210 protein-coding genes, 3 tRNA genes and 2 pseudogenes (1 of these 215 cut by a window edge) are annotated in these 226,645 nt (G+C 60.0%); 109 read left to right on the top strand and 106 right to left on the bottom strand.

What is annotated here, in order from left to right; all coding sequences use genetic code 11:
• Positions 1-258: 258 nt before the first annotated feature.
• On the bottom strand, positions 259-828 hold the full coding sequence (locus AC0J41_RS28670) for a HutD/Ves family protein (protein WP_025110907.1): 570 nt from the start codon (positions 826-828) through the stop codon (positions 259-261).
• Positions 825-1,535: a histidine utilization repressor gene (gene hutC / locus AC0J41_RS28665; protein ID WP_163013658.1), complete on the bottom strand. Its 711-nt coding sequence runs from the start codon at positions 1,533-1,535 to the stop codon at positions 825-827. The genes AC0J41_RS28670 and hutC overlap by 4 nt, the downstream gene beginning before the upstream one ends.
• Before the next feature lie 146 nt (positions 1,536-1,681).
• Between hutC and AC0J41_RS28660 the strand changes: the two genes are divergently transcribed.
• Positions 1,682-3,046, top strand: coding sequence for a formimidoylglutamate deiminase (locus AC0J41_RS28660; protein WP_473014223.1), 1,365 nt, complete (start codon positions 1,682-1,684; stop codon positions 3,044-3,046).
• A gap of 120 nt (positions 3,047-3,166) precedes the next feature.
• Here AC0J41_RS28660 and AC0J41_RS28655 read toward each other — a convergent pair whose 3' ends face one another.
• A complete protein-coding gene (locus AC0J41_RS28655) occupies positions 3,167-3,736 on the bottom strand; it encodes a lipocalin family protein (RefSeq protein ID WP_025110910.1) in 570 nt (189 codons plus the stop codon).
• Positions 3,737-3,767: 31 nt separating this feature from the next.
• Positions 3,768-4,022, bottom strand: a complete 255-nt coding sequence (locus AC0J41_RS28650) for a hypothetical protein (RefSeq protein WP_025110911.1) — start codon at positions 4,020-4,022, stop codon at positions 3,768-3,770.
• Positions 4,023-4,304: 282 nt separating this feature from the next.
• Between AC0J41_RS28650 and AC0J41_RS28645 the strand changes: the two are divergent.
• Positions 4,305-5,339: pseudogene (locus AC0J41_RS28645) on the top strand (cache domain-containing sensor histidine kinase); the annotation flags it as partial.
• Between the two features lie 93 nt (positions 5,340-5,432).
• Complete coding sequence (locus AC0J41_RS28640) at positions 5,433-6,197, top strand: methyl-accepting chemotaxis protein (RefSeq protein WP_371260421.1); 765 nt, start codon at positions 5,433-5,435, stop codon at positions 6,195-6,197.
• Positions 6,198-6,299: 102 nt separating this feature from the next.
• On the opposite strand, the gene AC0J41_RS28635 is transcribed toward AC0J41_RS28640, so the two are convergent.
• From AC0J41_RS28635 to AC0J41_RS28615, 5 genes are all read right to left on the bottom strand, one after another.
• Positions 6,300-6,902 (bottom strand): DUF924 family protein, encoded by a 603-nt coding sequence (locus AC0J41_RS28635; RefSeq protein ID WP_473014222.1) that lies wholly within the window; start codon positions 6,900-6,902, stop codon positions 6,300-6,302.
• Between the two features lie 3 nt (positions 6,903-6,905).
• Positions 6,906-7,916 carry a class 1 fructose-bisphosphatase gene (locus AC0J41_RS28630; protein ID WP_025110914.1) on the bottom strand — a complete coding sequence of 337 codons (1,011 nt, stop codon included), beginning with the start codon at positions 7,914-7,916 and terminating at the stop codon, positions 6,906-6,908.
• A gap of 341 nt (positions 7,917-8,257) precedes the next feature.
• A complete protein-coding gene (locus tag AC0J41_RS28625) occupies positions 8,258-9,622 on the bottom strand; it encodes a DUF3999 domain-containing protein (RefSeq protein ID WP_473014221.1) in 1,365 nt (454 codons plus the stop codon).
• The gene (locus tag AC0J41_RS28620) at positions 9,619-13,200 is read right to left on the bottom strand and encodes a DUF2339 domain-containing protein (protein ID WP_473014220.1); all 3,582 of its coding nucleotides are present in this window, start codon (positions 13,198-13,200) and stop codon (positions 9,619-9,621) included. Before AC0J41_RS28620 ends, AC0J41_RS28625 begins: the two co-directional genes overlap by 4 nt.
• A 167-nt stretch (positions 13,201-13,367) precedes the next feature.
• The gene (locus AC0J41_RS28615) at positions 13,368-15,818 is read right to left on the bottom strand and encodes a glycogen/starch/alpha-glucan phosphorylase (RefSeq protein ID WP_473014219.1); all 2,451 of its coding nucleotides are present in this window, start codon (positions 15,816-15,818) and stop codon (positions 13,368-13,370) included.
• Positions 15,819-16,077: 259 nt separating this feature from the next.
• Here AC0J41_RS28615 and AC0J41_RS28610 point away from each other — a divergent pair, with 259 nt between their 5' ends.
• Positions 16,078-16,515, top strand: a complete 438-nt coding sequence (locus AC0J41_RS28610; protein ID WP_025110918.1) for a YkgJ family cysteine cluster protein — start codon at positions 16,078-16,080, stop codon at positions 16,513-16,515.
• 228 nt (positions 16,516-16,743) lie between these two features.
• On the opposite strand, the gene typA is transcribed toward AC0J41_RS28610, so the two are convergent.
• Positions 16,744-18,564: a translational GTPase TypA gene (gene typA / locus AC0J41_RS28605; RefSeq protein WP_003220792.1), complete on the bottom strand. Its 1,821-nt coding sequence runs from the start codon at positions 18,562-18,564 to the stop codon at positions 16,744-16,746.
• Between the two features lie 139 nt (positions 18,565-18,703).
• Positions 18,704-20,158 carry a tRNA uracil 4-sulfurtransferase ThiI gene (thiI, locus tag AC0J41_RS28600; protein ID WP_025110919.1) on the bottom strand — a complete coding sequence of 485 codons (1,455 nt, stop codon included), beginning with the start codon at positions 20,156-20,158 and terminating at the stop codon, positions 18,704-18,706.
• A gap of 328 nt (positions 20,159-20,486) precedes the next feature.
• Between thiI and glnA the strand changes: the two genes are divergently transcribed.
• The 6 genes from glnA to ntrC all read left to right on the top strand — a co-directional run bounded on the left by glnA (position 20,487) and on the right by ntrC (position 26,651).
• Positions 20,487-21,893: a glutamate--ammonia ligase gene (gene glnA, locus AC0J41_RS28595; protein ID WP_003220788.1), complete on the top strand. Its 1,407-nt coding sequence runs from the start codon at positions 20,487-20,489 to the stop codon at positions 21,891-21,893.
• A gap of 169 nt (positions 21,894-22,062) precedes the next feature.
• A complete protein-coding gene (locus AC0J41_RS28590) occupies positions 22,063-22,674 on the top strand; it encodes a hypothetical protein (protein ID WP_473014218.1) in 612 nt (203 codons plus the stop codon).
• Positions 22,675-22,778: 104 nt separating this feature from the next.
• Positions 22,779-23,288, top strand: a complete 510-nt coding sequence (locus tag AC0J41_RS28585) for a DUF4124 domain-containing protein (protein ID WP_473014217.1) — start codon at positions 22,779-22,781, stop codon at positions 23,286-23,288.
• Entirely contained in the window at positions 23,285-23,902 is a 618-nt protein-coding gene (locus AC0J41_RS28580) for a DUF4124 domain-containing protein (protein WP_473014216.1), read from the top strand. The genes AC0J41_RS28585 and AC0J41_RS28580 overlap by 4 nt, the downstream gene beginning before the upstream one ends.
• Positions 23,903-24,132: 230 nt before the next feature.
• Positions 24,133-25,218 carry a nitrogen regulation protein NR(II) gene (gene glnL / locus AC0J41_RS28575; RefSeq protein ID WP_007961730.1) on the top strand — a complete coding sequence of 362 codons (1,086 nt, stop codon included), beginning with the start codon at positions 24,133-24,135 and terminating at the stop codon, positions 25,216-25,218.
• Positions 25,215-26,651: a nitrogen regulation protein NR(I) gene (gene ntrC / locus AC0J41_RS28570; RefSeq protein WP_007961729.1), complete on the top strand. Its 1,437-nt coding sequence runs from the start codon at positions 25,215-25,217 to the stop codon at positions 26,649-26,651. The genes glnL and ntrC overlap by 4 nt, the downstream gene beginning before the upstream one ends.
• A gap of 560 nt (positions 26,652-27,211) precedes the next feature.
• On the opposite strand, the gene AC0J41_RS28565 is transcribed toward ntrC, so the two are convergent.
• On the bottom strand, positions 27,212-27,652 hold the full coding sequence (locus AC0J41_RS28565; RefSeq protein WP_025110923.1) for a hypothetical protein: 441 nt from the start codon (positions 27,650-27,652) through the stop codon (positions 27,212-27,214).
• Between AC0J41_RS28565 and AC0J41_RS28560 the strand changes: the two genes are divergently transcribed.
• A complete protein-coding gene (locus AC0J41_RS28560; protein WP_003220777.1) occupies positions 27,651-28,106 on the top strand; it encodes a tRNA (cytidine(34)-2'-O)-methyltransferase in 456 nt (151 codons plus the stop codon). The two genes, AC0J41_RS28565 and AC0J41_RS28560, sit on opposite strands and share 2 nt — an antisense overlap.
• A 131-nt stretch (positions 28,107-28,237) precedes the next feature.
• Here the strand turns inward: AC0J41_RS28560 and secB are convergent, their stop codons facing one another.
• The 3 genes from secB to AC0J41_RS28545 are packed head-to-tail and all read right to left on the bottom strand — an operon-like array spanning position 28,238 to position 29,450.
• Positions 28,238-28,723 (bottom strand): protein-export chaperone SecB, encoded by a 486-nt coding sequence (gene secB / locus AC0J41_RS28555; protein WP_025110924.1) that lies wholly within the window; start codon positions 28,721-28,723, stop codon positions 28,238-28,240.
• A gap of 57 nt (positions 28,724-28,780) precedes the next feature.
• Positions 28,781-29,035, bottom strand: coding sequence for a glutaredoxin 3 (gene grxC, locus AC0J41_RS28550; RefSeq protein ID WP_025110925.1), 255 nt, complete (start codon positions 29,033-29,035; stop codon positions 28,781-28,783).
• A gap of 1 nt (position 29,036) precedes the next feature.
• Positions 29,037-29,450, bottom strand: a complete 414-nt coding sequence (locus tag AC0J41_RS28545) for a rhodanese-like domain-containing protein (protein WP_473014215.1) — start codon at positions 29,448-29,450, stop codon at positions 29,037-29,039.
• A 153-nt stretch (positions 29,451-29,603) separates the two neighbouring features.
• Between AC0J41_RS28545 and gpmI the strand changes: the two genes are divergently transcribed.
• The 5 genes from gpmI (at position 29,604) to AC0J41_RS28520 (ending at position 36,283) form a co-directional block, all read left to right on the top strand.
• The gene (gene gpmI, locus AC0J41_RS28540; protein ID WP_025110927.1) at positions 29,604-31,133 is read left to right on the top strand and encodes a 2,3-bisphosphoglycerate-independent phosphoglycerate mutase; all 1,530 of its coding nucleotides are present in this window, start codon (positions 29,604-29,606) and stop codon (positions 31,131-31,133) included.
• A gap of 245 nt (positions 31,134-31,378) precedes the next feature.
• Entirely contained in the window at positions 31,379-32,665 is a 1,287-nt protein-coding gene (locus AC0J41_RS28535) for a murein hydrolase activator EnvC family protein (RefSeq protein ID WP_473014214.1), read from the top strand.
• A gap of 31 nt (positions 32,666-32,696) precedes the next feature.
• Positions 32,697-34,016, top strand: coding sequence for a S41 family peptidase (locus tag AC0J41_RS28530; protein WP_025110929.1), 1,320 nt, complete (start codon positions 32,697-32,699; stop codon positions 34,014-34,016).
• A gap of 2 nt (positions 34,017-34,018) precedes the next feature.
• Entirely contained in the window at positions 34,019-34,795 is a 777-nt protein-coding gene (locus AC0J41_RS28525) for a divergent polysaccharide deacetylase family protein (RefSeq protein WP_473014213.1), read from the top strand.
• A gap of 117 nt (positions 34,796-34,912) precedes the next feature.
• Positions 34,913-36,283: a Vps62-related protein gene (locus tag AC0J41_RS28520; RefSeq protein WP_473014212.1), complete on the top strand. Its 1,371-nt coding sequence runs from the start codon at positions 34,913-34,915 to the stop codon at positions 36,281-36,283.
• Here the strand turns inward: AC0J41_RS28520 and AC0J41_RS28515 are convergent.
• The 7 genes from AC0J41_RS28515 to AC0J41_RS28485 form a co-directional block, all read right to left on the bottom strand.
• Positions 36,264-37,019, bottom strand: a complete 756-nt coding sequence (locus AC0J41_RS28515) for a substrate-binding periplasmic protein (RefSeq protein ID WP_473014211.1) — start codon at positions 37,017-37,019, stop codon at positions 36,264-36,266. The genes AC0J41_RS28520 and AC0J41_RS28515 overlap by 20 nt on opposite strands.
• Positions 37,020-37,092: 73 nt before the next feature.
• Positions 37,093-37,863, bottom strand: coding sequence for an imidazole glycerol phosphate synthase subunit HisF (gene hisF, locus AC0J41_RS28510; RefSeq protein ID WP_007909211.1), 771 nt, complete (start codon positions 37,861-37,863; stop codon positions 37,093-37,095).
• Positions 37,864-37,872: 9 nt separating this feature from the next.
• Positions 37,873-38,610, bottom strand: a complete 738-nt coding sequence (hisA, locus tag AC0J41_RS28505) for a 1-(5-phosphoribosyl)-5-[(5-phosphoribosylamino)methylideneamino]imidazole-4-carboxamide isomerase (RefSeq protein ID WP_003220753.1) — start codon at positions 38,608-38,610, stop codon at positions 37,873-37,875.
• 42 nt (positions 38,611-38,652) lie between these two features.
• Positions 38,653-38,913 (bottom strand): DUF2164 domain-containing protein, encoded by a 261-nt coding sequence (locus AC0J41_RS28500; RefSeq protein ID WP_025110933.1) that lies wholly within the window; start codon positions 38,911-38,913, stop codon positions 38,653-38,655.
• Positions 38,914-39,552, bottom strand: coding sequence for an imidazole glycerol phosphate synthase subunit HisH (hisH, locus tag AC0J41_RS28495; protein WP_025110934.1), 639 nt, complete (start codon positions 39,550-39,552; stop codon positions 38,914-38,916).
• The gene (hisB, locus tag AC0J41_RS28490; RefSeq protein ID WP_007909204.1) at positions 39,552-40,145 is read right to left on the bottom strand and encodes an imidazoleglycerol-phosphate dehydratase HisB; all 594 of its coding nucleotides are present in this window, start codon (positions 40,143-40,145) and stop codon (positions 39,552-39,554) included. The genes hisH and hisB overlap by 1 nt, the downstream gene beginning before the upstream one ends.
• A gap of 271 nt (positions 40,146-40,416) precedes the next feature.
• Positions 40,417-42,081 carry an OFA family MFS transporter gene (locus tag AC0J41_RS28485; RefSeq protein ID WP_025110935.1) on the bottom strand — a complete coding sequence of 555 codons (1,665 nt, stop codon included), beginning with the start codon at positions 42,079-42,081 and terminating at the stop codon, positions 40,417-40,419.
• Between the two features lie 223 nt (positions 42,082-42,304).
• On the opposite strand from AC0J41_RS28485, the gene AC0J41_RS28480 reads away from it, so the two are divergent.
• From AC0J41_RS28480 to AC0J41_RS28360, 25 genes are all read left to right on the top strand, one after another.
• Positions 42,305-42,709 (top strand): acetyl-CoA sensor PanZ family protein, encoded by a 405-nt coding sequence (locus AC0J41_RS28480; RefSeq protein ID WP_025110936.1) that lies wholly within the window; start codon positions 42,305-42,307, stop codon positions 42,707-42,709.
• A 79-nt stretch (positions 42,710-42,788) separates the two neighbouring features.
• Positions 42,789-45,014 (top strand): AsmA family protein, encoded by a 2,226-nt coding sequence (locus AC0J41_RS28475; RefSeq protein ID WP_473014210.1) that lies wholly within the window; start codon positions 42,789-42,791, stop codon positions 45,012-45,014.
• Positions 45,011-46,078: an A/G-specific adenine glycosylase gene (mutY, locus tag AC0J41_RS28470; RefSeq protein WP_473014209.1), complete on the top strand. Its 1,068-nt coding sequence runs from the start codon at positions 45,011-45,013 to the stop codon at positions 46,076-46,078. Before AC0J41_RS28475 ends, mutY begins: the two co-directional genes overlap by 4 nt.
• Positions 46,075-46,347: an oxidative damage protection protein gene (locus AC0J41_RS28465; RefSeq protein ID WP_025110939.1), complete on the top strand. Its 273-nt coding sequence runs from the start codon at positions 46,075-46,077 to the stop codon at positions 46,345-46,347. Before mutY ends, AC0J41_RS28465 begins: the two co-directional genes overlap by 4 nt.
• A gap of 103 nt (positions 46,348-46,450) precedes the next feature.
• Positions 46,451-46,526: transfer RNA gene (locus AC0J41_RS28460), tRNA-Phe, on the top strand.
• Positions 46,527-46,734: 208 nt separating this feature from the next.
• On the top strand, positions 46,735-47,943 hold the full coding sequence (locus AC0J41_RS28455) for a tyrosine-type recombinase/integrase (protein WP_473014208.1): 1,209 nt from the start codon (positions 46,735-46,737) through the stop codon (positions 47,941-47,943).
• Positions 47,940-48,629, top strand: a complete 690-nt coding sequence (locus AC0J41_RS28450) for a hypothetical protein (protein WP_473014207.1) — start codon at positions 47,940-47,942, stop codon at positions 48,627-48,629. The genes AC0J41_RS28455 and AC0J41_RS28450 overlap by 4 nt, the downstream gene beginning before the upstream one ends.
• A 127-nt stretch (positions 48,630-48,756) precedes the next feature.
• On the top strand, positions 48,757-49,008 hold the full coding sequence (locus AC0J41_RS28445) for a helix-turn-helix transcriptional regulator (protein WP_473014206.1): 252 nt from the start codon (positions 48,757-48,759) through the stop codon (positions 49,006-49,008).
• Positions 49,009-49,314, top strand: coding sequence for a helix-turn-helix domain-containing protein (locus AC0J41_RS28440; RefSeq protein ID WP_473014205.1), 306 nt, complete (start codon positions 49,009-49,011; stop codon positions 49,312-49,314).
• A 472-nt stretch (positions 49,315-49,786) separates the two neighbouring features.
• Positions 49,787-50,032 carry a hypothetical protein gene (locus AC0J41_RS28435; protein WP_192559522.1) on the top strand — a complete coding sequence of 82 codons (246 nt, stop codon included), beginning with the start codon at positions 49,787-49,789 and terminating at the stop codon, positions 50,030-50,032.
• Entirely contained in the window at positions 50,029-50,361 is a 333-nt protein-coding gene (locus AC0J41_RS28430; protein WP_473014204.1) for a hypothetical protein, read from the top strand. Before AC0J41_RS28435 ends, AC0J41_RS28430 begins: the two co-directional genes overlap by 4 nt.
• 3 nt (positions 50,362-50,364) lie before the next feature.
• On the top strand, positions 50,365-50,652 hold the full coding sequence (locus AC0J41_RS28425) for a hypothetical protein (RefSeq protein WP_473014203.1): 288 nt from the start codon (positions 50,365-50,367) through the stop codon (positions 50,650-50,652).
• On the top strand, positions 50,645-50,872 hold the full coding sequence (locus AC0J41_RS28420) for a hypothetical protein (RefSeq protein ID WP_473014202.1): 228 nt from the start codon (positions 50,645-50,647) through the stop codon (positions 50,870-50,872). The genes AC0J41_RS28425 and AC0J41_RS28420 overlap by 8 nt, the downstream gene beginning before the upstream one ends.
• Complete coding sequence (locus tag AC0J41_RS28415) at positions 50,869-51,750, top strand: toprim domain-containing protein (protein ID WP_473014201.1); 882 nt, start codon at positions 50,869-50,871, stop codon at positions 51,748-51,750. The genes AC0J41_RS28420 and AC0J41_RS28415 overlap by 4 nt, the downstream gene beginning before the upstream one ends.
• Positions 51,737-53,530: a DUF927 domain-containing protein gene (locus AC0J41_RS28410; RefSeq protein ID WP_473014200.1), complete on the top strand. Its 1,794-nt coding sequence runs from the start codon at positions 51,737-51,739 to the stop codon at positions 53,528-53,530. Before AC0J41_RS28415 ends, AC0J41_RS28410 begins: the two co-directional genes overlap by 14 nt.
• Positions 53,531-53,639: 109 nt before the next feature.
• Positions 53,640-54,200: a hypothetical protein gene (locus tag AC0J41_RS28405; protein WP_473014199.1), complete on the top strand. Its 561-nt coding sequence runs from the start codon at positions 53,640-53,642 to the stop codon at positions 54,198-54,200.
• Positions 54,197-54,805 (top strand): hypothetical protein, encoded by a 609-nt coding sequence (locus AC0J41_RS28400; RefSeq protein ID WP_473014198.1) that lies wholly within the window; start codon positions 54,197-54,199, stop codon positions 54,803-54,805. Before AC0J41_RS28405 ends, AC0J41_RS28400 begins: the two co-directional genes overlap by 4 nt.
• Before the next feature lie 111 nt (positions 54,806-54,916).
• On the top strand, positions 54,917-55,267 hold the full coding sequence (locus AC0J41_RS28395; protein WP_473014197.1) for a hypothetical protein: 351 nt from the start codon (positions 54,917-54,919) through the stop codon (positions 55,265-55,267).
• 3 nt (positions 55,268-55,270) lie between these two features.
• On the top strand, positions 55,271-55,855 hold the full coding sequence (locus tag AC0J41_RS28390) for a tail assembly protein (RefSeq protein WP_473014196.1): 585 nt from the start codon (positions 55,271-55,273) through the stop codon (positions 55,853-55,855).
• Between the two features lie 44 nt (positions 55,856-55,899).
• The gene (locus AC0J41_RS28385) at positions 55,900-56,334 is read left to right on the top strand and encodes a hypothetical protein (RefSeq protein ID WP_473014195.1); all 435 of its coding nucleotides are present in this window, start codon (positions 55,900-55,902) and stop codon (positions 56,332-56,334) included.
• A gap of 306 nt (positions 56,335-56,640) precedes the next feature.
• Positions 56,641-57,978 carry an S-type pyocin domain-containing protein gene (locus tag AC0J41_RS28380; RefSeq protein WP_473014194.1) on the top strand — a complete coding sequence of 446 codons (1,338 nt, stop codon included), beginning with the start codon at positions 56,641-56,643 and terminating at the stop codon, positions 57,976-57,978.
• On the top strand, positions 57,975-58,235 hold the full coding sequence (locus AC0J41_RS28375; RefSeq protein WP_473014193.1) for a bacteriocin immunity protein: 261 nt from the start codon (positions 57,975-57,977) through the stop codon (positions 58,233-58,235). The genes AC0J41_RS28380 and AC0J41_RS28375 overlap by 4 nt, the downstream gene beginning before the upstream one ends.
• 107 nt (positions 58,236-58,342) lie before the next feature.
• A complete protein-coding gene (locus AC0J41_RS28370; RefSeq protein ID WP_473014192.1) occupies positions 58,343-58,915 on the top strand; it encodes a hypothetical protein in 573 nt (190 codons plus the stop codon).
• 824 nt (positions 58,916-59,739) lie between these two features.
• Positions 59,740-60,222, top strand: a complete 483-nt coding sequence (locus AC0J41_RS28365) for an ImmA/IrrE family metallo-endopeptidase (protein WP_473014191.1) — start codon at positions 59,740-59,742, stop codon at positions 60,220-60,222.
• On the top strand, positions 60,219-60,641 hold the full coding sequence (locus AC0J41_RS28360) for a hypothetical protein (protein ID WP_473014190.1): 423 nt from the start codon (positions 60,219-60,221) through the stop codon (positions 60,639-60,641). Before AC0J41_RS28365 ends, AC0J41_RS28360 begins: the two co-directional genes overlap by 4 nt.
• Before the next feature lie 928 nt (positions 60,642-61,569).
• On the opposite strand, the gene AC0J41_RS28355 is transcribed toward AC0J41_RS28360, so the two are convergent.
• Positions 61,570-62,718, bottom strand: coding sequence for a PIN domain-containing protein (locus AC0J41_RS28355; RefSeq protein WP_473014189.1), 1,149 nt, complete (start codon positions 62,716-62,718; stop codon positions 61,570-61,572).
• A 725-nt stretch (positions 62,719-63,443) separates the two neighbouring features.
• On the opposite strand from AC0J41_RS28355, the gene AC0J41_RS28350 reads away from it, so the two are divergent.
• Entirely contained in the window at positions 63,444-63,794 is a 351-nt protein-coding gene (locus tag AC0J41_RS28350; protein WP_473014188.1) for a hypothetical protein, read from the top strand.
• 13 nt (positions 63,795-63,807) lie between these two features.
• Here the strand turns inward: AC0J41_RS28350 and AC0J41_RS28345 are convergent, their stop codons facing one another.
• Both AC0J41_RS28345 and AC0J41_RS28340 read right to left on the bottom strand, forming a co-directional pair.
• Positions 63,808-64,089 (bottom strand): YceK/YidQ family lipoprotein, encoded by a 282-nt coding sequence (locus tag AC0J41_RS28345; protein WP_025110941.1) that lies wholly within the window; start codon positions 64,087-64,089, stop codon positions 63,808-63,810.
• Between the two features lie 84 nt (positions 64,090-64,173).
• Positions 64,174-64,614 (bottom strand): carboxypeptidase regulatory-like domain-containing protein, encoded by a 441-nt coding sequence (locus AC0J41_RS28340; protein WP_473014187.1) that lies wholly within the window; start codon positions 64,612-64,614, stop codon positions 64,174-64,176.
• Positions 64,615-64,872: 258 nt separating this feature from the next.
• Between AC0J41_RS28340 and AC0J41_RS28335 the strand changes: the two genes are divergently transcribed.
• The 6 genes from AC0J41_RS28335 (at position 64,873) to vapC (ending at position 68,672) form a co-directional block, all read left to right on the top strand.
• Positions 64,873-65,931, top strand: coding sequence for a PDDEXK nuclease domain-containing protein (locus tag AC0J41_RS28335; RefSeq protein WP_473016042.1), 1,059 nt, complete (start codon positions 64,873-64,875; stop codon positions 65,929-65,931).
• 67 nt (positions 65,932-65,998) lie between these two features.
• Entirely contained in the window at positions 65,999-66,973 is a 975-nt protein-coding gene (locus AC0J41_RS28330; RefSeq protein ID WP_473014186.1) for an alpha/beta hydrolase family protein, read from the top strand.
• Between the two features lie 28 nt (positions 66,974-67,001).
• Positions 67,002-67,415, top strand: coding sequence for a hypothetical protein (locus tag AC0J41_RS28325; RefSeq protein ID WP_473014185.1), 414 nt, complete (start codon positions 67,002-67,004; stop codon positions 67,413-67,415).
• 6 nt (positions 67,416-67,421) lie between these two features.
• Positions 67,422-67,868 (top strand): hypothetical protein, encoded by a 447-nt coding sequence (locus tag AC0J41_RS28320; RefSeq protein WP_473014184.1) that lies wholly within the window; start codon positions 67,422-67,424, stop codon positions 67,866-67,868.
• Between the two features lie 166 nt (positions 67,869-68,034).
• Positions 68,035-68,265, top strand: a complete 231-nt coding sequence (gene vapB, locus AC0J41_RS28315; RefSeq protein ID WP_025110946.1) for a type II toxin-antitoxin system VapB family antitoxin — start codon at positions 68,035-68,037, stop codon at positions 68,263-68,265.
• Entirely contained in the window at positions 68,265-68,672 is a 408-nt protein-coding gene (vapC, locus tag AC0J41_RS28310; protein WP_025110947.1) for a type II toxin-antitoxin system tRNA(fMet)-specific endonuclease VapC, read from the top strand. The genes vapB and vapC overlap by 1 nt, the downstream gene beginning before the upstream one ends.
• Before the next feature lie 71 nt (positions 68,673-68,743).
• On the opposite strand, the gene gabP is transcribed toward vapC, so the two are convergent.
• Entirely contained in the window at positions 68,744-70,135 is a 1,392-nt protein-coding gene (gene gabP / locus AC0J41_RS28305; RefSeq protein WP_473014183.1) for a GABA permease, read from the bottom strand.
• 552 nt (positions 70,136-70,687) lie between these two features.
• Here gabP and AC0J41_RS28300 point away from each other — a divergent pair.
• The 10 genes from AC0J41_RS28300 to AC0J41_RS28255 all read left to right on the top strand — a co-directional run bounded on the left by AC0J41_RS28300 (position 70,688) and on the right by AC0J41_RS28255 (position 80,266).
• Positions 70,688-71,461 carry an ABC transporter ATP-binding protein gene (locus AC0J41_RS28300; RefSeq protein WP_025110949.1) on the top strand — a complete coding sequence of 258 codons (774 nt, stop codon included), beginning with the start codon at positions 70,688-70,690 and terminating at the stop codon, positions 71,459-71,461.
• Between the two features lie 13 nt (positions 71,462-71,474).
• Positions 71,475-72,224 (top strand): ABC transporter substrate-binding protein, encoded by a 750-nt coding sequence (locus AC0J41_RS28295; RefSeq protein WP_025110950.1) that lies wholly within the window; start codon positions 71,475-71,477, stop codon positions 72,222-72,224.
• 78 nt (positions 72,225-72,302) lie between these two features.
• Positions 72,303-72,998, top strand: coding sequence for an ABC transporter permease (locus AC0J41_RS28290; RefSeq protein WP_025110951.1), 696 nt, complete (start codon positions 72,303-72,305; stop codon positions 72,996-72,998).
• Positions 72,995-73,684, top strand: coding sequence for an ABC transporter permease (locus tag AC0J41_RS28285; protein WP_025110952.1), 690 nt, complete (start codon positions 72,995-72,997; stop codon positions 73,682-73,684). Before AC0J41_RS28290 ends, AC0J41_RS28285 begins: the two co-directional genes overlap by 4 nt.
• On the top strand, positions 73,665-74,900 hold the full coding sequence (locus AC0J41_RS28280; RefSeq protein WP_473014182.1) for a methyltransferase: 1,236 nt from the start codon (positions 73,665-73,667) through the stop codon (positions 74,898-74,900). The genes AC0J41_RS28285 and AC0J41_RS28280 overlap by 20 nt, the downstream gene beginning before the upstream one ends.
• A 420-nt stretch (positions 74,901-75,320) precedes the next feature.
• Positions 75,321-75,396 (top strand) — tRNA-Thr (locus tag AC0J41_RS28275).
• 162 nt (positions 75,397-75,558) lie between these two features.
• Positions 75,559-76,878: a tyrosine-type recombinase/integrase gene (locus AC0J41_RS28270; RefSeq protein WP_254468624.1), complete on the top strand. Its 1,320-nt coding sequence runs from the start codon at positions 75,559-75,561 to the stop codon at positions 76,876-76,878.
• Between the two features lie 928 nt (positions 76,879-77,806).
• On the top strand, positions 77,807-78,787 hold the full coding sequence (locus tag AC0J41_RS28265) for an integrase domain-containing protein (RefSeq protein WP_473014181.1): 981 nt from the start codon (positions 77,807-77,809) through the stop codon (positions 78,785-78,787).
• The gene (locus AC0J41_RS28260) at positions 78,784-79,059 is read left to right on the top strand and encodes a hypothetical protein (protein WP_237616603.1); all 276 of its coding nucleotides are present in this window, start codon (positions 78,784-78,786) and stop codon (positions 79,057-79,059) included. The genes AC0J41_RS28265 and AC0J41_RS28260 overlap by 4 nt, the downstream gene beginning before the upstream one ends.
• Positions 79,060-79,297: 238 nt before the next feature.
• Entirely contained in the window at positions 79,298-80,266 is a 969-nt protein-coding gene (locus tag AC0J41_RS28255) for a hypothetical protein (protein WP_473014180.1), read from the top strand.
• A 171-nt stretch (positions 80,267-80,437) separates the two neighbouring features.
• On the opposite strand, the gene AC0J41_RS28250 is transcribed toward AC0J41_RS28255, so the two are convergent.
• The 6 genes and pseudogenes from AC0J41_RS28250 to AC0J41_RS28225 all read right to left on the bottom strand — a co-directional run bounded on the left by AC0J41_RS28250 (position 80,438) and on the right by AC0J41_RS28225 (position 85,766).
• On the bottom strand, positions 80,438-81,778 hold the full coding sequence (locus AC0J41_RS28250; RefSeq protein ID WP_473014179.1) for an AAA family ATPase: 1,341 nt from the start codon (positions 81,776-81,778) through the stop codon (positions 80,438-80,440).
• Positions 81,775-82,731 carry a reverse transcriptase domain-containing protein gene (locus tag AC0J41_RS28245; RefSeq protein ID WP_161751543.1) on the bottom strand — a complete coding sequence of 319 codons (957 nt, stop codon included), beginning with the start codon at positions 82,729-82,731 and terminating at the stop codon, positions 81,775-81,777. Before AC0J41_RS28245 ends, AC0J41_RS28250 begins: the two co-directional genes overlap by 4 nt.
• 927 nt (positions 82,732-83,658) lie before the next feature.
• Positions 83,659-83,784, bottom strand: a pseudogene (locus AC0J41_RS28240) (helix-turn-helix domain-containing protein); the annotation flags it as partial.
• 77 nt (positions 83,785-83,861) lie between these two features.
• The gene (locus AC0J41_RS28235; protein WP_473014178.1) at positions 83,862-84,542 is read right to left on the bottom strand and encodes an RES family NAD+ phosphorylase; all 681 of its coding nucleotides are present in this window, start codon (positions 84,540-84,542) and stop codon (positions 83,862-83,864) included.
• The gene (locus AC0J41_RS28230) at positions 84,539-84,949 is read right to left on the bottom strand and encodes an MbcA/ParS/Xre antitoxin family protein (RefSeq protein ID WP_473014177.1); all 411 of its coding nucleotides are present in this window, start codon (positions 84,947-84,949) and stop codon (positions 84,539-84,541) included. Before AC0J41_RS28230 ends, AC0J41_RS28235 begins: the two co-directional genes overlap by 4 nt.
• Positions 84,950-85,256: 307 nt before the next feature.
• Complete coding sequence (locus tag AC0J41_RS28225; protein ID WP_473014176.1) at positions 85,257-85,766, bottom strand: PBECR2 nuclease fold domain-containing protein; 510 nt, start codon at positions 85,764-85,766, stop codon at positions 85,257-85,259.
• Positions 85,767-86,208: 442 nt separating this feature from the next.
• Here AC0J41_RS28225 and AC0J41_RS28220 point away from each other — a divergent pair, with 442 nt between their 5' ends.
• Positions 86,209-87,135: a LysR family transcriptional regulator gene (locus AC0J41_RS28220; protein ID WP_007961685.1), complete on the top strand. Its 927-nt coding sequence runs from the start codon at positions 86,209-86,211 to the stop codon at positions 87,133-87,135.
• Here the strand turns inward: AC0J41_RS28220 and AC0J41_RS28215 are convergent.
• The 6 genes from AC0J41_RS28215 to AC0J41_RS28190 all read right to left on the bottom strand — a co-directional run bounded on the left by AC0J41_RS28215 (position 87,052) and on the right by AC0J41_RS28190 (position 91,746).
• Positions 87,052-87,369 carry an AzlD domain-containing protein gene (locus AC0J41_RS28215; protein WP_007952614.1) on the bottom strand — a complete coding sequence of 106 codons (318 nt, stop codon included), beginning with the start codon at positions 87,367-87,369 and terminating at the stop codon, positions 87,052-87,054. The two genes, AC0J41_RS28220 and AC0J41_RS28215, sit on opposite strands and share 84 nt — an antisense overlap.
• Complete coding sequence (locus AC0J41_RS28210; protein WP_003220701.1) at positions 87,348-88,064, bottom strand: AzlC family ABC transporter permease; 717 nt, start codon at positions 88,062-88,064, stop codon at positions 87,348-87,350. The genes AC0J41_RS28215 and AC0J41_RS28210 overlap by 22 nt, the downstream gene beginning before the upstream one ends.
• Positions 88,061-88,438, bottom strand: coding sequence for a GNAT family N-acetyltransferase (locus tag AC0J41_RS28205; RefSeq protein ID WP_003220700.1), 378 nt, complete (start codon positions 88,436-88,438; stop codon positions 88,061-88,063). The genes AC0J41_RS28210 and AC0J41_RS28205 overlap by 4 nt, the downstream gene beginning before the upstream one ends.
• Positions 88,439-88,517: 79 nt before the next feature.
• The gene (locus AC0J41_RS28200) at positions 88,518-89,264 is read right to left on the bottom strand and encodes a 2OG-Fe dioxygenase family protein (protein WP_003220699.1); all 747 of its coding nucleotides are present in this window, start codon (positions 89,262-89,264) and stop codon (positions 88,518-88,520) included.
• Positions 89,265-89,494: 230 nt separating this feature from the next.
• A complete protein-coding gene (locus AC0J41_RS28195) occupies positions 89,495-90,781 on the bottom strand; it encodes an OprD family porin (protein ID WP_025110955.1) in 1,287 nt (428 codons plus the stop codon).
• A gap of 296 nt (positions 90,782-91,077) precedes the next feature.
• Positions 91,078-91,746, bottom strand: coding sequence for a DsbA family protein (locus AC0J41_RS28190; protein ID WP_473014175.1), 669 nt, complete (start codon positions 91,744-91,746; stop codon positions 91,078-91,080).
• A gap of 256 nt (positions 91,747-92,002) precedes the next feature.
• Here AC0J41_RS28190 and AC0J41_RS28185 point away from each other — a divergent pair, with 256 nt between their 5' ends.
• Positions 92,003-94,096 carry a TonB-dependent receptor gene (locus tag AC0J41_RS28185; protein ID WP_473014174.1) on the top strand — a complete coding sequence of 698 codons (2,094 nt, stop codon included), beginning with the start codon at positions 92,003-92,005 and terminating at the stop codon, positions 94,094-94,096.
• A 187-nt stretch (positions 94,097-94,283) separates the two neighbouring features.
• On the opposite strand, the gene AC0J41_RS28180 is transcribed toward AC0J41_RS28185, so the two are convergent.
• The 3 genes from AC0J41_RS28180 to AC0J41_RS28170 all read right to left on the bottom strand — a co-directional run bounded on the left by AC0J41_RS28180 (position 94,284) and on the right by AC0J41_RS28170 (position 99,011).
• Complete coding sequence (locus AC0J41_RS28180; protein WP_007961849.1) at positions 94,284-94,496, bottom strand: hypothetical protein; 213 nt, start codon at positions 94,494-94,496, stop codon at positions 94,284-94,286.
• A gap of 245 nt (positions 94,497-94,741) precedes the next feature.
• Positions 94,742-95,848, bottom strand: coding sequence for an agmatine deiminase (aguA, locus tag AC0J41_RS28175; protein WP_473014173.1), 1,107 nt, complete (start codon positions 95,846-95,848; stop codon positions 94,742-94,744).
• Between the two features lie 250 nt (positions 95,849-96,098).
• On the bottom strand, positions 96,099-99,011 hold the full coding sequence (locus AC0J41_RS28170) for an aminotransferase (RefSeq protein WP_473014172.1): 2,913 nt from the start codon (positions 99,009-99,011) through the stop codon (positions 96,099-96,101).
• Between the two features lie 146 nt (positions 99,012-99,157).
• Between AC0J41_RS28170 and rfbC the strand changes: the two genes are divergently transcribed.
• From rfbC to AC0J41_RS28150, 4 genes are read left to right on the top strand one after another with little or no spacing between them, the layout of a single operon-like run.
• A complete protein-coding gene (gene rfbC / locus AC0J41_RS28165; protein ID WP_025110961.1) occupies positions 99,158-99,703 on the top strand; it encodes a dTDP-4-dehydrorhamnose 3,5-epimerase in 546 nt (181 codons plus the stop codon).
• A gap of 42 nt (positions 99,704-99,745) precedes the next feature.
• Positions 99,746-101,554: a sensor histidine kinase gene (locus tag AC0J41_RS28160; protein WP_025110962.1), complete on the top strand. Its 1,809-nt coding sequence runs from the start codon at positions 99,746-99,748 to the stop codon at positions 101,552-101,554.
• Positions 101,551-102,936: a sigma-54-dependent transcriptional regulator gene (locus AC0J41_RS28155; protein WP_473014171.1), complete on the top strand. Its 1,386-nt coding sequence runs from the start codon at positions 101,551-101,553 to the stop codon at positions 102,934-102,936. Before AC0J41_RS28160 ends, AC0J41_RS28155 begins: the two co-directional genes overlap by 4 nt.
• The gene (locus AC0J41_RS28150) at positions 102,933-103,388 is read left to right on the top strand and encodes a thioesterase domain-containing protein (RefSeq protein ID WP_473014170.1); all 456 of its coding nucleotides are present in this window, start codon (positions 102,933-102,935) and stop codon (positions 103,386-103,388) included. Before AC0J41_RS28155 ends, AC0J41_RS28150 begins: the two co-directional genes overlap by 4 nt.
• A gap of 67 nt (positions 103,389-103,455) precedes the next feature.
• On the opposite strand, the gene cysQ is transcribed toward AC0J41_RS28150, so the two are convergent.
• Positions 103,456-104,283, bottom strand: a complete 828-nt coding sequence (cysQ, locus tag AC0J41_RS28145; RefSeq protein WP_473014169.1) for a 3'(2'),5'-bisphosphate nucleotidase CysQ — start codon at positions 104,281-104,283, stop codon at positions 103,456-103,458.
• An 11-nt stretch (positions 104,284-104,294) separates the two neighbouring features.
• Positions 104,295-104,861 carry an ADP compounds hydrolase NudE gene (gene nudE / locus AC0J41_RS28140; protein ID WP_025110966.1) on the bottom strand — a complete coding sequence of 189 codons (567 nt, stop codon included), beginning with the start codon at positions 104,859-104,861 and terminating at the stop codon, positions 104,295-104,297.
• A gap of 88 nt (positions 104,862-104,949) precedes the next feature.
• Here nudE and yrfG point away from each other — a divergent pair, with 88 nt between their 5' ends.
• Positions 104,950-105,612 (top strand): GMP/IMP nucleotidase, encoded by a 663-nt coding sequence (gene yrfG / locus AC0J41_RS28135; RefSeq protein WP_473014168.1) that lies wholly within the window; start codon positions 104,950-104,952, stop codon positions 105,610-105,612.
• A gap of 92 nt (positions 105,613-105,704) precedes the next feature.
• Here yrfG and lysM read toward each other — a convergent pair whose 3' ends face one another.
• Positions 105,705-106,145, bottom strand: a complete 441-nt coding sequence (lysM, locus tag AC0J41_RS28130; RefSeq protein ID WP_473014167.1) for a peptidoglycan-binding protein LysM — start codon at positions 106,143-106,145, stop codon at positions 105,705-105,707.
• A gap of 377 nt (positions 106,146-106,522) precedes the next feature.
• Here lysM and fdhD point away from each other — a divergent pair, with 377 nt between their 5' ends.
• The 3 genes from fdhD (at position 106,523) to AC0J41_RS28115 (ending at position 110,514) form a co-directional block, all read left to right on the top strand.
• Positions 106,523-107,362 carry a formate dehydrogenase accessory sulfurtransferase FdhD gene (gene fdhD / locus AC0J41_RS28125; RefSeq protein WP_025110969.1) on the top strand — a complete coding sequence of 280 codons (840 nt, stop codon included), beginning with the start codon at positions 106,523-106,525 and terminating at the stop codon, positions 107,360-107,362.
• Positions 107,359-109,707, top strand: a complete 2,349-nt coding sequence (locus AC0J41_RS28120) for an FdhF/YdeP family oxidoreductase (RefSeq protein WP_025110970.1) — start codon at positions 107,359-107,361, stop codon at positions 109,705-109,707. Before fdhD ends, AC0J41_RS28120 begins: the two co-directional genes overlap by 4 nt.
• A 327-nt stretch (positions 109,708-110,034) precedes the next feature.
• A complete protein-coding gene (locus tag AC0J41_RS28115) occupies positions 110,035-110,514 on the top strand; it encodes a glycine zipper domain-containing protein (RefSeq protein WP_025110971.1) in 480 nt (159 codons plus the stop codon).
• 64 nt (positions 110,515-110,578) lie between these two features.
• On the opposite strand, the gene AC0J41_RS28110 is transcribed toward AC0J41_RS28115, so the two are convergent.
• The 4 genes from AC0J41_RS28110 to AC0J41_RS28095 all read right to left on the bottom strand — a co-directional run bounded on the left by AC0J41_RS28110 (position 110,579) and on the right by AC0J41_RS28095 (position 115,218).
• Entirely contained in the window at positions 110,579-111,010 is a 432-nt protein-coding gene (locus tag AC0J41_RS28110; protein WP_473014166.1) for an acyl-CoA thioesterase, read from the bottom strand.
• A gap of 146 nt (positions 111,011-111,156) precedes the next feature.
• Positions 111,157-112,383, bottom strand: coding sequence for a 3-hydroxyacyl-CoA dehydrogenase (locus AC0J41_RS28105; RefSeq protein ID WP_473014165.1), 1,227 nt, complete (start codon positions 112,381-112,383; stop codon positions 111,157-111,159).
• A gap of 214 nt (positions 112,384-112,597) precedes the next feature.
• Positions 112,598-114,532 carry a RecQ family ATP-dependent DNA helicase gene (locus tag AC0J41_RS28100; RefSeq protein WP_473014164.1) on the bottom strand — a complete coding sequence of 645 codons (1,935 nt, stop codon included), beginning with the start codon at positions 114,530-114,532 and terminating at the stop codon, positions 112,598-112,600.
• A gap of 182 nt (positions 114,533-114,714) precedes the next feature.
• Positions 114,715-115,218, bottom strand: a complete 504-nt coding sequence (locus tag AC0J41_RS28095) for a polysaccharide deacetylase (RefSeq protein WP_473014163.1) — start codon at positions 115,216-115,218, stop codon at positions 114,715-114,717.
• 290 nt (positions 115,219-115,508) lie between these two features.
• Here AC0J41_RS28095 and AC0J41_RS28090 point away from each other — a divergent pair, with 290 nt between their 5' ends.
• The gene (locus tag AC0J41_RS28090; RefSeq protein WP_025110976.1) at positions 115,509-115,796 is read left to right on the top strand and encodes a hypothetical protein; all 288 of its coding nucleotides are present in this window, start codon (positions 115,509-115,511) and stop codon (positions 115,794-115,796) included.
• Positions 115,797-115,891: 95 nt separating this feature from the next.
• Complete coding sequence (locus tag AC0J41_RS28085) at positions 115,892-117,019, top strand: lipase family protein (protein ID WP_473014162.1); 1,128 nt, start codon at positions 115,892-115,894, stop codon at positions 117,017-117,019.
• A 279-nt stretch (positions 117,020-117,298) separates the two neighbouring features.
• On the opposite strand, the gene AC0J41_RS28080 is transcribed toward AC0J41_RS28085, so the two are convergent.
• Both AC0J41_RS28080 and hslO read right to left on the bottom strand, forming a co-directional pair.
• The gene (locus tag AC0J41_RS28080; protein WP_025110978.1) at positions 117,299-118,840 is read right to left on the bottom strand and encodes a phosphoenolpyruvate carboxykinase; all 1,542 of its coding nucleotides are present in this window, start codon (positions 118,838-118,840) and stop codon (positions 117,299-117,301) included.
• Between the two features lie 181 nt (positions 118,841-119,021).
• Entirely contained in the window at positions 119,022-119,924 is a 903-nt protein-coding gene (gene hslO / locus AC0J41_RS28075) for an Hsp33 family molecular chaperone HslO (RefSeq protein WP_025110979.1), read from the bottom strand.
• 104 nt (positions 119,925-120,028) lie between these two features.
• Here hslO and AC0J41_RS28070 point away from each other — a divergent pair, with 104 nt between their 5' ends.
• Positions 120,029-120,829, top strand: a complete 801-nt coding sequence (locus AC0J41_RS28070) for a phosphatase PAP2 family protein (RefSeq protein WP_473014161.1) — start codon at positions 120,029-120,031, stop codon at positions 120,827-120,829.
• 299 nt (positions 120,830-121,128) lie between these two features.
• Here AC0J41_RS28070 and AC0J41_RS28065 read toward each other — a convergent pair whose 3' ends face one another.
• Complete coding sequence (locus AC0J41_RS28065; protein ID WP_473014160.1) at positions 121,129-121,536, bottom strand: RNA-binding S4 domain-containing protein; 408 nt, start codon at positions 121,534-121,536, stop codon at positions 121,129-121,131.
• A gap of 217 nt (positions 121,537-121,753) precedes the next feature.
• Here AC0J41_RS28065 and rimB point away from each other — a divergent pair, with 217 nt between their 5' ends.
• The gene (rimB, locus tag AC0J41_RS28060; RefSeq protein ID WP_003220644.1) at positions 121,754-122,233 is read left to right on the top strand and encodes a retropepsin-like aspartic endopeptidase RimB; all 480 of its coding nucleotides are present in this window, start codon (positions 121,754-121,756) and stop codon (positions 122,231-122,233) included.
• Positions 122,230-123,135: a 30S ribosomal protein S6--L-glutamate ligase gene (gene rimK, locus AC0J41_RS28055; RefSeq protein ID WP_007949201.1), complete on the top strand. Its 906-nt coding sequence runs from the start codon at positions 122,230-122,232 to the stop codon at positions 123,133-123,135. The genes rimB and rimK overlap by 4 nt, the downstream gene beginning before the upstream one ends.
• 129 nt (positions 123,136-123,264) lie before the next feature.
• Here rimK and AC0J41_RS28050 read toward each other — a convergent pair whose 3' ends face one another.
• Positions 123,265-124,578, bottom strand: a complete 1,314-nt coding sequence (locus tag AC0J41_RS28050) for an ATP-binding protein (protein WP_003220639.1) — start codon at positions 124,576-124,578, stop codon at positions 123,265-123,267.
• Between the two features lie 114 nt (positions 124,579-124,692).
• Positions 124,693-125,433 carry an osmolarity response regulator transcription factor OmpR gene (ompR, locus tag AC0J41_RS28045; protein ID WP_007964700.1) on the bottom strand — a complete coding sequence of 247 codons (741 nt, stop codon included), beginning with the start codon at positions 125,431-125,433 and terminating at the stop codon, positions 124,693-124,695.
• A 358-nt stretch (positions 125,434-125,791) separates the two neighbouring features.
• Here ompR and AC0J41_RS28040 point away from each other — a divergent pair, with 358 nt between their 5' ends.
• From AC0J41_RS28040 to tauD, 7 genes are all read left to right on the top strand, one after another.
• On the top strand, positions 125,792-128,116 hold the full coding sequence (locus tag AC0J41_RS28040) for a Tex family protein (RefSeq protein WP_025110983.1): 2,325 nt from the start codon (positions 125,792-125,794) through the stop codon (positions 128,114-128,116).
• On the top strand, positions 128,116-128,499 hold the full coding sequence (locus tag AC0J41_RS28035; protein WP_473014159.1) for a PaaI family thioesterase: 384 nt from the start codon (positions 128,116-128,118) through the stop codon (positions 128,497-128,499). The genes AC0J41_RS28040 and AC0J41_RS28035 overlap by 1 nt, the downstream gene beginning before the upstream one ends.
• Positions 128,500-128,817: 318 nt before the next feature.
• The gene (gshA, locus tag AC0J41_RS28030) at positions 128,818-130,401 is read left to right on the top strand and encodes a glutamate--cysteine ligase (RefSeq protein WP_473014158.1); all 1,584 of its coding nucleotides are present in this window, start codon (positions 128,818-128,820) and stop codon (positions 130,399-130,401) included.
• 218 nt (positions 130,402-130,619) lie between these two features.
• Positions 130,620-131,597, top strand: coding sequence for a taurine ABC transporter substrate-binding protein (gene tauA, locus AC0J41_RS28025; RefSeq protein ID WP_473014157.1), 978 nt, complete (start codon positions 130,620-130,622; stop codon positions 131,595-131,597).
• A 16-nt stretch (positions 131,598-131,613) separates the two neighbouring features.
• Positions 131,614-132,408 (top strand): taurine ABC transporter ATP-binding subunit, encoded by a 795-nt coding sequence (gene tauB, locus AC0J41_RS28020; protein WP_025110986.1) that lies wholly within the window; start codon positions 131,614-131,616, stop codon positions 132,406-132,408.
• Positions 132,405-133,238 carry a taurine ABC transporter permease TauC gene (gene tauC, locus AC0J41_RS28015; RefSeq protein WP_025110987.1) on the top strand — a complete coding sequence of 278 codons (834 nt, stop codon included), beginning with the start codon at positions 132,405-132,407 and terminating at the stop codon, positions 133,236-133,238. The genes tauB and tauC overlap by 4 nt, the downstream gene beginning before the upstream one ends.
• Positions 133,239-133,381: 143 nt before the next feature.
• Positions 133,382-134,224, top strand: a complete 843-nt coding sequence (gene tauD, locus AC0J41_RS28010; RefSeq protein WP_473014156.1) for a taurine dioxygenase — start codon at positions 133,382-133,384, stop codon at positions 134,222-134,224.
• 116 nt (positions 134,225-134,340) lie between these two features.
• Here the strand turns inward: tauD and mgrA are convergent, their stop codons facing one another.
• From mgrA to AC0J41_RS27995, 3 genes are all read right to left on the bottom strand, one after another.
• The gene (gene mgrA / locus AC0J41_RS28005) at positions 134,341-135,378 is read right to left on the bottom strand and encodes an L-glyceraldehyde 3-phosphate reductase (protein WP_473014155.1); all 1,038 of its coding nucleotides are present in this window, start codon (positions 135,376-135,378) and stop codon (positions 134,341-134,343) included.
• Positions 135,379-135,487: 109 nt separating this feature from the next.
• The gene (locus AC0J41_RS28000; RefSeq protein ID WP_473014154.1) at positions 135,488-136,807 is read right to left on the bottom strand and encodes an LLM class flavin-dependent oxidoreductase; all 1,320 of its coding nucleotides are present in this window, start codon (positions 136,805-136,807) and stop codon (positions 135,488-135,490) included.
• Position 136,808: 1 nt separating this feature from the next.
• Positions 136,809-139,034: a TonB-dependent receptor gene (locus AC0J41_RS27995; RefSeq protein ID WP_473014153.1), complete on the bottom strand. Its 2,226-nt coding sequence runs from the start codon at positions 139,032-139,034 to the stop codon at positions 136,809-136,811.
• Positions 139,035-139,239: 205 nt separating this feature from the next.
• Between AC0J41_RS27995 and AC0J41_RS27990 the strand changes: the two genes are divergently transcribed.
• Together AC0J41_RS27990 and AC0J41_RS27985 are read left to right on the top strand one after the other, a co-directional pair.
• Positions 139,240-140,277, top strand: a complete 1,038-nt coding sequence (locus tag AC0J41_RS27990; protein ID WP_473014152.1) for a LacI family DNA-binding transcriptional regulator — start codon at positions 139,240-139,242, stop codon at positions 140,275-140,277.
• Positions 140,278-140,461: 184 nt separating this feature from the next.
• Positions 140,462-140,722, top strand: coding sequence for a hypothetical protein (locus tag AC0J41_RS27985; RefSeq protein ID WP_003220613.1), 261 nt, complete (start codon positions 140,462-140,464; stop codon positions 140,720-140,722).
• Positions 140,723-140,746: 24 nt separating this feature from the next.
• Here the strand turns inward: AC0J41_RS27985 and betT are convergent, their stop codons facing one another.
• Both betT and epsC read right to left on the bottom strand, forming a co-directional pair.
• Positions 140,747-142,708 (bottom strand): choline transporter BetT, encoded by a 1,962-nt coding sequence (gene betT, locus AC0J41_RS27980; protein WP_177327341.1) that lies wholly within the window; start codon positions 142,706-142,708, stop codon positions 140,747-140,749.
• Positions 142,709-143,120: 412 nt separating this feature from the next.
• Complete coding sequence (gene epsC, locus AC0J41_RS27975; RefSeq protein ID WP_473014151.1) at positions 143,121-144,047, bottom strand: serine O-acetyltransferase EpsC; 927 nt, start codon at positions 144,045-144,047, stop codon at positions 143,121-143,123.
• 189 nt (positions 144,048-144,236) lie between these two features.
• Between epsC and AC0J41_RS27970 the strand changes: the two genes are divergently transcribed.
• From AC0J41_RS27970 to AC0J41_RS27915, 12 genes are all read left to right on the top strand, one after another.
• Positions 144,237-145,235, top strand: a complete 999-nt coding sequence (locus AC0J41_RS27970) for a D-cysteine desulfhydrase (protein ID WP_473014150.1) — start codon at positions 144,237-144,239, stop codon at positions 145,233-145,235.
• 254 nt (positions 145,236-145,489) lie between these two features.
• Positions 145,490-146,290 (top strand): cystine ABC transporter substrate-binding protein, encoded by an 801-nt coding sequence (gene tcyJ / locus AC0J41_RS27965; protein ID WP_025110998.1) that lies wholly within the window; start codon positions 145,490-145,492, stop codon positions 146,288-146,290.
• Positions 146,290-146,955, top strand: coding sequence for a cystine ABC transporter permease (gene tcyL / locus AC0J41_RS27960; protein WP_025110999.1), 666 nt, complete (start codon positions 146,290-146,292; stop codon positions 146,953-146,955). Before tcyJ ends, tcyL begins: the two co-directional genes overlap by 1 nt.
• A gap of 4 nt (positions 146,956-146,959) precedes the next feature.
• Positions 146,960-147,709: an L-cystine ABC transporter ATP-binding protein TcyN gene (tcyN, locus tag AC0J41_RS27955; protein ID WP_025111000.1), complete on the top strand. Its 750-nt coding sequence runs from the start codon at positions 146,960-146,962 to the stop codon at positions 147,707-147,709.
• A 463-nt stretch (positions 147,710-148,172) separates the two neighbouring features.
• Positions 148,173-148,937: a hypothetical protein gene (locus AC0J41_RS27950; RefSeq protein WP_473014149.1), complete on the top strand. Its 765-nt coding sequence runs from the start codon at positions 148,173-148,175 to the stop codon at positions 148,935-148,937.
• A gap of 233 nt (positions 148,938-149,170) precedes the next feature.
• Positions 149,171-150,412 (top strand): SfnB family sulfur acquisition oxidoreductase, encoded by a 1,242-nt coding sequence (locus AC0J41_RS27945; protein WP_473014148.1) that lies wholly within the window; start codon positions 149,171-149,173, stop codon positions 150,410-150,412.
• A gap of 36 nt (positions 150,413-150,448) precedes the next feature.
• Positions 150,449-151,642, top strand: coding sequence for an SfnB family sulfur acquisition oxidoreductase (locus tag AC0J41_RS27940; RefSeq protein WP_473014147.1), 1,194 nt, complete (start codon positions 150,449-150,451; stop codon positions 151,640-151,642).
• On the top strand, positions 151,642-152,994 hold the full coding sequence (locus AC0J41_RS27935) for an LLM class flavin-dependent oxidoreductase (protein WP_473014146.1): 1,353 nt from the start codon (positions 151,642-151,644) through the stop codon (positions 152,992-152,994). Before AC0J41_RS27940 ends, AC0J41_RS27935 begins: the two co-directional genes overlap by 1 nt.
• A gap of 105 nt (positions 152,995-153,099) precedes the next feature.
• The gene (locus AC0J41_RS27930) at positions 153,100-153,909 is read left to right on the top strand and encodes a MetQ/NlpA family ABC transporter substrate-binding protein (protein WP_473014145.1); all 810 of its coding nucleotides are present in this window, start codon (positions 153,100-153,102) and stop codon (positions 153,907-153,909) included.
• Positions 153,910-153,911: 2 nt separating this feature from the next.
• Positions 153,912-155,033, top strand: a complete 1,122-nt coding sequence (locus tag AC0J41_RS27925; protein ID WP_473014144.1) for a methionine ABC transporter ATP-binding protein — start codon at positions 153,912-153,914, stop codon at positions 155,031-155,033.
• Complete coding sequence (locus AC0J41_RS27920; RefSeq protein ID WP_025111007.1) at positions 155,023-155,667, top strand: methionine ABC transporter permease; 645 nt, start codon at positions 155,023-155,025, stop codon at positions 155,665-155,667. The genes AC0J41_RS27925 and AC0J41_RS27920 overlap by 11 nt, the downstream gene beginning before the upstream one ends.
• Positions 155,668-155,839: 172 nt before the next feature.
• Positions 155,840-156,469 (top strand): class I SAM-dependent methyltransferase, encoded by a 630-nt coding sequence (locus tag AC0J41_RS27915; RefSeq protein WP_473014143.1) that lies wholly within the window; start codon positions 155,840-155,842, stop codon positions 156,467-156,469.
• A gap of 100 nt (positions 156,470-156,569) precedes the next feature.
• Here the strand turns inward: AC0J41_RS27915 and AC0J41_RS27910 are convergent, their stop codons facing one another.
• Genes AC0J41_RS27910 through AC0J41_RS27900 form a run of 3 tightly spaced genes read right to left on the bottom strand, consistent with a single transcriptional unit; the run spans position 156,570 to position 161,784 of the window.
• Positions 156,570-159,623, bottom strand: a complete 3,054-nt coding sequence (locus tag AC0J41_RS27910; RefSeq protein ID WP_473014142.1) for an efflux RND transporter permease subunit — start codon at positions 159,621-159,623, stop codon at positions 156,570-156,572.
• Entirely contained in the window at positions 159,620-160,684 is a 1,065-nt protein-coding gene (locus tag AC0J41_RS27905; RefSeq protein ID WP_025111010.1) for an efflux RND transporter periplasmic adaptor subunit, read from the bottom strand. Before AC0J41_RS27905 ends, AC0J41_RS27910 begins: the two co-directional genes overlap by 4 nt.
• Positions 160,681-161,784, bottom strand: a complete 1,104-nt coding sequence (locus AC0J41_RS27900) for an efflux RND transporter periplasmic adaptor subunit (RefSeq protein ID WP_025111011.1) — start codon at positions 161,782-161,784, stop codon at positions 160,681-160,683. Before AC0J41_RS27900 ends, AC0J41_RS27905 begins: the two co-directional genes overlap by 4 nt.
• A 178-nt stretch (positions 161,785-161,962) precedes the next feature.
• Between AC0J41_RS27900 and AC0J41_RS27895 the strand changes: the two genes are divergently transcribed.
• Positions 161,963-163,123, top strand: coding sequence for an AAA family ATPase (locus AC0J41_RS27895; protein WP_473014141.1), 1,161 nt, complete (start codon positions 161,963-161,965; stop codon positions 163,121-163,123).
• A 111-nt stretch (positions 163,124-163,234) separates the two neighbouring features.
• Here AC0J41_RS27895 and AC0J41_RS27890 read toward each other — a convergent pair whose 3' ends face one another.
• The 15 genes from AC0J41_RS27890 to AC0J41_RS27820 form a co-directional block, all read right to left on the bottom strand.
• Complete coding sequence (locus AC0J41_RS27890) at positions 163,235-164,116, bottom strand: transporter substrate-binding domain-containing protein (protein ID WP_025111013.1); 882 nt, start codon at positions 164,114-164,116, stop codon at positions 163,235-163,237.
• Entirely contained in the window at positions 164,113-164,895 is a 783-nt protein-coding gene (locus AC0J41_RS27885) for an amino acid ABC transporter ATP-binding protein (protein WP_025111014.1), read from the bottom strand. The genes AC0J41_RS27890 and AC0J41_RS27885 overlap by 4 nt, the downstream gene beginning before the upstream one ends.
• Positions 164,892-165,551, bottom strand: a complete 660-nt coding sequence (locus AC0J41_RS27880; RefSeq protein WP_473014140.1) for an amino acid ABC transporter permease — start codon at positions 165,549-165,551, stop codon at positions 164,892-164,894. The genes AC0J41_RS27885 and AC0J41_RS27880 overlap by 4 nt, the downstream gene beginning before the upstream one ends.
• Positions 165,532-166,197 carry an amino acid ABC transporter permease gene (locus AC0J41_RS27875; RefSeq protein WP_473014139.1) on the bottom strand — a complete coding sequence of 222 codons (666 nt, stop codon included), beginning with the start codon at positions 166,195-166,197 and terminating at the stop codon, positions 165,532-165,534. The genes AC0J41_RS27880 and AC0J41_RS27875 overlap by 20 nt, the downstream gene beginning before the upstream one ends.
• Before the next feature lie 524 nt (positions 166,198-166,721).
• Entirely contained in the window at positions 166,722-167,519 is a 798-nt protein-coding gene (locus AC0J41_RS27870) for a MetQ/NlpA family ABC transporter substrate-binding protein (protein WP_025111017.1), read from the bottom strand.
• A gap of 167 nt (positions 167,520-167,686) precedes the next feature.
• Positions 167,687-168,619, bottom strand: coding sequence for a sigma 54-interacting transcriptional regulator (locus AC0J41_RS27865; protein WP_025111018.1), 933 nt, complete (start codon positions 168,617-168,619; stop codon positions 167,687-167,689).
• A 59-nt stretch (positions 168,620-168,678) separates the two neighbouring features.
• Complete coding sequence (locus tag AC0J41_RS27860) at positions 168,679-169,260, bottom strand: alpha/beta hydrolase (RefSeq protein ID WP_473014138.1); 582 nt, start codon at positions 169,258-169,260, stop codon at positions 168,679-168,681.
• Positions 169,261-169,551: 291 nt separating this feature from the next.
• Entirely contained in the window at positions 169,552-169,953 is a 402-nt protein-coding gene (locus tag AC0J41_RS27855; protein WP_003220570.1) for an ExbD/TolR family protein, read from the bottom strand.
• A 1-nt stretch (position 169,954) separates the two neighbouring features.
• A complete protein-coding gene (locus AC0J41_RS27850) occupies positions 169,955-170,680 on the bottom strand; it encodes a MotA/TolQ/ExbB proton channel family protein (protein ID WP_025111020.1) in 726 nt (241 codons plus the stop codon).
• An 86-nt stretch (positions 170,681-170,766) separates the two neighbouring features.
• Complete coding sequence (locus tag AC0J41_RS27845) at positions 170,767-171,588, bottom strand: energy transducer TonB (RefSeq protein WP_473014137.1); 822 nt, start codon at positions 171,586-171,588, stop codon at positions 170,767-170,769.
• A gap of 275 nt (positions 171,589-171,863) precedes the next feature.
• A complete protein-coding gene (locus AC0J41_RS27840; RefSeq protein WP_473014136.1) occupies positions 171,864-172,199 on the bottom strand; it encodes a hypothetical protein in 336 nt (111 codons plus the stop codon).
• A 55-nt stretch (positions 172,200-172,254) separates the two neighbouring features.
• Entirely contained in the window at positions 172,255-172,578 is a 324-nt protein-coding gene (locus tag AC0J41_RS27835) for a hypothetical protein (protein ID WP_473014135.1), read from the bottom strand.
• Between the two features lie 161 nt (positions 172,579-172,739).
• On the bottom strand, positions 172,740-173,066 hold the full coding sequence (locus tag AC0J41_RS27830) for a hypothetical protein (RefSeq protein WP_473014134.1): 327 nt from the start codon (positions 173,064-173,066) through the stop codon (positions 172,740-172,742).
• A gap of 189 nt (positions 173,067-173,255) precedes the next feature.
• On the bottom strand, positions 173,256-174,599 hold the full coding sequence (locus AC0J41_RS27825; protein WP_473014133.1) for an aryl-sulfate sulfotransferase: 1,344 nt from the start codon (positions 174,597-174,599) through the stop codon (positions 173,256-173,258).
• A 24-nt stretch (positions 174,600-174,623) separates the two neighbouring features.
• Complete coding sequence (locus AC0J41_RS27820) at positions 174,624-176,984, bottom strand: TonB-dependent receptor (protein ID WP_473014132.1); 2,361 nt, start codon at positions 176,982-176,984, stop codon at positions 174,624-174,626.
• Between the two features lie 165 nt (positions 176,985-177,149).
• Here AC0J41_RS27820 and AC0J41_RS27815 point away from each other — a divergent pair, with 165 nt between their 5' ends.
• On the top strand, positions 177,150-178,094 hold the full coding sequence (locus tag AC0J41_RS27815) for a LysR family transcriptional regulator (protein WP_025111027.1): 945 nt from the start codon (positions 177,150-177,152) through the stop codon (positions 178,092-178,094).
• Between the two features lie 190 nt (positions 178,095-178,284).
• Entirely contained in the window at positions 178,285-179,901 is a 1,617-nt protein-coding gene (locus tag AC0J41_RS27810) for an alkaline phosphatase family protein (protein ID WP_473014131.1), read from the top strand.
• A 109-nt stretch (positions 179,902-180,010) separates the two neighbouring features.
• Here the strand turns inward: AC0J41_RS27810 and AC0J41_RS27805 are convergent, their stop codons facing one another.
• Positions 180,011-180,931 carry a TauD/TfdA dioxygenase family protein gene (locus AC0J41_RS27805; RefSeq protein WP_473014130.1) on the bottom strand — a complete coding sequence of 307 codons (921 nt, stop codon included), beginning with the start codon at positions 180,929-180,931 and terminating at the stop codon, positions 180,011-180,013.
• Between the two features lie 181 nt (positions 180,932-181,112).
• Here AC0J41_RS27805 and AC0J41_RS27800 point away from each other — a divergent pair, with 181 nt between their 5' ends.
• A complete protein-coding gene (locus tag AC0J41_RS27800) occupies positions 181,113-182,033 on the top strand; it encodes a LysR family transcriptional regulator (protein WP_025111030.1) in 921 nt (306 codons plus the stop codon).
• 95 nt (positions 182,034-182,128) lie between these two features.
• Here the strand turns inward: AC0J41_RS27800 and AC0J41_RS27795 are convergent, their stop codons facing one another.
• Positions 182,129-183,142, bottom strand: a complete 1,014-nt coding sequence (locus AC0J41_RS27795; protein ID WP_025111031.1) for an ABC transporter substrate-binding protein — start codon at positions 183,140-183,142, stop codon at positions 182,129-182,131.
• A gap of 402 nt (positions 183,143-183,544) precedes the next feature.
• Between AC0J41_RS27795 and AC0J41_RS27790 the strand changes: the two genes are divergently transcribed.
• The 3 genes from AC0J41_RS27790 to AC0J41_RS27780 are packed head-to-tail and all read left to right on the top strand — an operon-like array spanning position 183,545 to position 187,580.
• Entirely contained in the window at positions 183,545-185,143 is a 1,599-nt protein-coding gene (locus AC0J41_RS27790) for an ABC transporter permease (protein ID WP_473014129.1), read from the top strand.
• The gene (locus AC0J41_RS27785) at positions 185,140-185,955 is read left to right on the top strand and encodes an ABC transporter ATP-binding protein (RefSeq protein WP_025111033.1); all 816 of its coding nucleotides are present in this window, start codon (positions 185,140-185,142) and stop codon (positions 185,953-185,955) included. The genes AC0J41_RS27790 and AC0J41_RS27785 overlap by 4 nt, the downstream gene beginning before the upstream one ends.
• Positions 185,956-185,969: 14 nt before the next feature.
• Positions 185,970-187,580, top strand: a complete 1,611-nt coding sequence (locus AC0J41_RS27780; protein ID WP_473014128.1) for an arylsulfatase — start codon at positions 185,970-185,972, stop codon at positions 187,578-187,580.
• Between the two features lie 443 nt (positions 187,581-188,023).
• Here the strand turns inward: AC0J41_RS27780 and AC0J41_RS27775 are convergent, their stop codons facing one another.
• Complete coding sequence (locus AC0J41_RS27775) at positions 188,024-189,097, bottom strand: fatty acid desaturase (protein ID WP_473014127.1); 1,074 nt, start codon at positions 189,095-189,097, stop codon at positions 188,024-188,026.
• Between the two features lie 100 nt (positions 189,098-189,197).
• Here AC0J41_RS27775 and AC0J41_RS27770 point away from each other — a divergent pair, with 100 nt between their 5' ends.
• The gene (locus AC0J41_RS27770) at positions 189,198-190,202 is read left to right on the top strand and encodes an AraC family transcriptional regulator (RefSeq protein WP_025113390.1); all 1,005 of its coding nucleotides are present in this window, start codon (positions 189,198-189,200) and stop codon (positions 190,200-190,202) included.
• Positions 190,203-190,303: 101 nt separating this feature from the next.
• Here AC0J41_RS27770 and AC0J41_RS27765 read toward each other — a convergent pair whose 3' ends face one another.
• Positions 190,304-191,689, bottom strand: coding sequence for a heavy metal sensor histidine kinase (locus AC0J41_RS27765; protein WP_473014126.1), 1,386 nt, complete (start codon positions 191,687-191,689; stop codon positions 190,304-190,306).
• Positions 191,679-192,359, bottom strand: a complete 681-nt coding sequence (locus AC0J41_RS27760; RefSeq protein ID WP_025113392.1) for a heavy metal response regulator transcription factor — start codon at positions 192,357-192,359, stop codon at positions 191,679-191,681. Before AC0J41_RS27760 ends, AC0J41_RS27765 begins: the two co-directional genes overlap by 11 nt.
• Before the next feature lie 136 nt (positions 192,360-192,495).
• Between AC0J41_RS27760 and AC0J41_RS27755 the strand changes: the two genes are divergently transcribed.
• Positions 192,496-192,981: a GlcG/HbpS family heme-binding protein gene (locus tag AC0J41_RS27755; RefSeq protein WP_025113393.1), complete on the top strand. Its 486-nt coding sequence runs from the start codon at positions 192,496-192,498 to the stop codon at positions 192,979-192,981.
• 11 nt (positions 192,982-192,992) lie between these two features.
• Positions 192,993-193,403 (top strand): hydroxyisourate hydrolase, encoded by a 411-nt coding sequence (uraH, locus tag AC0J41_RS27750; RefSeq protein ID WP_473014125.1) that lies wholly within the window; start codon positions 192,993-192,995, stop codon positions 193,401-193,403.
• Positions 193,404-193,526: 123 nt separating this feature from the next.
• Here uraH and AC0J41_RS27745 read toward each other — a convergent pair whose 3' ends face one another.
• Positions 193,527-194,204: a Crp/Fnr family transcriptional regulator gene (locus AC0J41_RS27745; RefSeq protein WP_473014124.1), complete on the bottom strand. Its 678-nt coding sequence runs from the start codon at positions 194,202-194,204 to the stop codon at positions 193,527-193,529.
• Between the two features lie 82 nt (positions 194,205-194,286).
• On the opposite strand from AC0J41_RS27745, the gene AC0J41_RS27740 reads away from it, so the two are divergent.
• A complete protein-coding gene (locus AC0J41_RS27740) occupies positions 194,287-194,811 on the top strand; it encodes an Mpo1 family 2-hydroxy fatty acid dioxygenase (protein ID WP_025113396.1) in 525 nt (174 codons plus the stop codon).
• A gap of 95 nt (positions 194,812-194,906) precedes the next feature.
• Here the strand turns inward: AC0J41_RS27740 and AC0J41_RS27735 are convergent, their stop codons facing one another.
• From AC0J41_RS27735 to dibA, 6 genes are all read right to left on the bottom strand, one after another.
• Positions 194,907-195,896: a sulfate/molybdate ABC transporter ATP-binding protein gene (locus AC0J41_RS27735; RefSeq protein ID WP_025113397.1), complete on the bottom strand. Its 990-nt coding sequence runs from the start codon at positions 195,894-195,896 to the stop codon at positions 194,907-194,909.
• Positions 195,897-195,899: 3 nt separating this feature from the next.
• Entirely contained in the window at positions 195,900-196,772 is an 873-nt protein-coding gene (gene cysW / locus AC0J41_RS27730) for a sulfate ABC transporter permease subunit CysW (protein ID WP_003220512.1), read from the bottom strand.
• A gap of 13 nt (positions 196,773-196,785) precedes the next feature.
• Complete coding sequence (gene cysT, locus AC0J41_RS27725) at positions 196,786-197,604, bottom strand: sulfate ABC transporter permease subunit CysT (RefSeq protein ID WP_007952818.1); 819 nt, start codon at positions 197,602-197,604, stop codon at positions 196,786-196,788.
• 155 nt (positions 197,605-197,759) lie between these two features.
• A complete protein-coding gene (locus AC0J41_RS27720) occupies positions 197,760-198,773 on the bottom strand; it encodes a sulfate ABC transporter substrate-binding protein (RefSeq protein ID WP_025113399.1) in 1,014 nt (337 codons plus the stop codon).
• Positions 198,774-198,910: 137 nt separating this feature from the next.
• The gene (oscA, locus tag AC0J41_RS27715; RefSeq protein ID WP_003220508.1) at positions 198,911-199,093 is read right to left on the bottom strand and encodes a sulfur starvation response protein OscA; all 183 of its coding nucleotides are present in this window, start codon (positions 199,091-199,093) and stop codon (positions 198,911-198,913) included.
• A 300-nt stretch (positions 199,094-199,393) separates the two neighbouring features.
• Positions 199,394-201,313, bottom strand: coding sequence for a phosphodiesterase DibA (gene dibA, locus AC0J41_RS27710; protein ID WP_025113400.1), 1,920 nt, complete (start codon positions 201,311-201,313; stop codon positions 199,394-199,396).
• A 146-nt stretch (positions 201,314-201,459) separates the two neighbouring features.
• Between dibA and desA the strand changes: the two genes are divergently transcribed.
• Together desA and AC0J41_RS27700 are read left to right on the top strand one after the other, a co-directional pair.
• Positions 201,460-202,644 (top strand): delta-9 fatty acid desaturase DesA, encoded by a 1,185-nt coding sequence (gene desA, locus AC0J41_RS27705; protein ID WP_025113401.1) that lies wholly within the window; start codon positions 201,460-201,462, stop codon positions 202,642-202,644.
• 145 nt (positions 202,645-202,789) lie between these two features.
• Positions 202,790-203,779, top strand: a complete 990-nt coding sequence (locus tag AC0J41_RS27700; protein ID WP_473014123.1) for a GGDEF domain-containing protein — start codon at positions 202,790-202,792, stop codon at positions 203,777-203,779.
• A 139-nt stretch (positions 203,780-203,918) separates the two neighbouring features.
• On the opposite strand, the gene AC0J41_RS27695 is transcribed toward AC0J41_RS27700, so the two are convergent.
• The 3 genes from AC0J41_RS27695 to gabD form a co-directional block, all read right to left on the bottom strand.
• Positions 203,919-205,130 (bottom strand): response regulator, encoded by a 1,212-nt coding sequence (locus AC0J41_RS27695; RefSeq protein WP_025113403.1) that lies wholly within the window; start codon positions 205,128-205,130, stop codon positions 203,919-203,921.
• 141 nt (positions 205,131-205,271) lie between these two features.
• The gene (gene gabT, locus AC0J41_RS27690) at positions 205,272-206,549 is read right to left on the bottom strand and encodes a 4-aminobutyrate--2-oxoglutarate transaminase (protein WP_003220503.1); all 1,278 of its coding nucleotides are present in this window, start codon (positions 206,547-206,549) and stop codon (positions 205,272-205,274) included.
• A gap of 185 nt (positions 206,550-206,734) precedes the next feature.
• Positions 206,735-208,177: an NADP-dependent succinate-semialdehyde dehydrogenase gene (gene gabD / locus AC0J41_RS27685; RefSeq protein WP_025113404.1), complete on the bottom strand. Its 1,443-nt coding sequence runs from the start codon at positions 208,175-208,177 to the stop codon at positions 206,735-206,737.
• A gap of 443 nt (positions 208,178-208,620) precedes the next feature.
• Between gabD and AC0J41_RS27680 the strand changes: the two genes are divergently transcribed.
• Positions 208,621-208,697 (top strand) — tRNA-Arg (locus AC0J41_RS27680).
• A 77-nt stretch (positions 208,698-208,774) separates the two neighbouring features.
• Here AC0J41_RS27680 and AC0J41_RS27675 read toward each other — a convergent pair.
• The 5 genes from AC0J41_RS27675 to AC0J41_RS27655 form a co-directional block, all read right to left on the bottom strand.
• Entirely contained in the window at positions 208,775-208,987 is a 213-nt protein-coding gene (locus AC0J41_RS27675; RefSeq protein ID WP_473014121.1) for a hypothetical protein, read from the bottom strand.
• Between the two features lie 79 nt (positions 208,988-209,066).
• Entirely contained in the window at positions 209,067-209,663 is a 597-nt protein-coding gene (locus tag AC0J41_RS27670; RefSeq protein WP_473014120.1) for a hypothetical protein, read from the bottom strand.
• Positions 209,660-210,241: an RNA polymerase sigma factor gene (locus AC0J41_RS27665; RefSeq protein ID WP_473016041.1), complete on the bottom strand. Its 582-nt coding sequence runs from the start codon at positions 210,239-210,241 to the stop codon at positions 209,660-209,662. The genes AC0J41_RS27670 and AC0J41_RS27665 overlap by 4 nt, the downstream gene beginning before the upstream one ends.
• A 29-nt stretch (positions 210,242-210,270) precedes the next feature.
• A complete protein-coding gene (locus AC0J41_RS27660) occupies positions 210,271-211,956 on the bottom strand; it encodes a vWA domain-containing protein (RefSeq protein ID WP_473014119.1) in 1,686 nt (561 codons plus the stop codon).
• An 88-nt stretch (positions 211,957-212,044) separates the two neighbouring features.
• A complete protein-coding gene (locus tag AC0J41_RS27655; protein WP_025113409.1) occupies positions 212,045-212,605 on the bottom strand; it encodes a YbhB/YbcL family Raf kinase inhibitor-like protein in 561 nt (186 codons plus the stop codon).
• A gap of 139 nt (positions 212,606-212,744) precedes the next feature.
• On the opposite strand from AC0J41_RS27655, the gene AC0J41_RS27650 reads away from it, so the two are divergent.
• The gene (locus AC0J41_RS27650) at positions 212,745-214,286 is read left to right on the top strand and encodes an FAD-dependent oxidoreductase (protein ID WP_473014118.1); all 1,542 of its coding nucleotides are present in this window, start codon (positions 212,745-212,747) and stop codon (positions 214,284-214,286) included.
• Here AC0J41_RS27650 and pgaD read toward each other — a convergent pair.
• From pgaD to AC0J41_RS27600, 10 genes are all read right to left on the bottom strand, one after another.
• A complete protein-coding gene (gene pgaD, locus AC0J41_RS27645; RefSeq protein WP_473014117.1) occupies positions 214,267-214,800 on the bottom strand; it encodes a poly-beta-1,6-N-acetyl-D-glucosamine biosynthesis protein PgaD in 534 nt (177 codons plus the stop codon). The genes AC0J41_RS27650 and pgaD overlap by 20 nt on opposite strands.
• A complete protein-coding gene (gene pgaC / locus AC0J41_RS27640) occupies positions 214,797-216,152 on the bottom strand; it encodes a poly-beta-1,6-N-acetyl-D-glucosamine synthase (RefSeq protein ID WP_025113412.1) in 1,356 nt (451 codons plus the stop codon). Before pgaC ends, pgaD begins: the two co-directional genes overlap by 4 nt.
• Before the next feature lies 1 nt (position 216,153).
• Positions 216,154-218,151, bottom strand: coding sequence for a poly-beta-1,6-N-acetyl-D-glucosamine N-deacetylase PgaB (gene pgaB, locus AC0J41_RS27635; protein ID WP_473014116.1), 1,998 nt, complete (start codon positions 218,149-218,151; stop codon positions 216,154-216,156).
• 12 nt (positions 218,152-218,163) lie between these two features.
• The gene (pgaA, locus tag AC0J41_RS27630; protein ID WP_473014115.1) at positions 218,164-220,647 is read right to left on the bottom strand and encodes a poly-beta-1,6 N-acetyl-D-glucosamine export porin PgaA; all 2,484 of its coding nucleotides are present in this window, start codon (positions 220,645-220,647) and stop codon (positions 218,164-218,166) included.
• A gap of 246 nt (positions 220,648-220,893) precedes the next feature.
• On the bottom strand, positions 220,894-222,399 hold the full coding sequence (locus AC0J41_RS27625; RefSeq protein ID WP_473014114.1) for a YdgA family protein: 1,506 nt from the start codon (positions 222,397-222,399) through the stop codon (positions 220,894-220,896).
• A 291-nt stretch (positions 222,400-222,690) separates the two neighbouring features.
• Positions 222,691-223,326: a hypothetical protein gene (locus AC0J41_RS27620; RefSeq protein ID WP_025113416.1), complete on the bottom strand. Its 636-nt coding sequence runs from the start codon at positions 223,324-223,326 to the stop codon at positions 222,691-222,693.
• Between the two features lie 93 nt (positions 223,327-223,419).
• On the bottom strand, positions 223,420-224,862 hold the full coding sequence (locus AC0J41_RS27615; protein WP_473014113.1) for an efflux transporter outer membrane subunit: 1,443 nt from the start codon (positions 224,860-224,862) through the stop codon (positions 223,420-223,422).
• Positions 224,859-225,746 carry an efflux RND transporter periplasmic adaptor subunit gene (locus tag AC0J41_RS27610; protein WP_025113418.1) on the bottom strand — a complete coding sequence of 296 codons (888 nt, stop codon included), beginning with the start codon at positions 225,744-225,746 and terminating at the stop codon, positions 224,859-224,861. Before AC0J41_RS27610 ends, AC0J41_RS27615 begins: the two co-directional genes overlap by 4 nt.
• Complete coding sequence (locus AC0J41_RS27605; RefSeq protein WP_025113419.1) at positions 225,743-225,952, bottom strand: DUF1656 domain-containing protein; 210 nt, start codon at positions 225,950-225,952, stop codon at positions 225,743-225,745. The genes AC0J41_RS27610 and AC0J41_RS27605 overlap by 4 nt, the downstream gene beginning before the upstream one ends.
• Positions 225,949-226,645, bottom strand: partial view of an FUSC family protein gene (locus AC0J41_RS27600; RefSeq protein ID WP_473014112.1) — the 3' end only. Its footprint extends 1,367 nt past the window's final position; only the last 697 of its 2,064 coding nucleotides appear in the window; its start codon lies off the right edge, out of view; its stop codon occupies positions 225,949-225,951. Before AC0J41_RS27600 ends, AC0J41_RS27605 begins: the two co-directional genes overlap by 4 nt.

Below are 226,645 nucleotides of genomic sequence, written 5' to 3'. Positions count from 1 at the left end.
ATCGCGCGGCCAACTTGTTGAAGAGCGCTCCGGGATAAATTGCGGGCAGGGCTGAAGACCGCCTGACACAAGGGTTGTGGCGCTGATGAAAATTTTCGCGGGGGTGCATGAAGGATGTGAACAACGGCTACGAAAGCGTGGTTTTGCGCCACGCTGGGGCGTTCGGTAACAAGTTGGTGCGAGAAGGGAAACAGTCAGTGTGAATGCCATTGTGGCGAGGGCGCTTGCTTCCTCGCCACAGGCTTTTGCAGAAAAAAATCAGCGTGCAGTCAGCTCGATCACGCAGCATGCGGCATTGGTGGAGACTTCAACCAATCCGGCATTACCGTCCAGTTGCACACAATCATGCCGACCGAGCTGTGCAGTGCTGTCGTCGACCTGCACATGCAGCAGCTCACCGACACTGAACACCAGCAGCGTCCCCGCCGAGCTGAAAAACCGTTGCTCACCCTCCAGCCACTGCAACCGTGCGCTGTAACGCTGCGGCGCATAGATCAGGTTGAAATCGCGGATCGCCCCACCGAGCAAGGTGCAGGACACCTGGCTCTCGCCGCTGAACGCAAACGGGTCCAGAGGTAACAGCGGGCGCGTGTCATCACCGTCGACGCACAGGGTCATGCCATCGCCCTGCAACACTGTGATCACTCGCTGATACCCGGCAAAGGTCGAAAAGCCGCCGGACTCGGCGATGTCGGCAATCGACAGGCGCCAACCGAAACCATCAAGGCCGGCGCCCGCGTCACGGGTGATTTCTTCGGTGCTGCCGCCGCCGTTTTTCCACGGCATGCGTGGGTAGCCTTCGGCGCGTAAAACCTTCAACTCTTTCATTTGTGGAACCGACCTTCCAGACGATGACGGGAACCGGGGTGGATCAGACGCGCAGCGGTCACCGGCTGACGCCCCGACCAGGTACGACGGCGGATCAACAGGCACGGCTCGCCTTTTTCAATCTGCAGCAACTTGCACTCGGACGGCTCGGCGAGGATCGCTTCGACCACATGCTCGCCTTCGGTCAGCGGCGCCACCTGGTTCAGATAGGCGTATGGAGTCTGCAGGGTGAAGTCCTGCTTGAGGTATTCCGGGGCGACCAGCGCGTTGACGAAACGGTCTTCGATTTGCACCGGAATGTCGTTCTCGTAATGCACGATCAGCGAGTGGAACACCTTCTGCCCTTCGCGCATGTCCAGCGCCAGTGCGCGCTCGGAACCGGCAGCCTCTTCTTCGAGGGTGATCACCTGACAGGTGTGGCGATGACCACGGGAGGCGATTTCGTCGGCGATGTTGTGCACCTCGAACAGCGCAGACTGGCTTTTTGGTTCGGCGACGAACGTACCGACGCCCTGCATGCGCACCAGCAGGCCGTCGGCGGTCATCTCGCGCAAGGCCCGGTTGATGGTCATGCGACTGAAACCGAGTTGATTGACCAGCTCGCTTTCCGACGGCACGCGATAGTGCGGCGGCCAGTTACCACTGTCGATCTGCTGGGTGATCATCTGCTTGACGCGAGCGTACAAGGGCGCCGGACTGTCGCCCATGTTCGCGGCCAACGGGGAGACTGGAGGCGGAGTCGGCACGGTTGATCCCTGTTTTCTGGATGAAGGTTGCTAGCTTGCCGGAGTTTACCGGGCAGGCAAACGTCTGTATATGTATATACAAATAACACACGATGGGGTGCTGAACCATGTCCGCCTTCTTTGCCGAACGCGCGCTGCTGCCTAACGGATGGGCCAACAATGTACGTCTTGAGGTCAGCGCCGATGGCGTGTTGACCCACATCCAGGCCGATTCCACCGCAGACGGCGCCGAACGGCTGAGCGGTCCGCTGCTGCCGGGCATGCCCAATCTGCACTCTCACGCCTTCCAGCGCGCGATGGCGGGCCTGGCCGAAGTGGCCGGCAACCCCAATGACAGTTTCTGGACCTGGCGCGACCTGATGTATCGGCTCGTCGGAAAAATCAGCCCGGAGCAGCTCGGCGTGATCGCCCGTCAGCTGTACATCGAGATGCTCAAGGCTGGATACACCTCGGTTGCCGAATTCCATTACGTGCATCACGACCACAACGGCCAGCCCTACGCTGACCCGGCTGAACTGGCGCTGCGCATCAGCCAGGCCGCGAGTGACAGCGGCATTGGTCTGACCCTGCTGCCGGTGCTCTACAGCCACTCGGGTTTTGGCGGCCAGACGCCGAATGAAGGGCAGCGCCGCTTCATCAACAGCACCGAAAACTACCTGAAGCTGCAATCGCGCCTGCAACCGCTACTGGCGCAGCAAAAGGCGCAATCGCTGGGACTGTGCTTCCACTCGTTGCGCGCGGTCACCCCGCAGCAGATCAGCGAAGTGCTCGCGGCCAGCGACAAACAGTGCCCGGTGCACATTCACATCGCCGAACAACAGAAGGAAGTCGATGACTGCCTGAGCTGGAGCGGTCGCCGTCCGTTGCAATGGCTCTACGAAAACACCGAGGTCGATCAGCGCTGGTGCCTGGTTCACGCCACGCACGCCAACCCGGAAGAAGTCACGCTGATGGCCAGGAGTCGCGCCATCGCCGGCCTGTGCCTGACCACCGAAGCCAATCTTGGCGACGGGATTTTCCCGGCGGTGGATTTCCTCGCGCAGGGCGGGCGCATGGGTATCGGTTCCGACAGTCATGTGTCGCTCAGCGTGGTCGAGGAATTGCGCTGGCTGGAATACGGTCAGCGTCTGCGCGATCAGCGGCGCAATCGCTTGTATGGCGCGGATCAGCCGATGGTCGGGCGCACGCTGTATGACGCGGCGCTGGAGGGCGGCGCCCAGGCACTGGGGCAGCCGATTGGCGCGCTGGAAGTCGGCAAGCGCGCGGACTGGATCGTGCTCGATGGTAATGATCCGTATCTGGCGACAGCCAATGGTGACGGGATTTTGAATCGCTGGTTGTTTGCCGGTGGTGATCGTCAGGTGCGCGATGTGTTGGTCAACGGCCAGTGGGTGGTGCGCGATGGCCGACATGCTGGCGAAGAGGACAGCGCCCGCGCCTTCACCCAGGTTCTGCGCGCACTTTTGAGCTGACCCAAAACAAAATGTGGGAGCGAGCCTGCTCGCGAAAGCGGTGTATCAGTCAACATTTTCGTTAACTGACACACCCTTCGCGAGCAGGCCCGCTCCCACATTTTTGATTTGTGGCGATGCTTAGTTCGAGGTCTTGGCCATCTGCCGATCCGACGCCCGCCAGATCAGTCGCGTGGTGTCGTAACCTTGCTGCCGGGCCTTGCTCAGCAGCTCTTCACGCACCACACCGTTGACGGTCGGCGTGCGCGACAGCAACCACATGTACTTGCGGCTCGGGTCGCCGACAATGGCGGTCTTGTAGTCATCGCTGACGTACAACACCCAGTATTCGCCTTTCGCCACACCCGGAATCAGCCGCGAGAACCAGGTATCGAACTCGACCCACAACTTGTCGGTCTTGCCCGGCACTTGTGGATAAGCCGTGCCCTTGACCTCTTCCCATTGCCAGTCCGCAGTCAGGCAGCGATTGAGCACATCGACGTTGCCATCCGGCTTGAGCGAGTAATGCGCTTCGGATTGCGCACAATCGCGCTGGAAGTACATCGGCAGGCGCGCCAGTTCGTACCAGGTGCCCTGGTAACGCTTGAGGTTGACGCTGTGAGCTGTCTTGGGCGCCAGCGGATCTTCACCGTGTGTGGCGCAGCCGGCCAGTACCAGGCCGGCAAAAAAGACAAACAATAACCGCTTCATTATTTTTCTCCCGTGGGCGCGTAGCCCCGGTTTACTTCAGGCCTTGGCCGGAAAACATCAACACTTTGTCACCGGCGTACTGCACGCTGATAAAGCTTTTCTGGTCGCCCCAGGTACAACTGGACATGCCGAGCGCACCCGAACAGTCGGTGGGTTTGCCGAGCAGCGTCTCAACTTCGGCCTTGGCCATGCCGGCCGAAAGCCTGGAATAGTTTTCCTGATTGACCTTGCTGCACGCGGCCAACAACACGCAAAAGGTCAGAAGGGCGATAGATCGCAGCGACATGAAGTAACTCCTGGAGCGGAAGGGGGATGGCATGGCGCCAACCAGAAGCTTAGAAGAGAAAACCCCTGTCTGGTTCCCCACGCGGGTGGCTATTTATTGCTCCGCTCGTCTGGCATTTACCGGCAAATCAGCGACTTTTTGCCGCTATTGAGCATTTCGTCGCATTTCACAAAAACCGCCTAATCTTTGGCGCGCCGCGGTCGAAATAAGAGCAGCGCAAAGCCCCCGAGTGTGGCAAATTGCCGCCCTTTCTCGACCAGCCCCTTCGCGGTAGTTCATTCGATGACCAGAAACATGAAATTCAGCCACAAGATCTTGTTGGCTGCCGCCCTCGTGGTGGCCGTTGCGTTCGCCTGTTTCATTTTCTTCAACGACTATCGACAACGCGAAGCCCTGAGCAGCAGCACTGAAGCTTCGATGCAGGAACTGGGCAGCCTGACCACCAGCAACATCCAGACCTGGCTGGAGAGCCGCATCCAGTTGCTGCAGTCGCTGTCACAGCAAGTCGCCGCCGACGGCAGCGCACCCGCCAGCCTGAAACGCATCATCGACCTGCCCGCCTACACCGGCAATTTCCAGCTCAGCTACTTCGGTGGAGCCGACGGCGTGATGTTCTCGGTGCCCGCCGGCAACCGCGCGCCGGACTATGACCCGCGTGCGCGCGGCTGGTACAAGGCGGCCAACAGCGCCCAGCAGACCATCGTCACCGAACCCTACATCGCCGCCTCGTCGGGCAAACTGGTGATCACCGTCGCCACCCCAGTACAGCGCCAGGGCCAGATGATTGGTGTGGCCGGTGCGGACATCGACCTGACCAGTGTCAGCGCGATTATCAACTCGCTGAACTTCGGCGGCCACGGCCACGCGTTCATTGTCAGCAGCGAGGGCAAGATCCTGATCCACCCGGACAGCAAACTGGTGCTCAAGACCCTCGCCGAGGCCTACCCGAACGGCGCGCCGAAAGTCAGCCCCGGTTTGAAAGAAGTCGAGTTCGACGGCAAGACCCAACTGGTCTCGTTCACCCGCGTCAACGGCGTGCCATCGGCTGACTGGTATGTGGCGCTGGTGCTGGATAAAGACACCGCATTCTCGATGCTCAGCGAATTCCGCACCTCGGCGCTGATCGCCATGGTGATTGCCGTAGTGATCATCATCGCCCTGCTCGGCATGCTGATCCGCGTGCTGATGCAACCGCTGCTCACCATGGGTCGCGCCATGCACGACATCGCTGAAGGTGAAGGCGATCTGACCAAACGTCTGGTGATTCACGGCCACGACGAGTTCGGTGCGCTGGGCCTGTCGTTCAACCGCTTCGTCGAGCGCATTCACACCTCGATCCGCGAGGTGTCCTCGGCCACCGGCCAGGTCAACGAAGTGGCCCTGCGCGTGGTCGCGGCCTCGAACTCGTCGATGTACAACTCCGACCAGCAGGCCAGCCGCACCAATAGCGTGGCCGCGGCGATCAACCAGCTCGGCGCCGCCGCCCAGGAAATCGCCCAGAACGCCGCCCTTGCCTCGCAACACTCAAGCGATGCGCGCAGCCTGGCAGTCGACGGTCAGCAGGTTGTGGATAAAACCATCCACGCCATGCAGCAGTTGTCGGCAAAAATCAGCGACTCCTGCGGCAACATCGAAACCCTCAACAGCAACACGGTGAACATCGGCCAGATTCTGGAAGTGATCACCAGCATCTCGCAACAGACCAACCTGCTAGCACTCAACGCCGCGATTGAAGCAGCACGTGCCGGTGAAGCCGGGCGTGGTTTCGCCGTGGTCGCTGACGAAGTGCGCAACCTCGCACACCGTACCCAGGACTCGGCCCAGCAAGTGCAGAAGATGATCGAAGAACTGCAGGTCGGCGCACGACAGGCGGTAAGCATCATGACCGAGAGCCAACGCGAGAGCGAAAGCAGCGTCGGCATCGCCAACCAGGCGGGCGAGCGCTTGGGCAGCGTGACCCAGCGCATTGGCGAGATCGACGGGATGAACCAGTCTGTGGCCACTGCGACCGAAGAGCAGACCGCTGTGGTCGAGTCGATCAACGTCGATATCAACGAGATCAACACGCTGAATCAGGAAGGCGTGGAGAACCTGCAGGCGACCTTGCGCGCATGCTCGGATCTGGAGCAGCAGGCGGCGCGGTTGAAGCAGTTGGTGGGCAGTTTCAGGATTTAAGGCGCAGCCACTGACCCCTTCGCGAGCAGGCTCGCTCCCACAAGTGAAATGCATTTCAAAGTGGGAGCGAGCCTGCTCGAAGAGGGATGCCGCAATGAAAACTTAGAACCTGGAACCCGGTTCGGAAAGAAACACCAACTCCTCAGCCGTAGACTCCCGCCCCAACACCGCATTGCGATGCGGAAACCTGCCAAATCGCGCAATCACTCTCTGATGCCGCTCGGCATAGTCCAGATTGTCGGCAAACACCGCCCTCTCCCCTTCCGGCTGCTCAGCCACCAGCTCGATAAATCTGGACACCGCCTCGTTCTGCACCGCGAGGTTTTCGCAGTGTTCGAACACCAGATAAATGAATACGCGCTGGATCGGCTTCAATTGCCGGTCGAAGTCCGCAGCAATGCCTTGCGCGACGAGCTTCTGCGCGCGCAGATCACCGGAAAACGCTTTGGGAGAGTCGCGAAAGATCATTCGCGGCAGTTGATCGAGCAGAAGCACCACGGCCAGCCAACCTTCGGGACATTGCGTCCACTCGGTCAATTCGCCGGCCAGGGCCTGATCGACAAAGACCCCGAAACGCTCACGCGCTTCGAGGTCTTGGCTGTCTCGCTTACCGAACCACAACTTGCCCTTGTCAGCCGATATCTCGTCGGGTGATTCGGCGTGTCCGAACCACCAGTCGAGCAACGGCTGCCAAGGCGCGTTCATGGTTTATTCCTTGTGGTAGGCCGTAGCGCGAGCGACTTCTTCTTTCGAACCAAGGAACACCGCTACGCGCTGGTGCAGGCCTTCAGGCTGAATGTCGAGGATGCGCTGGTGACCGTCGGTGGACGCGCCGCCCGCTTGTTCCACAAGGAACGACATCGGGTTGGCTTCGTACATCAGACGCAGTTTGCCCGGCTTGGAGGGCTCGCGGCTGTCACGTGGGTACATGAACAGACCGCCACGGGTCAGGATGCGGTGCACGTCGGCCACCATCGCGGCAACCCAACGCATGTTGTAGTTCTTTTTCAGCGGACCCTCTTCGCCGGCCAGCAGTTCGCTGACGTAGCGTTGTACCGGGGCTTCCCAGTGGCGCTGGTTGGACATGTTGATCGCAAATTCCTGAGTCGATTCAGGAATGGTGATGTCTTCGTGGGTCAGGACGAAGCTGCCCATTTCGCGGTCCAGGGTGAAGCCTTTGACGCCGTCACCGAGGGTCAGCACCAGCATGGTCTGTGGGCCGTAGATCGCGTAACCGGCAGCCACTTGCTGGGTGCCTGGCTGCAGGAAGGCTTTTTCGTTCAGCGGCTCGTTCTGGCTCAGGTATTCGTTCGGGCAACGCAGTACCGAGAAAATGGTGCCGACCGGGGCGTTGATGTCGATGTTCGACGAGCCGTCCAGTGGGTCGAAAACCAGCAGGTAAGCGCCTTTCGGGTATTTGCCCGGGATCTGGTAGGCATTGTCCATTTCTTCGGACGCCATGCCGGCCAGGTGACCGCCCCATTCGTTGGCTTCGAGCAGGATTTCGTTCGACAGGACGTCGAGCTTCTTCTGCACTTCGCCTTGGACGTTTTCAGTGCCCATGCTGCCCAGAACACCACCCAGGGCGCCTTTGGACACGGCGTGGCTGATCTCTTTGCAGGCACGCGCCACCACTTCGATCAGGAAGCGCAGATCGGCAGGAGTGTTATTGCTGCGGGTCTGCTCAATCAAATAGCGACTCAGGGTAACGCGGGACATGGACGGCTCCGGTGGAATGGGGGGCTAAAAACCCGCGCAGTTTACAGGGAGTCTGAAAACGTAGCGAGCGATGACGCCCGGTAACGTGCATTGGGGCGCAATTGCCTCTATCAGACGTGATCAGGCCTGGAGAGTTCAGGCACCGGATTCAGCGTAGTTCGAATCGGGACGGGTGGTGCATGGCGCCCTGCGCCCGGTCAGAATTTTTGTTGCCTGACCGGACACCTTCGCGAGCAAGCCCGCTCCCACAGGGGATCTCGATTGAACACAAACCTTATGCCCACTGAAGATCTCCTGTGGGAGCGGGCTTGCTCACGAATGGCGCGCAGCGCCAGCCCTTCTCAGGACTTGGCAGGGGGCTTGCGCAACAGGCTCGCCGCCATCGCCCCGAGGAACACCACGCTCACCAACAACACCGCCCACAACCCGATTTTCTTCCAGTTGGTCTCGGCCACCGCCGTCGTGGTTGCCGGCGCAGCCTGCGTGGCAACCACTTCACCCTGCACTGTCGCCTTGCCCAGCGTTGCGAGTTTCTCCGGTTTGAAATCCGGAATCAGCGTGGTCAGCGGCAGGTTAGCCGTTTTCACACTCGGGTTGCCCAACGCCAGGCTGTAAGGCCCTTCGCCGCGCGCGAGGAAAATCACCTGCGTCGCCCGCACCGCGTATTTCAGGCCAGGTGCCTGCTCGCCCAGGCCACCGCCGCGCTCATCCACGCTCAGTTTCAGCTGCTGCACGGTCTGCCCGTACAACTGCAATTCGTTCTGCACCACGTCCTGACCATTCTGGGTCAGGCGATACAGCAAACCGTTGCTCAGGGTCTGCCACGGCAGGCTGCTCTCGCGCCGGCCTGCGAGAGTAACCGGGGCCAGGCTGTTCGGTTGCGTGAGTTCAACCTGCACCCGCTCGACGTTCAGCCCCATCGGCAACTGCCAGGTGTATTCGCCGGCCTTGGTGCTGCTGCCGGCCAGCGCTTGCGACCAGACCAACGGCAGCGGCACGTTGCGCGGATCACTGCTTTTCAGTTGTGCCGACGTCAGGGTCGGCGCCGACGTCGGCGCATCCCACAGCAGACGCAGATACCGCGCCGGTTGCCCCGGCAGCGCCACTTCGTGCTGTTCGATACGCTCATCGGAAAAGGTCAGCCGCGCAACCTGCCCTTCGCCCCACGCCTGCCAGTGCTGCAAGTCATCACTGGCCTCGATGCTGAAGCGCTGGAAGCCATCGCGCTCGCTGGTCCAGTCGAGGATCAACTGCTGCAACGGCGCCTTGATTGCACTGGCGTCGAGCAGCCAGCCACGCAGCACTTCTTCACCAGCCTCCAGTTGGCTGGACGGCTGCACTTCCACCAGCGTGCCGGTGGTGGTCGATTGCACGCGTACGTTCGGCGCGCGCTCGCTGGCGTCGGCGGCGTTGTACAGCGGGAACCACTTCACCTCATGCAACTGACCGTCGTCGCGGGTCTGCGCCGATTCGCGGGCCAGGGCGTAGGCTTGCGGTTCGCCGGCGGCGTTGAACACCCGCAGGTCGCTCAGATCGGTCTGGCGTGCCTGCAATTGCGCGCTCAATGGCAGTTCGAGGCGATACCAGGGGCCATTGCCACTCACCGCCAGCGGCACCTGCGTGGCGAAGTCCGTCGGTTTTTCCTGGGCGCCGGCAGCCATCACCACGCCCAGCGCCAACCACCCCAGATTCAGCATGCGACTCAAGATGAAACTCCTTCGGTGTCCGGGACGGGCTTGTCCGCCGCCGGTCCGGCTTCGACGCGTTTGGGCGGCAGCGGCGCAAAGTAGCCCACCACCAGCAGCAACACGCCGACGCCGATAAACGAGACGATCCGGGCGAGGCCGCCACGGTTGCTCAATTCGACAAAAACCAGTTTCGCCACCACCAGCGCAATCAGCGCCGCGCCGATCAGCCACACCTCGCGCCGATGACGCAAATGCCCGCCAATCATCAGGCCCAGCGCCATCAGCGTCCAGACGATGGATAACCCGGCCTGCACCAGCATCGATTCGAGCAGCAGATCCAGCTCGAACGGAATCCCCGCCCAATGGTGCGCGGCGCGGGTCACCAGCGCGGTGCACAAGGCGAACAGCGAAACCCCGGCAACCAACTGCGTGGCGTACTCGGCGTAATCCTTGCGCAGCGCAAACTGCGTCACGGCATGGCGTGACCACACATATACCCCGAACAGGGCGAACAGCAGGCCCAATTCCAGCGGGTTGATCAACGGCACGTACGGCAGCGGTTCGGCGTTGCCGTCGCTGACGCCGTTGGCCAGCCAGTACCACGCCAGCATCAGCACCGCCAAGGGCGCTGCGGCGTACAAGCGATATTCGCGAGGGAACGCTGCCACCGGCCACGGCCAGTTGCGTGGAGCCGCCGCCAGCAACAGATACAGGCTCGGCAAGATCGCCCAGCCCAGCCAGCGCCAGGCGTTGTATTGCTCGGACAACAGCAGCAGGCCGTAGCGCAACTCCAGCGCCAGCACGCCGATCAGCAGCCAGCAGCCGAGCACATGCGCCGCGCTCAAGGCCCGTGCCGGCAGCATCGGCGTCAGTCGCCGCAAGCTGAAGAAGTGCACGACAAACACCAGTGCCCACGCCAGCCAGCCGACATTCGCCGCCGGGTGATAACGCGGATGCCACGCCGCCAGCAGCACCAGGCCCGCTGCCGGAATCAGCAAGGTGCACAGCAGACCCAGCGCCGGCCATTTCAGGCGCAGCGACAGCAGTGTCCACAACGCCACGCTCAATGCGGCGACCAGCAGCAACAGCGTCGCCTGCAAGTTCAGTGGCGCAAATCGCAGCACCTCGCTGATCCACGCCAGCGCCCACCATCCGGCCCCCCACACCAGCAGCACTTCAGACAGGCGCTGCAAACCCAGCACATCGAAGGCCGAGGCATGATTGCCCCGTTGCAGGCGCCAGGCGCCGATCATGGCGGCCAGCCCCAGCACCAGCGGCGTCCAGAAGCCGCCATGGGCGAGCGGGCGCAGACCTTCGCTGGACAGCGGCCCGAGCAACTCGGGACCGGCGAGCAAAAACGCCGCGCCGCCGATCAACTGCAACAACAAGCCGAAGACAAAACTCACGCGCTGCTTGAGGTACAGGCTCAGCCAGATGATCAACAACCCGCTGGCCGCCCACACCGCGCTCGCGGTTTGCCACGGCAACACGAACAGCACCGCCAGATTGATCAGCACCAAGCCTGCCAACAGCACCACCGACAAACCACGCAGCAGACGCACATCGCCGCGCACCATTTCGTCACGCGCCGCCAGCAGCATGCCGGCGATCAGCGCCAGGCCAATCAACGAGGCGCTGAGCAAGCCGCTCCAGCCGGCGCTGAACACTGCTGCCGAATCTTCACCCGCGCCTTGCAGGCGAAGCAGGAACAACGCACCACCCAGCAGTTGCACGGCGAACGCGGTGAACAGGAACGTGCGTGATTGCAGGTGCAGGCCGGCGAACAACGTCACCAGCCCGGCCAGCGCCCAACTGATCGCCGTGGCCTGAACAAAGAAGAACAGCGGCGCCAGCAGGTACAGGAAGGTCAGGCCCAAAGCCGCCAGCACCGGAAGGCCTTGGCGCTCCCACGGCGAAGCTTGCTCCGGCGCGGCCTTGCGCAGTTGATAGAAACTGAACAGCAACGCGATGCCGAGCATCAATGCGCCCAACGGTGCGCCATCGAGCAGACTGCTTTCGCCGACGCGCAACTGACTGAGAAACGCCAGTGCCGAACCCAGTTGCAGCAGCAAGGCAAACGCCCGGGCGAACGGCCGCTGCTGACGCAGGCCGAGCCAGAAGATCCCCGCGCCTTCCACCGCCCAGGCCGCTGACGTCCAGCGCGCATCGAGGCCGAGCGGGATCGCCAGGCTGGCGAAAATCACTCCCAGCGCCAGACAGGTTTCGCCCAGCAACAAGGCACGACCGCCCATCAGTAAACGGGCCAGGCCCATGTAGATCACGCCCAGCGCCAGTGCGCTGAATGCGGCGGCGAACTCCAGATGCTGCACCAGCGCAAACTGCAGACCGAAACCCACGATCGGTGGCGCGAACAGCATCGTGCCGTCGACGTAATCGCCCTTGCGTGCTGACCAGTGCAGCAGCGCCTCGCGGTCGCCGTCCGCCGGCGCGTCGGGCATGTCGAGCAACTTGCGCCGGGCGAACAGCAGGCCGATGGCCAGGTACATCAGGAAGAACAGAATCAGGAACGGCTCGGTGCTCCACAACAGCTCAGGCGCATACGAACGCAGGCCCCAGGCGAAACCGATACCGAAAGTGCCGACGAAGCCGATCAGGTTGAGCAGGCGCCAGGCCTTGAACCAGGCAATGGCAAGAATGCCGGCGTTGAGCAGCGCGAAATAGCTGAACAGCGCGACATGGTTGCCCTCCCCCGTCGAGGTCAGGATCGGCGCGGCGAAACCGCCCAATGCCGCAGCAGCGGCCAGCCCCAGCGCATCCTGAGTGATGGCAAGGATCGCCGAAAACACCGTCACGGCCACCAACAGTCCCAGCGCGGCGGACGGGTCGAGCAACGGGTGCAGGCGCATCGCCGCAAACACCGTCAGGTACAGCACCGCGATCCCGGTGCCCTGCAAAATCAGCGCATAACTGCTGTTGCGTCGACGCAGCCACCAGCCCAGCGCCAGCAGGGCCAACGCCGCGGCCGCGACACCGGCATAACGCAATTCGATCGGCACCACCATGCCTTCAGTGGCGTAGCGCAACAGGAAGGCCAGACCGAAGAACAACAGCACCACGCCGACCCGCAACACAGTATTGCCGCCGAACAGCCAGCTGCGCGCGGCGCGGATACCACGCTCGATGAGGTTCGGGCCACGGGGTTCGGCGGGTTGCGCAGGTTTTGCAGGCTCGTCAGCGATTGCGTCCAGATGCCAGACATCGGCCGGTAGCGGCTGACTGGTTTCGCTGGCGACGGTGGAGATCGGTTCGAGTTCGGGTGGCAGTTCCCAGACCAATTCCGGCGCTGCGGCAGCTTCGGCGATGTCGACGGGCTCGCTGAGCGGTTCCGCATCTGCCGGTGGCACCGCGTGAGAGGGGGAGCCTTCCAGCAGATACAGGCGCTGCGCGACGCCCTGCAAGGCCAGCTTCGTCTGTTCAAGTTGGCGCTGTTGCTCCGCCGCCTGCGAGCCAAGCCGGGCGATGCGCAGCGTTTGCCCGATCGCCAGTCCGAGCAATGCACCCAGCAGCGCGGCGCTGAACGACTCATCGAGCAGCCAGCCGAGCAGCAGCCCGATCAACATGAACATCCATTGCATGGTCGATATCCCTGAGCAGCCCCGAGGCGGGGCAATCCCGGCAGTTGCTTCAGTCTAGGCTCACTCCTACATTGGAATGGCGGTGACTGAGGCTGCCGGTAACCGGCGCTCAGTATATCGATCCGGCCCAACAAACGTTGGGCCTTGCGCACATTTGTTGCAGAAAATTACTCCAGTGCCTTCCAGATGTCGGTGGCGTACTCGCGAATGGTCCGGTCGGAGGAGAACCAGCCCATCCGCGCCGTGTTGAGCACTGCCGAGCGCCACCAATTGTTGGAGTCGTGCCAGTGCGCGTCGACGCGTTTTTGCGCTTCCCAGTAGGAGTCAAAGTCGGCGCAGACCAGGAAGCGGTCGTAGTCCACCAACGAATCGATCAGCCCGGTATAACGCGACGTATCGTCCGGCGAGAACACGCCGCTGCGAATCGCTTGCAGCACATCGTTCAGACGATGAGACGCGGCGATATCCGGCGCGGCGCTGAATTCGTGGTTCTGCTTGCGCGCTTCAACCTGCTGCGCGCTGAGACCGAAAATGAACATGTGTTCCGCACCGATGCGCTCACACATTTCCACGTTGGCGCCATCGAGGGTGCCAATAGTCAGCGCGCCGTTGAGGCCGAACTTCATGTTGCTGGTGCCCGAGGCTTCGAACCCGGCAGTGGAAATCTGCTCGGACAAGTCCGCCGCCGGAATGATGCTCTCGGCCAGGCTGACGTTGTAGTTGGGCAAAAACACCACTTTGAGCAGGCCGCGCACGGTCGGGTCGTTATTCACCACCCGAGCAATGTCGTTCGTCAGTTTGATGATCAGTTTGGCCTGGTGATAACTGGCAGCCGCCTTGCCGGCGAAGATCTTCACCCGGGGCACCCAGTCGACCTCAGGTTCGGCGCGAATCGCCTGATACAGCGCCACGGTGTGCATCAGGTTAAGTAACTGACGCTTGTATTCGTGGATCCGTTTGACCTGCACATCAAACATCGCAGCCGGATTGACCGCGATCCCCAGCCGCTCGTGAATCAGATAGGCCAGAGCCTTTTTGCTGTGCAGGCGCTGCTCGGCGAAGGCTTTGCGGAACGCGGGTTTCTCGGCGAACGGCTGCAGATCGAGCAAGCGCTCTTCGGGGTTGTCCAGCAAGTCCGGCCCCAGCGCATCGACCAGCATCGAGGTCAACTCAGAGTTCGCCTGATACAGCCAGCGCCGGAAGGTGATGCCGTTGGTTTTGTTGTTGATCCGCTCCGGGTAGAGCTTGTGCAGTTCGGCAAATACAGTCTTGCGCATCAGTTGCGTGTGCAGCCCGGACACGCCGTTGACGCTGTGCGAACCGAGAAACGCGAGGTTGCCCATGCGTACCCGACGACCGTTGTCCTCTTCGATCAGCGACACCGCGCGCAATACGTCGAAGTCATGAATACCCTTGGCCCGCAGCGAATCGATGTGCTGGGCGTTGATCAGATAGATGATCTGCATGTGCCGCGGCAGCATGCGTTCCATCAGGCCGACCGGCCAGGTTTCCAGTGCTTCGGGCAGCAGCGTGTGGTTGGTGTACGACAAGGTATCGACGGTGACTTGCCACGCGGCATCCCAGGCCACGTCGTAGACATCGACCAGTTGTCGCATCAGCTCGGCGACGGCAATCGAGGGGTGGGTGTCGTTGAGCTGGATCGCCGCATGGTCGCCCAGGGTCAGCACCGAGGTGTGCATGTTGCGATGACGACGCAGCAAGTCCTGCAGGGAAGCGGCGACAAAGAAGTATTCCTGCCGCAGGCGCAGCTCCTGCCCGGCCTCGGTGCTATCCGCCGGGTAAAGCACGCGGGAAATACTTTCGGCCCGGGCCACTTCGGCGACGGCACCCAAGTGGTCACCGGCGTTGAAGCGTTCCAGGTGCAGGTCTTCCATGGCCCGCGCCCGCCAGAGGCGCAAGGTGTTGACGCTGGCCCCGCGCCAACCGACGACTGGCGTGTCGTAGGCAATCGCCCGCACGGTTTCAGCCGGCGACCAGACTTGTTTGGATTTGCCGGAAACGTCGGTGACGGTTTCGACACTGCCGCCGAAACCGATGGTGTAAACGACTTCCGGCCGCTCGAATTCCCAAGGGTTGCCGAAATCCAGCCAGTGTTCGGTCTGTTCCTGCTGCCAGCCATCGACGATGGCCTGGCGGAACAGCCCGTGTTCATAACGAATGCCGTAGCCGTGACCGGCGATGCCGAGGGTCGACATGCTTTCCATGAAGCACGCCGCCAGACGCCCGAGGCCACCGTTGCCCAGTGCCGCATCCGGCTCCAATAAGCGGATGCGCTCCAGATCGACACCCAGCTCGGTCAGCGCTTCACGGGCGACGTCGAGCAGGCCGAGGTTGCTCAGGCTGTCGTAGAGCAAGCGGCCGATGAGAAATTCCAGCGAGAGGTAATACACCCGCTTCTGGCCTTTGCGGTAGATCTGCCGGGTGTGATCCATCCAGTGTTCGACCATGTGATCACGCGCCGCCAGGGCGATGGCCTCGAACCAGTCATGGTCGAAGGCGTGATCCGGGTCTTTGCCCACCGCGTAGGTGAGTTTGGTCAGGACGGCGTCGCGGAATGCGGCCACCTCTGCTTCGCGAACTAGTGGTTCTTGAGTCATCGATAGGACCTCGAGCGAGCGGGGAATTGTCTGAGCCTAGACGGTCTGACCGACGGTAGAGGCGCAGGTTCGGCAGTTTTTCCTGAGACGGTGAGATCGCCCGGCATTACCTTGGCGAGTGGGCTAATGAATGCAGGGGCCGTGCCGTACTGCCGGCCAGTTGAGCGACATTTGCAAAAATCTGGCGAAAGGTTGTTCAAAAATCCACCAGTCCCGGTATGATCGCGCGCCCTGATGCACACACGCCTGGTAACTCCCGATGATGAAGCCCAACCTGATTGCCGCTGCCGAGATCGACCGTCTCGATACGTGGGCCAAATATTCGGCCCCGATGTGCGGTTCCTGCATGTCGAGCTGCTGCACGCTGCCGGTCGAGGTCAAGATCAAGGACCTGGTGCGCATCGGTGTGGTCGACGAGTTCGAGCTGGGCGACCCGCCGAAGAACATCGCCAAACGCCTGCAAAAGGAAGGACTGGTCGAGCGTTTCAATCAGAAGTCGGGGATCTTCACCCTGCAGCGCATGAGCAACAACGATTGCTACTACCTGGATCGTAAGAGCCGCCTGTGCACCATTTATGACAAGCGCCCGGACACCTGCCGCAATCACCCCAAGATCGGGCCGCGCCCGGGGTATTGCGCGTACAAGCCGAAAGAAGTCGAGCGTGTGCAGAATTTCCGGGCAATCGAGAAGTTTTGATCTGCCTTGAGATTTTCGGCGGCTGATCGGCCGCCTTCGCGAGCAGGCTCGCTCCCACAGTAGATTCTCGGTGAACACAAATCTTGTGTATGCCATCGAACTCTTGTGGGAGCGGGCTTGCTCGCGAAGAGGCCAGCACAAACACCGCACAAACCTCAGTTAAACCCCAGACAAACAAAAACGCCCCCGGTCTCGCGACCGGGGGCGTTTTTTCAAGCTCGGGCTAAATTACGCCTTGGCTTTCTTGGCAGCGCGGGTACGCTCGCTTTCGTCCAGGATCTTCTTGCGAAGACGGATGGACTTAGGCGTAACTTCGCACAGCTCGTCTTCCTGGATGTATTCCAGAGCCTGTTCCAGGGTGAAGCGAACAGGTGGGACCAGAGCGATGGTTTCGTCTTTACCCGAAGCACGCATGTTGTCGAGCTTCTTGCCTTTGGTCGGGTTTACACCCAGGTCGTTGTCGCGGCTGTTCTGACCAACGATCTGACCGTTGTAGATCTCCTGGCCGTGTTCTACGAACAGCTTGCCACGAGCCTGCAGGGTTTCCAGGGAGTAGGTCAGTGCCTTGCCGGTTTCAACCGAAACCAGAACGCCGTTCTGACGGCCGGACATGTGGCCCGACTTCACTGGAGCGTAACGGTCGAAGATCGAGGTCAGGATGCCAGCACCGTTGGTCAGGGTCAGGAACTGGTTACGGAAACCGATCAGACCGCGAGCAGGGATGTTGTATTCCAGACGAACACGGCCCTTGCCATCCGGCACCATGTTGCTCAGGTCGCCTTTACGCAGACCCATCTCTTCCATGACCTTGCCCTGCGATTCTTCAGGGATGTCGATGGTCACGTTTTCGAACGGTTCCTGCTTCACGCCGTCAACTTCACGGATGATCACTTCAGGACGGCCCAGGGCCAGCTCGAAGCCTTCGCGACGCATGGTTTCGATCAGTACCGAGAGGTGCAGCTCACCACGGCCGGAAACCTTGAACTTGTCAGCCGAGTCGCCTTCTTCAACGCGCAGTGCAACGTTGTACAGCAGCTCTTTGTCCAGACGATCCTTGATGTTGCGGGAGGTCACGAACTTGCCTTCTTTACCGCAGAATGGCGAGTCGTTTACCTGGAAGGTCATGGAAACGGTTGGCTCGTCAACGGTCAGAGGCTTCATCGCCTCGACGGTGTTGATGTCGCACAGGGTGTCGGAGATGAACAGCTCGTCGAAACCGCTGATGCAGACGATGTCGCCGGCCGCTGCTTCTTCAACGTCGATGCGGTGCAGACCGTGGTGACCCATCAGCTTCAGGATACGACCGTTGCGGCGCTTGCCGTCGGCGCTGATAGCGACAACCGGGGTGTTCGGCTTGACGCGACCACGAGCGATACGGCCAACGCCGATAACACCCAGGAAGCTGTTGTAGTCCAGAGCGGAGATCTGCATCTGGAACGGACCGTCACGGTCAACGGCCGGAGGCGGAACGTGGTCGACTACCGCTTGGTACAGCGGGGTCATGTCTTCAGCCATTGCGGTGTGATCCAGACCGGCAATGCCGTTCAGGGCCGAGGCGTAAACAACCTGGAAGTCCAGTTGTTCTTCGGTTGCACCGAGGTTGTCGAACAGGTCGAAGATCTGGTCCAGAACCCAGTCCGGACGCGCGCCTGGACGGTCAACCTTGTTGATGACCACGATTGGACGCAGGCCGGCTTCGAAAGCCTTCTTGGTCACGAAACGGGTTTGCGGCATAGGGCCGTCTTGAGCGTCAACCAGCAGCAGAACGGAGTCAACCATCGACATTACGCGTTCAACTTCGCCGCCGAAGTCGGCGTGGCCCGGGGTGTCCACGATGTTGATGTGGTAGCCGTTCCAGTTGATGGCGGTGTTTTTCGCCAGAATGGTAATACCGCGCTCTTTTTCCTGGTCGTTGGAGTCCATCACGCGCTCGTCGTTGAGCTCGTTGCGCTCCAGGGTGCCGGATTGACGCAGGAGTTTGTCTACCAGGGTGGTCTTACCATGGTCAACGTGGGCAATGATGGCGATGTTACGTAGATTTTCGATCACTTGTGTATCTCGATCAGAGGATTCGGTTTGCTGACAAGTCTTGGCAGCGATTAACAGTAGTGTCCGGCATGGCCGTTACAGCTTGACGGCGGTGTCGGGGGGCCGGTGACGCAGGCCACAGGCAAACAGCCCCGGGCACTTAGCTCGGTCGATAAACGCGCACATTGGCATGCCCCTCACTGAGCAAATGGTGAGCATGCAGGCGACTCATCACGCCTTTGTCGCAATACAGCAGGTACTGGCGAGTCGGATCCAGCTCCTTGAAACGAGCGTTCACTGCGTAGAACGGCATCGTCTGTACTTCTATGCCGGCAAGCTCCAGCGGGTCATCCTCGGCCGCATCCGGGTGACGGATGTCGATGACGATCTGACCGGCCAGTGCTTCGCCGACTTCTTCGATCTGCAAGTCCTGGCCCAATTCGTCGATCACCCGATCGATCGGCACCAGTTTGGCGTTTTCGAGCGCACGCTCGAGAACCGCCATGTCGAATTCTTTCTCTTCGTGCTCAACGCGGTAGCGTTTGGCGGCAGTCTTCGGATTGACCGAAATGACCCCGCAATATTCCGGCATGTGCCGGGCGAAATCGGCGGTGCCGATCTCGTTGGCCGTGTCGATGATGTCCTGCTTGTGCGCGACGATCAGCGGGCGCAGGACCAGCTTGTCGGTCACGCAGTCGATCACCGACAGGTTCGGCAAGGTCTGGCTCGACACCTGGGAGATCGCCTCACCAGTCACCAGCGCATCGATGTGCAGGCGGTCGGCAATGGCGGAGGACGCGCGCAACATCATACGCTTCAATACGACGCCCATATGACTGTTATCGACTTTGCCGAGAATTTCGCCCAACACTTCTTCGAACGGAACACTGACAAATAGCACGCGTTGCGAGCTGCCGTACTTCTTCCAGATGAAATGCGCGACTTCCATCACGCCCAATTCATGGGCACGACCGCCCAGATTGAAGAAGCAGAAATGCGCCATCAGGCCGCGGCGCATGATCTGGTAGGCGGCAACCGTCGAGTCAAAGCCGCCGGACATCAATACCAGCGTCTGCTCCAGGGCACCGAGCGGGTAACCGCCGATGCCGTTGTGCTGGCTGTGGATGACAAACAACCGTTGGTCGCGAACTTCGATGCGAACTTCGATTTCCGGTGCCTTGAGGTCGATTCCGGCCGCCCCGCACTCACGACGCAGCTTGCTGCCGACGTATTTTTCAACGTCCATCGAGCTGAACGGGTGCTTGCCTGCACGCTTGCAGCGCACCGAGAAAATCTTCCCGGCCAGCTCATCGCCGTAGTGCTGTTTGCACTTCTCGGTGATGTCGTCGAAGTCACCCAGCGGGTACTCGTCGATCTGCAGAAAATGCGCAACGCCCGGGGTGCAGACCAGGCGCTCGCCCATCTCTTTCAAGGCTTTGGGGTCGGTAACGCGGGTTTCCAGCTCGAGATTGTCCCACACACCGTTCACCACCACGGCCGGGTCCAGATCGCGGAGCACGGCGCGGATGTTCTTGGCCAACTGGCGGATGAAACGCATCCGGACAGGGCGGCTTTTGATGGTGATCTCGGGGAAGACTTTTACGATTAGTTTCATGAAAACAGCGCGCGCAGGGCCAGCCGAAAAAGGGGGGCGCGGATTATAGCGGAAATTGCTCAAGGTTTAACCAGTTAATATGCAGAAGGTTTGTCATGCACCAAAACGGGTCATTTTCAGATTTGCACGCTACATTAAGGGGCGAGATTTTCCCCTTTATTGCGCTTTGCACCGCTGCAAGCGTGAATTTGGGGCAAAAAACCCATGGTGGGGCACTGGCATGCAATTTGCTCCCTTGTGAGGCAGGTTGCCTTGGCAGAGTATCTGCGCCGGCATCACCCATATTAAGGGCATCCACTACCAAGCCCTAAGCCACCCGGAGGACACTATGTCGAAGTCGGTTCAACTCATCAAAGATCATGACGTCAAGTGGATTGATCTGCGCTTCACGGACACCAAAGGCACTCAGCACCACGTGACCATGCCGGCTCGCGATGCGCTGGAAGACGACTTCTTCGAAGTCGGCAAGATGTTCGACGGTTCCTCCATCGCTGGCTGGAAAGGCATCGAAGCCTCCGACATGATCCTGCTGCCGGACGACGATACTGCCGTGCTCGATCCGTTCACCGAAGACGCGACCCTGATCCTGGTCTGCGACATCATCGAACCGTCGACCATGCAAGGTTACGATCGCGACCCGCGCGCCATCGCTCACCGCGCCGAGGAATACCTGAAGACCACCGGTATCGGTGACACCGTCTTCGCCGGTCCAGAACCAGAATTCTTCATCTTCGACGAAGTGAAGTTCAAGTCGGATATCTCCGGCTCGATGTTCAAGATCTACTCCGAACAAGGCTCGTGGATGTCCGACCAGGACATCGAAGGCGGCAACAAAGGCCACCGTCCTGGTATCAAAGGCGGCTACTTCCCGGTTCCGCCGTTCGACCACGATCACGAAATCCGTACTGCCATGTGCAACGCACTGGAAGAGATGGGCCAGACCGTTGAAGTTCACCACCACGAAGTGGCGACTGCCGGTCAGAACGAAATTGGTGTCAAGTTCAACACCCTGGTGAAGAAAGCTGACGAAGTTCAGACTCTGAAATACGTTGTACACAACGTTGCCGACGCTTACGGCCGCACTGCGACCTTCATGCCGAAGCCACTGTACGGCGACAACGGCTCGGGCATGCACGTGCACATGTCCATCGCCAAAGACGGCAAGAACACCTTCGCGGGTGAAGGCTATGCCGGCCTGTCCGAAACCGCCCTGTACTTCATCGGCGGTATCATCAAGCACGGTAAGGCCCTGAACGGCTTCACCAACCCGGCCACCAACTCCTACAAGCGTCTGGTGCCAGGTTTCGAAGCGCCGGTAATGCTGGCCTACTCGGCTCGCAACCGTTCCGCCTCGATCCGCATTCCTTACGTCAACAGCCCACGCGGCCGTCGTATCGAAGCACGCTTCCCGGATCCGGCTGCCAACCCGTACCTGGCTTTCGCAGCACTGCTGATGGCCGGCCTGGACGGTATCCAGAACAAGATCCACCCAGGCGATGCCGCTGACAAAAACCTGTACGACCTGCCGCCTGAAGAGGCGAAAGAGATCCCACAAGTTTGCGGCAGCCTGAAAGAAGCCCTGGAAGAGCTGGACAAGGGCCGTGCGTTCCTGACCAAGGGCGGCGTGTTCTCCGACGACTTCATCGACGCTTACATCGCGCTGAAATCCGAAGAAGAAATCAAGGTCCGCACCTTCGTACACCCACTGGAATATGAGCTGTACTACAGCTGCTGATCCGGTAGCGCTGCAGCACGCGGCGTGACAAAAAGAGGCCTCCTTCGGGAGGCCTTTTTTATGGGCTACGCGGTTAAAGCAGAGCGATCGCATCTTCTTGAAACAGACTCAATGAGCCTATCCAAAAAACTTCATTTACTGTCCCGCCTCCTTTCAGAAGGCGTAAGTGATGAAATTCGGCCATGCCTCTCTTTATTTTCTCTCCCTGCTCTTTGCGGTACTCACTACTGGCTGGGCAGCAGCCGATAGCGCCCCTCCTCATCATCAGACCAAGGTCTGGCAGGTGGAAAAACCCTACGAACATAGCGAGGTCCTGACAGCCGTTCTGGGTGGAAATACGTACTACAACAGTAAATCCGGCGAAGCACGTCTGGAAATCGGCTGCGTTTTCGATTCTCCCACGCGTACTCGCATACCCTTTGCACTGGAAGTCCCCGCGCACAGACTCGACTTCAATACCAATGACTATGAAGGCCCTGATGCCTCGAAAAGCGGGCCGCTGCGCATGATCACCGGCCATCGCGCACCGGTCAGCTACCGGGTCTCAGGCTGGATCTCTGCAAGAAGCCGTCAGGAAGATGGCTGGATATCTGGGTTTGGTGCGACTGCAGATATACCGGAGATGCGTTACTGGCTCACCGAGTCCGCCCATGGTCAACGTGTAACGCTAACGCTGCCCTCAACCATTGAGAATGATGAACCGCTGACCGCCGAGTTTTTCTTGCCGGAGGATGACAGCGGATTACGCAAAGTGATCGAACCGTGCCTGAAAGCATCCTGATCGATTGATAACTGAATCATGCAAATGATTGAGGACGGCAATTTCACAACAACCGCCTCCCTGACCTATGCTGCTACCCGACACCCTCGCTTCCGGCCGACTTCATGGATCGTTGTGCTCTATTCATTCTGCTACTGATCGCCCTGCCCGCCAGCGCACAGATCTACAAGTACAACGACGCCAGCGGCAACACGGTCTACAGCGATCATGCGCCGGACGGGGTCCAGGCGCAGCCAATGGAGTTGCCCCCGCTTAACAGCGTTCAGCCTCAGGCGCCGAGTGCGCCGTCCTCGGACACGGCCAGCCCGGCGCCTGCGCGCAATGCCTATGAAGTGCTGGAGCTCGCCGGCCTGCCCACTGAAGAAGCCCTGCGCGCCAACAACGGCACCTTCACGGTCAACGTGCTGATCAAGCCGCGCCTGCAAGCGCCGCATCAGTTAAGACTGGTGCTGGACGACGAACCCTACGGCCAGCCGAGCAACGTGCCGATCCTGCAATTGGTGAATGTCGACCGTGGCGAGCATCGACTTGCCGTGCAGGTCATCGACGGTGAGGCGATCATCCAGCAGAGTCCGGCGGTGGTCTTTACCGTGCAGCGGGTGCACAAGCCATGAGAGGTGTCTGGCTAATCCTGTGCCTGCTGGCCCTGCCCGTTTCAGCAGAGGTCTTCACCTACATCGATGCTCAAGGCAACCGCGTCTACACCGACCAGCCGCGCGGCAACGCCAAACGGGTGCCGCTGGCGACCAGCAATCGCATGCCGGCCAATCCAACTGCTGCCCGGCCGATCACCACCGCAAAGAAATCCCCGGAACAACCGCTGTTTCACTACGACATGCTGCGCCTTTTGATCCCCGAACCCGACGCGACCATCCGCAGCAGCGCCGGTGAATTGATCGTCAGCGTCACCAGCGAGCCGGGCCTGCAACACGGCCATCGCTATCGCCTGCTACTGGATGGCCAGGCCACTGGCGAGCCGGGCCTGAGCCCGGTATTCCCGCTGAGCAACATCGACCGGGGCAGCCACAACCTGTCGGTGGAAATCGTTGATGAGCAGGGTCGCACCGTCGAACGCACCGCCAACCAGCCGTTCCATATGCTGCGCATCTCGCTGGCACAGAAGCGCCAGGTCAAACCCTGCGTCAGCGAGGACTACGGCGTGCGCCCGGAATGTCCGCTGAAAGACAAACCGCCCGAGCCGAAAAACCCCTTCCTGCGTTTCTTCTAACGCCGTTCAGCTTTGCGCACTATATTGGTGCAACAGACTGCACCGTACCCACATTTCAACCCATTTTGGTTCGAAAGTACCCGCCAGCTCTGGCAGGACGCCACGCAAACGAGCGTCAAACGCCTGTTTCAGGGGTTGAGCGCTTCTTTTCGGAGCCTTGGTTTGGTTTTTGCATTTTCCTCGCATCAGCGCTTAGTTCTCGCGCACGCCTTGCTCCAAAAGGGGTCCAGATGACCATAAGCGACGCAATCCACCGTTTGCTGCTCGACAACCTGACCACCGCCACCATCCTGCTCGACGCCGAACTGCGCCTTGAGTACATGAACCCGGCGGCCGAGATGCTGCTGGCCATCAGCGGTCAGCGCAGCCATGGGCAGTTCATCAGTGAGCTGTTCACCGAATCCACCGAGGCGCTCAACTCGCTGCGCCAGGCGGTCGAACAGGCGCACCCGTTCACCAAGCGCGAAGCGATGCTCACCGCCCTCACCGGCCAGACCCTGACCGTGGACTACGCGGTGACGCCGATCCTCAGCAACGGCGCGACCATGCTCCTGCTGGAGGTGCACCCGCGTGATCGCCTGCTGCGAATCACCAAGGAGGAGGCGCAGCTGTCCAAACAGGAAACCAGCAAGATGCTGGTGCGCGGCCTCGCCCACGAGATCAAGAACCCCTTGGGCGGCATCCGTGGCGCCGCGCAATTACTGGCCCGCGAGCTGCCGGAAGACAGTCTGCGCGACTACACCAACGTGATCATTGAAGAGGCCGACCGCCTGCGCAATCTGGTCGACCGCATGCTCGGTTCGAACAAACTGCCTTCGCTGGCCCTGTGCAACGTCCACGAAGTGCTCGAACGTGTCTGCCAACTGGTCGAAGCGGAAAGTCAGGGCTGCATCACCTTGGTGCGCGATTACGACCCGAGCATTCCTGACGTATTGATCGACCGCGAACAAATGATTCAGGCCGTGCTGAACATCGTGCGTAACGCGATGCAGGCGATCAGCAGCCAGAACGAGCTGCGCCTGGGCCGCATCAGCCTGCGCACCCGGACCATGCGCCAGTTCACCATCGGCCACGTCCGCCATCGCCTGGTGACCAAGATCGAAATCATCGACAACGGCCCCGGGATCCCGGCGGAACTACAGGAAACCATCTTCTTTCCCATGGTCAGCGGCCGCCCGGACGGTACCGGGCTGGGCCTGGCCATCACCCAGAACATCATCAGCCAGCACCAGGGCCTGATCGAGTGTGACAGCCACCCCGGCCACACCACGTTCTCGATCTTTCTGCCACTGGAACAAGGAGCCACATCGACATGAGCCGTAGTGAAACCGTGTGGATCGTCGATGACGACCGTTCTATCCGTTGGGTTCTGGAAAAAGCCTTGCAGCAGGAAGGCATGACCACCCAGAGCTTCGACAGCGCCGATGGCGTGATGAGTCGTCTGGCCCGTCAGCAGCCTGATGTGATCATTTCCGATATCCGCATGCCAGGCGCCAGTGGCCTCGACCTGCTGGCGCGCATTCGCGAGCAGCACCCACGGTTGCCAGTGATCATCATGACCGCTCACTCCGACCTGGACAGCGCGGTGGCCTCGTATCAGGGCGGTGCCTTCGAATACCTGCCCAAGCCTTTCGACGTCGACGAGGCGGTATCGCTGGTCAAGCGCGCCAATCAGCACGCACAGGAACAGCAAGGCCTGGAAGTGGTGCCGGCACTGACCCGCACTCCGGAGATCATCGGCGAAGCGCCGGCGATGCAGGAAGTGTTTCGCGCCATCGGCCGCTTGAGCCACTCCAACATCACTGTGCTGATCAACGGCGAGTCCGGTACCGGTAAAGAGCTGGTGGCCCACGCCCTGCACCGCCACAGCCCGCGCGCGGCCTCGCCGTTCATTGCGCTGAACATGGCGGCGATTCCCAAGGACCTGATGGAATCCGAGCTGTTCGGCCACGAGAAAGGCGCGTTCACCGGCGCGGCCAACCTGCGGCGCGGACGTTTCGAACAGGCTGACGGCGGCACACTGTTCCTCGATGAAATCGGCGACATGCCGGCGGATACGCAAACCCGGTTGCTGCGGGTACTGGCCGACGGCGAGTTCTACCGCGTTGGCGGGCACGTGCCGGTCAAGGTCGACGTGCGAATCATCGCCGCGACCCACCAGAATCTGGAAACCCTGGTGCACGCCGGGAAATTCCGTGAGGACTTGTTCCACCGCCTCAACGTGATCCGCATCCACATTCCACGCCTGTCGGACCGGCGTGAAGACATTCCGACCCTGGCCAAGCATTTCCTCAGCCGCGCCGCGCAAGAGCTGGCGGTGGAGCCGAAGCTGCTCAAGAGCGAGACCGAGGAATACCTGAAGAACCTGCCATGGCCGGGCAACGTGCGGCAGCTGGAGAACACTTGTCGCTGGATCACCGTAATGGCCTCCGGACGCGAGGTGCACATCAGTGACCTGCCACCGGAACTGCTGAGCCTGCCACAGGACTCGGCGCCAGTGACCAACTGGGAGCAGGCCCTGCGCCAGTGGGCTGACCAGGCCTTGGCGCGCGGTCAGTCGAGTTTGCTCGACAGCGCGGTGCCGGCGTTTGAGCGGATCATGATCGAGACGGCCCTGAAACATACGGCCGGACGCCGGCGTGATGCGGCGGTGTTGCTGGGTTGGGGGCGCAACACCCTGACGCGCAAGATCAAGGAATTGGGAATGAAGGTCGATGGCGGGGATGATGATGAGGGGGATGAGGGCTAAACAGCCTATAGGTCTGCGGTGAGACACAAATGACGTGAAACCAAAGATCCAGTGTGGGAGCGGGCTTGCTCGCGAAAGCGCTGTGTCATTGCACGGGATGGTGACTGACACGACGCCTTCGCGAGCAAGCCCGCTCTCACAGTTAGCTCTCTGTGCACCACCTTAATGCACTTTGAACCGCAACCGAGCACAACCTACAGTTCTGATCACAAGAAAAAAACGCTGAAAAACCTCAGCATCAAAAACACGAAAGCCCCGGATAACGGGGCTTTCGCGTTTCTGATCAAATTTTTTGTTTCACCAGATAAAAACCTGGCACGCCCCCTGCAATAGCTCTTACAGGTGATTCGATTCACCACCCGTTTCGGGGACCTTGGTACAGGCAGGCCGGGGATTCCCCTCTTTACACCGGGCGCTCGGCACAACGCGATGCGCCCACCCTTTTGGGATCCTTGGTACAGGCAGGCCGGGGGTTCCCTCTTTACACCGGACCGACGCTGCAAAGCGAAGTCCACCCCGTTTTGGGAACCCTGGTACAGGCAGGCCGGGGATTCCCGCTTTTATTGCTCGCGGAGATGGATCTCCAGCCGCCAGCGGTCATCGACCTTGCTGGCGGCCCAGTCACCCTGCAGCGGCCGCGCCGCCAGCACCGTCAGCAACAACCCGCCATCACTCACTCGCGTCCGCCAGTTCACGTCCTTGCCGTTGAGCTTGAGCTGGCCCTTTTGCGCGCGGCCTTCAGCCTGGAACAGCAGCGCCACGGTGCCATCGATGATCTCACCGTGCAGCTTCGGTTCGTTGTTGAACCAGACCACCAGGCCGTCTTGCGTCACTTCGACCTGCTGCAGCACGCTCGGATCCGGTGTGGTCAGGCGACCGATCATCAACCCGATCATCAAACCGACTATCGCCAGCGAACCGATCACCCGCGGGAATAGTTTCGAACGCGGGTCCGCTTGCGGCGTAGAATGCGCGTCATCTTTACCTTCGGAGCCGTGCATGTTTCACGTCATCCTTTTTCAACCAGAAATTCCGCCGAACACCGGCAACGTTATCAGGCTGTGCGCCAACAGTGGCTGCCACCTGCATTTGATCGAACCACTGGGTTTCGAGATGGACGACAAGCGCTTGCGCCGGGCCGGTCTCGACTACCACGAATATGCCACGCTGCAACGCCATGCCGATCTCGCCAGTTGCCTGGAAAGCCTGGGCAACCCACGCTTATTCGCCTTTACCACCAAGGGCTCGCGGCCGTTTCACGATGCCGCGTTCGTCCCTGGCGATGCGTTCATCTTCGGCCCGGAAAGCCGTGGCCTGCCGCCGGAGGTACTGGACGCCCTGCCGGCAGAACAGCGCCTGCGCTTGCCGATGCGTGAAGGCTGCCGCAGCCTGAACCTGTCCAACACCGTGGCGGTGGCCGTGTACGAAGCGTGGCGGCAGAACGACTTCAAATAACGCCGCATAACAAATGTGGGAGCGGGCTTGCTCGCGAAGGCGGCGTATCAGATGACATTGATGTCGCCTGACACACCGCCTTCGCGAGCAAGCCCGCTCCCACATTGGACTTGCGTCAACGCTCAGATCATTTACTGAACGGTCGGCGTCTCGCCAGCAGCCTGCATGCGCTGCAGCTCTTGCGCGTACAGGGCGTCGAAGTTCACCGGTGCCAGCATCAGGGCCGGGAACGAACCACGGGTCACCAGGCTGTCCAGGGTTTCGCGAGCGTACGGGAACAGGATGTTCGGGCAGAACGCCCCCAGAGTGTGGCTCATCGAAGCCGCGTCCAGGTTCTTGATCAGGAAGATACCGGCCTGTTGCACTTCAGCGATGAAGGCCACTTCGTCGCCGTTTTTCACGGTAACGGACAGGGTCAGCACGACTTCGTAGAAATCGCCTTCCAGTTCTTTCTGGCGGGTGTTCAGATCCAGACCGACGGTCGGGTCCCACTGCTGGCGGAAGATCGCCGGGCTTTTCGGGGCTTCGAAGGACAGGTCGCGAACGTAGATGCGCTGCAAGGAGAATTGCGGTGCGGTTTCTTCTTCGCTGGCTGCAGTGTTCTGTTGGTCAGTCATCTCAGATCCTTTCTGATCTTGGGTCTTTTAGGGATTGCTGTACGTGGGTGCAGCCGTTCAGGCCTTGAGCAGCGCGTCGAGCTTGCCGGCGCGCTCCAGGGCATACAAATCATCACAACCGCCAATGTGCTGGCTGCCGATCCAGATCTGCGGCACGGACGTGCGCCCGGCTTTCTGGGTCATTTCGGCGCGCACCTGCGGCTTGCCATCGACCTTGATCTCTTTGAAGGCCACGCCTTTGTTCTCGAGCAGGTATTTGGCTCGCGAGCAGTAAGGGCAGTAATCGCTGGAGTAGACGATGACTTCGCTCATATCACTTCACCAGTGGCAGGTTGTCGCCTTTCCAGCTGGAGATCCCGCCGGACAGCTTGGCGGCGGTGAAGCCGGATTTCATCAGTTCGCGGGCGTGGGTGCCGGCGGTCTGGCCCAGGGCATCGACCAGAATGATGGTCTTGGCCTTGTGTTTTTCCAGCTCGCCGATGCGCGCAGCCAGTTTGTCCTGGGGAATGTTCACCGCGCCAACGATGTGGCCGGCAGCGAAATCCTTCGTTGGACGGATGTCCACCACCACGCCTGCTTCTTTGTTGACCAGTGCGGTCAGCTCGCCGGTGCTCAGGCTTTTACCCCCGACCTGCATCGTGTGGGCAAGCAACAGAGCCAGCAGTACGACGAAGATACCGACAAGAATGTAGTGGTTAGTGGCAAATTCAATCAGGTGAGCAACCATCGAAGGAGGTTCCAGGGCGTTAAAATGTCGGCCAGTATACACAGCAGCCATGGTGGGCCAAACCCCGTCCGGCGGTGACGCCGCAGGAACTTCGCATTAAACTGCCACTCCCTTTTCCATCGCCCTCTTCTTTATTAGCCACGAGTGGATTCCATGACTACCACGCCTAAACCTTTGGTCCTGATGATTCTCGACGGCTTCGGTCACAGTGACAGCCACGAATCCAATGCCGTGTATGCGGCGAACAAGCCCGTACTCGATCGCCTGTGGGCCAGCGTGCCGAACGGCTTGATCTCGGGCAGCGGCATGGACGTCGGCCTGCCGGACGGCCAGATGGGCAACTCCGAAGTCGGCCACATGAACCTTGGCGCCGGTCGCGTGGTGTATCAGGACTTCACTCGCGTGACCAAAGCGATCCGCGACGGCGAGTTCTTCGAGAACCCGACCATATGCGCCGCTGTGGATAAAGCCGTGGCTGCCGGCAAAGCGGTACATTTCATGGGCCTGCTGTCGGATGGCGGCGTGCACAGCCACCAGGATCACCTGATCGCCATGGCCGAGCTGGCGTTCAAGCGCGGCGCCGAAAAAATCTACCTGCACGCCTTCCTTGACGGCCGCGACACCCCGCCGAAAAGCGCCACTTCGTCGATCGAACTGCTCGATGCGACCTTCCAGGCACTCGGTAAGGGCCGCATCGCCAGCATCGTCGGCCGCTACTACGCGATGGACCGTGACAACCGCTGGGACCGCGTATCCCAGGCCTACAACCTGATCGTCGACGGCAACGCCGAGTTCAACGCCGCGACTGCGCAGGAAGGCCTCGACGCCGCCTACGCCCGTGGCGAGAGCGACGAATTCGTCAAAGCCACCACCATCGGCGAGCCGGTCAAGGTTGAAGACGGCGACGCCGTGGTGTTCATGAACTTCCGCGCCGACCGCGCCCGCGAGCTGACCCGCGCGTTCGTCGAAGACGGTTTCAAGGAGTTCGAGCGTGCGCGCCAGCCAAAACTGGCCGGTTTCGTCATGCTGACCCAATACGCCGCCAGCATCCCGGCGCCATCGGCCTTCGCCGCCGGCAGCCTGGAAAACGTGCTCGGCGACTACCTGGCGAAGAACGGCAAGACTCAGCTGCGCATTGCTGAAACCGAGAAGTACGCCCACGTGACCTTCTTCTTCTCCGGCGGCCGTGAAGAACCGTTCCCGGGCGAAGAGCGCATCCTGATCCCATCGCCAAAAGTCGCCACCTACGACCTGCAACCGGAAATGAGCGCACCGCAAGTCACCGACCGCATCGTCGATGCCATCGAAAACCAGCGCTACGACGTGATCGTGGTCAACTACGCCAACGGCGACATGGTCGGCCACAGCGGCGTGTTCGACGCTGCGGTGAAGGCCGTGGAATGCCTGGACACCTGCGTCGGGCGCATCGTCGAGGCCCTGGAAAAGGTCGGCGGCGAAGCGCTCATCACCGCTGACCACGGCAACGTCGAGCAAATGTCCGACGCCTCCACCGGCCAGGCGCACACCGCGCACACCACCGAGCCGGTGCCGTTCATTTATGTCGGCAAGCGTGACCTCAAGGTCCGTGAAGGCGGCGTACTGGCGGACGTGGCTCCGACCATGCTGATGCTGCTGGGCCTGGAAAAACCGGCGGAAATGACCGGCACCTCGATTCTGGTGTAACCCCCGAATCGCCAAATCACCGCAAAACCCTGTGGGAGCGGGCGTGCTCGCGAATGCGGAGTATCAGCAACGTTGATGTTGACTGACACCCCCGCATTCGCGAGCAAGCCCGCTCCCACATTGGTTTTGCGCTATTTTTATTACCAAATCTGCTCCAGTTATCACACAAGCCCAATTGGGCGTTTTTTTTGCAGCGTCGGGCGGGCATACTAGGCCCGTCCCTTACCCTGGTGCCGCCCGCCTCTATGCTCCGCGTCCTGATCGCCCTCGCTCTGACCTGCCTGCTCCAACCGGCCTTCGCTGACGAGCGCGCGCAAACCCAACAGCAGTTGGATGCCACGCGTCAGGACATTGCCGAGCTGAAAAAGCTGCTGGGCAAGCTGCAGGAAGAAAAGTCCGGCGTGCAGAAAGAGCTCAAGGGCACTGAAACCGAGATGGGCAAGCTCGAGAAGCAGGTCGATGCCCTGCAAAAAGAGCTGAAGAAAAGCGAATCCGAGCTACAGCGGCTCGATGCAGAGAAAAAAAAACTCCAGAGCGCGCGCACTGAACAACAGCGACTGATCGCCATCCAGGCCCGCGCGGCCTACCAGAACGGCCGTCAGGAATACCTCAAGCTGCTGCTCAACCAGCAGAATCCCGAGAAATTCGCCCGCACCCTCACCTATTACGATTACCTGAGCCAGGCCCGCCTGGAGCAGTTGAAGAACTTCAACGAGACCCTGCGCCAACTGGCCAATGTCGAAAAAGACATCGCCATGCAACAAGCGCAATTGCTGGTACAGAAAAGCAGCCTCGACACCCAGCGCGACGAGCTGGAAAAAGTCCGCAAGGAGCGCCAGCAGGTCCTCGCCAAGCTCAACGATGACGTGAAAGCCCGCGACCAGAAACTGGCCGCCCGCGAGCAGGATCAGGCAGACCTGTCTAAAGTCCTTAAAACCATTGAAGAAACCCTGGCCCGCCAGGCCCGTGAGGCAGAAGAAGCGCGGCAGAAAGCGCTGATCGCCCAGCAGGAAGCGGAAAAAAAGCGCTTGCGTGAGGCGCAGGCTGATACCAGCGACGCCCCACGAAAACCGGTCAGATCAACGCCAGGCGCGCTGGTGTCCAGCAGCGGCGAGACCTTTGGTGGCCCTTTTGCTGCAACCCGGGGAAAACTTCCGTGGCCGGTTGATGGTCGACTGCTGGCACGCTTCGGCGAAAGCCGTGGCGACGACGCCCGCACCAAGTGGGATGGCGTGATGATCAGCGCCGCCGCCGGCAGCCAGGTGCATGCCGTACACGGCGGGCGTGTGGTGTTCGCCGACTGGTTGCGCGGTGCCGGGCTGCTGGTGATCCTCGATCACGGCAATGGTTATCTGAGTCTTTACGGTCACAACCAGACGCTGCTCAAGTCGGCCGGTGACGTAGTAAAAGCCGGTGAGTCGATTTCCACTGTGGGTAACAGTGGCGGTCAGGACACACCAGCGCTGTATTTCGCAATTCGTCAGCAGGGTCACCCGAGTGATCCGGCGCAATGGTGTCACGCGCAAGGATAAGCGCGTCGCCTAATTCAGGAGTTCGTTCGACATGCTGCATTTGTCCCGCCTTACCTCGCTGGCCCTGACGATCGCCCTGGTGATCGGCGCGCCTCTGGCGTTCGCTGCTCAACCGGCCCCGGCTGTCGCTCCGGCAGGCACTGCCGCGACCGCCAAGGCACCGCTGCCGCTGGAAGAGTTGCGCACCTTTGCCGAGGTGATGGATCGGATCAAGGCCGCCTATGTCGAGCCGGTGGACGACAAGACCCTGCTGGAAAACGCAATCAAGGGCATGCTCAGCAACCTCGACCCGCACTCCGCGTACCTGGGCCCTGAAGATTTCACCGAGCTGCAGGAAAGCACCAGCGGCGAATTCGGCGGTCTGGGCATTGAAGTCGGTTCCGAAGACGGCTTCATCAAAGTCGTGTCGCCGATCGACGACACGCCTGCATCGAAGGCCGGCATCCAGGCCGGTGACTTCATCGTCAAGATCAACGGCCAACCGACTCGTGGCCAGACCATGACCGAAGCCGTGGACAAGATGCGCGGCAAGATCGGCCAGAAAATCACCCTGACCCTGGTCCGTGACGGCGGAACGCCGTTCGACGTGACCCTGGCTCGCGCCGTGATTCAAGTGAAGAGCGTCAAGGCACAGCTGCTGGAATCGGGCTATGGCTACATCCGCATCACCCAGTTCCAGGTCAAGACCGGCGAAGAAGTCTCCAAGGCCCTGGCCAAGCTGCGCAAGGACAACGGCAAGAAACTCAACGGCATCATTCTCGACCTGCGCAACAACCCGGGCGGGGTGCTGCAAGCGGCGGTGGAAGTGGTCGACCACTTCATCAAGAAAGGCCTGATCGTCTACACCAAAGGCCGGATCGCCAACTCCGAGCTGCGCTTCTCTGCCACCGGCAAGGACGAAAGCGAAGCGGTGCCGATGGTCGTGCTGATCAACGGTGGCAGCGCCTCGGCTTCGGAAATCGTCGCCGGCGCCCTGCAGGATCAGAAACGCGCCGTGGTCATGGGCACCACCAGTTTCGGCAAAGGCTCGGTGCAAACCGTGCTGCCGCTGAACAACGACCGCGCGCTGAAGATCACCACGGCGCTGTATTTCACGCCCAATGGCCGCTCGATCCAGGCCCAGGGCATCGTCCCGGACATCGAAGTGCGCAAGGCCAAGATCACCAACGAGGCGGACGGCGACTACTTCAAGGAAGCCGATCTGCAAGGTCACCTCGGCAACGGCAACGGCGGCGCGGACAAGCCGTCCGGTTCCGGCGCCAAGGCCAAGGCCATGCCGCAGGATGACGATTACCAGCTGGCCCAGGCCCTGAGCCTGCTCAAAGGCCTGAGCATCACCTCCGGCCGTTGAGGATGCCTTTGCGTTGGCTCTTCGTCCTGCTGTGCTGTCTGGCGGGTGCTGCTCATGCAGAACCCGCCGGCTCAACGCCGCACAAAGCCTACCTGACACTGATCATCGATGACCTGGGGCAGAACCTGCCCCGGGATCGCCGCGTGCTGGCCCTGCCCGGCCCGGTGACCACGGCGATCATGCCCGACACCCCGCACGCCACCGAATTCGCCCGCGAGGCTCATCGTGCCAGCAAGATCGTAATCCTGCACATGCCCATGGACCCGGCCACTGGCCCGTACGCCTGGCACCCCGACCTGCCCCTCGAAGAGCTGGAAAAACGCCTCGATGCGGCGTTCAAAAAAGTCCCCTACACCGCCGGCATCAATAACCACATGGGCAGCCGCATGACCGCGCAACCGGTGGCGATGGCCTGGCTGATGGGCGAGTTGCAGCGCCGCCACAAATTCTTCGTCGACAGCCGCACCAGCGCACAAACCGTCGCCGCGCAGCAGGCCCAGAAGATCGATCTGGCGAGTGTCTCGCGGGACGTCTTCCTCGATGACGAGCGCACTGAAGCGGCAATCTACACCCAGTTGCAGACGGCAATCAGCCTGGCGCGCAAGCAAGGTTCGGCAGTGATGATCGGCCACCCGTACCCGCAGACGCTGGCCGTGCTGGAGCGCGAATTGCCGAAGCTCAAGGCCCAGGGCATCGAGTGGATCGACATCAAGCAGATGATCAGCGTGCGCAGCAATCGCGCCATGGCTGGTCATGGAAAAGACGGTGTATATCGGTAATACCGTGTCACGACATTGATTACATAGTTACCGCCAGAAGCCTGACACACATCCGGATAGTAAGACCTGCAACGGGTCGCGACTCCCATGAGTCGCCTTTCACTATCAGGACTGACGATGACTATTCACGACAACGCCGCTAGCCCGACCGGGCAAATGCAGGCCATCAAGCATGATAATTTGCTGATCAACTTCACCACGGAATTTCACCGGATCTGGGACAGCGCCGGCTCACGGGCGAAACCCGCTGCCTTCTGGCGCCCGACCCCAGCACCGGATGTGTTGCCGGGCTATTTTCCGTTGGGCGATGTGATCGCTGCCGGATTCGACAACATCAATCACGCCGGCGCTGTGGCTGTCGTGGTTTGCGAGGCGGAGATCGCCAGCTCGGATCCCGCCAAGGGCAAGGCATTGAGTCGACCGGACGACTTCGAGTTGATCTGGAAAGACACAGGCACAAAATCCAGAAAGGACGGGGCTATCTGGAGACCCATTGCTCCGGAGGGCTACGTGGCTTTGGGTTCTGTCTGCTCCAATGATCACGAAAAACCTTCACTTAACGCCGTTCGCTGCGTCCGCGCCGACCTGGTCATTGCCTCGAACGTCAATGAGCTGATCTGGAACGACAGGGGCAGTGGCGCAAAACAAAGTGTCAGCGTTTGGAGCATCGCGCCTCCGGTGGCTGCGCCCGGTGAAATTCACCTTGCACCCGGTATCGCGATAAGTGAAAACGGCTACGCCACGCCCGAGAATTCTCCAGCCTATTCATTGCGCATGCCGATCCCGCTGGAGATGAACGCCCGCCCAGTGGCGCCAACATTGAGCGGCCCCATACCACCAAGCGAACCGGACACGTCCACCCATACCGCCAAACTGCCTTGGTTCACCATAAAAGACCCGTTGCTCACGCCTCTCGAACAACTACGCTCATCGCCCTTTTATCTTCTGCAAAGAACTGACCGGTATCTGCTTGTCGGCCATCAACATAATCCAGCGTCAGCGAGCAGGACGTTCAGGTGGACGGCGCCACGCGTACAGGCTCCTGCCAGCCTCTTGATTTTCGCTAGAGCGACTTCGGTAGCGTTTGAAGGTCAATGGAAATCCAGCATGCCAACGGCGATGGCATTCTCGGCGCAGCTTGAAGTTGTTTTTACTCAGAGCAAATCCCACTCAAACGAGTGGTTCAATTCCACTCCCATGGAAATTATCGCGTTCGCGCCGAAAAACAGAACGGTGGCGGTCTACCTGATTCAATGTGATTACAGTCTGCTGCGTGCAGATGGCACAACAGTCACCAGCGGTCTCAGCTATACCGATGGCACCAGTCTGCATATCAGTGAGCACACGCCCGAGGAGCCTCAGGTCCTCGCCCCTTCGCTGCAGGCGATGGCAGCGCCACTCACCACGATCGCCAATGAAACGGATGAGCCAGTCACCGCTGCACAACCTGAGCTACAGATAGCAACCGTTACAGATAGCGCGACATGATGTCGTCGACAACGCCGTCCTTGCGCATCTGATCCAGCGCCGCCTGCAACTTGGCGACCACAGCGTCCGGCACGTCTTTGTTCAGGGCCAGGAACAGTTCGGCGCTGTTGAAGCGCAACACGGTCTTGAGACCGGTGACTCCATCCTGCCGCGCCAGATAACGCCCGGCAGGATCGCCAGTGGCCCACAGGTCGATCTGGCCGTTGACCAGTTTTTTCGCGTTGTCCTGATCACGCAGGACAACCAGCGGCTTCAAACCTTGCTTGGCCAGCGTCTCGGCAATCGCATCGCCCTTATAGGCGCCGATCTTGTATTTGCGTGCATCGTTGAGGGTTTCGAGAGTGATCTTGCTGTCGGCCCTGGCCAACATGATCCAGTCGTCGGGACCGATCGGGCCGACCCATTTGAATAGATTCTCGCGATCCGGCAGGCGCGCCATCACGAATGCGCCGTAGCCGGGGTTTTCCAGCGCCAGCTTGTAGACCCGCTCCCATGGAAAACGCAATGTCAGGCTGTAGGTGAGCCCCGCACGCTTGAACATCTCGCGCACGATGTCGGTGGCGATGCCATTGATGTTCTCACCCTTGGCGAAGTTCTTGCCGTCTTTCGCCATGTTGTAGGGCGGGAAGTTTTCGGTGAGGAGCACCAGATCGGTGTCGGGACTGTTTTCGGCCCGCGCTGCGTTGAGCAACAGCAAAGAAGCACTGGCGAGAACAAGAAGCAGGCGTTTGATCATGTCGGGCTACCGGAATCCATGGCGTGCCCAAGAGTGCCTTGGGTACGCCATGCTGTCCACTGGCCTGTACGGATTAGCGCATCACGATGCCGCGTTTGGCCATATACGCTTTCGCTTCCTGCACGGTGTATTCGCCGAAGTGAAAAATACTTGCGGCGAGCACTGCGCTGGCGTGACCTTCGAGGATGCCGTCAGCCAGGTGCTGCAGGTTGCCGACACCGCCAGAAGCGATTACCGGAATGCCCAGCGCATCGCTGATAGCGCGGGTCACACCTAGGTCGAAGCCGTTCTTCATGCCGTCCTGATCCATGCTGGTCAGCAGAATCTCACCGGCTCCCAGGCCCTCCATCTTCTTCGCCCACTCGACCGCATCGAGACCGGTCGGCTTGCGTCCGCCGTGGGTGAAGATTTCCCAACGCGGAGTTTCGCCCGGGCCGGAAACCTTCTTCGCGTCGATAGCGACGACGATGCACTGCGAGCCGAAATGCTGCGCGGCTTCGCCGACAAACTCAGGGTTGAACACTGCGGCGGTGTTGATCGACACCTTGTCCGCACCGGCATTGAGCAGGTTGCGGATGTCCTGCACGGTCCGCACGCCACCGCCGACGGTCAGCGGGATGAACACCTGGCTGGCCATGCGCTCGACGGTATGCAGCGTGGTGTCGCGGCCATCGACGCTGGCAGTGATGTCGAGAAAGGTAATCTCGTCGGCACCCTGCTCGTCATAACGACGGGCGATTTCCACTGGGTCACCGGCGTCGCGGATGTTCTCGAACTTCACACCTTTGACGACCCGGCCGTTGTCCACGTCCAGGCAAGGGATGATGCGTTTGGCCAGCGCCATGGTCAGTCCTCAGCCTTGGTACGAGTCGCAGAAAGCTTGCGCTTCGGCGACGTCGAGAGTGCCTTCGTAGATCGCCCGGCCGGTGATTGCGCCGATGATGCCCGGCGCCTTGGCGTCGAGCAGCGACTTGATGTCACCCAGGTTGTGAATGCCGCCGGACGCGATCACCGGGATCTTCGTGGCAGCGGCCAGGGCTGCGGTGAACGGTACGTTGCAGCCCTGCATCATGCCGTCTTTGGCGATGTCGGTATAAACGATCGAGGACACGCCGTCGGCCTCGAACTGCTTGGCCAGATCAATGACTTGCACGGTGCTGATTTCAGCCCAGCCATCGGTGGCGACAAAACCGTCCTTGGCATCCAGACCGACGATGATCTTGCCCGGGAACGCGCGGCAGGCTTCAGCGACGAAGGCCGGATCTTTAACGGCTTTGGTGCCGATGATCACGTAGCTGACGCCCGCCTTGACGTAGTGTTCGATGGTTTCCAGCGAGCGAATGCCGCCGCCGATCTGGATCGGCAGAGTCGGGTAGCGCTTGGCGATGGCGGTGACCACTTCGCCGTTGACCGGCTGACCTTCGAAAGCGCCGTTCAGATCGACCAGATGCAGACGGCGGCAACCGCCCTCCACCCACTTGGCAGCCATGCTCACCGGGTCATCGGAGAACACTGTGGAATCTTCCATGCGGCCCTGGCGCAGACGTACGCAGGCACCGTCTTTGAGATCGATAGCGGGAATAATCAGCATCTGGCAAACCTTCAAATTTGAATGTTCAGCTTGGCTCGGAAATCAGTTTTTCTCGAGCGCCCACAGGTCGCTTTCGATGCTTTCAAACCGCTCTTTGAGGTGGGTCTGCACATCGAAAATCGCCCTGTTGTAATAGTGCGGAGCAATTTCGCGGGTAAACAGCTCAAGAATTTCCGCCGCCTCGAACGAACCCAGGTCCAGTTCGAAACGGTCTTCCATGAACCGCTGAATCTTGCGATTGGCCTCGTTCTCCTGTTCGGGAGTGAGGGTCAGGATCGGCGGTTTGGACTTCTTGACAGCCATTTACCAGCGACCGTCCCACGCGGCGAAGTTCTGCAGCAATTGCAGGCCATGGGTATGGCTCTTCTCCGGGTGGAACTGCACGGCGAAACGCGAGCCATCGGCCAGCGCCGCAGCGAAATCGACGCCGTAATGACCGCCACCCACCACCTGCCGCGCGTTGGCAGCGGCGATGTAGTAGCTGTGCACAAAGTAGAAACGCGCCATGTCCGGAATGTCATGCCACAGCGGGTGGCTGACCTTCTGCTTCACTTCGTTCCAACCCATGTGCGGGACTTTCAGGTGCTCGCCGTCTTCGTGCAGATCTTTGCCGAAGAACTTCACCGCCCCCGGGAACAGGCCGATGCAATCGACGCCATCGTTCTCTTCACTGGTGTCGAGCAAGGCTTGCATGCCGACACAGATGCCGAGGAACGGACGATCCTGACTGACTTCACGCACCAGCGAATCGAAACCGAGGCGACGGATCTCCGCCATGCAGTCGCGAATTGCGCCAACACCGGGGAATACCACGCGATCGGCTTCGCGGATCACGTCCGCGTCGCTGGTGATCAGCACCTTGCCGGCACCGACGTGCTCCAGAGCCTTGGCCACCGAGTGCAGGTTGCCCATGCCGTAGTCGATAACTGCAACCGTCTGCATTACAGAACGCCTTTGGTCGATGGCATTTGCCCGGCCATGCGCTCATCCAGCTCGACGGCCATGCGCAGGGCGCGGCCGAAAGCCTTGAACACGGTTTCGATCTGGTGGTGCGTGTTGGTGCCACGCAGGTTGTCGATGTGCAGGCTGACCAGTGCGTGGTTGACGAAGCCCTGGAAGAATTCCTGGAACAGGTCAACGTCGAAGCCGCCAACGGTAGCGCGGGTGTAAGGCACGTGCATCTGCAGGCCTGGGCGGCCGGAGAAGTCGATGACCACGCGCGACAGCGCTTCATCGAGCGGCACGTAGGCATGGCCGTAGCGACGGATGCCTTTCTTGTCGCCGATGGCTTTGGCGAAGGCCTGGCCGAGGGTGATACCAACGTCTTCCACGGTATGGTGGTCGTCGATATGCAGATCGCCCTTGCATTCAATATCCAGGTCGATCAACCCGTGACGGGCGATCTGATCCAGCATGTGCTCAAGAAAAGGTACACCGATATCGAATCGGGCCTTTCCGGTGCCATCAAGGTTGATCGAGGCTTTGATCTGGGTTTCCAGAGTGTCGCGCTCGACAGACGCCTTACGTTCGGCCATCACCAGCTCCGCAAAATCATTGGGCGAAAAAGGCAGCCATTATAGGCACGCGGGGCCGAAACAGAAACACGAGACGCAATATGCCTGACGGACAGAAGCCCCGGCTGTCGCGGGTAGACATGTCCATACAAGCCATTACAGGCACCCCAAAAACAAATGTGGGAGCGAGCCTGCTCGCGAAAGCGGTGGGTCAGCCAACATTGATGTCGACTGACACTCCGTATTCGCGAGCAAGCCCGCTCCCACAGGGGTACTGCGTTTTACCGTTCACTTAGTGAAACAGTACCGCCGTCTTCTGCAGGGTCACCCACACACCCCACGCCAACGGAATCCCCACCACCAGCCACGCGGCGATCGCCAGCGGCTTGCTGCCCGGTGCGGCTTTCCACTCCAGAACCGTACTGGCGTCGGCACCTTTGTCGTGGCCCAGCGCCTGCTCTGCAGCCAGTTCGGCGTCAGTCATGAAGTACTTGTCGTCCACCGGACGCACCAGCAGGTTGCACAGGAAACCCAGCACCAGCAGGCCGGCGAGGATGTACAAGGTGATGTCGTAAGCGGCCGCGCGCTCAACGCCGATGCTCAGTTGATACTCACGCAGGTAGTTCACCAGCACCGGACCGAGCACGCCGGCCGCCGCCCAGGCAGTCAGCAGGCGACCGTGGATCGCACCGACCATTTGCGTACCGAACAGGTCGGCCAGATACGCCGGAACAGTCGCAAAACCACCGCCGTACATCGACAGGATGATGCAGAACGCCGCCACGAACAGCGCAACGTTGCCCAGATGGCCCATGTTCGGGATCAACGCGTACAGGGCAAAACCAAGGGCGAAGAACACGAAGTAAGTGTTTTTGCGACCCAGGTAGTCCGAGAACGAAGCCCAGAAGAACCGGCCACCAATGTTGAACAGGCTCAGCAGACCGGTGAAGCCGGCCGCGATGGCGGCAATCGAAGCCAGTTGCCCGGCGTCCAGTTGACCGAACGGCACGTCAACGCCCAGCAGCTTGCCGCCGAACACTTCCTGCAGCAGTGGCGAGGCCATGCCCAGAATGCCGATACCGGCGGACACGTTCAGGCACAGCACCAGCCACACCAGACGGAATTGCGGGGTTTTCCACGCCACGTTCACGTGCACGTGACGGTGGGTGATCATCGAGTTCGAGGCTTTTTTCGCCGGCGCAGTCCAGCCTTCAGGCTTCCAGCCGGTTGGCGGAACGCGGTAGGACAACGCGCCACCGATCATGAACACGAAGTAAATCGCAGCCATCACCAGAAAGCTCTGCCACACGCCGACGCTGGTTGGCGAAGCGAAGTGGCCCATCAGCGCTGCAGCCAGTGGTGCACCGACCATCGCGCCGCCACCAAAGCCCATGATCGCCATGCCAGTGGCCATGCCGCGTTTGTCCGGGAACCACTTGATCAGGGTCGATACCGGCGAAATGTAGCCCAGACCCAGACCGATACCGCCGATCACCCCGGAGCCAATCCACATCAGCCAGATCTGGTGGGTATAGATGCCCAGCGCCGAGATCAGCAGACCGCCGCACCAGCACAGTGCCGACACAACGCCAGCCTTGCGCGGGCCTGCGTGTTCCAGCCAGCCACCCCAGATGGCTGCCGAGCAACCGAGGAAGATGAAGAACAAGGTGTAGATCCAGCCGAGCATCGAGATCGGCCAGTCGCATTGCGAGGAAAATACTTGTGCGATGAAACTCATGTCCGGTGCGCAAGCCACTGGAGCAGTAACGCCCAGCGCCTTGGACAGCGGCAACCAGAACACCGAGAAGCCGTAGGCCATGCCGATGCACAGGTGAATGGCCAGCGCGGCCGGTGGAACCAGCCAGCGGTTGAAACCGGGCTTGGCGATAATGCGCTCCTTGGACAGGAACGCAGGCTGGTCGGCTTGCAGGCCGCCCGCCGTGATGCTCGTGCTCATTGTGTATCCCCCAATTATTAGTATGGTTCGCCAGCCACTGTTCACCCTCGGCCTTAATGCACGCAGGCATGACCGTTTTTTAAGGTGAAGCTCCTTGAGGCGCGACGTTACGTCGCAGAAGGACGGACGAACCGGCGAAGGTTACCATTTGCACGTGACAGAAAAACCAAACTGATATCACCTTTTTCGTGTCATCTGATCTCCTCCCTCTCAGGAAAAAGCCATGCCGATCGTTGTCCAAGCGCTGAACGATGCCAGCTATCAGGATCAACAGGACTTGCAGAAAATCTATCGTGACGCCCCGCAATGGCTGTTCGCACCGTATTGCGGGGACGCCCGGCTGATCGAAAGCAGCCTGGCTGACGGGTCTTTGATTGCAGGACGTTTCAATGATCGCCTGCTCGGTGCGGCGCGTCTGACAAGGCACGACACTGTTTGGTACTTGTCCCATTTATGTGTGAGAAAAGTTACCCGACGCCGTGGGGTGGCCGAGCGGCTGGTGAACCAAGCGCAAAAAATGGCGTCGCAAGCGGGTGCACAACTGCGCTTGCTAGCCCCTGCCGGACACCTTGAAGCGCAGGCGCTGGCCGCCAAACTGCAAGTGCCGCTAGAAGTAATCGCTACATGACTGCGCCCCGAACCGGGCGGATGCAGCGCTATACTCCCCGGCTAAATTACGAATTCGACTAAATTACAAGGACTCGCCCATGAAAGCGTTCGGCAAAATCCTGGGTCTGGTACTTCTCGGGCTGTTGCTGATCATTGTGGCGGCGGGCTTCGCCCTGACCCACCTCTTTGATCCCAACGACTACAAAGACGAGATCCGCCAGATAGCCCGCGACAAGGCCCACATCGAGCTGACGCTCAATGGCGATATCGGCTGGAGCCTGTTCCCGTGGCTCGGCCTGGAACTGCATGAGGCCAGCGTCGCCACCCTGATCAATCCGACCGAACCGTATGCCGATCTGCAGATGCTCGGTCTGTCCGTGCGCGTGCTGCCGCTGTTGCGCCGCGAAGTGCAGATGAGCGACGTGCGTGTCGAAGGCTTGAACCTGCGCCTCAAACGCGACAAGAACGGCCACGGCAACTGGGAAGACATCGGCAAACTGCCACCTCCCGCCACGCCTGCCGGCAGCCCGGCGCCAGCCAGCGCTCCCGCTGCTGAGGCCGCCGCCCAGCCGGAAAAACCGCCGCAACCAATCCGGCTCGACATCGACAGCCTGACCGTCAACAACGCCCGCGTTGAATACAACGACGAGCAGACCGGCAAGCAGTACAGCGCCGAAAGCATCCAGCTAAGCACCGGCGCGGTACACGATTCGACCAATATTCCGCTGAAAGCCACGGCGTTCCTCAGCACCAATCAGCCGGTGCTGCGGGTGCGTACCGAGCTCAACGGCGAGTTGCGCATCGAGCGCGCCCTGCAACGCTACAAGTTCGAAGACATGAAACTGTCCGGCGAACTGACTGGCGATCCGCTGCAAGGCAAGACCATGACCTTCTCTGCGCAAGGCCAGGTACTGCTGGACAAAGCCGCGAACGTCGCCGAATGGACCGGGATCAAGATTTCTGCCAACCAGTTGCGCGCCCTGGGCGAGCTGAAAGCCAACGATCTCGACAAGACCCCGCAGATCACTGGCGGCCTCTCGATCGCCCAGTTCGATCTGGCGAAATTCGTCGACAGCATCGGCCAGACGCTGCCGGCGATGGCGCCCGGCAGCCTGAGCAAGGTCGAACTGGTCAGCCGCGTGGCCGCCACGCCGACCAGCATCGCCCTCGACAACATCAACCTGAAACTCGACGACAGCAGCTTCAGCGGGCGCATTGCCGTTGAAGACTTCGCCAAACAGTCGCTGCGGGCGACCCTCAAGGCTGACACCTTCGACGTCGACCGTTACCTGCCGCCGAAATCGGACAAGGCCAAAAATGCCACACAGGTGCGTCAGGCCGAAGTCGCCAGTACCGAAGCCGATGCCATGGCCGGTGCCGGCTCCACACCGCTGCCGGACAAACCGAGCAAAAGCGCCTGGAGCACCGAGCGTCTGTTGCCGGTCGAGCGCCTGGCCAAACTCGATGTCGACGCCGACCTGAGCTTCGGCCAACTGACCCTCGACAAGCTGCCGATCCAGAACGCCGCACTCAAGGCCAACGGCCAGGGCGGCCTGCTGACGCTGGAGAACCTGCGCGGCGGCCTGTACAACGGCGACTTCGAAGCCAAGGGCACCCTCGACGTGCGCCCGAGCGCGCCAGTGCTGAATCTGCAGACCCGTATCAACCGCGTGCCGGTCGAGAAAATCCTCGAAAGCCAGGGCAAGAACCCGCCGGCCAAAGGTCTGGTTACCCTGACCAGCAGCATCACCGGCAGCGGCAACAGCCAACAGGCGCTGATCGAAACCCTCAACGGCAACGCCAGTTTCGTGATCAACAACGGCGTGCTGCTCAACGCCAACCTTGAACAGCAACTGTGCAAAGGCATCGCCACCCTCAACCGCAAAACCCTCAGCGGCGAGCCGCGAGGCAAGGACACGCCATTCCAGGAGCTCAAGGGCAACCTGACCTTGCGCAACGGCGTCGCCAGCAACCCGGACCTGAAAGTGCGCATCCCGGGCATGACCGTAAACGGTGACGGCGACATCGACCTGCGGGTGCTGGGCATGGATTACCGCGTCGGCATCATCGTCGAAGGCGACACCAGCGCCATGCCGGACCCGGCCTGTCAGGTCGGCGAGAAATTCGTCGGCATCGAATGGCCGCTGCGCTGCCGCGGCCCGCTGGAACTGGGCGCCAAGGCCTGCCGCGTGGACAACGAACGCCTGGGTCAGGTCGCGACCAAAATGGCCGGCGACAAGCTCAGCGAGAAGATCGACGAGAAACTGGGCGACAAAGTCAGCCCGGAACTGAAAAACGCATTGAAGGGGCTGTTCAAGCGATGAGAGCGGAGCAGTTTTCCACGGCGGTGCTGGAATGGTTCGACCGCCACGGCCGCCACGATTTGCCTTGGCAGCAAGACATCAATCCGTATCGGGTGTGGGTCTCGGAGATCATGTTGCAGCAGACCCAAGTCAGCACCGTGCTCAATTACTTCGACCGCTTCATGGCCGCGCTGCCGACGGTTCAAGCGCTGGCCGAGGCGCCGGAGGACGAAGTGCTGCACCTGTGGACCGGGCTGGGTTACTACACCCGCGCGCGCAATCTGCAGAAGACCGCGAAGATCGTCGTCAGCCAGTACGGCGGCGAATTTCCGCGTGACGTCGAAAAGCTTACGGATCTGCCGGGTATCGGCCTGTCCACCGCCGGAGCCATTGCCAGCATCAGCATGGGCCTGCGCGCGCCGATCCTCGACGGCAACGTAAAACGCGTTCTGGCGCGATTCACTGCGCAGGAGGGTTACCCAGGCGAGCCTAAGGTCGCAAAGCAACTGTGGGCCAACGCAGAGCGTTTCACCCCGCACGATCGGGTCAACGCCTACACCCAGGCGATGATGGACCTCGGCGCCACGCTGTGCACTCGCAGCAAACCGAGCTGCCTGCTGTGCCCGTTGGAAAAGGGCTGCGAAGCACACATGCTCGGCCTGGAGACGCGCTACCCGATCCCCAAGCCGCGCAAGGCCATCCCGCAGAAACGCACACTGATGCCGATGCTGGCCAATGGCGAAGGCGCGATTCTGCTTTATCGCCGCCCTTCCAGCGGCCTGTGGGGCGGTTTGTGGAGCCTGCCGGAACTCGAAGACCTCGACGACCTGCAACACCTCGCCGATCAGCACTCGCTGACGATGGGCGAACAGCAGGCGCTGCCGAGCCTTGTCCACACGTTCAGCCATTTCCAGCTGTCCATCGAACCCTGGCTGGTTCAGGTACAGGAGGCCGCCCATCACGTGGCCGAGGCCGACTGGCTCTGGTATAACCTCGCCACCCCGCCGCGCCTGGGCCTTGCTGCCCCGGTCAAAACCTTGCTCGAACGCGCGGCCGCCGTCTTGAATGCAGGAGAGTCGTCATGACCCGCACCGTAATGTGCCGTAAGTACAAAGAACAATTGCCAGGACTGGAACGCCCTCCGTACCCGGGTGCCAAAGGTCAGGACATTTTCGACCACGTCTCCGCCAAGGCCTGGGCTGATTGGCAGAAACACCAGACCCTGCTGATCAACGAAAAGCGTCTGAACATGATGAACGCCGAAGATCGCAAATTTCTTCAGGGCGAAATGGACAAGTACTTCTCCGGCGAGGAATACGCTCAAGCCGAAGGCTACGTTCCGCCTGCAGAGTAAACCCCGCAAATCGGGGGTCGGATCGTAAGCGACGGAATTAATTTAAGAATTTTTAAAAAAGTCGTTGACGTAAATCCGAAAAACCCTTTTAATGCGCCCCGTTGCCCAGATAGCTCAGTCGGTAGAGCAGGGGATTGAAAATCCCCGTGTCGGCGGTTCGATTCCGTCTCTGGGCACCACCTTTCGTTTTCAGGTGATGCCAAGCACACCTGAAAGCACACAAGAAGCCCGCCTAGTGCGGGCTTTTTGCTTTCCACGGTTCCCAACCGTTCCCTTGTAAGCCCAAACATATGTGAGTAGATTCGTGAGTAGATCCAGTTCGGTCTACAAATCTACTCACACCATGGCGGCAAGATACCCGCCTGGTACGGCCTGCAAGGAGGCTGCGTGCCACTCTCAGATACCACCATCCGTACCGCCAAGCCGAAGGCCAAGCTCTATCGACTGACCGACGCCAACGGTCTATGCCTTGAAGTGACCACGACCGGCTCCAAGCTGTGGCGCTATCGGTATCGCTTCAATGGCAGCGCGAAGATGTTGGCGCTCGGCGCATACCCTGCTGTCACCCTTCTGAAAGCCCGCCAGCTTCGCGATGGAGCGCGTCAGCTACTGATTGAGGGAACCGACCCTGCCGAGCAGAAGAAAACTGCCAAACAAGCACAGAAGGTCGAGGGTCTGACTTTCGAAACGCTAGCGCGAGAGTGGTTTGCCTACAACGCCCCCCGCTGGGCAGAAAGCACAACTTACAAAGCCAAGTTGTACTTAGAGAATGATTTGATTCCGGGTATCGGCGCCCGCCCGTTGAAAGCGATCACCCGGCCCGATCTGGTGGAGCTGGTGCGCAAGGTCGAAGCGAGGGGCACACTCAATGCCGCCGGCAAGATCCGCCAATGGTTACACCAGATATTTCGGTACGGGCTGGCAAAGGGTGTCGTTGACGCCAACCCAGCCACGGATCTGAGTGTGGTAGCAGCACCACCGAAAGCTGCCCGCCATCATCCGCACGTCACCTTTGCTGAACTCCCAGAACTGCTGGCCAAGAGCGAGGCTGCGAATATCCACTTGCTTACCCGGCACGCCATCCGCCTGCTGACGCTAACAGCTGTTCGCCCGGGCGAGCTTCGCCGCGCCCCCTGGGCAGAGTTCGACTTGGAATGCGCAACCTGGACAATTCCAGCAGAACGCATGAAAGCTCGTCGCCCTCACATTGTCCCCCTACCCCGCCAGGCCGTTGCCATTCTTCGCCAGCTTCACGAGATCACTGGACGCTATGCACTGGTCTTTGCTGGCGCCAATCCCGATCGGCCCATGAGCGAAAACACCGTGAACAAAGCGTTGCGAGTGATGGGCTACGAAGGTCAGCAAACCGGCCACGGTTTCCGTCACCTACTCAGCACGGAACTTAATGGACGCGGGTACAACAAGGATTGGATCGAACGTCAATTAGCCCACGGTGATAGTGACGAGATACGCGGCACCTACAACCATGCGGCCTATGTAGAGCAGCGCCGCGAAATGATGCAGGCTTGGGCCGACTCAATTGATGCGCTGTGCGCGGGAGCAAAAGTGGTATCAATCAGGAGTGTGAAAGCGTGAGCTACTTTCCGCGGAGTATCACCTGCATTAGGTTTGATGAAGTCATATGGCCCGGAGGAATGGAGTATGTCCCCGAACCTCTAGAGGAAGCTGTTCTAGATGCCGTCCAGCGAGTAGCAAATCGATTTGGTATCACACTGGACGGCTCCGAGAAAAATTCAGCAGCGATTCAAGAGGCCGTAGAAGACAGCCTAATTCAGATGCAGATGTATTTAGACTGGGCCGAGGAAGCGCATCGATTCGCGAGAGTCGCGCGCAAAGAGGAGCGTTTTTACGCAGCTGTGTCTGGCGAGCTATTTTTAGACCCAGATTACGAGCAAGACGATGAAATTACTTTGGAAGGGCTGGCGGTGTATCAATTAGACCGCCTGATAGCAGCTACAAGAGCCAAAAACATCACGCGAATATTGCATATTTCAGCAGACCTTTTTGAAATACAGAAACTGCTGGGGAAACGCGAAAAGCTCCAAGAGTTCAGCAATTTAGCTGCTGAACGCGCAAAAAAGCGTCATCAGCATATGAATGCTAGGAAGGCCGAGCTAATAGACGATTGGATCAAAAATGGTGCTGAATACGAAAGTAGGGCAGATTTTGTTCGAATCATGAGTGACCTCAAAGGAATAAAGTATCGAACCCTCTACGATTGGATTGCCAATCATGACAAGGAAGAACGGGACGAAATTTAGTGCGTGACACTCTTACGGTGTGCGCGCACACCGTACAGTCTGTTGGCAGACCGGACTACCGTCACACCTACCTTCCTCATTAACTTGCCATCGTCGATTACCAACAACGCCCCAGGAGGCGCAGACGATGGCAACTCAAGCCCACCCTATTCGCAAATCCGAACAATCCCTCCCCGCAGTTGAACAGCCTCGGCGCTTCATCAAGCTGGGCGAGGTCAAGGCCCTGACCACCCTCTCCACGTCAGAGATCTATCGCCGTATCGCCGCAGGGCGCTTCCCTAAGCAAGTAATGCTGGGGCCCAAGTCCGCCGTCTGGATCGAGGCAGAAGTTATTGCTTGGTGCGACTCGTTGGTCGCTCTGCGAGTGGAGGCCGCATAAATGGCCGACCAAAAAAAAGGCCAACCCAATAAGGCCAGCCCAGAAAAAACTCACCTCTACGATACCAGTAACCACGCCCAACTAGTACGGCTTGTTCCGCGTCTTCGCGAGGGGCCTGCTGACACCTTCACCATCATGCGCGAGCTGAACATCTGCCGTCCTGGTGCCCGTATCTGCGACTTGCGTAATGCCGGCTACAAGATCATTACCAACCGCATCACCATGACGGATGAATGGGGACGCATCCACCGCGGTGTTGCTGTTTACACACTTATCGCTGAGCCAGGCGCGAAGGTGGCGGCATGACCGCTATGCTCACGATCGACGATGAACGGTCGATAACTTTTCTTGCCAGTAGTCGCGCCCCTCGGTATGGTTTGGCTGTCGCTGCAAATTCAGCGACCGGGCGTAGGAACCCGAGAAGCAAAAGGCGCAACAGCGCCCAGATCACTTCTGCAGGCGTTTTTTTTCGCTTTCAGTTCCGTGTTATGGCGGCTGTGTGCGGGCAGGCTTCGGCCTGGCCGGGCTCCTTTTGCCCCGGTATTCCTACCCCGCGCACAGCTGCCACCCAATCCCGTAGGAAGGATCGTGGCAGCTCCTCGTTAGCAGAAGGAGCTTTACAGATGCCGGCCCTCATTCCGTCCGCAATTCGCGCCCTTGCTCACCGCCGTATGGCCCTGAGTGCTCTGCGCGCAAACTCGTCCCTCTCCGTTCGACTCGCCCGCTACAACGCCCACATGGCCATCGTCCGTACACTGGAAACCTCAGGGGGCGTGCAATGAGCCAGCCAATCGCTCGCCTCGCCGACGAAGCCCTTGAGCTGCTGCGCGCCACACACGAACGCATCAGCAATATGCGGGTGTTGTTCAACGCGATCACAAAGGACCTGAAGCACGGCAAGTCGCACGATATCGAAGAGCTGGCCAGCCTTGGCAGCTTCCTCGGGTACGACTGGGCGAACTATGTCGACAGCGAAGTCGAACAGATGCAGAAGGCGCTGGATGCCGCGGAGGTGGCCAAATGAACGCCTCTATCCGATCACGGGAGCACCTGAGTTTCACGAAACGCGATCCGGAAGGACGACTGATCAACTGGCCTCGGAATAATCCCGGCGTAGCGGCCGACTGGCAGAAGGGTATCGAGTTCTTCGAAAGCGAAGTATTCGAGCTGGCCGCCCACGATGAAACTGAGGCGTTCAACGCTATTCAGTTTGCCATTGCCGGAATGGGCGGGCGCACCACCAATCTTGAACTCGGATTTATAGATCGCGTGGCACGTGCTGCGGTACTGGGTTTGCGCGTGATTCGCGGCGGCGCAGCAAGGTTCGAACCGAAAGACTTCGAAGAGATTTAAAACATGAAAATTCAAAACGGCGCATTTGCGTCGACGGGATCGGCTTGCCCGAAGAAAGCCACCGAACTGTTTTACGTCACGCATCCGAATGTGCCCAAGGCGCTGTTGGGCCCGTTCTTGACGGATGCCGACGCCGAGTGCGGCCGCGTAGTTATGCGTAGTGCTGGCGCCCAGGTGACGGCCTGCCTGGTCGACTTTGTGGACGAGCTCACTCACTGGCACGGCGTGAATAACGGCCAGGTCTGCCGGGCCTTTGCTGGTGCTGATCACCAGGGGGCAGACCATGAGTAACGTCACCCCGATAAAGCGCAAAGAATGCGGCGGGCCCCCCCGCGAGACCGCGCACATCGACAGCGCCAGCTATGCGCTGCTGGTGGAAACCTTGATTGGCTTCCTGGAGCTGCGCATCGCCGAAGGCGACAAAGGCTGTCACTGCGATGAGCTGGAGCGGCTCACACAGCAACTGGAGAGCCTGGCCAAGCGGTTCACCCCGCCGAAGGGGGCCGCATGACTGACCCCACGATCCTTTTCCGTGATGTGCTCCAGTCCGTGTATGGGCTGCTCGACTGGCTGCCTGTGGCCGATGCCGAGATTCATCGCTTCCACGTCCCTGACGACAAGCCCGGCACTCTCAACGGCTGGTATGTGCTGTACCTGGACGGTATCGCCTCTGGCGCGTTCGGCAGTTGGAAAGCCGGCGGCGCCAGCACCTGGTGTAGTCGCGAGCCGGTGGACACACGGGAAGCAGCGCAGGTCCGTGAACGAGTGGATCAGGCCCGGCGCCAGCGCGAGGCCGAACAGCACCAGCGCCAGCAGCAGGCCACCAAGTTAGCCAACCGCTGGTGGCGGAATGCGCGCCGCGCCGCCCCGGATCACCCGTATCTGGTCGCCAAAGGAGTTCGCTCCTACGGCTTGCGCCAGCGTGGCCCTGACCTCCTTGTCCCGCTGTACCTGGATGGGTGCTTGGTCAACCTGCAACGAATTGCCCCGGACGGCACCAAGCGCTTCTTGCCCGGTGGTCGCGTGAAGGGCACCTATTCGCCGCTGGGCATCATCGAACCCGGCTCTGTCCTCTGCATCTGCGAGGGGTGGGCGACGGCCGCCAGCCTCCACCAGCACGGCGGCTACGTCGTCGCCGCCGCTATGAACGCCGGCAACTTGATCCCGGCGGCGATGGGCCTGCGCTCCCGCTATCCGGGGCAGGCCATCGTGATCGCCGGCGACGACGATCGGCTCACCGACGGTAACCCCGGACGCAAAGCGGCGAATGCCGCGGCAGCGGCTGTGGGCGGCCAAGTGGCTTTTCCGGAATGGCCAGAGGGCGCCCCTGACGACCTCACCGACTTCAACGACCTCGCCAACTGGAAGCTCGCCCATGTCCAAGCCTGACACAAACGTGATCAACCTTCGGCCGGACGCCGCGACCATTGCGCCAGATCGCCCCTGCTGGGCGGTGTATGAGCATTGGGTGATCAACGAGAAGGGCCGAAAGCTTCGCCCAGGCGTTTACTGGCATAGCTTCAAGCGCGCTGCCGCTGACCAGGACGACGCCGAGAGCGATACCGGCGACCGGCCTATCACCGATGAGTGGATATCCAGCCCCGTCACAGTCGTCGCTCGCACCACAAACAGCGACGATGGCAGCGAAGGTCGATTGCTGCGCCTGGTGACCGAGGGCGGCATCAAGGAGTGGATAATCGCCATGGAGGTGTTCGGCGGCAGCGGCGAGGACGCCCGGCGCGCCTTGTTCGGCATGGGCGTCATTATCGCCCTCAAGAAACGCGGCACGTTCATGGAGTACCTGCTCGACCAGCATCCTGCAGAAGTGTTCGCCACCACCAGCCGGCCGGGCTGGCATGAATCGGGCGCGTTTGTGCTGCCCGGGCGAACGATCGGAAGCGACAAGGTGCGGTATCAGGCCAGCAACAAGGCTCAGGTGCTTTTCAGCCGCCGCGGCGAGTTGGCGCTATGGCAAACGGAAGTGGCCGCGAAGTGCGCCGGCAACCCGGTACTGACGCTGGCGATCGGCTGTTCGCTGGCCGGGCCGCTGCTAAGCCTGGTCGGCGTGTTGGGCGGTGGTGTTCACCTGGTGGGTGACAGCTCGAGCGGCAAGTCGCTGGCGCAGTTGATCGGCTCGTCGGTGTGGGGTGACCCGGGCGTGTTCGCCGCCAGTTGGGACATGACCAAGGGCGGCCTTGAGATCGAAGCGTCGAGCCGTAACGACACCATCCTGCCTCTGGACGAGATCAAGCGCGCCGATCCGAAGCGGGTACAGGAAATGGCCTACTCCCTCGCCAACGGCCAGGGTAAAGGCACCATGACCCGTGAACGTGAAGGCCGCGCCAAATTGAGCTGGCGCCTGTTGACCCTTTCCAGCGGCGAGCGCTCGCTCTCCGAGCACGCGGCCATATCCGGCAACGCTGCCCATGCTGGCGCCGAACTCCGCATGGTCGATGTGAACGCCGGCACCCGCACCCATCGCGCCTTTGATGAATTGCACGGGCTTGAGGGCGCGGACTTCCACCGCCAGCTCACCGTGGCCGTCGGCGCCCACCATGGCCACCTCGGACCAGCGTTCGTCGAGAAGCTGCTCGCCAGTGACGACCGCGCAGGATTACTCGAAGACTTCGCCGGCGTGCGCGCCAGCTTTGTGGAGGACAACGCCCAAGCCGGACGCGTGGCTGATCGGTTCGCCGTGATCGCGCTGGCGGGTGAGATGGCGATCGCCTACGGCCTGCTCCCGTGGAAGCCGGGCACCGCCCTCGCCGACTGCCGTTTGCTCTATGGCGAATGGCTGAGCCGGGTTGGCAGCGGGAACGCCGAAGACCGGCAGATCCTCGCCGGCATTCTCGACTTCATCGATCGCCATGGCAGCAGCCGCTTTTCCGATGTCGATGACGTGACGCCTGACACCAAGGTATTCAACCGCGCTGGCTATTGGGAGCTGACGGGCAATAACCGCCTGTACCTGTTCAACAAGCCGGCACTGATCGAAGCCGCTCACGGCTACGGCCTGTCTCGCATCATCAAAGCGCTGGAAGGCGCGAACATCCTCGCCCGCCGCGACAACGAACGCAAAACCAAGAATTACCGGCTCCCCGGCGGTGGCCAGGCGCGCCTGTACGTGGTCGATCCTGAGGCAATGGACCGCGAAGGGGGTGGCGCATGAACGGCACCAAAACGTCACCTACCCGAATTGCCCAAGTTCACAGGAACCTAGAATCACTGGCAACAGTGGCAACGCCGGCAACGGGCTTGTGGGGCGCGGCTTGTAGCCGTTGCCACCCTATAAAAAAAGTGGCAACGACTGGCAACACACACCTCATTTTCAACACAAGAGGCTGGTTCGCCCCCTCAGTTTGGTTATCACCGTTGCCGGTAAAAATCCGGTGGCAACAATTTGGAAGCATCGGCAACACCTGGAGCCCACGGTTCACAGGGCTGTTGCCATTGTTGCCGCTGTTGCCGGTGTTTTTGAAATCACAGAAACATTGGATTACAAGCAATCAGGGCGAGGGGGCGTTATGAGCCTCCTGTCCTCCCTGCTCGATCACACGCCGCCGGCCATTCCTGGCGCTGACTCCGCAAAAGTGTGGAGTCGTCCTCAACCTCGCCCCCGCCTAGTGCTGGCGAACCGTATTGAGCGCCCTGCCCTGTTCGTTCCTGGCCCCCATGCCAACGCCGCCACTGCCACACCTGAGTGGCGACAGGCCCGCGACCAGTACCTCAACCACATCATGGTTTGCCGTTCCTGCTACGCGCCCGCCGCCCGCTATTGCTGCGTCGGCGCCGACCTGCGCGCCAGCTATGACAACACGCCCATGGAGGCGCACCAATGACGCCAAGCCTTATCACCCACTTGTGCAACATCGCTTTGAAGCCCGGCATCAGCGCCAACACGCAGCTCATCACTACACGGCGGATCTGCCGCGCCATTGCTGACCAGCTCGACGCGATCCGCGCCGAACGTCGAGCCATTCGCCGCGAGGCCGGCAAGTTGAAAGCGTTCCTGCCATTCACGCGGCAAGCGATCGAGGATCTGGAGGAAAGGGCCCGGGAACACCTGGAGGCTATTCGCACCGGAGCACAAGAAGCGCTCGCCGGGTTCGGCCAATCGCTGATGTTCGACCGGGAAGGGCTGGCGCAGACGTTGGGATTCGATCGGATGTGCGACCTGCTGGGCATCAACCCGGTACATCGCCAACAAGCCAGAGCAGACGGAAATACCAGCCTTCGCGGTTTGGCCTACCTCTCCCAACTGGAGGACAGCGCCGATCGCAATAGTGAGGAGTGGGGCGTCGGCGGCCCTCTATATCGCGCCTGCCATGCCGCCATGATCCGGTTCATCAGGGAATGCCCAGAAGACCAGTTGCCCGATCCGTTCGCGCCTAGCGCTCCCTTCGGCCCGAAGTTGCCGCCCACCTTAAGCATCGTCGGCAAGTAGAGACCCAATTACGCGACACGATTTGCGAATCACGAAAACGTGTCGCGACACGGAGCAACACAACCGGGCATCCGCCCATCAATGGCGCCACGGCGTCGAAGGAGGCAATACATGTCACACCACATACGCTTCGCCGAAGCGTGTAAGGACACAGATTTCACCACTGACCCCGGCACGATCGGCGGGTACATCGTCTGGACGGTAGAGCACCTGCGTGGCGGCCAGCGGGTGGAGATTGAGGGGCCTTTCTACACCGAGGAGGAGGCCAGGATCTCCGCCGAACTGATGCGCATCGAATACCGGGGAGCTCGGGCGTACAAGTCGACTCACTGCTCGGCCTGGAATCCAGACGTGAAACGCGAGATCGCAATTCGAAACGACGCAATGGCCGCCCGCATGATCCTCGCTGGCCAGCTCGGCATCGAAATCCCCAAACACAGCGCCCAGGGCGCCCAGGAGTAAGAGATGGCAATGGCAACCGACTACGGCAACAAAACCTTGATCCTACTGGGCGGCAGCGCTGGCAAGCTTTTTGGCCGCAAACACCTCTACGAACTCTCAACGGGGGATGTCCGCGAGGCGGTTAAGGCGGTAGACGTGAATCACCCGGGATTTGCCAAATACCTTGCCGACGCAAAGGCCCGCGGCCTGGAGTTCGCCATTTTTCGAAACCGGCGAAATATCGGCGAGAAGGAGCTCGGGATGGGGCGAGCAAACGAGATCCGCATCGTCCCAGTCATTCAAGGGAGTAAGCGGGCGGGACTATTGCAGACAGTGTTGGGGGCGGTGCTGATCGTGCTCAGTCCGTTCACGAACGGCGCCACACTCGCGCCGGGTATAGCCCTCGCCGCCGGCGGCGTGATCCAGATGCTCAGCCCGCAGGCCTCAGGCCTAAGGCAGAGCGCCGGACCAGAAAACGCCCCGTCCTACGCCTTCGGCAGCGCCAAGAACACCACGGCCAGCGGCAACCCGGTCCCTATTTGCATCGGCCACCGTCGGTGGGGCGGGATGATCATCTCCGCATCGATCTATGCCGAAGACAAAATGTAGGTGTGGTGTTGTAAGGTCACAATTCACTTTTGAGGACGAACCAAATGCACAGGATTTTTCTCGCGTTCATTGCCGCCGGCGTGCTGGCCGGCTGCTCCAGCACACCGGTCGACCAAGCGTCGGCGAAGAAAGTGCCAGCAGCCAGAGCGTTTGCGTTTCAGTCAGACGTTCCGGGCGGCGCCAAGCTGGTGGTGAGTCGAGACAGTGGTTTTTGGGCGTCCGGTGGATGCTTTGCAACGGTGTTGGTCGATGGAAGGAAAGCCGCGCGTATCGACACGGGTGAGATTGTGGCGTTCCAGGTCCAACCTGGCCGTCACATCATCGGAATAGCGGGTGACGACAACGGTAACGGCGTATGCGCGCTACAGATCGGTCAGCCGGTGAAAGAGACGGCCACGCAGGTCGGCGCCGGAGATGTTCAGAAGTTCAGGGTGTCTGGTACGCAAAACGGTACCGATATCCGCCCCAGTTCCTTCTGACCCGATTGCAGCATCTGGGCGGCTCCAGGATTGAGCCGCCCGCCACCTTCATCAAATTGGTAACCAAGCGTGGTAACCACCATTGGGAACCATCCCCAGCAGCGCCTCGCAGGTCTGCCGGTACCAGTGACGAAGTCCGTGCGATGTCAGGTTTTTTCAGGTTCTCGAAATGCCCGATCGCTCCCTGACATCTGGCGATCCGCCACCACTCGACACTCCTCCCTGACCGGTTATCCTCCCTTCTCAAAATTGCTCCACGCCAGCGGCGCGCTGGTTTCAGGATGAAAAAGATTCAGGAATCAAGGAATGAGCGGATACGTCCCCAACCCACCGAAGGGTTACCGCAATAGCGGCACCGAGCCCGTCGATATACACGCCCAGCGCTGGGCTGAATACAAAGACCTCCCGACGAGGAACGAGACGAAACCTGCCAGCAAAGGCTGTGTATTCGCCAAGAGCTGCGATCTCGCGGACGGTGTGATCGATCACAAAAAGCCTGCCGGATTTATCCCCGTCGAGAGCCTGGCCAACTACGGAGAGTTCTCCCTCCTCGGCGGTCGCGAGACTGATGCCGCGGGAAATATCCCACTGAAAAAAATCACCGGGAATGCCTTACCCGCCACCCTAGGAACTCTCCTATTGGGTGGCGCGGGCGCTGCGGCTGCCTCTTGTGGCGGGCTGTGTACGGCTGGAGCTGCTGGAGGCGCAAGTGTTGCAATTGGCTCTGCCGCAACGGGGGCTACTGGTGGTACCGGCGTTCTCACAGCCGGAGTGGCCGCTGGTACATTGGCGGGGATAGTCGCTCTACTGTGGCCGTCGAACCTTGGTGACAGCTCCCTCTACACGGAAGACCAACTTCAGTCGCTGGAGGAGGCCCGTACTCGCGTCCGCCTCCATGTTGAGGAGCAGGCTGACGGAACACTGAAGGGGTACGGGTACAACACCCAGAAGCGCAGTGACTGGGAAATGGTTCCTGTCGTGCAATTCGTCCAGCAGGGATCTCAGCAGGTTGCCGACTTCGGCGACGGCGTAACCCTCATCTGGACGCCGGCGGTTGATCCCTCGAGCACCTCTGGTATCCCGCCATTAGAGGGCGCACCTCAAGCGCCGCAGATCTGGATTTACCCGCCTACCGAACAGGCCGATAGCATTATCGTCAGCCCGATCTACCCCGACCAATACAAAGACTTCATTCTCGTATTCCCGGCTGATTCAGGTATGCAGCCGCTGTACATTGTGATGAATGTGCGCCTCAACCCAGGCACCGTTACCGGGCAGGGAAAAGACGTGACAGGCATCTGGCTCGCCGGCGCCAGCGTCGGTCTGGGGTCGCCTGTGCCGACGCGAATCGCAGATCAGCTCAGGGGAAAAAGCTTCAGCAGCTTCGATGCTTTCAGAAAGGCATTCTGGATCGCGGTAGGGAAAGATGCGGAGCTCGCCAGCCAATTCAACGACAGCAACAAAGCCCGAATGCTTGAAGGTATGGCGCCTCGCGCCCGGGCAATTGATACCGTAGGCAAGCGCCGATCCTTTGAGCTTCATCACGGAGTTCCAGTTTCTGAAGGTGGCGAGGTTTACGACGTCGACAACCTCAGCGCCATGACACCCAAACACCATATTGATACCCACCGGAGCTCGAAATGATCGCACTCAAAAGCAGCCTTTCCGAATACACGGAGACCGAGTTTCTCGCACTGATCAAAGAAATTTGCAGCGCCGCTGGCACCGAAGACTATCAGGACGAGTTGCTGGAAAACTTCATCGAAGTAACTGGCAACGTCGCCGCCTCTGACTGGATTTACTACCCAGAAAACGGCGAGGACGACTCGCCGAAGGGCATTTTGGAAACCGTCAAAGGGTGGCGAGCAGCTCAGGGGTTACCAGGGTTCAAAGGCGCTTAGCAAGAACCAAGTGGATGTCAAAAGACAGAGACGTAGCGCAATGGATTTTGGCTTATGAGCCGAAGATCAATCCCCGTATTGCAATTTGAAAAAGGAGATGAAATTTCATGGATATACTTGCAACTCTATTTGAGTTTTTGGAAAAAAATCAAAATATCGCTTCCGCCGTGTCAGCGATTGCAAGTGCACTGGCGGCCATCATTGCGGTATTGGTTTCAATCTATGCAGTACGAGTTTCAGCGAAGTCGGCGGAACAGCAACAGCGTCATAACACGCTGACCGTTAAACCCATTCCAGAAGTGATGGTTGGTGACTACGAAAACTCCTTGCGGGTTAAGCTCAAGAATCACGGAGCTGGACCATTGCTAGTGACGTCTCTCGTCGCAACACTTCATGGAAAAACACGTGCATCGTTAATCGACTGTATGCCTAACCTTCCAGGTAGGCACTGGACAAATTTTGCAGGGGTCATTGACGGTCGAGCCCTTCTCCCAGGAGATGAGATAGTTCTTGTGGAATTGACTTCAGAGCCAGGGGAAACAGACTTTAGAATTTCTCGCGAACTCGCCAGGCATGCGCTATCTCATACGGAAATAGTTATCAAATACACCGACGTCCAAAACTCATCGTTTTTGCCGTATAACAAGTCTCTTTCATGGTTCGGTCGAAACCTCGAATAAGTAAGTATTTAGAATACGCTAACGCGTATGGGCGGCCGAGGCGCAGCAACGACGACTCAGCTGAAGGCACCTTCGAAACCATCAAAATCCGGCGAGCAGCGCAGTTTCCAAGCTTGAGGGTACGCAAAAGATTGCCGCGTCTTCATATCGCTCCGCACGGTCAAGACATGGTATCCATGTCGGTATCCACGGTTTAGTTAGATCCGACGTGGATACCTTGGGGTGACTATATGCGGTGACCACCAATGGTGACCGCTAGCCCTTGGTCACCGACGCACCATATCCCCCTTGCCGAAACGCCCCACGGAAGGCTGGCGCCCAGTTCCGGCCGACGTGTTTCGCGCAATTCGTAGCGCACGTCGGTCGCGCACCTGGTCAATGCGCGAAGCCATCTCCCAGCAGGTTTTCACGCACCCTTCACGCAGTGTCTTCACGCACACGGGGAGCTGGAAACACCTGTGGGAGCGAACTGTTTGGCGTTGATACGCAGCCAGGTAAGCACGATCGGTACGCACCTGGCACCGGCAGCCGCCGGCAAGTTCGCACCTGGTTCGCAACCACCATTGCGCGCGAACCGCCCCGCCCGGAGACCTTTTGCGGTCAATTTGTAATCAGTGAGAGCAAGTACACCACGGCTACGCTGACATCTAAAAACGCTATCCGGGAAAACCAAAAATACTGTATAAATAAACAGCCAATAAACTTTGGTCATTGAGAACGAGTCAAGTCAAATGTGTCAACTAGAATTTGACCAAAGTCCTTGACTTAGGCAGAATCCCGCCTCATTTTTAATAAACTCATCCAGCTCATTCGGGGAGGCCGATATGGTGTATCGCACTGCAGCAGACGTCCTTCAGGCGCATTGGGATGGTCGGTTGCCAATTAACCCTCAAGCTATCGCAAGCGCTATGGGTATTGAAGTAAAGGCTCTCACTCCCTTTGAGCCAGAAACGTGGCGACCTAACGAAAGCGGACACTACTCTTTTCGCGACGGGCAGCCACTCATCACCTATAACTTCTTGGATGCGCCCGTTCGCCAACGATTCACTATTGCCCATGAAATCGGGCATCACGTACACGGCGACCTTGATGCTCCACGAGACACCACTGAGCAATTCAGTGCTCGCGCTAGAGACCCTAGAGAGATAGCGGCTAATCGATTCGCCGCGGCTTTGCTGATGCCTGCCCCACTGATCAAGCACATGGTGCTTGAGCAAAGGATCACAGATCTGTCGCGATTGGCGCAAACATTTGGAGTCTCTACGGCGGCGATGGAGTTCCGACTCAAAGCGATTGGGTTGCTATGACGGATTCGAGCGATGATCTATCCCTCGGCGAAGCTGATAATCCTGGCTTGATCAGCGATTTTCTTAGAAAAGAAGCCTGGCGATTCCGGTGGGAAAAGCGCCTGACCACCGTTACCGTCAGCCTCATCATCATTTTCTATTTGTCGCTGCTGGGGTTCGTTTTTTTCGGCAACATTCGTATAACGGTCGGAGCTTGGTATTTCTTCACGTCGGTGAGGCCCCATACGACAGGAGACATCCCCATAATCGTCTCTCTATCCACTGTTCCGACGCTGTTGTTGATCGCGCTTCTCAGGTATTTCCACCACAGACCAAAGCCTGAACAGGATGATATGCAAGCGCCCTTGCCAATCAGTGTTGAGGCAGCTAAGGAAATCATCAAAGCTACTACTGACGCGATGAAGGGGCAAAGCTCCTAATATAAGCCCCGCCTTGAGCGGGGCTTATTATTGGGACCGGTTAGCTCGTTCTGCTTTGCTTTGACCACGCTTTGACGGAATGTGAGACAGGTGTGAGACGGAATCCAAGGCCGGTGGGCGTCAGGGGCTTGTTCCGCCTTGGCCACGTCAAAGTGGGGAGATTGACCGTCTCACACCACTGACAGACCCCTGACGGATTCTGGACAGGATCTGGACGGATTTACCGGGCGCATTTTGATTGGTGGTTGGCGGGCGCTACGGCCATCAAGGCCGGGCCAGCTCGGAATGCTGGCGGCGATAGCGGAGGCGTCCAGAACGGATGGGCAAGAGACGCCCAAATCCTTGACCATCCTTGACGGGGCCTTGACCAAACTTCTGACAGGTCTTGACGGTATCCCTCAAGGCAGAACACGACCGGGCACGGCAAACCCGCGCACAGCAAGGCCTGCGGCGATTCGCGCGACCCCGTAGGCGCTCGCCTCGTCAAGAATTCAAAACCACGGCCGTCAAGGGTGAACGGTAGATGGACAGGCTGACGCACCCACGTCGCAGACGGGCCGAGCGCGCCAAAAATACTAGACAGGCCCTAGACGAATTTTCGCCGACAGACCACTGGCAAACTGCCCGCAGCCCAAGCAGCACGCCACCGCCAGCGTTGAAGTTGGCCTGCTGGTGCTTGATGCTCGTCAAGTATTTTCCGGGTCTTCCAGCGACCTGACAACAGGTCGGAGCTGGCGGTGAACGAGTTGCTCACCCTGGGAGCCGAACACGGTCGGCTTACCACCTTTGCCAGCCCCGGCTTCCAGGTAGCCGCTCAAGCTCCGCTGGTAACATCTGCAGGTCGCCCGGCCAAACTTCGTGCCGGCGCCTGCATCAACCACACATCAATGACCGCGTGCTATAGCTGGAGGGGGAAGGGTCAAATCACTTAATCGAAAAAATCAGGTTCGACATCCATGGGCTCACAGTCGTAGCTGCCTTGAGCAATATCAATTTCGATATCCCAGTCTTCCGGAGAAGAGTCGCCTTGCACGCCAGAACATGTCAGATAAGCTTGGACGTCAATGACTACAGATGATGCAAATGAATCTGAGCCAATAGAAATCTCATCACGATCGATGGAATCCCAAACTAAGAAATCGACATATACTGATAGTTCGACATCAGCCTTAATCGCCAACTCGATAACCCATGTTGCCTTATCATCGCTTAACGACCAAACTTCAGCAGCGTCGATTTCAAAAGATCGGAGCTGCGCATCGTTAACTTCTGCCTCCACACGTGACACGGTCCCGCTAACCACATTATCCGCGCTCCATGAAGCGTTCCCCACATGCTCGACAAGTGCGTCATTAACTGCATCTTTGACTGGGGAGCCATCTGTTTTCACAGCATCTATGACTTTCTGCTCTACTGTCTGAGCGTGCTCATCTGTTGCAGCAAATAAAGCCGCAAGCTCTTCAATAGACCTCACGCAGTAGAGATAATCCGACTCATCTGCAAATGCGCTCCAGCCTTCGTCGCCTGACGCAACAATTCCCATCGTGTGCTTATCCTCTGCATGCCCTTCGAGCAACAACAGGGAAGCCGCATCCGGAAATTCTGATTTCTTTTCCTTCCGCTTTGCAAAGGGTGGTTCGCCAGCGAAATATAGGTTAAACATCTGCTTTGCTAGGTCATTGCCTGCAACCGGTAACACATCACCACCGCCGCAGCTACTTGCGTATGCTTCAACTTCATCGCGAAAGGCTTGCGAAGCCGTTCGTTCTACGTCCAGCCCGTCGAACAATGCATCGATATGCTCCATCGGTGCCGTGGCTAGGCGCTTTAAACTGCCCGAGGCCGTTTTAAAGCTACCTACAGCCTCCATTACTTTGATCATCCGATGAGCCACAATTTCGCGAACAACTACATCAGACAGATACAGGGCCATTGTGTCCGGAAGCTGCTTCGGTAACTGCTTCAGTGCGCCCTCAGCGAAATTGTATCCGGCGCGTTGGATGAGATCAGTGTCCAATGAGAAGAAGGAGACGTCCCCCTCCCACAACTGGGCTGCGGTAGGCATTCCCTTGGGCATAACTCAGCACTCCTTATTGGCTAAAGGCCAGCATAAATTCAAACGATAAGGATTTCCACAGAGCGAGGGAAAGGAAAGGCACTACCCTGATCCGGGGTGTTGCTGAAGCGGGGGAATGGCAAGAGCGCCTCTGTGTGTCGAGAGTGCCACACCGCGCTATCACTATTTCCTCAAAAGTGAGGAACGAGGTAATCGGGCCACTTTTGGACTGATCCATCCAAGGAGTGGTGATGATGACCACACCTTTGCACCGGCGACGGGTTTATCACGATGGCGTCACCGTTCGTCGGGGATCGGCAGAGGAAATCAGCACGGTTTCGATCGCCGCCAGCAGGTTCAAAACAGAGCCGCATTTTAAAAAGAGAGTAGATTTGTGAGTAGATTTATATATCGACCAAAGATAAACCCTTTAAATACTTGACCTGTAGGCGATTGTTCGATTCCGTCTCTGGCACCAAATACCGAAAACCCTGAATCGCAAGATTCAGGGTTTTTTTATGCCTGCGATTTGATGACGGCTCAATCAGTCCTTTTGCGCAGCCCGGAAAAAACCCGCGAGCCCTTCACAGGCGTCGCGGGTTTTGTCGTTTCAGACGATCGGCAGGGCATCGACCCGCTCAACGCAAATCTGTCATTGCTCATTGAGTTTTCAACCTCGACGGGTTTCGGCGAATGGCGATCCGCGCTACTTTGGCCGCACCTTAAGGAAGAGGGTCATCCACTCGATGAACCAGAAAAGAACCCGCGTGCCCCTGCCCCATCCGCCGCCCTATCGCCAGAGCCGGGTAGCGTTCTGGTTGACGGTACTCGTCGGCGTGCTGATCGCCTTCGTCATCGGCGCATCGATCTATCTGATCATCCACAGTTTGATCAGCGGCTCCATCACCACATGGAACCGATCAGGCCCACGCCATACCTACACCCTCGCGCTACAACCCCGAATGTATTGGTTCGAGATCGTGTCGCAGTGCATCGGCACCGTATTCCTGGTGGCCATCAGCTGGATCGGATTATGGATTTACCGAATGGCGCACGAGCCGACCGACAAGCCGAAGGCCAAACGCACACGGCGATAAGTGAAGATTCCCTTCAGAGGGTGTTGACGTAATCGACCGGCAGCAAGACCGTGTCGAGCGCAGCGTCTACCGGCAGGGAGACGACGGTAATCAGCGGACAAACGATCATCATGTAACAAATGACCGCGGACGGCATGCCGTCTCCCCCTCTCACACCGAGCAAGTGCAAGTTGCCATCGACGCCTTTGTAATACGGCTCTTCAGAAGCACCGTTCATGCGCCCCATCATCGTTCCACAACCGGCCAACAACAAAGCCAGGCTCACCGCTGAGCCAACACGCAAAATCCCTTTCAAACCCGCACTTCCTTCGCCACCAAACACAAGGCGCGGGATTGTACCCGCGCCCTTGCTTTACGACCGCATCAATCGCCAGTCACTTCAACTCCAGTGAAACACCAGATTGCGCGCCGTGCCGCTGCCGACGTCAGTCACGTCGCGCCGCTCCTGACCATTGAGCGTGGCTCGCACGATGTACTTGCCTGGCGGCAATTGCACATACACCAGCGGCCCCGCCTGATTGAGCGTCAGCACAGGTTGCCCCGAGGCTTTTTCAATCGTCACGTTGACGTTGGCGGCGTACTCGTTTTGCATGCCGACCGAATAGGTCATGTGCAGGTTGTAGCCGGGGGTTTGCTGAATGGCTTTTGACTCGTCCAGGCCGATCCCGCCGGACAGGTAGTTGATGCCGTTTTGCTGTTGTTGCTGGACTTGCACACCGGCACTGTCGACCGGTTCCAGGTTGGCGGCCTGCGATATGACAGGCAACAGCAGCCAACCGACAGCGGCGAACGGCAGCATGAATGAACGAATGTTTTTCATGATGGCGACTCCCGGGTTCAGAGGAACCCAACCGTTACCCTTTTTTAGATTTGACCCCGCGAGGCTTGTTTTAGATTGATTGGAACTTGGCGTGTGTACGAAATGGACTACAGATCATTGCTCGCAACCACGCCTTTTGTCGGCAACGTCCTGCAATACCCATCCCGTCTTCCTGCTGCCTTCACAGGCTCGCCCGACATCGCCGGCCGGCGACACTTGGCATGCTTTGCGTCTGTTTCCAATGATGCGGAAGACTCGATGAACCAGGTAAAACCGACTGACGCGCAAGACCCGAAAATCGATTCATTGCTGGGGGAATTGGGCGAACTGATTCGTCAGGCGCGGCAAAAAGTGCTGCGTGCGGTTGATACGATCCAAGTGCAGACCTGTTGGCAGATCGGCCGGCATATTGTCGAGTTCGAGCAGCAAGGCGCCCAGCGTGCGGGGTATGGCAAGCAGCTGCTGGCCTTGTTGGCGGAGGATCTGACGGTGCAGTTCGGGAAGGGGTTTGATGATCGCAATCTGCGGTATATGCGGAGTTTTTATCAGTTGTTTCCAATTTGGAACGCAGTGCGTTCCGAATTGAGCTGGACTCACTATCGCAGGCTGCTGCGGGTCGAAAGCGCGAAAGCGCGCCAGTGGTACGTGGAAGAAACCGCCAATCTGAACTGGTCCAGCCGCGCCCTTGATCGCCAGATCAATACGCTCTACTACGAGCGACTGCTGATGAGTCGAGACAAAGCCGATGTGATCGAAGAAGCCAGCACCAACATTGCAGCCATGAAACCCCATCCGCGCGAGTTCATTCGCGACCCCGTCATACTCGAATTTCTTGGGCTACCGTCGGCCGGCAAGGTCAGGGAAAGCCGTCTTGAGCAGGCCCTCATCGACCATCTGCAGGGCTTTCTCCTGGAACTGGGTAAAGGCTTTTCCTTTGTCGCTCGGCAACAACGTATCAGTACCGATGGTGACGATCTTTACATCGATCTGGTGTTCTACAACTACTTGCTCAAATGCTTCGTGATCATTGATCTCAAACGCGGACGGCTCAGCGCCGGCGACGTCGGGCAAATGGACATGTACGTGCGCATGTACGACGAACTCAAGCGCAGTGAGGGCGACAAGCCGACCGTCGGGATCATTCTGTGTGCCGAGAGCAACGACTCGGTCGCGCGTTACTCGATGCTCAAGGGCAATGAGCAACTCTTTGCCAGCAGTTACAAGACGATACTGCCGAGTGAGGAAGAACTGCGCGCCGAACTCAATCGGGAACAGACCTTGATCGAAGAACGCCTGCGCCTTCAATCCTCGGAATAGCAACTGCGGATTGTTCCCGGATGGCGCTAAGACTATTGTTGGCAGCTCCTCGAATAGGTCGAAAGCGATGAGCTGTCAGGATGCGCCAGCAACGCAAGACACGCAGTCAAAGTCGCCGGCTTTGACTGATAAACACGGCGAGGCTTTCAAGGAAGTCGCCGCCGATAGCGTTGTGCTCGGCGGTTTCATCTGGCGGCACACCGTGCCCGATGAACAACGCCCGGTGGTCATCATCAACGCTGCCACCTCGGTACGCTGCCGACATTACTCGCGCTTCGCCGATTATCTGTTCACCAACGGTTTCGACGTGATCACCTATGACTACCGGGGTATCGGCGAATCCCGCCCGGCAACCCTGAAAGGCCTCGAGGCCTCATGGACCGATTGGGGTGCGCTGGATTTCGAGGCGATGCTAAAACGCGCACAACGGGAATTCCCCGGTCAGCCCATCGACGTGGTCGGTCACAGTTTCGGCGGCTGCGCAGCTGGGCTTGGCGAGTCGGGACAGGTCATTCGTCGGCTGGTGACGGTCGGCGCGCAGTTCGCTTACTGGCGCGACTATGCGTCGGAACAGCGCTGGCGCATGTTCGGCAAATGGCATCTGCTGATGCCGCTGCTGACGCGCTTCTGTGGCTATTTCCCCGGCAAGCGCCTCGGCTGGCTGGAGGACACGCCCGCCGGCGTCGTACGCGACTGGAGCACGCCTACAGCGCGATATGAGCAACGCCCGAGCGGCCGCAGACTGCTGAAGGCTTCCGGTCGACTGCCCTTCGCCAACGTCCGCGCCAAGACCCTGGCGATCAGCATAAGCGACGACCCCTACGGCACCGTCGCAGCCATCGAACGCCTGCTCTGCTACTTCAGCCATGCGCACAAAACCCACCTGCGCATCGAGCCGCACGACATCGGCGAACAACAAGTCGGACATTTCGCCTTTTTTCGCAGCGCATACCAAGCCACACTATGGCCCATCGCTCTGACCTGGCTGCAAACCGGCGAGCTGGCCCCCGACTCACCCGGGCGGACAGTGCCGCGCAGCTGAGCCCTTTCAACGCACGACGGAACACACCATGGCCTCCGCCAACAAGCAGCAAAAACGCGCCGCCCGGGCCAAGACCAAGGCCAAGCAGAACCGCACCAAACGCCCCGAGGCGCCGGTCGAACTGGATCCGAACGATGACCGCATCGATTTCGAGTCGGTGGACCTGACCGAATTGTTCAAGAAAATGATCGACGCCGAGAAGATCAGCCAGCAAGCGCTGTGCACCGCGTTCCTCGAAGACCCGTTGCTCGAGTTGGTCTACGAGCAAGAGGGCGAAGAAGGTGCGATGGACTTCATCCTCGCCGCACTGATCGAGTATCGCCAGTGGTCGAAAGAGACCGACGAAGCCGGCGCGCTGGCCTGGATCGAATCCCCGGCCTTCCAGGCCGACTATGTGGCGGCGTCCGACGCGATCGCCGCACAAACCCAACAGAAGAACTGAGTTCCCATGGCATCCCTGAACAAGCAACAGAAACGCGCCAAACGCGCCAAGGCCAAGCAGATCCGTATGGTCGGCCGTAAGCCGCTGGACCAGGACGACGATCTCGGGCATCTGGCCGAGCCGATCCCGGAATACACCCTGGCAATGTTCAGCAAAATGCGCGACGCCGAAGCCGTCAGCCGCAACGACATGCTGCTGACGTTGCTGCGTGAGCTGGCGTTCATCATCGTTGACCATCCTGAGCTGCTGGACATGGAAAACGCCGAAAACGAAGGCATGGCCGCCACCCACCTGGCCGCCGACATGCTGATCGACTACCGCATGTGGGCCGACGGCATGGACATCGAAACCGCCCAGGCCTGGCTGAGCGAGCCGCAGTTCATCACCGACTTCGGAGTTGCGCTGGATACCTATGGCAAGTCGATGGATACGCAGGAAGAAAAGAGCGAATAAACCCCGCTCCGAAACAAAAGCGGCCGCTCGTCATCACTGACAGCGGCCGTTTTTTTATTTGGCCGATTCGAAAGCCCTCCGTCCGAGCGCAATGTATATCCCATTGACATATCCCAACCGCAACCTATTCTTGCTTCATTGCAGACGCGGACATTGGAGGCCGAACATGGAACAAACCACAATTTTCATGAGCAATAGAAGCCAAGCCGTTCGACTGCCCAAGGCAGTCGCAATGCCCAGCGATGTCAAACGCGTTGAAGTGATCGCCATCGGCAGAACACGCGTCATCACACCTGCCGGAGAAAGCTGGGATAGCTGGTTCGATGGCGATAACGTTTCCGCCGATTTCATGGTTGACCGTGAGCAACCCAATGATCAGGAGCGTGAGTCGTTCTGATGATCAAATACATGCTGGATACCAACGTCTGTATTTTCACCATCAAGAACAAACCACAAATTGTCCGAGAAGCGTTCAACCGACATTCCGGACAATTGTGCATCAGCGCTATCACGCTCATGGAGCTTATCTACGGCGCTGAAAAGTCGGCGGCCCCCGAAAAGAATCTTTCGGTTGTCGAAGGATTCGTTGCTCGACTGGAAGTCTTGGCTTTTGACAATGACGCAGCAGCGCAGGCCGGAATGATTCGATCTGAGCTGGCTAGAGCAGGAACACCTATTGGCCCCTATGACCAAATGATCGCCGGTCACGCGCGCTCACAAGGCCTTATTGTGGTGACGAACAATGTACGGGAATTTGAACGTGTTTCCGGATTGCGCACAGAAGATTGGGTGCACCCTGAATAATCCACCGTTCCCAAACAAAAACGGCCGCTCGTCATCACTGACAGCGGCCGTTTTGCATTACGCGCTACGGATCAGTTGAGCACCACCGCACCACGTTTTTCCAGCTTGCGACGGCGTGCTACCAGCAGGCCGGCAGCCACCACCAACAGGCTCAGCAAGCCGGTCGCGAGGATTTCCACGCGGTGGGCTTCCTGGAACAGCATGATGGTCAGGGCCGCGACGATGAAGATGATCACCGCGTAGGTCAGGCCCGGGAACAGCCACATGCTGAAGACGATTTTCTCGCCGCGGGCCATGCGCTGTTTGCGCATGCGCAGTTGCGAGAGCGCGATCACCAGGTACACCAGCAGCGCGATGGCGCCGGAGCTGGCCAACAGGAACTCGAACACCGCAGCCGGCGCCACGTAGTTGGCAAAGGTGCAGAGGAACGCCGCGCCAGTGGACAGCATCACCGCCCAGTAAGGCGTGCCGCTTTTGTTGGTGCGGGTCGACATGGCTGGCGCGTCACCGCGCTTGCCCAGGGAGAACAGCATGCGCGACGAGGTGTACAGCGCCGAGTTCAGGCAGCTGGTCACCGCGACCAGTACCACGATGTCGACGATCATTTTCGCGTTCGGAATGCCCATGCGCTCAAGCACGGTCTGATAGGAACCGAGGTTGGCCAGGGTCGGATCGTTCCACGGCACCAAGGCCACGACGATGAAGATCGAGACGAGATAGAACAGGCCGATCCGCCAGATTACAGAGTTGGTGGCCTTGGAGATTTGCTTGCCCGGGTTCTTCGATTCCGCGGCCGCGATGGTCACGATTTCGGTGCCCATGAACGAGAACATGGTGGTCAGGATCGCGCCCAGTACTGCGCCCATGCCGTTTGGCAGGAAGCCGCCGGAGTCGAACAGGTGCGAAACGCCGCTGACCTGGCTGTTTGGCAGGAAGCCGAAGATGGCCGCCAGACCGAGGATGATGAAGCCGATGATCGCCAGCACTTTGATCAGGGCAAACCAGAATTCGAATTCACCGTAGTTTTTCACGCTGAACAGGTTGGTCACGGTGAGCAGCAGGGTAATGATCAACGCAAACGCCCAAATGCCTACACTCGGGAACCATGCGTGCAAGATGGTCGCGGCGGCGTTGGCCTCCAGCGGGATCACCAGGACCCAGAACCACCAGTAGAGCCAGCCGATGGTGAAACCGGCCCAGTGCCCGATGGCACGGTCGGCGTAAGTCGAGAACGAGCCGGTGTCGGGCGAGGCCACAGCCATCTCACCGAGCATGCGCATCACCAGCACCACCAGGGTACCGGCGGCGGCGTAGGCCAACAGCACGGCAGGGCCGGCGGCAGCGATAGCGTGGCCGGAGCCAACGAACAGACCGGCGCCGATCACACCGGCGATCGACAACATGGTCACATGACGCGGTTTGAGCCCCTGTTCGAGGCCATTGGAGCTTGGGGTACTGCTCATCGAAACTACCTTTGCAAGGAAAGCGATTGCGTCCGTCCCGTCTGGCTTTCCTTCTCGTAAAAAGAAACCAACGGGGCGTTCCGGATTCTGCACGCAATAAATGCGCCAAAATGTTTCAAACTCTTCTGGCCCGCGGCTTTGAACGCGACCGGACAGTCATCGCAAGTCCTTAAAATTAATGGCAATTCGCCAGAGCGTTACCCTGCGACTCACTTTTCAAACGAACGAGCGCACCAGAAACACACTGAAAAAGTGTGGGATGCACAATAAAAGGGCAATTCAGGAACGTTCGGCCGGATAGCGCTTCCAACACCCCGCCAAAGCTGGCAACATCGCGCCTTTTTTTACGCGACGCCCACGGGTTTGCACGATCAAACACCCGTTCGGTTGTTGATGGGGCGACAGTCTGCTGTGCCGATGCGACAACCTGCCACACGCCATCCGCTTACCGCCCGTAGCGCTGTTGGCTGCCATTGAAACGCTATGCTAGCTTGGCCGCCTCGCCAGGAAGGCCAGCCAACAGCAGGAGCGCAACATATATGAGGAACGCACATGGCTGAGGCCACGCCCGCGCTTGAAATCCGCAACTTGCACAAACGCTACGGACAGCTTGAGGTGCTCAAAGGCATCTCGCTGACCGCCCGCGACGGCGATGTGATCTCGATCCTCGGTTCCTCCGGTTCCGGCAAGTCCACGTTCCTGCGTTGCATCAATCTGTTGGAAAATCCGCACCAGGGCCAGATCCTGGTGGCCGGTGAAGAGCTCAAGCTCAAGGCCGCCAAGAATGGCGAACTGGTTGCCGCCGACGGCAAACAGATCAACCGCCTGCGCTCCGAGATTGGTTTTGTGTTTCAAAACTTTAATCTGTGGCCGCACATGAGCGTACTCGACAACATCATCGAAGCTCCGCGTCGGGTGCTAGGCCAGAGCAAGGCCGAAGCCATCGAAGTGGCCGAAGCGCTGCTGGCCAAGGTCGGCATCGCCGACAAACGCCACGCCTACCCGGCGCAATTGTCCGGTGGTCAGCAACAACGCGCGGCCATCGCCCGCACCCTGGCGATGCAACCGAAGGTGATTCTGTTCGACGAGCCCACCTCCGCCCTTGACCCGGAAATGGTTCAGGAAGTACTTAGTGTCATCCGCGCATTGGCCGAAGAAGGCCGCACCATGCTGTTGGTGACTCACGAAATGGGCTTTGCCCGTCAGGTCTCCAGCGAAGTGGTATTCCTCCACCAGGGGTTGGTGGAAGAGCAAGGATCGCCTCAGCAGGTGTTCGAAAACCCGCTTTCGGCGCGCTGCAAACAATTCATGTCCAGCAACCGCTAACGGAGCAACATGCATGCAGAATTTCAAGAAGGTCTTCCTGGCTGCCGCCGTCACCCTCGCATTCAGCGCCGGTGCCATGGCCGAGACCCTGAAGATGGGCATCGAAGCGGCGTACCCGCCGTTCAATAACAAAGACGCGAGCGGCAACGTGGTCGGCTTCGACAAAGACATCGGCGACGCCCTGTGCGCCAAGATGAAAGTCGAGTGCACCGTCGTCACATCCGACTGGGACGGCATCATCCCTGCGCTGAACGCCAAGAAGTTCGACTTCCTGGTGTCCTCGCTGTCGATCACCGAAGAGCGCAAGGGCGCGGTGGACTTCACCGACCCGTACTACTCGAACAAGCTGCAGTTCATTGCGCCGAAAAACGTCGACTTCAAAACCGACAAGGATTCGCTCAAAGGCAAAACCATCGGTACGCAGCGTGCGACGCTGGCCGGTACCTGGCTGGAAGACACCTACGGTGATGACATCAAGGTCAGCCTCTACGACACCCAGGAAAACGCCTACCTGGATCTGACTTCCGGTCGTGTCGACGCCATCCTCGCCGACAAGTACGCCAACTATGACTGGCTGAAAAGCGACGCCGGCAAGAACTACGAGTTCAAAGGCGACCCGGTCGTGGAAAGCGACAAGATCGGCATCGCTGTACGTAAAGGCGATCCGCTGCGCGAGAAGCTGAACGCCGCACTGAAGGAAATCGTCGCCGACGGTACCTACAAGAAGATCAACGACAAGTACTTCCCGTTCAGCATCTATTGATCCTGACCTGTGGGACTGGCGCCGTGACTCAACGGCGTCGGCTCCCGACTTTGCCTGCCGCAATTTGAACAGAAATCCATGATTATCGACCTCTACGGATTCGGCCCGGCCCTCGCCGCCGGCGCGCTGATGACCGTCAAACTGGCTCTCACCGCCCTGTGTCTTGGACTGGTGCTCGGTCTGCTCGGCGCCTTGGCCAAGACTTCCCCGTACAAGCCGCTTCAGTGGCTTGGCGGCACTTATTCGACCTTGGTGCGTGGCGTCCCGGAATTGCTCTGGGTGCTGTTGATCTACTTCGGTACAGTCAACCTGATGCGCAGCCTTGGTGAGTTTTTCGGCAATCCCGATCTGCAACTCAGTGCCTTCGCCGCCGGCGTCATTGCGCTGGGCCTGTGCTTTGGCGCCTATGCCACGGAAGTGTTCCGCGGCGCGATTCTCGCCATTCCCAAGGGCCACCGTGAAGCCGGCGTGGCACTGGGCCTGTCGAAATGGCGGATCTTCACCAGGCTGATCATGCCGCAGATGTGGCGCATTGCCCTGCCGGGCCTGGGCAATCTGTTCATGATCCTGATGAAAGACACCGCGCTGGTCTCGGTGATCGGCCTGGAAGAAATCATGCGTCACGCGCAGATCGGCGTGACCGTCTCGAAACAACCGTTCACCTTCTATCTGGTGGCCGCAGTCATGTACCTGGGCCTCACGGTGCTGGCGATGACCGGCATGCACTTCCTGGAAAAACGCGCCGCTCGCGGCTTTGCGAGGAGCGCTTCATGAATTGGGAAGTGATCATCAAGTGGCTGCCGAAACTGGCGCAGGGCGCGACCCTGACCCTGGAGCTGGTAGCCATTGCAGTGATTGCCGGCCTGCTGCTGGCAATTCCCCTGGGCATCGCCCGCTCTTCGAAGCTGTGGTACGTGCGCGCTTTGCCCTACGCCTACATCTTCTTTTTCCGTGGCACGCCGTTACTGGTGCAACTGTTCCTCGTCTACTACGGCCTGGCGCAGTTCGACGCGGTCCGTAACAGCGCGATGTGGCCTTACCTGCGCGATCCGTTCTGGTGTACCACCGCGACCATGACCCTGCACACCGCGGCTTACATCGCCGAGATCCTGCGCGGCGCGATCCAGGCGATTCCACCGGGGGAAATCGAAGCGGCGCGGGCGCTGGGCATGTCCAAACCCAAGGCGATGTTCTACATCATGCTGCCGCGTGCGGCGCGCATCGGTCTGCCGGCCTACAGCAACGAAGTGATCCTGATGCTCAAGGCCAGTGCGCTGGCGAGCACCGTGACCCTGCTGGAACTGACCGGCATGGCCCGCACGATCATCGCCCGCACCTACCTGCCGGTGGAAATCTTCTTCGCCGCCGGCGTGTTCTATCTGCTGATGTCCTACGTGCTGGTGCGCGGCTTCAAGCTGCTGGAGCGCTGGTTGCGCGTCGATGCCTGCCAAGGGCGTTGATCCTTCCTACGTGCTGACGGGCGAGGACCTACTCGCCCGCTTCACCGCGCTGGATGCTTTTTTGATCGAGCATCAGGTGCTGTGGAAACCTCGTCCGTTCACCCATCTTTCGCTTCCGTGGGAAAGCGCCTACCCCGAATTGGCTTCGTGGCTACGCGGACGATCACTGGAAGATGCAGAGCGGGTGCATAACCATCCTGCCGATCTCCTCGATGCGCCGGAGCCGTTCGCTTCCCTGGCGGCGTTGTCGGCTGCGCTGAGCGCGGTCGGTGAGTTGCCGGGGCATGCGCTTGAAACAGCAGGCCATCGCTTGAACGTCGATGTGCCGGGGCGCAAGTGGCAGCAGATCGAGGCGTTCGCCAGTCGTTTGTCTTTCGCCTCGCAGCCAACGCATTGGCTGGACTGGTGTTCTGGCAAGGGGCATTTGGGCCGACGCCTGTTGGTTGCGGGACAACAACTGACTTGTGTCGAATATGATCCGGCGCTGGTTGCCAGCGGTCAGGCGCTGAGTCAGCGACATCATCTGCACGCTCTGCATGTCGAGCAGGATGTACTGGCATCGAACGCCGCAACCGTGTTGAGCGCTCAACACACTCCCGTCGCCCTGCACGCCTGCGGTGACCTACATGTGCGCTTGATGCAATTGGCGAGCGCAGCCGGATGTCAGCAGATGGCCATTGCCCCATGCTGTTACAACCGGATCAATCGCAGCGAGTACCGGGCATTGTCCTGCGCGGGCTTGCGATCCGCCCTACAGCTGTCACTCGAAGATCTTGCACTGCCCATGAGTGAAACCGTCACCGCCGGTGCAAGAGTCCGACGTCAGCGCGACACCTCCATGGCCCGACGCCTGGCGTTTGATCTGCTGCAACGGCAACTGCGCGGCGTCGACGAATACCTTCCAACTCCGTCCCTGCCCAGCGCCTGGCTGGAAAAACCCTTCGCTGATTACTGTCGCGATCTGGCCGCATTGAAGAAGTTATCCACAATCGGCACGCCCGATTGGCAGGCGCTGGAAGTCGCTGGTTGGCAGCGCTTGGCCGAAGTTCGCAACCTGGAATTGCTGCGCGGACTGTTCCGACGACCGCTGGAGCTTTGGCTGAATCTGGACCGGGTACTTTTCCTCGTAGAGCAGGGATATGTCGTACGCCTCGGCACCTTCTGCGACACCCCACTGACCCCACGTAATTTTCTGCTGCTGGCCGAACGCAGTTAAATCCTTTCCAGCCTGTGGATAACTCTGTTGATGGTTTTCCCGTGGATCCAATATCCATCGCCGTTACGCGACCGCAACAGCATTGGTCATTTTTTGTTCATATAGATAAAAAACCTGTAAAACAGGGCGTTGCGAGCAAAATGAGAACGTGTCCACAAAATCCCTCGCAATACCCCCATCGCGCCGATCCGTTGTGCATAAGCTTCCAATCAAAAGGACATAAACGGGTGAAATGGGTGCTTGAGCAGTGCAAAAATTCTGCCCTCACGCTCAGGCTGGATTGGCCGCCAGGAAGCCCGGTTTTGCGGCTGAAAACCCGACGACACAGCCCAAGCCACGCCTGATCCAGCGCCTGCGTAAAAATAGTCTGAATTCAGGGGTTTACAGAACCAACCCAATCGCTATAATCGTCGCCCACACGCCGGTATAGCTCAGTTGGTAGAGCAACTGACTTGTAATCAGTAGGTCCCGGGTTCGATTCCTGGTGCCGGCACCATTCAAGGTTCCATAGAAAGCTTTCAAAATCTCTGGAACCCCCGAAAAACCCGCCTTCCGGCGGGTTTTTTCGTTTTGGCGTTCCGTCGGATTCCGAGGGCAGCCAGCGCTAATAAGGGTACTTTAAAGGATACCTACCAATTCGATATTGGAAAGTACCCTTATGGCTCGCACAACGGCACCCCTTACCGACAACGCCTGCCGCACTGCAAAGGCTCGCGAACGTGAGTACAAGCTTTTTGACGGAGATGGCCTTTACCTGCTCGTGAAGCCCAATGGTCGTAAAGGCTGGCGGCTCAGGTATGTGAAGCCCGATGGCCGCGAGGGCCTGACCTCACTTGGCAATTATCCAGTGGTTGGGCTGGCTGACGCTCGCCACAAGCGCTTCGAGCTCAAACAGCAGCTCGCCAACGGCATTGACCCTATACAGTCCAAGCAGCAGGCCAAGGTGCAAGCCGTGATCAATGGCCGCACCTTCGAAAGCGTTGCGCTCGATTGGTATGCCGGGATGGTGCCGAAGTGGGCGCCGGGCCATGCCAAGACTGTGCTCAGCCGGTTGAAGACTCATGTATTCCCTTTGCTCGGTGCCAGGGCAATCGTTGAACTCGACACCCACGACCTCATGCAGCCACTGGAAGCCGTGACGAAGCGCGGCACCATCGACGTGGCGCTCAGGATCAAAAACTACCTGCAAAGCATCATGCGCGAAGCCAAACGGCTGCGACTGATCACGGCGAACCCAGCTCACGATCTCGATGGCTCGATCAAAACGCCACGGGTTACACATCGACCCGCACTACCCTTATCGCGGTTGCCTGAGCTACAGGCGCGTATCGACGGCTACAAAGGTCGCCCGCTCACGCGCCTCACGGTGATGCTATCGCTGCACGTGTTCGTGCGCTCCAGTGAACTGCGCTTCGCCCGTTGGAACGAGTTTGACCTCAAGCGTGGCATCTGGGAGATCCCCGACACCCGCCCGGCGCTGGACGGAGTACCCTTTTCCACAAGGGGTACAAAAATGGCCGGGGATATCCACGTTGTACCCTTATCGCCGCAGGCAGTGGCCTTGCTTGAGCAGATCCACGCGATCACCGGCGAGTTCGAGCTGGTGTTCGCGGGGGATGCCAAACCGTGGAAGCCGATGTCCGAGAACACGGTGAACGCCGCGCTAAGGACGATGGGCTATGACACCAAGGTGGATATCTGCGGCCACGGGTTCCGAGCCATGGCGTGCAGCGCGCTGGTCGAGTCCGGGTTGTGGTCGGAGACGGCTATCGAGCGGCAGATGAGCCACAAGGAGCGCAACAACGTGCGCGCCGCCTATACCCACAAGGCCGAGTTCCTCGAAGAGCGCCGGATGATCATGACCTGGTGGAGTCGGTTTCTAGAGGCGAACCGCGAGGAGCATGTGACGCCGCATGAGTTTGCCAAGCAGACGGGCGAGAACGTCACGCGCCTTCGCAGTGCCAAGAGGACCGAGTAACCCGCCGCACCACCACCTCAACTCGCTGTGAAGTTACCCACAGCACCGCATGAAGCTCCTCCGCGCGGGTCCATTCAAACGGGGCTGCATAGCCGCCCCGTTTGAATGGACCATACCTTAGAAAAAACTGCTGGCACAGAGTACGTCTGTGGAAAACCACTGATGTCCACCGGGGGATAGTTTTATCCACAGGCGCTAAATACCTGAAATCGCTTTGCTTGACGAATATTGTCCACAGGCGTAGACCGGGAGTTGCAAGCGCTGTCGATGACAGCACCCCAGGTGGCTCGAACCTTCAAGGCCACGCCGCTCTCGCGGTGGTTCTCCCCAAGGGCGATTAGCATTCGGCAGCTCGCCCGGTCACTACCCATGTGATGAATGCTCTTACACATATAGCGCTCGTGCGCCAGATACTCCGTACCTCGCTGCCCTGCAGCAACCTATCCGCTTGGCCGAAAATTTGCGCCAACCTGTGCCCGTCTCTTTCTTCTGGAAAGAGACGGGCACTTCTACCACTGCTGCAGCCCTGATCGCACAAGGCTTTGCGGCATTCCCCCTCGTGACAATCGGCGTGACAAACGCCGATGTCACCAGCAACAGCCATGCAGATGATGGTGCCGCAGACCAAGGAATGGACTGCACCTGACTGACAGTCAGGCATGCCCCGGTCATCGCATTGCTGCTTGCACCTGGCTCAGGATCTCGCGGCACTGGTCTCGTCAGCCAATGCAGCCTCCACCCGCCCACCGGTAACGGTGCTCAGGAGGCCAGATCATGAGATGCCCTTGCTCCCGGTCGTAAGGAGTCGCCAGTCCCGCGTTAGAGGACATCCCCACAGGTCGCAGGGGCCTTGATCCCTGATAACACTCAGCATTCTTGGCGGGATGACGTGGGGCGAGGATCGGAGAACCAAGATGAGGTAACCGTCATGGCATTAGTGGGTAGGCGCGACGGCCGCAATTTCGGTTACGGCAGGCAATTGAGCTACGCAGGGCCGCAGGCGCTGAAAGACATGTTCGGCGGTGGCCATTACGGCACGGTCAAGGCGCACTGTGATCGGTGGTTAGCGTTCGTGAAGTGGTGCCGATCCGAACAGGGGCCCGGTATCAATGATGCACGGCAGATTGATCGGAAGGTGTTGGCCGACTATGCGGCGTATCTGCGCGACATGATTGGGCGCGGTGACCTCGCCGTCAGCACCGCACATAATCGGCTATCCAGCGTTAACAGGACCATGGCAGCGCTTCGCGGCGATCAGTACGTGAAGTTGCCCAGTCCGAGCAAGGCGTTGGGTATGCAGCGCACCGGGGTTCGTCACTCGGTTCCGCAAGGCCAAGACCGCGAACAGGTGAAGCAGATCGTCGATGCGCTTTGCAGCCTTCATCAGCTACGCGCTGCAGCGATCGTTCTGCTGACGCGAGCAACCGGCATGCGCTTGCGTGAGGCCATTTTGGCGGATCTGCCACGGTTAAGTCGTGAGGCTGAACACTTAGGCAAGATCAACATCCAGGACGGCACCAAGGGCGGCCGCGCCGGGGCATCGGCACCCCGCTGGATTACGGTGAATGAGCATATTAGTCGCGCGCTTGAATTTGCAGAGCAGGTGTCGCCTGCTGGTAGCCACAACCTGATAGCTCCAGGTGAAAACTACCGAAGCGTTCTACAGGAAGTTGTCCGCCCGGCACGGGGCATCCTTCATAGACACAACCTCAAAGGCTTTCATGAGCTACGAGCGGCGTTCGCGTGTGAGCGCTTTGAGCAAATCACCCAGCACCGCGCACCTATCAACGGCAAAGAATGTCGCCAAATAGATCGGCGCCTTGATCGTGATGCCCGGTGGCAAATCAGCTATGAGCTGGGGCACGGTCGAATTGACGTAGTCGCTGCCTACATTGGGGGGCGGGCATGAGCAAGCCATTCGATATGGAGCTGTTCTTGGCTGGAGTGCTGACCGGGTCGCAGGCCACGCGGCAACGACATTTGCGGCAGGCGAAAACTATCCAGCATGAAATTGCCGGGCGTTGGCAACGAACAACACCCTGGGCCTGGCAGAGAAAGCACTTGGTTTGGTTTCTAGAGCATCGTCTCGCCTGCCGCAATGAAGTTACGCGATATCACTATCTGCTTACTGTTCGACTGTTGTGTCGGCGTCTAGAAACGTCATGGGTTTTCAATCTCTGAGTGGGAACTGGTTCTGATGGTCAAAACCGACAGGAATCGACCGATAATTCCCCATGGTCGCAACCACTTGGCCCAATGCCAATTTCTCGCTTGCATAGTGTTGAGTTTACCGTGTTCAGACGCTGCAGAAAGTTACCTGTAAGACTAGTGTTGATAGCGATTTACCCGAATCAAGTTACTTGAATAATTAGCCCGACCATGTTATTCAGTACATTATATTTATTACCAAGGAAAAACTGTGGCCTCAACTAAACCTACGTTCTTTTTTTCGGCCACTCAGAGCGTCGACGATCGTCTCGGGGCGGCATTTACCTTTATCTGGGCAAACTACGCCGGTTTGAGAGAGCTCTGGTGGCAAGTAAGAGGTTTTAAGGATCAGTTTCCGGAGCTGCATATAAAGGAAGTTGAGAAAAAATTCTTATCTGGGCTACCAATGCCAGGGGGAATAGATTTTAACCAAGCTTTTCTAAAAGCGGAATGGCGTGTTCATGAGCAGGAGTTTTCGAAATGGCTTTTATTTGAATGCTGTACACTGTATGAAGGATGGGCTGAAAAAGTTTGTCACGATCTATTCCCTAAAAGCAAAAGAGATAGACATGCGAAAAATCTTCAATTCAATTTTGAAAATACTGACAATCCCGGATACAAAGCAGTTATAACTGATGCCAACAGCAATATCTCATCTATCATGGAGAAGGAATTACTACCTACTCTTAAGCTATCGAAGCTTAATTGCTGGAGCCAAATAGATGCACACCTGACCGCATATAGCTACTTCAAAAAATGCCGCAATTCGATAATCCACTCTGATGGTCTATGCACGCAATCAATACTAGATTCGCATGCAAAAATTATCTCTTTGCAGAGTACGCACCCCTCCCCCTTCAAAAACAATTTTACACTCCCGCCTCAGGAACTAAATAAAAAGATAAATTTGGACCTCAGGGACTGCGTGATATTTGGAACGATTGCGCGAAAACTGATCTGTACTTTTGACGCAGCGTTAAGTGTGGCATCAAAAAGCGAAGAAATAATGGAGAATAGACTTCGTAGCCTGTCAAGCAAAAACGAAAAGTGGAAAAATCTTCCTTCTGACCCTATAAAATATGAGCAACGAATTCACCGTATGCTTAGCGCAGCGAAAATTCCAGAACCCCAAAGTCTTTCTAATTTTATTTCATGGATGAAAACCAAGAAAATAATCTAGAAAAATTTCAGTTTGCCGCACCTCACTGGGAAGATATAAGGCTATGCTGCCCCTAACGAAGGAGTAGCAGCTTATGAACAATGGCGGCGCCTAACGCGTGTGAATGGGCCGCCAACAGAAGTGCGGCATAGCCAAGTTACCTGAACTATTACAATCCCTACCCTACACAAACTAAATGGTTGGATACAAGAAAGTATCGAAAATTTTAGCAAAAGCTTGAGTCTCAGCCGCATGAGTATCGCATATATACTCGATAATCTCAGCTTCACTCATGAGTTTGCTCCTTGTAACGTGCTTATAAAAAGCTTTATTATCAAGCTGCTGAACCTGCCCAAGCTTCCCACTCAAGTAGGCTGACCCACCATAGTAATCTGCATGAAGCTGCTTTTCGACACTCGGAAATGGTATGCAATGCACATTACTAAAGTTTTTTACATGCTTTTGCCCAGCCTGATCACCATCCAGGATGGATATGACATTCTCTTTGCCTGCAAAAAATTCCTCTTTCGCATTTCGCGCCATCAAGTCAACTACGCCACTTCCACCTCCAATATAAATAATCTTATACTGGAAGTGCGCAACCGGATGGTACTTTTTCAGCACATAGCCTATAAGATTTTGAAGTACATCATCCTCTGTAAGGATATACCTATCCCAGCCCTTGAACCCAAAAAGCACGCTCTTAACATAACTATACGATGCAGGTATGGGATGTACACCTGCAACCTCATCAAGCAAATAGAAAATCTCATGATCTTCTAGCGTTTTCATCAAAGCCAATGAATGCGTCGTAAACAAAATATTTACATTATAAAGCGCGCAAAACTCACGTAGCCTTTTCGCCAGTCGAGTCTGAGCCGCAGCATCCAAGGACATGTCAATTTCATCGATTACAATGAGTCTGCAGCCACCTTTAATTTTCCTGTAAACACTTATAAGCAGGTATTCTCCAGAGCTAAGATAATCCTCTCGAATATATCTGCTATCTTCTAGCAAGATGCAGTAATACTCATCACGCCTAACCTTTACCTTAACAAGGTTCTTAAATTTATCGGTCGAGTATATGTAGCTCAAAAACTCAATCAGTTCGACAGGACTTTCATATGCTTCCATTACTATGTTACTGCGAATATCAGGATCTGCCTTGGCTAGCGTTTGGAAGAAACTGAATCGCTGGCCATATGGCATTGGCAACTCCACATCAATATTACCCTTAACGACATCCGGAATAATATCTTTTGAGTTCAGACTACGAATATCAGGATCATAGGAAAAAACATATGGCGCCGTATCGACCTGATACTTTATGGCGCTATCCTCACGGAATATTCCAGGCTGAGAAGTCTGAGTAAAAGTGTCAGCAAATCTCAAATTCTGGATCGCCTTTACGAGTGTGGTTTTACCAATTCCATTTTTACCCACCAGGCAAGTAAGCTTGTTCAGACCCAGATCAATATCAAATTTCAGCATTGACACATGCTGTATATTATTAATTTCGATGTTTATTTTCATAGGGACTTCACTGACCCGCGAATAAACATATCCACCACGGAAGCGCCGTATTTCTTACGAAGCTTATTAAGATACACTTGATCCGTAGTGTTAATATAGTTCAAATAGCCCGAAACTTTTGCCAGAGCCGCCGCAGTACCTTCAGCATCTACTTTATCTATAAATCTATGCTTGTCCTTTATAAAGAAATACAACATAACTTCAATGTCAGACTTCAGCTTTGTATCAATAGTTATAGAGCCATTAGGCAAAATCATCATACCTAAAACTTTCAGCTTATTCCCTACTGAGCTGAATTTCGTTTTAGACGCATTAAGTGTAATTTCTCTTTGGAACAACTCCTCAAGAATAGACTCAATGACTTTTTCTGTACCGTAGAGCTTATTATCACTACCTGAAATGATTACATCATCCGAGTAGCGTGTATAAATCAGCCCCTGCTCTTCGCAGTATTTCTCTACAGCATTATCAAACGGCAGCAAGCATGCATTACTTATCGATGGGGAGGTTGAAAACCCCATCGGCAGCTTATCTTCGACCGTAACAAGCTCAACAATTCTATCTATATAAAGGCCAGCATCAGAAATTGGCACTCTCTCTAAACTTCTAAGAATGCACTCTCTAACTAGCTTGCCAGATACACTTCCAAAAAAGTTATTTAAGTCGGTTTGAAAGAAATGCTTACTGCCCGCGTGCTTTTTGACCGCATCAACTACATTCATTCCTTTTCTATAGGAATATACACAGCGCTCATTGAATTCTAACCACTGGAATATAAATAAATTCAAGAACTTGTGATAAACCTTAAGCTCAGCCCCTGCCTCGTAGACATCTTTCTTATTAAATACAAATGTGCGGTATTTTGAAGAGACATCTCCAGATTTAAAGTCTTCAAAATCATGCTTTCCATGATACATAGCTTCAAATGCTGATTTAAAGTCTCTACTAGCCACTAGATTTATCTCTGAATAGATTCAGCCACAGCGATTCTGATGCTGACGAGGAAGGTTAACAAACTCTAAATTATACATACTAGTCCGTTTTTTGCGCAGCCGAGCCATAGGGGAGCAAAAAATGACGATACATAGGAAGGAGAAGGAAATCAGCGGGTGCGGGTGCGGGTCGGGCGGGTCGGGCGGGTCGGGTCTGACGAGCGGAGAGGATCGATACGCGATATGAGACGGGATTTTACAGTCTGCATGGCTTCCCAACTCAAATGATGAACGAGGAGGGAAGCCATACAAATGTAACATGGATCAAGGCCTCTAGAGGTCAGCTTGATGACTGGAGGATACCCCTAGTCACTGACATGAGGTCATGGTAAAGCCTTAGCTCAGAAATGACAACCTCCCCTAACGCAGCACCTGCGGCATGCCTCCTTTATCCTCTGTCACGAAGCTATGCACGGCCTCAGACATGTTGAGGCCTCCAGTAAAAATTAGGACTCGAGGCGACTTCGGCAGCGACTACGGTGTGGTTGATGTGGTTGATCCACCTCTATCGGCCCGCAAATTCCGCTGGCAACAGTCGCAATCGGTCGATTGCTGCGTTCTCCGCAGTGGGGGACTCATGCTACTTATCGTGCAAATATTACAGGCTGCCATACTTCTGAAAGATAGATCCTGGCTTAACTCATCTTGCGCGCAGGAAAGGTCAGGTGAGTGTCTGAGGATAGTTTTAGAGATAGAATCTCGTGATACAAAAAATAAAATCTATAGAAAACATATGCTTATTATATTTTTCGACTCCTGGTGCCACCATACAAAACAAAGCCCCTGCAGAAATGCTGGGGCTTTGTTGTTTTTGGAACGTCCACATGACGTCCACATTGGCTTTAACGGCCGGATAATCAAAAATAGTTGTTAATCTGAATGGCTCGTCAGCGAGGCACTTGTGTCTGCCGGTGCAGAGCAAAGCACTTCCGTGACACGTGCAGTCTGCCCGGCCTTCATCTGACGTACAGAGTCCAGCAAGCCCTTCTGGAATTGCTCCAGCTCATTGACCATCGCTGATTTTCATCCTTCAGTTGCTTAAGAACGGCTGCGCAGGTTGTCGAATAATGACACGTATGCCGCCTCGCTTTTCACACCTGACTAATCTCAAACACAAACGAAATCCTGCACTGGCTCGCACTCCACACATAACGCAGATGTTTGCCCTGCTTCGGAATCGACACCGCCGGCGGCCGGAACGCGGCGACACATTCATGGCCCGGGAGGCGCACGCTGTTATAGAGCAGCCCCCAGGATTCAGACTCGCGCAGTTGTCGGGCAAACGCCTGAGACGGGCCATAGGCGCCCGGATCGGGCTGATGCAAGTCGGGAAAGTCGTGACGAACATCGTGCAGTGGCTTAACCACGCGATTGACGTAAGTCCGCATGGTCAGCTCAAGATCCGCTTCGTGGGTGGCCGCGAGGAAACGTTCCTGGTGATAGCAGGTTTCGGCGATGGCCGCGGCCTGGCTGCTGGCGGCGTAGTAGACGCCGAAGGTGCCGTCGGTGAAGCGGCTGCTTTTGCCGATGTGGGTAAATGCCGCCATCACCGGCGTTGAACCGGGGCCGGAGAGTCGGTCTTCGGGGCGCACGCGGGCGAGGACGCCGGCCTGTTCGATCAGGCGATCGTTGGTCAGCGCTTCCAGCGCGTAGGCGATTTCCAGGTCTTCGGGGTCGAGCACGTCTTCGAACAGCGCAATCGGCGGGAAGCTGCTGTTGACGATCCGATAGGCTTTCGGCCATTGCGGCTTGGCCAGCGGCGGAGCCTTCACCCGCGCACCCCGTCGAGGTAACGGCGAACGTCAGCGATGTTGACCACCCTCCCGGCAAGCATGTAATCCAGCGCCGTTCGGCCATTGAATGGCGCAGCCGTATTGGGGCTGCTGACCCACGTGTAGGCGCGCTCGCGGCTGTTGCTGAAGATGATGCTCAACGCCTTGTGAATGCCCATCAGGTACGAGATGCGCTCTAGCGTGTCGTGCGGCAGGCGAATGTTCGGCGGCAGGTGTTTGTACTTGTAGAACGTGGTGTTGCCGACGCCACCCAGCAAAGTGCGTTGCTGCTCGGCGTTGCAGCCCCAGCGCTCCATGAGGTTGAAGAAAAACTTCAGCGCGACGCGCCCGGCTTCGGGGACGTCGAGTTGTTCACGCGGGGTGAGGGCTGGGGGGGAGGTGAGCATGTTTGTCCTTCGTAGCTGCCATGCAAACTGAGCTTAGTACAGATATGAATATTTTCCATAAAGTTATTCGTATACGAATAGAGCCCCTTGAATTCCCGGGTTGACACTGCAATGTTCCGTGGCAGAGAATCTGGCCAAGAGCGCGAAACCGACTGCCTTCAGGTGGCGATAGTCGGCGTTAGGAACCCCGTTGATGACCTGAAAATCAGCGCCCGGGTGAGACCTCTTCTCCCCTGCTTGAGGGAGCACAATATCAAGCGACATTCATGTGAAGGGCAGCCTGAGAAGGCTGCCTTTTTTGTTTGTGCTATCGGTAACGCCGATATAACAGATCACCATGCCGATGCTTGTTCAGGCCCTTCTTGTCACAGTTCATGAAATTCCAGAGTACGTTGCCACGCTCAACATGGATTACCACCAGCATCTGGTATCTCGCGTTGTAGGCACCGATGAAGGAGAGTCGAAACGAGGCGTCATCGTAGGAAACCCGCCATATCTCTAATGGCCTCGTTAGAGTATCTCGCGCAAATTCGGTAAACCGCTCACGGGCATTCGGGCGCTTTTCCACCGTATGAAGCAAATGCTCGCGTTTCACCAAAATCGGCCCATATGGCGTTTCGATCAGAACAGCATCCAGACCCTGATCAAGTCCGAAACCGCTGGCAACCTGCTCCCACGCTGCATTGAGGCTCGATGCACCCGGAAGCTCTCTAACCGCATCAATCAGAAGCCCGGGTTCAATATCGCGAATATCCGGCAAGCCCAGATCTTTCCAGTTTTTTTGGTCGGGTAACGCTCTGCTCCCCTGCAAACTCATGGCATCGACTCGCTAGCTTCGCGGATGCCGGCATTGCCTGGAAATCCATGACCTCGGACTAAAAGTCCCGAAAATAACTACCTGATATTTCAGCCACTTGGGCATTGGCGGTAAATCAGCCCGTTCGCTCTTTTCTATAGGAGGCTTCCGACAACGGTGCAAAACAGCGGCGTTTCGGTGTGGGAAACACTCAAAAATGCTGTAATCCCAAGGCATAAAAAAGTGCCCGACTCGTCCGAGTCGGGCACTTTTCTTGACCCCAATCACCCCCACGTCATCAAAAATCCCGATCCTGTGTCAGCTTCCAGCCATCGGCAGGGACATCAATTCGCTACTAAACCCGCGACAACTATGCTCAGGTGCTGGAATATAGCCGGCATATGACGCCGGATCGGCAGTCTCGTAAACAACAATACCCAGCCCACTTCAGAGGGCATTACCCATGGATAGCAGAACCTTACGCAACCTCATGCGCATCGTGCAGACCGGCTCCTTGTCGGCCGCAGCCGAGCATTCGTGCCTGACTGTGCAGGCCCTGGCCGCGCAGTTGAACAAGGTCGAAGAGCAGTTCGGTTTCCGCTTGTTTCGTCGTTCCAACAAAGGGCTGACGCTGACGCCGCAAGGCACTGAGCTGACGCCCTACATGGACAAAGTGCTGATTGCCACGCGACAGATGGAAGAAAAGGTCGAGGCGCTCAAGGTGCCTGGCCAGCGCACATTGAAGGTCGCGTTGAACAACACGTTGTCGTCTGACTTCAACCGACGAATGATCGGACGCCTGATCGAGGTGTTTCCCGATTACCAGATGGAATTCAGCTACGCCGAGTCGATGGAAAACCTCAGCAAGCTGAAGAACGAAGACTTTGACCTCGCGGTGCTGATTGGCCCGCAGCGTCCGGGTTTGCCGAGCATCGTCCTGCCGGATGTGCAGGTGCAGGTGGTCGGTGCCCATTGCGGGCAGGAAAACGATCCGCTGACGTTGCTGGGCAACAAGTTTCAGGTGCGTCCTGCGGAAGATTGTCCGTATTCCCACAGCTTCCTGCGTTTTCTCGACGCGGGTCTGGGCAATCACGAGAACGGTCAGCGCATGGTCTATTCCTGCAGCGAAACCCTGACGCTGTCGTTGATCACGCAAATGGACGCGGTCGGCATGGTTTCTCGCGAGGCCGCGCAAAAGAACGGCCTGACGATTTTCCCCGGTTTCGAGGATTTCCTCGAAGTGCGGCTCGCGGTGAACAACCCGAATCTTTCAGGCCAGGCCTTGAACGACGTGGTCGATCTGCCGCTACATGAACGAGCCGAGCGCAATGTACGCAGCCGTCCCAACCGCCACACTGAGAAAGAGGTTTTTGCTGAAATACGCACATAACAGCGTCGGAATGGCTGCATAAAATTCCGGGCGATCGAGCTGTATGTGCTGATCCTTGATCAACAAGGGTGTCAGGCTGATAGCAGCGACGATCGCCACTGGCAGGTATTCCAGCGCCCGCGCAACGAACGGCGGCCAGTGCTCGGTGTTGACCTGCAGCGGCAGCGCGCGTGGCAGGAAGGTCACGGCCATCATCAGCGCGACCACCAGGATCAGGAACGTTTGGTCAGGCATACACCCACTCCGCAGCCCACAAACGTGGCGATGAATACGTTGAACGGCGAGGTGCCGACCAGGCTCAGCGCGCCCATGCAGGCCACAGCGGCCGCTGCGGCGATGAGTTTGTTACGGGTGTTGCACAGCGACACCAGCACGTAGAGCATCATCGCGGTCAGTGCGTAGTCGAGCTGGTATTTGATCAGGTGCGACGCGTATTGCGCACAAACAGCGCCCAGCAATCCGCCCAGCACCCAGGAGGTGTGGCAGAACAGGTTGAAGCCGATCAGGTAACGGATATTGACCGGCGCGCCGGTACCCAATTTCACGCTGTGAAACGCGAAGGATTCGTCGGTCAGCCCACCAGCGTAGGCCCAGCGCTCCATGCGGCTGAGCCCCAGTGCGCGCAGGGCCTTGGCCATGTACACCGACATCAGCATGTGCCGCGCATTGATCAGGAAGGTGGTCAGCACGATGGTGGTCAGCGAAGCACCGCTGGAGATCAGCGCCAGCGCGGCGAATTGCGAAGCGCCGGCGTAGACGAACAAGCACATCGCCACCGGCAGCCACATCGGCAGCCCGGCATTGACGGCCATCAGCCCGAACACGAATGACACCGTGAAATAACCGGCCACCACCGGGCTGGCTTCGGCAAACGTGCGCGATGGCTGATGGGCAGCCATCAGCGGCGCACTGCCGGACGTTTCATTCATAGATCCCTCTCAAATGTCCGCTCGCCATGGGGTTCGCAAAAACCCTGGGCAGTCCAGAATCGCTTGCCCGCGAGGTTAGCATCGTCGACGAACAGAAACATCCGTAATACACCGACCCGTTTCATGTCAGACGACGCCGCTTCCACCAGCCGCTGGCCGACGCCCTGGCTGCGATAGCGTGGGCTGACGGCGAGATGGTTGATAGTGCCACGACTGCCGAGCATGCCGCCGAGCACCGCGCCGACGATTTCGCCTTCCACGTCGAAGGCCAGATAGGCCGTGGTGGTTTTCTGGATCAATACACCACGCAGGCATTTGGCGTCCTGCCACTCGCAGAACGACACTTCGTCGAACTGGCGGAAGAAACGCTCCATGCGCTGCGCATCTTTGGCGGTGGCGCGTCGCAGCACCACCGGCGTCGAGCATTCGACGCCATCGATTGGGGTGATCTGATTAGCGAACAATGTCGAAAGCGGTCCCGGGCCGCGAGAAGGAAATCGCCAGAATCTGCCGGTACGCCATGGCATGCGTGTGGGTGTTGCGCGCCGGGGTCACGTAGTGGCGCATGTCGCGGTCAAGGAAGTACGTGGTATCGAGGATTTCCTTGTAGGTGGTCGACGCCAGTTGATGCTCGTGCACATCGTACAAACGGCTTTCCGCCCCCTCGACATTGTTGCGCCCCCAGAAGTGCACACCGCTGAACGGATAGCCGTCGCAGTGAATCCCTTCAGGAGTGATTTCCAGTTGCTTGCCGGGTTTGATCTCGATGCGGATCTGATGGATCTGGCACTGCCAGATTTCATCGTGCAGTTCTTCCGGCAACACGCTTTTGTACACTTCGAAATCGGTGTCGATCAGGCTGCGCATCACCGGTGAAGTGATCACTTCATCGGAGAAGTCCTGGAAGTGCCGCACAACACCGCCCACATAGGCGTTGTTCTCTTTCGACTGCACGTACGCGCGATGCTCGAGTTGCTTGAGTTCACGGGTTTTCGGGTTGTACTCAAAGTCGCTGTAACGACGGTAACGCATGCCGGCTTCGGCCTGACCGTAGTAACTGTCTGGCTCCATGTTTTCCCAACTTTTGGTCAGTCTGACGAAGTCGGCAAAATGACCGTAGAGATTGAAGTCACCACCCTGGACGTTGACATATTTGTCGCGCCGTAGCGATTCGCCCACTTCTCTGTTCAAAACGATCATTACCAAATTCTCCGCTGCGTTGAGCGGCCTAATCTATTAGGTGGAGAATTTGCGTCCATGAGAAAGAATTTCAGGCATTTAAAGCCCTGCTTGAAACGGCGTTTGAAGTGCTCTTAAAACAACTTTTACATGACAAAAACACGGGTTTTTTACGGTTTTTACCGAAAAGGCCTCGAAAAAAAACCCCGAACACGTCGGGGTTTTCTCATGCATCTATACCTGAACGATCATCAGAAGATGTTGATCGGGTAGTCCACGAACACACGCAGTTCGTTGCCGCTGACGTTGTACTCGCTGGATTTCTGCGAAACGCGCAGGATCGAGCTACGCAGTTTCACGCTCAGGTCTTTGGCCGGGCCACTTTGCACGACGTATTTGACCTGGTTGAAAATTTCGCGCTCGGTGCCGCCTTCGCTGGTGGAGGTGGTGATGTTGTCGCCACGCACGTAAGCGAAGTTGTAGCTCAGACCCGGTACGCCAAACGCGCCGAAGTCCAGGCCGTAGCCCAACTGCCAGCTGCGCTCGTCTTCAGCGTTGAAGTCCGACCAGTAGGAGTTGGCCAAGTAGATGGTGTTGCCACCGTCACCGACACGACCTTGCTCTTTCTGATAGCCACCGTAGGCGTAGCCCAGGTTGCTGTCGCCGGTGGAACGCTGATGCGCCACGGTGAACGAGTGCGGGCCGGTGGCGAAAGTCGCTGCCAGGCTCCAGATCTTGTTGTCGTCACCGGTAGCGCCGCTCTGGCGAACGTAGGAGTCGTCCAGCTTGGTGCGATAGCCGTTGAAGTCCAGGGTCAGCGACTGATCCTTGTCGATCGGGAACACGTAGTTGGCGTTCACATATTGCTTCTTCAGCACATCCTCAACGTCGGAGGCGTACAGCGCAGCCTTGAACTGTTCGGTGAACTGGTAGCTACCGCCCAACACGTTGATCGACTTCAGACCACCGCTGTCACGGCCTTCAGCGCTCTTGCGCGATTCGGCGGTGAAACGACCGGCGTTCAGCTCAAGGCCTTTGATCTCTTTGGAAGTGATCAAGGTACCGGTGTAGCTTTCCGGCAGCAGACGCGAGTTGTCGTAGTTCAGCACCGGCAGGGCCGGCATCTGGTCACCGTAGGTCAGCACGGTGTTGGACAGACGGAATTTGACCGCTGCGCCGCCCTTGGACAGGTCGTTGGCAGGCTTGCCACTGTCGCCACGCTTGAAGAAATCGATACCGCCGGCGCCGCTGCGATCTTCGCTGCGCTCCAGGTTCAGGGCATACAGGCCGAAAGCATCCACACCCACACCAACGGTGCCTTGGGTGAAGCCGGACGAGAACGTACCGATGGCGGCTTGGCCCCACTCGGATTTGTCTTTGTTGCCGTCTTTGTAATCACGATTGATGTAGGCATTGCGCAGCAGCACTTTGAGGCTGCTGTCTTCTACAAAACCCTTCGATTCGGCCTGGCCGTCAGCCATGGCCTGTGTGGCACTCAACATCCCCAGTGCGATCAGACTGATACGCTTGTTCAACATTTTGTTTTCCTTATTACGGGTTGAAACGCGCTGTGTCGAACGGCTGAAACGGCGCTAATGCACTCTTTTTTCACCCCGAAACAAAAAGACCCGCCCACGACAAGGTCATGGCGGGCCTGCTTATTATTCTTGAGTCATGGCGGTTGGCCACAGGCGTTGGGCCGAATCGTAGCCGCGCCCTCAATAATGTGTCAATTTCAAGAATCGTCTTTAAATAGGTAAAAATCGTCTAAGAATCGTAAATTTTGCGATAGCCCATTGCTCGGAAATGCGCTTAACCAGTGAATCCAGCGCGATTATGCGCAGCCGTCGAGACCACATTGCGCGGGGGATTGAGCCACTTCATCAGCCACAATCGCTTGCCCCAACCAGTCAGCGAAGGCCTGCGGTTTACCCAGCCAAGGGCTGATGTCGATCAACGTGAATTGCCCGTCCTGTTCCAGCGCCAACGTCGGGAAGCCCTGCCCACCGAGTTGGGCCAGCAACGCGCGACTGGCTTTTACATGCGCCTGGGTATCAACGCTTTTAAACGCTGCCACGAAAGCTTCTTGCGCGTAATCCATCTGAGCCGCGATTTCGAACAGCACAGCCTCATCGGCAATCCGTTGCCCTTCGACGTAATGCGCGGTCTGCAAACGCCCGAGCATCTGCAGGCCACGGCCGTCTATAGCCTCTGCAGCCATCACCGCCGCGATGGGTGGCGTCGAGTCGAAAACCGCCGAGTGATCACGCAGCAGCCCTTCGAAATACGCCTCGCCAAAGGGCTGCCCGGTGTACTCGGCAATGCGCCGATCGTGAGGCATGACGTAATTGCGCAGTTGCGGTGAGACCTGCTGGCGGTTCGCGCCGCTCATCATCCCGCCCGCATGAGCCACGACCGGCAGCACCTGTTGCGCCGCTTGCACCAACGGTTTGGCGCCGTAGCACCAGCCACACAATGGGTCATAGATGTAGTGAAGGATCATGGGAGAACTCCGGCAGAAAAGTGGGAAAAGTCGATGCCGGCAGACTATTCCTTCACGCATGGGCGAAAAACGCCGGAATGGCTTTCAGACTGTTTCGCGAATCGGTCGAATGGACCGAACGGTCAGGTTGTATCCAGATCGACATAAATTGAAACAATCTGTCAGGGGAACTTCTCAGGAATAAATTACGGAAGCAAATGCAAAGCATTACCATTCGCGCGTTTGAATTCCCCTACCCTTTCGGATGCGCTCTTCAATGCCTGCCCCGTTCCGCCTCACGCCTGTCACCCTTGGATTGTCTGCCTTTCTGTCCAGCGGTTTTGCTTATTCCGCCACCGAGTTACCCGCCACCGCGATCAGCGCTGAAGAACAAGCCGAAGATCCACGCGTCAAGATCAGCAACACTGCCACCCGCACCTCGACACCGGTGCGTTATGTGCCGCAAGCGATCGACTCGATCAAGACCTCGAACGTCGCCAACTACGGCACCAATGACATCGGCGACGCCTTGAGCGGCATTCCCAACGTCAGCAGCAGCGCCGACACCCGCTTCGACAGCCTGCGCATTCGTGGCTTCGATGCCAGCAACGACTTCTATCTGGACGGCATTCGCGACGACAGCCAATACAAGCGCGACCTGCACAATATCGAGCGGGTCGAAGTGCTCAAAGGCCCGGCGGCGGTGCTCTATGGCCGTGGCAGTCAGGGCGGGATCGTCAACCGCGTGAGCAAAATGCCCGAGTTCGGCCGGCGCTCGACCATCGAAGCCCAAGGCGGCAGCGAAGACTTGCGTAGCCTTTACGCCGACCTCAGCACCGACCCCAGCGAAAACCTCAGCCTGCGCCTGAACATGGGCAATATGGATGAAAACAGCTTCCGCGACGGCGTCAGTGGCAACCGCCAGTTGTTCGCGCCGTCGATGAGCTGGCAACTGACCCCGGACCTGAACTGGCTGGTGCAATATGAATACAGCCGCTACAACCGCACACCGGATCGCGGCATTCCGGGGGTGAACGGCCGCCCGGCCGACGTCGGACGCGACACCACGTACGGCAACGATCACGATTTCATCGACGACAAGGCGCAGTCCCTGCGCTCGAAACTCACCTACGAGATCAACGATAACTGGCAACTGCGCCAGACCCTCGGCGTGTTCAAGCTCGACAGCGATTTCGACAACACCTACCTGACCAACTTCGATCCCAAAACCAACAAGGTTGTCCGTCAGCACTGGCAGCAGGATCTGACCACCCGCAACGTCTACAACAACATCGAGCTGGAAGGCGGTTTCGACACGTTTGGTCTGGAGCATCGCCTGTTGACCGGCATCGAGATCGGTAGCCAGCGCCGCGATCCCAAGCTGTACAACGCTGCAACCGGCAAGACCCCGGGCGCGCAGCCAGTGCCGTCACTTGACCTGTTCAACCCCAACCGCGAGCTGCGCCACACCGGCAGCATGCAGGTATTCAGTGACAGCCACACCGAAGTCGAAAGCCGCGCGGTCTACGTGCAGGACCAATTACGCCTGAATGATCAATGGCAGTTGCTGGCCGGCCTGCGCTACGACACGTTCGATATCGAGTCGACCAACAAGCTCAAGAACATTGCCGAAGATCGCGACAGCCACAGCACCAGCCCGCGCTTGGGGGTTGTCTGGACGCCACTGCAGAATCATTCGTTTTATGCTTCATGGTCCAAGACCTTCTCGCCCGCGGGCGGCGGTTTGATCGGCATCACGCCAGGCGCTGCCGGCAATACCAACGACTTGAGCCCCGAGCTGACCAAACAGAAAGAAATCGGCGTGAAAAGCGACTGGCTCGATGATCGCCTGAGCACCACGCTGGCGGTCTATGACCTGGAACTCTACAACCGCCGCACCAGCGATCCGAATGATCCGACCCTGACGGTCATGACCGGTCTGCAACGTTCGCGCGGCATCGAACTGACCGCAACCGGCAAGCTCGTCGGCAACTGGTACATGCGCGGTGGCGTCGGCGTACAGGACACGACCATCGAGAAGGACAACAACGGTCTCGAAGGCAAGCGCGTCAACAACGTGGCCAAGCACAACGGCAGTCTGTTCCTGACCTGGAAACCGGAGATGGGCTGGTACGGCGAAACCGGCCTGACCCTGGTCGGCCAGCGTTATGCCGACAACGACAACACCACGGTGCTGCCGGGCTACGGTCGCTGGGACGCGCTGGCAGGCTACCGCTTCAAGGATTGGGATCTGCGCGCAGCACTGAACAACATCACCGACCGTGAGTACTACGCCTCGGCGACCAGCAAGAATCAGATTCAGCCAGGTGCACCGCGCAGCGTAGTGATGACTGGCACCTACAGTTTCTGATCAGCACAAAACCTGTGGGCGGGGGCTTGCTCCCGAAGGCGTCGAGTCAGGCAACATCATCGTCACTGACTTATCGCATTCGGGAGCAAGCCCCCTCCCACAGGTGCAATGTTCGCAGTGGTTTTGTTCTGTGCAAAAAAAAGCGCCGCCATCCCGGCAGCGCTTTTACCAATCCCTGTTGTTCTTCTTATCCTTCCATCACAGCCCATAATGCTTCCAGTTCGGCCTCGCTGAACAGGCCAGCGGGGTAGCGCTCGATCATCATCCGGCGCGGATCAGGTTCCCTGATCTGACGCGTTCCGTTGGATTTCAAAAAGTGCGCGACAATCTGGAGCGATTCGCCGTTTACGGCCATGGGATGCAACGTCCGCTCGCTGACTACGTTCACTTCGGCGTTCATTTCAGCGCTCTCTCCCCGTTCGTGAGCGGCTAAGTTATCCAAGGTTTATGACAGAACTGTTGAAGTTCCTCCCTCTCCCTAGTGCCCTTTGTCCGATACAAGAGCTATGCCAAGGTTTCCGATTTGTCGACAAGCGGATACAAAAAAGCCCGCGGTCCAACAGGGCCGCGGGCTTCTTTGCATGGATAGCGAGCTAATCGTCGCATCGCCGATTTATGAGTCAACTCAAGCTGTTACGTCTCAACTCATTCTTTGTGCGGCGCTGGTTGCTGTTGGGTAAGGCAGTGGATATTGCCGCCGCCCAGTAACAGTTCACGGCCCGGCACCATCACCACTTCGTGCTGCGGGAACAGCTTCTGCAGGATGTCCCGGGCCGGGGCATCCATAGGATCGTCGAAGCTTGGCGCGATGATGCCGCCGTTGACGATCAGGAAGTTCACGTAGGAACCGGCCAGGCGCACGGAAGGATCGCGCTCCTGCGTACCGTCGACCGGATCGACACCGGCACACTCTTCTTCAGTGGCGTACAGCGGCCCCGGAATCGGCATCTTGTGCACCGTGAACGGGCGACCCTTGGCGTCGGTGCTGCCTTGCAGCACTTTCATCGCAGCCTGGCAGCGTGGGTAGTTCGGATCCTGCGGATCGTCGGTCCACGCCAGCAGCACTTCGCCCGGGCGCACGTAGCAGCAGAAGTTATCCACATGGCCGTCGGTTTCGTCGTTGAACAGGCCATCCGGCAGCCAGATGATTTTATCCACCGACAGATTGTCGCGAAGCACCGCTTCAATCTCTTCGCGGCCCAGGTGCGGGTTGCGATTGTGGTTGAGCAAGCACTCTTCGGTGGTAATCAGCGTGCCTTCGCCGTCAACGTGAATCGAGCCGCCTTCGAGCACGAAACCTTCAGTGCGATAACGCGGGCTGCGTTCGATTTCGAGAATCTTGCCGCCGACCTGCGAGTCACGGTTCCACGGCGAGTACAGGCCGCCTTCAAAGCCCCCCCAGGAATTGAAGTCCCAGTTCACCCCGCGCACTTCGCCGCTGTTGTTGATGACAAACGTCGGCCCGGTATCACGCACCCAGGCGTCATCGCTGGACATCTCGACCACGCGGATATTCGGCACATCGAGGCGCGCACGGGCGTTTTCGTACTGGCCGGCCGACACGGCAACGGTCACCGGTTCGAAACGCGCGATAGCCTTGGCCACTGCGACATGCGCAGCTTGCGCCGGCTTGCCGCCCAGGCGCCAGTTGTCCGGGCGCTCGGGCCAGATCATCCAGGTCTGGGTCTGCGGCGCCCACTCGGCCGGCATGTAGAAGCCATCGTCACGCGGGGTACTTTTCAAAGTGGTCATCGGGATCTGAACTCCAGGGCACCGTCGAGGGTTTTCAAAGCAATGGCGACTTTATAACCGATAAATATCGTATTTTAAATGCTTGAACACGCAGAAAGACTAAAAAACCCATACTAATCCCGATACAAATCGAATTAACACTTAATTCCTGTGGGAGCGGGCTTGCTCGTGAAGGCGGCATAGCAGTCGATATCACTTTTGAATGAAAAATCGCATTCGCGAGCAAGCCCGCGCCCACAAAAAGCAGCGTTTACAGGCCCTCTTCGAGCACCCGATCCAGCATGTCGACAAAGAAGTCCACGCTGCGGCGCGACGTGACCATCGGCGGTTTGATCTTGAGAATGTTCAGGTCATCCCCGGTCGGCTGCATGAAAATCCCCAGTTCGCGCAGGCGATCACACAACAGGCTGGTCTCTGCAGTGGCCGGCTCCAGGGTCTCGCGATTGCGGATCAACTCCACGCCCAGATAGAAGCCGGAACCATGCACCGCGCCCACCAGCGGATGTTTATCGATCAACGCTTGCAGACGCGCCTTGAAGTGACCGCCGACCACTTGCGCGTTTTCCCAGAGCTTCTCTTCTTCCATCACATCCAGGACCGCCATGCCGATCTGGCAGCTCACCGGACTGCCACCGGCGGACGAGAAGAAGTAGCCTTCGGCCTCCAGCGCCTCGGCGATTTCCCGGCGCGTGATCACCGCGCCGAGCGGCTGGCCGTTGCCCATGCCCTTGGCCATCGTGATGATATCCGGCACCACACCCTGCTCTTCGAAGCCCCAGAAAAAGTGGCCCATACGCCCGTAACCGACCTGCACTTCATCGGCAATGCACACCCCGCCTTGTGCACGCACCAACGCATAGACCTGTTTCAGATACGTCGGCGGCAGAGAAATACCACCGGCATTGCCGTACACCGGTTCGCAGATGAACCCGGCCAATTGGCGCTCTTGCGCCGCGATATGTGCCAGCCGTGTTTCGACGCTGCGCACATAATCCGGCGCAGAATCAAGACCGCGAAATTCACCGCGATAGGTATTCGGCGCGGTCACCGGATGCACCCAGTCAGGACGACTTTCCAGCGCTCGCGGGTTGTCGGCAACCGACGTCGACACCGCATCGGCGCCGACCGTCCAGCCGTGGTAAGCCTCCAGCACGCTGAGCATGTCGCGCCCGCCGCTGTAGGCCCACGCCAGACGGATCGCCAAGTCGTTGGCCTCGCTGCCACTGTTGACCAGAAATACTCGGTCCATGCCTTCCGGCGCCAGTTTCAGCAAGCGCTCGGAGAACTCCGCCACCGCCGCATAGTTGAACCGCGAGTTGGTGTTGAGCAGCGACCATTGCCGTGCCGCCACCTGTGCCATGCGCGGATGACCGTGACCGAGTACTGCGACGTTGTTGAGCATGTCGAGGTAGGAGCGGCCCTGCATGTCGATCAGGTGATTGCGCCAGCCGCGTTCGATACGCGGCGGATCAACGTAGTAGTGTTTTTGCGTGCGGGCGAAGCTGGCGTCACGCCGTTCCAGCAAGGTTTTGGCGTCCAGCTCCGGCTCGGCATCGCAGGCCAGGCCCAGCAGCGCCGCTGGCGAGGGGCACAACGCCTGCCACGCAGCCGCGCGCGCCGGACTGCAGAACAAAGGCGCATCCAGCGCGGCTACACGGCTCAACTGCACCTTCAACGGCCCACCGACCAAACCCAGCACCTGACCTTTGACCAGCGCCGCGCCGCTGTGCAGCGAGGCGTTCACGCCCCACAAGCGCACGCTGAGCTGTGGCCCATCGAGTTGCAGCACACCGTCCGCCGCGTGATGCAGAACACCGGCAAACGGCGCTTCCACCGCCGAGCCTTGCGGCACACGCAATTCAACGTGCAACGGGAAGGTGTCCGGTTCGACCGCACTGTCCGCTCGCGTCTGCGACAAGCGGTATTGCCCGTAACGACTCGCCGCCAGGCCATGCGCGGCGGCGGCTTCCGTCAGCAGCCGCTGATCGATGCCGTCCTGCTCCCAGTTGCCCGCCTCGAAATGCGGACTGAGCACACCCAGGTCGATCAACGCGAACTCACGTCCGACCAGCTCTGGCAACAGCGGCGCAAAACCTTCACTGCCGATGGCCGGCAGACGCTGGCCGACTGACGTGAGGATCGCCGCTTCCATCAACGCCAGTGGCACCGAAGTGGCCACGTGGAAGATCTCCCACTCGTGGCCGAGGTTGTCGCGACTGTAGGTGTTGCCCGGATCGATGCTGACTTGCTGCTCGCCACTGAGTACCAGCACCGCCGCCCGCGCCACGATCAACGGCCACAGTGCCTGCAACTCTTCATGTTGCAGCGGATTGACCGCGTGATAGGCCTGCACCGCCGGCAGAATCACGAACGGATCACCGCCGGCATGGTGCAGCAGCGCCGCGCACGTCACCGACAGGTCGGTGATGCGCCAGGTGCGCACCAGATCACCGAAATCGATCACCCCCTGCAACTGCCAGTGGCGTCGCGCATCCCGTTGCCAGACGGCGTTATCGTCAGTGATGTCCATGTGAATCGCCTGCACCGGCAGCTTGTCCAGCAATGGCTGCAAGCGGCGCTCGGCCTGTTCGGCGGCGTCAGCGATCAATGCGCGCTGGCGCTCGTCCTGAATCACCGGCAGCAGATGGTTGATCAGCGCACTGGCGTGGCGTGCATCCCACTGCAGGGTGCGCTCAAGACCCGGATGGTCGAAGCCGGCCAGCGCCAGATCCATCTCGCCACACAGTTGACCGAAACCGGCCACCACCTCGTGACCCAGATACTCAAGATGGGTCAGCGGCTGGCCTTCGATGTAGTCCAGCAACCGCACGTGTACCGGCTCACCGTTGGCCTGCAGCGACAGCAGGTCGTCGCCGTTATGGGCCGGGATCACCTTGGGTACGTGCACCGACGAGTGTTCGGTGAGGTATTTGAGGCCCGCATGCTGGGCCTGCAGTTCCACCAGCGCGTAATCGCCGCGGCAGATTTTCAGGACAAAGCGCCCACGCTCACTGTCGACCCGATAATTGAGATCCTGCTGACTGCCCAGCGCCTGCAACGTGCCACTGAGTCCGTAATGCTCCGCCAACCACTGCCGGGCCAACGCCTCGCAGACCTGTGGACTGGGCAAGCTGGCGCGATGAATCAACGTGGCGAGCGGCATGAAACGACCCCTGAAATTTTATTAGGCGTCTATATCGCCATTGCTGCAGAGGATGCGCAACCCCCGATCACGGTTATTCAAGCACTCGCATCCGCCAGCGCTTTGCGCAAGAATGTCGGCCATTCATACCTATCTGGAAAAATCTCATGAATGTAATCACCACCGATCTGCCCGGTGTTCTGATCATCGAACCCAAGGTATTTGGTGACGAGCGCGGCTTCTTCTACGAGAGCTTCAACGCCAAGGCATTCCAGGATGCAACCGGTCTGGACACTCAATTCGTCCAGGACAACCATTCGCGCTCGCAAAAAGGCGTGTTGCGCGGCCTGCATTACCAACTGCAGAACACCCAGGGCAAACTGGTCCGGGTAACCGCAGGTGAAGTGCTGGATGTGGCCGTGGATATCCGCCGCAGCTCGCCGCACTTCGGCAAATGGGTTGCCGTGCGCCTCTCCGCCGAAAACCACCGTCAACTGTGGGTCCCGGAAGGTTTCGCCCATGGTTTCGTGGTGCTGAGCGAGTTCGCCGAATTCCTCTACAAGACCACTAACTACTACGATCCATCGTCCGAGCGCAGCATTCGCTGGGACGATCCCGCTTTGGGCATTGACTGGCAACTGGACGAAGCGCCGAAGCTGTCGGCCAAGGACCAGGCTGGAGCACTGCTCAAGGACGCTGACGTCTTCGCCTGAGCCTAGGCATAATGCGCCTGTTCACTCAGGCGCATCCGGCTCATGAAACCTACTCTTCCCCGCAGACCCCGCTGGCGCAGCCTCGCCCTGCTGGCCCTGTGCCTGGCGCCGTTGCTGTGGCCGCTGGAACATCTGGCCGAGCGCTATTACCGCAGTGAACTGGCCGGGCAAAACCGCCAGACCCTCGACCTCTACGTCGCCAACCTGCTGGGCACCCTGCATCGCTATGAAGTGTTGCCGCAGATTCTCGGCGATCTGCCGGCCCTGCGCGCCGTACTCGGCGCACCCGACGACGGCGTCACCCAAGGCAATGCCAACCGCCTGCTGAAAAACATCGCCGCGCAGACCGGTGCCGAAGTCATGTACCTGATGGACACCAGCGGCCAGACCCTTGCGGCGTCGAACTGGGATAAACACGACAGCTTCGTCGGGCGCAACTTCGCCTTCCGTCCATACTTCAGCGAAGCCATGGCCGGACGCCTGGGACGCTTCTTCGGCCTCGGTACCACCTCGGCCAAGCGCGGTTACTTCTTCGCCGCAGCGGTGCGCAACGGCGAAAAAATCATCGGCGTGCTGGTGATCAAAGTCGACCTCGACCACACCGAAAGCCTGTGGGGCAAAACCCCGGAACAACTGCTGGTGACCGACCACAACGGCGTGGTCATTCTCACCTCGCGCCCGGAATGGCGCTTCCGTTCGACCCGCACCCTGAGCGACACCGAGCGTTCGGCAATCACCGCCATCCAGCCCTATCCAACCCGCGAGCCGCGCCCGCTGAACCTCAGCCCCAACGCCTGGCTGACGCAGACCGTGAACATCGCCGAAACCGGCTGGAGCGTCAGCATTCTCGCCCCCCGCACGTTGATCGACCGTCCGGTGCGCACCGTTGTGGCGATTGGCGGCGCCACGCTGTTGGTCGTGATGCTGTTGCTCGGATTGATGATGCAGCGCCGTCGGCATTACCTGGAGCGTATCGCGTTCGAAGCCAAGGCCCGTCGCGAACTGGAAGGCCGGGTCGCCGAGCGGACCAGCGATCTGGAAGGCCTCAACCGCCGCCTCAAGCAGGAAGTGCTGGAGCGCGAGCAGGCCCAGCAGGAACTGGTGCGCGCCCAGGACGATCTGGTCCAGGCCGGCAAACTGTCGGCGCTGGGCACCATGTCGGCGAGCATCAGCCACGAACTCAATCAGCCACTGGCGGCGATTCGCAGCTACGCCGAAAACGCCGAAGTGCTGCTCGATCATCAACGCACCGACGACGCCCGTGGCAACCTCAAACTGATCAGTGAACTGACCGGGCGCATGGCCTCGATCATCGCCCACTTGCGCGCTTTCGCCCGCCGCGACCGCCATGCCCCGGAAAGCGTCGCCCTGCAACCGGCGCTGGACGATGCGCTGGCGTTGTTGGCCAAGCGGCGCCGGAGCATGGAGGTCGAACTGATCCGCGACCTGCCCGCCGCCACCCTGTGGGTCGAAGCCGGAGAAACCCGTCTGCGCCAGGTGCTCGGCAACCTGCTGGCCAACGCCCTCGATGCGCTGACCGAAAAAGGCCCGCCGCGCAAACTCTGGCTGAGTGCCGAATCCACCGCCGAAGGCGTCAATCTGTACATTCGCGACAACGGCCCGGGGTTCTGCATGGAAGCCCTTGGCCGCGCGAGCGAGCCCTTCTACACCACCAAGACCCGCACCCAGGGCCTCGGGCTGGGGCTGGCCATCTGTGAAACCCTGATGCGCGCCTTCGGTGGTGAACTGTCGTTCGCCAACCACAAGCAAGGCGGCGCCTTGATCACCCTGCGGCTGCGCGCTGGCGCACCCGGGGTCAGCCTGCAACCGTCCGAGGATCGAAGTGCATGACCATCGACAATCGCATTCAGGTGGTGTTGATCGACGACGATCCGCACCTGCGTCAGGCCCTCGGCCAGACCCTGGACCTGGCCGGCCTGAAAATCCTCCCGCTGTCCGAGGCCAAAGGCCTGGCCGGGCAACTGGAGCGTGACTGGCCCGGTGTGGTGGTCAGCGACATCCGCATGCCGGGCATGGACGGTCTGGAGCTGTTGAGCGAACTGCACGCGCAGGATCCCGAGCTGCCAGTGCTGCTGATCACCGGTCACGGTGATGTGCCGCTGGCGGTGCAAGCGATGCGTGCCGGCGCCTACGATTTTCTGGAAAAACCGTTCGCCAGCGATGCGCTGCTCGACAGCGTGCGCCGCGCCCTGGCCCTGCGCCGGCTGGTGCTGGACAATCGCAGCCTGCGTCTGGCCCTCAGCGATCGCAACGAATTGAGCGCACGACTGGTCGGCCATTCGGCGCCGATGTTGCGCCTGCGCGAGCAGATCGGGGCGTTGGCCGCGACCAAGGCAGACGTGTTGATCCTCGGTGAAACCGGCGCCGGCAAAGAAGTCGTGGCCCGTGCGCTGCACGATTTGTCGAGCCGGCGCAACGGCCCGTTCGTGGCGATCAACGCCGGGGCACTGGCTGAATCGGTGGTCGAAAGCGAGCTGTTCGGACATGAGCCAGGCGCCTTCACCGGTGCGCAGAAACGCCGGATCGGCAAGTTCGAATTCGCCAACGGCGGCACGCTGTTTCTCGACGAAATCGAAAGCATGAGCATGGACGTACAGGTAAAACTGCTGCGCATGCTGCAAGAGCGCGTCGTCGAACGGCTGGGCGGCAATCAACTGATCCCGCTGGACATCCGCGTCATCGCCGCGACCAAGGAAGACCTGCGTCAGGCCGCCGACCAGGGCCGCTTCCGCGCCGACTTGTACTACCGATTGAACGTTGCGCCGCTGCGCATTCCGCCGCTGCGCGAACGCGGCGAAGACGCGCTGGTGCTGTTCCAGCATTACGCCGATGAAGCCAGCGCCCGGCATGGCTTGCCGCCTCATGAACTGCAACCGGCACAGCGCGCCCTGTTACTGCGCCACACCTGGCCGGGCAACGTGCGCGAACTGCAGAACGCTGCCGAGCGTTTCGCCCTCGGTCTGGAACTGGCGCTGGATAACAGTGGCGCCGAGGGCAGCGGCACCAGCGTTGAAGTCATCAGCGGTGGCCTGAGCGAGCAAGTGGAAAATTTCGAGAAATCATTGATCGCCGCCGAGTTGGCGCGTTCCCACAGTTCGGTACGCAGCCTCGCCGAAGCCCTGGGCATTCCGCGCAAGACCCTGCACGACAAGCTGCGCAAGCACGGCTTGAACTTTGCCGACAGTGGCGCCCAGGGAGATGAAGCCGAATGAACCGCGACACTCGCTATCTGGAGTCCGTGCTGCATCACGACATTCCGCTGACCCGCGAGATGGGCCTCAAGGTACTCGACTGGCGTGAGCATCAACTGAGCCTGCACTTGCCGCTGGAGCCGAACGTCAATCACAAGAGCACCATGTTCGGCGGCAGCCTCTACTGCGGCGCGGTGCTGGCGGGTTGGGGCTGGCTGCATTTGCGCCTCAAGGAAGCAGGCATCGCAGACGGGCACATTGTGATCCAGGAAGGGCAGATCAGTTATCCACTGCCAGTGACCGGCGACGCCACGGCCATTTGCCCGGCACCGGAGGCGGCAGTGTGGAAGAAGTTTCTGGCGATGTATCAGCGCTACGGGCGGGCGCGATTGACGCTCCATACGCGGATCGTCAATGCCGGGAGTGATGAAGATGCGGTGACATTCAGCGGGCAGTACGTTCTGCACCGCTGACGGTCAACAGCCCCCAACCCTCTCCCTTGGAGAGGGTTGGGGTGAGGGGAACCGAGCGCCAGCCTGCTTAACCTCGGGCCAGCTCCAACAGTCTTGCGCGCCACGCCGCCTTCGCTGGCAACGCCAGAAAGAACTCATTGCGCAACGACTCACGCGGCGGATAACAGAACGCTTCGCCCCGCAGATCCACCACTTCACCACCCGCACCCTCCAGCACGCCCTGGGCGGCCGCAGTGTCCCATTGCGAAGTCGGCGCCAGTCGCGGATAACAATCGGCGGCACCTTCAGCCAGCAGGCAGAACTTCAGCGAGCTGCCAATGTTCGCCAATTGCAGTTCGCCCAGGCTGGCACCGAGACCCGCGAGCAGACGCTCCTGCTCCGGGCTGGAATGCCGACGGCTGGCGACCACGGTGAACGCTTCACCCGGCGCAAGCACATCACGCACCTGAATCGCGACCGGCGTTGCGCCCTTGTCGCCGCGCCAGGCGCCGAGTCCGGCACCGCCCACATAGAACCGGCCATTGGTTGGCATCGACACCACACCAAACACCACTCGACCGTTTTCGATCAGCGCGATGTTGACGGTGAATTCTTCACTGCCGCTGATGAACTCCTTGGTGCCATCCAGCGGATCTACCAGCCACCAGCGCTGCCACCCGGCACGCACGCTCTGCGGGATGTCGGCGTCTTCCTCGGAAAGAATCGGGATGCTGGAATCCAGCGCGGTAAGTCCGGCCACGATCACATGGTGCGCGGCGATATCCGCCGCCGTCACCGGTGAATCATCGGACTTCGCGGTGACTTCAACACCGGCGCGCCAAAACGGCAGGATCGCCTCGCCAGCCTGCAATGCCAGCTCAATCACCGGCGCCATCAACGGATGGGGAAAATTCATCGACGTCTCTCTCATGCCTGAAAGAACCCGCGTTGCGTCAGCAGATCACGGGCCAGATACAGTGCCGCCAAGGCACGACCTTCAGTAAATTGCGGATTTTGCGCCAGCGCCGAAAGATCGCGCAGGTTGACCTTGTCGACCCGCATCGGCTCGGGCTCGTCGCCCTCCAGACGTTCTTCATACAGGTCGGTGGCCAGCACCACCTGGATTTTCTGGCTCATGTAACCGGGCGACAGCGACAGCTCGGTCAGATGCTCCAGTTGGCGGGCGCCAAAACCGGCCTCTTCCTTGAGCTCGCGCTCGGCCGCTGCCAACACATCCTCACCCGGCTCGATCAAGCCTTTGGGCAGGGACAGCTCGTATTCATCAGTGCCGCCGCAGTATTCCTCGACCAGCACTGCGTGATCGCTGTCGAGCATCGCCACGATCATCACCGCGCCATAACCCGCGCCTTTGCCGACCAGCCGCTCGTAGGTGCGCTCCACGCCGTTGGAAAAACGCAGCTTCAGTTCTTCGACGCAAAACAGGCGACTGGTGGCGACGATCTCGCGGGCGAGTACAGTGGGTTTCTGGCGCATGCAAAGCTCCTTGGCGTGAACGCGCTACTATAACGCGGCTTTCCCGATTGTTTGTGTCGGATATCTTTCTACCGCTCGAGACGTTGCCATGCCTTCTTTACCCTGGTCTGACATCGATACCGTCCTGCTGGACATGGACGGTACGCTGCTGGACCTGCACTTCGACAACCATTTCTGGCTGGAACACCTGCCCCAACGCTACGCCGAGCTGCACGGTGTCAGTCGGGCCATGGCCGACATGGAGTTGCAGCCACTGTTCGAGCGCCATGCCGGTCAGTTGCAGTGGTATTGCCTGGATTTCTGGAGCACCGAGCTGAAACTCTCGGTGCGTGAACTGAAACTGGAAACCGCGCACCTGATCGCCCTGCGTCCTGATGCCGACACGTTTCTGCAAGCGATCAAACAGGCAGGCAAACGGGTGATCATGATCACCAACGCGCACCGTGACTCGCTGTCGCTGAAACTGGAGCGGATCGAACTGGCGCCGTACTTCGAGCGGTTGATCAGCTCCCATGATTACGGTTTCCCCAAGGAGAATCCGCAGTTCTGGGATGCCTTGCAGGCAGATATCGATTTTGATCCGGTGCGCAGCCTGTTCATCGACGACACGTTGCCGATCCTGCGCAGTGCGCGGCATTTCGGTGTGGGGCATCTGCTGGCGGTCAAAGAGCCGGACAGCCGCAAAGGGCCGAAGGACACTGCCGAGTTTGCGGCGGTCGAGGATTATCGGGAGTTGATTATCGGGCTCTGAGACCGGGTTGGCCCCTTTGCGAGCAGGCTCGATCCCACATTGAAATGCCGTCCGATGTGGGAGCGAGCCTGCTCGCGAAGCGGTTTCGAGGCTTATTCAGGAATACGCAGTGTCTGCCCAGGATAGATCTTGTTCACATCCTTGAGCATCGGTTTGTTGGCTTCGAAAATCTTGTTGTACTGGTTGGCATTGCCATACACCGCCAGGGAAATCGCGCTGAGGGTGTCGCCCTTTTTAACCACGACAAAACGTGCCGCAGCCACCACCGGACCCGACACGGTGATCTGATCATCAACGCTGCCCACGCCTTCAATATTACCCACCGCCAGCAGAATCTTTTCCTTCTCCTCCTGGCTCGCGACTTCACCGGTAACCGTGACCTTGTCGCCGTCCACAGTCGCCTGAACATTCGGATTGCCCAACCCGACCTTGCTGATATGTTCCTTCAACTGCTCGCTGGCATTGGCGTTGCCCGGGGTCAGCAGGTCGATCAATTTTTCGCCGGCTTCTTTCACAAAGCTGAAAATACTCATAGCGCACACTCCTTGATTTGGGTTCCAGACGCCCAAGCCTAGACCACGCCAAACAAACGCGGTTCCTGACCGACCAATGACGCACCTGCCTGCGGGGCCTGCCCCACAGCCGCTGTTGCCGCGGATCAATTGTTACAAGCTGTGCACGGTGGTCCGGAAAAACGCATCTATCCCCGGCGCCTGCAACCGATCGAGAACGCCCAAAGCCTCGCGCCACCGGGCCTGATCCTGCGTCGTCGCGCCCCTATTCAGTGTTGGCCGCAGCGGGTATCGACAGCCGCTTGATCGACGGCATCTATCAATAGATCGACAGTAGCGATTAGACGCGACAAGTTGCCGCGCCTAGTCTTAGCGTTGATCAATCCGTCGGTGATGCCATGAACGCCAAGCGCCCAGCCTGCGCGGCGCCTGCACTCGAAACGCCCGCGCCCGCCGCCAGCCAGACTTACAGCTACAGTGACCTGCCCCTCGTGGAATCGGCCAGCACCGCGCTCGCCGAGGAAGTCGCGCTGGCGATTGCCTACAACGGCATCAGCCAGGCGGTGATGCTGGTGACGCCAACGGATCTGGAAGACTTCATTGTCGGCTTCAGTCTCGGCAGTGGCATCATCGAAGACGCCACTGACATTTATGACCTGCAACTGACCGGCGCGGGCTCGGCGCAATACGCGCAAGTGACCATCGCCAATCGCGCGTTCTGGAATCTCAAGCAACAGCGTCGGCAACTGGCCGGCACCAGTGGTTGCGGGCTGTGCGGCGTCGAGGCGGTGGAGCAGGCATTGCCCGACCTCAAGGTGTTGCCCGGCGCACCGTTGCCGCCTGCGGCATGGCTCGATGGCCTGCGCCAGCGCATCGGCGCGTTCCAGCCACTCGGTCAGCACTGCGGCGCCGTACACGCGGCGGTGTTCATGAACGCCAGCGGTGAATTGCTGCTGGGCCGCGAAGACATCGGCCGGCACAACGCCCTCGACAAGCTGATCGGCGGCCTGATCCGCCAGAAGATATCCACAGACGGCGGCGTGGCGATTGTCACCAGTCGTTGCAGCCTCGAATTGATCCAGAAAGTCCTGCGCGCCGGCATCCAGACCCTGGTCAGCCTGTCCGCACCCACGGGCCTTGCCGTGCAATGGGCCCGTCGCCACAACCTCAATCTCATCCACCTGCCGCAGAAGAATGCGCCGCGGGTCTACAGCCCAGCGATGGAGAATCAAGCGTGAGCCAACATCATCAAGCCGACCAGAAACCCGTCCCGCGCTACAAACCCTACAAGGGTGCCGCCGGTGGCTGGGGTGCCCTGATCAGTGTGGCCCAGGCCTGGTTGACCAGCGATAACGCGCTGAAGAACCTGCGCATGATGCTCAAGACCAACCAGAACGGCGGCTTCGACTGCCCGGGCTGCGCGTGGGGCGATTCGCCGGAAAGCGGCATGGTCAAGTTCTGCGAGAACGGCGCCAAAGCGGTGAACTGGGAAGCGACCAAGCGTCGGGTGGACAGCAAGTTCTTCGCCAAACACAGCGTGACCTCGCTGCTGGAGCAGAGCGACTACTGGCTCGAATACCAGGGCCGTCTGACCGAGCCGATGGTCTACGACGCTCAGACCGACCGCTACAAACCCATCGCCTGGGACGACGCCTTTGCTCTGATCGGCAAGCACCTGCAAGCGCTGTCGAGCCCGGATCAGGCCGAGTTCTACACCTCGGGCCGGGCCAGCAACGAAGCGGCGTACCTGTACCAACTGTTCGTGCGCGCCTACGGCACCAACAACTTCCCCGACTGCTCGAACATGTGCCACGAGGCCAGCGGTGTGGCGTTGGCGCAGAGCGTTGGCGTCGGCAAGGGCACCGTGACCTTCGATGACTTCGAACACGCTGACGCGATTTTCGTCTGGGGCCAGAACCCCGGCACCAACCATCCACGGATGCTTGAACCACTGCGTGAAGCGGTGAAACGCGGCGCGCAAGTGGTGTGCGTCAACCCGCTGAAGGAACGTGGCCTGGAACGTTTCCAGCACCCGCAGCACCCGATCGAAATGCTCACCAACGGTGACAAGCCGACCAACACTGCGTATTTCCGGCCAGCGCTGGGCGGCGACATGGCGCTGCTGCGCGGCATGGCCAAATTCCTTCTGCAATGGGAGCGCGATGCGCAGAAGGCTGGCGCCCCGGCGGTGTTTGATCACGATTTCCTCAATGCCCACAGCGCCAACGTGCTGGAGTATCTGGGCGTGGTCGACGATACGCCGTGGGAGCAGATCGTTGCTCAATCCGGCCTGACCCTGGTCGAGATCGAGCAAGCGGCGCGCATGTACGCCAAGGGCAAGAACGTGATCATGTGCTGGGCGATGGGCATCACCCAGCATCGCCATTCGGTACCGACCATCCAGGAAATCGCCAACCTGATGCTGCTGCGCGGCAACATCGGCAAGCCCGGCGCTGGCCTGTGCCCGGTACGCGGCCACAGTAACGTGCAGGGCGACCGCACCATGGGCATCAACGAGCGTCCGCCGGTGGCGTTCCTCGATTCCCTCGAACGCCGCTTCCAGTTCAAGGTGCCACGTGACAACGGTCACAACGTGGTCGAAGCGATCCACGCCATGGCCGAGGGCCGCGCCAAGGTCTTCATCGGTCTGGGTGGCAACTTCGCCCAGGCCACGCCAGACAGCCCGCGTACCTTCGCGGCGCTGAGCAACTGCGACCTGACCGTGCAGATCAGCACCAAGCTCAACCGCAGCCATCTGGCCCACGGCAAAGACGCCTTGATCCTGCCGTGCCTGGGTCGTACCGACATCGATATCCAGACCGAAGGCCCGCAAGCGGTTACCGTGGAAGACTCCTTCAGCATGGTTCACGCCTCCAACGGCCAGTTGCAGCCGCTGTCGAACCAGATGCGCTCGGAACCGGCGATCATCGCCGGCATTGCCGCCGCCACGCTGGGCAGCAAACCGGTGGACTGGAACTGGCTGGTGGCCGATTACGGGCGTATTCGCGACCTGATCGCCGACACCATTCCAGGCTTCAGGGACTTCAACGAAAAGGTCAAGAACCCGGGCGGGTTCTACCTCGGCAACAGTGCCGGCGCGCGCAAGTGGAACACTCCGTCGGGCCGGGCCAATTTCCGCGCGAACATGCTGCCCAAAGACCTGGTGCACGAGCGCACCCGCGCCACCGGGCAACTGCCGGACCTGATTCTGCAATCGATGCGCTCCCACGACCAGTACAACACCACGATCTATGGCCTTGACGACCGTTACCGTGGGGTAAAAGGCCAGCGCGATGTGCTGTTCGCCAACGAGGCCGACATCATTCGCCTGGGCTTCCGACCAGGGCAGAAGGCCGACATCGTGTCGCTGTGGGACGATGGTCGCGAGCGTCGGGTGAAGGGCTTCACCTTGCTGGCGTTTGATATTCCAGCGGGGCAGGCGGCGGCGTATTACCCGGAAGTGAATCCGCTGGTGCCGCTCGAAAGCACAGGGGATGGCAGCCATACGCCGACGTCGAAGTTCATCGCGATCCGTCTTGAGGCGGCGAGTGAGACTGGGCTGATCATGGCCAAATCCGCGTAAAGCGGTGTCAGCACCCTTGCTATCGCGAGCAGGCTCACTCCTACAGATAGAACACGTTCAACTGTAGGAGTGAGCCTGCTCGCGATAGCGGTAGCCGATTCAACGCAAATCTTTGTACCCTGCACCTTTCAAACGCCCACAAAAAAGGCCGCTTTTTCACAAAGCGGCCTGTCCGAAGTAGCTAAAGACCGGCAAAAAAAGCCTAAGTTCCGCAGAAAAAACAGCAACTTGCAAAATTGTATACACGTCGTGTTATTCGTCGGATTTCGATTGTCAGCCTTGTTACACAGCCTCAGGATCGCGCCGTCATCCCTTTGAGGCTCCTCTATGAAGTTCTCCTCGATTCTCTTGTTGTCCCTTGGCCTGGTCAGTGGCTTCGCTTCTGCCGGAGGCACCACCGAAGCAGGTGTGGGCGGCGCATTGGGCGGGGTTCTTGGCTCGGTCGTCGGTCAGTCGTTAGGCGGCAGTACAGGTTCAACCATTGGCGCCGCCCTGGGCGGCGCGGGTGGTAGCGCGGTGGGTGCCAACAAACACAGCCGCGGCGAAGCAGCCATTGGCGGTGCGTTGGGCGCAGCCGGCGGTAACGTGGTCGGCCGCAGCATGGGCGGCACCACCGGCAGCCTGATCGGCGCCGCAGCAGGTGGCGGCGCCGGTGGCGCGCTGGGTAACTACATGGGCAACCAGAGCAATGACGAGGGTCGTCATTACGATCGCGGTCGTGACGACCGTCGCTACTACCGCGACGAACATCGTGGTCGCGGCCACGCCTACGGCCACCGCAAGCATCACCGCTACTACCGCGACTAACGCGTCTGGTTAAGCGGAAAACAAAAAATCGCAACCCGAGGGCTGCGATTTTTTTTGTTCTGGTTCAAATCACCAGACGCTCCAACGCTTCACGCAACCTGCCTGGAATCGGCACCGGCTGGTTGGTCGCCCGATCCACGAAGACATGGACAAAACGCCCCGCTGCACACGCCTCGCTTTCACCGACCTTGAACACCGCCAATTCGTATTGCACCGAACTGTTGCCCAGCTTGCCGACCCGCAGACCGATCTCGATCAGGTCCGGAAAAGCAATCGAGGCAAAGTAGTCACAAGCCGAACTGACCACGAACCCCACCACCTCACCGTCATGAATATCCAGCCCGCCGACCTGGATCAGGTAGGTATTCACGGCCGTGTCGAAGAAGCTGTAATAGGTGACGTTATTCACATGCCCGTAGGCATCGTTGTCGTGCCAGCGTGTGGTGACGGGCTGGAAGTGCGGGTAGTCGGTGCGTTGGGGCATCGGGTTGGACATCGATCAGCAATCCCTGAAATTAATGGGTCAGTCTAATGTAAAACCGCCTCGCTCCCTTCGCGAGCAGGCTCGCTCCCACATTGGAATGCGCTCTCCCTTGCTCCGGGCGGCGTTCCGACGAAGGCGTCCTCACAGCCCTCCATCCCTCAGCGCTCGGCAAAACCCTTCCCCTGCGCCGCCAGCTCGCCAATCAACCGCGCCGGCTGCCACTGATCGCCCTGACGCGTCTGCAGCGCCAGCAGCCGCTGATGAATATCCGCCAGCCCCTGCTGATCCGCCCAGGCCATCGGCCCGCCCTTGTCGGCCGGGAAGCCGTAGCCGTTCAGATATACCAGATCAATGTCATGGGCTGACCCGGCAATGCCTTCCTGAAGAATCCTGGCGCCCTCGTTGACCAACGCCAGCAAGCAACGCTCCAGAATTTCCTCCGGGCCGATCTCGCGGCGCTGAAAACCCAGACTTTCGCTGACCCGCAGCACCAGCGCATCGACCTCAGGATCCTGCTCGGCCTGCCGACTGCCCGGCTCATAGTGGTAATAACCGTTGCCGGATTTCTGCCCGAAGCGGCCCATCTCGCACAAGCGGTTATCGACCTGAACCTGCGGCGCATCCTGGCCCTTGCCGGCCAGTTCGCGAGCGCGCCATTCCAGGTCGATACCCACCACGTCATACATGCGGAACGGTCCCATGGCGAAGCCGAATCCCTGCAGTGCCGCGTCCACCTGCTGTGGATAAGCGCCTTCGAGCAGCATCTTGCGCGCCTCCAGCACATACGGATGCAACATCCGATTGCCGATAAATCCATGGCAATTGCCCGACACCACACTGACCTTGCCCATGCGCTTGCCTAAAGCCAGTGCGGCTGCCAATACCGCCGCTGACGTCTGCGCACCGCGGACGATTTCCAGCAGTTTCATGATGTGCGCAGGGCTGAAGAAATGCAGGCCGAGCACCTGATGCGGACGCTTTGTCGCCGCGGCAATCGCATCGATATCCAGCGCCGACGTGTTGCTCGCCAACAACGCTGCAGGCTTGAGCAGGCCATCCAGCTCGCGAAAGATCTTCTGCTTGAGTTCGAGGTTCTCGTACACCGCCTCGATCACCAGATCGACATTACGGATCGCCGGGTAATCCGCGGCAGCGCTGATCCGGGCGAAACGTGCGTCCGCCTCAGTCTGGTCAATTCGGCCCTGCCGCACGTTGTGTGCATAAGTGTCCGCTACCGCGCCCAGCGCCTGCTCAAGCATCTGCGGATTGTTATCGAACCACTGCACGGCGATACCGGCATTGGCCAGGCACATCACAATGCCGCGGCCCATGGTGCCCGCGCCGATCACGGCGGCCTGCTGAATATCGAAGGATGTCTGGCTCATGTTGTTCTCTTGTTGGCGATCCGAAGACAGCCTTCACCATAGTCAGGCACCGGGTGTTTTTGAAGTTTATTACCGTGATGAGCGACATTCAGCGCATGGATGCAGCATTCCCATGTGGGAGCGAGCCTGCTCGCGAACAGGCCAGCACATTCAAATCAAGTGTTGGCTGACCTTGCGCCTTCGCGAGCAGGCTCGCTCCCACAAGATTATGCGTTCATTCGGGCAAATGACTGTCAGCCCAGCGGCGGACTTCGGCGTACGGATACTCCTCCAACGCCGCATACCCGGAAATCGTTCGCGCCTTGAGCCTGGTGAATAGCGGCACACTGATCCCGCACAGAAACCGTGTCAGCCGCTCCGCCGTCGGCACACTGCCAGTGTGCTGTTCGTGCCTGTGGATAAAATCACCGCACAGCGCCACAAAGTTTTTATCCACAAGCGCCGGCAGTTCCGGTGGTGGTGGTAGCCGCGCAACATCCCCATGACACACCGAACAGTGCCCGCAATGCTCGGGCGCGTTGTGGTCACCGAAATATTCGGCCAGGCGATATCCCAGGCAACGCTCGGTGGCAAACAGCTCGAGCATCGCGTGAATCCGGGCGATCTCAGCCTGCTCATGCCGGGTGAAATATCCGTGTAATTCACCGCTCAGAACAGCGCTGTCGAAATCGCTGTGCAACACGTTGTAGACCTCGGTCATCTGCTTGCTCTCAAGCTCGACCCAGCCCTTCTCCTGGAAGTAGTCCAGCGCCGTCACCACCCGATTGCGCTCCGCCGAATACTGGGTGTACATCGCGTCGAAATTCACCGTGGCCCAGGTGCGTGCGCGACTGGAGGTCTGAATGATCGCCGCGACAAAATCCCTGCGTTCACCCTCGAAACGTTCCAGCAGCGCTTCCGGTTCCAGCAGGTACTTGAAACGGTACTCGGCGTAATACGCATAGCGCGGCGCGATCAGGCCACGCAGCTCCAGCTGCACCAGCAGCGTCTTCAGCGGCAGCGAGCGAATGTTGCTCTGATCGGCCAGCGGCCCGAGCAGAAACTCCCACTGGCCTTCGGGCGCCGCAGCCTGCAATTCCTCCAGCACACAACGAATCCCCTCGCGCTCCGGGGTGTCGCCGTAGACGAAGTTTTCCAGCACGTTGAGGCTGTCGCGATTGGCCAGCACCAGACAGTCCGAGGGCTGCCCGTCACGTCCGGCACGACCGATCTCCTGACTGTAGTTCTCGATGGATTTGGGCAGGTCGAAATGCACCACATTGCGGATGTCGCTCTTGTCGATACCCATGCCGAACGCAATGGTCGCGACGATGCAATTGGACTGTCCGGCCATGAAGCGCTTCTGTATGCCCTCGCGTTGATCGTGTGGTAATCCGGCGTGATAGGCCTCGGCCTGAATGCCGTTTCGCCCAAGATGCTCGGCAATGTGCTCGGCGGTTTTCTGCAGGGTGACGTAGACGATGCTCGGCTGTCCCGCACGCTCGCTCATCCACTCCACCAGACGCCGACGCTTGTCCTGACCGCGCACCGGTTCGACCAGCAGATTGAGGTTGGGCCGGTAAAAACCGGTAGTCACCACATCTGCTTCAGCGATGGCGAATTTGGCCTGCATGTCGGCAATCACTTGCGGTGTTGCCGTGGCTGTCAGCAGAAGGGTTTGCGGGATATTGAACTGGCGCTGGTAGTCCGGCAGTTTCAGGTAGTCGGGGCGGAAGTTGTGACCCCATTCGGAGATGCAATGCGCCTCGTCGACCACCAGCAGCGAGATCGGCACCTGCTGCAAAAAGTTGCGGAAACGCTCATTCTTCAGGCGCTCCACCGAGATCATCAGAATCTTCAATTCACCCGAGCGGGCGCGGGCCATCACATCATTGGCGTCATCGCGGCTTTGTGCCGAATCGATGCTGCCGGCACTGATACCGTGACGCTTGAGGAACGCCAGTTGGTCCTGCATCAACGCCAACAGCGGCGAGACCACCAGGGTCAGGTGCGGCAGCAACAGCGCTGGAACCTGATAGCAAAGCGACTTGCCGGAACCGGTGGGGAAAATCGCCGCTGCCGAGCGCCCGGCCAGCACGGCGCTGATCGCCGCCGCCTGTCCAGGTCGAAACTGTGGATAACCGAAAACCTGTTCCAGGGTGTTGTGCATGCGCTGTCACTCCGTTGACCGCTGTGATGCCAACAGCCTAGCGGGCGGTCGCAGCGAGTCGAGAAAAGGCCGGGGTCAATTCAATACGGGATGATACAGCGAATGGTGCAATCCACTCGGTGCCCTGTGGCAGCGCGCCTGCTCACGAAGAGGCCTTTCAGACCAACACAAAAACACACCACTCAGGGCCGCAGAACCGCCACCCGCAGTTGCTCGTTGAGCACCTGCTCGTGCACACCCTGGCTCTTGCTCGCCCACAAGGCATGGGCCGGACTGATGTCACCGGTGAAGGCCGCCGCCAACTGCCGCAACTCCGCGACACTGCGCACGCGAGGACAGAACGGTTGCCCGTCACAGTCCTGGCTGGCGTTACGATAGGTACTCAACAAACGATCCCACAGACCTTCACGCACCTGCCTGATCGACTTGAGCTGCACATGTGGCACACCCAGCCGCTGCTCGAGTCCCACCTCGTCCAGCGCTTCACTGGCCAGCAAGGCCTTGCCGAACATCAACACCTCGGCACGTGAGGCAGTATCGATAGCGGGCTGGCTCGAGAGCGCATCGGGCCAGCCGGTGCGTTCAAGGTCGGCGAATATCCATCCACTGCCCCCATCAGACGCCAGGGTCAACCGGCAACCACTGACCCACAGCAACAAAATCAAGGCCATTCGTAGCCACTGCATACTCAATTCCCTTTAAGCGCGTATCGGACATTTGGAAACGCCCTACGGATTCTGGCGCGCACCATACAGAGGTTTCCCAAGAAACGCCTGCGAATCCCGTGGGAAATTTCTGCGCTAAGGGTTTCACCGTGAAAAAGCAGCGAAACCTTGTAGGGCAGATGCCTGATGCCCGGAAAAACCCCTACGAACTCTGTCCATCGTGGCGCTCTTGTGACGACTTGCCTGGCACTTCTATAGTGGCCAGCGCGGCTGAAACCACTGGAGCGACTTCGTACAGGACACGTCTCACCATGAACATGCACGACCCGCAGGCCCCTCGTTATCACCCCCTCAAAAGCAACTACAGCGATCATCCGGTGCTGACCATCGATACTCAGGCCAGCCATGGCGATCTGCTCGACGCCGCCCATCAGCGTCTGCGCGCCGCCAGCGACTTGCTGGAGACTCTTTACTGTTTGTGTTTCAAACAAGCCGACGTCAAAGACATCCCCAACATTGTCAATGCACTGTATCTATTGACCCAAGACGGCTGCGAACTTCTTGACGTAGCAAGACTGCAACTAACAAACCCCGCATAAAAAGCACAACCACAAATAAAGCAACAACTAAACACTACAAACCAACAACATTAAAAACTAGCCTGCTTGCTCTCACATCAATAAAGAGCAACCTCATGACAACATTAACTATTTTCTTTTGCGGCACCGGCTCCACCAAGTTCGATACCAGCAACGCCAACTATTGGGATGGTGAACTGGTGTCCACCCTCGCCTCGCACCATGCCGGCCGTGAATTCGCCGAATGGATCGTGGTCGATGGCCCCGGCACCAGCAACCTGCAGGCCGACGAGCTGTTCACCAAATCCGCCGACTACGGCATGAGCGGCACGCTGTTCGGCAAGGGCTGGGAAGAAAACGTACTGCACGCGATGAACATCATCAAAGGCAAGTGCGACTGGCAACGCAAGCAACTGACTGAAGCAGAATACAACCGACTCAAAGCCGCCGGCATTCCCATTGAAGATGTAAAAGCCGAGGATTCCTGGTTCTGGCGCAACTACAACTACGGCGAACGCAGCGTGACCCAACAGAAGTTGCAGGAGCAGATCATTAAAACCTTCCGCAAGGACGGTATTATTCCGACCAAAGTCAACTTGGTCGGCTGGAGCCGCGGCGGTATCAGCTGCCACATGTTGGCCAACGCCATGTTCAACGACAGTGCGTTAAAGAGCATACCGGTGAATATTTTCGCCATTGATCCGGTCCCCGGCATCGGCAACTTCCAGGAACATCGAGTCAAACTCAACACCAACGTCAAAGAGTACATCGGCTTCTACGCCCGCGATGAACGCTCGAAAGGCTTCAGCTGCGTCATCCCGCAAACCGCCACCGGCACCCGGACTCACATCTTCCCGATCCCCGGTCGCCACGCCACCCTGGTCGGCAATGCCTCCACCGATGGCGTCACCGGCCCGAAAATGCTCGCCGAGCCCGGCCAGTTCGTGCGCCACTTCGCCGAAACCTGCCTCAAGCGCTGGGGCACTTCGCTGACCAAAACCCTGAACCTGACCGATGCCTCCCTGAAGCAATGCGCCGACGCAATGGTCAAGGACGCGGCGAAATACAAGGCCATGGAAAAGTCCTCCTACACCTGGTTCACCGAACTGGATCAAGGCGAGCGCTACGTATCGCTGGGTAGCAAAGGCGTGCCGTTCTCGTCGGTAAAGGGCGCGATCTATGCACCGGATACCGGGCTGACCACCAGCGTGCTGGATCTGGCGGCGTATCGGCATATTCGTTGAAGACGGTGGGTGTTGATCGGTGTAACGCGAAAAAACCTACAGCAATTGCCTATCGGATGTTCGTCCCGTTCCTGCAAGTACAGACAACTTGTCGCCTATCACCACCCGCTAACTGACGCTGCTAATCAGCGGCTCGGGCTTGGTCACCCAATGGGACATAAACGCGTCCGTTGTATGCTGCCGGCAATTCAAATGCCTGCACGCTTAATGGTGGCTGTGTCTGGACGCCCACAAAAAAGCCGCCCCAAGGGGCGGCTTTTTCATTGCTGCAAACCGATCTTACAACTTCGGACCCGCAGCCTTGATCGCGTCGCTCACTTCGAACTTCTTGAAGTTCTCGATGAACAGACCGGCCAATGCCTTGGCAGCCTCGTCGTACGCAGCCTTGTCAGCCCAGGTGTTGCGTGGGTTGAGCAGGTTGGTTTCAACGCCCGGTACGGCCAGTGGCACGTCGAGGTTGATGGTGTCGAGGTGCTCGGTGGCGGCACCGATCAGCGCGCCGCTCTGGATCGCTGCGATCACGGCGCGGGTGGTCGGGATGTTGAAGCGTTTGCCAACGCCGTAGCCGCCGCCGGTCCAGCCGGTGTTGACCAGGTAGACCTTGGAGCCGAAGCCGCGGATGCGCTTGATCAGCAGCTCTGCGTATTCGCCAGCCGGACGCGGGAAGAACGGCGCGCCGAAGCAGGTGGAGAAGGTCGACTTGATGCCGCTGCCCGAACCCATTTCAGTCGAGCCCACCAGCGCGGTGTAGCCGGACAGGAAGTGGTAGGCCGCTTGTTCTTCGTTGAGGATCGACACTGGCGGCAGTACACCGGTCAGGTCGCACGTCAGGAAAATCACTGCGTTTGGCTCGCCGCCCAGGTTCTTCTCGGAACGCTTGGCAACGTGCTCCAGCGGGTAGGCCGCGCGGCTGTTCTGGGTCAGGCTGACATCGGCGTAGTCGGCGTGCTTGGCGTCGTCGATGACCACGTTTTCCAGCACTGCGCCGTGCTTGATGGCTTTCCAGATGACCGGCTCGTTCTTCTCGGACAGGTCGATGCACTTGGCATAGCAACCGCCTTCGATGTTGAACACCACGCCTTCGCCCCAGCCGTGTTCGTCGTCACCGATCAGGTAACGGCTTTCATCGGCCGACAGAGTGGTTTTACCGGTACCCGACAGACCGAAGAACAGGGTCACGTCGCCTTCTTCGCCGATGTTGGCAGCGCAGTGCATAGGCAGCACGTCAGCGGCCGGCAGCAGGAAGTTCTGCACGGAGAACATGGCTTTCTTCATTTCACCGGCGTAACGCATGCCAGCGATCAGCACTTTCTTCTGGGCAAAGTTGAGGATCACGCAACCATCGGAGTTGGTGCCGTCACGCTCAGGCACGCACTCGAAGTTGGCAACGTTGAGCACTTGCCACTCTTCACGACCAGCCGGGTTGTACTGGGCCGGGTTGATGAACAGGCAACGACCGAACAGGTTCTGCCAGGCAGTCTGGGTGGTCATTTTCACGGCCAGGTAGTGATCTTCAGCCGCGCCTACATGCACGTGGGAAACAAAGTGCTCTTGCGCGTTGTTGAACGCCTCGACACGAGCCCACAGCGCGTCGAACTTGTCGGCCGGGAACTTGCGGTTGATCGGGCCCCAGGCGATAGCGGCCTGGGTGGAAGGCTCTTCAACGATGAAACGGTCGACTGGCGAACGGCCGGTGCGATGACCGGTGCGGACTACCAGAGCGCCGGTATCGGCAAGCTCGCCTTCACCGCGGTTCAAGGCTTCTTTTACCAGATCATCAACACTCAGATCGGTGTACACGGCGTTATTGGCTTGCGTCATGAGGTTCCCCGTCGGCCAGTGGCCGAGTGTGCTCCAAACGTTTTGTAGTAGAAAGTCGTGCACTACTACCGCGAAAAAAGTGGGCCGGATTATGCCAGAAAAGCCCAAAAAGAGTAGGGTCCTCCCGTCGTAACGGCGATATTCCGTCGTTGAGCAGTGAATTTACCTGCGCTGAACCGTTTTAGTGCCGGGTATCTGACGGCGTGTCGACACCCGCGCCAGCGAACAATTGAGCGATATCGGCTGCATCGAACAGGTAGCGTTCGTTGCAGAACTGGCAATCGATCTCGATTTTGCCACCCTGTTCGGCCACCAGCGCCTGCGCGTCTTCCAGACCCAGGCTGACCAGCGCGTTGCCCGAGCGTTCCCGCGAGCAACTGCAACGGAAGCGCAGGTTCTGCACATCGAACAGGCGCACTTGCTCTTCATGGTAGAGGCGGTGCAACACGGTTTCGTTGTCCAGGCTCAACAACTCATCGGCGGTCAGCGTGCTGCCGAGCGCGGTGATGTGCTGCCAACTGGCGGCGCGTTCTTCTTCGTCTTTCAGGCGATCGGCCGGCAGCTGTTGCAGCAGCAGGCCACGGGCACGTCGACCATCGGCGTAGAGCCAGAAACGCGTGCCGACCTGTTGCGACATGACGAAGTAGTTGGTGAAGCACTCGGACAGGTTTTCGCCATCAAGGTCGACGATGCCCTGATAGCGCTGGCCGACAGTCGGGTCGACGGTCAGGGCCAGCACGCCGTTCGGCATCAGGTCGGCGAGGGTTGCATCGGCTGCGATCTGATCCGCGTGATAACGCGCCAGGCCACGGATTTCACGTTCGCTCGAGCACTCGATCATCAGCATCGGGATCGGGCCTTCGGAGCGCGCCTGCAGAATCAGCAAGCCGTCGAACTTCAGGGTGCCCACCAGCAACGAGGCCGCCGCCATCAGTTCGCCCAGCAATTGCGCGACCGGCTCCGGGTACGGGTGCTTGGCGAGGACTTCGGCGTAGCTGCGTTCCAGCGCAACCAGTTCGCCGCGAGTGTCGCTGTCATCGAAGATGAAGCGTTGGGTGTAGTCGGTATCCGGGAGATCGGTCATAGGTCTGGGTATCTGAATTGATGACAAAATGGTTACAAAAGATGAAAATCCCGCGCTTCTCCGCACCCATTTGGTGCGAAATGTTCAGCCACGGGAGGCATTTTATGAACAATCCGGGTTTGTTCCAATCAAGGTGGAACCTCGGCCGGCTGGTTCTGTGTAACGTAGTGCCATTGGCGCTACTGGCTTTCTGGTTATGGCCTACGGGTCAGATGCTGTGTGTGATTTTCGACGAGTGGCTATTCCGCTCACTCAATGCACCGCTGGCCAGCAACCCCATATGGCTCCACATCTGGGCAATTGCAAGTCTGCGTCCCTTCGACATCGTCGTCGGGTTGATCCTGCTGACGCTGCTGATCAAGGGCGACTGGGTGTTCAAGGCGATTGACGTACGCCGCGCGTTCTTCGGTTTTTTCTCGATTCTGCTGCTGATGGTGATCATCCGCGCATTGTTTTCCAAATTCGCCGACTACATGGACTGGCAGCACAGCAGCCCGTCGATGGTACTTGAAGGCGCGGTGCACCTCAGCGACTACTTCCCGCACCTGGAAAAGGCCTGGGAGCTGAAGGATCGCTCGAGCCAGAGTTTCCCCGGTGACCATGCTTCGGTGCTGTTGATCTGGGCGCTGTTCATGGGCGTGTTCAGTCGCACAGTCGGTCAGTTCCTCGCCGTCTGGGGCCTGGCGTTGCTGTTCATGCTGCCGCGTCTGGTGGCCGGCGCGCATTGGGGCCAGGACGACTACATCGGCGGCATGCTGCTGGCGGTGTGGGCGCTGGGCTGGGGTTATTACACGCCGTTTGCTTATCACGCGGCGAATTTCTGGCTGAAAGCGACCGCTCCGATCTTTGCGCTACTGGGCAAGTTGCCGATGGTTTCGCGGATGAGTGTGGTGCGTAGCGCCTGATACCACGTTGACTCCGGCGAGTGCTGCGCACTCGATTCGCAAGCAAGCCCGCTCCCACCCTTGACCGTTTTCCTGCTGAAGGAACCGGATCCACTGTGGGAGCGGGCTTGCTCGCGAAGGGGCCGGCCTGAACAACGCAAAAACGTCGCCCTCACGCCTCGTTACTGCTGCCACGAAACTTGAACAGATCCCGCCGCTACCCCCACCCTTGACCGTTTTCCTGCTGAAGGAACCGGATCCACTGTGGGAGCGGGCTTGCTCGCGAAGGGGCCGGCCTGAACAACGCAGAAACGTCGCTCTCACGCCTCGTTACTGCTGCCACGAAACTTGAACAGATCCCGCCGCTGTTTCTTGCTCGGCTTGCCGTCGGTGCTCACGCCCAACGCCCCGGCCTTGCGCATCGCTGCGGCCGCTTCACGTTTGGCAACACTGGCCTCGGTCTCGGTATACAGCGCCTGCGCCTCGGGTGCGCCGCGACGCACGATCGACAAGGCTTCAACCTTCACCGTGCGCGCTTCAAACCCGGTGCGAATCTCGAACTCATCACCAATGCGTGGCTCTTTGCCAGGCTTGCAGCGCTCCCCTCGGCAATGCACCTTGCCACTCTCGATGGCCGCTTTGGCCAAGGCCCGGGTTTTATAGAAACGCGCCGCCCACAACCACTTGTCGAGACGGACCTTGTCGTACTCTTCGCTTTTTTGTGCCATGGAATTTCCTCATTCTGAAATATTGGTGAACTGTACTACCGTTTCTGTCGTGCCATGAATTGCACCATCCCGGATTACAATGCGCACCACCCGACACCTGCTTGAGGCGTCGGCGATCCGGGCTGTAGATATCTGTCGCCTTTTAACCCTTATTCTGCGTGAATACCGCGAATCCGGCCCCGTGCGGGCTGAGCGGTTGCCACGGTTGAGCACTTTTTTGAAGACATTTGACCATTTGACCGTTGTTGGTCTGCGCGAGTGGGTGGCGCTCCCTGATCTGGGAGTCGCGGGCCTGCGGGCGAAAATCGACACCGGCGCGAGCACCTCCAGCCTGCACGCCACCGACATCGAGCCGTTCGAGCGCGACGGCGAGAAGTGGGTGCGCTTCACCGCGCACCTGGGCACGGTGGTGCAGTTGCGTCACCGGCGCTGCGAAGCACCGCTGGTCACGCGCAAGACCATTAAAAGCTCCAACGGCCAGGCTCAGGTGCGCTACGTGATCAGCACCACCCTGGCCCTCGGTGATCGGGTGTGGGCGGTCGAGTTCACCCTCGCCTGCCGCAAGTCCATGCGTTATCGCCTGTTGCTCGGTTCCAAAGCCCTGATCGATGGCCAGCTGGTGGTCAATCCGGGCATCAAATATGTACAAGACAAGCCGGTGTTCCCGGTATCTACCTCCTCCACAGGTGTTGCATGAAGATCGCTGTGCTGTCGCGGAATCCGCGTCTGTATTCCACCCGTCGCCTGGTCGAAGCCGGCACCGAACGCGGGCATGAAATGGTAGTGATCGACACCTTGCGCGCCTACATGAACATCGCCAGCCACAAGCCGCAGATCCACTATCGCGGCAAGCCACTGGAAGGCTTCGATGCGGTGATCCCGAGGATCGGCGCGTCGGTGACGTTCTATGGTTGCGCGGTGTTGCGCCAGTTCGAAATGATGGGGGTGTTTCCGCTCAACGAATCGGTGGCCATCGCCCGTTCGCGAGACAAACTGCGTTCGCTGCAACTGTTGTCGCGTCGCGGCATCGGTCTGCCGGTAACCGGGTTCGCCCACTCACCGGACGACATTCCCGACCTGATCGACATGGTCAACGGCGCGCCGCTGGTGATCAAGGTACTGGAAGGCACCCAGGGCATCGGCGTCGTACTGTGCGAAACCGCGACGGCGGCGGAGTCGGTGATCGAGGCGTTCATGGGCCTGAAGCAGAACATCATGGTCCAGGAATACATCAAGGAAGCTGGCGGTGCGGATATCCGTTGCTTCGTGGTCGGCGACAAGGTGATCGCGGCGATGAAGCGTCAGGCCAAACCGGGTGAGTTCCGCTCCAACCTGCATCGCGGCGGCAGCGCCAGCCTGATCAAGATCACCCCGGAAGAACGCATGACGGCATTGCGTGCGGCCAAGGTCATGGGCCTGGCGGTGGCAGGTGTGGATATCCTGCGTTCCAATCACGGGCCGCTGGTAATGGAAGTTAACTCGTCGCCGGGACTGGAAGGGATCGAGACCACCACCGGCAAGAACGTGGCGGGGATCATCATCGAGCACCTGGAGAAGAATGGCGGGCCGAACATGACCCGGACCAAAGGCAAGGGCTAATCCGTTAGAGATGTGGCGCCAGGGAGGCCGCCTTCGCGAGCAAGCCCGCTCCCACAGGGGAATGCATTCCAACTGTGGGAGCGGGCTTGCTCGCGATGGGGCCATCAGCCTCAGCGAAAATTTCAGCTGTTAAACCGCATCTCGCGGAAGCATCAACCCAAGCGGCAACCGTACCCGCGCTTCCAATCCGCCGCCGGAGCGGTTGCGCAGTTCAACATTGCCGCCATGCATGGAAGCAATCCGCTTCACGATCGCCAACCCTAAACCTGTGCCCTTGCCGCCCCGCGCACGATCACCACGGGTAAACGGGTTGAAGATCGCCTCAAGCTCCGAAGGATCGATCCCCGCGCCACGGTCCATCACACTCAGCACCACATAGGGCGCGCTGGTGTCACCGGACACATAGGCCGCAACCTCGACCCCGCTGCCGGCATGATTCAAGGCGTTGCCGATCAGGTTGTTCAGCAACCGCTTCATCGACACCCGACGCAGTGGAAATGGCTGGATCGGTTCCAGACGCAGGCGCACTTTCTCTTCGTTCTGGTTGTACGGCGCTGCCACCTCACGCACCAGATCGCTCAGGTCCACCTCTTCCACCGACTCGTCGCGACCGTCACGAATGAACGCGAGGAACTGGTCGAGAATCGCGTCCATGTCTTCAATGTCGCGCACCATGTCATCGGTCAGGTCATTGCGATCGCCCATCAGCTCCAGCGACAGGCGCAAGCGGGTCAGCGGCGTACGCAAGTCATGGGACACCCCCGCCAGCATCAGCTCGCGCTCGCGACCGGCCTGTTCGACGTCTTCAGCCATCTGGTTGAAGGCGCGATAGACCTCGGTCATCTCGCTCGGTGTGTCGCTGATCGGCAGGCGCACGCTGCGGCCTTGGCCGAGTTGCCGCGCGGCATACACCAAGCGTTTCAACGGCTGGTTGAGCTGACTGACGAAAATCCACGCCGAGGCGGTAGACAGCAAGCCGATGGCGAGGAACCAGCCGAGCACGTTCCAGATTTTCTGGCCCCGCAGCGGATGCGGGTACAGCGGTACTTTCAGCCAGCCATCACCGAGGCTTGGCGCACGCACCCACAGCGCCGGCGGCGAGTGCATGCGCAAACGCACTTCAGTATCGGCCCCCAGCTCCGCCTGCATCTGCCGCTGATAGATTTCACTGTACGGCCAGTGCTGTTCGCCTTCCGGCACACCGGCGCCGACCACCCGGATGAGGGTTGCAGCATCGGCGATCTTCGCGCGGTTTTCTTCATCGGCAGCCCAATAGGCGCGCAGCGTCAGGGCGACGCCGTGGCTGTATTGGCGATCCACCAGCACGTCCTCGTTCATCAACAGATAAACCAGGGTCAGCGCCTTGGAAAACAGCACGACGATTAGCACCAGCCAAAGGGTGCGGGAGAAAAAACTTTGGGGGAACCAGACGGGGGTTTTCATCGATAACCGTTAAACACTTGCAGGAGCGAGCCATGCTCGCATATTGCGGATTGCGAGTCTGCGTAGAGGGTCGATCAACCCGACCTGCGCAGACCCGCTCCTACAAATCGCCGATCACTTGGTAGCGGCGCCATCCGGTACGAACACGTAGCCCACGCCCCAGACAGTCTGGATGTAGCGCGGTTTCGACGGATCGGGTTCGATCATCCGGCGCAGACGGGAAATCTGCACGTCGATGGAACGCTCCAGCGCATCCCACTCGCGGCCACGGGCCAGGTTCATCAGTTTGTCGCGGGTCAGCGGCTGACGCGCATTCATCACCAAGGCCTTGAGTACCGCAAACTCACCGGTAGTGAGCATGTGCACTTCGTCGCCTCGCTTCAGTTCGCGGGTCGCCAGCGACAGCACGTAGTCACCGAAGGTGACGTTTTCGTCCTCGCTGCCCGGCGCACCCGGCACCGGAGCGGCCTGGCGACGCAGAACAGCCTTGACCCGGGCCATCAACTCGTCCGGGTTGAACGGCTTGGCCAGGTAGTCATCGGCGCCCAGTTCCAGGCCCTTGATGCGGCTCATCTCATCGCCCTTGGCGGTGAGCATGATGATCGGGATCTGGTTGTTTGCGGCCCGCAGGCGACGGCACGCGGTCAGACCGTCTTCGCCCGGCAACATCAGGTCGAGGACGACCAGGTTGAACACTTCACGCGACAGCAGACGGTCCATTTGCTCGGTGTTCGGTACGGCACGGGCGCGGTAGCCCTTGCTGACGAAAAAGCGTTCCAGCAGGCTGCTCAGCCCCGGATCGTCGTCAACAATAAGAATTTTTTCGCCTTCAGCATTGTTTGCAGTGCTGCTCATTGGATGCTCCTTTTAGCTCGGCGCGCATTATGGCGTAGCTGCCGTTATACGCACCGTGTGCATTGTTAGCAGATTTTTCCTTCACTGCCAGAAAACCGGGGTTTATGCCTACAGACTGCTACACCCCCGAATGACAGAACGCTGGTTATAATGCGCGGCGTTTTGTGCCAGGCAACGTCTGAATCGTTACCGCAGGTGGCCGCGATTTTTTCCGGAGCTGCGCAGTAATTGTTCGATTTCACGGGTCAATGGGGTGCCTTTTGACCCAGGCAGCGGCAATTTTCTAGCCGCTCAACCAGACTCCGGGCCTTTATTTCCGTGCCTGCGAGCCTGCTTTCACAATATGTCAGGTGGTTTTATGGACAGCATCAACAGCCGCATCGCCGAGGAACTCGGCGTACGCCCGCAACAGGTCGAAGCGGCCGTAGCGCTACTCGATGAAGGCTCTACCGTTCCCTTCATCGCCCGTTACCGGAAAGAAGTCACCGGCAGCCTTGATGACACCCAGCTGCGTCATCTGGAAGAGCGTCTGCGCTACCTGCGAGAACTCGACGAACGGCGCATCAGCATCCTCGCCAGCATCGAGGAGCAAGGCAAACTCACTCCGGCCCTTGAGCGCGACATCAAGCTCGCCGACACCAAGACCCGCCTCGAAGACTTGTACCTGCCGTACAAGCAGAAGCGCCGCACCAAGGGCCAGATCGCCCTGGAAGCTGGCCTCGGCGAACTGGCCGACGGTCTGTTCAATGACCCGAACCTGGCTCCTGAAGCCGAAGCCGCACGCTTCGTCGACGCCGAAAAAGGCGTGGCCGATGTGAAAGCTGCGCTCGAAGGCGCCAAGTACATCCTGATGGAACGTTTCGCCGAAGACGCCAGCCTGCTGGAAAAACTGCGTAACTACCTCAAGCAGGAAGCGACCATCAGTGCCCGCGTGATCGCCGGCAAGGAAGAAGAAGGCGCCAAGTTCCGCGACTACTTCGAACACGACGAACCGCTGAAAAGCATGCCGTCGCACCGCGCGCTCGCCATTTTCCGTGGCCGCAACGAAGGCATCCTCAGCTCCGCGCTGAAAGTCGGCGACGAACTGCCGGGTACCATGCACCCGTGCGAGGGCATGATCGGCCAGCAATTCGGCATCCAGAACCAGAACCGCCCGGCGGACAAATGGCTCGGCGAAGTGGTGCGCTGGACCTGGAAGGTCAAGCTCTACACCCACCTGGAAACCGACCTCCTCGGCGAACTGCGCGACGGCGCCGAAACCGAGGCGATCAACGTCTTTGCCCACAACCTGCACGACCTGCTGCTGGCCGCTCCGGCCGGCCCGCGCGCGACCCTGGGCCTCGACCCGGGCTTGCGTACCGGCTGCAAGGTCGCGGTGGTCGATTCCACCGGCAAACTGCTGGATCACGCCACGGTTTACCCGCACGTGCCACACAACAAGTGGGATCAGACCATCGCCATCCTGGCCGCCCTGTGCGCCAAGCACTCGGTTGACCTGATCGCCATCGGCAACGGCACCGCCAGCCGCGAAACCGACAAACTGGCGATCGAACTGATCAAAAAATATCCAGCGATGAAGATGACCAAGGTCATGGTTTCCGAAGCCGGTGCATCGGTGTACTCGGCATCCGAACTGGCGGCCAAGGAATTCCCGGACCTGGACGTGTCGATCCGTGGCGCGGTGTCCATTGCTCGTCGCCTGCAGGATCCACTGGCTGAACTGGTGAAAATCGATCCGAAATCCATCGGTGTCGGTCAGTACCAGCATGACGTCTCGCAACTGAAACTGGCGCGTGGCCTGGATGCCGTGGTCGAGGACTGCGTGAACGCCGTCGGCGTCGATGTGAACACCGCGTCCGTGGCGCTGTTGGCGCGGATCTCCGGCCTCAACGCAACGCTGGCGCAAAACATCGTCGCTCACCGCGACGAACACGGCGCGTTCAAAACCCGTGCAGCACTGAAGAAAGTCGCGCGTCTGGGCGAGAAAACCTTCGAACAGGCTGCAGGCTTCCTGCGTGTGATGAACGGCGACAACCCGCTGGATTCCTCGGCCGTTCACCCGGAAGCCTATCCGCTGGTGCAACGCATTGCCGCTGAAACCGACCGCGACATTCGCTCGTTGATCGGCGATGCCGGGTTCCTCAAACGTCTGGATCCGAAGAAATTCACCGACGAGACCTTCGGCCTGCCAACCGTCACCGACATCATCCAGGAACTGGAGAAACCGGGCCGCGACCCGCGTCCGGAGTTCAAGACCGCCGAGTTCCAGGAAGGCGTCGAAGACCTCAAAGACCTGCAACTGGGGATGATCCTCGAAGGTGTCGTCACCAACGTGACCGCGTTCGGCGCATTCGTCGACATCGGCGTGCATCAGGACGGTCTGGTGCACATCTCGGCGCTGTCGGAGAAGTTCATCAAGGACCCGCGCGAAGCCGTGAAAGCCGGTGACGTGGTGAAAGTGAAGGTCATGGAAGTCGACATCCCGCGCAAACGCGTCGGCCTGTCGATGCGCATGGGCGACACCCCGGGCGAGAAGATCGACGGTGCCCGTGGCTCGCGTCCGGGCTCGGCCCAGCGCCAGCCATCGAACAACACGCCACGCAAGGAAACCGCAACCGCAGCGCCGGTGAACAATGCGATGGCCTCGCTGTTCGCCAACGCCAAGCAGTTGAAGAAACGCTGATGGAGATTCCGGCCGGGCTCGTCGAGAGCGCGTTTTTCAAGCTGTTGGGTTGCCGCCTGCACAGCCTGGAAACCGGGGTGGCGCAAGTCGCCCTGGTGCTGGAACCGGAACTGCGCAACCGCGGCGGCAAATTGCACGGTGGCGCGCTGTTCAGTCTGGTCGACATCGCCATGGGGCTGGCCTGTTCCAGCTCCCACGGCTTCGATCAGCAGAGCGCGACCATCGAGTGCAAGATCAACTACATCCGCGCCGTTTCCGACGGCGAGGTGCTGTGCACGGCGCGGGTGATCCACCCGGGCCGCCGCACGCTGGTGGTCGAAGCCGACGTGATGCAGGGCGACAAACTGGTCGCAAAAGCGCAAGGCACGTTCGCTGTCCTGTAGCTTGTCGTCATCAATTTGAGTTAATTTCGGCGCTGTGATCGCAGCGTCGAGCTTTTCTGTGCGAGCGAGCTTGCTCGCGAAGAGGGAGTGTCAGGCAGCATCAGGTCGCCTGACACGACGCCTTCGCGAGCAAGCCCGCTCCCACAGGAACGGCATGATCTTCGCGTGCATCTGCCAGATTCAGGGATTGAAGTCGGCGGTTCGAAAGGGGCTTCGTGAGCCCAAAAAACCAGGCGAAAACGCCAGTTTCAACTTCACCCTTGTAGACCGTCCTGCCCACCCCCATATTGGGGCGACTGACGCGTGAAGGAATCCAAATTGAGCGAACTTCTCAACCGCCGCCTGGCTCTGCTCGGCGAGCGCGCCAACCTCTCTCTGCTCGAACAGTGCCTCCACGGTATCGAACGTGAATGCCTGCGCGTGACCAGCGAAGGTCGTCTGGCGCAAACGCCGCACCCCGAAGCCTTGGGTTCCGCGCTGACCAACGAACAGATCACCACTGACTATTCCGAGTCGCTGCTGGAATTCATCACGCCCGCCCTGCCCGACCCGGCTGACACCCTGGCGAGCCTGGACAAGATTCATCGCTTTGCCTACAGCAAGCTCGGCGACGAGTACCTGTGGAGTCCATCGATGCCGTGCCCGTTGCCGGCCGAGGAAGACATCCCGATCGCCTATTACGGCACCTCCAACATCGGTCAGCTCAAGTACGTCTACCGCAAGGGCCTGGCCCTGCGGTACGGCAAGACCATGCAGTGCATCGCCGGGATTCACTACAACTTTTCCCTGCCGGAAAAGCTCTGGCCGCTGCTGCGCGAAGCCGAGGGTTTCGTCGGCACCGACCGCGACTTCCAGTCGTCGTCCTACATCGCGCTGATCCGCAACTTCCGTCGCTACAGCTGGCTGCTGATGTACCTGTTCGGTGCCTCGCCGGCGCTGGACGCAGGTTTCCTGCGTGGCCGTTCGCACCAGCTGGAACAACTGGATCCGGACACCCTGTACCTGCCGTACGCCACCAGCCTGCGCATGAGCGACCTCGGTTATCAGAGCAACGCCCAGGCCGGTCTGACGCCGTGCTACAACGATCTGGCGAGCTACACCGACAGCCTGCGCAAAGCCGTGGCTACACCGTACGCGCCGTACGTTGAAGTCGGCACGCACAAGGATGGCGAGTGGGTGCAACTCAACACCAACATCCTGCAGATCGAAAACGAGTACTACTCCAACATCCGCCCGAAACGCGTGACCTACACCGGCGAGCGGCCGATCCAGGCCCTGATGGCCCGTGGCATCCAGTACGTCGAAGTGCGCTGCCTGGACATCAATCCGTTCCTGCCAATGGGGATCGACGTCACCGAGTCGCGCTTCCTCGACGCGTTCCTGCTGTACTGCGCGCTGAATGACAGCCCGCTGCTGACCAACACTTCGTGCGGCAATGCCACCTCGAACTTCCTCAGCGTGGTCAAGGAAGGTCGCCGGCCGGGCCTGCAATTGCAGCGTGACGGCCAGCCGGTCGAAATGAAAGCCTGGGCGGCAGAACTGCTGGAGCAAATTGCGCCACTGGCAGCACTGCTGGATCAGAGCCATGGCGGCGATGCACACAGCAAGGCGCTGGATGCACAACTGGCCAAGGTCAGCGACCCGTCCCTGACGCCATCCGCGCAGGTGCTGGCGGCGATGGCTGAGCATAAGGAAAGCTTTGCGCAGTTCTCGTTGCGTCAGAGCCAGGCGCATGCCGAGTTCTTCCGCAGCGAGCCGTTGGCAGCTGAGGAACAGGCGAAGTTTGAAGAACTGGCGCGGTCTTCGCTGGCGCAACAGGCTGAGCTGGAGCAGAACGAGGTTGGCGATTTCGATGTGTTTGTCGGGTCGTATCAGGCGAGTATTCTGGCGATCAGCAACTGACATCAGAAGGTTCTTCGAACCTTTTCGCGAGCAGGCTCGCTCCCACATTGGATTGCAATCTCCTGTGGGAGCGAGCCTGCTCGCGAATGACCGCACAGCGGCTAGGCTTAGATTTTTCCGCTCATAAGCTAAGTCTAAAAAGTTATTTATTTTTAGTTTCTTAGATCATTTAGTCTCCTTTCACGCCGATCCTCGGTCGCCTGATATGGAGCTCTTCAATGAAACTGAATGTCCCGCTTCGCCTGCTGGCCGTAGCCTCTCTGGCTGCTGCGAGCTTTCTGGCGCAGGCCGCCGACCTCACCGTCGCGTACCAGACCACCGTTGACCCGGCGAAAGTCGCACAGGCCGACGGCGCTTACGAAAAAGCCACCAAGGCCGACATCAGCTGGCGCAAGTTCGACAACGGCGCCGACATCATTGCCGCCATCGCCTCCGGTGACGTGCAGATCGGTTACCTGGGTTCGAGCCCGCTGACCGCCGCGATCACCCGCAAGGTTCCGGTGGAAACCTTCCTCATCGCTACCCAGATCGGCGCCGCCGAAGCACTGGTCGCTCGCGACGGTTCCGGGATCAACACTCCGCAGGATCTGGTCGGCAAGAAAATCGCCGTGCCGTTCGTGTCTACCGGTCACTACAGCCTGCTCGCGGCGCTGAAGCACTGGAACATCGACCCGTCGAAAGTCACCGTGCTCAACCTCGCGCCCCCAGCGATCATCGCCGCTTGGAAACGCGGTGACATCGACGCCACTTACGTGTGGGATCCGGCACTCGGCGTGGCCAAGGAGAACGGCAAGGTGCTGATCACCTCCGGCGAGCTGGCCAAGTTCGGTGCACCGACTTTCGATGCGTGGATCGTACGCAAGGACTTCGCCGAGAAGCACCCGGACATCGTCACCGCGTTCGCCAAGGTCACCCTCGACGCCTACGCCGATTACCGCAAAGACCCGAAAGCCTGGCTCGCCGACCAATCCAACGTCGACAAACTGGTGAAGCTCTCAGGCGCCAAGGCCAACGACATTCCTTTGCTGCTGCAAGGCAACGTCTACCCGCTGGCGGCTGATCAAGTGATCACCCTCGGCGCGCCGACCACCAAGGCCATCACCGACACCGCCGCGTTCCTCAAGGAGCAAGGCAAGGTCGAAGCCGTACTGCCGGACTACGCGCCGTACGTCAGCGCCAAATACATCACCAACTGATCGGGAGTTAACCGCGATGGCCTTGCTACAGCTGGAGCGCATCAGCGCACAGTATCCCGGCAGCCCTGCACCGGTGCTGGCGGACATTTCCCTGACCCTCGGGCCTCAGCAGTTGCTGGTCGCCCTCGGCCCGTCCGGCAGTGGCAAGACTTCGCTGTTGAACCTGATTGCCGGCTTCGTCGAACCCAGCGCCGGGCGCATCACCCTCGACGGCGTGCCGGTCAAAGGCCCGAGCGCCGAACGTGGCGTGGTGTTCCAGGACGATGCTTTGTTGCCATGGCAGGACGTATTGGCCAACGTGGCGTTTGGTCTGGAACTGGCCGGTGTCGCCAAGGAGAAACGCGAGAGGATCGCCCGCGAAATGCTTGCGCTGGTCGATCTTTCCGGTTTTGAAAGCCGCCGTATCTGGCAGCTCTCCGGCGGCCAGAAACAGCGCGTTGGCCTGGCCCGCGCCCTCGCTGCCGACCCGCGCGTGCTGCTGATGGACGAACCCTTCGGCGCCCTCGACGCGTTCACCCGCGAACAGATGCAGGAGCTGTTGCTGCAAGTCTGGCAGCGCACCGCCAAGCCGGTTTTCCTGATTACCCATGACATTGAAGAAGCGGTGTTCCTCGCCACTGACCTGATTTTGCTCGCGCCGAATCCGGGGCAGATCGTCGAGCGCCTGCACCTGGATTTCGGTCAGCGTTACGCCGCCGGCGAGTCGGCACGGGCAATCAAATCCGACCCGCGTTTTATCGAAACCCGCGAGCACGTGCTGAGCAAAGTGTTCTCGCAACGCAGCGCCGTTCAGCGGCAGGAGCGCGCATGAGCAGTTACGACGTTTCCGCCCCGGCGGTAAAAACCCCATCGGTGGTGATTCCTGTGCGCCGCAGCCTTAGCACGCGCTGGATCAGCCTGCTGACCTTGCTCGCTTTGCTGGTGATCTGGTGGGCCGTAACAGCCACCGGCCTGATCGAACCCCTGTTCCTGCCACCGCCGTCCGCCGTGCTGCAAAAAGGCTGGTTGCTGGCGACCACGGGCTATATGGATTCGACCCTGTGGCAGCACTTGGGCGCGAGCTTGAGCCGCATTGGCCTGGGCCTTGGTTTTGCGATTCTGACGGCGGTGCCGGTGGGTATCGCCATCGGCGCCAACCGTATCGCCCGTGGCGTGCTCGATCCGCTGATCGAGTTCTATCGGCCGATTCCGCCCCTGGCCTATCTGCCGCTGATCGTGATCTGGTGCGGCATCGGCGAGTTGTCGAAAGTGCTGCTGATCTACCTGGCGATTTTCGCGCCGATTGCCATTGCTACCGCCACCGGCGTTCGCACCGTAGATCCGGCCAAACTGCGCGCCGCGCAGTCGTTGGGCGCCACTCGCGCTCAACTGATCCGCCATGTGATTTTGCCCAGCGCCCTGCCGGACATTCTCACCGGTGTGCGCATTGGTCTGGGTGTTGGCTGGTCGACATTGGTCGCCGCTGAACTGATCGCTGCCACCAGCGGTTTGGGCTTCATGGTGCAGTCGGCCGCGCAGTTCCTCGTCACCGATGTGGTGGTGCTGGGGATTCTGGTGATTGCCCTGATCGCCTTTGCCATGGAAATGGGCCTGCGCGCCCTGCAGCGCAAACTGGTGCCGTGGCACGGCCAGGCGCACTGAAATATTTTTTGTGAATCCCCTGTAGGAGTGAGCCTGCTCGCGATTGCGGTGTGTCATTCACCACAGCATTGACTGCCAGCCTGCAATCGCGAGCAGGCTCACTCCTACAAAAGCTCTATCCCCCGAATTCGAAGAGTAAGACCATGAGCAGCCTGACCATCACCCCCTTAAGCTCGGCCCTCGGCGCACAGATCAGTGGCGTCGATATCAGCCAGCCGCTGAACCTGGAACAGCGCGACGCCATCGAGCAGGCACTGCTCAAGTATCAAGTGCTGTTCTTCCGCAACCAGCCGATCGAGCCGCCACAACAGGCGCGTTTTGCGGCGTACTTCGGCGACCTGCACATTCACCCGATCTACCCCAATGTGCCGGAGCAGCCTGAAGTGCTGATCCTCGACACCGCTGTCACCGACGTGCGCGACAACGCAATCTGGCACACCGACGTGACCTTCCTGCCGACCCCGGCGATGGGCGCGGTACTCAGCGCCAAGCTGCTGCCGGAGTTTGGCGGCGACACCTTGTGGGCCAGCGGGATTGCTGCGTATGAGGCCCTGTCGGCGCCTGTGAAAGCCTTGCTCGAAGGGCTGACCGCGACTCACGATTTCACCCGTTCGTTTCCGCTGGAACGCTACGGCAACACGCCCGACGCACTGGCGCAATGGGAAGAGGCACGGCGCAAGAATCCGCCGCTGTCGCATCCGGTGATCCGCACCCACCCGGTGAGCGGACGCCGCTCGTTGTTCGTCAACGAAGGCTTCACGTCGAAGATCAACGAGCTGTCGGAAACCGAAAGCGAAGCGATACTGAAGTTTCTGTTCGCCCACGCGACGCGACCGGAATTCACCATTCGCTGGCGCTGGCAGAAGGACGACATTGCGTTCTGGGACAACCGCGTGACGCAGCATTACGCGGTGGATGATTACCGGCCGGCGCGGCGGGTGATGCAGCGGGCTACGGTGTTGGGGGATGTGCCTTTCTTTCGCTGAGTATCGAGATCTTCAGTAACTGAAGCGGCCCCTTCGCGAGCAGGCTCGCTCCCACATTGGAACGCGTTTCCCTGTGGGAGCGAGCCTGCTCGCGAAAGCTTTTTGCAGCTTGAACGTTACTCCGCCGTCGAAGGCTTCTCCCAAAGATTGATCCCGCCCTCTTGGGCAAACCGGTCAATCTCCGCCAACTCTTCAGCACTGAAGCTCAGGTTCTTCAACGCCCCGACGTTCTCGACAATCTGCTCCGGCCGGCTCGCGCCGATCAGCGCCGAGGTCACCCGTGGATCACGCAGGGTCCAGGCCAATGCCAGTTGCGCCAGGCTCTGGCCGCGACGCTTGGCAATCTCGTTCAACGCGCGCACGTGCGCAATGTTCGCTTCGGACAAGTGCGAAGCCTGCAGCGAACCGCCACCCGGACGATTGACCCGCGCATCCGCCGGTACGCCGTTGAGGTACTTGTCGGTCAACAGACCTTGCGCCAACGGGGTAAACGCAATCACGCCAGTGCCGAGCTCATCGGTGGTGTCGAGCAGGTCCTTTTCCACCCAGCGATTGAGCAGGTTGTACGCCGGCTGATGAATCAGCAGCGGCACTTTCCACTCTTTGAGCAGCGCAGCGATCTCGCGGGTTTTCACCCCGGAATACGACGAGATGCCGATGTACAACGCCTTGCCCTGCTGCACCGCAGTGGCGAGGGCGCTGGCGGTTTCTTCCAGCGGGGTGTCCGGGTCGAAGCGGTGCGAATAAAAGATATCCACATAGTCCAGGCCCAGGCGCCGCAGGCTCTGATCGAGGCTGGCCAACACGTATTTGCGCGAGCCGCCGCCCTGGCCATAAGGGCCGGGCCACATGTCCCAGCCGGCCTTGCTGGAGATGATCAGCTCATCGCGGTACTGTTTGAAGTCTTCACGCAGCAGGCGACCGAAATTGATCTCGGCGCTGCCGTACGGCGGGCCGTAGTTGTTGGCGAGGTCGAAGTGGTTGATGCCCAGGTCGAACGCGGTACGCAGCAAGGCGCGCTGGGTGTCGATCGGCGTGCTGTCGCCAAAGTTGTGCCACAGGCCCAGCGACAGCGCGGGTAACACCAGACCACTGCGGCCGACGCGGCGGTAAGGGATGGAGTCGTAGCGGTTTTCGGCAGCGGTGTAAGTCATCGAATCCTCTCTTGTCTGTCTTCAATGGGTGTCGACTTCTTCGCGAGCAGGCTCGCTCCCACATTTGGAATGCACGCCCATGTGGGAGCGAGCCTGCTCGCGAAGGGTGTTACACAAATCTGTTGCCAGGCCGGGCGAGACCGAGGTTCTCGCGCAATGTCCGACCCTCATACTCGGTTCTGAACAGCCCACGCCGCTGCAGTTCCGGGACCACGCCATGGGCGAAGTCTTCGAGCCCACCGGGCAGGTGCGGCACCAGCACGTTAAAGCCATCCGCCGCACCCTGTTCGAACCATTCCTGCAAGCGGTCAGCGATCTGCACCGGGGTCCCGATCAAGCTGTAATGCCCACGCCCGCCGGCAATCTTGCGCCCCAACTCGGCGAGCGAAAGATTCTCCCGTCCCGCCAGTTCAGTCAGCAATTTCTGCCGGCTCTGCTGGCCGCTGTCGGTCAGCGGCAACTCGGGCAACGGTCCGTCCAGCGGGTACTTCGACAAGTCGAAGTTGCCCAGCATACGCCCAAGCAAGGCGACGCCAACCTCCGGTTCGACCAATTGCTGAAACGTTTCACATTTTTCCTGCGCTGCGGCCTCCGTCTGCCCGACGACGACAAACACCCCTGGCATGATTTTCAGCGAATCGGCACTGCGCCCGTATTTCGGCAGGCGGCCCTTGAGGTCGGCGTAAAACGCCTGAGCACTGGCCAGCGAGGTTTGCGCGGTGAACACCACTTCAGCGGTCTGCGCTGCCAATTCCCGCCCGGTTTCGGAAGAACCCGCCTGCACGACCACCGGTTGCCCCTGCGGTGAGCGCGCCACGTTCAGCGGGCCTTTCACCCGAAAGTGCTCGCCGACGTGATCCAGCACGTGCAGCTTCGACGGGTCGTAATACGCGCCGCTGGCCTTGTCACGCACGAAGGCATCGTCCTCCCAACTGTCCCAAAGCCCGGTGACCACCTGATGAAACTCACGGGCGCGGCGGTAACGGTCGGCGTGGCCGATGTGCTCCTCGCGACCAAAATTCAGCGCTTCGGCGGCGTTGTCCGAGGTCACCAGATTCCACCCGGCGCGCCCACCGGACAGGTGATCGAGCGAGGCGAATTTGCGCGCTACGTGGTAAGGCTCGTTGTAGCTGGTGGTCGCCGTGGCGATCAGGCCGATGTGTTCGGTGACCGCACTCAACGCCGAGAGCAAGGTCAGTGGTTCGAAGTGATCGGAGCGCGCCATGCGGCTGGCGATGTCCTGGGTCGGCGCGGCCACACTATCGGCGATGAACAGCGTGTCGAATTTTGCTGCCTCGACAATCTGCGCCAGACGCTTGTAGTGGGCGAAATCCAGACCGGCATTGGCTGGCACCTGCGGGTGACGCCACGCGGCGACGTGGTGCCCGGTGGCCATGAGAAACGCGCCCAGTTTCAATTGTCTGCTCATCTCAGAAATCCTTGCGCAGTTGCACGCCAAAGTAGCGCTCGTCATCCCGTGGCACGGCGCGGTAGATGTAGTTGCCGCCACTGGCCAGCAGTGGCGAATAGGACTTGTCCGCGAGGTTCTTGCCCAGCAGCGCCACGCGCCAGCCGTTGGTGTAGTCGGCGAGAGCGACGCTGGCGTTCCAGATGCCGTAGGCGCCTTGCTTGGTGTCGGCGTTCTGGCTGATGTCGTACTGCACTTCGCTTTGCCAGCTGTAGTCGGTGCCAAGTTCGATATCCAGACCGTTGTCCAACGGAATGCTGTAGTCGGCGCGCACGTAGCTTTTCCAGTCCGGGCTGAACGGCAGCGGCTTGCCATTGACGTTGCACGACGCCGCAGCGCCCGCCGGGCAACTGAATTGATCGATGCGTGCGCGGGTGTAGGCCAGCGCCCCGGAGAACTTCAGTTGCCGGGTCGCCTGCAAGGCGTAATCGAGTTCGACGCCTTCGGTGCTGACGCTGCCGGCGTTGATCAGGCGCGTCACCACTTGCCCGGCGACGGTGTCGAAAAAGTTCGCCTGATAGTTGTCGTAGTCGCTGTGGAACACCGCGAGGTTGGTGGTCAGCCGGTTGTTCCAGCTCGTGGCCTTGATCCCCGCTTCCCAGGTGTTGGAGGTTTCCGGTTTGAGCGCCTCGGTGTCACGCGGCTGCATGTTGAAGAACACGTTGTAGGCCGGGCCTTTGTAGCCGCGCGAGTAGGTCAGATAGGTGGTGACTGCATCGCTGAGGTCGTACTGGACACCGAGGCGGCCGGACCAGCCGTCCTCGTCCACCGAGCCGGAGCTGCTGGTCGCCGGTTGAATGCCGCTGACCGTGGTCGCCGACGTCGAGATGCGGCGGTGATCGTATTCCAGTTCGTCGTGGGTGTAGCGCAGGCCGGCGATACCACGAAAGTCCGAGGTGAAGTTCAGCGTGGCTTCGCCGAACGCGGCGTAGCTGTCGCTGGTGGTGCTGTAATCGGCGACGCCACGGTCGGTGCGTGTGGTGGTGGTCAAGGTGCGCTGATAGGTCTCGTCATCCTTGCCGTGCATGTAGAACAGGCCGCCGACATATTCGAGGAATTGGCCTTTCGGCGAGGCCAGACGCAGCTCCTGCGAATACTGGTCGAAGGCCAGATCGCCCTTGTCGGCGGTGCCGGGGAACGCTGCAGTGATCGTACTCAGCCGATCGCCGTCCTGATACTGCGTGTTGTCCCAGCCGCGCCACGCGGTGATCGACGTCAGGGTGTAATCGCCCAATTGCCAGTCGAGCTGGCCGGACAGACCTTTGTTGGTGTCCTCGACGTGAGTGCGGGTGTCGGTGTTGATGTCGCGGTTATGGCTGCTGGCGTAAACCGGGCTCAGCGCGTTGGCGAAGGCCGGCGTCAGCGACTTGCTGACCACGCCGTTGGGGCCGTCGTCGTGGGACTGCATGTAGTCGGCGATCAGGGTGAAGGTGACGTCATCGTTCGGGGTGAATTCGAGTTTGCCGCGCACGCCGCGGTGGTTGTAACCGTTGACCTCCTGGCCGTTGTGTTTGTTGTCGACATTGCCGTCGTAAGTACCGAACAAGGTGCTGATCGAACCCTTGAGCGTGTCCGGAATCAGGCTGCCGCCGATGCCGAAGCGAGTGCGGCTTTCGTTGCCGCTGTAGTACGACTGATCGATGTAACCGTGGGTCTCGTTGGTCGGCGCCTTGCTGGTGATGTTGAGCACACCGGCCGAGGCGTTCTTGCCGAACAGAGTGCCCTGCGGGCCGCGCAGTACTTCGACACGCTCCAGATCCAACAGATCGAGGGTCGACTGGCCGGGACGCGCATAGACCACGCCGTCAATCACCGTGGCCACTGTGGGTTCGACACCGGGTGAGGTAGAAATCGTGCCGACGCCACGCACGAACAACGAGGTGTCCTTGTTCGACGCGCCGGTGCGGAAATTCAGCGACGGTACTTGCTGGACGATGCTTGCCACACCATTGCGGTTGTCGCGCTCCAGCTGTTCACCGTCGATCACCGAGACCGCCACCGGGACCTTTTGCAGCGACTCTTCGCGGCGGGTGGCGGTGACCGTCACCGACTTGAGGGTCGGCTCCTGATCGCTGCTGTCAGCTGCAAAAGCGTCGGCCAGCGGCAACGCCGCCAGCCCGGTAAAAATCCAGCCGGCAGCGCAAATCGATTGCGCCAGTTTAGGTGTCGCCCCAGGAATGTTGTGCATGTTTGCCCGCTCGAAATTGGCCCTGAATCGCTGCCGTTCTGCGACGACAGCGCCTGAATCGATGTCTTGGGCATTCGCTCGAGCGAGTAGCAGACAACGCGCATTGTTAGCGCTAACATCCCCAGTATTGGCAAGCTGCACATAGACCGTCCAATACTGAAAAATTACTTTTATATGCGTTTTTGTTTTTAACAAGGATCGAGACTTGAGCCAGGAAAAGCCCCGCAAACGCCGTGGCGCCGGACGTGTGACCCTCAATGCGGTAGCACGCCAGGCTGGCGTATCGGCGATCACCGTATCGCGTTATTTCAATCAACCGGAACAGGTCTCGCCCGAACGCCGTGAGCGAATTGCGGCGGTGGTGGCCGAGTTGGGCTACGTGCCGAACCTGGTGGCCGGCGGGCTGGCTTCAGCACGGGGAAAAATCGTCGGCATGGTGATCCCGAACATCTCCGGGCCGATCTTTGCCAACACCATTCAAGGCTTCAGCGACACCCTCAGCCGCCACGGTTATCAGTTGCTGCTGGCCTCGAGTTACTTCAGCACTGAACAGGAAGAAAACGCGGTGCGGGCCTTCCTCGGCTGGTCGCCGGCGGCGCTGGTGGTCACCAGTCACTTTCACAGCGCGGGCACGGAAAAAATGCTGGCCGAAGCAGATATCCCGGTGATCGAAACCTGGGATTACCAGCCGGAGCGCGAGCCGATGCAGATCGGTTTTTCGCACTTCGAGGTAGGTGTCAGCGCCGCCCGTTTTCTACACGACAAGGGCTATCGGCGAATCGCATTTGTGCAGAACAGCGCACCCGGCGACTTCAGCGCACTGGAGCGCCGTGACGGTTACGCCGCGACCGTGCGTGAACTCGGTCTGGAGCCCTGGGTGTTCGCACCGGACGCCGATCGCACCCCGTTCGAGGCGGGCAAGCAAGCGATGGAAGCGTTGATGAACGCCTCGCCGCGCCCTGACGCTATCATCTTCGCCAACGACAACCTCGCCGCCGGCGCCCTGCTCGCCGGGCAACGCGCCGGCCTCAACATCCCCGAAGACTGCGCCGTACTCGGCTTCGGCGATTACCCGTTCGCCGAGATGCTGCTGCCCAGCCTGAGCACGATCAAACCGCCCGCACTGGAGATTGGCGTGCTGGCAGCAACGCGGGTGCTGGAAAGCCTTGGGGTGTTGTCGAGCAATGAGGTGCAGCGATTGAATCTGCTGCAGTGCACGGTCATAGAGCGGGAAAGTACCTGACGAATATGGCGTGGGCTGGATTGGCTATGCTCTAAATGAAACCGAGATGGCCCCTTCGCGGGCAAGCCCGCTCCCACAGGGTTTCGCGTCGTTTACAGGCTCTGTATCCAACACAAAAAACTGTGGGAGCGGGCTTGCCCGCGAAGACGGCCGATCAAGCACCGCATATCCAGCAGGCACACCCATGCATACCGCCATCATCATCTTCTTCGGCCTGGTTCTGCTCGCCCTGATGCTCTACATCGGCGAGCGAGTCGGCTTCAGTCGGCAGACTTTGGCCTACAGCTTCGCCGCGCTGTGGTTGGCGTTGACGGTGATCAATGGCGCGGTGGGAGTGGTGCATGCCGGGCAGCCGCTGGGGTCGGAAATTGCGGTGGGCAGTGCGGTGTTCGGGGTGCCGATGGCGGCGATGGTGTTGTTCATGGTGCTGAGCGCCGAGTCGTAAAACGTCCCGACGCCCAGCGGCCGATCAACGCACCAGATGCAGGAACTGCATGTGGCGTTCGTACTGGTCGAGGATGTCGTTGATGATCTGTTCCTTGGTGTAGCCCACCAGATCGTAGTCCTGACTGCCCTCGCTCAAATGCACTTCAGCGCGGTAATAGCGGCGGTTGTTGAGTTGCTTGGAACCCATGCCACCGCGCGCAAACGACGGCGTGAAATAGCCGCGCATCTGCACCTGGTAGATAAACGGATGCAACTCGCCATGGCCGATTTCCAGGCTGACGCTGTCATGCGCCGGGTCCGGCTGGGTGACCACGTTCAGGCCTTTTTCGACGAATACCGCCGTCACCTCTTCGATCGCCGGACGCACGGTGGTGTCCATGAAGCGATACACCTCGTCGCGTGACGGGAAATGCACGGCCTGACTCAGGCGCTGACGCCAGCCACCCTTGCCACGACGTGAACCGGACACCGGGGCCAGCGAATGCAGTTGCGCGATCTGTTTCTGCGACTCCAGATAGAACGCCTTGTGCAGGCCCCACATCATCAGCAACAAAATCAGCGAGAACGGCAACGAGGTCAGCACCACCGCCGACTTCAGCGCATCGATACTGCCGGAGAACAGCAGCGCACTGGTCACCAGCGCGGTCATCGCGCCCCAGAACACCCGCAGCCATTTCGGCCCGTCTTCGTCCGGGTTGCCACCCTTGGCCGAGAGGGTCGAGAGCACCACGGTGCCGGAGTCGGCCGAGGTGACGAAGAACACGAAGCTGATGAACACCGTCACGGCGATGACAGTCTTGCTCCATGGATAGGTTTCCAGCAGCAGATAAAGGCTCATCGACGGATTGTCGAGAGCCGACATGCCCAGCGCCGACATGCCGTGGTTGAGCACCTGATCGATGGCACTGTTGCCGAAGATCGACATCCACGCCAGGGTGAAACCGAGCGGGATCAGCAACACGCCGAAGACGAATTCACGGATGGTCCGGCCACGGGAAATCCGCGCAATGAACAGGCCCACGAACGGCGACCACGCGATCCACCAGGCCCAATAGAACACCGTCCAACCACCGAGCCAGTCGCTCGGTTTGTCGTAGGCGTAGAGGTCGAAACTCTTCATCGGCAAGGCGCCGAGGTAGTCGCCGAGGTTCTGGATCAAGGTGTTGAGCAGGTGCTGGGTGGGGCCGGCGAACAACACGAACAGCAGCAGCGCACAGGCCAGCAGCATGTTGATGTCGGACATCACACGCACGCCCTTATCCACACCCGACACGGCGACGATGATCGCCGCGCCCATCATCAATGTGATCAGGCCGACCTGAATCCACTGGGTGTGGGCAATGCCGAACAGGTAATCCAGGCCGGAGTTGAGGTGCAGCACGCCGAAGCCCATGTCCGCACCGAGGCCGAACACCGTGGCAATGATGCCGAAGCCATCCACCGCGTAACCGATGGGGCCGTTGATGCGTTTGCCGATCAGCGGATACAGCGCCGAACGCAGGGCCAGCGGCAGGTTATGCCGGTAGGCGAAGTAGGCCAGGGCCATGCCGACGAAGGCGAACACGCCCCAGCCGTGCAGGCCCCAGTGCAGAAACAGGATCTGCATCGCCTGGCGCGCCGCATCGGCGGTGCCGGCTTCGCCTTGTGGTGGTTGGGCCAGATGCGTCAGTGGCTCGGACACGCAGAAGAAAAACAGGGTGATGCTGATCCCGGCAGCGAACAGCATGCCGGCCCAGGACAGGTAACTGAATTCGGGTTCGTCGTGGTCGGCACCGAGTTTTATCTTGCCGTAGCCCGATAACGCGGTGACCACCACGAAGACCAGATACAGCGTCATCGCGAGCATGTAGTACCAGCCGACCGTATTGGCCGCCCAGTTTTGTGCAGCCAGCAACCAGGCTCCAGCCTGCTCCGGCATGGCGATGACAACGAGACCAAACAGCAGAATGACCGTCGCGGCGAAGTAGAACACCGGCGGATTCATGCGTACCAGACCGCTGGCGGGGGTGGACGATGCACTCATGGACGGTGCACCTCGAGGGGTTGAAACGTGGCTGAAATGATCGGACTCAGCAAAGGCAAGCCTCCTGTTGTGAGCGGGCAGCGAACCACCGGTTTAACTTGAATGAACGTTCAAGTTAAACATGGATAGGGTGGTAAGGACTAATCGCAGGGCTAGGCGGTAGTTTTCCTACAGTAGCCCAAGGAGGGGGTATGACGCGGATCAGAGGCAATTCGTTCACTGCACAATTGGCTGAATGCCATTATCTCGATTCGACCTGAAAACCATTCGCGAGCAGGCTCGCTCCCACATTGGATCTGTGATCGACACCCGTCCCCTGTGGGAGCGAGCCTGCTCGCGAAGCGGCCCGCTACAGCAACGCAGATTCAGCGCCTTACTTCTGCGTCCCGTCATCATGCTGCAGATTGGCCTGAGTCAGGTTGCTCCCCGCCGGCACGCTGCGCGTCAGCCAGACATTGCCGCCGATGGTCGACCCCTGGCCGATGGTGATCCGCCCGAGAATCGTCGCCCCGGCATAGATCACCACGTCGTCCTCGACAATCGGATGGCGTGGATGGCCCTTCTGCAACTGCCCGTCCTCGTCTGCCGGGAAGCGCTTGGCGCCCAGGGTCACGGTCTGATAGATGCGCACGCGCTCACCGATGATCGTGGTCTCGCCGATCACCACACCGGTACCGTGGTCGATGAAGAAGCTGCGACCGATCTGCGCGCCCGGGTGAATATCGATGCCCGTCGCCGAATGCGCGATTTCTGCGCTGATCCGCGCCAGCAATGGCAGCCCGGCGCGATACAGATGGTGCGCCAGACGATGGTGGATCACCGCCAGAACCCCCGGATAGCACAGCAGCACTTCATCGACGCTGCGCGCCGCGGGGTCACCGTGGTAGGCCGCCAACACGTCGGTGTCGAGCAGGCTGCGCAGGCCCGGCAACGCCAGGGCGAAGTCCTGGATGATGCGGATCGCCTGCTTCTCGACGTCGCCGTTGTCCTGCGCGCTGTGCCGGGCGACGTAGCGCAACTCAAGTCTGGCCTGCGCCAGCAAGGCATTCAGCGCCGTGTCGAGGGTGTGACCGACATAGAAGTCTTCACTTTCCTCACGCAAATCCACCGGCCCCAGACGCATCGGGAACAAGGCGCCACACAAGGCTTCGAGAATTTCCGCCATCGCCGCGCGGGACGGCAACTCGCGCCCGCCCTGCTCGCCGGTGGCCCGGCCATTTTGTGCACGCCACTGATCCCGCGCAGTGCGCAGTTGGCTGACGATGGTCTGCAGTTGCCAATGGCTGGAACGCTCGCTCACGGTAAAGACTCCTCAGGGCGGCCGGACGGTCTGGCCGCGTTAACGGCGACTACTTTACGGCATGCCCGCGAGGGCGAATTAAGAACCGATAGTGCTGGCCTAAGCACATTTGGCTATAAGCGATTGACGGTTGCCCCAAGAAAACCGCGTGCCTATAGTCCTTTCATCTTTCTCCGCCAGTACGGGCTCATGATCAAACAACAGCTGGAACGCTTTAACCGTCTCGACCTGCTCGGACAACCCACGCCGCTGGAAAAACTCGAACGTCTGTCCGCCTGGCTCGGTCGCGAGGTGTACATCAAGCGCGATGACCTGACGCCGCTGGCGATGGGCGGCAACAAGCTGCGCAAACTCGAATACCTCGCTGCCGACGCCCTCGCTCAAGGCGCCGACACGATGATCACCGCCGGCGCCTTGCAATCGAACCACGTCCGCCAGACCGCCGCACTGGCGGCCAAGCTCGGCCTCGGCTGCGTGGCGCTGCTGGAAAATCCGCTGGGCACCGACGACAGCAATTACACCGGCAACGGCAATCGCCTGCTGCTGGACCTGTTCGACACCAAGGTCGAACTGGTCGACAACCTCGATAACGCCGACGAACAACTTGCCGCCCTCGCCGTGCGCCTGCGCAGCAACGGCAAGAAGCCGTACCTGGTGCCGATTGGTGGCTCCAATGCCCTCGGTGCGTTGGGCTACGTGCGTGCCGGTCTGGAGTTGGCCGAGCAAATCAAGGACACCGGCCTCGATTTCGCCGCCGTGGTGCTGGCCTCGGGCAGCGCCGGGACCCACAGCGGCCTGGCACTTGCCCTGAGCGAAGCCCTGCCGCAACTGCCGGTGATCGGCGTGACCGTCTCGCGCAGCGAAGAAGATCAGCGCCCGAAAGTGCAAGGGCTGGCCGAACGCACGGCGGACCTGTTGGGCGTGAAATTGCCCGTGAACTTCAAGGTCGAGTTGTGGGACGAATACTTCGGCCCGCGCTATGGCGAACCGAATGCCGGGACACTGGCAGCGGTGAAACTGCTGGCGAGTCAGGACGCGGTGCTGCTTGATCCGGTGTACACCGGCAAGGCCATGGCAGGGTTGCTCGACGGGATCGGCCGTCAGCGCTTTGATGAAGGGCCGATCATTTTCCTGCATACCGGCGGGGCGCCCGCGTTGTTTGCCTATAAAGACTCACTGTCGAGCTGAGTTCGAGGCGAAGAAACTCTGTGGTGAGGGGATTTATCCCCTCACCACAAAGGATTACCCTGATATTCTATTTTCGAATATCAAATTTCATATTAAGTATTTTCAAGTCTAAAGCAGACATCTTATAGTCTCGCCGCAGGCGAATTTCGCGCAAGACGCATAAGCTGCTTTAGGGCACGATAACGCAGTCGTTCAAATCCCGAATTCGCCAACTTTCCTTAAGCGTCTTCCATAAGAAAACACAGGGGCTTGTCATGAATTTTTCCGCACTACGTCGCAATCTGCTGGTAGGTTCGCTGGGCCTTGCACTGAGCGCCGGCCTGATCAGCCAGGCGACTGCCGGTGAGCAGTTGCAGCAGATCAAGGACAAAGGCGTTATCAACGTCGGCCTGGAAGGCACTTACCCACCGTTCAGCTTCGTTGACGAGAACGGCAAACTGTCCGGCTTCGAAGTCGAACTCTCCGAAGCACTCGCGCAGAAGCTGGGCGTCAAAGCCAAGATTCAACCGACCAAATGGGACGGTATTCTCGCCGCGCTGGAATCCAAGCGTCTGGACGTTGTAGTCAACCAGGTGACCATCTCCGACGAGCGCAAGAAGAAGTATGACTTCTCCGAGCCGTACACCATCTCCGGGATTCAGGCGCTGGTGCTGAAGAGCAAGGAAGCCGCGTTGAACATCAAGACCGCTGCCGACCTGTCCGGCAAGAAAGTCGGTGTGGGTCTGGGCACCAACTACGAACAATGGGTCCGCGCCAACGTTCCGGGCGCTGACGTGCGCACCTACGACGATGATCCGACCAAGTTCGCCGACCTGAACAATGGCCGTACCGACGCCATCCTGATCGACCGTCTGGCCGCACTTGAATACGCCAAGAAAGCCCCGAAAACCGTGGCGGCCGGTCAAGCCTTCTCCCGTCAGGAATCCGGTATTGCCCTGCGCAAAGGCGAGCCTGAGTTGCTGGCTGCTTTGAACAAGGCCCTCGACGAGCTGCGTGCCGACGGGACCCTCGAGAAGCTGTCCAAGAAATACTTCAACGCTGACGTCACTAAATAATGGAAGAAGCTTTCCAACTCGCACTGGACTCCGCGCCCTTTCTGCTCAAGGGCGCGTACTACACGGTCATCCTCAGCCTCGGCGGCATGTTCTTCGGCTTGCTGCTGGGCTTTGGCCTGGCGCTGATGCGCCTGTCGCGGTTCAAATCGGTCAGCTGGCTGGCCCGCATCTACGTGTCGTTCTTTCGCGGCACGCCGTTACTGGTCCAGCTGTTCGTGATCTATTACGGCTTGCCGCAGATGGGTCTGGAACTCGATCCGCTGCCGGCGGCCCTGATCGGCTTCTCGCTGAACATGGCCGCTTATGCCTGTGAAATCCTGCGCGCCGCGATCGGTTCGATCGAGCGTGGCCAGTGGGAAGCGGCTGCGAGCATCGGTATGACCCGCGCGCAAACCTTGCGCCGGGCGATCCTGCCGCAAGCGATGCGCACGGCGTTGCCGCCACTGGGCAACAGCTTCATTTCGCTGGTCAAGGACACGGCACTGGCCGCCACCATTCAGGTGCCGGAACTGTTCCGTCAGGCGCAGCTGATTACCGCCCGGACTTTCGAAGTCTTCACCATGTATCTTGCCGCCGCGCTGATCTACTGGATTCTGGCCACAGTGCTTTCGCACTTCCAGAACAAGTTGGAAGAGCGGGTCAATCGGCACGACCAGGAGTCCTGACCCCATGATTGTCGTGGAAAAACTGACAAAGCAGTTCAAGGGTCAAGAGGTGCTCAAGGGCATTGATCTTGAGGTGAAAGAAGGCGAGGTCGTGGCCATCATCGGCCCCAGCGGTTCGGGTAAAACCACGTTCCTGCGCTGCCTGAACTTCCTTGAACAACCCACCAGTGGCCGGATCAAGGTCGGCGATATCGAAATCGATACCAGTCGCCCGCTGAACCAACAGCAAGCGCTGGTGCGCAATCTGCGCCAGCACGTCGGCTTCGTGTTCCAGAACTTCAATCTGTTCCCTCATCGCACCGCGCTGGAAAACGTCATCGAAGGCCCGATCGTGGTCAAGAAGATGCCGCGCGAGCAAGCCATTGCCTTGGGCAAGAAGCTCATGGCAAAGGTCGGTCTGGCAGGCAAGGAGGACGCTTATCCGCGTCGTCTGTCCGGTGGTCAGCAACAGCGCGTGGCGATTGCCCGGGCGCTGGCGATGGAACCGGAAGTGATCCTGTTCGACGAGCCGACTTCGGCCCTCGACCCGGAGCTGGTCGGCGAAGTACTGGCAACCATTCGCGGCCTCGCCGAAGAAAAACGCACCATGGTCATCGTTACCCACGAGATGGGTTTTGCCCGCGACGTGGCCAACCGTGTGGTGTTTTTCGACAAAGGCGTGATCGTTGAACAAGGCGAAGCCAAGGCGCTGTTTGCCAACCCTAAAGAAGAACGCACCAGACAGTTTCTCAGCAAGTTTCTGAATCACGCCTGATAAACTTTACGCACGACCATTTAACTTCCATGGATGGAAGTTACATGTATCTCCCCTGCCGCGACACGCCCCCTCACAACAAGTCGTTCAAACACACTTATATATGTTCTGCAACAGATGCGCGCCATCCAGGGCGTACCTGATCGCCTGCACAACGGTTTAAACGGGCTTGCCGAAAAACACTGAATATCCGGAAAAACCGTAGTTCCATTCGTCAATTCAGTTAGGCAGCTTGCCTCTCAAGCGTAGGAAGCGTCTGATTAATTCGTAATTCACGGATTAACTAAGCCCGGCCATTGACACGCTTTACCGCACACTCTTATCTAGTCGCCACCCGGCACCACTTAGTTGAATTATTCCATTCTCAGCCTGAACAAAAGTTCACGGTTGTATTACCGATTCATCACACCTTTTGTTTTTTCAAGAAACGGAATTCGCCGCAAGACTTCAAGGAGAGAACCCGATGACCCGCACTTCGCCTACCCCCGAACTGGCAGCGCCGACCCTGGCATCCGCGCAAAAAAACGCCATCAACCTGGCCGCTGCCGCGCATTTGCTGATTGACGTCCTGCCCTACCCCGGCATGGACGCCGGTGATCTGATCGAACTGTTCTGGAACAACTGCTACGTCGCCTCCCGGGTTTTGACCAGCGCAGACCTCGGTGCCTCGGTCAGTCTGCGGATTCCGGAGAGCTTCATCAGCAGTGGCACCGCACGCCTTCATTACCGGGTCATGCAGGTCGGACAGGGCCCAGCGCTGTCCGCGGCAACCCGGGTTCAGGTCAAGCTCGACTGCCCGGGCGGCCAGCCCTCGACATTATGCGCTGACGAGAATCAGCAACTGGCACCGGTCACGCTGCCCGACACCATCCGCCGTCAGGGGGTGAACCCGAATCAGATCAAGCGCGGCGTTCCGCTGACCATCGAGCCCTACCTGAACATGGCCGAGGACGACGAAATCACCTTGCGCTGGGGTGATGTGCGCATGGACCTGCCGAGGATCACCGCTGCAGATGTCGGCCAGCCGATCAATGTCTGGGTACCCCCAGCGATCATCGTCGAGGGCGGAGAAGATCTGCGCCTGGACGTGACCTATTGCGTCATCGACTGGGTGGGTAACAACTCCCGCTGGGCACCGCCACGGACGCTGAAGATTGGCTGTGTGAACCCGTATCTGAAGGTGCCGCTGCGGCCGGAGTTGAAGGTGGCCGAATCAACCGGAAGCTGACCATGGGACTGTTAACCAAACGGGCCACACACCCTTCTATGCATATTCCTAAAAGTTAGTTTATTTAATATTTATACGCGCTTAGGGTATATGAACCGGACCACCGGACATTCTTTCGTTCGCCGCACTTTTGCGGCGTTTTTCATGAGATGTGAGGTAGGTAGTATGGTCCGGAACACAATCACCCCAGTGCAGATCGCCAGGGCATTGCGTGCAGCCAAGGAGCGGCATTGATGTCCAGTCTGGCAGACGCAAACGTCCAGTCGGATCTGGACATCGCCCCACTGTTGTTGCCCGCGCAGGTGTTGCGCAACGACGCCCAAGCCATCAGGGCCGCCCATGAGCTGGCGCAAGTCGCCCGCGTGCAGGCCGCCAGGCGCGACCGCCAGCGCAAGCTGCCATGGTCGGAAATCGAACAGTTCACTCGTAGCGGCCTGGGCAGCATTGCCATCCCGCGTGAGTACGGTGGCCCACAGGTTTCGTTCGTCACCCTGGCCGAGGTGTTTGCGATCATTTCCGCCGCTGACCCAGCGCTGGGACAGATCCCGCAGAACCAGTTCGGCATTATCAACCTGGTGCTTGGCAGTGCCACGCAAGCGCAGAAACAGCAGCTGTTCCAGAGCGTTCTGCAAGGCTGGCGCATCGGCAACGCGGGCCCTGAGCGCGGCACCAAAAACACCCTGGAATTGAAAGCGCGCATCACCGCGGATGGTGATGATTACGTGATCAACGGCCAGAAGTTCTACTCCACCGGCGCGCTGTTCGCGCACTGGGTCGCCGTCAAGGCGCTCAACGACGACGGCAAGCAAGTACTGGCCTTCGTGCGCCGTGGCACGCCGGGATTACGCATCGTTGATGACTGGTCGGGCTTCGGCCAGCGCACCACCGCCAGCGGCACGATTTTGCTGAACAACGTGCGGGTCGAGTCGAGCCTGGTGGTCGACAACTGGAAGATCAACGAAACCCCGAATACCCAAGGTGCGGTGTCGCAGCTGATTCAGGCCGCCATCGACGCCGGCATCGCCCGTGGCGCTATCGACGATGCCATCGAGTTCGTCAAAACCCGCGCGCGGCCATGGGTCGACGCCAAGGTCGAACGCGCCAGCGATGACCTCTACGTGATCGCCGACATCGGCAAACTGAAAATCGAGCTGCACGCTGCCGAAGCACTGCTGCGCAAGGCCGGGCAGGTACTCGATCAGGTACACGCCGCGCCGCTGACCGCCAACTCCGCCGCCCGCGCCTCGATTGCCGTAGCCGAAGCCAAAGTGCTGACCACCGAGATTTCGCTGCAGGCCAGCGAAAAACTTTTCGAACTGGCCGGCAGCCGCGCGACCCTCGCCGAATTCAACCTCGACCGTCACTGGCGCAACGCCCGGGTGCACACCTTGCACGACCCGGTGCGCTGGAAATATCACGCGGTCGGCGCCTATCGCCTCAATGGCACGTTGCCGGCCCGCCACTCCTGGATCTGACGACCGCACACTTTCTCAAGAGCCTGGAGAAAACCTATGACCTTTTCCCATCCCGTCGCGGTCATCACCAGCGACGAGCAAGCCCTGATCGTCGCCAGCGACCTGGCCGAAGATTTCAAACGCGACAGCGCTGTACGCGACCGTGAACGGCGCCTGCCGCTGCCCGAACTCGACGTGTTTTCCCGCTCCGGCCTGTGGGGCATCAGCGTGCCCAAGGAGTACGGCGGCGCCGGTGTGTCCAACGTGACCCTGGCCAAAGTCATCGCCCTGATCGCTCAGGCCGACGGCTCGCTGGGGCAGATTCCGCAGAACCATTTTTACGCCCTCGAAGTGCTGCGAGTGAACGGCAGCCACGAGCAGAAACAACGCCTGTACGCCGAGGTGCTGGCCGGCCAGCGCTTCGGCAACGCCCTGGCGGAACTGGGCACCAAAACCGCCCACGACCGTGTCACCAGCCTCAAGCGTGACGGCGATGGCTACCGCATCAACGGTCGCAAGTTTTATGCAACCGGAGCGATCTACGCGCAACGCATCCCGACCTCGGTGATCGATGAAAGCGGCGTGCAACAACTGGCGTTCGTCCCGCGTGACAGCCGAGGCCTGACCGTGATCGACGACTGGAGCGGCTTCGGCCAGCGCACCACCGGCAGCGGTTCGGTGGTGTTCGAAGACGTGTATGTCGCCGCCGCAGACGTGATCCCGTTCCAGAGTGCCTTCGAGCGTCCGACCACGGTCGGTCCGCTGGCGCAGATCCTTCACGCCGCCATCGATACCGGCATCGCCCGCGCCGCGTATGAAGATGCCTTGCACTTCGTGCGCAGCAAGACCCGCCCGTGGATCGACTCCGGCAACGACAAGGCCACCGAAGATCCGCTGACCTTGAAGAGCTTCGGCCACTTGAGCATCCGCCTGCACGCCACCGAAGCCCTGCTCGAACGCGCCGGCGAATTCCTCGACACCGCACAAGCCGAACTGAATGCCGAAACCGTCGCCGCCGCCTCGATCGCCGTCGCCGAAGCGCGGGCGATCAGCACCGAGATATCCCTGGCCGCCGGCAGCACGCTGTTCGAGCTGGCCGGCAGCCAGGCCACGTTGATCGAGCACGGCCTCGACCGCCACTGGCGCAACGCCCGCGTGCACACCCTGCACGACCCGGTGCGCTGGAAGTATCACGCGGTGGGCAATTACTACCTCAACGATGAAAACCCGCCGCTGCGGGGGACCATCTGATGGCGAAGAAAAAAATTCTGCTCAACGCGTTCAACATGAACTGCATCGGGCACATCAACCATGGCTTGTGGACGCATCCGCGCGACACCTCCACTCGTTACAACACCCTTGAATACTGGACCGAACTGGCGCAGTTGCTGGAACGCGGACTGTTCGACGGGCTGTTCATTGCCGACATCGTCGGCGTGTACGACGTCTATCAGAACTCGGTGGATGTCACGCTGAAAGAGTCGATCCAGTTACCAGTCAACGATCCGCTGCTGCTGGTCTCGGCCATGGCTGCCGTAACCAGGAACCTCGGTTTCGGCTTGACCGCCAACCTCACCTACGAACCGCCGTATCTGTTCGCCCGGCGCATGTCGACGCTCGATCATTTGAGCCGTGGCCGCGTGGGCTGGAACATCGTCACCGGTTACCTCGACAGCGCCGCCAAGGCCATGGGCCTGAGTGAGCAGGTCGAGCATGACCGTCGCTACGATCAGGCCGACGAGTACCTGGAGGTGCTCTACAAACTCTGGGAGGGCAGTTGGGAAAACGGCGCAGTGCTCAATGACCGTGAGCAGCGGATCTATGCGCAACCGGAGAAAGTGCACAAGGTCGAGCACAAGGGCGAGTTCTATCAAGTCGAGGGTTATCACCTCTGCGAGCCGTCACCGCAGCGTACGCCGGTGCTGTTCCAGGCCGGCAGCTCCGATCGCGGCCTGCTGTTCGCCGGGCGTCACGCCGAATGCGTATTCATCAGCGGCCAGAACAAACCGTCGACCAGGGCTCAGGTCGACAAGGTGCGCGCCAGCGCCGTCGAGGCCGGGCGCAACCCCGAGGATATCAAGGTGTTCATGGGCCTCAACGTGATTGTCGGCGCCACTGAAGAAGCCGCATGGGCCAAGCACGCCGAGTACCTGAGCTACGCCAGTGCCGAGGCTGGCGTCGCGCACTTTTCCGCGTCCACCGGCATCGACTTTTCCCAGTACGAAATCGACGAACCGATCCAGTACGTCAAGAGCAACGCCATCCAGTCCGCCACCAAAAACCTGCAGAACAACGACTGGACCCGGCGCAAATTGCTCGACCAGCACGCCCTCGGCGGCCGCTACATCACCGTGGTCGGCTCAGCCGAGCAAGTGGCTGACGAACTGGAGTCGTGGATCGCCGAAACCGGCCTCGATGGCTTCAACCTGACCCGCATCGTTACCCCGGAAAGCTATGTCGATTTCATTGAACGGGTGATTCCGGAATTGCAGCGGCGTGGATCGTACAAGACGGCGTATGACAGCGGCAGCTTGCGCGAAAAGCTGTTTCACGCCGAGGCGCAGCTTCCGCAGCAACACACCGGTTCTTCGTACCGGCGTTAAAAGCTTCGCGAGCAGGCTCGCTCCCACATTTGGAATGCGCATCCCCTGCTCGCGAAGAGGCCCGACCAGACACCACAATTTTTTGCACTGACTGGAAACCACACCATGACCCAGAAATTCCTGACCCACCCAGTCAAAGCACTGGCCCTGGCCTTCGGCCTGTTCAGTTCGGCGGTATTCGCCGCCGACGCTCCACTGAAAATCGGCACCACCGCCGCGTTCGCCATTCCGCTGGAAGCCGCCGTCGAAGAGGCTTCCAGACAAGGCCTGAAAGTCGAGCTGGTGGAGTTCACCGACTGGATCGCGCCGAACGTCAGCCTCGCTGCCGGCGACATCGACGTGAACTACTTCCAGCACATCCCGTTCCTCGAAAACGCCAAGGCCGCCGCCGGTTTTGACCTGGTGCCATTTGCCCCGGGGATCATCAACAACGTCGGTCTCTACTCGAAAAAATACAAAAGCTTCGACGAGCTGCCCGAGGGTGCCAGCGTCGCCATCGCCAACGACCCGATCAACAGCGGGCGCGGCCTGCAACTGCTGGCCAAGGCCGGGCTGATCACGCTGAAACCGGGCGTCGGCTACAAGGCTACCGAAGACGACATCATCGCCAACCCGAAGAAGATCAAAATTCTCCAGGTCGAAGCCGTGCAACTGGTGCGCGCCTATGACGACGCCGATCTGGTCCAGGGCTACCCGGCCTACATCCGTCTGGCGAAGACCTTCGATGCCGGCTCCGCACTGCTGTTCGACGGTCTCGACCACAAGGAATACGTAATCCAGTTCGTGATCCAGCCGAAGAGCAAGGACGATCCGCGTCTGATCAAGTTCGTCGACATCTATCAGCATTCGCCGGCCGTTCGCGCGGCGCTGGACAAGGCCCACGGCAAGCTGTACCAGGCCGGTTGGGAAAGCTGAGGGTGACGGCCGCGATCCAACGGCGACTGGAGACTCCAGAGCCCAAGAATGCTGAAAGAACCGAACTGCACCCCGAGTTGAATCGCGCCCATGTACGCTTCATCGGCCTGGGTAAAACCTACGACGGCCGGCAAGGCCCGGTCGCGGCGCTGCAAGGCATCGACCTGGCAATCCGGCACGGCGAGGTGTTCGGCATCATCGGCCGCAGCGGCGCCGGCAAGTCGTCGCTGATCCGCACGATCAATCGTCTGGAGCAACCGACTGCGGGGCGGGTGCTGATCGATCAGGTCGACATCGGCGAGTTCGATGAAGACCGCCTGGTCGCCCTGCGCCGACGCATCGGCATGATCTTCCAGCACTTCAACCTGATGTCGGCCAAGACGGTTTGGCAGAACGTCGAACTGCCGTTGAAAGTCGCTGGCGTGCCGAAAGTGCAGCGCGACAAAAAAGTCCGCGAACTGCTGGAACTGGTCGGCCTGCAAGCCAAGCACAAGGCTTATCCGGCGCAACTGTCCGGCGGGCAGAAACAGCGTGTCGGCATCGCCCGCGCGCTGGTGCATGACCCGGATATTCTGCTGTGTGACGAAGCCACGTCGGCGCTGGATCCGGAGACCACCCAGTCGATCCTCGGCCTGCTGCGCGAAATCAACCAGCGTCTGAACCTGACCATCGTGCTGATTACCCACGAAATGGCGGTGATCCGCGAAATCTGCGACCGCGTGGTGGTGCTGGAACACGGGCGGATCGTCGAGCAAGGCCCGGTCTGGGAAGTGTTCGGCAACCCGCAGCACGAAGTCAGCCAGACCTTGCTCGCGCCGCTGCAACACGCCTTGCCCGAAGAGCTGCAAAGCCGGTTGCATGCCTCACCGCCCTCCTCCGAGGCGGCGGTGGTGCTGCGCTTGCAGTTCACCGGCAGTGCCAGTGACGAGCCGGATCTGGCAGCACTTTTTGCAGCGCTCGGCGGCCGGGTGAAGTTGCTGCAGGGCGGTGTGGAACGGATACAGGGTCATGCGCTCGGGCAACTGCTGCTGGCCGTAAGCGGCTCGGCGGCGAGTGCCGAACAATTGCGCGAGCGCGCCGGGCAATGGGCGCAACGGGTGGAGGTGTTGGGTTATGTGGTTTGATCGTTTGCTGCAGGGTTTCATCGACACCTTTCTGATGGTCGGCGTGTCGTCGCTGATCGCCTTGCTGGTGGGGATTCCGATGGCGGTGATTCTGGTCACCAGCGACAAGGGCGGGATCTATCAAGCGCCAGTGCTCAACAAAGCGCTGGGCGCGTTCGTGAACCTGTTTCGTTCGATCCCGTTCCTGATTCTGATGGTCGCGCTGATTCCGTTCACCCGACTGATTGTCGGCACCACGTACGGTGTCTGGGCGGCAGTGGTACCGCTGACGATCGCCGCGACGCCATTTTTTGCGCGGATTGCCGAGGTCAGTCTGCGCGAGGTAGACCACGGTCTGATCGAGGCCGCGCAAGCCATGGGTTGCCGACGCTGGCACATCGTCTGGCATGTGCTGCTGCCTGAAGCGCTGCCGGGGATTGTCGGCGGGTTCACGATTACGCTGGTGACGATGATCAACTCGTCAGCCATGGCCGGGGCGATTGGTGCCGGTGGCTTGGGCGACATTGCTTACCGCTATGGCTATCAGCGGTTTGACAGCCAGATCATGCTGACGGTGATTGTGTTGCTGGTGGCGTTGGTGGCGGTGATTCAATTGGGTGGCGATCGCTTGGCGCGTGGCTTGAACAAGCGCTGATTTCAGCAGGGCTCATTCGACGCTTTTGAAACCGCTTTCGCGAGCAGGCTCGCTCCCACATTTGGAATGCGTTCCCCTGTGGGAGCGAGCCTGCTCGCGAATGGCTGCGCAGCAGCCCCGGACCTGATGGCGTATATTCGGCAAATCCTCATTGCCCGCGCAGCCCTCGACCATGAAGCAAACCCCCACCGATCTGCAACAGATCACCGCCACCACCCTCGGCCATTACAACTCGGTGGCCGAAGACTTTCGCGAAGGCACCCGCGATCACGATGTCAGCCAGAACATCGACGCGCTGCTGCGGCACATCCACGGCACGGCGCCGTTCACGGTTCTCGATTTCGGCTGCGGCCCCGGCCGCGATCTGCAAACGTTCACCCGCATGGGCCACGTCGCGATCGGCCTCGATGGCGCAGAAAAATTTGCGCAGATGGCGCGGGCAGACAGCGGCTGCGAAGTGTGGTGCCAGGACTTTCTGAAACTCGATCTGCCGGCCGAGCGCTTCGACGGCATCTTCGCCAATGCGGTGCTGTTTCATGTGCCGCTGCAGGAGTTGCCGCGAGTGCTCAAGCAACTGCACGGCACGCTGAAACCGGGCGGGGTGTTGTTCAGTTCCAATCCGCGTGGGGATAACCGTGAGGGCTGGAACGGGCCACGGTATGGCTCGTATCACGACCTGGAGGCGTGGCGCGGGTTGCTGACGGCGGCGGGGTTTGTCGAGCTTGAGCATTACTACCGGCCGGCCGGGTTGCCGCGGGAGCAACAACCTTGGTTGGCCAGCGTTTGGCGTAAAGTTGCGTAGACCGTTCTGACGCCTTCGCGAGCAAGCCCGCTCCCACAGTTGGAGTGACTCTCCCTGCAGGAGTGAGCCTGCTCGCGAACAGAGTGCGCAGCACTCGCTTTTAGCGGGTCTCTTTCTGCGGCTCGCGAATCTTGTACCAGGCCACATACAGCGCCGGCAAAAACAGCAGTGTCAGCAGCGTCGCCACTACGATCCCGCCAATCATCGCGTACGCCATCGGCCCCCAGAACACTTCCCGGGCAATCGGGATCATGCCCATGCTCGCCGCCGCCGCCGTCAGCAGGATCGGCCGGCGCCGGTGCTCGGTCGCCTCCACCACCGCATCCCACGGCGCGGAGCCGTTGCGCTCGAACTCATCGATCTGCGTCACGAGAATCACCGAGTTACGGATGATGATGCCGATCAGCGCCAGAATCCCGAGGATCGCCACGAACCCCATCGGCGTGCCTGTCGGCACCAGCGCCAGCACCACGCCGATCAGCCCCAGCGGCGCGACACTCGCCACCAGGAACATTTTCTGCACGCTGTGCAACTGGATCATCAGGAAGGTCGCCATCAAAAACAGCATCAATGGCAGCACCTTGGCAATCGGCCCCTGGGCCTTGCCGCTTTCCTCGACCGTACCGCCAGTGGCGACCTTGTAGCCCACTGGTAGCTTGGCGGCGAAAGCGTCAATCGACGGCTTGAGGATTTTCACCAGGTCGGTCGGCTGAATCTCGTCACGCACCGAGGCCTTGATGGTGATGGTCGGCAAGCGGTCGCGACGCCACACCAGCGGCTGCTCCAGCTCATAACGCACGGTGGCGAACGCCAGCAGCGGGATCGACGTGCCGTTGGGCGTGACGATCTGCAGGTTCTGCAGGGTTTCCGGCGTACCGCGTTCGGAGCTCACCGCGCGGCCGACCACGTTGATCAGGTAGATGTCATCGTTGACCTGGGTCAGCGGCGAACCACTGACGATGCTGTTCATCAGTTTCGCCACGTCTTCGGACGACAGCCCGAGCTGGCGCGCCTTGTCCTGCGCGATGTCGATGCGCAGGACTTTGCCCGGCTCGTTCCAGTCGTAAATGATCTCGCCGATGTGCTCGTTCTTGTCCAGTTCGGTCGCCAGGTCGATGGCGTGTTTGCGCACCTGATCGATGTCCTTGCCGCTGACCCGGTACTGGATCGGACGGCCTACCGGCGGGCCCATTTCCAGTGCTTGCACGTAACTGCCGATGCCGACGAAGTCCTTGTGCAAGCGCTCACGCAGGCGCTGGCTCAGGGCCTCGCGGGCCTCGAAGTTCTTGCTGACGATCACCAGTTGCGCGTAGTACGGGTTCTGCAGTTGCTGGTCGAGAGGCAAGTAGAAACGGATCGCGCCCTGACCGATGTAAGTGCTCCAGCGCACGATGTCCGGGTCACCCTTGAGCGTGGCTTCGAGCTTGTCGACAGCCTTGCGGGTTTCGTCGATGGAGGCGTTTTGCGGCAGGTTCAGGTCGACGAGGATTTCTGGGCGATCCGACGACGGGAAGAACTGGTTCTGCACAAAACGCATGCAGAACACCGCCAGCACAAACAGCAGCACGGTGATGCCGATGGCCCACCAGCGATTGCGCATGCACCACAGCAAACCGCCGTTGAAAGCCCGACCGACACGGCCCGGCTCGGCTTCATGGGGTTTCACGTTGGTGCTGAGAATGTGCACGCCGATGACCGGGGCAAAGAACACCGCCACCACCCACGACACCAGCATCGCCACTGCGATCACCGCAAAAAGGGTGAAGGTGTACTCGCCGGCGGAGCTGGCGTTGAGGCCGATGGGCACGAAACCGGCCACGGTCACCAGCGTACCGGTGAGCATCGGGAACGCCGTGGAGGTGTAGGCGAACGTGGCCGCCTGCTCCTTGCTCTCGCCCATTTCCAGGCGCGTGACCATCATCTCCACGGTGATCATCGCGTCGTCCACCAGCAGGCCGAGGGCGATGATCAGCGCGCCGAGGGAAATCCGCTGCATGGTGATGCCACTGTATTCCATGAACAAGAACACCATCGCCAGCACCAGCGGAATCGAGCATGCCACTACCAACCCGGCACGCACGCCGAGGCTGATAAAGCTGACCACCAGCACGATCACCACCGCTTCGAACAGCGCACTGGTGAAACCGCCGACCGCCTCTTCCACCACCACCGCCTGATCGGACACGGTGTGCACGCCGACGCCCACCGGCAGGTCAGCGGTAACCTGGTCGATACGCGCGTGCAACGCCTTGCCGAACTCCTGAACGTTGCCGCCCTTCTGCATGGCAATCGCCAGACCGATTGCCGGCTTGCCGTCGAAACGAAATTCCGGCGTGGCGGGGTCGACGTAACCGCGACTGATGTCAGCGATGTCCGCTAACCGGTAAAAACGGTCATTGAGCTTGAGATTGACCTCGGCCAGGTCTTTTTCCGAAGCGAACTGCCCCGAGGTGCGCACCGAAATGCGCTCCGGACCGGCCTCGATGACCCCCGCCGGAGTCACGGCGTTCTGCGATTGCAGGCTCTGCACCACTTGGCGCTGGTCGATGCCCAGGGCGGCGAGTTTGCGGGTGGAGAAGTTCAGGTAGATCACTTCGTCCTGCTGGCCGATCATCTCGATCTTGCCCAACCCCGGTACGTTGCGGATCTCGGCGCGTGCCTGCTCCACGTAGTCGCGCAACTGGCGCATGGTCAGGCCGTCGGCGGTAAACGCGTAGACCGAACCGTACACATCGCCGAACTCGTCGTTGAACCCGGGGCCTTGAATGCCCTGGGGAAACTGGCCGCGAATGTCGTCGATCTTCTTGCGCACCTGGTACCAGATTTCCGGGATGTCCTTGGCACTGGTGGTGTCGCGCAGGTACACGTACACCGTCGATTCGCCGGGACGCGTGTAACTTTTCACGTAATCGAGGGAATCGAGTTCCTCAAGTTTTTTCTCGATGCGGTCGGTGACCTGTTTGAGGGTTTCCTCCTGGGTCGCGCCCGGCCATTTGGTCTGGATTACCATGGTCTTGATGGTGAACGAGGGGTCTTCTTCGCGCCCCAGATTGAAGTACGAAAACACCCCCATCAACAACGCGACGAACATCAGATACCAGACGAACGACTGATGCTTGAGGGCCCATTCGGATAGGTTGAAAGAGCCTTTCATTGACTGTCCTCGTCGAGTTTCACGGCTTGTCCGGGTTTGAGACTGTTGACGCCTGCACTGACCACCCGCTCGCCGGACTTGACCCCGCCGGCCAGCACCACGGTGCCGTCAGTGCGGCTGATAACGCTGACATCACGCGGGGCTACGGTCTTGCTCTGTGTATCGATCACCCAGATGCGGGTCTTGCCGTCGGCTTCCTGCAGGGCGGTAGCAGGCAATTCGATCCGCGGCTTGATCGCCGAGCTGAGGGTCACACTGATTGCCGTGCCGAGTCGAAAGCCATCGGGGGTATTGGCCAGCGTCAACCGCGCGCGGCGGGTGCGCGTGGCGCTTTGGGCCTGTGGTTCGATTTCGCGAATGGTCGCCGTGGTATTGATGCTCGGATCGAGTTGCCCGGCCACCAGAAACACCACGTCGGAAGGGATCTGATCGACCAGCGTGTCCGGCAGATCGATCACCGCTTCCTTGATGTCCGGTTGCGCCAGAGTCACCACCTGTTGACCGGCCGTCACCACTTGCCCGGCTTCGGCGTTCCACGCGGTCACGACTGCTTTGTGGTCGGAGCGCAGTTCGGTGTAACCGAGTTGATCCTTGCTTTGATTGACCGCTGCCCGCGCCTGATCGAGCGAGGCCTGAGTGGTTTTCAGGTCGGTGTTGGCGATGTCCAGGTTCGCCTGCGCGCCAACCCCGCGATCGAACAGCGCCTGCTGCCGCCGGGCGTTGGCCTGGGCGTTGATCAGCTGCGCCTGGACCTTGGCCAGATCGCCCTGGGCCGAACGCAACTGGTTCTGTTGATCGGACGGGTCGAGGGTGGCAAGCAGCGTGCCCTTTTGCACCTCGGCGCCGACATCGACGTTACGGCTGGCGATGCGCCCGCCGACGCGGAACCCGGTGTTGCTCTCGTAACGCGCCTGAATGCTGCCGGCGAAACGCCCAAGGGTTTCCTCGTTCAGCGCTTGTACCTTGATCGACAGCACCGGCCGTACCGGCTCCGGTGGTGGCTCGCTTTTCGAGCAGGCTGCCAGCAGCACACCGATGGATAACAGCCCCAGACGCTTCATGGCTGTGCTCCCGATTGCAGATCTTTATAGGTGTTTTCGGCAATCTCGACTTTCATGCCCGGGTGCAGCAACTGCCCACCGGCGACAATGACTTTTTCCCCGCCCTTGAGGCCGTCGCTGATGATGACCTTGCCGATCAGATAGCGGCTGACGGTGACGTTGTGCAGCTGCGCTTCACCCTTGTCGTCGACCATCCACACGGCCGGATCGCTGATGTTTTTGGTCAGTGCCGACCACGGCAATTCCACCGCCGACTTGCCGCTGCCCTTGGCGGTCGCGCTGACCACTGAGCCCAGCTGCATGCCCTGCGGCAGGCTGTCGAGGCTGACTTTGACTTGCACCGTGCCGGACTGCGCCGACACCGCCGGGGTGATTTCACGCACCGTGCCGGTGGTCTTGATGGCGGGATTATCGAGCAGGCTGACGACAATCGAGCGATCCGAAGGACGCTCGGCCAGCAGCGATTCGTAAACGTTGAACACGGCGTCACGGTCGCCATCGCGGGCCAGCGAGAAAATCGGCGCGGTGGCCTGCACCACTTGACCGACTTCGGCCTGCCGCTGGGTGATCACCCCGGGAGCATCAGCGATCAGCGCGGTGTAGCTCAACTGGTCCTTGGCGTTGGCCAATTGCGCCTGCGCCGCACTCAGGGCGCTCTGGCTGCTGCGCAATGCGGCTTGCGCGGAATCGTATTCGCTCTGGCTGGTGTAGCTTTTGGGCAGCAATTTCTGCTGGCGCACGAACGCCGCCGCACTCTGTTTGACCCGCGCCTGTTCGGCGATAACCTGGGCTTGAGCAGAATCGACGTTGGTCTGCAGATCCTTGGGATCGAGTTTGGCCAGCACCTGTTTGGCGCTGACCCGGTCGCCGACATCGACCATGCGCTGGATGATCTTGCCACCGACCCGGAACGACAGTTCGGTCTGCACCCGCGCCTGCACATCACCGGTGAGGGTCACCGCAGCGGCGTAGTCGGCTGGCTTGACCTCTTGCACAAAGACCCGTGGCAGGTACTCCGCCGGCGCTTCTTTCTTGCCGCAAGCGGTCAGCAACGTGAGCAGGCTCAGCACGACAACTGTTTTCAATCCGGGACTCGCCATGCAGACTCCTTCCTGTGTACGAACGTGCAAGTGACGATACGACTGTGAGCTTAGAACAGGGTTCAACGTTCGCTCGCGGGAATAACGCATTTTTCAACAATGATTTCCGGGGTCGGCAAACACGCCCGCCACCCAACCAGACGCACGGCAAACAGCCGTCCGGTACAAGGATGCAGTCATGCTCAAGACACTGGCGGTGGCCAATTACCGCTCGATCAACAAACTGGTGATTCCACTGGGCCGGCTGAACCTGATCACCGGCCCCAACGGCAGCGGCAAATCCAATCTGTACCGGGCCTTGCGCCTGCTGGCAGAGACCGCTCAGGGCGGCGTGGTGAATGCGCTGGCCCGCGAAGGCGGGCTGGATTCGACGTTCTGGGCCGGCCCGGAAACCATCAGCCGACGCATGCGCAGCGGCGAAGTGGCGGTCGAGCCGACGGTGCGTCAGGGCGTCAAGCGTCTGCGTCTGGGTTTTGCCGGGGAAGACTTCAGCTACGCGATCGCCCTCGGTTTGCCGGAACCGAGCCGTTCGTTCTTCTCCCTCGACCCGGAGATCAAGAAAGAATGCATCTGGGCCGGCCCGTTCTATCGCCCGGCCAGCCTGCTGGTGGATCGCCACGGCCCGATGATCCGCGCTCGCGAAGGCCGCGGCTGGGACGTGCTGGCACAGCACACGCCGAACTTCGACAGCCTGTTCGATCAGGTCGGCAGCCTGCGCAGTTCACCGGAAGTGTTTCAGATGCGCGAGTTCATCCGCCGCTGGCGCTTCTACGATCACTTTCGCAGCGACGCGGACGCCCCGGTGCGCCAGCCGCAACTGGGCACCCGCACGCCAGTGCTGCACCACGACGGTCGCGACCTCGCCGCAGCCTTGCAGACCATCAATGAAATCGGCGACCCCGAGGCGTTGCAGGCGGCGATCAGCGATGCGTTTCCCGGCGCACGGCTGAGCATCGCGCCTCTGGCCGGCGGACGCTTTGCCATCGAGTTCTTTCAGGAAGGACTGCTGCGGCCATTGTCGGCGGCGGAGCTATCGGACGGGACGTTGCGTTATCTGCTGCTGGTCGCGGCCTTGCTGACGCCGCGGCCACCGACGTTGATGGTGCTGAACGAACCGGAAACCAGCCTGCACCCGGATCTGCTGCCGGCGCTGGCGCGGTTGATCATTCGTGCCTCACAGGAGTGTCAGGTTTGGGTGGTGTCGCACGCGCGCAGGTTGATATCAGCGTTGCAGGAAGATCCTGAATGCAATTGCATCGTGCTGGAGAAGACGCTGGGGCAGACCGGGATTGTCGGGCAGCGGGTGCTGGATGAACCGGCGTGGAACTGGCCGGATTGAGCGGCGCGACACAGATTCGCGAGCAGGCTCGCTCCCACAGTTGGTCTCGTACTCCTGTGGGAGCGGGCTTGCTCGCGAAGGCAATTTCAGCGTCACCGCTGAGTCAATGAATCATCCCTGCCACTTGCCGCCTTCGACAATCACGCTCTCGGGTTTGGTGTCATCGCTCAGCTCTTTGCGCACATATTGGTCGTACAGCTTGAGCAGATATTTCTCTTCACCCAGCTTCGCCAACTCGGTATTCACCCAGTCCCGCAACTCGACGTTGCCTTTCTTCACTGCCGGTGCAATCGGTGCTTCGGCGCCGAGTTTTTCATCCAGCACGCGGTAGCCCGGGTTCTGCTTGGCCCAGCTGAACAACACCAGGTTGTCCTGCGCGTAGGCATCGCCACGGCCGTTGGCCAGGGCTTGCAGCGACTCGGAGTTTTTCTCGAATTTCAGCAGTTTCCAGTCCGGATGATTTTTGGTCAGCCAGATGTCTGCCGTAGTACCGGTGGTGACGATGGTGGTGCGAGTTGCCAGGTCATCAAGGTTTTTCACCGAGCTGCTTTGCGGCACCAACGCCTGCACCGCGACCTTGAGGTTCGGGTTGGTGAATTCCACCGCTTCCTTGCGCTCCGGGGTCACGGTCATGTTGGCGAGGATCAGGTCGACCTTGTCACTTTGCAGGAATGGAATGCGGCTCGCCGGCTCCACGGCAACAAACTCGACTTTGTTTTCATCGCCCAGCAAATCCTTGGCGAAGCGCCGACCGATGTCGGTGTCGAAGCCGACATAGCGCCCGGCCTCATCGACGAAACCAAACGGCGGCTTGTCGGTAAACACGCCGACGATCAATTTGTCGCGGGCCTTGATCTTGTCCAGATAACCGGCCGGCGCGGTACTTTCACTGGCGACTTTCGGCTTGGCCGGTTCTTCCGATTTGTTGCAGCCGGCGAGCAGCGCAAGACCGAGCAGTGGCAGTAAAAACAGGGATGACTTGGCAGTTTTCATAGCAGTTCCAGTTCCTTTGTCGGATTCGTTTCGGGCAGTGTTGCAACGAAGGAGAACTTCTCCAGGAACTGCTGCGCGCGTGCGGTCTGCGGGTTCGTAAAGAAAATCTCGGGCGGGTTCTGTTCAAGGATGCGCCCGGCATCCATGAACACGATGCGATCGGCCACCGCGCGAGCGAAGGCCATTTCGTGGGTGACGATCAGCAGGGTCATGCCCTCGCGGGCCAGGCCCTGAATCACTTGCAGCACTTCCTTGACCATCTCCGGGTCGAGGGCCGCAGTGACTTCATCGAAGAGCATCACTCGCGGGTTCATGCACAGCGAACGGACGATGGCGATACGTTGCTGCTGGCCGCCGGAGAGCTGGCGGGGATAGGCGTCGCGCTTGTCCGCCAGGCCCACGCGTTCAAGCAAGGCTTCGGCTTGTTGCTGCGCTTCGCGGCGCTGGCGTTTCTGCACTTTGAGCGGGCCGAGCAGCAGGTTGTCGAGCACGCTCATGTGCGGGAACAGGTGATAACTCTGGAACACCATGCCGATCTGCTGGCGCACTTCACGCCAGTCAGTGGCCTTGTCCAACAGTTCACGACCGACAAATTTCAGGCTGCCACCGTGCGCCTGTTCCAGGCCGTTGAGGCAGCGCAGCAAGGTGCTTTTGCCGCAGCCGCTGGGGCCGAGAATGACGATCACTTCGCCGCTGCGCACTTGCAGGTCAATGCCCTTGAGCACCTGCTGCTCGCCGTAGAATTTGTTGAAGCCCTGAAACTCGATCAATGCGCTCATGCTTGCGTCCAGCGCCGCTCCAGCACGCGCGAGGCGGCCGACAGCGGGTAGCAGATAAAGAAGAAAAACAGGAACAGCGCGCCGTAGATCAGCACTGATTCGTAGGTGCGCTCGATGATCTGCTGTCCGACCTTGATCACATCGACCACGCCGATCAGCACCGCCAGCGAACTGGTCTTGATGATTCGCGTGTAGACGTTGATGGTCGGTGGCGTCATGCGTTTCAGCGCTTGCGGCAGCAGCACGTAGCCGTAGAGCTGCGCAACGTTCAGGCCGATCGACAGCCCCGCTTCACGCTGCCCGCGCGGCAAAGAATGCAGCGCACCGCGCGCCACCTCACCAACCTCACTGGCGCCCCACAGCGACAGCACCAGCACCGCACACCAGAAACTCGGCAGGCTCAGGCCGAAGAAAATCGGCAGACCGAAAAACAGCAGGTACAGCCAGACCAGCACCGGAATCGCCCGGAACAACTCCAGATAGACCCGCAGGATCGCGTTCAACCACGTCACATTGAGCGTACGCAGCACGCCATAGAGCACGCCGCCAACGGTGCTGATGGCGATGCTCAGGAACGAGATCGACAGGGTTTGCCCAGCGCCTTTTGCCAGTTGCGGCAGCGACACCCAGAGCAGTTCAAGACCCGAACTGGCCATGCTGGAGCCTCCTTTCCAGACGGCTGAGCAGCAGCGACAGCGGCAAGAACAACAGCACACAGATCAGCGTCAGCACGGCGAGCATTTCGTAGGTTTTGTAGTAGAGCGCGATGTAGCTCTTGGTGGTGTAGAGGATTTCCGGCACCGCGACCGCCGAGACCACGGTGGTTTCCTTGAGCAGGAAAATGAAATTGGCGAACAGCGACGGCAGGCTGAGGATCCCCGCTTGCGGCAGGATCACGTAGCGCAGCAACTGGCCGTGCGACAGACCGATGGAGCGCCCCGACTCCAGTTGTGCCTGCGGCACGGCATCGACGCCCGCACGCAGCACTTCGGTGAGGTAGGCGCCGCCGAGAAAGGTCATGGTGACGATTGCGGCGGTGAAGCCGGAAACCTTGATACCGAGGGCCGGCAAGGCGAAGTAGACGAAGAACAGCTGGATCAGCAGCGGCGTGTTGCGCGCCAGCTCCACATACAGGCCGACGGCGCGCTGCAGGTAAGGCGTGCGAAACACCAGAATCGTCGCGTTGAGCAGCGCCACCAGCAGTGAAGTGCCAATGGCAATGAATCCGACCTGCAGCGTCACGCCCACGGCTTTGAGAAACGCCGGCAGCGTGCTGAGGATAAATGCGTAATCGAAAGTCATGAAGCATCCTGGACGCCGCTCGGTAAGCGACGGTCATGCAGTCCATGGACAGCGGGTAACTGTCCGGCAGGTGCTGACTTTATAGGTATAAAAACAAGAATTTAAATACCGATAAAGCATATTGATATCACCCAAAAAACTATCTTGTGGGTTTGCCGGGAAGGAATAAGAAGGCTATTTTCCCCTGCGCTGTAGGAAGGATCTTTTTTGCATGAAAGCCCTCCAAGGACGAACAGCTTTTGGCCAGACTCTCCCGGCCAGACCATTACAAGGAAGACAACATGGACGTAAAAGTGCCGCAGCGACTGGATCCGCAGGACATCGTGAAATTGCTCGTGGCGTTGCGCCGGGCTTTGAAGACTCAAGTGGCCTGAGCCTGGAGCGAGGCACAGGTGTGGCGAGGGGGCTTGCCCCCTCACCACAAAAGCATTCATATGCCCCAAATCGAACAAGTACAAAAACGCCGATGACCATCACTGGCCATCGGCGTTTTCATACCTTGAAGGGGTGGTTCAAGCGTCGAATCAGAACGCCGGCAATACCGCGCCGTTGTACTTCTTCTCGATGAACGCTTTGACTTCAGGGCTGGTCAGGGCTTTGGCCAGTTTCTGGATCGCGTCGCTGTTCTTGTTGTCCTCACGGGCCACCAGGAAGTTCACGTAAGGCGAGTCAGCGCCTTCGATCACCAGCGCATCCTTGGTCGGGTTCAGCTTGGCTTCCAGCGCGTAGTTGGTGTTGATCATGTCCAGGTCAACTTCGTTCAGAACGCGTGGCAGCAGCGCCGATTCCAGTTCCTTGAACTTGAAGTTGTGCGGGTTCTTGGCGATGTCTTTCGGGGTGGCAAGAGCGTTTTTCGGGTCTTTGAGCTCGATCAGGCCAGCCTTCTGCAGCAGGATCAGGGCACGACCGCTGTTGCTGCCTTCGTTCGGGATGGCGATGGTGGCGCCGTCCGGCAGTTCAGCCAGGGTTTTGTACTTTTTCGAGTAGCCACCGAACGGTTCAACGTGGACGCCCTGCACGGTCACCAGATACTTGGATTTGTCATCCTTGTATTTGCCCTGGTTGAAGCTGTTCAGGTACGGCAGGGTCTGGAAGTAGTTGGCGTCCAGACGCTTCTCGCCCACCTGTACGTTTGGCTGCACGTAGTCAGTGAAGACTTTGATTTCCAGATCCACGCCTTCTTTGGCGAGGGTCGGTTTGATCAGCTCAAGAATTTCAGCGTGCGGTACCGGGGTCGCCGCGACCACCAGTTTCTCGCCAGCCTGGGCCAGACCAGCAGTCAGAGCAGCCGCCAATGCGGTAAACAACAGAACCTTTTTCATGCAGTGTCCTTATCGAGAATCACGATCGCGGATGGCGACGGCTATTAATACGAGTGCCAGTGAAGTGCTATCTCTGGCGTGAAGCGGACAATACCGGGATTTTTTATTCCCGGACAATAACGTTTATTCACGTTGATATTCCATTTTGTTCATACAGATCAAAACGGCTACAACCGCTGGCTTAATTCAATCAGCAAATCTTTCAAGGCCTTACGCTCATCAACGCTGCCGCCGATGTTCGTCTGCGCCACCAGTCGTTCGATCTGCAGGTGCGGGCCAGACGCTTCGGGCAGGTTCAGGTGTTCCGGGAGGATTTCATCGCCGGTACTGACCAACAATGCAAAGTGAATGACGTTTTCCAGCTCGCGGGTATTGCCCGGCCAGCTGTGGCGCTCCAGCAGGTGTTGCGCCGCCTCGCTGATCAACGGCACAGGCAGGTCGAGGCGCTGGCTGTAGATGCCGAGGAAATATTCGGCCAGCGACAGGATGTCGCCGATCCGCTCGCGCAGCGCCGGCAGTTCCAGTTGCCCTTCGCTGAGGTAATGGTAAAGCCGTTCGTGGAATTTCCCTGCGTCCACCGCTTGCGCCAGATCGATACTGGTCGCCGCCACCAGCCGCACATCCACCGGGCTCGGCTGATGGGCCCCAACGCGGGTGACTTCGTGGTTTTCCAGGGCGGCTAGCAATTTGATCTGGATCGGCAGCGGCAGGTCGCCAATCTCGTCCAGATACAGGGTGCCGCCATTGGCCGAACCGAACCAGCCGGCGCGGCTGCTGGCCGAGCCTGTGTAACTGCCGGCAGCATAGCCAAACAGTTCGGCATCGGCGTAAGTCGGGCTGATCGCGCCGCAATTGACCGAGACGAACAGCCCGCTGCGATCACTGGCGCGGTGGATGTGGCGGGCGAGCAACTCTTTACCGGTACCGGTCTCGCCACGGATCAACACCGAGATTGCTCGCGGCGCCAGGTGCTCCAGCTCCTCGCGCAACTGGCGCGAACGTGGATCGACGAAGACCAGCGCCTTGGCGCGGATGCTCAGGGGACTTTTTTCCGCATCGGGAAAGGTCAGCAACGGCTGACCGAACGTTTCAACACTCATGGCAGACTCCCGCCCAGAACCGCCGGGAGACGGGGGCGATCAAAAAGAAAAAATACAACTCAAGCGCGACGCCGGGCGTGGTGTTCCAGGCGGTTTTGCAGGCGATAGAGATAAGCGAACCCCTGCTCCCAACGCTGATGCCCGGACTTGACGTTGATGTGCCCGGCCCCGGCAAGAATCCCCGCCTCGGCGCCCCAGTGACGCGCCAGTTCCAACGCGCGCGGGGCGCTGACGGCGGCGTCGTTGTCGGAGGCCACGACCTGGCTGGGGAACGGCAGCAGATCGCTCGGGATCGGTGCGAAATTGCGCAGCGCCGGCACGCAGGTCGGGCGCTCGACATCCGCAGGCGCGACCAGCAACGCACCGCGCACCTGACGCAGGTATTGCACGGGCGCGGTGGCAGCCCAATGCGCAACGGTGACGCAACCCAGGCTGTGGGCGATCAGGATCACTGGCGCGCTGTCGGCGGCAATCGCCTCGGCCAGCGCGGCAACCCAGTCCTCACGGCGCGGCGTCAGCCAGTCGGCCTGCTCCACCCGAGCACTGTTGGGCAGGCTGTTTTGCCAGTGGGTTTGCCAATGATCTTCTGGCGATCCTTGCCAGCCCGGCACAATCAGATAGCGGATTGATTCGTTGCGCATGGGGGAGCTCTCCTGCGTCGTGTCTGTTCCTGATCGAGTATAGGGACGGGATTTATATTCGTTAAGGAATAAGAAGCTATTTGTTAAGACTCATAATGCATATGTAACGCCCAACCTGTGGGAGCGGGCTTGCTCGCGAAAGCGGCGGATCAGTCAATTTGACTGCAACTGACAAAACGCCTTCGCGAGCAGGCTCGCTCCCACAGTCGCTGGGTGGTGAAGGTCTTTTTGCGGGATAAAAAAAGGGCCGCACCCTGCCAAGGAGACGGCCCCGGAAAAACGAAAATCTTTTCACCGCGCAGTGATCACCGACAGCTTGGTAATCCCCGCCCGTTCAATCGAAGCCATGGCCCGTGCCACTTCGCCGTAGTTCACGCCATCGTCGGCCTGCAGTTGCACGCGCACTTCCGGGTCTTTCGCCTTGGCTGACTTAAGGTTGAATTCCAGCAGATCCGGCTGAATTTCATCCTTGTTGATAAACAGTTTGCCGGCGCCGTCGATGCTCACCACCAGCGGATCTTTCTGCTCCACCGGTGCTACCGCTTCGGTCTTGGGCAGGTTGATCGGAATCGCGTTGGTCAGCAGCGGCGCGGTGACGATGAACACCACCAGCAGCACCAGCATCACATCCACCAACGGCGTCACGTTGATCTCGCTCAGCACCTCGTCGCTGTCTTGCGTGGAGAAGGCCATATCAGGACGCCTCCTTCACTTTTGCCGCGTTGCCAGGTGCCGCCACCTTGTTTGCAGTCGGGTGGATCAGCACGCGGAACGCACTCTTCTGCGCCAGGCTGTAGAAGTCGTGGGCGAAGTCATCCAGATCCGCGGCGGTCAGTTTCAGACGCCGCAAAAAGTAGTTGTAAACCAGCACCGCCGGCACCGCGACGGCGATCCCCACACCGGTTGCGACCAGTGCCGCGCCAATCGGGCCGGCCACGGTTTCCAGGCTCGCCGAGCCGGCTGCACTGATGCCTTTCAACGCTTCCATGATCCCCCACACCGTGCCGAACAGACCTATGAACGGCGAGGTACTGCCAATACTCGCGACCACCGCCAGACCGGTTTCCAGCGAACGGCGTTCGCGCACGATCTGCTGACGCAAGGCGCGCTCCAGTCGATCCTGATGGTTGATCGCCTGGCTCAGGTCATTGGCCTGCGGTGCTTCGCCGACCTGGATCGCCGCGTAACCGGCCTGCGCCACCCGGGCTGCAGCGCCAGGCTGGGTTTCGCTCAACTCGGCGGCGGAATCCAGACTCGACGCCGCCCAGAAGCGTTTATGAAACTTGCGATCCTGCGCCTTCAGACGACCAAACTGCACAGCTTTGAGCAGCGCCAGCCCCCAAGTGGCGACGGAAAAAACCACCAACAGCCAGATCACCGCGCTTTCGATGGATTCCAGTGGAGATGCCAGTAACGTCATGATGTGTTCCCTCGTGTGTGGGAGCCAGGCTTGCTCGCGATGACGGTTCCAGACACACCGCGAGAATAAAGCCGGCTGATTACCAATTAATGAATCTTGAAATCGATGGGCACGCTGACCCAGCCGTCCTGGGCAACATCACCCTGCTTGGCCGGGACGAAACTCCACTGCTTGACCGCGCTTAGCGCCGCATCGTCGAGTTGCTGCCGACCGCTGCTTTTCTGAATCTGGATCTCGCCCGGTTTGCCATTGGCCAACACGTGCACCCTCAGCATCACCGTGCCTTCCCAACCGCGACGCTGGGCCAGCGACGGATATTCCGGCGCCGGGTTCTTCAAATACGCGGCGTTGGCCGAGGCCGGTGTCACCGGCGCCGGGGCCGGTGGTGCGGGTGGCGCTGGCGCTGGCGCAGCGACCGGGGCTGCCGGTTGCGGCGGCGCGGGGGGTTGCTCCACGGCTTTGGGTGCCGGCTTCGGCACCGGTTTGGCCACCGGTTTCGGCTTGGGTTTGGGGATCGGTTTGGGCGGTGGCGGCTTCACGGCCAACTCGTCTTCAACCGGTGGTGGCGGCTCGACCACCGGAGCCGGTGGCGGCGGTTCAACCACGGGTGGTGCAGGCGGCGCCGGCCGCGAGAACTCGATGGTCATCGGCGGAATTTCCGGCGGCACGATTGGCAGCACCGGCGTTGGCTGCTGGTTGATCCAGTAGATCACCGCAGCGTGCACTAGCAGCGCCAGCACCCCGAGCAGGATCGCTTCGCGTCGGCTCAGAATGCCCTTGGGCGCACGCTGCAAACGCAACTGCCCCAACGGCACACGATGAGGCCGGCCAAGATCGACCAATTCGCCACTCGGTGCCTGGCGCCACAGCAATTCCTGTGCGCTGGCGGCGGTCTGGACATTGCCCATTGATTCACTCCCTGCGGTCTCTTTTGCGAAGTACCCGACCGGCCGCCACCTGTATCCCCCGTGCGACCGGTCGTTGGGTGAATCATTGGAGCAATCACTTATCTCCGAAAGTAACTTTTATTGATGTGTTTAGACGTTTTTTGAATATAAATTCTCAGCGATCCCCGCGAGGCCACGGCCTGCAAGGGCTTGCGCCGCAACGCAAATTTACAATGCTTTTCAAGCATGAAAAATATTCGGCCAAGGCATGCGAAAACCGTTTAATCCGGGCTTTTTCAGGGTGCTTGTCGGACAAACTCAAGGCCGGTCAACGCGACCTCTCCGGCCAGGTCGGCAGCGCTGCCCATTGCCCGCAGGCGTGCATAGGACTGGTCAGGCGAGAACATCACCCACGCTTGCCCCGTACCATCGGCCATCAACGTGCTGAACGTGATGGCAACCGCGCTCGTTGAAAAACCATGCCTGAAATGAAAGTTGCCGAATGCAAGTGGGTAATCGATCCCGGACACAGACAGAGTGCCGGTGAAACTGCCGGTGCGATCATCGCCCTCGGTCAGGGTCAGGGTCGTTTCGGAAGGCTCGTGGCGATAAACGCCGTTGATCGTGGACATGTGTAGCATCCTTGCTGGGTTTAGTTTGAAGGGCGAGGCCTGAAGCAGGCGGCGCTCAGGCATTTCGAACGAAGTCACCCGGCAGACTGCTGACCGCACCGTCGTAAGTGACGTGCACGCAATGCCCTGTCAGTTCGTGGGTGCCACGGCTGGGTGAAAACAGCGTCAAGGCGAAGTAGCCATGATCCTGATGAGCCGCAATGAGCGTGACCACCGTCGGTGGCTGATAGCCGTTGAGGCTGGCATAACGGCCATCGACGATGCCGTAGTTGATGCCTTGGTGATGCAGCGTGCCGGCGAAGATTCCGGTGCGATCATCGGAGTCGACAATCGTCAGAGAGGGACCATTGTGAGTGTTGGAATAAAGTGCGTTTTGCATCTAAAGCGTCCTGATCGAATGATTAAGTTCACAGTGAGCTTAGAATCAAGCATGAGTAAACTCTGTCATCCACTGGAAGCACGACCGACATGAAAACGACTTATTTCATGTAAGAAAAAAGCCGCCCAGCTTAAATAGTTGGGCGGCTTTTTTACACAAGATTACTGTTTAATAAACTCTCCTGCCAGACCAACAACATCACCATCAAAATTATTGCGTGAACCCACCGCACGCACTTTCGAGTAATTGTGATCGGGTGAGAACAATGTCCAGGACTGATAGCCAGTGCCATCATTCAGAGCCGTGAACGTGATGATCGTAGGCTGCCCGGTGCTGTTCTGGAAATGGTAATGCCCGTAAGCGATGTCGTAGTTCACGCCGTTCTGGCTGAACTTGCCGCTGAAGGTGCCGTTGGAGTCGTTGCCATCGGTAATCGTCAGTTTGGCGCCAGCGTTAGCGTTTATATAGTTGCCATTAATGCTCGACATAACGAGATTTCCTTTATCGTTGGATAAGTGTCTTCCGATGAGAGCAAGTTTCCTCCTGGAAACTCACGACAATCAGGATGGTTCGGCATTCACTTATTGTCCACGCGACTTTTCAACGAAATTGCAATAAGCGCTGCCCAAATCACACATAACTTATTGCCATTCATTCGAGCATTAATTCCTTTTCAACTAACGACTGGCGCTTGTCTGTTGCACGGCCGATGCCGGAGCAATGACGGCGCTCTCAGAGCGCGGCGTGCCCGCCGGCACCCAGTCGTAACTCACCGGCAAGGCGCGATAGACCCAGTTGCTGATTGCATCGCTGCCTGGCGCCTTGCCCAGGTAAGGGCTGACGTATTCCCAGACGTTTTCGCCGTTGGCCGTCACCTGGAAAAACCGCCCGTTCATGCCTTCGTCAATCAGCGTATTGCCGTTGGGCAAACGTCGCGCGCTGCTGATGAACGAGCTGTAGAACGCCCACCCCGGCTGCTTCGAATTGGCGGCGCTGTACTGCCAGACGATCTGGTTTTTCTGCGGATCGATTTCCAGCACTCGCGACCCGGAAATCAGCCCGAGGGTGACGTTCGGATACCCCGCCGAACCCTGGTTGTCGAACACCAGCAGATTGCCGGCGCCGGGCAGTCCTGCCGGGATGATGTGCGCATCATGCTGACCGACAAACTGGTCCACCGGACGCGGCAGTTTTTGCGCGGTTTTCGGGTTGATCAGCGGCAGGTTCGGACCGAGGCGCCAGACCACTTTGCCGCTGTGTTTGTCGATGATCGCAATGAAGTTGGCGTTGCGCGAATCGAGCAGCAGGTTGTCCGGATTGAAGCGTTTATCGCCGGCATCGAACCACTTGTTCGGCCCGACCACACTGAGGTTGTTGATGTGCAGGTAATCCGGATTGTCACTGGCGCGCACCAGTTTCAGTTGCTCCGGGGTGAAGCCGAATTCGCTCAGGTGTTCCGAGGCCAACCATTGCCATTTCACCGCACCGTCAGGGCTGACTTCATAGATCGCATCGTCGATCACCTCGGGTACTTTGAAGCCCTTGACCTGGTGCACCTTGTTCGCCAGCACGACGGTGTTGCCGTTGCTCAAACGACGTTGATCATGATGTTGTTGCGCCGCGCCACCAGGGGCCTTGTCGCCCCACTGCCAGATAACTTTGCCGCTCCAGTCCAGCTCGCCGACGCTCTGGTTGCCCAGGCCGTTGCCGGCCGAACCGAGCTTGCCCGGATCCTTGTCGCTCAGTTGCAGCAGCACATGCCCGCGCTCGCCACCGACCAGTTGCGGGTCGATGATTGCCGACGGAAACCCCGCCTGCGGCCAGGTTTTAACCTCGTTGCCATTCATGTCGATCAGGTGCGTCTGCTTGTCGGCGCCACTGAAGATCACGTACTGATTAAACGCCTTGTTCGGGTCGTAGCGGGTAACGCCGGTCGGGTACACGCTGGGCGCGGCAAACGCCCCGCTACTGAGTACCGCGCCGGACACCAACAGCGCTAAAGCGGTTTTGCCTGGCAACATGATGCAGCTCCTTGAACGATCAAATCAGAAGTCGTAGCGACCGGTCACGCCCAGAGTGCGCGGCGTGCCGAGCAGGCCTTCGTAGCCGCCATTGCCGCCAGTCCACAGGGTCGTGTAATAGGTTTTGTCGAAGGCGTTTTTCAGCCACAGCGAGACGTCCCACTGTCCCTGATGGAAATCACCGCGCAGGCCGGTGGAGAGATTGACCACCGCGTAACTCGGGATCTGCCCGTAGTCGGAATCCTCGACCGTGCCCACTGCTTTGGAGCGGAATGCGTAGCTGCCGGTGACGTAAGGTTGCAGGCCGTTGGCCAGATTCCATTCGTATTTGCCGTTGGCATTGCCAATCCATTTCGAGGCACCGACGACCTGGTGACCGCTGAGGTCGCAAGAGGCCGGTGCACCCGGTGCCTGGCTGACTTCAGGTGGGCATGGTGCATCCTTGTACGAGAGGTAGCTGACGTCGTTGTACGAACCGTTGAAGTTCAAGGTCAGGCCGCGCAGCGGGATCACCGTGCTTTCAAACTCGACGCCGCGCGAGCGCACGGAGCCGGCGTTGGTCAGGTACTGCACACGATTGACGTCGTCGTAGGCGTTGGTCTGGTAAGCGTTGACCTGGGTCCAGAACAGGTTGGCGTTAAGCTGCAGACGGCGGTCCCACAGGGTGCTCTTGAAGCCGAGTTCGGCGTTGTTGGCGCGCTCGGTGCCGATCAGCAGCGAGTCGGCGCCGGCAGTTGGCGCAGACCCCACGGCAAGGTTCACCCCGCCGGATTTTTCACCGTGGGACAGGGTGGCGTAACCGAGCAGATCATCGGTGATGCGATAGCTGAGGTTGAGCAACCCGGACGGGCTGGAGCTGTACTGATTGAGATCGCCGGAATCGTAGGCACCGGCACGGCCGCGTCGTGCGGTGGCCGCTGCGCCGCTGACAGCAGCGCCACCGACGGGTGCATCGCGGGTGACCCAGGCGTTCTTCTCTTCATAGGTGCCGCGCACCCCGGCGGTAAAATCCAGACGCTCGGTAAGGTGCCAGGTGCCTTGGGCAAACAGCGCGAAACTGTCAGTCTTGATGTGGCCGTTGCCGACGCTGCCGACATTGGCCAGAGCACCGCGCGGCGTGCCATTCCAGATGTCGGCCTGCGGCCCGTAATAGGCGAAGGATTTGTTGTCCAGATCCGAGCCGAAGTAGTACGCGCCGACCACATAATCGAAGAACTCGCCCTTGGGCGAAGCGAGGCGAAATTCCTGCGAGTACTGTTTGTCTTCCACCGAGACACCGGCGTTATAGGTCGCCGCGACGTTGAGGCCATCGTCGTTGGCCGGGGTGAAATTCCAGAAGCGGTAGGAGCTGATCGAGGTCAGGGTGAAGTCGCTGGGCAACGTCCAGTTGGCTTCTACCGACGTGCCGCCCTGATGCACGGTGACGTGCTGGTCGTTGTCCAGATTGACCTTGCGGTGCGAACCGTTGACCAGCGTCGCACCGGCGGCGTTGGCCCGCGATTGATAGAGGTTGACGCCGTTGATGGTCGGCCCGGTGTTGTACAGCACGCGGGTACCGGCGCTGGAATCCTCTTCGTTGTAGTCACCGATCCAGCGCAGATTGAAATCTTCGTTGGGCTTGAACAGCAACTGCGCACGGAAACCGTCGCGCGATCCGCCATTCAGATCATGGCCGTTGTACTCGTTCTTGATGTCGCCGTCGCTGCGGGTGCGATAGGCCGAAAAGCGTCCGGCCAACTGATCGTTGAGCGGCCCGGAAATCGTGCCCTTGGTCTGGAAATAGCCATCCTCGCCGACCGAGGTTTCGATGCTGCGTTCCGGCGTGAATGTCGGCGCGCGGGTGCTGATGTTGATCACCCCGGCGGTGGTGTTCTTGCCGAACAGCGTGCCCTGCGGCCCGCGCAGGACTTCGAGCTGTTCGATGTCCATCAGGTCGAACACCGCCATTCCCGGGCGACCCAGATACACGTTGTCGATGTACAGGCCGACGCTGCCTTCCAGCCCGTCACTGGCCGGGTTGTTGCCCAAGCCGCGAATCGACACGCTGGACTGGCGGGCGTGCATGTAGGCGACGTTGACGCTGGGCACCAGCTGCTGCAAATCCTGAATCCGGTAGACCCGCTGCGTCTCCAGGGTCTGGCCACTGACCACGCTCATCGGCGTCGGCACGTCTTGCGAACTTTCTTCGCGACGGCGGGTGGTGACCGTCACGGTTTCCAGTTGCGAACTGTTGGCCGCCGGCTTGCCGGCCGGCGCCGATGGCGAAGTTTCAGCGTCGGCGGCGTAGCTGTATGTCCAGCTGGCGCTGCCCGCCAGCAACAAGGCCAGAGGCAGGCGTTTGAGCCGTCGTGGCGTTAAGGGTGACGCAAGGTTCAACGGACTCATGGCGCGGCTCCTGGTCAAAAAACACACAGACATCTTCAGCGCTGCATATTCTTTTCAGTTATTTATTTATGGATTTACAAATATTTACTGCATAAGAGATTGCCTTTATAAGGAGTCGACCTAATGCATATCCAATGCATTTCCCGGATATTTTTTATGTGAAAAATGCATATCGACTTGCGCCAGTTACGACACTTCATCGCCCTCGCCGAACAACGCAGCTTCGTCGCTGGCGCGCAGGCGGTGAACCTGTCGCAATCGGCGTTCAGCCGCAGTATTCAGGCACTGGAGCACAGCGTCGGCTGCCAGTTGGTCGATCGCGGGCGCAAGGATTTGCCGCCAACGAAACAAGGCCAGGTGCTGCTCGAACATGCACGGCGACTGGTCAGCGGTGCGCAGCAAATGGCCAACGAGATCAATCAGTTCAATGGCCTGGAGGCCGGTGAGCTGCGCTTCGGTTGCGGCCCGGCGCCAGCGGCCGGATTGATCCCGCGAGCGATCGGCGCGTTCATCGGGCGTTATCCGAAGGCGCGGGTGCAGTTTCAGGTCGATGACTGGCAGAGCCTGAGCAAACGCCTGCTCAACGAGGAGTTCGAATTCTTTGTCGCCGACACCCGGTACTTCGAGGCCGATCCGGATTACCTGACCTATCGATTACGTCCGCGCAAATGGCATTTCTGTTGTCGTGCCGGGCATCCGCTGGCCACTTGTGAACGGGTCACGGCCGAGCAACTGATGAGTTATCCACTGGCGGTGAGCATCCGTCCGCCGAACCTGCGCAAGGTCATCGTCGATCTCAGCGGCCGCCCGGACTTCACGCCCAATGTGGAATGCGAAAACAGTTCCAGCCTGCTCAGCGTTGTTTTGCGTTCGGACGCGATCGGGATCGTTGGCGCGTACTCCGATGCTCTGCATCAGGCCAAAGGTGAGTTGGTGTGCTTGAAGATCGAGGGCCTGGCGGATGATCTGGAGGAGCTGTACACCCGTTATGGGATTGTCAGCCGCGCGGGGTATCGGTTGTCGCCGCTGGCGGAGGCGATGATTGAGCAGATCAAGGCGATTGATGCGGTGGATGATGAGGTGTGTTCGCTGGAGAATTTTGCCGTCTGAGCGACCGCCTTCGCGAGCAAGCCCGCTCCCACATCTGGATGTGCGTACGCCTGTGGGAGCGGGCTTGCTCGCGAAGGCGTCGTCACAGACACCGATGCATCCACTGCATAAAACCCATTCCCAAAATGCACTTGCCGAACACCCCGCCGAAAGCGAAAACCCTCGCCTGTCTCTCTGACCGGTGAACCCCATGTCCAACCCGCCAAACCCCGTGCGCAACGTGCTGTACATCATGTGCGATCAACTGCGCCGCGATTACCTGTCCTGCTACGGCCACCCGCATCTGCACACGCCGAACATCGATCGCCTGGCCGCCGCCGGCGTGCGCTTCAGCCGTGCCTACACCCAAGGCACGATCTGCGGGCCATCGCGAATGTCGGCCTACACCGGGCGCTATGTCAGCAGCCACCAAGTGGCGTGGAACGCCGTGCCGTTACCGCTGGAAGAACTGACGATCGGCGACTACCTGCGCCCCCACGGCATCCGCACCGCGCTGGTCGGCAAGACCCACGCCACGGCCAATGTCGACGCGCTGCAGCGGCTGGCGATCAACCCGGACAGCGCGCAGGCCGAGGTGCTCAACGAGGTCGGCTTCGAACCGTACTTTCGCCACGACGGGATCTTCCCCGACGACCCGCTGTTCGACGCCAAACGCGAATCCGCGCCCTACACCCATTACCTGCGCGAGCAGGGCTTCGACGGGCGCAACCCCTGGCACGACTGGGCCAACGCCGCCGAAGGCGAGAACGGCGAAATCCTCAGCGGCTGGCAGATGCGTCATGCGCATTTGCCAGCGCGAATTCCCGAGCAATTTTCAGAGACTGTCTACACTACAAATCGAGCCATCGACTTCATCGGTGAGCAAGGTGACAAATCCTGGTGTTTGCACCTGTCCTACATCAAACCGCACTGGCCCTACATCGTACCGGCGCCATACCACACCTTGTACAGTACGAAATCGATTCTCGAACCGGTCCGCGCGACGCCCTCCGAAGCCAGCAAACACCCCGTATACACGGCGTTTCGCCAGCATGAGGAAAGTCTCAACTTCTCCCGTGACTCAGTACGATTGAACGTAATCCCCACCTACATGGGCCTGATCAAGCAAGTGGATGATCAGCTCGGGCGGCTGTTCGATTTTCTGCAGAGCAACGGCCGCTGGGAGGACACGCTGATCGTGTTCACCAGCGATCACGGCGACTTTCTCGGTGATCACTGGCTGGGCGAGAAGGAGTTTTTGCTGGAGCAGGCGGTGGGCGTGCCGCTGATCGTGCGCGATCCTCGCGCGGCGGCAGACATCACTCGGGGCACGGTGGATGAGCGCCTGGCGGAAACCATCGACGCGTTGCCGACGTTTCTGCAGGCATTGGGTTTGCCAAAGGCCGAACATCGACTGGAAGGGCGCTCGCTGATCCCGCTGTTGCACGGCGAAAATCCTGAATGGCGCCGCTATGCAATCAGCGAATACGACTACGCCTTTCAAGCCCCGGCACGTGAGCGACTCGGCCAGCCGATCGACCGTTGCCGCATGACCATGGTGCGCAGCGAACGCTGGAAATACCTGGCGTACGACGGCTTCCGGCCACAGTTGTTTGACCTGCTGAATGATCCGCAGGAGCTGCGTGATTTGGGCGAAGATCCGGCGTATGCGGTGGTGCGCGAGGAGCATGCGGGGTATTTGTTTGAATGGGTGCGTGGGTTGAAGCGGCGCACCACGATCAGTCATCAGGAGATTGATTTGCGCGGGCAGCGGTTTCGATATGGAGAGCCGGAGAGCGAGAAGGTGGTACAGATCGGTGTCTGGTGATTAAAAGCTTCGCGAGCAAGCCCGCTCCCACAGGGTTATGTGTCGTTCACATCCATTGCGTTCCACACATTTCCACTGTGGGAGCGGGCTAGCTCGCGAAGAGGCCCGATCAGACGCCGACGAGCTCGGCACCTTTGATCGTTTGACTGCGCTGCCCCGAAGCCCCAACCGGCACTTCACCCTTGAGCGTCACCCGCCGCACGATGCGATCCTGGGTGCCGTAATCATCAATCGCGTAATGCTGGGTCGAACGGTTATCCCAGATCGCCACGTCACCGGCCTTCCAGCGCCAGCGCACGGTGTTTTCCTGACGAATCACGTGGCTCTGCAACAACGCGAACAGGTGCGCCGAATCAGCCTGCGAGTAACCCTTGATGCGTTTGACGAAATGCCCCAGCAGCAAGCTTTTTTCGCCACTGATCGGATGCACACGCACCACCGGATGCTCGGTCTCGTAGACGGTCGAGGTGAAGATTTTGCGATAGCGCTCGAGCTTCTCCGCCGACACGTCCGGCTTGGCACCGGCGTAGTCGTATTCGTTACTGTGCACAGCAACCAGTTTGTCCGCCAGTTCACGCAGCTCGCTTGGCAGTTCGCTGTAAGCGGTCGCAGTGTTGGCCCACAGGGTGTCGCCACCGAAGGCCGGGGCGACCACCGAGCGCAGGATCGAGGCTTTCGGGTAGGCGTCGACGAACGTCACGTCGGTGTGCCAGGAGTTGGCGCGCTGGCCCTCGGCACCGTCCAGTTCCAGCAGATAACGCGTGCCCTCACGCACCGGCACAGTTGGATGCGCCACAGGTTCGCCGAGCAGATGGGCGAAGGCTTCCTGGCGCTGATCGTCGAGTTGGGTCTGCTCGCGGAAGAACACGACCTTGTACTGGATCAACGCCTGCTGAATGGCTTCGACCGTAGCGGCGTCCAGCTCACCGGACAGGTGCACGCCACGAATCTCGGCGCCGATACGACCGGCCACCGGATGGATTTCCAGCGCGTGGACAGCGGGTTTTACAGCGAGTGCGGCATTGCTCATGGGTAGACCCTCATCGACTGCTTGCGGTTGGGCGGCAGCGAAACATCGCTCTATCTATATTCCATTTACATCTAATAGATATTCACATGCTTCGTTGACGGAATAAGAGCTTGCATTTAAAACCTCAAGCAACCCTCGTCGCAAATGCCTTCGAGCTATTTTTAGGATGCCGAAAAAGCATATGGATCTTCGCCAGTTGCGTTACTTCATCGCCCTCAACGAACACCGCAGTTTTGTCCGTGCGGCGGACGCGATGGGCATCACCCAACCGGCGTTCAGCCGTAGCATTCAGGGGCTGGAGCAGGAGTTCGGTTGCGTGCTGGTGGATCGCGGCAACAAGGATCTGCGCCCCACGCCCGAGGGCCAGGTGGTACTGCAACACGCCCTGAGCCTGGTGCAGGGCGCCGCGCTGCTCAGTGCCGAGGTGACGCAGATGACCAAGCTCGATGCCGGTGAACTGCACTTCGGTTGCGGCCCGGCGCCGGCGGTGAAGTTGGTACCGGATGCAGTCGCGCAATTCATCAATGCACACCCGAAAGTGCGCACCTGTTTTCAGGTGGATAACTGGGAAAAACTCAGCCGCGCGCTGAGCCGCGAGGAAATCGAATTCTTCATCGCCGACATCCGCCATTTCGAGGCCGACCCAAACTTCCAGACCCAGGCCCTGACGCCCAAGCGCGGGGTATTTTTCTGCCGCCCGGGGCATCCGTTGCTGGCCAAGGAAAGTCTGTCGACCAACGACATGTTCGATTACCCGCTGGCGACCACGCTGATCCCGCCGGGCATCCGCAAACTGCTGGCGAACCTCAGTGGCAGGATCGATTTTTCGCCGACCATCGAGACCGAGCATTTCCCGGCACTGGTGAAAGTGGTGCTGCAATCGAATGCGATTGGCGTGGGCACGGAAGAGGCGTTCGTCGAGGACATTGCCCAGGGTTCGCTGGCGCTGCTGCACTGGCGCAACCTGCCGCAGAATCTGGAGAGCATGAATGCACGCTGCGGGATTGTCAGTCGCACCGGATTCAGGCTGTCGCCGGCGGCGCGGGCGATGATCGAGACGTTGGTGGCGGTGGATAAGCAGGAGGTCAGCGTCGCGGTTTAGGACCCTTTCGCGAGCAAGCCCGCTCCCACAGTTGGAATGCATTTCCAGGTGGGAGCGGGCTTGCTCGCGAAGAGGCCCGACCAGACGACGGAGATTCAGAGCTTGGCCGCCGCCAACTCAGGCGCCACCCAATCGCTGACCTTGAACGGCTTGCGAATCAGCTTCTGCTGCGCCGCCAAGTCCACCGAGTCCTGCAATTTGCCGAGGAACACCGGGTCCAGCGTCGACGGGAACACTTCGCTGAGTTTCTGATCCTGCAGATCCTGCGACAGGATCACCGGTGGATAACTTGCCAGCCCCGACACTAGTTGCACATAGGCCTCCTTGTTGCTGTCCTGGGTCAACCACTCCACCGCCTGCTGCTGCGCCTTGAGCAGTTTCGCCACGACTTCCGGATGCCCGTCGACAAACTTGCCGGCCCCCACCAGCACCGACTGCACGCTGCCGGCGCCGCCCAGGTCTTTGGTGTTCAGTGGCAATTCCGCCAGCCCCTTGGCTTGCAGCGCCGTCAGCCCTGAACTGCCCCACGACGCGTCGATCTGTTTGGCCGCCAGTGCCGCGACCGCGCCGCTGAAGTCGAGGTTGATCACCTTCAAGTCCTTCTCGCTCAAACCCTGGCTGGCCAGTGCCGCGTCAAACGACAACTGCGTGGCGGTGCCACGGAAGATCGCCACGCGCTTGCCCTTGAGATCCTGCAAGGTCTTGATCCCCGAACCCGGCACCACGCCCAGATACTGCTTCACCCCGCGCGCACTGGCGCTGAGCAGACGCGTATCGAGACCGTTGGACTTGCCGATGATCGCCGCCAGATCGCCCAGATACGCCAGATCGACCTGCCCGTTGGCGAACGCCTCATTGATCACCGGCCCGGCACCCTTGAAGAAACTCCACTGAATCTTGATGCCCTGATCGGCAAAGGCCTTTTCGAAGATCTGCCGATCGCGCAGCACGTCCACCACGCCGCCACCGCTGTGCTGGGTGCCGGCGCTCAAGTCGGGCACGGCGATCCTGATTTCCTTGAGTTCGTCGGCGTGCGCGGTAAAGGCCAGCAGCCCCGCCAGCGCCGGGATGGTCAACAGGCTGAAGACACGTTTGAAGGGAAGGTTCATGGGTGCGGCTCCTTGATCACGACGGGCGTTGAGGAGCCGAAAGTAGGCCGAAGCAGGACCTTCGCTTAAATACTATAAATGCACATTTTTATATCTTTTTACGCTAAGCGAGCAAAAACGCGGCTTGCAGCGGCCTATGCATTAACAGCATCGAAAATATTCTTCGAATGCATTGGATGCGCATCGCGCTGGAGGCCTTAAATGGTCTTGCTTATCTCTTAATAGAATTGATTTGAATTTTATTAGACCAATTTTGCATACACCGCTAACCCGCTGCGGGAGCAGGCTTGCTCGCGAAGAGACCGTGTCATCCACCATCACTGGCGCCTGACACTCCACCTTCGTGAGCTAGCCCACACCCGCACAGCGGTCAGCCATGCAACCCGACAACGGAGGTCACCCATGGCCCGTGATTCCCTGCTCAGCCTGTCGCTGCCTGCGCCGCCGCTCAAACGTTGGCGGGCGTGGCCACGTCTCAACCAGCGTCTGTTGCCCTGGCTGCTGCCGATCAGCCTGTTCGCCCTGTGGTGGCTGGCGGCGCGCAATCAATGGATGAGCGAACAGATCCTGCCGGCGCCATCACTGGTGTGGAACAGCGCCATCGAGCTGTCCCAGGGCGAGTTGTGGAGTCATCTGTGGATCAGCCTGCAACGCCTGCTCTGGGGTTTGCTGGCAGGCATATCCACTGGGGCAGTTCTGGGTGCCGCGCTGGGTTTCAGCCGGCGCCTCGAACGGCTGGTCTTTCCGACGTTCGCCGGTCTGGCACAGGTGCCGACGCTGGCGTGGATTCCGCTGTTCATGGTGTTTTTCGGTATCGGCGAAGTGCTGAAACTGGTGGTGCTGATCAAAGCCATCGTGGTCCCGGTGACCCTGCACACACTGGTCGGCGTCCGTGATGCACAACCGAAACTGCGCGAAGCCGCCGCCGTCTTGCGCCTGCCTCCATACCTGCTGATCCGCCGTCTGGTGCTGCCCGCCGCGCTGCCGGCGTTCATGGCCGGCGTGCGCCTGGCACTGGCCGCTGGCTGGACTTCATTGCTGGCGGTGGAGCTGCTGGCGTCCAGCGAAGGCATCGGCTACCTGATGGTCTGGGCGCGGCAACTGTTCATGCTCGACATCGTGTTCGTGTGCATCGTAGTCATCGGCCTGCTCGGCGTGGCGATGGATCGCGGCATCGGCTTGCTCGACCGCAAACTGGTGCACTGGCCGCACCCGGCCACCGCAGAAATCCGCCGCGGCCCGCGCTATGAAGGCTGGCAACGTCTGCAACCGTGGCTGTTGCCGCTGGGCCTGATTGGCGTGTGGCAAGTGGCGAGCGATCAGCAATGGATCGACGCGAACATTCTGGTCAGCCCGGTGGCAGTGCTGGAAACGACTAAAAACGGCCTGCTCGACGGCACGTTGATCAGCGGCATGGCCTTGAGCCTCGGCCGCACCGTCGGTGGATTGTTGTTGGGTGGCGGGCTCGGTTTCGCCCTCGGCCTGCTGCTGGGCCTGTCGCGCACCAGCGAACGGTTGCTCGGCCCGACACTCGCCGCCCTGCGGCAGATTGCGATTTTTGCCTGGGTGCCGCTGCTTACCGCGTGGTTCGGTCTCGGTGAACTGGCGAAGTGGATATTCGTCGCCCTCGCCGCGTTCTTCCCGCTGTTCATCGCCACCCAACGCAGCGTCGCCAACCTCTCGCCACAACTCAACGAAGCCGCGCAGGTGCTACGCCTGAACCTCGGTCAGCGCTTGCGCCGACTGGTGTTGCCGGGGGCGGCGCCGGGAATTTTCGCCGGGCTGCGCCTGAGCCTGATCTACGCCTGGCTCGGCACCATCGGCGCCGAATATTTCATGCCGTCCAACGGCGGCATCGGCAGCCAGATGATCGGCGCCCAACAGCTGCTGCGCATGGACCTGATCATGGCCGGAATGCTCCTGGTCGGGCTGACCGGCGCCCTGCTCAACCTTGTTGGCCAACGCCTGGAAATTCGCGCCACCCGCTGGAGACACGCATGAACGCACCGATTGTCAGCTTCACCCACGTAGGCAAATCCTTCGACGTCGACGGTTTCGAACTGGAGGCGATTCGCGAATTCAACCTGGACATCGCCGAGGGCGAATTCGTCGCCATTGTCGGCTCCAGCGGTTGCGGCAAATCCACCTTGCTGCGTTTGCTGGTGGGCCTCGACACGCAGTTTCGCGGGCAGATCACGGTGGATGGCAAAGCCGTCAGCGGCATTGGCGGCGAACGCGGCATCGTGTTTCAGGAACACCGTTTGTTTCCGTGGTTGACCGTGGCCGACAACATCGGCCTGGGCCTGGTCAACGAGCCACTGGCTGCCGCCGAAAAGCAGCGGCGCATCAACGATTTCATCGAGCTGGTCGGCCTGCGTGACTTCACCCGCGCCTATCCACACCAGCTCTCTGGCGGCATGGCGCAGCGCGTGGCGATTGCTCGCGGGCTGGTCGCCAGCCCAAGGATCCTGTTGCTCGACGAACCCTTCGGCGCGCTCGACGCACTGACCCGCCAGCAGATGCAGGACGAGCTGCTGGCGATTCGTGCCCGGGCGAAAATCACCACGATTCTGGTCACCCACGACGTCGAGGAAGCGATCTTTCTGGCCGACCGCGTGGTGGTGATGGAGCCGCGTCCGGGACGGATCAAGCAAGTGGTCGAGATTGCCCTGCCGCATCCGCGCCAGCGCAGCAGTTTCGACTTCCATCAGCTGCGCGAAGAGCTGCTGCACGAGCTGACCAGTGACGACCATTACCAACCGAGCGTACCGGTGCAGATCCGCGATCTGCCGCTGTCGTTCATTGCCTGTTGAGAGGAGCTTTATCGATGCCGCAACGTCCCAATTTTCTGGTGATCCTGGCCGACGATCTCGGCTTCTCCGACCTCGGTGCCTTCGGCGGCGAAATCGCCACGCCGAACCTTGATGCCCTGGCCAGCAACGGCCTGCGATTGACCGATTTCCACACCGCGCCAACCTGTTCGCCAACTCGCTCGATGCTGTTGACCGGCACCGATCACCACATCGCCGGCATCGGCACCATGGCGGAAACCCTGACCCCGGAGCTGATCGGCAAACCGGGTTACGAGGGCTACTTGAACGACCGCGTTGTCGCCCTGCCCGAGCTGCTGCGCGAGGCCGGTTACCAGACGTTGATGAGCGGCAAATGGCACTTGGGCTTGAAGGCTGAACAGGCGCCGCAGGCCCGTGGTTTCGAGCGCTCGTTCTCGCTGCTGCCGGGAGCGGCCAACCACTACGGTTTCGAGCCGACTTACGATGAGCACACCCCGGGCCTGCTGAAATCGACCCCGGCGCTGTACATCGAAGACGACACATTCCTCGACGAATTACCCAAGGACTTTTACTCGTCGGACGCCTTCGGCGACAAGCTGCTGCAGTACCTCAAGGAGCGTGATCAGAGCCGGCCGTTCTTCGCCTATTTGCCCTTCTCCGCACCGCACTGGCCGTTGCAGGCGCCGGCCGATATCGTCGAGAAATACCGTGGCCGCTACGACTCAGGTCCCGAGGTGCTGCGCCTGGAACGCCTGGAAAAACTCAAAACCCTCGGGCTGATCGAGCCCGACGTCGAACCGCACCCGCTGATCCAGCTGAGCGCGCAATGGGATGCGCTGAGCGCTGAGCAAAAACAGATTTCCGCACGGGCGATGGAGGTCTACGCAGCAATGGTCGAGCGCATGGACTGGAACATCGGCCGGGTGGTCGATTACCTGCGCCAGCAAGGGCAACTGGACAACACCTTCATTCTGTTCATGTCCGACAACGGAGCCGAAGGCGCGCTGCTGGAAGCCTTCCCCAAGTTCGGCCCGGAGTTGATGACCTATCTGAACCAGCACTACGACAACAGCCTGGACAACATCGGCCGGGCCAATTCCTACGTCTGGTACGGACCAAACTGGGCACAGGTGGCCACCGCGCCGTCACGGCTGTTCAAGGCCTTTACCACCGAGGGCGGGATTCGTGTGCCGGCGCTGCTGCACTACCCGCAACTGCCAATCAAAGGGCAGATCAGCCACGGCTTCGGCACGGTGATGGACATCACTCCGACCATCCTCGACCTGGCCGGCGTACGCCACCCGGGCAAGCAATGGCACGGCAAACCGGTGGCGCCGTTACGCGGCAAATCGTGGCTGGGCTTTTTGTCCGGCGAGACGGCGCAGGTGCATGACGAGCACACCGTCACCGGTTGGGAATTGTTTGGACGGCGGGCGATTCGGCAAGGGTCGTGGAAAGCGGTGTGGATCCCCGGGCCGGTGGGGCCGGCGACCTGGCAGCTTTATGATCTGGCGAGTGATCCGGGGGAGATTCATGATCTGGCGTTGAGTCAGCCGGATCGGCTCAGCAGCTTGATCGGACATTGGCAGCAGTATGTGGAGGAGACCGGGGTGATTCTCAGTGCTTCGCCATTTCAACCGGATTGAGGTTGCCTGATCTGACGCCTTCGCGAGCAAGCCCGCTCCCACAGTTGGAACGCGTTCCCCTGTGGGAGGAGACCGGGGTGACTCTCGGTGCTTCGCCGTTTCAGCCGGATTGAGGTTGCCTGATCTGACGCCTTCGCGAGCAAGCCCGCTCCCACAGTTGGAATGCGTTCCCCTGTGGGAGGAGACCGGGGTGATTCTCGGTGCTTCGCCGTTCCAGCCGGATTGAGGTTGCCTGATCTGACGCCTTCGCGAGCAAGCCCGCTCCTACAGTTGGAATGCGTTCCCCTGTGGGAGGAGACCGGGGTGATTCTCAGTGCTTCGCCGTTCCAGCCGGATTGAGGTTGCCTGATCTGACGCCTTCGCGAGCAAGCCCGCTCCCACAGTTGGAATGCGTTCCCCTGTGGGAGCGGGCTTGCTCGCGAAGAGGCCCGCAAACTCACTCATCAAGCCCTGGCAGTGCGCACCTCTTCCTGCACCACTTCATCCCGACGAACAAACCGGTTCGCCCGCCCAAACGTGCCGAAATCATTGAACCGCACCCCCATCTCACGCATCACTTCATGCGCCACCGGCACCGTCATCTGGCGAATGTAGAACGGTTCCTTGACCACGAAATGGTGAATCCCGTGGCTGCTGCCGAAGTTGAAGCAAAAGGCCTGCAGCGGCCACAACCACCACGGATTCAGCACCTGGCATTGCTGCAGCACATTGCCTGGCTCGACGTCACCGTAGTAATGCATGTTCGAACTGATGAAGTGCAGGCAAAACGTGCGCAGCACGTTCGGGCCGATGATCACCACCGCCGCGATGTCGATCACTTGCATGACCGACAGCGTGGTCGCCGACCATTCAATCGGCGACCCCACGAGATAGGCGATGCCATTCGCCGCATGGAAGCCGAGAAACACGTACCACGCGCCCCAATGCACCAGCGCCAGCGGCGCGTAAACCTTCAAGCTGCGTTTGATGATGCTGATTTTGTGCGCCCAGGTCTTGGCCCGCAGCATGCGGATGAACGCCGACATCACGTTGTCGCCGACCATCAGCAACCGCGCAAAGCCCCACGGTTCACCGTTGGTGATCGCGCGTTCTTCCATGTCGGTTTCAGTGCCGGAGACCTTGTGATGATTGAGATGCAAGTGCCGGCGAATCCACGGGTTGATCGTGCTGGGCCGCGCCAGCCACACCAGGCCCATCATCAGATTGTGCGGCACGCGCTGTTTGCGGAAGTACATGCTGTGGATCAGGTCGTGCTCCAGCTCATGGGTCAACGAGGCGAAAAACGCATTGAGCAGCAAGCACACCCACCACGCCATGTGGCCAGTGATGTAGAGCGCTGCCGAACCGATCATCCCGACCAGGGCAAAGGCCAGAATCCCGGCGCCCAGCGCATCCTGATGCAGCAGAATCGGGTAGCGCTCTCGCAACTCGACACCCTTGGCCAGCACCACTTCGCGAATATGCGCTGATCGCTGGGCAGCATTGTGTCGCTGGGGGCTTGCAGAAGTACGGTCCATGCTTCCATCCTCTGGTTATCGATGTTCGCATCCTGCCCTGTGCATTTGCAGAACACGCTAGCCGAGAACGCCAACCTGTTGACCGGAAGCGCCAATCAGCATGAAGGAACCGACCTCCCTCGCCAGCTGGACCCGTGCCTTGCGCAAGCAACTCGATGCGCTGGGGCTGGACAGTATCGGCCTGTGCCAACAGGCCGGCCTCGATCCGCAGTTGATGGATGACCCGAACGCGCGTTACCCGTTATCCGGCACCACACGCCTGTGGGAGCTGGCAGTGCAGTTCAGCGGTGATCCGGCGATCGGCCTGCGGGTCTCGCGGTTCGTCAGCCCGACCACGTTCCATGCGCTCGGTTATGCTCTGGTGGCCAGCGGCAGCCTGCGTGAAGTGTTCGAGCGCATCGTGCGTTATCACCCGGTGGTCAGCGATGCGCTGGAGCTGGAACTGAGCCGCAGCGACGACCGTTATCTGTTTCGTCTGAACATTCCGTCAGGTAATCCGGCGCCGGCCTTCGAGGCCATCGATGCCTTTGCCGCGATCTACGTGCGCACTTGTCGAAATCGTCTGGGCCGCGACTACGCGCCGCTGGCGGTGTACTTGCGCCGCCCGGAACCGTCCGATGCGCACCAATGGCACAAGGTATTTCGCGCGCCGGTGCATTTCTCCTCCGCCGAGGACCGCCTGGAGTTCGCCCTCGCCGACTTCGACAGCCACCTTGACGACGCCAACCCGGAATTGGCCGAACACAACGAAGCGGTGCTCAAGCGCACCCTGGCCCAGCTCAAACCGCTGACCTGGGAGCGCAAGGTGCGCGACGCCATCGAAGAACAACTGCCCGAAGGTGAGCCCGGTGCCGAGCGCATCGCCCAGGCGTTGCACCTGAGCCTGCGCAGCCTGCAACGGCATCTGGCGGATGAAGGGTGTCGCTTCGACACGTTGCTCAACGAGAGCCGCGAAAACCTCGCGCTGCTGCACCTGCGCGATCCGCAGTGTTCGTTGAGCGAGGTCAGTTATCTGCTGGGGTTTGCTGATACCAGCAGTTTCAGTCGGGCGTTCAAGCGCTGGACCGGGATGACGCCGGGGCAGTTTCGCGATCAGTTGCGCTAACCAATATTTGTGGGGAATTCACGGGCCTCTTCGCGAGCAGGCTCGCTCCCACAGGGGAACGTATTTCAAAGTGGGAGCGGGCTTGCTCGCGAAGGCGTCAGTCAGAACACCTCAAAGCCCAACTCAAACACGGTACCAGTGGCATCACTGCTCACCCGCACCCGCCCCCCATGCAACTGCATGATCGACTGCACAATCGCCAGCCCCAACCCACCTGAATCCCCCGGTTCCGCCCGTGACGGATCGACCCGGTAAAAGCGATCAAACAATTTGCCCAGGTGCTGTGGCGCGACGGCCGGGCCGAGGTTGTGCACCTGCAACCAGCACATGCCAGGTTCATCACGGCGGCAAAGACTGATCAGCGTGCCTGCATCCGCGTGCCGCACCGCATTGGCCAACAGGTTACCAAGGGCGCGTTGCAGCAGTTGCTGGTCGGCCAGCAGTTCGCCGTGCAACTGGTTATTCAGGCGCAACTCGCGGTCATCGGCCAACGCTTCAAAGTAATCGCAGAGCTCACTGCCGACGCTGTGCAGATCCAGCGTCCGCCGTTCGAGCGCCCGTTCTGCCTGTTCGGCGCGGGCGAGGAACATCAGGTTTTCGGCCATGCGCTTGAGGCGTTCGAATTCTTCCATGTTCGAGGCCAGCAGCTCCTGATACTCCGCAGTGCTGCGCGGGTGATTCAGCGCCTGGCCGTTGCTCGCCAGCAAGGTGTGCAACGGCGTGCGGATTTCGTGCGCAAGGTCAGCGGAAAACTGCGACAACCGCTGCACGCTGTCGTCCAGCCGGGCGAGCATGCCGTTGAGCGCCTGCACCGGTTCGAGCAGCTCTGCCGGCGTACCGCTCGCCGATAACCGTTGATCAAGGCTGCGCAGATCAATTCCGCGCACCGCCTCGCTCAACTGCCGCAACGGTTGCAAACCCCGGCGCAGCAGGACCAGGCCCAGCGCAAACGCGAGCAACGCGCCGAGCCCGACCGCCAGGTACAGGCGCAAACGATAACTGCCAAGCATCTGCTCACGTTCACTGAGCACCTTGCCGGCAATCACCGTCAGCGGCTCGCCGTTCGGCCCTTGGGCTTCACCGGACAACAACGCCAGCTCGGCACCGTCCGGCGCCTGCCAGGTCAGCACGTCGTGACGCTGTGGCGTCTGCTCGCGGGGGATGGCGTTCAGCGCCGGCAACTCGCGCTGACGAGGGTTGATGCCGATCACGCTCGATCCGTCGGCACGCCGCACCAACAGCAGACTGTCGAGGTTACCGAGCATGTTCTGATAGAGACGCGGGCGCGCCTGCAAGGCGTCAAGGCTGTCGCTGTCGGCGAGCAGCGCGCGCACCTGCTCAAGTCGGCCGAGCAGGGCCAGGTCATCGCGGTAAGCGATCTCCGACGCCAGCGAGCGATAGAGAAACACGCCAATCGCACTCAGCACCAACGCGCAGACCACGGCAAACGCCAGCGCCAGACGCCAGGCGATCGACCTAGCGCGCATCGTCGGGCGCTTCCAGCTGATAGCCGACGCCGCGCACGGTGTGGATCAGTTTTGGCATGAACGGGTCATCGACTTTGGCCCGCAAGCGGCGCACCGCGACTTCGACCATGTTGGTGTCGCTGTCGAAATTCAGGTTCCACACCTGGGAGGCGATCAGCGTGCGTGACAACACTTCGCCCTGACGACTGGCGAGCAATTGCAACAGGGCAAATTCCTTGTTGGTCAGGGCAATGCGCTGACCGCCGCGACTGACCCGACGCCGCAGCACATCAATCTCAAGGTCAGCGATGCAGTAGGACTCGGCCTCGCGCATCGGCCCACGCCGCAGCAGCGTGCGCACCCGCGCGAGCAATTCGGCGAAGGCAAAGGGTTTGAGCAAGTAATCGTCGGCGCCCAGTTCCAGTCCGCGCACGCGGTCTTCGATAGCGTCCTTGGCGGTCAGGAACAGCACCGGCGTGGCGCCGCGCTGGCGGATCAGTTGCAGCAACTGCCAACCATTGAGGCCCGGCAGCATCACGTCGAGGATGATCAGGTCGTATGCCTGCTGCTCGATGAAATAGCGCCCATCGAGGCCATTGAGTGCCACGTCCACGGCAAAACCCGACTCGCCCAGCCCTTTGGCAAGGAAATTCGCGGTTTTGGCTTCATCTTCTACGACCAGCAAACGCATGGCACACCTCGATTGATCAGGCACACAGGCTAGGCGCCTTCGGTCCGGTTGCCCATTACAAACTTGTAATCCGACTGACGAGGTTCTGACGAAGAGCGCCGGCTATGGTGGCGACCTTCGCTTTCGGAGCCTGTTCATGACCTTCAAATATCTTGTCGCGAGCCTCGCCATCGGCCTGAGCGCCAGCGCGGTTGCCAGCCCGGAACTGCCACGTCACGCCGACCTCGATCTGAAAACCGCACGCTTGCTGGCCGATTCGGCGCTGAGCAATTGCACCGGCACGGTGTCAGTGCTCGACCGTGGCGGCAACCTGCTGGTGACTCTGCGCGGCGATGGCATCGGCCCGCACAACACCGCCGCCAGCCAGCGCAAGGCCTACACCGCGCTGTCGACGAAAACCCCGACCCGGCTGTTTGCCGAGCACGCCCGCAGCAACCCGCAGACCGCCAATCTCAACACCCTCGATGAGCTGCTGTTGCTCGGCGGCGGTATCCCGTTGTTCGCCGGCAATGAGCTGGTGGGCGCCATGGGCGTGGCCGGATCCGGCGGCGGCGAACAAGACGAAAACTGTGCCATCAAGGCCGCCGAAAAGGCCGGCCTGACCCTCATCCGTTCCCCATAAGGAGACTGACCATGACCCCCCTGCGCATGACCTTCGCCGCAGTCGGCCTGAGCGCTGTTTCAGGCCTGACGCTGGCCGCCGGCAACCCACTGAGCGTGCACGTGCTCAATCTGGAAAACGGCCTGCCGTCCCCCGGGATCAACGTGACCCTGGAAAAACATGTCGGCCAGGACTGGCAGCCACTGGCCCAGGGCACCACCAACGAACAGGGACGCATCGCCGAACTGTTCCCGGCCAAACAGCCTTTCGAGGCGGGCGAATACCGCGTGGTGTTCAAGACCGGCGAGTATTTCGAGAAGAACAAGCGCCAGACGTTCTTCCCGGAGATCCCGGTGATTTTCCAGGTGCAGCAGACTGACCAGCACTACCACATCCCGTTGCTGCTCAGCCCTTATGGCTTCTCGACCTATCGCGGCTCGTAGAAACAACATTGATCCAATGTGGGAGCGGGCTTGCTCGCGAAGGCGGTGTGTCAGTTCATGATGTGTTAGCTGATGCACCGCCTTCGCGAGCAAGCCCGCTCCCACAGGGGAAACCCGTGTTCTTCAGAGTGTGGCCAGCGCCCGCAATCGAACGGCATCAAGAATTTCGATCTCGCCGTACCCCAGCCCGATAATCCCCTGCCCCTGTAAATCCTTGAGGATCTGGTTGGTGGTCTGCCGTGACAGCGACAGCATCGACGCCAATTGCTCCTGCGGCAGTTGCAGCACACGGCGCGGCGGGTCGAGTTCGCCGTAGCCTTCGGCGATCATCAACAGGCGATGGGCCAGGCGTGCCGGGGCCGGGAGCAAACTCAACTGTTCAAGATTGATGAAGGTCAGGCGCAATTTCTGGCTCATCAGCAACGCCAGATGCCGCCAGTACAGCGGCTGCTCGTCGAGGATTGTCAGCAGGGTGTTTTGCGCGATGTTCAGCAAGGTGCAAGGCCCGACAGCGTAGGCGTCATGGGTGCGCGGCTGGCCATCGAACAGGCAGATTTCGCCGAACCAGTGCGGCGCTTCCACCAGGCTCAGCAACGCCTCCTTGCCCTGCTCGCTCACCGCTCCGATACGGATCGCGCCGTCGAGCACCGCATACAATCCGCACGGCGCATCGCCGCGCTGAAACAGCCGCTGCCCCGCCGTCAGCCGCCGCTCCCGGGCCGCCGCCAGCAGACTATCCTGAAAGGATGCTGGCAGATGACTGAACCATTGTCCGGTCATCAGCTGTGAACGCTTATCCATGAACACTCCCAATTGTCGCCTGCCTGACAGAGCGAACGCCGAACCCGGGGCATGCTGCTCTCACCCTACAGGAGGAACAACAATGAAAAGCCTCGTCGATCATTTGAGTCAATACGCCGCGTATCACCGCGACCCGCGCAACATCGCCAGCCACTTTATCGGCATTCCGCTGATCGTAGTGGCCGTGGCGGTGTTGTTGTCGCGGCCAGAATGGGCGCTGGGCAGTTTGTGGCTATCGCCGGCGGTGTTGCTGGCGTTGGCCTCGGCGTGGTTCTACCTGCGCCTGGAAGTGAAGCTGGGCGTTCTGATGACGGTGCTGATGGCGTTGTCGGTCTGGGCCGGGCATGTACTGGCGCAGCAGAGCACCATGGTCTGGCTCAGCAGCGGCCTGGCAATGTTTGTGATCGGCTGGGTGATCCAGTTTGTCGGGCACCATTATGAAGGACGCAAACCGGCGTTTGTCGATGACGTGAGCGGGTTGATTGTCGGGCCGTTGTTTGTGGTGGCGGAACTGGCGTTCATGCTCGGCATGCGACAGGCGCTGAAAGAGCAGATCGAGGCGCGGGCGGGCGTGGTACGGGTCAATCCGAATCGGGCGGCTGTGTAGATCGCATTCGCGAGCAAGCCCGCTCCCACAGGGAAACGCATTCCAAGTGTGGGAGCGAGCTTGCTCGGGGCGGCGATCCGACGAAGCTTTTGACGTCAGAGGCCTGCGACTTTCTGCCAGACCTTCGGTTTGAAGAACAGCGTTTCACCTTTGGCCAGACCAATCAGGCTGTCATGGTCTTTCACCACTTCGGCCTCGATCAGGTCCGTCTGCCCTTCCACCTTCAACGTCACCCGCGTGGTTGCGCCCAACGGGCGGATATCGCGCACTTCAGCGGCGTGGTGATCTTCCAGTTCATGCTTGGACAGCGACACTTCGTGCGGGCGGAACAGCACGTGGTTGTCGTCACTGAGCAGCAAGCGGTTCGAGTCGCCGAGGAAGTGATAGACGAAATCGCTGGCCGGGTTTTCGTAGACATCGCCCGGTGAGCCGATCTGCTCGATCACGCCCTTGTTCATCACCACGATACGGTCAGCGACTTCCATCGCTTCTTCCTGGTCGTGAGTCACGAACACCGAGGTCAGGTTGATGTCTTCGTGCAGCCGCGCCAACCAGCGGCGCAGCTCTTTGCGCACCTTGGCGTCGAGGGCGCCGAACGGCTCATCGAGCAGTAGCACCTTCGGTTCCACCGCCAACGCGCGGGCCAGGGCGATACGCTGACGCTGGCCGCCAGACAATTGCTCCGGGTAACGATCCGACAACCAGTCCAGTTGCACCATGTTCAGCAGTTCGTGGACCTTGGTCGCGATCTGGCTTTCGCTCGGGCGCTGGTTTTTCGGCTTCATGCGCAGGCCGAACGCGACGTTGTCGAACACCGTCATGTGGCGGAACAGCGCGTAGTGCTGGAACACGAAACCGACGTTGCGATCACGCACATCGTGGCCGGAGACGTCTTCACCGTGGAAGACGATGTTGCCCTGATCCGGGGTTTCCAGGCCGGCAATAATCCGCAGCAGCGTGGTCTTGCCGCAACCGGACGGGCCGAGCAACGCCACCAGTTCACCGCTATGGATGTCCAGGCTGATGTTGTCCAGCGCCTTGAACGCATTGAAATTCTTGCTGACGTTACGCACTTCGATCGACATGAGTTATTCCTCCGCGGCGCTGGCGCGCAGGCGGTTGATACGGTTTTCGCTCCACTGCTTGAGCAGCAGGATGAAGAGCGCCAGGATCAGCAACAGGCTCGCCACGGCGAACGCGGCCACGTGGTTGTATTCGTTGTAGAGGATCTCGACGTGCAGCGGCAAGGTGTTGGTCACCCCGCGAATGTGCCCGGAAACCACCGACACCGCACCGAACTCACCCATGGCCCGCGCGGTGCACAGCACCACGCCATAGATCAGGCCCCATTTGATGTTGGGGACGGTGACGTGCCAGAACATCTGCCAGCCGTTGGCGCCGAGCAGGCGCGCGGCCTCCTCTTCCTGCGTGCCTTGTTCCTGCATCAGCGGAATCAGTTCACGGGCCACGAACGGCACGGTGACGAAGATCGTCGCCAGCACGATGCCCGGCAGGGCGAAGACGATCTGGATGTCGTGATCCTGCAGCCACGGCCCGAACAGGCCCTGGGCGCCGAACATCAGCACGTAGACCAGACCTGCGATCACCGGCGATACCGAGAACGGCAGGTCGATCAGCGTCACCAGCATGCTCTTGCCGCGGAACGAGTACTTGCTCACGCACCACGCGGCGCTGACGCCGAACACCAGGTTCAGCGGCACCGAAATCAGCACCGCGATCACCGTGAGTTTCAGCGCCGACAAGGCATCGGGTTCAAAGATCGCGGTGAAGAATGCACCGAGGCCGTTCTTCAAACCTTGGGACACCACGATGAACAGCGGCAACACCAGGAACAGAAAAAAGATCAGCCAGCCGAGACCGATCAGCACTCTGCGCGAAGTGGCGCTGCCACGGCGCGCAGCGTTGGCCGAGGAAGCGGCCGCAATAGACGATTGGGACATGGTTCGCGCCTCCTTATGGGGTTTCGATACGCCGCTGCAGCAAGTTGATCAGCAGCAACAGGACGAAGGAAACCACCAGCATCAGCACGCCGATGGAAGTGGCGCCGGTGTAGTCGTACTGGTCGAGTTTGACCATGATCAGCAGCGGCAGAATTTCGGTTTTCATCGGCATGTTGCCGGCAATGAAAATCACCGAACCGTACTCGCCGACGCCCCGCGCGAACGCCAGAGCAAAACCGGTCAGCCAGGCGGGCAACAGCGCCGGCAACAGGATGTGGCGGAACACCTGCAGTGGCTTCGCCCCGAGGCAGGCGGCGGCTTCTTCGACTTCACGCGGAATGTCCGCCAGCACCGGCTGCACCGTGCGCACCACGAACGGCAGGGTCACGAAGGTCAACGCCAGCGTGATCCCGAGCGGGGTGTAGGCGATCTTGAAACCGAGGTCGGCGGCGAACTGCCCGACCAGCCCGGTCGGGGTGTACAGCGCTGTCAGTGCAATACCGGCCACCGCGGTCGGCAACGCGAACGGCAGATCGATCATCGCGTCGATCACCTTGCGCCCCGGGAACGTGTAGCGCACCAGCACCCAGGCCAGCAACGTGCCGATGATGCCGTTGATGATCGCGGCGCACAGCGCAGTGCCGAAGCTCAGCTTCAGTGCAGCGAGAACGCGGGGCGCGGAGATGATCGTCCAGAACTGATCCCAGGTGAGTTGGGCGGCATGGACGAACATCGCCGCCAGCGGGATAAGCACAATCAGGCTGAGGTACACCAAGGTGTAACCCAGCGTCAGCCCGAAGCCGGGTATGACGGGGGAGATACGACGCGACATAAAAGTCCTTGGTTGAAAACGCATCAATGTGGGAGCGGGCTTGCTCGCGAATGGGCCCTATCATTCAACATTTATGTCGTCTGACACACCGTCTTCGCGAGCAAGCCCGCTCCCACATGTTTTGTGCCTGAACATCAGGCTCGTTTCATTTGAGATTACTGCGCCTGATAGATCTGGTCGAACACGCCACCGTCGTTGAAGAATTTCGGCTGCGCGGATTTCCAGCCGCCGAAGTCCTTGTCGATGGTTACCAGTTCCAGTTTCGGGAACTGCTGGGCGTACTTCGCCGCCACGTCCTTGTCACGCGGGCGGTAGAAGTTCTTCGCGGCGATCTCCTGACCGGCCGGGCTGTACAGGTGCTTCAGATAGGCTTCGGCGATCTGCTCGTTGCCCTTCTTCTCGGCATTCTTGTCGACCACAGCCACCGGCGGTTCGGCGAGGATCGACAGCGACGGCACGACGATGTCGAACTTGTCGGCGCCACCGTCTTCTTTCAACGCCAGGAACGCTTCGTTTTCCCAGGCCAGCAACACGTCACCCTGACCGTTGTTGACGAAGGTAATGGTCGAGCCGCGGGCGCCGGTGTCCAATACCGGAACGTGCTTGAACAGGGTCTGTACGTACTCTTTGGCTTTTGCTTCGCTACCGCCGTTGGCTTTCAGGCCGTAAGCCCACGCAGCGAGGAAGTTCCAGCGTGCGCCACCCGAGGTTTTCGGGTTCGGGGTGATCACCGAGACATCGTTCTTGACCAGGTCGCCCCAGTCCTTGATGCCTTTCGGGTTGCCCTTGCGCACCAGGAACACAATGGTCGAGGTATACGGGGTGCTGGCGTCCGGCAGACGCTTCTGCCAGTCGGCCGGCAGGGTCTTGCCGAGCTTGGCGATTTCGTCGATGTCGCCGGCCAGTGCCAGGGTCACGACGTCAGCGCGCAGACCGTCGATCACCGCGCGGCCCTGCTTGCCCGAACCGCCGTGGGATTGCTGGATTTTCACGGTGTCGCCGGCATGGTCCTGCTGCCAGAACTTGATGAATTCGGCGTTGTAGTCCTGATACAGCTCACGGGTCGGGTCGTACGACACGTTGAGCAGTTCGTAATCCTTGGCAACCGCGGAACCGGCAAACACAGCGCTGGCCAAGGCGGCCAAAGCGTAACGGCGAATCGACGACATGGTGAAAGCTCCTGGAATTCTGGGTGGTGGCTTTTTCTTATGTGTTGCTGGAGTCGGGTTGCTCATTCAAAGATCGCCGCCTGCGACAGCTCTTGCGCACAGCCCCCTGCAGAAGCTGCCGCAGGCGGCGATCTTTTTCAGCTCGGCTTGTTGCCCGGTTGCTGCAAACGGAATTTCTCTTTGCGTTCGATCTGTACGACCTGGGCGTTGTGCACAGTGATCTCCACCGCACCGAAACGCAGATCGCGCAGGGCGCTCTGGATTTCACGCAAGATGGTGGTTTCGTCCTGACCGTCAACGCTGCGAAGGGATGCGCTCATGGTGCTGCTCCTTTGAATGGGATATGCCTGGCAGTGGGCGGCACTGCGTTCGGCGTGGGAGCAATATAAGAGAGGCGCAGATATTCTTAAAAAGACTATTTAAGAATGTTTATATAACTAGAAAACATTATCTGTCGGGGCAAGGGTTTGCGCAGATTCGGGACCGACAGATAACCCTGTGGTGAGGGGATTTATCCCCGCTGGACTGCGCAGCAGTCGCAAAATTTTCAGGGTCGCTTCGCAACCCGACGGGGATAAATTCACTCGCGACAGGTTTTGTACTCACCACAGAGACTGGATTCAGCCGATAACAGGAGCCTTCGCCCAATCAATTTCTCCCGCCGGCACCGGCCGCCCAAACCAGTAGCCCTGGCCCAGATCACATTCCTGATCCAACAGAAACGCCGCCTGCTCCGCCTGCTCGATCCCTTCGGCGTGCACCTGCATGCCCATGCTGCGGGCCAGGGCGATGATCACGCGAACGATCGCCACATCGTCCTCGTCAGACGGCAGCCCGGCCACAAAACCCTGATCGATCTTGAGCTTCTGCACCGGCAGACGCTTGAGCCGCAAGAGAGATGAATAGCCGGTGCCAAAATCGTCGATGGCCAGGCGAATGCCCAACTCGCGTAACCGATGCATCTGCTCCAGCGCCACTTCAGGGTCGTCCATCACCGCACTTTCGGTGACTTCCAGCTCCAGATAGGCCGGATCCAGCCCGGTCTCGTGCAGCACCTGCGCCACCTGCTGATACAGCTCGCGCCGGGCGAACAGCCGCGACGAGACGTTGACTGCGACGAACGACAGGACAACTCCCGCCTGTTGCCATTGGCACATCTGCGAACACGCCTGGCGCATCACCCAGGCATCGATTTCGGCAATCATCCCGGTGCGCTCGGCAATCGGAATGAATTCCGCCGGCGACACCAGCCCTCGTTGTGGATGCTGCCAACGCACCAGCGCTTCGACGCCGATCAGGCGACTGCTGTGCAAATCGTGAACCGGTTGGTAGTAGACCCGCAGTTCCTGCTGCTCCAGCGCGCGGCGCAATTCGAAGGCGATCTCGACCCGTTGCTGGGCATGTGCCGTCAGCTCTTCGGTGTACAACGCGTATCCGTTACGCCCGCTGCTCTTGGCCTTGAACAATGCGGCATCGGCATTGCGCAACAGCTGATCGGCACTCAGCGCGTCGCTGGGGAACAGGCTGATACCGATACTGGCGTTGATGAACAACTCATGCCGGTCGATGGCGAACGGCTCCTTCAGCGCATCGAGAATGCGTTGCGCCAGCGCCGCAGCCTGTACCAGCTGTGGACAACTTTCCGCCAGCACCGCGAATTCATCACCGCCGAGCCGCGCCAGGGTCATCCCGGGGCCGAACAGATCCTGCAGGCGTGCCGCCACCGCTTTGAGCAAGCGATCGCCAACGTTATGCCCGAGGCTGTCGTTGATCATCTTGAAGTGATCCAGATCGATCATCAGCAAGGCGCAGCCGCGCTTGTGCAGTTGCGCCGATGTCAGCGCCTGTTCGGCGCGGTCGCTGAACAGCAGACGGTTGGGCAGGTCGGTCAGTGGATCGTGGTGCGCGAGGTGCTTGAGTTCGTGCTCGGAATCCTTGATCGCACTGATGTCGGAAAACACCGCCACATAGTGGCTGAGGCGTCCCTGATCATCGTGAATCACGCGGATGGTCTGCCACTGTGGGTAAATCTCACCGCTCTTGCGCCGGTTCCAGATTTCCCCGCTCCATTCGCCGTGTGCCTGCAGCGTGGCAAACATCGCCTGATAGAAGTCTGGTGGATGGTGGCCGGACTTGAACAAGCTCGGTTGATGACCGAGGACTTCTTCACGCTGGTAGCCGGTGATCTCCATGAACGCGCGGTTGACGTGCACGATCAGGCCCTCGCGATTGGTGACCAGCACCCCTTCGCGGGTGCAGTCGAACACCGCAGCCGCCTGACGCAGGCGCTCACGGTCGGCCTGACGCTCGCGCAACCGCGCACCAATGCCGAGAAACTCACACAAACGCACGCGGGCCAGGAAGATCAGCCCGGCACTCAGCGCCGCCCAGACGTAACCGTTGATCAGTTGCCAACGCAGTTGATCGACGGACTCATCGAAGAAATTGTTTAATAAATAACCAGTCCCTTGCAGCCAGACGGCCGCAAGCACGAGATAAAGCAGCGCTGCACGCAAGGCATCGCGATAAGTGGCAGACATTCGGCTGTCCATGTCCCTACAAAAAGGTTGGAATTATAGGTCAAGAAACATCCAGCGACTCTTATCTGAAAGGGCGACTGGTTTTATCTGTGTGCTTGGTGATAATGCAACGGCTGTTTTTATCTTTATCGAGGGCCCTATAGCCTATGTGGTACGAAGGTTTTCTTGGCTTGTCGGCCTGGTCACTGGTCGCGGTCACCCTGCTGATGACCCACGTGACAATTGTCGCCGTCACGGTCTATCTGCACCGTTATTCGGCCCATCGCTCGCTTGAGCTGAATGCCGGCCTGAAACATTTTTTCCGCTTCTGGCTGTGGCTGACCACGGCGCAGAACACCCGCGAGTGGACCGCCATCCACCGTAAGCACCACGCCAAATGCGAAACCGAAGATGACCCGCACAGTCCGGTCATCAAGGGTCTGTCCACCGTGCTGCGCAAAGGCGCCGAGCTGTATCGCGCCGAAGCCGAGAACCCGGAGACCCTGCGCATCTACGGCAAGAACTGCCCCGAAGACTGGATCGAACGCAATCTCTACAGCCGCTATCCGCTGCTGGGCGTGGCAATCATGGGCGTCATCGACCTGCTGCTGTTCGGCACCATCGGCATCACCATCTGGGCAATCCAGATGATGTGGATTCCGGTCTGGGCCGCCGGCGTGGTCAACGGTCTGGGGCACGCCATCGGCTACCGCAACTTCGAATGCCGCGACGCGGCAACCAATCTGGTGCCGTGGGGCATCCTGATCGGCGGCGAAGAGCTGCACAACAACCACCACACCTACCCCAACTCGGCCAAGCTGTCGGTGAAGAAGTGGGAGTTCGACCTCGGCTGGGCGTGGATCAAGGTCTTCAGCTTCCTCGGTCTGGCCAAGGTGCAGCGTGTGGCGCCGATCGCCCACCGCGTCGAAGGCAAGGGCAACCTGGACATGGATACCGCCATGGCGATCCTCAACAATCGCTTCCAGATCATGGCCCAGTACCGCAAATTGGTGATCGGCCCGCTGGTCAAGCAGGAGCTGGACAAGGTCGATCATTCGGTACGCCATCAATTCCATCGGGCCAAACGCCTGCTGTCGCGGGAAACCAGCCTGTTGGAAGACCGTCATCACTTGCGCATCCAGAACATGCTCGAGCACAGTCAGGCGCTGAAGGTAATTTACGAAAAACGCCTGGCCCTGCAGCAGATCTGGGTCAAGACCAGCGCCAATGGCCACGACATGCTCGCCGCCATCAAGGAATGGGTGCACGAGGCCGAGGCCAGTGGTATTCAGTCCCTGCGTGAATTCGCCGACCAGTTGAAAACCTACTCGTTGCGTCCTGCAGCGGTCTGATGCCGTTGATCGGTGCGCCCGGGCTCCCGGGTGCACCCTTCGGAACTAAGCACAAAATCCCCTATCTCAAAGACACTTCGCCACCCCGGCGGGCTGTACTGTGGCCGTTGTCGAAATTGCGGCACGCCCTTTGAGATATGTGCCGATGGTCAACAACAATCAAAAAGACTCATCCCTTGCGCAGTGGCCCGAGGCCGCGCAAACCCTGATGGCGCTGATGCACGCCCAGGGCGAAGTTGCTCGGCTGAGCGAGCGCGAACAGCTGTTCAGCTCACTGCTGGTGAGCGTCAACGCGGTGCTTTGGGCGTTCAACTGGGAAACCCGTCAGGTGCTGTACGTCAGCCCCGCGTATGAACGGATTTTCGGGCGCTCCGCAGGGCTCTTGCTCGCCGACTACAACCAGTGGCGCGACAGTATCTACCCCGACGATCTGGATTACGCCGAACGCAGCCTTGCCGAAGTCCTGCACAAGGGCGCGGTGGAAGACCGCGAATACCGGATCATCGCCGCCGACGGCCAGGTTCGCTGGCTGAGCGACAAATGCTTCATCAACCGTCAGGACGAGCCCGGACAACCGGTGATCATTGTCGGCATCGCCGAGGACATCACCGACAAGAAGCACATGGAAACCGAGCTGCAACGCCTGGCGACCACCGACGTGCTGACCCAAAGCAGCAATCGCCGCCATTTCTTCGAATGCGCCAACCGCGAATTCGAAGAGGCACGCCTGCAAGGTGCGCCACTGGCGTTTCTGCTGCTGGACATCGACGACTTCAAGCTGATCAACGACAGCTACGGCCACCCCGAGGGCGATAGCGTGCTGCAGCGCATCGCCGAATGCGGGCGCGGCTCTTTACGCCGGGGTGATCTGTTCGGGCGCATTGGCGGAGAAGAGTTCGCAGCGGTGTTCCCCGGTTGTGCATCGGACATGGCGATGCAAGTGGCAGAACGGCTGCAACAGGAAATTCAGCGCTTGAGTTTCAGCCATGACGGGCAGACGTTCGGTATCACCGTCAGCCAGGGCCTGACCAGCCTCAACCCAGAGGACGACAGCCTCGACAGCCTGTTCGCCCGGGCAGATGCGGCGATGTACGAGGCCAAGCGCCAGGGCAAGAATCGGATCATTACTGCCTGAACCCGGATTTGCGCCATCCAGAGCTCCGATGTGGGAGCGGGCTTGCTCGCGAAGGCGGTGTGTCATTCAGCAATTGTGTTGCCTGATACACCGCCTTCGCGAGCAAGCCCGCTCCCACAGGGTTGGGTGAAAACCCCGGTTATTTACGCATCCTCATCAATTCCGGCAACCCGATCTTCAGCAGCCGCGCCGTGCGACTCCTGGCCAGTTCCTCTACGCCCTCATGCTCGGTCAGGCGGGCCATTTGTGCCGCCATGTTCATCACCAGCGCCTCGCGAGAATAAACCCCGCCACCGAGCTGATAGACCGACGCAATCAACTCGCGCAGCTCCAGCGGCAAGCGCCAGCGCGTGCGTAGCGCCGAACCGTAGGCCGCGCCGAACTCCGCCAGCGCGTCGCCCACCTCCTCCCACTCATCCAGCTCTCCGCCGGCCTGTTTCCACTCCTGCAAACAACGCAGCAACGCCAGATCGCCAAGGCGATGCAGCATGCCGGCGCAATAGCAGCGCTCCTGATCCAGATCGAGCAGGCGTGCCAGGGTGCGGGCGTATTCCGCGGTGTGCAGCGACAGCCCCCAATAGCGCTCGGCGTAGTCCGCCAGGCACGGGTCGCTGAGTCTGGCACTGCGCTTGAGCGCCAGACCAAGAATCAGGTTCATGCTCTGCCCGGTGCCGAGCCGATGCAGCGCTTGCCCCAGGGTCTGCACCGCCGCGCCATGATGCTGCGCCGCACTGTTGGCCGCCGCGATCAGTACCGCAGTGATTTGCGGATCAGTGCGAATTTCATCTTCCAGCAACTTCAGGTCGAGGCCACTGGGGTTCAGGCTGCGCTTCACCGCCACCTGCACATCGGTCATCAACGGCGCACCATCGGCGCGCTCGCGGCGCCGCTCAAGGAACACGGCCAGGGTCATGCCGGGCGCCAGCGTCGGCACCTCGCAGAACACTTCTTCGCCGGCATTGAGCAGCAAACCCTGCAGGCGTTCGGTCAGGCTTTCCATGTTCAACGGTTTGGTCAGGTAAGCCGTGGGAGCCAGCGGGATGGCTTCGCGCACGCTGGCGCTGTCGTTGCGGCTGCTCATCAGGATGAACGGCAGTGGTGGATTGCGTTTGCGCTGACGCACGCTGCGCAGCACGCTCAAGCCATCGATGCCCGGCAACTCCCAGTCGACGATCGCCAGGTCATACGGCACTTCGCTGAGCAATGACAGAGCTTGTTGGCCATCGGCACACAGGTCCAGCCGTGCATCGCAACGGACGTTGAGCAACACTTGTTTGAGCAGGTCCCGGGACCACGGATCGGCCTCGGCAATCAGCACTCGAGGTACGGCGGGTAAATCAACGGCAGTCATGCGCGCTCTCCCTTGCAATGCCTGAACCTTAGCCAATGCTGGCCTTTCGATACAGCGCAAAAGCACCGGATGTGTTTCAAGGGGCGTAAAAAAACCCGCCGAAGCGGGTTTTTTGTCGAACCGATCACACAGTGCCGGGGCTTACAGCTCCGAGAAGCACTCTTCGATGATCGCCAGGCCTTTGTCCAGTTGCTCGTCCGGCGAGGTCAGCGGCACGAGTACACGCAGAACGTTGCCGTAGGTGCCGCAGGACAGCAGGATCAGGCCCTTGTCACGCGCCTTGGCCACCACAGCTGCAACGGCCGTCGGGTTTGGCTTGTGGCTGTCGCCGTTTTCGAACAGCTCGACCGCGATCATCGCGCCCAGGGCACGCACTTCGCCGATCACCGGGTACTTGGCCTGGATGGCCTTCAGACCAGTGACCAGACGCTCGCCGACTGCCTTGCAGCGGTCCAGCAGTTGCTCTTCTTCGAACACTTCCATCACGGCCAGGGCCGCAGCGCAAGCAATCGGGCTACCGGCGTAGGTGCCGCCCAGGCCGCCTGGGGCAATGGCGTCCATGTATTCGGCCTTGCCGCAGACACCGGCCAGCGGGAAGCCGCCCGCGATGGATTTGGCGAAGGTGGTCAGGTCGGCAGCAACGCCCATCTGTTCCATGGCGAAGAAGGTGCCGGTACGGCCAGCGCCGGTCTGCACTTCGTCAGCGATCAACAGGATGCCGTGCTGGTCGCACAGTGCACGCAGACGCTTCATGAATTCTTTCGGCGCGACGTAGAAACCACCTTCACCCTGCACAGGCTCGATGATGATCGCGGCGATGTCTTTCGGCTCGGCGTCGTTCTTGAAGATGCGTTCGATGGAAGCGATCGAATCGTCGATGCTCACGCCGTGCAGTTCGTTCGGGTACAGCGCGCGGAAGATGCCGCCTGGCATCAGGCCCATGCCGGCCGAGTAAGGCACGACTTTACCGGTCAGGCCCAGGGTCATCATGGTGCGACCGTGGTAAGCGCCGGTGAAGGCGATCACGCCGGCACGGCCAGTGGCGGCGCGAGCGATTTTCACGGCGTTTTCCACGGCTTCGGAACCGGTGGTGACCAACAGGGTTTTCTTGGCGAAATCACCTGGCACCTTGGCGTTGATCTTTTCGCACAGCTCAACGTACGGCTCGTAAGCCAGCACCTGGAAGCAGGTGTGGGTCAGCTTGTTCAACTGTTCGGTCACGGCCGCGATGATTTTCGGGTGCACGTGGCCGGTGTTCAGCACAGCGATACCGCCGGCGAAGTCGATGAATTCACGACCCTCGACGTCAGTCACGGTAGCGTTCTTTGCCGATTCAGCGAAGATCGGGTGAATCTGGCCAACACCACGGGGTACGGCAGCGGTACGGCGGGCCATCAGTTCAGCGTTAGTCTTACTCATTACAGTCCTCATTCACCGCTCATCGGGCGGCGTGGCTCAAGGATTAAGCGGGAGAAATCGGCGGTGGCAGCATGCGATGATCGACTGCCACGGCGTTCCTGGCCGCAGAGAAAATTCCGGTTTGAAACGACGCAAAGGGACAGCGCTCTCGTGCCCTTTGCGTTTGCAGCGATCCCTTTCCCGGCTTAGATGCCCAGGCAGAGGTATTTGATTTCCAGGTAATCTTCGATGCCGTACTTGGAGCCTTCACGGCCCAGGCCCGAGGCCTTGATGCCGCCGAACGGCGCGACTTCGTTGGAGATCAGCCCGGTGTTGACGCCGACCATGCCGTATTCCAGGGCCTCAGCCACACGGAACACGCGGCCCAGGTCGCGAGCGTAGAAGTAGGAAGCCAGACCGAACTCGGTGTCGTTGGACATCGCGATCACTTCGGCTTCGTCTTTGAAGCGGAACAGCGGCGCCAACGGGCCGAAGGTTTCTTCCTTGGCCACGGCGGCGTCTTTCGGCACGTTGGTCAGGATGGTCGGTTCGAAGAAGTTGCCTTCCATCGGCTTGCCGCCGGCCAGCACGGTGGCGCCTTTGGCCACGGCGTCAGCGATGTGCTCTTGCACCTTGGCCACGGCTTTTTCGTCGATCAGCGGGCCAGTGGTGGTGCCCTCTTCCAGACCGTTGCCGATCTTCAGCTTGGCCACGGCCACTTTCAGCTTCTCGGCAAACGCGTCGTAGACCGAATCCTGAATGTACAGGCGGTTGGCGCAAACGCAGGTCTGACCGTTGTTGCGGTACTTGGAAATGATCGCGCCTTCGACAGCCTTATCCAGGTCCGCGTCGTCGAACACGATAAACGGCGCGTTGCCGCCCAGTTCCAGCGAGACTTTCTTGATGTCCTTGGCGCATTCCGACATCAGCTGGCGACCGATTTCGGTCGAACCGGTGAAGGACAGCTTGCGCACGATCGGGTTGCTGGTCAGCTCGCTGCCGATGTCGCCGGCGCTGCCGGAGACCACGCTGAACACGCCTTTCGGAATGCCGGCACGCTGCGCCAGTTCAGCCAGGGCGAACGCGGAGAATGGGGTTTGCGAAGCCGGCTTGAGCACCATGGTGCAACCGGCGGCCAGCGCAGGGCCGGCTTTACGGGTGATCATCGCCGCCGGGAAGTTCCACGGGGTGATCGCGGCGGTCACGCCGATCGGCTGCTTGATCACGATCAGGCGCTTGTCTGGCTGGTGGCCCGGAATCACGTCACCGTAGATGCGTTTGGCTTCTTCGGCGAACCACTCGATGAACGAAGCGGCGTAAACGATTTCGCCCTTGGCTTCGGCCAGCGGCTTGCCCTGTTCGAGGGTCATCAGGCGCGCGAGGTCGTCCTGGTTTTCGATCATCAGTTCGAACCAGCGACGCAGCTTGCCTGCACGCTCCTTGGCGGTCAGTGCACGCCAGGCCGGCAGCGCTTTATCAGCGGCTTCGATCGCGCGGCGGGTTTCGGCAGCGCCCATTTTCGGCACGGTGCCCAGAATCTCGCCGGTGGCCGGGTTGTTGACCTTGATCGTCTGACCGTTGTCCGCATCGACCCAAGCGCCATCAATGAAGGCTTGCTGGCGGAACAACAGGGTGTCTTTAAGCTGCATGTCGGCTTTCCTTAACAGCACCGCGGCCTGCGCGGAGCAAAATTATGATTGTAGAAAGGCGCCTCGCAAGGCTGCCGTCAGGGAAATCATCTACCGGGTGAGGCGCAGCGATAGTGCGTTATTCACAGCACCTGCGCTTCAACACCCAATCAAAGAGCGTTTGAAATCTCAAACGGATCGTAGGATCAAAGGGGTTAAAGGACAATAGGTCGTTCGAAAAAAAGAACAAAAACGGCGTGTTTGTGGAAATTTTCAGATCAACGAGCCAAAAGCCCCGGCCGCAACCAAACCATAGATCAGCCCGGCAAAAGCGCCAAGCGAGGGTTTTGCAGGACGTTACAGCTTTAAGGAATGCAGCGATTTCTCCCGACACGCGCCCTGACAAAACCCGCCAAAACCCGGCATGGACGCCCCGAGCCGACCTAGGTATGATGTCGCCCGCTGCACCAGTAGCTCAGCTGGATAGAGTACTGCCCTCCGAAGGCAGGGGTCGTGGGTTCGAATCCCGCCTGGTGCACCACTGATTTAAACGAGAAAGCCCCGGACTGTGATGGTCCGGGGCTTTTTTGTGGGCGCTGGTTTTTCATGCGACGGCGGTCACTCCGTCGTCCAGTCAAACTCATCGTAATCGTCGTCCTCGTCATCGTCTTCCTCCCCAACCTCCTCAAAAACCTCGTCTTCTTCCACGACGTCTTCTTCCGACTGGTTCAGCAGAAACTCCTTGCGAGCCTCGGTAATCGCGCGCCGCATCTCCTCGCCCTTTTCCGGGCAGTTGAGGAGTTGGGCGATGCGGTCGATTTTTGGTGCCACGGTGTTCTCCAGCGTTCAGCTATGGCCCGATAGTGCGCGTTTTTGCGGGGCAATGCCAAATGGCTGGGCGAACAGGCGGTCAATTTTGGCGGATTTGTTCCAGTCGCAGGTCGAGGTCCACGCCGGGGTATCGTTTGTGCAGGTTGTTGTACAACGCATCAGCGGCTTGCGACTGGCCGGATTCGCGCAGGCGCAGGACTTCGCGCAGTTGCGTATCGAGGCCGTTGGCCGGGGCAGCGGCACGTTTGCCGACTTTGGCTTCGTCGGCGCTGATGGCATCGCTTTGCATCGGTGCCGCCATTTCCATCATCGGTGCCGGCGCGGGCATGGCGCCAGCGGGGGCTGCCAGCGACTGCGCTTCGGGGGCTTGTTTGCGCGACAGTGGTGCGGCGGGTTTGGCGGCCGGGGCGAAGTCGAATCGAGGTTGCGGCTCCGGTGCACGTTGCACCAGCGACAGCATCAGGGCCACGCCGACCAGGCTGGCGAACGCGACCTGCCAACGGGGTTTCTGGCAGGCTTGCAGCCAACGTTGCCACAGGCTTGGCTTCAGTGCCGGGGCGGCGCGCTGGGCAGCGGCGAGAATCAGCACATCGAGGTGCTCTGGCGGTTCACCGGTGTGTTGCTCGCGGTAATGCTTGAGCAGTTGTTCTTCGGGTGTCTGGCGGGCGTCAGTCATGTCAGTACCTCCTCGGCCAGCAGCCGACGCAGTTTTTGCTGGGCGTAGCGCAAGCGGCTCTTGACGGTTTCCAGCGGTGTTTCGGTGAGGCTGGCGATTTGCGCCAGGTCGAGGTCGCCGTGGGCACGTAGCAGGAACACTTCGCGCTGATCGGCGGGCAGGGTCTGCAAGGCGCTTTCCAGGCGCTGGCTGTCGCGGCTGAGGTTCAGCAGTTGTTCGGGATCGTTGGTCTCGTCGCCAACCGCATGCAGCTGTTCGTCGTAGCTGTCATGCAGCGGCTGATGAGCACCGTGTTTGCGCCAGTGATCGATCAGGCGATTGCGCGCAATCTGGAACAGCCACGTACGAAACGTCGCCCGCCCCTGTGGCTGACTGGCACTGCGAATCAGGCTCAGCCAGGTGTCCTGAAATACTTCGTCAGCCAGTTCCGGTTTGCCGCTCAATCCCAGCAGAAAGCCGTACAAACCCTGACGATGGCGGGCGTACAGAATCTCGAACGCCACGCTGTCGCCCTCGCGATAACGAGCCAGCAGCGATTCGTCGCTGCTGGCCTCAAGGCTGTCGGCGGAGGCAAACAGCTGTGTGATGAAGCCTTTGAGGCGGCTCACTATTCAATCCGTCGCTCAGTGGGCATCGCATTCGATGCGGTTGAGGTGCGCAGGCTTTGCGCCAGTTCCACCAGTTGCACAAACTCGTTGCGCAAGCCGAAACGGTCATCGCCGCGCGCGCCACGGGCCAGTATCTCGGTGTCCTTCAGGCTGAAATCGCCGGTGTAGCGAGCGTCCTTGAGCTGCTGGGAAAATGCCGCAACCGCCGCCGCGAAACGCAGATCCTCGCTGGCCGGTGCGACCTGACTGGCAATCGGCCGCTCGATCAGCAGGCTTTTCACACCTTCAGGCTGTTGATAACGCACACGCAGCATCGCCAATTCCCCGTTCTTCGCCGCAACCGCCACCTCCGATTTACCGTAGCGCAGCGGTTCCAGCCAGCCCTGCTCACCTGCCGGGACAATTTCATACAGCGCAGTCACCGTATGTCCTGCGCCGACTTCACCGGCATCGACCTTGTCGTTGCTGAAATCCTCACGCTTGAGCGCGCGGTTTTCGTAGCCCAGCAGGCGATATTCACTGACCTGCGCCGGGTTGAATTCCACCTGCAGTTTGACGTTTCTCGCCACCACCGCCAGGGTCGAGCCGAGTTGATCCACCAGCACTTTGCGCGCCTCGCGCAGGTTGTCGATGTAGGCGTAATTGCCATCGCCGGCGTCGGCCAGTTGTTCCATCAAGTGTTCATTGTAGTTATCCACACCAAAACCCAGGGCGGTCAGGGAAATTCCGGTTTTGCGTTTATCCACAGCCATTTGCTTGAGGCTGTCGAAGTCGCTGACGCCAACGTTGAAGTCACCGTCGGTGGCCAACAGGATGCGGTTGATGCCTTTGGGGATGAATGCCTGCTGCGCCATTTGATAGGCCAGTTCGATGCCCGACGCGCCAGCGGTTGAACCGCCTGCGGTCAATTGCTCGATGGCTGTACGAATTTTCGCTTTCTCCCGCCCAGACGTTGGCTCAAGTACCACGCGGGATTCGCCGGCATACACCACCAGCGACACCCGGTCCTGCTCGCGCAACTGATCGACCAGCAATTTCAGCGTGCTTTTGACCAGTGGCAGTCCTTCGCGGCGATCCATCGATCCGGACACGTCCACCAGAAACACCAGATTCGCCGGCGCCAGCTCGGCCACGGCGCGGTCAGAGGCCTTGATGCCGATGCGCAGCAGGCGGGTGTGCGGATTCCACGGGGTGGCGGCCAGTTCGGTGGTCACGCCAAATGGCGAATCATCGGTTGGCAACGCATAGTCGTAGGGAAAGTAATTGACCATTTCCTCCAGTCGCACCGCGCCTTCTGGCGGCAGACGCCCCTGATTGAGCAAACGCCGGACGTTGGCATAGGCGCCGGTGTCGACGTCGGCGCTGAAGGTCGAGACCGGGGACTCGGCGACGCTATGGATCGGGTTGTCAGCCAGCGTTTGATATTGCTCGCGCTGCGCGGCGCGATAGCCTTGTGGATAACTTTCAGGGGCCGGCATCGCCGCGAAACTGGCCATCGACGCCGGACGCGCACTGCGTTTGGCCATGGCGACATCGGCCATAACCGCTTCGTGCTGAATCGAAGCCTGCGGCTGGGCCGGCGCCGGGACGGCGGCCGACTCCGGATTGGAAGACACGCCGCAACCGGCGACGGCCAACAACACACCGACCGCAGCAGGTCGCAGAAAAGGCAGAGAAAGGGACATGGGGGCTGACCTCGGGATGAAAGTGATCCATTCATCCACTGAGACGGGCAGCCCCTTCAGTTCGGGTTAAACGCCACTGAAATTATTTTCAGCGGTGATAACGCCGCACCACACTGCTGTTACGCAGGACGTGGCCTTTGATCTTGTCCATCAGTTCGGCGCGGGTCAGACCGGCCGGCAAAGCGTCCGGGGCGAGGTCCAGGGCGTAGATCTGGATGATGTAGTGGTGGGCGCTGTCGCCAACCGGTGGGCAAGGCCCGATGTAATGGGTGGTGCCTTTGCTGTTGGTACCGCCAACGCCTTCGAGGTTGGATTTGGCACCGACACCGGCCGGGATCTGCCGAGTGGTGGCCTTGATGCCGTAGTGAATCCAGTGATCGACGCCCATGCCCTTCTGGCCGTCCGGGTCATGCATGACGATCGCGTAGCTCTGGGTGGCGCTGGGGCCCGCGTTCCAGGCCAGCGCCGGCGACTGGTTCTTGCCGCCGCAACCGGCCGAATCGCTCGCAGCAGCCGAGGTGAACAGGCGGTTGTCCGAGACACCGGGGATGTCGAGGGTAAAGCGCTCGGCTGCCTGCGCCGGAAACTGCACGCAAAGGGCGACGGCAACGGCCGCCAGCCAAGGGTTGAGAGAGGTCAATCGGGTCATTCCGGGAGCACCTTGTGCAGTTGGGCCTTCGTCGGCCTGCAAACTATAGCTGTACCGTTGATGCCGTGGCAGTAGCAATTGGCTGAACCTCGCACTGTGCCGCAAACTCGTAAGAGAAATACCCGCGAGGAAGCCGATCATGTCCCTGCACCGTGTCGCCCGTGTCGCCGATGTCCCTGAAGACCGTGGCCTGCAAGTCGAAATCGGCGACTGCAAGATTGTTCTGCTCCACGCAAACGGCCAACTACGGGCGTTTCAGGGCGAATGCCCACACGCCGGCGCGCCGCTGGCTGACGGTGCGCTGTGTCACGGACGGCTGATCTGCCCGTGGCACAAGGCCGCGTTTCGCGCCGAAGACGGCGCGTTGTGCGAGCCACCGGCCCTCGACAGCCTCAAGCGTTATCCGCTGGAGTTACGTGGCGATGAGGTCTGGGTCGACGATCAGCCGCTACCGGATGCACACACGCCGCCGGCGGATGATCCGCGCACTTTCGTGATTGTCGGCGCAGGTGCAGCCGGCACCGCGTGTGCGGCGGCACTGCGCGAGAAAGGTTTTGGTGGCCGGCTCATCATGATCGACCGCGAACCGGACGCCGGTTACGACCGCACGGTGCTGAGCAAATTTGTCCTCGCCGGGGAGATGACCGCGCAGGACACCCCGCCACTGCGTGATGAAAAATTTTATAGAGAGCAGCGCATCGAACGCCGGCAAGGCGAAATCACTGCCCTCGATGCCTCAGCGCAAACCCTGCAGTTGGACGACGGCCAGTCCCTGCACTACGACGCGGCAGTGCTCGCCACCGGCGGCGCGCCCAACCCCCTGCCATTGCCCGGTGCCAACCTGCCGCAGGTGTTTGTCCTGCGCTCGAAAGCCCAGGCCGAACAGATCATGCGCGCGGCCAGACCCGAACAGCGCGCAGTCATCATCGGCGACAGCTTCATCGCCCTCGAATGCGCCTCGGCCCTGCGCCAGTTCGGCCTCGACGTGACAGTGATCGCCCGCCACGCGATTCCGTTTGCCGCGCAGTTCGGCGAAGCCGTCGGCAAGGCGATCCGTGCGTTGCATGAAGCGCACGGAGTGAAATTCATCACCGATCACGAAGCCCGCGAAATCACCGGCGACGGTAGCGTCGAGGCGGTGTTGCTGGACAACGGCTTGCGCCTGTCGGCGGATCTGGTGCTGGCGGGGGTCGGTGTGCATCCGGCCACCGAGGCGTTTGCATCGCTACCTCGGGAGCAAGACCAGTCGTTGCACGTCGATGCCGGCCTGCGCATCTGCGAAGGGTTATGGGCGATTGGCGACATCGCCACGTTCCCCCTGAACGGCCAGCCGCAACGCATCGAACACTGGCGCCTGGCCCAGCAGCACGCGCGCATCGCTGCCGCCAACATGCTGGGCGCTGATGAGCATTATCTGGACGTGCCGTTTTTCTGGACCTGGCACTTCGGCAAAAACTACGACTACCTGGGCCATGCCAGCCAGTGGGATGAAGTCGAATTCAAGGGCACACCCGAACAGCCGCCCTTTATCGGCCTGTTCGGCGACAACGGCGTGGTGGTCGCCGCCGTGGCCTGCGAGCAAGAGCGGGCCATGGCGATGCTGGCCGAGCGAATGAAGCAGCCGCTGCCCATGGAAGAGGCATGGCGGCTGGTTGGCGAGCTCAGCCAGGACGATTCATAGGATCACGATTGTCGTCGTCCTCGGCGTGCAGGAAGATCACCCGAGGGTGCTCCAGCGGCGCCAGCGGTGATGGCAGTTGCTCTGGCTCTAGCGGACGGAAGTTCAGCACCACATGGCTGATATCACCGTCCTGGTCGTTGTGGATGGTCATCACCCCGGGCGTGCGCAGCTTCTGCAAACGGTCATCGCACAGGCGAAAGCTCTTGGTCAGCCCTTCATCGTCGACCACCGGCGCCGGCAAGCGGCGCTGGGCAAAGCTTCTGCTCTTGCGCTGTTGATAGCGAGCCCAGGCAATCAGGATCACCGCGTTGATCAGCGCCACCCACAGGTAGACGTGCAAAGTACCGAGTGCGTCGAACGCCGAGTTGTCGATGCGCGGCCCACCGGCATGGGTGTCGATCAGCGGCCACAACCCACGCACCAGCAGAAACAGCAGGCCGACCCAGGCCAGCACGGTGAGGATCACATCGATCACGACCAGAAAGGGGCGCTGGCGGGTCCGGATGATTTTCATTTGATGACCTCCTCTTCGTCGTCTCCGACCGGTTTGATACCCCGGTCAGGGCTGACCCAACGCGCACGCTTCTGATGCTGACCGAACAACACCTTGGGGAAACTGACCAGCGTGGTCAGCAGGCTGATGAACCAGAACACCAACGGATACCAGACCACCCAGAACATCGTGCGTCCCAGGCCCGGCTCGTAGCGCCGGTCAATGATGATGCTGACAGCGAACTGCACCAGACAGACGAACGCCAGCAACAGCCCGGTGAACGCCGGCGGCATCAGATGGTGAACGGCGATCGCATCCGGCATGACCACGAACTTGCCCACCGCCCAGAAGATCACCGACAGCAGGAAGGTGAACGCCCACCCGGTCGACAGGCAGTATTCGAACAGCAGCGGCCACAGGTAACGATGACGGTACTGCCAGATGCCGCGAATGTTCTTGAACAACACTTCGGCACCGCCCTGCGCCCAGCGCAGGCGCTGCTTCCACAGGCCGCCGAGGGTTTCCGGCATCAGGATCCAGCACAAGGCGCGCGGCTCGTAGAAGATGCTCCAGTGATCGAGTTGCAGCTTCCAGCTGATGTCGATGTCTTCAGTGATCATGTCCGGGCTCCAGTAGCCGACCCGGTTCAATGCCGTGCGACGGAACGCGACGATCACTCCGGAGACGGTGAAGATCCGCCCGAATACGCGCTGAGTACGTTTGATCAGACCGATGATCGACGAGAATTCACCGACCTGTACCCGCCCGACCAATGTCGAGCGTGTGCGAATCCGTGGGTTGCCGGTCACCGCGCCAAGCCGTGCGTTGTCGAGCATCGGCGCCACCAGATAGGCCGCAGTGTTCGGCGCCAGCAGCGCATCACCGTCGATGCACACCAGATATTCGCTGCGCGCAGCAATCGCGCCCATGCGCAGGGCCACGGCCTTGCCCTGGTTTTCCGCCAGATGCAGGACCCGCAGCCGTGGGTCTTCCTTGGCCAGTGCGTCCAGCACTTGCGCGGTGTTGTCCTTGGAGCCGTCGTTGATCGCAATGACTTCGATGTTCGGGTAATGCTGACCCAGCGCGGCGTGGATGGTGTCGGCGGCATTGTCGCCTTCGTTGTAGCAAGGGATCAGGATCGAAATCAGCGGCTCGCCTTCCAGTGGCGGCGGCAGGGTGTCGTCCTTCCACGGCCAGTGGCGTTCCCAGTGCAGCCAGAAATACAGGCCGCCGGAAATCCACAGGCCGGACATGAACAACGGGTAGAAGAACACGAAGTCCATCAGGAACTGCCCGGTGACCAGGAAGATCAATCCCAGCGGCACGCCGAGGACGAGCGCCAGAACAAGCAGGGCTAACAGTCTATCCAGCATGTCATGGATTCCATTTGTTGGAGAGCGCAGGCCGTACGGTTTTCAGGTCCGGCAGGTTGTCGAGGAAGTTGTCCGGGTAGTAACCGAAACTGGTCGCGCCCTGACGCTTGAGCCGGCCCATCCAGTCGGCCAGTTGGGCGCCATCGATGTCTGCCTGGTCTTTTTTCGTCCAGTCCCGGGCCTGCAGTTCGAACACCGTGCGGTCCAGTGCACCGGGGCGCTGTTTGATTTTCGCCACCAGTTCTTCGAGCCACGGGCCGGATTGCGCCTGGGTCTGTTTCTCCATCAATGGCATGGCCATCGGCGCCGTCCAGTCGTAGGTCACGAGGAAGTCGTCGAGGTTCTGTGCAAACCAGGCTTCGCTGTCGGGGTTGAGCACCGGTTCGGCGAAGATGTTGCGCGCGGTCAACACCTGCGGGCCACGGATCGCCCGGACCTTGGCGGTCAGCTCATTGGTGAAGTCGATCAGGTAACGGCTCTTGAACCGCGTCCAGCGCTGCATCGCTGTCGGATCGTCACGCAGGGCAGCAATCGACCCCGGCAAGCCATGCGCTGCGTAGGCCTTCAAGGCCTGGGGGCTGGCGTCTTCGAAGTCCGAAAGCACGGCGTCGTCGTGATAGAGAATGCCGTCGACCGAGGTCAGGCGCGCCACGTCTTCGTAGATTTCACCGATGATCCGCCGTACCTCGGGATCGAACGGTGAGAGGCGCTGGTACTGATCCGGGTCGACCGCGGTGGTCCCGGTCTGCGGATCCCAGCGCGTCACGCGCGGCAGTTTCGCATCGAGGCCAAAACTGAGCACCGGCATCCAGGCGAACACCTTCACATGGGCGCGGGTGCGCAGTTGCCAGGCGACGCGGTCAAAGATGTCGGCGCGTACGGGCAGGTGACGGTTGGGGAAGTACAGCGAGTGCACCAGGCCATCACCTTTCGGATCGGCAAAGGCCTGCAGGAACACCGTGTTGGCGCCCATGTCGGCCATGCGCTGGATCAGCTTGCCCAGGTTGATTTCCTGCTGCGCCGGGTCAGGGTCATAGACGTTGTCCAGATCGACGTGGACCACACGCATGGTGAAATCCTGCTGCGCCGCGACGATGCTGTTGGCGAAATGCTCGCCGTCAGGGTCGGAGGCCACCAGGAAGCGTGGGCTGCTCATCAGGTTGTCGAGGGCATCGAGACCGTCGTCAAGGGTCAGGGCCATTTCGTAGCCTTGGTCGCCGATCACGGCCAGCGAAGTACCGTCCGCGGTACCGTACGGCCAGACCCAGATACGTGGTTTGTAGCCGGTGACCTTGCGAATCTTCTCCGAAATGGTCACGACGTCGGTGCGGATCCTTGCACGAAAATCTTCTTCGGACTCGTAGCGCTTGGTGACCGGATCGTAGCGACGAGTCGCCGCCGCCGGCTGCAGGTTGCCTTGCGGGTTGGCAAGGATGCCTTTGTGGCTGGCGTCGGTGTGGGCGGCGATTTCCACCAGCCCCGATTGCGAGATTTCCCGCACCTGGTCCCAGGTCAGAAAGTCCGAACGCGCTCGCGGCGCACCGGCGAAATCCACCGGTTGATTGAGCGGCGTGTCGATCCAGACACCGACCGGCGCTAGCAAGGCATGCCAGTTATAGGCGCGCAGTACCGGCAGCACGCGGGTGTAGAAACTCGCATAACCGTCGTCGAAACTGAGCAGGATGGCTTTGGGCGGCAGTTCCGGGCCGCCCTTGCGCGCGGCCATGATCTGGTCGACGGTGACCGGTTTGTAGCCGTTCTCGCGCAACCACGCGAGCTGCTCGATCATGCGTTCGGTGCGTACCGCCACCACCGCCTGATCGGGGTCACGGTCTTCGACGTCGTGATAGGCAATGCCCAGCACATGGTTTTTCGGCCACGGTTTTTCATTGGCCGCTACCGGACGCTGCGACGGCGGTGCGAAGGCCGGGGCTTGCTGGGCGCAGGCGCTGACCAGCAGCACTCCCAGCAGAAGGATGAAACGCGTAATCAAAGGCATCTTCAAACTCTTCTAGAAGCGGAAAGTGAGGTCGACGAGCAGACGCAGATCGGTCTCCCGATCACCGTCGTAAGGCCGGTTGATCACACTGAACAAGCCGCCCACCTCGAACACGTCGTTCCAGGCATAACGTTGGCCGTAGCCGAGCATCGCCATGCCGCCAGTGCCATGGTCACGCTGGCTGTACGTACCCGCACCGGCCTGGAACTGCTGGCTCCACGAGGTTTCGTAACGGTGGTAGAGCACATGGTTGACGTTGACCGTCGGCATGACGCTGAAGTCCGACTTCGGGTTGAAGTACGGCACATCCTCGGAATTGGAGTTGTGGCTGGTGCCGACTTCCAGACCGGCATCGACCTGCACGTTCGGCGCGCTGTAAACGCCTTCGCGCCCGGTCAGCAACGCCTCGACGCGATTGTTGCCATCGCTGAAGTGCGACGGGCTGACCGACAGCCGCCACTCGCGGCTCTCGTTGGCGCGCCAGCGGATGAACGCATTGCCGCCATTGGCCTTGATGTCGCTGTTGAGGGCACGCAACGGTGTCTCGGCCGACAGATAGGCAAAGCTGCCGCCGTACTGCCAGTTGTCGTTGATGTCGCGGGCAATCGCGATGCGCGCGCCCTGCTTGGCGCCGTAACCGTAATCGTGGTTGGAGACCTCGGCTTCCAGGCTCATGTCGCGGGTACGCCGCTCCAGGCCGACGCGCTGGAAGCGGTCGGTGCCGGTGCCTTCGGCGAAATCGCCGGTGGCATAACCGGCACCGACGAACACACGCCAGTCTTCATCGATCGGCGGGCTGTACAGGGTGCTCTGGATACCGAAATCGCGGCTGCCACTGACCGCGCCTGCACCACCACTGCCGCCGCCTCCATTGGCCTTGCCACCGTAGGCTTCGACGCGCAGTTCGGACATGTCATGCACTTCGCGCTCACGGGCCGCGCGCTGCACCTGACGGTTGTCCGGGAAACGCTCGACCACGTCATCGGTCAGCGCATCCATCTGCCGCCATTCCTGCAGGGTCATCGCGGTACGCGCCTGGGCCACTTCCAGGCCCATGTCGCGGGGCACCATGCTCTCGGTTTCCTTGAGCTGGTTTTCGGCGCGGCGGGGCCACTGACGGGCCAGATACAAGTCGGCCTGGGCCAGGCGCAGGCCGATATTGCCCGGCGCCTGATCGACCAGCGTCTGCAGGCGCTCCTCACCGTGCGGCAGGTCGGAGCTGTAGGTGCCGGCCTGCGCCGCGAGTTGCTGGGCGTCCATCCATTCGTCGTTGGGGTTGCCGATGGGCAGGCCCTTGAGTTCGACCCGCGGGTTCTGGCTCTTGGCCAGATCCTCAGCGACTTTGCGCGCCTCTTCGGCGCGGTCGCTTTCCAGCAGCGAGTAATACAACGCCGTGGTGTCTTCGAGGCGATCACCCAAATCGGCGTCCGGCGCCGACAGCACCTGACGATACAGATCGGTGGAGATCTCCGGTTGGCGCTGATCCAGATACGACGCCGCCACCCAACGCAGGGCGTAGGTCGGAATCTTCACGCCTTCGGCTTGCAGCTTTTGATATTCGGTAATGACCTCGGCAGTGCGCGCTCGGGCCTTGAGTGCGCCCATGCGATCGATGCGCCAGCGAATCACGTCATCGTGGGCGCTGGCGTCCGGGGTCCAGGTGGCAAGCAGTTTGTCGTAATCGGCCAGCGCGCGGTCGGCAATCACGTAGCGTTCCTTTTCGCTGCGCGAAGCGAGTTCGGCCAGACGCACGCGTTCGGCGGCCAGATCGCCTTCGAGGCGACGCAGGGTGACCGGGTCGATCAGACCGGGGCGTTGATTGGCCAGGCGCAGTGCCGGTTCCGGCAGACGCGCCTTTTGCAGGGCGACCACGTATTCACGGGCGACTTCCGGCTTGCTGCCGGCGCGCATGAATGCCTGATCGTATTCAAACAGAGCGTCGTACTGCTTGCCGGCGCGGGTCAGGGCGTAGCCCAGCGCGAGACGACGGGAGGGATCGTCCGGTTTGGCGGCGACCAGTGCCTTGGCGCGAGTCACGGCTTCGTCGGGTTTGCCCGAGTCCGCCTGAGTCAGGGCCAGCCCCAGTTGCAGGTCGGCGTTGTCCGGCTCCAGCGCCAGGGCCTTGTTGTAGACCTGAGTCGCCTGGTCCCAGCGCTTGAGGTTGCGGTAGGCGCGTGCGGTGGCGGTCAGCGCCTGCACCGGCAGCACCCGGTCACGGCCCTGGGTTTCATAGACCTGCACCACTTCAGCGTCGAGACCCGCCCAACTGGCAATCTGCAGGTGATCGCTGATCTGCCCGGTGGTCGACTGACCGGGCGGCACCTGACGCAGCACATTCAGCGCCGGCGTGGTCTGCCCGGCACGGGCATCACGCACCATCTGATCATAGGGGGTATCGGCAAACGCCAGTGCCGGCCAAAGCAACTGGCTGCACAGCGCAACGCGAAACAACGGGCGTAGACCACGATGTAAAACAGGAACATCAATACGCGGCATTCGTCAGCATCCTTACATGGCCAGCCGGGTCGCAATGCCCTCCTTGCCCATTCGTAACGGAGACCAAGTCAGATAGCACTCGGCCAAGCTTAGTCAGGCAGTCTTGCATGCAAGCGTAGTCGAATATTCAGAACACAATAATTGTTCAGAATGTGGCGCCGGATCAGCCGAAAACCCGTACACCAGACAGCAAAACGCCCGGCGTCTGGGGATCAGAGGCCGGGCGTTGCTATTTAGAACGCAGTATTACTGCACTTGCGTGACGCCAGCGAACTTGCTCATCAGGAAGCCGACGAACTGCTCGACGGTCATCTTCTGGCCGTTGAATTCCACCTGATTGGCGGCGTAATGCAGTTTGGTCACGACATTGGTGCCATCGACCGTCGCCAACTGGGAACCCACCGCCATGCCGGAGAACATGTCGGCACCGGCACTCGCCTGGTTGACGATGCCTTTGGCGTCAGTCTGGCCGTCGAGTTGCGCCTGGACGCTCAGCAGATCGACCAGCATCGGCTTGGACACCTGAATATTCAGATCCAGCAACGCGATCAGCTGTTTGCCCAGTTGATCCGGTGGCAGATCCATCGACTGCGGCTTGGTCAGGTCAATCACCAGACTGGCGCGGCTTTCACCGTTGGCGGTCTTCAGCGACAGGTTTTCCAGCGCGATCTGCGGCCCGGCGCCCAGCAGTTTCTGCAGATCAGCCTTGACCTGTGCCGACTCGGCTTCGGTCAGGTTCAGCTCCGGTGCCGGCAGGCCGGCTTCGGCAGCGGCTGCCGCGTCCTTCTCGTACGGCTGCAATTTGGTCTGGTAGATCTGCATCAGCGACAGGGTCGACGGGATGTCGAGGTTCTTCAGGCTCATGGCCATGCTGGCCGAACCGATTTTCTTGTCGTTGAGGGTCACTTCGCCGACCTGGTAGTCAGCACGGCCGGAGGCGTTGCTGCCGCTCTCTTCGGTGAGGTTCTTCATTTCGAAGTTCTTCACGCCGAGCACCGACTGCTTGGGACCGAAAGTGGTTTTGCTGTTGGTCAGCTCCAGGGTGTTTTCCCCGGTGTAGTAGCCGTAGCTGCTCTTGGTCAGGTTGCTGGCCAGGGTCAGACCGTTGAGTTCAACCTGCACCGGCGCCTGGTCTTGCGCCACGGTGACGAGTTTCAGGCTGTCCATGTAGCCGTCAGCCTTGACCTTCTGCGCCTGGGCACTGGCGGAGATGTTCATGGTCAGGCCGGAGAACTTCAGGCTCGACTGCTCGTCCAGCGCCGTTTCCAGCGGCAGCAGTTCGACGCTGCTGGTGGTGGATTCGTCGTAGCCGATGTTGGTCACGCCTTTGAGCGGCGCGGCGCCTCTGGTGGCGGCAAACCATTTTTCGGTGGCCGGGCTCTTTTCCAGCTCGTAGTTGCTGGTGGCCATGACCGGCAGCCACTTCAGCGACACCAGACGCGAGAACGGCAGCGGGCCGTGCTCGATGTGGTCGACGAACAGCAACTCGACCGGCTTGTCACCGAACATCTCGCCTTCACCCTTGAGGCGGTAGTGCGCGGTGCTGGTGAAGGTGTGACGCTCCAGCGACACCAGTTCCAACGACGCGCTGCCATTGGAGCCGGCCATCGCGGTCTGCAGCTCTTTGTTGGCGTTGGTGACGGCGTTGTTCAGCACGCCTTCAATCTTGGTCCCGGTGTACCAGGCCCCGCCGGCGCTGATCGCACCGATGGCAACAACAATCCCGAGAAGCACGCCTGCTGATTTATTCATGAATGACCTGATCAATGTCCGTGGCTGAAAGTGTGGTCGTCTTCCCTGAACCCGTGACCGGGTCGCGGCTCGACTCCGCTGAAATTAGCGGTGGAGATTAGCACTGGCAGCGCGAGGCGGCCCAATGTTTAAAGGTTAAAGAGTGTCTATGGGGAGTGTGGACAGTCGACAGGCAGGGAGAGTTTCGCTGTTATTGCAAACGCTTTCGCGAGCAAGCCCGCTCCCACAGATACAGCGTTGTCCTTGTGGGAGCGGGCCTGCTCGCGAAGAGGCCAGTGAAGGCAATGCACATCAGGAATACTGGACCTCGATCTCATCCAGTTGATGATCAAAGCTCTTGAGCCGCGCCGTCCAGGTATACACCAGCACTTCAAAGTCGCGATCGATCACCGCCCCGCCCGGCCCGTCGGCCCGGGGGTCGCAGAAGTCCAGTTGATAACGTTCGCGGGCCATCGCGGTGGCGACATCCGACAGTTCACGGGCGTTGTTGAGCCAGTGCCAGCCTTCATCGGCAATTTGTTTGTCGAGTTCCAGGCACTGCTTTTTCAGGGCTTCGAGGCTTTTTTCCAGCGGCGTGCCGGTGAGTTCGCCCATGACTTCGGCGAAAGTGCGCCCCGGTTGCCAGTAGCTGCCCCAGAAGTAGCGATCAAACACGGTTTCAACCCGACGCAGGGCAACTTTGGTATCCCAGATCAGCACCAGGGTCTTGCCCTGTTCAAGCTGTCTTTTCTTGACCCGCTGCACCTGGATCGACGCCCAGGCCACCACCACGATTGCCATCACCGCGATCAACGCTGTGGCGCTGTCGAGGAAGACCATGGCCTTGTCGATCTGGTGGGCCAGCATGATGCCGTAGAAATAGGTGGCCGATAGCAGCACCAGCGCTACCAGGGCGCACCAGAAGCCGAGAGCGTAAGGGTTTTTCATTATTGGTTTCCCCTAGACCAGCGCTAGCAATGTGCGCTGAAAGGGCGCCTTGCTCGGGGCGCCCTTCCAACACTTCAAAGCATAGCAACGGCTTCAGGGTTTGCTGGCGCTTGAGGCTTGCGTTCGTCCGCTTTCCCAACCACCGCCCAGCGCGAGGAACAAATCGATCTGGCTCATGGCAACCTGGGTGTTGGCGGCGGCCAGTTGCGCGGTGACGTCAGTGTAGGTGCGGGTCGCCTGCAGGTCGGCGAGGAACGACTCACGCCCCGCCTGGAAGAAGCGATGCGTCTGGTCTGCCGCCAGTTTCGCCGACTGCTCGGCGTCGGCCAGTGCGTCGCGGCGTTGCAGCAGCGCGCTGTACTGGGCCAGACCGGTCTGGGTTTCGCGGATGGCATTGAGTACCACGCCGTCGAAATGCGCCAGCGCGCCCTGGGTATTGGCTTCGGCTTCGCGGATACGCGCGCGGGCGCCGTTGGTCGGCACCTTCCAGCTCAGCGACGGGCCGAAGCCCCAGCGGTTGGTCGACGGATCGCCCAGATCGGAAACGATGCCGACGGTGCCGATGGTCGCGCCGATGCTGATGTCCGGGTACAGCTCGCCAGTGGCGACGCCAATACCGGCCGTCGCGGCGGCCAGACGACGTTCGGCCTGACGCACATCGGGCCGGCGCTTGAGCAGTGCCGCACCGTCGCCAACCGGCACCAGTTGAGCGATTTTCGGCAGTTCGGCGCAACTCGCGGTGCCGGCCGGCAATTGATCGACCGGTTTGGCCAGCAGCATCGACAGGCGGAACAGACCCGCCTGACGCGACGCTTCATAACGCGGCATGTCGGCGCGCAACGACTTGAATTGGGTTTGCGAACGGGTGACCTGGGTTTCATCGCCACGCCCGGCATCGCGCAGGCGCTGGATCAGGGTGGTGCTTTGCGATTGCAGGTCGAGGGAGTGCTGGGCGATTTCCCGCTCTTCATTGGCGGCACACACTTGGGTGTAGGCCCGCACCACGTCCGCCACCAAGGTGATGCGCGCGGTATCGGCCGCCGCTTGCGTGGCATCGGCGTTGGCTTTTGCCGCTTCGATGCCGCGCTGCAACGTGCCCCACAGGTCGAACTGATAAGAAGCACTGATGCCGATGTCAGCAACGTTGGCCACCGGCACTTTTTCCGGCAGCAGGAACGCCTGACCGGATTCCTGCAAGCGCTGCGCGCCCATCTTCACGCCGCCGCTCCAGCCACCGGCCGCTTCAGCTTCATCGACCTGCGCGCGGGCCCGCGACAGGTTCGCCGCCGCCACCCGCAAGTCAGTGTTGGACGCCATGGCCTGCTGCACCAGTTGGTCCAGGCGCGGGTCCCGGTACAAACGCCACCAGTCCGCCGGCACCGGCGCCGACACCACCGGCTTGCCGTCCACCGCCAGTTCACCCTGAAAGTCCTTGCGCTGGACTGCCGCGTCAGCGGGCAGGTGATAGTCCGGCCCGACCATCTGACACGCCGAGAGCATCACGCCCAACCCGGCGATCATCAGGAGCCTGTTCATTGCGCAGGCTCCTGCTTTTGCTCGTCGATGATCGACACGGTGGCAGTACGCCCGGCGATCATGCGGAAGTCTTCCGGCACATCGTCAAAGGCGATGCGCACCGGAATCCGCTGCGCCAGACGTACCCAGCTGAATGCCGGATTGACGTTGGGTAGCAGGTTATTACCGCTGGTGCGGTCGCGGTCTTCGATACCGGCGACGATGCTTTCGACATGCCCGCGCAGCTTGGCCTTGTCACCGATCACGCGGATATCCACGGACTGGCCGACATGAATGCCGTCGAGTTTGGTTTCTTCGAAATAACCGTCGATGTGGAACGAATTGCTGTCGACCACCGACAACACCGGACGCCCGGCGGTGACGAATTCCTGCACACGCGGCGCGCGGTCGTTGACATAGCCGTCCACCGGGCTGCGGATCACCGAGCGGTCGAGGTTGAGCTGAGCGCTGTCCACCGACACCAGCGCTTCGGCCAGGGCCGATTGCGCCCGGGCGACCTTCGACTGGCTTTCTTCCAGCTGTTCGGCCGGCACCAGGTTGCCCAGGCCACGGTTACGCTTGGCTTCGCGCTGCGCCTGGGCGAGGGTTTCTTCGCGGTCGGCGACTGCGGCCTTGGCCTGACGCAGGGCCAGTTTGAAACGGTCCTGGTCGATGCTGAACAGCACTTGGCCGCGCTTGATCAACTGGTTGTCCTTGACCTCGACCTGCTGGATCAGCCCGGACACGTCCGGAGCGATCTGGATGATGTCGGCGCGAATGTGGCCGTCGCGGGTCCACGGCGCAAACATGTAATACATCACCATGCGCCAGACGAGGACGACGGCGAAAGTCACGATCAGCAGGGTCAGTACCACGCGACCGATGGTCAGAAACGGTTTTTTCATGTCATCAGGTATCGACTGAGTGAGTCCACGCCGTACAACAGCACAGCGTAGAGAGCCACGTTGAACAATGCCCGGTGCCAGACCAGACGGTAAAAGTGCAGACGTATAAGCACGCCGTGCACCAGCAGAAACAACACATAGGTGATGCCCATCAGCACCAGCAGGGTCGGCAGGAAAATGCCGCTGATATCCAGATCACCGATCATAGGGGCGCTCCATCGGGCAGCGGTTCTTCGGCATCGCTCGTGCTGACAAATTCCACGCCGGGCAACAACGCCAGGCGCAAACCGCTCAGGGCATGCAACAGGTTTAGACGGGTTTCTTCGTCGCCGTGGCCTTTGAGCGCACGGCGCGCGCGGTCCATCGTCATCAATAAGGGGCTCGGTGCCGGCAAGCGTTCGCCAGCCTTCAGGCAAGCGCGGAAATACTCGCCGACCTCAGCCACGACTTGTTGCAGCAGGACCTTCGGCGCGCCTTCGACACGCGGGGTGTAGGCCAGCAGATCCAGCAGGTTCAAGCCGACACGCACTTCACGCATGGCGATACCGGTGTCCTGACCGGTCATCGCCAGACGTGGCAGGTGCTGCATCAGGCGGTCGAGCAACTGCACGCCCAACTGCCGGTGTTCGGCGAGGTTGGCCGGCTCGGTCATGTGCACGATGTCTTTCCAGCTGAAGCGGGTCAGACGCTTGGCCGCCAGCTCGACGCCGAACGGACGGGCAATCAGGGTCCAGATGAACGCAAACAGCAGCCCCATCGGCCCGGCCAGGTTGGAGTTCACAAAGGCGAAGAAGTCCGCGTCGTACGCGCCCTGAATGCTGATGAACGACGAGGTGTTGACCAGCGTCAGGAGCATGCCGAGGTAGAAACGCGGCTGCACGGTCAGGGTGCCGACACAG

Source organism: Pseudomonas sp. Arb-4-2C (genome assembly GCF_055755015.1).
This window is presented reverse-complemented; position numbering and strand designations above follow the sequence as displayed.

Bases quoted from the DNA above. Each gene is read 5' to 3' on its own strand.
- AC0J41_RS28670 (WP_025110907.1), bottom strand. From the start codon at position 828: ATGAAAGAGTTGAAGGTTTTACGCGCCGAAGGCTACCCACGCATGCCG.
- hutC (WP_163013658.1), bottom strand. From the start codon at position 1,535: ATGGGCGACAGTCCGGCGCCCTTGTACGCTCGCGTCAAGCAGATGATC.
- AC0J41_RS28660 (WP_473014223.1), top strand. From the start codon at position 1,682: ATGTCCGCCTTCTTTGCCGAACGCGCGCTGCTGCCTAACGGATGGGCC.
- AC0J41_RS28655 (WP_025110910.1), bottom strand. From the start codon at position 3,736: ATGAAGCGGTTATTGTTTGTCTTTTTTGCCGGCCTGGTACTGGCCGGC.
- AC0J41_RS28650 (WP_025110911.1), bottom strand. From the start codon at position 4,022: ATGTCGCTGCGATCTATCGCCCTTCTGACCTTTTGCGTGTTGTTGGCC.
- AC0J41_RS28640 (WP_371260421.1), top strand. From the start codon at position 5,433: ATGTACAACTCCGACCAGCAGGCCAGCCGCACCAATAGCGTGGCCGCG.
- AC0J41_RS28635 (WP_473014222.1), bottom strand. From the start codon at position 6,902: ATGAACGCGCCTTGGCAGCCGTTGCTCGACTGGTGGTTCGGACACGCC.
- AC0J41_RS28630 (WP_025110914.1), bottom strand. From the start codon at position 7,916: ATGTCCCGCGTTACCCTGAGTCGCTATTTGATTGAGCAGACCCGCAGC.
- AC0J41_RS28620 (WP_473014220.1), bottom strand. From the start codon at position 13,200: ATGCAATGGATGTTCATGTTGATCGGGCTGCTGCTCGGCTGGCTGCTC.
- AC0J41_RS28615 (WP_473014219.1), bottom strand. From the start codon at position 15,818: ATGACTCAAGAACCACTAGTTCGCGAAGCAGAGGTGGCCGCATTCCGC.
- AC0J41_RS28610 (WP_025110918.1), top strand. From the start codon at position 16,078: ATGATGAAGCCCAACCTGATTGCCGCTGCCGAGATCGACCGTCTCGAT.
- thiI (WP_025110919.1), bottom strand. From the start codon at position 20,158: ATGAAACTAATCGTAAAAGTCTTCCCCGAGATCACCATCAAAAGCCGC.
- glnA (WP_003220788.1), top strand. From the start codon at position 20,487: ATGTCGAAGTCGGTTCAACTCATCAAAGATCATGACGTCAAGTGGATT.
- AC0J41_RS28590 (WP_473014218.1), top strand. From the start codon at position 22,063: ATGAAATTCGGCCATGCCTCTCTTTATTTTCTCTCCCTGCTCTTTGCG.
- AC0J41_RS28585 (WP_473014217.1), top strand. From the start codon at position 22,779: ATGGATCGTTGTGCTCTATTCATTCTGCTACTGATCGCCCTGCCCGCC.
- AC0J41_RS28580 (WP_473014216.1), top strand. From the start codon at position 23,285: ATGAGAGGTGTCTGGCTAATCCTGTGCCTGCTGGCCCTGCCCGTTTCA.
- glnL (WP_007961730.1), top strand. From the start codon at position 24,133: ATGACCATAAGCGACGCAATCCACCGTTTGCTGCTCGACAACCTGACC.
- ntrC (WP_007961729.1), top strand. From the start codon at position 25,215: ATGAGCCGTAGTGAAACCGTGTGGATCGTCGATGACGACCGTTCTATC.
- AC0J41_RS28560 (WP_003220777.1), top strand. From the start codon at position 27,651: ATGTTTCACGTCATCCTTTTTCAACCAGAAATTCCGCCGAACACCGGC.
- AC0J41_RS28565 (WP_025110923.1), bottom strand. From the start codon at position 27,652: ATGCACGGCTCCGAAGGTAAAGATGACGCGCATTCTACGCCGCAAGCG.
- secB (WP_025110924.1), bottom strand. From the start codon at position 28,723: ATGACTGACCAACAGAACACTGCAGCCAGCGAAGAAGAAACCGCACCG.
- grxC (WP_025110925.1), bottom strand. From the start codon at position 29,035: ATGAGCGAAGTCATCGTCTACTCCAGCGATTACTGCCCTTACTGCTCG.
- AC0J41_RS28545 (WP_473014215.1), bottom strand. From the start codon at position 29,450: ATGGTTGCTCACCTGATTGAATTTGCCACTAACCACTACATTCTTGTC.
- gpmI (WP_025110927.1), top strand. From the start codon at position 29,604: ATGACTACCACGCCTAAACCTTTGGTCCTGATGATTCTCGACGGCTTC.
- AC0J41_RS28535 (WP_473014214.1), top strand. From the start codon at position 31,379: ATGCTCCGCGTCCTGATCGCCCTCGCTCTGACCTGCCTGCTCCAACCG.
- AC0J41_RS28530 (WP_025110929.1), top strand. From the start codon at position 32,697: ATGCTGCATTTGTCCCGCCTTACCTCGCTGGCCCTGACGATCGCCCTG.
- AC0J41_RS28525 (WP_473014213.1), top strand. From the start codon at position 34,019: ATGCCTTTGCGTTGGCTCTTCGTCCTGCTGTGCTGTCTGGCGGGTGCT.
- AC0J41_RS28520 (WP_473014212.1), top strand. From the start codon at position 34,913: ATGACTATTCACGACAACGCCGCTAGCCCGACCGGGCAAATGCAGGCC.
- AC0J41_RS28515 (WP_473014211.1), bottom strand. From the start codon at position 37,019: ATGATCAAACGCCTGCTTCTTGTTCTCGCCAGTGCTTCTTTGCTGTTG.
- hisF (WP_007909211.1), bottom strand. From the start codon at position 37,863: ATGGCGCTGGCCAAACGCATCATCCCTTGCCTGGACGTGGACAACGGC.
- hisA (WP_003220753.1), bottom strand. From the start codon at position 38,610: ATGCTGATTATTCCCGCTATCGATCTCAAAGACGGTGCCTGCGTACGT.
- AC0J41_RS28500 (WP_025110933.1), bottom strand. From the start codon at position 38,913: ATGGCTGTCAAGAAGTCCAAACCGCCGATCCTGACCCTCACTCCCGAA.
- hisH (WP_025110934.1), bottom strand. From the start codon at position 39,552: ATGCAGACGGTTGCAGTTATCGACTACGGCATGGGCAACCTGCACTCG.
- hisB (WP_007909204.1), bottom strand. From the start codon at position 40,145: ATGGCCGAACGTAAGGCGTCTGTCGAGCGCGACACTCTGGAAACCCAG.
- AC0J41_RS28485 (WP_025110935.1), bottom strand. From the start codon at position 42,081: ATGAGCACGAGCATCACGGCGGGCGGCCTGCAAGCCGACCAGCCTGCG.
- AC0J41_RS28480 (WP_025110936.1), top strand. From the start codon at position 42,305: ATGCCGATCGTTGTCCAAGCGCTGAACGATGCCAGCTATCAGGATCAA.
- AC0J41_RS28475 (WP_473014210.1), top strand. From the start codon at position 42,789: ATGAAAGCGTTCGGCAAAATCCTGGGTCTGGTACTTCTCGGGCTGTTG.
- mutY (WP_473014209.1), top strand. From the start codon at position 45,011: ATGAGAGCGGAGCAGTTTTCCACGGCGGTGCTGGAATGGTTCGACCGC.
- AC0J41_RS28465 (WP_025110939.1), top strand. From the start codon at position 46,075: ATGACCCGCACCGTAATGTGCCGTAAGTACAAAGAACAATTGCCAGGA.
- AC0J41_RS28445 (WP_473014206.1), top strand. From the start codon at position 48,757: ATGGCAACTCAAGCCCACCCTATTCGCAAATCCGAACAATCCCTCCCC.
- AC0J41_RS28440 (WP_473014205.1), top strand. From the start codon at position 49,009: ATGGCCGACCAAAAAAAAGGCCAACCCAATAAGGCCAGCCCAGAAAAA.
- AC0J41_RS28435 (WP_192559522.1), top strand. From the start codon at position 49,787: ATGAGCCAGCCAATCGCTCGCCTCGCCGACGAAGCCCTTGAGCTGCTG.
- AC0J41_RS28430 (WP_473014204.1), top strand. From the start codon at position 50,029: ATGAACGCCTCTATCCGATCACGGGAGCACCTGAGTTTCACGAAACGC.
- AC0J41_RS28425 (WP_473014203.1), top strand. From the start codon at position 50,365: ATGAAAATTCAAAACGGCGCATTTGCGTCGACGGGATCGGCTTGCCCG.
- AC0J41_RS28420 (WP_473014202.1), top strand. From the start codon at position 50,645: ATGAGTAACGTCACCCCGATAAAGCGCAAAGAATGCGGCGGGCCCCCC.
- AC0J41_RS28415 (WP_473014201.1), top strand. From the start codon at position 50,869: ATGACTGACCCCACGATCCTTTTCCGTGATGTGCTCCAGTCCGTGTAT.
- AC0J41_RS28410 (WP_473014200.1), top strand. From the start codon at position 51,737: ATGTCCAAGCCTGACACAAACGTGATCAACCTTCGGCCGGACGCCGCG.
- AC0J41_RS28400 (WP_473014198.1), top strand. From the start codon at position 54,197: ATGACGCCAAGCCTTATCACCCACTTGTGCAACATCGCTTTGAAGCCC.
- AC0J41_RS28395 (WP_473014197.1), top strand. From the start codon at position 54,917: ATGTCACACCACATACGCTTCGCCGAAGCGTGTAAGGACACAGATTTC.
- AC0J41_RS28390 (WP_473014196.1), top strand. From the start codon at position 55,271: ATGGCAATGGCAACCGACTACGGCAACAAAACCTTGATCCTACTGGGC.
- AC0J41_RS28385 (WP_473014195.1), top strand. From the start codon at position 55,900: ATGCACAGGATTTTTCTCGCGTTCATTGCCGCCGGCGTGCTGGCCGGC.
- AC0J41_RS28380 (WP_473014194.1), top strand. From the start codon at position 56,641: ATGAGCGGATACGTCCCCAACCCACCGAAGGGTTACCGCAATAGCGGC.
- AC0J41_RS28375 (WP_473014193.1), top strand. From the start codon at position 57,975: ATGATCGCACTCAAAAGCAGCCTTTCCGAATACACGGAGACCGAGTTT.
- AC0J41_RS28370 (WP_473014192.1), top strand. From the start codon at position 58,343: ATGGATATACTTGCAACTCTATTTGAGTTTTTGGAAAAAAATCAAAAT.
- AC0J41_RS28365 (WP_473014191.1), top strand. From the start codon at position 59,740: ATGGTGTATCGCACTGCAGCAGACGTCCTTCAGGCGCATTGGGATGGT.
- AC0J41_RS28360 (WP_473014190.1), top strand. From the start codon at position 60,219: ATGACGGATTCGAGCGATGATCTATCCCTCGGCGAAGCTGATAATCCT.
- AC0J41_RS28355 (WP_473014189.1), bottom strand. From the start codon at position 62,718: ATGCCCAAGGGAATGCCTACCGCAGCCCAGTTGTGGGAGGGGGACGTC.
- AC0J41_RS28350 (WP_473014188.1), top strand. From the start codon at position 63,444: ATGAACCAGAAAAGAACCCGCGTGCCCCTGCCCCATCCGCCGCCCTAT.
- AC0J41_RS28340 (WP_473014187.1), bottom strand. From the start codon at position 64,614: ATGAAAAACATTCGTTCATTCATGCTGCCGTTCGCCGCTGTCGGTTGG.
- AC0J41_RS28335 (WP_473016042.1), top strand. From the start codon at position 64,873: ATGAACCAGGTAAAACCGACTGACGCGCAAGACCCGAAAATCGATTCA.
- AC0J41_RS28330 (WP_473014186.1), top strand. From the start codon at position 65,999: ATGAGCTGTCAGGATGCGCCAGCAACGCAAGACACGCAGTCAAAGTCG.
- AC0J41_RS28325 (WP_473014185.1), top strand. From the start codon at position 67,002: ATGGCCTCCGCCAACAAGCAGCAAAAACGCGCCGCCCGGGCCAAGACC.
- AC0J41_RS28320 (WP_473014184.1), top strand. From the start codon at position 67,422: ATGGCATCCCTGAACAAGCAACAGAAACGCGCCAAACGCGCCAAGGCC.
- vapB (WP_025110946.1), top strand. From the start codon at position 68,035: ATGGAACAAACCACAATTTTCATGAGCAATAGAAGCCAAGCCGTTCGA.
- vapC (WP_025110947.1), top strand. From the start codon at position 68,265: ATGATCAAATACATGCTGGATACCAACGTCTGTATTTTCACCATCAAG.
- gabP (WP_473014183.1), bottom strand. From the start codon at position 70,135: ATGAGCAGTACCCCAAGCTCCAATGGCCTCGAACAGGGGCTCAAACCG.
- AC0J41_RS28300 (WP_025110949.1), top strand. From the start codon at position 70,688: ATGGCTGAGGCCACGCCCGCGCTTGAAATCCGCAACTTGCACAAACGC.
- AC0J41_RS28295 (WP_025110950.1), top strand. From the start codon at position 71,475: ATGCAGAATTTCAAGAAGGTCTTCCTGGCTGCCGCCGTCACCCTCGCA.
- AC0J41_RS28290 (WP_025110951.1), top strand. From the start codon at position 72,303: ATGATTATCGACCTCTACGGATTCGGCCCGGCCCTCGCCGCCGGCGCG.
- AC0J41_RS28285 (WP_025110952.1), top strand. From the start codon at position 72,995: ATGAATTGGGAAGTGATCATCAAGTGGCTGCCGAAACTGGCGCAGGGC.
- AC0J41_RS28280 (WP_473014182.1), top strand. From the start codon at position 73,665: ATGCCTGCCAAGGGCGTTGATCCTTCCTACGTGCTGACGGGCGAGGAC.
- AC0J41_RS28270 (WP_254468624.1), top strand. From the start codon at position 75,559: ATGGCTCGCACAACGGCACCCCTTACCGACAACGCCTGCCGCACTGCA.
- AC0J41_RS28265 (WP_473014181.1), top strand. From the start codon at position 77,807: ATGGCATTAGTGGGTAGGCGCGACGGCCGCAATTTCGGTTACGGCAGG.
- AC0J41_RS28260 (WP_237616603.1), top strand. From the start codon at position 78,784: ATGAGCAAGCCATTCGATATGGAGCTGTTCTTGGCTGGAGTGCTGACC.
- AC0J41_RS28250 (WP_473014179.1), bottom strand. From the start codon at position 81,778: ATGAAAATAAACATCGAAATTAATAATATACAGCATGTGTCAATGCTG.
- AC0J41_RS28230 (WP_473014177.1), bottom strand. From the start codon at position 84,949: ATGCTCACCTCCCCCCCAGCCCTCACCCCGCGTGAACAACTCGACGTC.
- AC0J41_RS28225 (WP_473014176.1), bottom strand. From the start codon at position 85,766: ATGAGTTTGCAGGGGAGCAGAGCGTTACCCGACCAAAAAAACTGGAAA.
- AC0J41_RS28220 (WP_007961685.1), top strand. From the start codon at position 86,209: ATGGATAGCAGAACCTTACGCAACCTCATGCGCATCGTGCAGACCGGC.
- AC0J41_RS28215 (WP_007952614.1), bottom strand. From the start codon at position 87,369: ATGCCTGACCAAACGTTCCTGATCCTGGTGGTCGCGCTGATGATGGCC.
- AC0J41_RS28210 (WP_003220701.1), bottom strand. From the start codon at position 88,064: ATGAATGAAACGTCCGGCAGTGCGCCGCTGATGGCTGCCCATCAGCCA.
- AC0J41_RS28205 (WP_003220700.1), bottom strand. From the start codon at position 88,438: ATGGAGCGTTTCTTCCGCCAGTTCGACGAAGTGTCGTTCTGCGAGTGG.
- AC0J41_RS28200 (WP_003220699.1), bottom strand. From the start codon at position 89,264: ATGATCGTTTTGAACAGAGAAGTGGGCGAATCGCTACGGCGCGACAAA.
- AC0J41_RS28195 (WP_025110955.1), bottom strand. From the start codon at position 90,781: ATGTTGAACAAGCGTATCAGTCTGATCGCACTGGGGATGTTGAGTGCC.
- AC0J41_RS28190 (WP_473014175.1), bottom strand. From the start codon at position 91,746: ATGATCCTTCACTACATCTATGACCCATTGTGTGGCTGGTGCTACGGC.
- AC0J41_RS28185 (WP_473014174.1), top strand. From the start codon at position 92,003: ATGCCTGCCCCGTTCCGCCTCACGCCTGTCACCCTTGGATTGTCTGCC.
- AC0J41_RS28180 (WP_007961849.1), bottom strand. From the start codon at position 94,496: ATGAACGCCGAAGTGAACGTAGTCAGCGAGCGGACGTTGCATCCCATG.
- aguA (WP_473014173.1), bottom strand. From the start codon at position 95,848: ATGACCACTTTGAAAAGTACCCCGCGTGACGATGGCTTCTACATGCCG.
- AC0J41_RS28170 (WP_473014172.1), bottom strand. From the start codon at position 99,011: ATGCCGCTCGCCACGTTGATTCATCGCGCCAGCTTGCCCAGTCCACAG.
- rfbC (WP_025110961.1), top strand. From the start codon at position 99,158: ATGAATGTAATCACCACCGATCTGCCCGGTGTTCTGATCATCGAACCC.
- AC0J41_RS28160 (WP_025110962.1), top strand. From the start codon at position 99,746: ATGAAACCTACTCTTCCCCGCAGACCCCGCTGGCGCAGCCTCGCCCTG.
- AC0J41_RS28155 (WP_473014171.1), top strand. From the start codon at position 101,551: ATGACCATCGACAATCGCATTCAGGTGGTGTTGATCGACGACGATCCG.
- AC0J41_RS28150 (WP_473014170.1), top strand. From the start codon at position 102,933: ATGAACCGCGACACTCGCTATCTGGAGTCCGTGCTGCATCACGACATT.
- cysQ (WP_473014169.1), bottom strand. From the start codon at position 104,283: ATGAATTTTCCCCATCCGTTGATGGCGCCGGTGATTGAGCTGGCATTG.
- nudE (WP_025110966.1), bottom strand. From the start codon at position 104,861: ATGCGCCAGAAACCCACTGTACTCGCCCGCGAGATCGTCGCCACCAGT.
- yrfG (WP_473014168.1), top strand. From the start codon at position 104,950: ATGCCTTCTTTACCCTGGTCTGACATCGATACCGTCCTGCTGGACATG.
- lysM (WP_473014167.1), bottom strand. From the start codon at position 106,145: ATGAGTATTTTCAGCTTTGTGAAAGAAGCCGGCGAAAAATTGATCGAC.
- fdhD (WP_025110969.1), top strand. From the start codon at position 106,523: ATGAACGCCAAGCGCCCAGCCTGCGCGGCGCCTGCACTCGAAACGCCC.
- AC0J41_RS28115 (WP_025110971.1), top strand. From the start codon at position 110,035: ATGAAGTTCTCCTCGATTCTCTTGTTGTCCCTTGGCCTGGTCAGTGGC.
- AC0J41_RS28110 (WP_473014166.1), bottom strand. From the start codon at position 111,010: ATGTCCAACCCGATGCCCCAACGCACCGACTACCCGCACTTCCAGCCC.
- AC0J41_RS28105 (WP_473014165.1), bottom strand. From the start codon at position 112,383: ATGAGCCAGACATCCTTCGATATTCAGCAGGCCGCCGTGATCGGCGCG.
- AC0J41_RS28100 (WP_473014164.1), bottom strand. From the start codon at position 114,532: ATGCACAACACCCTGGAACAGGTTTTCGGTTATCCACAGTTTCGACCT.
- AC0J41_RS28095 (WP_473014163.1), bottom strand. From the start codon at position 115,218: ATGCAGTGGCTACGAATGGCCTTGATTTTGTTGCTGTGGGTCAGTGGT.
- AC0J41_RS28090 (WP_025110976.1), top strand. From the start codon at position 115,509: ATGAACATGCACGACCCGCAGGCCCCTCGTTATCACCCCCTCAAAAGC.
- AC0J41_RS28085 (WP_473014162.1), top strand. From the start codon at position 115,892: ATGACAACATTAACTATTTTCTTTTGCGGCACCGGCTCCACCAAGTTC.
- AC0J41_RS28080 (WP_025110978.1), bottom strand. From the start codon at position 118,840: ATGACGCAAGCCAATAACGCCGTGTACACCGATCTGAGTGTTGATGAT.
- hslO (WP_025110979.1), bottom strand. From the start codon at position 119,924: ATGACCGATCTCCCGGATACCGACTACACCCAACGCTTCATCTTCGAT.
- AC0J41_RS28070 (WP_473014161.1), top strand. From the start codon at position 120,029: ATGAACAATCCGGGTTTGTTCCAATCAAGGTGGAACCTCGGCCGGCTG.
- AC0J41_RS28065 (WP_473014160.1), bottom strand. From the start codon at position 121,536: ATGGCACAAAAAAGCGAAGAGTACGACAAGGTCCGTCTCGACAAGTGG.
- rimK (WP_007949201.1), top strand. From the start codon at position 122,230: ATGAAGATCGCTGTGCTGTCGCGGAATCCGCGTCTGTATTCCACCCGT.
- AC0J41_RS28050 (WP_003220639.1), bottom strand. From the start codon at position 124,578: ATGAAAACCCCCGTCTGGTTCCCCCAAAGTTTTTTCTCCCGCACCCTT.
- ompR (WP_007964700.1), bottom strand. From the start codon at position 125,433: ATGAGCAGCACTGCAAACAATGCTGAAGGCGAAAAAATTCTTATTGTT.
- AC0J41_RS28040 (WP_025110983.1), top strand. From the start codon at position 125,792: ATGGACAGCATCAACAGCCGCATCGCCGAGGAACTCGGCGTACGCCCG.
- AC0J41_RS28035 (WP_473014159.1), top strand. From the start codon at position 128,116: ATGGAGATTCCGGCCGGGCTCGTCGAGAGCGCGTTTTTCAAGCTGTTG.
- tauA (WP_473014157.1), top strand. From the start codon at position 130,620: ATGAAACTGAATGTCCCGCTTCGCCTGCTGGCCGTAGCCTCTCTGGCT.
- tauB (WP_025110986.1), top strand. From the start codon at position 131,614: ATGGCCTTGCTACAGCTGGAGCGCATCAGCGCACAGTATCCCGGCAGC.
- tauC (WP_025110987.1), top strand. From the start codon at position 132,405: ATGAGCAGTTACGACGTTTCCGCCCCGGCGGTAAAAACCCCATCGGTG.
- tauD (WP_473014156.1), top strand. From the start codon at position 133,382: ATGAGCAGCCTGACCATCACCCCCTTAAGCTCGGCCCTCGGCGCACAG.
- mgrA (WP_473014155.1), bottom strand. From the start codon at position 135,378: ATGACTTACACCGCTGCCGAAAACCGCTACGACTCCATCCCTTACCGC.
- AC0J41_RS28000 (WP_473014154.1), bottom strand. From the start codon at position 136,807: ATGAGCAGACAATTGAAACTGGGCGCGTTTCTCATGGCCACCGGGCAC.
- AC0J41_RS27995 (WP_473014153.1), bottom strand. From the start codon at position 139,034: ATGCACAACATTCCTGGGGCGACACCTAAACTGGCGCAATCGATTTGC.
- AC0J41_RS27985 (WP_003220613.1), top strand. From the start codon at position 140,462: ATGCATACCGCCATCATCATCTTCTTCGGCCTGGTTCTGCTCGCCCTG.
- betT (WP_177327341.1), bottom strand. From the start codon at position 142,708: ATGAATCCGCCGGTGTTCTACTTCGCCGCGACGGTCATTCTGCTGTTT.
- AC0J41_RS27970 (WP_473014150.1), top strand. From the start codon at position 144,237: ATGATCAAACAACAGCTGGAACGCTTTAACCGTCTCGACCTGCTCGGA.
- tcyJ (WP_025110998.1), top strand. From the start codon at position 145,490: ATGAATTTTTCCGCACTACGTCGCAATCTGCTGGTAGGTTCGCTGGGC.
- tcyL (WP_025110999.1), top strand. From the start codon at position 146,290: ATGGAAGAAGCTTTCCAACTCGCACTGGACTCCGCGCCCTTTCTGCTC.
- tcyN (WP_025111000.1), top strand. From the start codon at position 146,960: ATGATTGTCGTGGAAAAACTGACAAAGCAGTTCAAGGGTCAAGAGGTG.
- AC0J41_RS27950 (WP_473014149.1), top strand. From the start codon at position 148,173: ATGACCCGCACTTCGCCTACCCCCGAACTGGCAGCGCCGACCCTGGCA.
- AC0J41_RS27945 (WP_473014148.1), top strand. From the start codon at position 149,171: ATGTCCAGTCTGGCAGACGCAAACGTCCAGTCGGATCTGGACATCGCC.
- AC0J41_RS27940 (WP_473014147.1), top strand. From the start codon at position 150,449: ATGACCTTTTCCCATCCCGTCGCGGTCATCACCAGCGACGAGCAAGCC.
- AC0J41_RS27935 (WP_473014146.1), top strand. From the start codon at position 151,642: ATGGCGAAGAAAAAAATTCTGCTCAACGCGTTCAACATGAACTGCATC.
- AC0J41_RS27930 (WP_473014145.1), top strand. From the start codon at position 153,100: ATGACCCAGAAATTCCTGACCCACCCAGTCAAAGCACTGGCCCTGGCC.
- AC0J41_RS27920 (WP_025111007.1), top strand. From the start codon at position 155,023: ATGTGGTTTGATCGTTTGCTGCAGGGTTTCATCGACACCTTTCTGATG.
- AC0J41_RS27915 (WP_473014143.1), top strand. From the start codon at position 155,840: ATGAAGCAAACCCCCACCGATCTGCAACAGATCACCGCCACCACCCTC.
- AC0J41_RS27910 (WP_473014142.1), bottom strand. From the start codon at position 159,623: ATGAAAGGCTCTTTCAACCTATCCGAATGGGCCCTCAAGCATCAGTCG.
- AC0J41_RS27905 (WP_025111010.1), bottom strand. From the start codon at position 160,684: ATGAAGCGTCTGGGGCTGTTATCCATCGGTGTGCTGCTGGCAGCCTGC.
- AC0J41_RS27900 (WP_025111011.1), bottom strand. From the start codon at position 161,784: ATGGCGAGTCCCGGATTGAAAACAGTTGTCGTGCTGAGCCTGCTCACG.
- AC0J41_RS27895 (WP_473014141.1), top strand. From the start codon at position 161,963: ATGCTCAAGACACTGGCGGTGGCCAATTACCGCTCGATCAACAAACTG.
- AC0J41_RS27890 (WP_025111013.1), bottom strand. From the start codon at position 164,116: ATGAAAACTGCCAAGTCATCCCTGTTTTTACTGCCACTGCTCGGTCTT.
- AC0J41_RS27885 (WP_025111014.1), bottom strand. From the start codon at position 164,895: ATGAGCGCATTGATCGAGTTTCAGGGCTTCAACAAATTCTACGGCGAG.
- AC0J41_RS27880 (WP_473014140.1), bottom strand. From the start codon at position 165,551: ATGGCCAGTTCGGGTCTTGAACTGCTCTGGGTGTCGCTGCCGCAACTG.
- AC0J41_RS27875 (WP_473014139.1), bottom strand. From the start codon at position 166,197: ATGACTTTCGATTACGCATTTATCCTCAGCACGCTGCCGGCGTTTCTC.
- AC0J41_RS27870 (WP_025111017.1), bottom strand. From the start codon at position 167,519: ATGAAAAAGGTTCTGTTGTTTACCGCATTGGCGGCTGCTCTGACTGCT.
- AC0J41_RS27865 (WP_025111018.1), bottom strand. From the start codon at position 168,619: ATGAGTGTTGAAACGTTCGGTCAGCCGTTGCTGACCTTTCCCGATGCG.
- AC0J41_RS27860 (WP_473014138.1), bottom strand. From the start codon at position 169,260: ATGCGCAACGAATCAATCCGCTATCTGATTGTGCCGGGCTGGCAAGGA.
- AC0J41_RS27855 (WP_003220570.1), bottom strand. From the start codon at position 169,953: ATGGCCTTCTCCACGCAAGACAGCGACGAGGTGCTGAGCGAGATCAAC.
- AC0J41_RS27850 (WP_025111020.1), bottom strand. From the start codon at position 170,680: ATGACGTTACTGGCATCTCCACTGGAATCCATCGAAAGCGCGGTGATC.
- AC0J41_RS27845 (WP_473014137.1), bottom strand. From the start codon at position 171,588: ATGGGCAATGTCCAGACCGCCGCCAGCGCACAGGAATTGCTGTGGCGC.
- AC0J41_RS27840 (WP_473014136.1), bottom strand. From the start codon at position 172,199: ATGTCCACGATCAACGGCGTTTATCGCCACGAGCCTTCCGAAACGACC.
- AC0J41_RS27835 (WP_473014135.1), bottom strand. From the start codon at position 172,578: ATGCAAAACGCACTTTATTCCAACACTCACAATGGTCCCTCTCTGACG.
- AC0J41_RS27830 (WP_473014134.1), bottom strand. From the start codon at position 173,066: ATGTCGAGCATTAATGGCAACTATATAAACGCTAACGCTGGCGCCAAA.
- AC0J41_RS27825 (WP_473014133.1), bottom strand. From the start codon at position 174,599: ATGTTGCCAGGCAAAACCGCTTTAGCGCTGTTGGTGTCCGGCGCGGTA.
- AC0J41_RS27820 (WP_473014132.1), bottom strand. From the start codon at position 176,984: ATGAGTCCGTTGAACCTTGCGTCACCCTTAACGCCACGACGGCTCAAA.
- AC0J41_RS27815 (WP_025111027.1), top strand. From the start codon at position 177,150: ATGCATATCGACTTGCGCCAGTTACGACACTTCATCGCCCTCGCCGAA.
- AC0J41_RS27810 (WP_473014131.1), top strand. From the start codon at position 178,285: ATGTCCAACCCGCCAAACCCCGTGCGCAACGTGCTGTACATCATGTGC.
- AC0J41_RS27805 (WP_473014130.1), bottom strand. From the start codon at position 180,931: ATGAGCAATGCCGCACTCGCTGTAAAACCCGCTGTCCACGCGCTGGAA.
- AC0J41_RS27800 (WP_025111030.1), top strand. From the start codon at position 181,113: ATGGATCTTCGCCAGTTGCGTTACTTCATCGCCCTCAACGAACACCGC.
- AC0J41_RS27795 (WP_025111031.1), bottom strand. From the start codon at position 183,142: ATGAACCTTCCCTTCAAACGTGTCTTCAGCCTGTTGACCATCCCGGCG.
- AC0J41_RS27790 (WP_473014129.1), top strand. From the start codon at position 183,545: ATGGCCCGTGATTCCCTGCTCAGCCTGTCGCTGCCTGCGCCGCCGCTC.
- AC0J41_RS27785 (WP_025111033.1), top strand. From the start codon at position 185,140: ATGAACGCACCGATTGTCAGCTTCACCCACGTAGGCAAATCCTTCGAC.
- AC0J41_RS27780 (WP_473014128.1), top strand. From the start codon at position 185,970: ATGCCGCAACGTCCCAATTTTCTGGTGATCCTGGCCGACGATCTCGGC.
- AC0J41_RS27775 (WP_473014127.1), bottom strand. From the start codon at position 189,097: ATGGACCGTACTTCTGCAAGCCCCCAGCGACACAATGCTGCCCAGCGA.
- AC0J41_RS27770 (WP_025113390.1), top strand. From the start codon at position 189,198: ATGAAGGAACCGACCTCCCTCGCCAGCTGGACCCGTGCCTTGCGCAAG.
- AC0J41_RS27765 (WP_473014126.1), bottom strand. From the start codon at position 191,689: ATGCGCGCTAGGTCGATCGCCTGGCGTCTGGCGCTGGCGTTTGCCGTG.
- AC0J41_RS27760 (WP_025113392.1), bottom strand. From the start codon at position 192,359: ATGCGTTTGCTGGTCGTAGAAGATGAAGCCAAAACCGCGAATTTCCTT.
- AC0J41_RS27755 (WP_025113393.1), top strand. From the start codon at position 192,496: ATGACCTTCAAATATCTTGTCGCGAGCCTCGCCATCGGCCTGAGCGCC.
- uraH (WP_473014125.1), top strand. From the start codon at position 192,993: ATGACCCCCCTGCGCATGACCTTCGCCGCAGTCGGCCTGAGCGCTGTT.
- AC0J41_RS27745 (WP_473014124.1), bottom strand. From the start codon at position 194,204: ATGGATAAGCGTTCACAGCTGATGACCGGACAATGGTTCAGTCATCTG.
- AC0J41_RS27740 (WP_025113396.1), top strand. From the start codon at position 194,287: ATGAAAAGCCTCGTCGATCATTTGAGTCAATACGCCGCGTATCACCGC.
- AC0J41_RS27735 (WP_025113397.1), bottom strand. From the start codon at position 195,896: ATGTCGATCGAAGTGCGTAACGTCAGCAAGAATTTCAATGCGTTCAAG.
- cysW (WP_003220512.1), bottom strand. From the start codon at position 196,772: ATGTCCCAATCGTCTATTGCGGCCGCTTCCTCGGCCAACGCTGCGCGC.
- cysT (WP_007952818.1), bottom strand. From the start codon at position 197,604: ATGTCGCGTCGTATCTCCCCCGTCATACCCGGCTTCGGGCTGACGCTG.
- AC0J41_RS27720 (WP_025113399.1), bottom strand. From the start codon at position 198,773: ATGTCGTCGATTCGCCGTTACGCTTTGGCCGCCTTGGCCAGCGCTGTG.
- oscA (WP_003220508.1), bottom strand. From the start codon at position 199,093: ATGAGCGCATCCCTTCGCAGCGTTGACGGTCAGGACGAAACCACCATC.
- dibA (WP_025113400.1), bottom strand. From the start codon at position 201,313: ATGTCTGCCACTTATCGCGATGCCTTGCGTGCAGCGCTGCTTTATCTC.
- desA (WP_025113401.1), top strand. From the start codon at position 201,460: ATGTGGTACGAAGGTTTTCTTGGCTTGTCGGCCTGGTCACTGGTCGCG.
- AC0J41_RS27700 (WP_473014123.1), top strand. From the start codon at position 202,790: ATGGTCAACAACAATCAAAAAGACTCATCCCTTGCGCAGTGGCCCGAG.
- AC0J41_RS27695 (WP_025113403.1), bottom strand. From the start codon at position 205,130: ATGACTGCCGTTGATTTACCCGCCGTACCTCGAGTGCTGATTGCCGAG.
- gabT (WP_003220503.1), bottom strand. From the start codon at position 206,549: ATGAGTAAGACTAACGCTGAACTGATGGCCCGCCGTACCGCTGCCGTA.
- gabD (WP_025113404.1), bottom strand. From the start codon at position 208,177: ATGCAGCTTAAAGACACCCTGTTGTTCCGCCAGCAAGCCTTCATTGAT.
- AC0J41_RS27670 (WP_473014120.1), bottom strand. From the start codon at position 209,663: ATGACTGACGCCCGCCAGACACCCGAAGAACAACTGCTCAAGCATTAC.
- AC0J41_RS27660 (WP_473014119.1), bottom strand. From the start codon at position 211,956: ATGTCCCTTTCTCTGCCTTTTCTGCGACCTGCTGCGGTCGGTGTGTTG.
- AC0J41_RS27655 (WP_025113409.1), bottom strand. From the start codon at position 212,605: ATGACCCGATTGACCTCTCTCAACCCTTGGCTGGCGGCCGTTGCCGTC.
- AC0J41_RS27650 (WP_473014118.1), top strand. From the start codon at position 212,745: ATGTCCCTGCACCGTGTCGCCCGTGTCGCCGATGTCCCTGAAGACCGT.
- pgaD (WP_473014117.1), bottom strand. From the start codon at position 214,800: ATGAAAATCATCCGGACCCGCCAGCGCCCCTTTCTGGTCGTGATCGAT.
- pgaC (WP_025113412.1), bottom strand. From the start codon at position 216,152: ATGCTGGATAGACTGTTAGCCCTGCTTGTTCTGGCGCTCGTCCTCGGC.
- pgaB (WP_473014116.1), bottom strand. From the start codon at position 218,151: ATGCCTTTGATTACGCGTTTCATCCTTCTGCTGGGAGTGCTGCTGGTC.
- pgaA (WP_473014115.1), bottom strand. From the start codon at position 220,647: ATGCCGCGTATTGATGTTCCTGTTTTACATCGTGGTCTACGCCCGTTG.
- AC0J41_RS27625 (WP_473014114.1), bottom strand. From the start codon at position 222,399: ATGAATAAATCAGCAGGCGTGCTTCTCGGGATTGTTGTTGCCATCGGT.
- AC0J41_RS27620 (WP_025113416.1), bottom strand. From the start codon at position 223,326: ATGAAAAACCCTTACGCTCTCGGCTTCTGGTGCGCCCTGGTAGCGCTG.
- AC0J41_RS27615 (WP_473014113.1), bottom strand. From the start codon at position 224,862: ATGAACAGGCTCCTGATGATCGCCGGGTTGGGCGTGATGCTCTCGGCG.
- AC0J41_RS27610 (WP_025113418.1), bottom strand. From the start codon at position 225,746: ATGAAAAAACCGTTTCTGACCATCGGTCGCGTGGTACTGACCCTGCTG.
- AC0J41_RS27605 (WP_025113419.1), bottom strand. From the start codon at position 225,952: ATGATCGGTGATCTGGATATCAGCGGCATTTTCCTGCCGACCCTGCTG.